We start from the raw sequence: 225,198 nt of genomic DNA, 5'->3' as shown, positions 1-225,198 counted from the left end.
CGTCCACGCTCCTGGGGGCCCCACCGTCCAGTAGCGATCCCGTCACCCCGCACGGTCGACGCCCGTTCCCCTTGCTTAGAACTCCTAACGAAATGGGTCTTGGGGAGCGCTAGGCTCGGTGGCCATGAGTCAGAGCGGTTCGCAAGCAGCGGCATTCTTCCGAGACGTCCGTGAAACAGACTGGTCTGGCTCGGCCGGGATGACGACGGAAGCCCGACTCACCTCTCCGCGGACGGCACGCGAAGTTTTCCCTTCTGGTCGACCTCGCCCCGCGCTCAGAGGGCGGCGAAGATCTGGGGGCGTGGGCTCCGCGTCGATTCCATGCCCTTGGACACCTGGTGCGATCTTGTACTGCCCGATGCCGCCCGGGACGGACTCGTGATCGGCATCAACTGGAGCGGGCCGCGTTTGGTCGGCTGGAGCTTCACCCCCAGGGAAGTCCTTAACCGGCTAGCGGCGGTCAGTGCTCTGACCGCATAGGTTCAGGCGGGCCAGTCGGCAGACAGCGTGTAGCTCCAGCCCGGCCGCCAGGCGGGCGGTGCTTGGAGCAGTTCGTCCAGCGGTGTTCCGGCGAGCAGATGTTCCAGTGCCCATCGGTTGGCCGAGTGGGCGATAACGAGGATTCTGCTGCCGTCCCATCCGGTGGCGATGTCGTGGAGGAAGGCGCGGGTGGCCGTGGCGACCTGGCGGTAGCTCTGGCCTCCGGGAAACGGTTCGTCGATGTGCTGGGCTCGTTGGGCGGCGATGAGGGAGAGCGGGTGTCCGTTGAGATCGCCGTAGTTGCATTCACGCAATCGGATGTCCCGGCGAATCGGGGGCCGGCCGTCGGGAAACGCGATCCGGGCTGTCTGGACGGCTCGGTGCAGGTCGGAGACGAACACTGCTGCGAAGCCGTCGCCGGGTCGGCGCTCCCCCAGTTCCCGGGCCTGGCGGCAGCCCAGGTCCGAGAGTCGGCCCGGGAGCCAGCCGGTGGCGATGCAGGCCTCGTTGTCGGTGGTGGTGGCGTGGGTCTCGTAGACGATCTCTACTGCCATCAGGGCTCCTGAATGTCCTTGACAGGCCAGGCTGCACGGGCGAGTGGGCGGCTCCCCCACCATGCCACCGCCGACCCGGTGAACCTAAGCGGTCAGAGCACTGGTGCCGCATCAGGCAATGTTCGCCCTGTTCTGATGGGTGGGTTGTCGCCTGGTAGCGTCGCTCTCTTCGGCTGGGGCAGCCTGCTGGAGTCTTGATGGGGTGCACGGTGACTTCTCCAGATGGCGATGTCCTTGCCGCTGCGGTGGCGAGGGTCGCGACGACCTTCGGCGGCATGACGGCCCAAGCGGACGAGACCGTGTGCGGCCGGTGCTTCGATGAGGTCGAGGTCGAGCTGCTGCGGACTCCTGACGTCCGTCTCCCGACGGATCTTGTGGGCCGGGTCGCGCAGAAAGATCCTTTCCACTGGGACGACCAGCCCGCGATCATCCGTCGCGTCCTGCCGCAGCTCGTCGTGGTGCTCGCCGAGGGCGCGGTCGAGTCCGCTCTCATGGCTCGTGGACTGGCCGCGGCGGGCTGGTCGCGGTGGCCCCGCGAGCAGGCTGGGGCGGTGGCCGGTTTTCTGGAGGCGTGGTGGACACAGGCCCTGCGGATGGAGTCGCCACCGACCCCGGCGTGCGAGGTCTTCGAGAGCTGTGTGACCGCGAGTTCCTCAGTCGCCCCGTGGCTCGCCCGCTGGGAGGTGGAGAGGGGCACGGTCGCCCGCCACCATCTGACTGAGAGCGTCGGCTGGTGGCGGGAGGAGTTGACGTCCGACGACTCGCCATTCACCTGGTGGTGGGGCACCGCGGCGGAGGAACAGGCCGCCTGGCACGAGGTTAAGACATGGCTGGCCGCTCAGACCCAGGCAACCGTGGTGCCGGACGGACTGTGGCCTGACCGGCAGTAGTGACCGCCGACGAGGTCGGGTTCAGGCGACATTCGCTCCGGCCACGACCATGCGGAGGCGCTGGTCAGCAGCGTGGTTGTTCCGCCAGATGATGTAGCGGCGGATCATGCTGCCCTGCTCTTTGTGATCGGCGTGGTCCGTGCCGTCGAGGGTGAAGTAGCGCAGGGCCGTGAAAACTCTGCGTCATCGATCTCGCGCACGCGTACTCGTTCTGCCACCCCGACAGGGTGACCGTCACACGCCGTGCGGCACAGCACCCGGCCGGCGCGTCACATCACAACAGGGCAAACGTTGCTTGATCCGGCACTAGTTAGCCCACGGCACCGGTTGCCAAAGCGCGCAGTCGCCGCCAGCAGATGAGTGCGCATCCGAGGGTGAGGAAGGCTTCGTGGATGTCGTCGCGGATCTCCCAGCGGACCCGAAGTCGGCGGAACCAGTTCAGGTGGGCGAACGCGCGCTCTACTACCCAGCGTTGCCTCCCCCGCTGGATCCGCACACCCTCGCCGCCATCACCCCGCCCGTCCCCCCAGTGGACACCCCCACCCTGCCCCTGCGCGTACCCGGCGTCGGCGGACGGCCTCCTCTTCCCCGGCGGGCCTCTGGGGCGTGGCCCCGTCCCGCAGCGCCGCCATCCGTGCCACCGCTGAACGGCGACTGGATGGCGCCCCGGGGCGAACCGGCAGCGCCCCACCCGCGCGCGCCTGCCCGGACTCTTACCTTCACCAAACGGCCTCCCCCGATGCCTTCCCTTCCGTCAGAGGTCTGCACGATGGGGGCCGACTGCCCCGTGCACGCCGAAGGCCATCAGCCGGACAGCCAAGCCCCCCGGACGGAAACGACCCTGACCACTCGGATCCGTATCAGCATCCTCGGATCCAGACCCCTCCCCACTGCGGTCGTGCGTGCGCCCATCCAGCCTGCCTCAGGCGGGCTTACTCCCGCCGCACCACCTGAGATCAACCTCAACCCGTCTGACACGATCAGTCCACAGGAAGGCGGATCCTCCCGTCCCGTAGGACAAGGAGGCAGCTGACTCTGCCGTGCCGGATGCCCGCGGCGTCGTCCCCGTGCTCTCGCCTCGGTGTCGGAGGTAGTGCCCACCGCTGCTTGAGATGGCGCCGGTCGACACTTCAGGTCGCCCCTGGGATGCCGGAAGGGTTTGTTCCGTGCCGGCTGCCCAGCCGATGGAGGAGACGTTGCTGTACGCGTCGTACTCGGAGCCGATGTCTTCGATGATCTGATCCCAGATCACGTCGAGCTCGGCCAGGTCCTCCTCGATCCAGGCGTCGACGGCGCGGCCCCAGACGCCGCGGGCGTTGATGCTGCGGCTGGCGACGTCAAGTTGCCCTCCTCGTCGGCCAGGGCGCGCGACCCACGGCGGCTGGTTCACGAACTGCTGCAGATCGGCGCGACTTCACCTGGCAAGATCAGCTTGTGGCTGGACATGCGGTGACCTTGAGCAGAATCCAGCTCGCGGACTGGCGAGCTGTCCACTCTTGGGCTTCCCTCGCTCAGGCCTGCCGTTTCCAGGCTTGGGGGCCGAACACCGAAGAGCAAACGCACGCTTTCGTAGCGGATGCGGTCGAGGCGTGGTCGCACCCATCGCAGCGGCGGTTCTCGTATGCAGCGCGTGTCGAGGGCGACGTGGTCGGCATGGGGGTGCTTCACGTCCGGAGCCGGGGACAACGTCAAGGCGAGATCAGCTATGCCGTGCACCCTCGGGTTTGGGACCAAGGTATCGGCACGGCGATCGGCAACGAACTACTGACGCGAGGGTTCGAGGATCTTGGGCTCCACCGCGTCTATGCCACCTGTGACCCCCGCAACCTCGGGTCGGCACGAGTGCTCGGCAAGCTCGGCATGACACGCGAAGGCCGCCTCCGTCACACCGCGCTGATCCGGGACGGTTGGCGGGATTCCGAGATCTTCAGCGTCCTTGAAGATGAGTGGCGCGAGGGCCGGGACGGACCTGATGTCACGGCTGCGGTCCCGCTCGCTCTGCCGTTCGTCAGCCCAGTGACAGGTCGCCCTGATCGTCCTCGATCTTCACCTTGACCCAGGCAAGGCCGCTGCTGTTGCCGTCGCGGACGCCGTTGACCTTGCACTTAAACTCCCGGCCGGCCTCGACGGGGATGGAAGCGGGGCAGCTGACATCGTCGATGGTCGGGGGCTCGGCGAAGTCGGCGGAGTTGACGTTGTTGAGTACCGCCCGCGCCAGCGCGTCCTGATCCAGAACGCGCTGCGGCTGCACGGCGGGACTCCCGGCCAACAGCATGATGGTGAAAGTGAGCGCACAACAGGCGATCACGGCCAGGGAGAGCGCGATGACGGTACGGGCGAAGCTGCGTTGATCAGTCACGCGGACAGTCCTATCCGGCTGTCCGTGCTCATACAACCCCCTGTGGTGACGTGAAGTCGCCTCTCGCTCCCCGGGGGTGCTCCCCCACCACTGCCTGCGCGGCCGGAGAGGAGCCTGTGCACCCCCTGTACGACGAGGAGTGGGGCGGGCGCCGCTTCTCGTTCGTCATCTTCCGGGCCCACCTGACCCAGCCGCCAGCCGCCAGCCGGTCTTACTGCTGACCTGGCCCGGCCGGTGCAGGGTCAGTGACGGCACCAGCAAGCTTGACCGCTTTCGTGGCGAAGTAGCCGGAGAGCCAGCCGGCGGTGGCCTCCGAGTGGTGCGGTGCCTCGGCGAAGCCGGTGATGACGAAGCCCGCCGCGATCTGCCCGCCCAGCTGATCGGTGAGCGTGTGGCTGTACTCCACCGGCGCGTCGAGGCCCCACAACCTTTGCCGCTCGGCGGGCTCCAGGTGGGTGAGGTCGCTATACGGCAGGCGGTGGCGCACCATCAGCTCGCCGCGCGCCTCCAAGGACTCGGCGTCGAAGAGGTAGACGTCCGGGTTCAGGAAGCCGGACAGCAGCGTCCCGCCGGGGCGCAGCACGCGGTGGCACTCGCGCCAGACCGGCGCCAGCTCCGGGATGAACAGGTTGGAGACCGGGTGGACGACAAGGTCGAACGAGGCGTCCGGGAACGGGCTCAGGTCGCGCGCGTCGCCGAGCACGGTGCGTAGGTCGAGTCCTTCCCGCACCGCGACCATCTCGTCCTGCACCAGCTGACGGGGCGAGTTGTCGAAGACGGTCACCCGCGCGCCCGCCGCGGCCAGCACCGGACCCTGCTGCCCGCCGCCGGAGGCGAGGCAGAGCACGTCGCAATCGGCGATCTCCGGCGGGAACCAGGTCGGGTCGACCGGCTCGTACCCGATCAGGACGATGGACCACTGGCCGGCCCGCGCCTGCGCGATCACCTCGGGGCCGACCGGGCGTGACCACTCGTTGTCCTTCTCCACCTCACGGTCCCAGGCGAGGCGGTTGTGCGCGACGGGGTCGACGGGGCTCTGGCTCATACTCCGCACCCTAAGACCTGTCCCGTAATTGGTCTCTGCCTGGTGCGGACGCGGTCGGTGATCGACCCGACCGGTCGTCTATCCGGCGAGGTTGATGTTGTGCAGGCGGGCGATACCGAGCATGGCGTGGTGGACGCCATCGCCCTTGAGGCGGCAGTCGCGGAGGATCTTCCAGGTCTTCATGCGGGCGAAGACATGCTCGACACGGGCGCGGACCTGTTTGTGGGACGTGTTGTGGGCTTGTTTCCAGTCGGGCAGTTCTTCGCCTTGGCGGCGGCGATGAGGCATGACGAGTCCTGTGCCCGGATAGCCGCCGTCGGCGATCGTCATGGTCTTGCCCACGGCAGCCGTCGCACCTGACTCCTCCCGCGCCTTGCAGTCGTTGCGGTTCCCGGGAAGGGGCCGGCCGATCACCACGACAAGCCGGGTATCGGCGTCGATGAAGACCTGGTGGTTCGTGGAGTACCGGTAGTTCTTGGACTGCTCGGCAACGGTGTGATCGCGAGTGGGCACCAGGGTGCCGTCCACGATGAGCACGGCGTCCTTGCGGAACCGCTTGCGGGGCCTCAGGGCGAGCGCGGGGCCGAGGTGGTCGATGATCCGGTCGGCCGCGGACTTCGATATGCCGAAGAGCGGGGCGAGTTGGCGCATCGTCAAGTTCGTTCGCCAGTAGGCCGCCGCGAGCAGCACCGGTCCTCCAAGTGGAGTGACCAGGGGCGTCCCTTGCGAACCGGGTCTGCGCCTTCACGGCGCAGCGCGGTCACCAGCTTCCCGAAGGACCGCGGGCTCAGCCCGCTGAAGGGGGCTATCCAAGACGGCTCTGACGCCGTGATCACACCAGCCACCGCAAGATCGTTCCATGGCGCCCTGCACAACATCGAGAATGCCTCTATGACTAAAGAGCTGGTGAGGTTCATTGAGGCGCGGCTGGGCGAGGAGGCCGACTTGGCCCGGCGTTGCGACGGTGACGGATGCGGGGAGTGGTCTGCCCACGGAGACACGGTCGATTTCTGTCAGGTGGACGTCCCCGGTTTCCACCCCACGATCGCTCTGCATGTGGCCCTGCACGACCCGGCCCGCGTCCTGCGCGAGATCGAGGCCAAGCGGCGCATCCTGGCCCGCCACGCCCGCGATCCCTGGCCGTGCCACGACTTGCGTGACCTTGCTTTGCCCTACGCCGACCACCCTGACTTCCCCGCCCGGACCTGAAGCAACGCAGCACACGAGCGGAGGCCGACGAGGCCGCGCGCCTGAACCGAGCGTCGCACACGAAAGATCATTTGCGGGACAGCCCTTAGATGGCGGCCGGCTTCGAGGCACTCATGGCTTGCGGGATGCTGGTACAGGTCGAAGCAGTGCGACAGGCCCCCTGCGGGCCCACGACGGTCCGGGTGCGCTCGGAGGTGGGCACCGTCGTGGCGCTCTGGTGCGGCGACCCGACAGAAGTGGGCCGCGAGCACTATGTGGAGTGGACCGTTGATGACGACGTGGCCTGGGATACCAACACGCGACCTTACCTCGACGACCGCTGGAGTGAGGGTTGCACCAACGCCTGAAAGCTATGGGAGGAGGTCGTCCCCCTCGGTTACCAGGGAAGCTACGGACACGTCCGTGCTTACCTGCACCTCAAACGGACATCACCCCGTCCGGTGGCGGCCCGGCCTCGCTCAGTCGCCGGATGGATCCTCCGCCGCCCCGAGACCCTGACCGACCCGGAGCAACTCCAGCTCAAGAACATCTCAGCCAACTGCCCTGAGATCGCCGCCCTCACCCGCCACGTCCGGTCGTTCGCGACCATGCTGTCCGAGCGCCAGGGCGAACAGCTGCCGGACTGGCTCGACGCCGTCCGACAGGACGACCCCCCCAGCCTCCACACCCTCGCCACAGGACTCGAACGAGACCGGGACGCCGTCATCGCCGGCCTGACCCTGCCCTGGAACTCAGGCATCGTTGAAGGACATGTCAACAGGATCAAAATGCTCAAGCGCCAGATGTTCGGTCGCGCGGGCTTCGCCCTCCTGCGGAAACGGGTTCTCATGTCCTGATCGGCGAACACGCAGGAGGAACTCGATGGCAGCACAGTCTGAGAATGTGCGAGTCTCCTTCTCCCGGATGGCCGATCGAGAAGACTGTGATGACCCGCGACGACGCTCTCAAGCAGCTCAACCACATGGCGCGCGAGAGGGCATTCGGTAGGCACGTCGGGTCGGACCGGCTCATCCATGCTGGGCTGGACGCGCTGATCGCCGGGGTCGAGAGTCCCTCCCTCGCGATGCTGGCCGGTCTCCTCCGGAGCGAAGAGCCCGAGGCTCCGGCTCTCTTCGACCAGGTGTTGGAGGAGCTGGGACTGCTCTTCCACCCGCCCGCTGACCCTCGGGCCGCGAAGTGGGCCATGGCCCATTGGGTCGCCGGTCAGATCGCAGACGGATCCCTGGATCCCGCAGTCGGCACCCACCTCATCTGGGCAGACATCGCCTATGACCTCGGCTACCCCGTGGAACTGGAACCCCTCGTCCACTGCGCGCACAACTTGGACGGCTGGGAGGAGAGCTGGGGCGTCTCCGTCGAGGAACTCAACGGGGAAGCAGTTGAGGCAGCGAAGCAGTTCCTTCACAAGGGGTCGGCCGTTGGGGCGGGGGACTGACCAGCGGTTCGTTCTCGCCACCGGGATTGGTCACTCCCGAGCCGATCCGGTCACTCAGCGTGGCTGAACCACAGAAGCTGAGCCAGAACCGAAACCGGTGAACAAAGCCAGGAAGTCAGTAAGACTGCCTGATCCTCCAGGCGTTCCACGACGTTCTACCCGCTGAATATTCAGGCTTCCCTCGTGGAGCCCATCAGCGTCGTCCTCGCCGGCTCAACGCGCCTCTGTTACGGCATGGCGGTCAGACAGCTGCCGGTCGCGACGCAGCTCGTCGAGGCGCAAGAAGTGTCGTTGCCGCGATCCCTGCGGTGAGCAGGAGCAGGGAGGCGGCGGCGGCGATAGGGGAGCTCGGTTCGTGCAGTGGCCAGGTCCAGGGGAAGGGGCGTCCTCCGGGACCGAGGCCGATGAGTGCACAGACAACGGGCACGAGGGCGACGGTCAGCGGACCGTACACGTGGCCGGCGAGGTATTGGACGATGAGCCCGGTGCCCAGGTATCCGAGGAGATTCCGTGCCGCGGCGAGGGACATGGATGAGTCCGCCGCGTAGGCGGCGCCGAGGCCGAGGAGGGTGGCCAGTAGCGCAGCTGCTGTCAGCATGCCGGCCTGGTATCGGGCTACGGGACGGACCGCGGTGGTGTCGTAAAGGCGTGGAACCCGGTTGAGCGCGTAGAGAGTGAAGGCCGCGGGGATAGCGGGGAGTACGAGGGCTACGGGGATTCCTGCACTCATCCCGCCGAGCAGGGAGGGGATCGGCAGGGCGGAGCCGCCCAGGAGCGGTACCAGCAGCATGGTCACGATGAGCACTGCTGTGGTGAGGGGTGTGGCGTGTGCGCGGTGCCACCAGTTCACGATGCGGCTGCCTTGGTGTAGGAGGCGGGGGCAAGGTCGGGCAGTACGGCGCAGTCGTGGACAGAGCGCATGTTGCGTTCGTACCAAGCGTGCTGGGCCTGGGTGGGCAGCGCGCGGATCTGCTCGGCGAGAGTGATGGCTTCGTGGGGCCAGCGCTGGGCAAGGTCGCTCTTGGGGACGCCGCCGGTGAGGGAGAGCCAGGCGTATATGGCGACCATGGCTTCGTCGCCGGGATAGGCGGCGCCTTGGCGCAGGGCGCACGGGGGTGCTTCGTTCGGCAGTGGGCTGGTGGCGATGTTCGAGGCGACGTTGGTCTTGTCGGGCTGGGGGTCTCCGAACTCCACCTGCCGGGCCGGGGTGACGCCGACGGCTGCCAGCTGGGCGGTGGTCGTCTCGGCCCAGTGGCTGATGTCTGCTCGTCGGGCGTTCTGCTCGGGCCACAGGCAGATCTGCGGGTTCTGCCCTGAGCAGGTGCGCAGTGCGGTGTCGCGGGCCTGGGTGCCCTGGAAGTCGAGGGGAACGGCCAGGGTGAGCGCCACGGCGGTGGCCACGGTGAACCCGGTCAGTGACAGCACGGGGCGCCAGAGGCGGTGGCGGAGCGCTGAGCTGAGGACGACAGCCGTCACGATCGCGAGGGAGAAGGTGACGGTAGCTGCCAGGCTGCGGATGGAGGGTTCCTGGTCCAGCCCGCAGCACTCTGTGACGCCTTGTCCGTTGAGGTGGCGCAGCCAGGGCAGACCCCCCAGAGCAGCCGGCCAGAATCCCCAGAGGTATCCGAAGATCAGCATGGTGGCGGCGCCGAGGAGTTTCGGCATGCGGGCGCCGACGAACCAGCCCAGAGCGATGTGTGCCAGGACCACGCTGTAGGAGACGGCGAGGATCGCCGGGTTCGGGAAACCGGGGGTGGAGGCCACCGATGTCACGATGACGGCGAAGGGGGCGATCATCGCGATCAGGCCGAGTACGGCGACGGGGCCGAGATGCAGGACCGCCACGCTGAGCAACCCGCGGGCCGGGGCCAGTACCGTGATCCCGCCCTGTTTGAGCCGGGCTGCTTCCCAGGCCGCTCCCGCCCCGCACGCGGCGCTGATGAAGCCGACGACGATGGTGGTCTGGGAGCTGATGGAAGGCCAGTAGGCGATGGTGGACTCGGTGTTCTGGGCGCTGAACCACACCAGTACGGGAACCAGGACCAGGGCGGCCCACGCTGCGGGGCCCGAGCGCAGAAGTGTCGAGATACGCACGGTTCAGGCCTCCCCTCGGACCAGGCCGCGATACGCGCTCTCCGCACGCCGCTCGTACGGGGTACCGGCGGGGGCGGTGGAGAAGAAGTCACTTACCGGCCCTCGGAACACTGGCCGGCCCCGGTCGAAGACGATGACGGTCTCGTAGATGTCGGCGAGGTCTTCGGTCTGGTGCGTGGAGACGATGAAGTGCACCGAGCTGCTCAGTTCGGCCAGCAGGTCCCGGAAGACACCGCGCTGGACAGGGTCGAGTCCTGCGGTGGGCTCGTCCAAGAGGACGATCTCGGCCTGGTGCACCAGCGTCTGCGCGATACCCAGGCGGCGGAGTTGCCCTCCGGACAGCTCATGGCTCTTGCGCTGGCCCAGTTCCGTAAGGCGGACCCTTTCCAGCGCGGTGGCCGAACGGTCCCATGCTTCCCGCTTGGACAGGCCTTTCAACCAGCCCACGTACGCGGCCTGCTCCCGCACCGTCAGGGCCGGGATGGCCTTCACCTCCTGCGGCAGCCAGCCCACCTTCTGCCGGAAAGCCCGACGGTCCCGCCGCCGGACGCTGTCCAGGCGCCCCAGCGTGACGCGCCCCGACACGGGGGTCAGGGAGGACGCCCCCAGCGAAAGCAGTGTCGACTTCCCCGCCCCGTTCGGACCGAGCAGGACAGTGCACCCTTGCGGGAAGTCCATCGTCAGGCTGTCGAGCACAGGAGTGCCGGCCCGGTAGGCAAAGGAACAGTCCGTGTAGTGCAGTGGCACGCAAAACCCCAGGTGAGTGATGACTACAGGCCCAGACGGCGTTGCGGGGTGTGTGGTTGCAACCACACACCCCGCAAGCGCCAGAAGCGGACGTTCCGATCGGTGAGGTTTCCGGCGTGGTGACGCACGAAGCCAGGGACGGCGTACTGGCGCCGGTGGGGCAGCCGGTCTCTGACTTGGGCGTAGACGTGGATCCACTGGGCGAGGTAAAGGCCGGTGCGGAACTGGGGTGAGCGGAGTTTCTGCCAGGCGCTGTTCCAGTAGATGTTGCCCCATTGCCCGGTCAGGCAACCCGGCGAACCTATGCAGCCACAGCACTAGCTCGCAACGGAGCGGCAGAGAAGTCGGAACGGTTCAATCCCGATCGAGGCGCACTTCGGGCCGCTACGGCAGTTCAACCTGGCCAACTCGAACCACCCCAACCACACCGTTCGGACCCGCGCTCTGCACCTCCTTCTGCCCTGGCGCAATGGCAACGCCCCGCACCCCGACCTCTTGGCCGCCCAACACCGCGAACGAGCCCGCATCCGCAGCGAGAAGGGCCTCCACTGGTGCGGCCGACCGTTGGTCGCGGCCTGAGGCTTCCAGCACCACGGCCTACTCGGCCATCTCCTCAGGAGAAAGACGAGTGATCTTCTTTCCCGCTTCGGTCTCGACCAGGGTCAACGCGCCAATCCAGTTCCCGTCCTCGGGATACTCCCAGCTGGCCGCGTCGTCGAGAATCGCCGGAAGCTGATCACGAGGCACCAGTTCGCCGGGCTGGAAGCCGTTCTCGCCGGCGGGTGAGGTCCACGGCGCGAGTCGGCGGACCTCGATCCACCCACGATCGATGAGGGCGAGCAAGATTCCCGCTAGCTCGTTGCAAGGTCGAGACTGGTCGGCTTCGTCGAGATCGCCCCAGACACCAGGCAGGATGTCGATCTCATAGGAATTGACCATGAAAGCTTCTTCGGACTTGGTCAATTCTTCCCACTCTTGCTTGCTCACTCAGCAATCGTCGCAGAGCCAGTGCACGAAAGTCCTTCTACACGGCTGGCCAGACCAGCCCAACTCGGTGCTCACGCTGACCGCCGGGACCCGGTGAGCCTTCGCGGTCACAGCACTAGCCTCGATCTTTCGTGACGGTCCGTCGGAAGATCCGGCGGACCGTTTCGCTGTCGTGGCTGTTTGCGGGTGCGGTGAGGGCCCGGCTGTCGCGTCGGGTAGGCGCCGGCTTCCACGATTTCCGGCGGGGTGATCAGGCTTGTTCGGGCGGGTGGCGCTGCTGGTCAGCCGGGGTTCTGGAGAGCCGTGAGTCGCTGGACCGCATTGGTGATCACATCGGTCCAGGGCCAGTGACAGCCGAACCGGAGGTGCTGGCGGCGGGCGGTGGTGACAATCTGGGCGGCGGCGGAGAACAGTCGCAGCCGCAAGCGGCGGGGCTCCCAGAGGCGAGGTTTACCGGTCAGGGCGAGCATGGGCAGCCAGGCCAGCAGGTCGAGGGCGAGCTGGACGATCTCCAGCCAGATCTGGTTCTGCGCGGTGTCGTGCAGGGGCAGGTTCCGCAGACCGGTGGCGCGTGCGGCCCGGATGCGGTCCTCGGCCCTCGCGCGCTGACGGTGCCGCAGCTCGAAGTTGATGATCTTCCCGTCTGCCGTGTTGGTGGCGAAGGCGGTGAGCCGCAGCCCGTCTGCGTCGACGAAGCGCAACTGGGCGCCGGGATGTGGTCGTTCCTTGCGGACGATCAGCCGCATCCCCTTCGGCCAGCCCTTGAGGACGTCGCCGTCGAGCTCGGCGGTCCAGGCGCCGTCACGGATCTCGCCGCCCGGTTCGACGGCGGGCGTCCAGGCGGAGGCGGGGACCTTCAGAACAGCCTGGTGAATCTGCTCGGTGGTGGTCATCCCGACCGAGTACGACAACCACCTGCCGCGCTGGGCGAGCCAGGCCACGAACTCGTGGGTTCTGCCTGCGGAGTCGGTGCGGATCAGTGTGGACCGGCCGCGCCGATACCGCTTGGGAAGTTGGGCCAGGGCGAGCCGGGTAGCGGTGATGTGGTTGGCGGCGGTGTTGGAGCCCGCGTTCCCCGGTCGCAGCAGGGCGGCCACCGGCACCCCGGTGCCGCCGCTTCCGTGATCGACGAAGCCCATCAGCGGATGGTGCCCGTAGGTCCTCTTCCAGGTTGCGGCCGCGTCCTGCTTTTCGGAGTGCGCAAGTACCAGCACGCCGTCCAGGTCCACGATCACTTGGCCGTCCTTGTCCGGCGCCTGGTTCCGGGCCAGCTGCCATACATACTCGCGGACATCGGCCCGAGCGGTACGGATCGCGTCCAGGGCCTTCGTCCCGGCAGCGGCGAGGGTGTCGACCAGACGGGAGACGGTCGGGTCGGAGGCCACCGGCCCGAACACGGCAGGCTCAGCCCGCAGCATGCCGACATCGGCCAGACAGTCCCCGCCCAGCGCGACTGCGAGCGCCATATCCAGCAGGATCTTGCACCGCCCGAGGGCGTCGCCAGGGCGCGAGCGCCGCCGATATCGCGGTATCGAGTCCACTCTTGCGGGCGGTCGCGACCAACAGCACCGCACCGGCCTGGGAGACCACCCCGTGACCGCCGCTCTCGATACGGACACGCGGGTACGTCCCGCTACGCTTGCTCACTTGGAGAGCGCCTCTCTTTGGGGTGGGCAGGACCCTAGAAAAGCCCCCATTTTCCCAGTTCAGAGGCGTTCTCCGGAAGTCTGACCAGCGCTGAACATCAGCTCAGACGTGTCACAGGACCCAGGATCCAGGCAGTTCCAGCAAAGTGTCACCCTCGATCAGCCGCGGTCGCCGGGAGTGCCATCGCGCGTCGTCTGCCTGGCCGTTCAGGGGCACGGTAGCCAATTGGAAGCGGGCATCCAGGGCGTCGAGCTTCGCTTGCCGCGCGGCCCGAATCCTGTCGGTGAACACGGGCCATGCCTCCGCGAGCCAGCGACGGCAGCGAAGCCTGTCCGCGTACTCCCAGATGAGTTCGGCGTCGAACCCCTCTTCGGTATCCTCCACCAACGCCTCCCACGCCTCCATCATGGCGTTGAGCGTCACCATCCCGTACCGCGCCGCCAAACCTCGGCTTGCCCGGTGCACCGACTCGTAGTCATCTGCGCTGAGCGCCTCCATATCCATGAACACAGCCTGCCAGCTGTGACACGCCGGATGGATGCGTCACCCAACAGGTGAAAGCACCGTGGCCAAGATGACGACCGGGCCGAGATGCAACAGCCCAGATCACAGGCAGTGGAAGCAACTGGCCAAGAGGCTGATCGAACAACCGTTATGAAAGCCCGAGGCTACCGAGCTCGTGCACGGTTAGCAGTGAGACGTCGAGCTCGGATCGGCGATCATGGCTGCGTGGTGGGGAACGTGACCCCTTCGACGTCCCACCGCTAACCGTGCACGAGCTCGTAAGGGCTGTCCCGCAATGACCTGGAAGCCCGAGTCAGGGATCGAAAAGATGTGATGCCGTGCACGCAGCGTGTGTACGGTGCCTGAGTGATCGACTTTGATGGCGCTTGGTTGGGTGCAGAGGCCGCGCGGCGGTTGGCGGAGGCGGACTGCTGTGAGATAGCTCCAGGGATCACGGAGGAAGAGTTCAGCCGGATCGAGGCGACCTATGAGCTCGAGTTCTCCCCGGAGCATCGTGCTTTTCTAGCGACAGGGCTGCCGGTCGCTTCGCCTCCTGAGGAAGGCGCGACGTGGCAGCAGCCTTGGCCCGACTGGCGTCACGGTGATGAAGACGACCTGCGCCATCGGCTGCAGTGGCCGGTACGAGAAGTGCTGGGCGACGTCGCTCATGGCAGCTGGCATTCGGCCCTGGGAGCGCGTCCCGCCTCCAAGGAAGAGGCTCTGGGGCTGGCCCGAGCGGTACTTGCACGAGCGCCACGACTCGTTCCCGTCTACGCGCACCGCTTCATACCCGCAGGTCGCGACACTCCGGGACATCCGGTCCTGTCGGTGTGGGGAACCGACATCATCTGCTACGGCCACGATCTGGCCGACTACATCGACCGCGAGTTCGGCGAGTTCGACGAGGACGCGCCTTGGAATCCGCAGGCATCCGTCCCGCTCTGGAAGGACTTCCTCGGCTGAGATTGCCCCGGTTGATGCCGATGTAGATGATGACGGCGCCGGCAGGTCACGGATGTATTCGTCGAAGGCGGCACGGGTTTCCAGGAGGGCGACCTGGGCGTCGCGAAGATCCTGCGGATAGTTGAAAGCGGGGGTGGACCGCTCGCCGGTGGTGATGCGGGAGGTGGCGGGCCGCTATGGGACGCCGGTAAGGGTTCCGGAGGCGCGGGCCCTGCAGACGCGGAGCAGCAATGTGCACTGGCTGACTCCACGGGCCTTCCGGTTGTGGCTGGAGGTGGGGCTGCGCAGGCACACCGTGGACGGCGTCCCGGAGCAGGGGTGGACGGGGCGGCTGGAGGCACGCAATACGGCCTTCGCCGAGCTGCTGTTCTCCTCCGGGGTGCGGCTGACGGAGGGAGCCTCGATGCTGACCTTGGAGATGCCACAACCGGCGCTGGGGGCGGGCCGGTTCTGTCCGGGACGGCTGGGGCGGGCGGTGACCAAGTCGAAGCGGGCCCGGACCTTCTATGTCGCGGCCGCGGTGGTCTCCGCAGTCGCGGGCTATGTGGAGTCCTCCCGCGCGGCGGCGGTAGGGCGGGCACAACGGCGGGGGCGCTACGAGGATTTGGTGCAGTGCCGGGTGGTGCGGTCCGTGACCGGGCAGCGGCAGAAGGTGTTGCACTGGCGTGATGCGCAGGGCCATGAGGGTCGGACCCCGCTGACGGACGCGGGGGTGGCTGAGCGGATGAGCTTCTATCGCAAAGGGCCGCAGGGGCTTGAGCCGCTGTGGCTGTGGCTGACCGAGGAAGGGCTGCCGCTGCGACCGGCCTCGTGGGAGAACGTGTTCCGTACCGCTTCGCAGCGGTGCGAGCAGGTGCTCGCGGGGCGGGTGGCAGAGCCGCCGTTCTGTACCCCGCACATGTGCCGGCACTCCTTCGCGCTGCACATGCTGGTGGTGCTGCATCACGTAATGGACCGCCGGATGGGGCTGAGCGTCCAGGAGCGGCGTGACCTCCTCGGCGGCCCGGACGGGGCCATCCGCCCCGAACTCGCCGCTTTCCACGACGCGTTGACGGGTGCCGAGCGCCCCGACGTCGCCATGGCTTGGATCTCCCGCTCGAAAGCCCGTGACCCTCTGGAGCGCATATGCCGCGACGAGAGGCCCGTCACCCACGAGGTCCTCGACGAGCTGCCTGCGGGCAAGGTGCTGGCCCACCTGCGCAGTGTGCTGGTCGCGACCAGCGCCCTGCCGCCGCGCGATGAGCGGCTCATCGCCCTGGAGAAGAAAAGGATCACCGTGACCGTCGAGGCCCGCTTTGACCTCGCCGAGCGCCGGATCCTGCACGGCTACGCGGTCTGGCACCACATGCGCCGGCTCCGACGACGCCTCGGCGATGACCACACCACCCGGCTACAGGACCTGAACGTGCGCTGCCATGTCACCGCGGCGGGCAACTTCCTCGACTGGCTCGGCGGCGAAGGGCTCACCCTGGGGACCTGAACCCAGACGGACCTGGAACGTTGGATGGCAGACTCCACGGTGAGCTACCGCAACGGGACCGGCCACTTCGTCCGCTGGTCGGTACAGCACCGGCATGCCTGTGATCTGACCTACGGCACCGTCCGCTGGACAGGCCCGCTCAGCACCATCGACAGCGAGAAGCGCTGGGCTGACGCCCGGCGCCTCCTTAACGACAGCACACTGCCGACCCCGGACCGCGTCGCGGGATTGCTGCTGATCCTCTATGCGCAGAAGATCGCCACCATCAGTCAACTCACTGTTGACGACATCACCATGGACGGCGCCACTGTCGCGATCACGTTCGGCACCTCGCCGGTCGTTCTCCCAGCACCGCTGGCCAGCCTGGTCCGCGATCTCGTCGCGACCCGCCGCGGCAAGGCCAAGATCGGCATTCCTGAAGACGTCTCCTGGTTGTTTCCGGGTGGCCACCCGGGGCGCCCTCTCACCGACAGCCAGATCGGCAAGCGCCTTCACCGCATCGGAGTCCGGCCCAAACAGGACCGATCCACCGCGCTGTTCGCCCTGTCCACCGAAGTCCCCGCAGCGATCCTTGCCCGCATGCTCGGCGCCCACATCAAAGTCGCCGTCCAGTGGCAGCAAGCGTCAGCCGGGGACTGGGCCACCTACGCCGCCGACGTCAGCCACCGCCGCGACCGGTGACAGCCGGACCGCCTCCTCCCACAAGACCTCCCCTCGATCCCGGGCGAGAGACTGCTTCTCAGGCCAGGTGGGAGGGGGCTCCGGGGGTGAGCCAGTGCAGGCGGTCGGTGAGGTGGGCCTGTTCGAAGGCGGTGACGATGTCCTCGCGGCCTCGGGAGAAGTGTGCCCAGGATGCGTAGTGGACGGGAACGACGGTCTTCGCACGGAGGGAGCGGGTGAGTTCGACGCCTTGGGTGCCGTCGAGGGTGATGGGGAGCTCGCCGATCTCGTCGACCTGTGCGGCGCCGAAGTGCAGGACGGCGGTGCCGATGGTCCAGCGTCGGCCGATCTGGTCGAGTTCGTCGAAGTGGACGGTGTCGCCGGAGATGTAGAGCGCCTCGCTCTCGCCGGGTTGTTCCACGATGAAGCCGATTACGTCTCCGGCGTGCTGGGCGGGGGTGGCGGTGATGCGCAGGGTTCGTCCGTCGCGGGTGATCTCGTGGCTCTGCCAGGGGGCGAGGCCGACGGCTCCGTCGCCGAGTCGGCCGGCGCCGCTGGTGGTGGTGAGGACGGTGTGCCCGGTCAGCAGGGCGCGGCCGCTGTGGTCGAGGTTGTCGGGGTGTTCGTCGTGGCTGAGCAGGACGGCGTCGATGTCGGGCAGTTCGTCGGGGGTCAGGGCGGGGCCCGCGGTGCTGTTCAGGGTGACTGGGCCGAAGTGGTATTGCGCGGGGGCCGGGTCGAAGACCGGGTCGGTCAGGAGGTGCAGGCCGCCGATTTCTAGCAGGACGGTGGCGGTGCCGATGTGGGTGAGGGTGGCTTTCATGGTGTTTTCCTCTGCTGCGGCGGGGCCGCTGTGGGACGGGATGGGTGTGGGTCAGTGCGCGTGCTCGGCCTGGAGCATCCAATGCTGTTTCTCCAGTTCGCCGGTGACGGCGATGAGGAGGTCCTGAGTGACCGGGTCCGTGGCAGCGGTGGTCTCGATGCGCCTGCGCATCCGGTCGATGAGGGTGTTCATCGAGGTGGTCAACAGGTCGAGGACGTCGGTGTCCTTGATCCAGCCGGCGGGCAGGGGCGGCAGGGCGTCGGTGGCGGCGAGGGTGGCTGGGCGGCCGTCGGGCGGGCTTCCGAGGGCGGCGGCGGCCCGTTCGGCCAGGCGATCGGCGAAATCGCGTGTGAGGGTGACCAGTTCGTCCAGATGAAGGTGCAGGGACCGGAAGCGGGGTCCGAAGAGCACCCAGTGCGCTTGTTTGGCGTTGAGGGCCAGCTCAAGGAGGTCGATCAGGGAGGTTTGCAGCGCCTGCGCGGTGACCGTCTGCTCGTGTTCGGAGAGGGGGCCGGTGATGATCGTCATGAGAATGCTCCGGGCGTACGGGTCGGTGGCTGCCCGCCGGGAGCCGGCTGGTGTCCGGCCGGCCCTCGGCGGGCGAAGGGGCGGTCAGTGGGAGGCGTCGATGATGAGGTCGGTGACGGCGCGGGGGTGGCTGAGCATCGCGGCGTGGGAGCTGTTGATCTCGATGGTGGTGGCCTTCGCTCGGGCGGCCATGGCGCGTTCGGCCTGCGGGGGGATGGTGCGGTCGTTGCGGGCGACGAGGTACCAGGAGGGGATCGTCCGCCAGGCCGGGACGGGGGCGGCCTGGGTGAGGGTGGCGAATGCGGCGGGCCGTTGTGCCGCGGCCATCTGGGCGGTCTGGGAGGCGGGCAGGTCCTGGGCGAAGACGTGGCGGAAGGAGGCGGGGTCGAGGTAGGCGTCGGCGTCGCCGGGAGCGGCCCCGGGGAAGGGGCGGGCGATCACGTGCTGGAGGAGTTCGGAGGTGCCGCCGCCCAGTGCGGTGGCCTCGGCGACGCTCTCGCCCTGGTCGGGGGCGTAGGCGGCGATGTAGACGAGGGCCTTGACGTCCGGGGTGTTGGTGGCGGCCCCGGTGATGACGGCTCCGCCGTAGGAGTGGCCCACGAGGACGATGGGGCCGGTGAGGGTGGCGAGGAAGGACTTGAGGTAGGCGGTGTCGTCGGCCAGGCCGCGCAGTGGGTTCGCGGGGGCGAGGACGGTGTAGCCGCGCTTCTGCAGGGACTGGATGACGGGGTTCCATCCGGAGGCGTCGGCGAACGCGCCGTGTTCCAGGACGATCGTCGGCTTCGCCGCGGCGGCGGTGGTGTGGGTGGGGCCGGCGGCCGCCGTGGTGAGCGGCGTGCAGGCCAGTGCGCCGGCCAGGGCGAGCGCGGTGATCGCTCTGCGGCGGCTGGGGAGGCGGGACATGGTGTTCTCCTCTGTGCAGCGGGGTGTCCCGCCGCCGTCCGGCGGCGGGAGGGCGGGGGTGCGGTGGGGGTGTCAGGCGTTGATGAAGGCGAGGAGGTCGGCGTTGAAGGCGTCCTTGAAGTGCCCGACGAGGCCGTGCGGGGCGCCGGGGTAGACGCGCAGGGTGGCGTCCTTGAGGAGTTCGGCGGAGCGCAGGCCGGCGGCGCCGATGGGGACGATCTGGTCGTCGTCGCCGTGGGCGACCAGGACGGGGATGTCGATGCTCTTGAGGTCGTCGGTGAAGTCGGTTTCGGAGAACTGGGCGATGCAGTCGTAGGCGGCCTTGAGGCCGGCCTGCATGCTGAGGCGCCAGAAGTCGTTGCGGACGCCTTCGGAGACGGTGTGGCCCTCGCGGTTGGCGCCGTAGAAGGGGATGGCCAGGTCGGCGTAGAACTGGGCGCGGTCGCCTTCGACGCCCTCGCGGATGCCGTCGAAGGCCGAGCGGGGCAGGCCGCCGGGGTTGGTGTCGGTCTGGAGCATGAGCGGGGGGACGGCGCCGAGGAGGACGGCCTTGGTGACGCGGGCGGTGCCGTGGCGGCCGAGGTAGCGGGTGACCTCACCGCCGCCGGTGGAGTGCCCGACGAGGACGGCGTCGTGGAGGTCGAGGTGTTCGATGAGCTGGGCGAGGTCGTCGGCGTAGGTATCCATGTGGTGGCCGGCCCAGCCGTTGTCGGAGCGGCCGTGGCCGCGCCGGTCGTGAGCGATGGCACGGAAGCCGTGCTCGGCGACCAGCCGCATCTGCTCGGCCCACGCCTCACCGGACAGCGGCCAGCCGTGGCTGAACACCACGGGACGGCCGGTGCCCCAGTCGGTGTAGTGGATGTTCGTGCCGTCCGAGGTGGTGAAGGTGCTCATCGGAGTACTTCCTTCTCTGGATCGTCAGTGGGTTGCCGGTGGGACGGGGCGTGCGGGGAGCGCCTGCCATGCCGGGTGGGTCAGAGGGAGCGGCGGACGAAGGCCAGGGCGGTGTCGGCGACTTCGTGCCAGCCGGCGTCGATGGTGAGGCTGTGGCCGCGGCCGCGGAGGGAGGTGATCTCGGTGGTGCCGCTGTTGCGGGCCTGCTTCTTGTAGCTGGCCTGGGCGATCGCGGGAGGGACCGTGTGGTCGTGGTCGGTGGTGACGACCAGCAGCGGACCGCGCTGCGGGTTCTCCGTGTCGACCTTGGCCTCGGTCCACGGGTTGATGTTCGCGGTGGCCGCCTGGAAGATCGGCTTGCCCGCTCCGGGCACGCAGTAGGCGGTGTACAGCTCGTGCGCCTCGGTCTCGGTGACGGCGTTGGCGAAGGCGTACCGGAACTGTTCGTAGGTCAGCGGGACGGCCCGGTGGAGGTTGGCGGGGTTGCCCAGGACGGGCGCGGAGGAGCGCAGGGCTGCGAACGGCAGCGGCAGGACGCCGCGGAAGGGGGCGGGGCTGATCGCGACGGTGGCCTGGGCCAGGCCGCGGCCGGCGAGGATCTGTACCAGCAGTCCGCCGAAGGAGTGCCCGACAAGGGCCGGGGCGTGTTCGAGGCGGCCGACGAGGTCGGCGAGGTGGTCGGCGATCTGCCCGACGCTCTTCCCGGCGAACACCTCCGGGTGGGCCTGGGCCTCCTCGATGGTGTCGGGGTCGTCGGGCCAGCCGAGAAGGACGGGTGCGTACCCGGCGTCGGAGAACAGGGGCGCCCATCGGTCCCAGCTGCCGGGCAGCAGCCACAGTCCGTGGACGAATACCACCGGCGGACGTCCTGAGGCGTTGGCCCGGGTGATCTGGTCGAGGTCATGGGTGAAGGTCATGCCCCGGACGTTAGGAACGCGATGACTGCGCCCGCATCAGTCAGGTGACTGCGCCGCCCGCCGGAAGTCCTTGGGTAGCACGCCGTAGGTGCGTTGGAAGCGGCGGGTGAAGTAGCTCGGGTCGGTGAAACCCCAGGTGCGGGCGATGGAGGCGATGGTGCGGTGGCGTTTTCCCTCGGCGGCCAGATCCCGGCGGGCGCCCTCCAGACGCTGGGTGATGATCCACTGCTCCAGGCTGATTCCGGCGGCTTGAAGCAGTAGGTAGAGCGAGCGCTCCGACAGGTTGTGGACCGCGGCCAGGCGCGCGGGGGTCAAACGGGGATCGGTCAGGTGCTGGCGGGCGTAGGCCATGATGCGCGTGAGTTGCGTGTCCGCCCGCACCGGGCGGGCCAGCCGGTCGTCCGCCGCGGCCGAGACGATGAGCGCACGCATCAGCTCGACGGTCGCCGCAGCCAGGGCGGGGGCGCCCGGGTCTTCGGACAGCACGGGCGCCTGGCGGATCAGCGAGGCGAGGTGGCGCTGAACGAGCCCGTACAACGGGGACGTGTGCAGCAGCGGTGCCGCCCGGCGGGCCAGGTCGACCGGTACGCCGAGCAGGTCGTAGGTGACGTTGAACGCGCTGGAGCCGCCGCTGGCGGGCCAGTTCACCTCGTACGGCGATGTCAGATCGTTGATCATGAGGTCGCCGGTGCGCACGATCTGCTGGTGGCCGCCCTTGTCGTACTGGGCCGGGCCGTGGGACTGCATCGCCAGCGCGAGCATCTCGGGCTGGTCGTCGCCGCGCAGGTGCTTGGGGGTGCGGGTCTGGCGCAGGCTGGTGGCCTGGGCGGTGACGAGTTTGCACGGTCCGATCGTCCACAAATGCATCGTGGCGTGCACCTCGCCCGCCGGGTCCTGGTGCAGGATCCGGGAAGGGACGCAGCCGGCCGTCAGCGCGGCGGTGACGGCCTCGGCCCGGTCCGACGCGGCGACCTGCGAAGTGTCCACGAGCAGCACGGCCGCAGCCCCCTCCCGATCCGCGCGTCCATTTCCCTGCACGCTGGGTCCATTATCGCCCGCTGCGGTGCGCGATCGTCATCCCCGGCGTCGAACAGGTCGCCATGTGATCGCAGGGGAGGAGCCTGGAGATGGAGGCTTTGCACGGTCGGCGCGCCGAGCAGGCGCGGCTGACGAAGTTCATCGGATCGGTGGGACGGGGCGCGGGAGCACTTTTGATACGGGGCGAAGCGGGCATAGGGAAATCCAAGCTGCTGGAAGCCGCGGTGCGGGAGGCGCGCGAGCAGGGTCTGACCGTCCTGAGCGCCCAGGGCATCCCCGCGGAGACCCGGCTGCCGTTCGGGGCGCTGCACCAGATGCTGTGGCCGCTGCTGCGTGACGAAAGTCTGCCCGCCCGGTCGCGGGAGACCCTCAAGGCCGCACTCGGGCAGTCCACCACCATGGTCCCCGACCTGTACGGCGTCGCGTTCGCCGTCCTGGACCTGCTGGTGGCGGCCTCCGGGCCGAATCCGCTGCTCGTGGTCGCCGAGGACGCGCACTGGTTCGACCGGCCCTCTGCCGAGGTGATCGGCTTCGTCGCCCGCCGGCTCGCTGGCGAACGCATCGCGGTCCTGGCCGCCCTGCGCCCCGGCAACGACGACCCCTTCACCGACACGGGGCTGCCGGAACTGCTACTCGGGCCGCTACCGGCCGAGGCGGCCCGGACGCTTCTGGAACGCCAGGCTCACGATCTGCCTCTGCGGATCCGGACACGGATCCTGGAGACCGCGCGCGGCAACCCGCTCGCCCTCCTGGAACTGCCCTGCGCCGTCCGGCAGTCCGACGAGACCGAAGGCTCCCTGCGCACCCATCTGCCGACGAGCGCACGGCTGGAGCGGGCCTTCGCCGCCCGCCTTCCCGACATCCCCGGCGCGACCCGCGCGCTTCTGCTCGTCCTGGCCGCCGACGGCGGGTGCCGCCCGGCCGAACTCCTCGCCGCGGCTACCCGGGTCACCAGCGCACCGGTCAGCGTCGAGGCGATCGAGCCAGCCGTTGCCGCAGGGCTGGTCACGGCAGACAACGCGACCGTACGTTTCCGCCACCCCCTTGTCGCCTCCGCCGTCTACCAGAACGCCGCCCTGGGTGACCGCATCTCCACCCACGCCGTGCTCGCTGCAGTTCTGGCCGCCGAACCCGACCGGGCCGTCTGGCACCGGGCGGCCGCAGCTATGGGCCCCGACCCGCGGATCACCGCCGACCTGCTCGCCTTCGCCGACCGTGCCGTCGCACGCGGTGCCCTCTCCGTCGCCGTTGACGCCCTGGAACGAGCCGCTGCCCTGGCCGCCACTGACAGCGACCGGGCCGCACCGCTTTTGCATGCCGCCGAACTGGCCTGCAACCTCCCCGACCGCAGGTCCAGGACCGCCGCGCTCCTCGAGAGCACCTGCCTGCTCGACCTCGGCGTCCGCGACCGGGCCCGCCGCGCTCTGCTGGAGGAACTCGCCGGACTACGGCCCGCCGACGACCCTCCCTTCACCCGCACCCTCGTCGACCACGCCCTCGCGGCACACCGCGTCGGCGAGAGCGACCTGGCCCGCAACCTGCTCTGGGCAGCGGCCCTGCGCTGCTGGATGCACGGCAGCACCGCTCAACTGCGGTCCTGGTTCGCCTCCGTCGTCGAGGACCTCGACCCCCGGATGGAGGACAGCCACACCGCCCTGGTCCTGGCCTGCCTCCAGCCGATCGAACGCGGCCGGGCCGTCCTGCGCCGCGCGGTCCGCATCCGCGAGGAAACTCCCTTCGACCCGGCGGAGATGAGCCGCGCCGTCGCCATCGACGGCCTCCTCGGCGAATACCCCGCCGTCGTCGCCGACATGGCCGCCACCGCCTCCCACATCCGCGCCCAGGGCCGCGCCATGATGCTCGCCCGCTTCCTGAGCGTCTGGGCCGGAGCCGACATCTGGGTCGGCCGATGGGACCGCGCCCTCAACAACAGCCACGAGTGCGAACGCCTCGCCACCGCCCTCGACGAACCCGTCTGGCGGCTGATGGCCTTGGGCCACCGCATCGCCATCGCCGCCCACCGCTCCCACACCGACGAAGCGGAAGCCCTCGGCAAGGAGATCCTCACCGACCCCCACCTCACCCCCTACCTGCACGCAGTCACCCACCGCGCCCTCGGCATCAACGCGCTCACCGCCGGACACCCTCACGAAGCCTTCGACCGCCTGGCCCGCCTCTACGACACCGCCGACCCCGTCCACCACTGCTTCATGGAAACCTTCACCATCGCAGAACTCGCCGACGCCGGCCGCGCCGCAGGCCGCATCGAGCAGGCCCGCACCATCCTCGACCGCCTCGAACCCCTCACCGAGCACACCACCTCGAGCGCCTTCCGCATTTCCATGAACCACGCCCGCGTCCAGCTCGCCCCCGACCACGAGGTCGAATCGGCGCTCACCACCGCCCTCGCCGCCCCCGGCCTCACCGACTGGCCCTACCACCGCGCCCGGCTCCACCTCGCCTACGGCCAGTACCTGCGCCGCGTCCGCCGCGTCAGCGACTCCCGCCCCCACCTGGGCCTCGCCCTCGACCTCCTCCAACCCCTCGGCGCCGCCCACTGGGCCGAACAAGCCCGCAACGAACTACGCGCCACCGGTGCCCCCTCCCCCGACACCGCCCCCGGACCCAGCACCCTCACACCCCAAGAACTCCACATCGCCCGCCTCGCCGCCGAAGGACTCACCAACCGCGACATCGGCCAACACCTCAATATGTCCCACCGCACCGTCGGGGCCCACCTCTACAAGATCTTCCCTAAGCTCGGCATCACCTCCAGGAATCAACTCCCCAAGGCTCTCCACGCGTAGAAGCCCGACGGACCAGTGGGCGGCGTACGACTGGCAGGGCGACCGGATCACACTGCGCAGGCTTGCGGCGCAGGGATGACCGTACGGGGCGGCCCGTTTTCCCGGGCCGCCCCGACTCCGGCAGGTCGCCGGACCACCTCGATAGGTCTGCTACTGCACCGTGACGGTGAACGACGAGTTCGTCCAGGCGGTGCCGTTGCGGTCGGCGCTCCACACCGTGATGGTGTTCGCGGCGTTGCCGCAGGTGCCCGTCGGCGTACCGAAGACGATGAGTGTGGCCCAAGCACTGTTGCTCGTGGCCTGGATCGCCGCGTCCTTGAGGTCGTCGATGTCGGGATCGGACACCTTGACGCAGTACTGCCCGGTGGCGGGCTTCGTTACGGAGGCGACGTTCTTGGCCGCCAGGAGCGTGCCGTCGCTCGCCACCTTGGCGGCGGCGCGGGCGTACGGGGCGTACAGGTCGACCGGTGCCGCGGAGGCCGTACCGGTCAGGAGCGGGACCGACACCAGGGCGGCGACGGTCAGGGCGACGGCGCGAGCGCGCCCGGTGATGCTGTGGATCATGGGGTTCGTCCTTCATCTCGGCCGCCTCGGTCCCGTGGTCGGGAGCGGCCAGGTCGAGCCGGCGTGCGGGTGGGCCCGATTCCCGGCTGTTCAGGGAGGGAGGGTCAGGGGACGAGGAGGAAGAAGGGCTCGTTCCGGTAGCTATCGGCGACGGTGCCGGTGATGACGGTCACTGTGTCCGCCGCGTTCCCGCACTCGCCCGACGGGGTGGTGCGCACCATGATCGTTCCCCACGAGGTGCCGCCGTCCGACGCCAGCGTCGCGACCGGGGTGCTACGGCTTACGTCGATTCGGGTGGCGTCGTCGAACGTCACGCAGTACGCCCCCTCCTGGGGGTGGGTGATCGACTTGATGCCCTTGGACTGCACGCGGGTGCCGTCCCTGTTGACCTGGGCGGATGCCTGCGCGTACGGGGCCTTGGCCTTGACGGCCGCATCGTCGGCCAGGGCCGCGCCTCCGGCCGCTCCCGCGGCCAGCAGGCTCAGTGCGGCGGCCGTCCCGACGATTCCCCGACGGGACGTGATGGTCTTCATCATGGGTTTCCTTCCTGGGCAGTGATCGCCAAGCGGCTTGATCACTCACTGCATATAATCCGATACGTAGAGTGATGACCAGGCGGGGAATGGGCGGCTCACTCGAACGCGTCAGAAACGGCCCTTTCCGGGAGGAAGATCGAGAAGGGGTTGCGGAGGCGGCCCGGACGCCCGATCGGTTCCCAGAACCCGTTCTCACACACATAGCGGCGGGCCCCTGTTGCGGGAATCGTTTGTGAGAGCATTCCGGGCGTGATGGACCCTCAGAACACCACCGCGAGCGACGCCGACGACGTCGAGCGCCACCCCTGCCCGCGCTGCGGCGTCCAGCCCGGCTCACCCTGCCGCTCCCGCTCCGGCGCGGTCGCCGGGATCTACCACACCGGCCGGTTCAAGAAGGTGGCCCGGCTCGCCAAGCTGCTCCGGGTACCGGCCCCGGCCGATCGTGGCCCCGGGCAGCCCTGGCGGCCCGGCAACCCACCGTCGGCCGCGCCCGAGAGCGGCGCCCCGGGCGCGGACATCTGCATCGGGTACGCCCGCTGCAGCCACCTCACCCAGGAGCTGCAGGCGCAGCTGGACGCGCTCAGCGCGCACGGCATCGGGCGCGACAAGATCTTCTCCGAAAAGATCAGCACCCGCGTCCGGGTCCGCCCGCAGTTCGAGGCCGCGCTCACCCTCGCCCGCGAGACCAAGGCCCACGCCCCGCACTGCCGGGTGCTGTTCACCGTGTACGAGATGAAGCGGCTCGGCCGCAGCGCGGCCGAGCTCACCGCGCTGGCCGACCACCTGACCGCCCACGGCCTGGTCCTGGAGATGCTGGCCGGCCCGCTGCCCGGCATCTACGACCCCTCCGGCCCCGGCCGGACGCTGTTCGGGTTCTTCGCCGCCATGGCCGAGACCGAGCGCGAGGGCATCCGCGAAGCCACCCTGGAGGGACTCGACGCCGCCGCCCGCAAGGGCAGGCACGGCGGCCGGCCGCCCGTCATCACCGACGACATGCTGCACACCGTGCTGCGGCGCCGAGCAGCGGGCGAGTCCGTCGAGCAGATCCGCCCCGACCTGATCATCGCCACCGGCAAGCGCAAGGGCCACAACCCCGGCCTGGCCAGCATCTACCGGGCCCTCGCCGAGCACGAGAAGCGCCAGGCGTACCCCGAAGCCGTCGCCCAGGCCCACGCCGACTTCACCGCCCTCCGGACCGACTGACGACAAATCAGGGCCAAGGTCCCGGCGCTCGATCAGAACTGCGACGGTGTCGGCGTCGGGTCGCGCGGTGCTGCGCTGCCTGGGGCGGCAGGGCAGCAACCGGCGGGCGCGACTGGACCTCCCGTGGAACTGCTCAGTCGTGCGGTCAGCGAGAGCGATTCCGTGACGTCTAGGGCATCGTGCAGTCCGCCCTGACTGTGCAGCGAAGTGCCCGGTGGTAAAAGATCCGTGCAGCCTCACGTGACGGTGACCCGCAGTACGTACGGCTCCCCCGCGCTGATGGCTTCCGCCTGCTCCCGCAGATCGGCAGCGGTAAAGCCCAACAGCGACTCATCGGCAGCCCTGCGCAGCAGCGACAGGATCTCCGGGACGGGGCGGCCGCGGTGGCTCTCGGCGAGGCGGTTGAATGCGCGCTGGTAGGGCGCTCCGTAAGCGCCGGTGCTGTCGCTGAGCAGCCGGTCCAGGTGCTGTCCCTTCACGCTGATCTCACCCATGGCCCGCTCCTCTGCCGACTGGTCCCGGACTCTCCAGTACCTGCCATCGACGTTACGAGCAGGGTCTGACATCGATACTTGTAGCGGGTTGCGGCGGTCATGGCTCAGGGTCTGGCTGACGTCCTGCTGGGCTGTCCTGCGACTGTGAAGACGTCCTCGCCGAGGCCGCCGCCGAAGCGCGGGCCTTCGGCGCCGGCCCGGCGGCCGCCGCCGACGAGCTGGTGCGCGGCCTGATCGGGCAGTTGGCCGACTGGCAGCAGTCGATCGGCGAGCTGGGCCGCGCGCTCACCACGGCAACTGCAGGCCGACCGCTACCCGGCTGGTCCACCGACGCCGGCCGCACCGAGGACATCGGGCGGCGCCAGGCCCGCACCACGCTGCTCGAGGCCGTCGCACGCCACCTCCACGCTCATCTGCTCGCCGCCATCGTCGAGCTCGGCGGTGAGCTGGAGCTCCCAGCTACCCGTAACGGGCGCTTCAGGGGCGCGGTCATCCCAGAAGGCTGCGCGGTCAGCGCCGGCCGCCGCCGATGCGGCGGTCGTCGGCCAGTGCGGTCAGCGGGCCGAACTCGCAGGCAAGCTCGTTCCACGTCAGAACCTCGCCACAGCGGGCCGGGAACTCCTTCGGATTGAACTCGGGCATGGTCCAGGTGCCAGTACCCCGGTCCCGCAGCCACAGGTCCCCGTCACCGTCGACCACAGTCGGCGGGACCGGTACGGGCTCGGCCTGATCGGTGGGCTCCCAGGTGACCCGGCCCGGGTGGGAAACGCGGCGCAGCTCGGTGGTGGCCAGCCGCGCGGCCAAGTCACGGGTGGACTCTTCGGCGTCCTTGACCGACGCGAGTCGGAATGCGTCGTCAAGTACGGGCAGGGCTGGATTCTTGCTGCGCTTTGAACTCATACGCTGACTACCTCCGGTGAGGGGCGTCACATCCGTTATGGCACCCCGGAAAGGAACACGGTATCCGAGGCGGGAGCCGGGCCGGCTACGACCACTGTGCAGGTGGAGGCGCTGGCACACCGGGCGGTGGGGCCAGGTGGTGAGCTGGTCCTGGACGTGGCGCAACGCGTGGTGGCAGCGCTCAGATATGGCGGTCCGGGTCTGAGAAGGTGAGGCCGCCGGGGGCGAGCAGACGTCGGGCCGGGGCGGGTGCGGGCGGTTCCCCACTCGGCGTGCACGGCCCTGAATGCCACACTGGCCCCCTGCTGGTCGGCGAGGAAGCCGGCGTGGCACGGGGTCGACACTCGATCATCCCGCTGACTTCGGTAGACATGCGGGCATACTGCCCGCACGGCCCATGAGTCGGCACCTGCTTTTCCTCTGACCCGCCTCGCCACCAGTTCCAGCGGCCGCCTCAGGCGCTCGTGCGGTGAGCCCTGATGAGTCGGTGATCCTTCTCGTCGACAATGGCTCTACCGGTAGAGGCCGGTGCTCGTGCTGACTGGCCGTCACTCGGCAGCCGAGTTCTCCTTCCGCCACCTCCACCGCCAGAGCGCGTCGGCCCGGTGGTCGTGCTCGAAGCCGTCGCGGAGAGGCCCCACCCGCTCGACCGCCTCGGCGGCGCGCGGGTCATCACGCAGGGCGAGACCGTAGGCGGCTTCCAGACGCACGAGTTGGCTGTCCTAGTACTCCAGTGTGACTTCGTAGTTCCACGTCATGTCGCACGTGTGGTGGCTATCGGGCGGTGTCCTGTCCGATCGCGCGGAGGACATCGGCGAGCCAGACCAGGTGGTGGCCCACGGCCCGGTTCGGGTCAGCGAGGAGGTCCTCAAGGTGCTGCCATGACTCGGAGAGCTGCCCGATTGTGATCGTTTTCGGTTCGTTGGGGACGTCGTAGAGTTCGTCGCCCGGAACAGACCAGAAGTAATCGTGTTCGAGCGCCACTGCGCTGCCGGCTGACGCCTCGATGTGTTGCAGTGCCAGCTCGAAGGCCGTCCGAAGCTGATCAAGCGGGATCCGCAGAGGTTCGCTGTTCATGTGCTCATTGTGTCGATCAGGGGCAGCCGTCGGATCGCAGCAAGGAGTTCGGCACTGCCCAGGACCCGGCCCGGAGCGAGAGCAGCCACCGCGTGATCATCGGGGGTTGTGTGGACTCCTGAAGATCGTGCGGTGGCCGTGAGCCAGAGCGTAGACCCGATCCGGTGGCGGGCATTGTTCGACCAGGCCATGGCCCGGATCGCGGGCCGGTTCCGACGGGTGGAACCGCGGGCGACCGCCCGCGCGTACATGCTCGGGCTGCTGTCCGGCGTCGAGCGCAAGAACTGCTGGCGGCTGGCCGAACAGGCTGGTCACGCACGTCCCGGACCGATGCAGCGTCTGCTGCGAAGTGCCCGCTGGGACGCTGATTCCGTCCGCGACGAAGAAGGCAGTTCCGTAACTGTCTGACGCGCTCTTGATCACGCCACCTCCCCCTGAGCCCCGCCTGATCTCCGGCGCCAGACAGGATGTGTCCACCATCCACCCGGGGCCCGCGGCTTCCTGCTCGGGCTCGACATGCAGAGGATCCACCTGTGTTTCATCGCCGGACCGTGCCCCTGACGCTGGTGCTCTTGGGGCTGATGCTCTCCGCATGCTCCTCGAGCCAGCCCGCACCACCGAACAACGGCCCGCAGGTCGTCCGCGATCGGCTGGCCGCAGCTGACGATGCCCCGTACTCGGCCGCGCTCAGAGCCATCACGCAGTCGGGGCCCAGACGACTCCAGCTCATGGAGGGGCGGGTCAACCTCAACGCGCCATTCACAGGGCGCACGACAGACACGACCGAGCAGTACACCGAAGACGTCGTGATCACCCGGCAGAAGGTGTACCGGCGCGCCACCGGAACTCACGGGCCGTGGCAGGAGTTCCCTGCGTCGGCGGCAAAGGGGGGTATACCCACGGACCGGCTCCCGGAGTACGTGCGGCTCATGCTCGGTCACAGCGCCTCCGTACACCAGGACAGCGAACCTATGCGCGTATCGGCCCGCCTTACCCCGAAGGACGTCGAATCGGTAGACAGGACCGTCGGGAACAACCTGCGACCCGCCACCACAATCGACGCAGATGCATGGATCGACAACGAGGGCCGAGTCGTGCGCGTACGCCAAAAGATCCACTTCGCCACCGACCCGGACATCGAAGGGACAATCACCTTCACCGACTTCAAGAACGCCATGCCGGTCAACGCACCCGCAGCGTCCTGAGCATCAGCCAGGCAACTGCGCGGCCCGCTGCGCCACGCGCCTTGGCCGGCCATATCTGGGTCGGGCACTTCGACGACAACCCCGGCCGGAATCCGTCGCTGGAACGCCACGGGCCAGCTCGCCTGGACGTCAGACAGTGCCCGCATCCCCGGTGGGGCCGGAGTTCCAGGCGCAACTCGACACCATCAACCATCAGGCGCAGCAACCCTGTCCTGCATAAATAGCTCGTATTCGCAGGTCGGCCCCGGCACCAGGCTCCCCCGGGCCCCAGGGAGGGCGGGAGTCCTTTGCAGGCATGGACGCGACGATCCGGGAGCTGTCGGCGAAGGAGGAGCAGCAACGGCGGCGTGCTGGGAACGTCCCCCTGAGGGCTACGCGCCCTCTCCGAAGGCGGGTACGTCGGGTGCGGTGGCGTCCTGACGCAGAGCTGGTACCGGGTACGTATTCCAAAGCTGCGGTATTCGTGTGCCATCGCGCGGAGCCCCGTGTGACTACAGGGGCGTGGCTATCGCTGTCGGATAACACCGGGGCGGGCCGGAGTCATCCCACGAGGGCCCGGGCGATGATGAAGCCCCGGCTGCTGCGCCAGCGCCATCCGCCTCCGACGCCATCCGCAGTCGTGACAGACACCAGAGCGCCATCCTCGTTCGGCACCCTGACATCGCCGCCCACCGCCATCGAGCTGACCCGCGAGTCGGTCATCTACCTGTCTTCGGCTCCCTGGAACAGCACGGGCTGGGCCCACGGTCACGACCGCCGCCCGCCTGTTGTCTGACGGGCCGGCACTCGCCGGCCCGTCAGCACCTCTTACATACCTTCCTCCAGTTCGGAGAAGTCTCGTTCACTGAGTGAGACGGTAATAACGCGGGTTGGGTTGTCGAGGCACTGCCAGCTCTCCGGGTCCGAAAGAACTGCCGGTACATCATCATCAGGGACCTTCTGCCCACTGACATGCGGCGGCGGCCACTCCAACCCTGCATACAATTGCACGAATTTCAATCGTGCCCACCGCTCGATCAGCTCGGTGAATGCGGGAATCTTTGTCGCCCACACTTCTGGGTCAGAAGACTGCGTGCGATCAGCCAGAAGCGCCCAGAGAGGAGACAGTTCCCGGCAGTTGATCAAGAGGCAGTACTCGTCCTCGGTCCATTTCGACCACTCTTTCACGAGACGCTCCTAATCCAGCGCGGGGTTTTCGGCGAGAGGCATGCCCACTGGCTTACTCCCCTTCAGCTGGAACTTAAGATATGGCCTCTGTGGACTATTTGATCGACTCATTGCCCCCCCCATTACCGTTTTGGTCGCCCCGCAACGGGGCGCCCGGCCTCCGGAGTTGGCATGACTTTCTCCCCCTGTCGATCGCATGGCCTGGGGGGTGGTGTCACCGGCTCCGGAGGCATCGACAGACCGCTGATTAGGGGCATGACCACCGGCCTTTTCGCAGGTCGGGAGGCTCTTCGTAATGTGGGTGTGGCGATCGGTGCCGTGGGACGGCCGGGCGAGGACGAACCGGAGGAAGCGCGTGATCGACATCAGCGGCATCGGCGCCTTCCTCGGCCTGGACGTCGGCAAGGGCGAACACCACGCCACCGCCGTCACGCCGGCCGGGAAGAAAGGCTTCGACAAGCGGCTGCCCAACAGCGAGCCCAAGCTCCGCGAGGTCTTCGGGAAACTGCAGACCAAGCACGGAACCGTGCTGGTGGTCGTGGACCAGCCGGCCTCCATCGGCGCTCTGCCGCTGGCGGTGGCCCGGGACATGGGCTGCCCGGTCGCCTATCTGCCGGGGCTGACGATGCGACGGATCGCCGATCTCTATCCGGGCGAGGCCAAGACCGATGCCCGCGACGCCTTCGTCATCGCGGACGCGGCCCGCGTCATGCCTCACACGCTCCGCTCGGTCGACCTCGAAGACGAGACCATCGCAGAGCTGGAGATGATCGTTGGGTTCGACGACGACCTGGCAGGCGAGGCGACGAGGGTCTCCAACCGGCTTCGCGGCCTGCTGACGCAGATTCACCCACACCTGGAGCGCGTCCTCGGCCCGCGGATCCAGCATCCGGCCGTCCTGATGCTCCTGGAACGGTTCGGGTCCCCGGCCCAGATCCGCAAGGCCGGACGCCGTCGGCTGATCACGCTGATACGGCCGAAGGCGCCGCGGATGGCCGAGCGACTGGTCGAGGACATCTTCACCGCGCTGGACGAACAGACCGTCGTCGTCCCGGGCACCGACGCGGCCGCACTGATCGTCCCCAGCCTGGCCGGGTCGCTGACCGCCGTCCTCGACCAACGCAAACTCCTCGCCACCAGGATCGAGGAACAGCTGGCCAACCACCCTCTTTCCAAGGTCCTGACATCCATGCCGGGCATCGGCGTCAGGACCGGAGCCAGGATCCTCATCGACGTCGGCGACGGCAGTTCGTTTCCGTCCGCCGCCCACCCCGCTGCCTACGCCGGCCTCGCCCCGGCAACCCGAAGTTCGGGCTCCTCGATCCGAGGCGAACAACCATCCCGCCGGGGAAACAAGCAGCTCAAACGGGCCTTCTTCCTCTCCGCATTCGCGGCTCTGGCCGACCCAGCCTCCCGGGCCTACTACGACAAGAAGATCGCTCAGGGCAAGCACCACACCCAGGCCCTGCTCTGCCTCGCCCGACGACGAGCCGACGTCCTCTTCGCGATGCTCCGCGACGGAACCTTCTACGAACCCCAACCCGTTGCAGGCAGGTGAGGAGTTCAAACCGCTCGATCAGCCCTCCGGCCGAAGCCTCTGACGAGCCGCTTCAAGGCGTTCGTCATAGTCGGATGCGAACAGCTCAGGAAGCGTCTTGTCGAGGGTCCCGGCGATCCTATGGATCGGCGCCCAGACCGCCGGATCGTCGACAACCTGGCTGAGGTCCGTCATCTGGAGCTTCTCCAGCCAGTGCGACAGCACCAGTGCCTCGTCACTCGTGAGCTTGATCGTGACCTGGCTATCACTCATGCACACCCCTACGGCTCGGCCCGCCCTCGACCACACGAACCTACTGACCTTCGGCCTTGACCAAACGCATAGGGGCACCCCCCCTTTTGGCGTGTATCTCGGCTGAACCCCTGGCCGGGCTGATCGTCACCACGATGGTGTCACTGAACCGCAGGCGATGAACGCCGGTGCCTCCCATCGGCGACGCGCATGAGATCCCACGACGCGAAGTAGCCCTGGCTTCGCCGTACGGTCGCCCCCTTACCGTCTTCGTCGCTCCGCAACGGGCCTCCGGCCTCAGCGGCTTGCCCGCAAGTCAGCCCGTTGCACCGAGCCGCCGACGACCCGACCGGACCAGCTCGCGCAAGCCGCCTGATCTGCAGGAACAGGAAACGCCCCTTGGAAGTCAGCAGCAGGTGATCGTCGCTTCCGGCTTGTGGCGCAGTGCCGTCCATTGGGACCATCTCCGCATGTTCGAGTTGCTTCCCGGAGTCGGCCTCCGACTCCCTGGCTCTGCCGGCACCCTCCGCTTCGGCATGGACGAGCGCACCGCCCAGTGGGCCGTCGCCACTGTCGCGGACGTTCGCGATGGTTGGGTCTGTGGCGCCCGCTGGGCCTTCAGCGCGCAGTACCGGGGCCTGACGCTCGACACATACGGTGACACCACGGACCGCCGCGGCCGGCACCAGGACGCCCCTGGCCTGGTCGGCATCGGCCTCACCCGCGACCCCTTCACGCTCACTGGGCCGTCTGCCTGCCCAGTTGTCCTCCGCGGCATCAACCTCTTCGGCTACCCGACCGCCGAGGTTTCGGATGCTTTCAGTGACGGCCTACCCCCGACGCTCCGGATCAGCGGCGACGGTCTCTACCTCACCGCCGTGTCACTTCACGCGGAACCCGTACCTGTCGAAAGCTGATCACGACGGCGAACCGGGCAAGTCGAGGTCGCGGCGCATCGCCTCGCGCAGGGCGACCAGGCTGGGCCAGAGGTCGCCGATCCGTTCCCTCAAGGCGTCAACGCTGTCACCTGGATTCCGCGGTCCCATGTCCAAACCCTTGACCAGCCCATGGATCTTGCGCAGCGCCCCATTGACGCGGCCGACCACGCCGAGAACATCGTTGGAGGCAATCATGTGGGTTTCGGCGTGCTGGGCGACGTAGGCGTCCCAGCGTTGCTTCAACTCCTCGCGGTGCGTGTCCTCCAGAGTGCCGGCACGCCGTATGTCGTACATGCAAGCCGCCAGGGCGTCCCGTGCTGTGCGGGCTGCCGCACTGAACCGCACGTATACAGCCTGCCGTTCCTCGAGCAGACGGTTCGCCCGGGCCCGTGCCAGGTCCTCATGCCGGTGGCGCTCGACACGGTCCTGCTCCCGCCGGTGCACCTGCTGCGTAAAGCGCTGCGTCCCCAAAACCGGCACCAGCGACACAGCGCTACCGATCACAGCCGCCGACAACGTCAATACTGCCCTACCCATAGCGCCCACCCCCTCGCCCGCGCCCGACGGCTGGACGCTCGCACGGATGTGCACTGCCCTGATGGCCAGACCGACGCGAAGGGATAGTCGCGCGACAGACTCCCCGTGCCTGCGTGCGGGCCCGGGGGCTCCTGCCTAGTCGGCAACGAGGGTGGCCATGTGGGCGAGCATCCGGTCGGGGTCCGGTTCGTACCCGGTGAACAGCCGGAATGCATGCGCGGCCTGGTGGACGGCCATGCCGCCGCCGTCCAGCGTGCGGCAGCCGAGGGCCCGCGCCTCTCGGAGCAGTTCCGTGTCGAGTGGGCGGTAGACCACATCGGCGATCCAGAGGTCCGGATGCAGCAGTTCCGCGGGGAACGGCAGCCCTGGGTGGTGGGCCATGCCCGTCGGGGTGGCATGAACCAACCCGTCGGCCACCGCGAGAAAGTCGGCGAGTCTCTCCCACTGCGCGGCTGCCGCCCGGTCCGGGCCGAAGCGAGCAGTGAGTTGGGTGGCCAGCGCCGACGCCCGGCCTGGGGCGGTGTCGACCAGAGTGAGCCGGCCCGCCCCGAGCGTGAGCATCGCGTGCGCCACGGCCGCCCCCGCGCCGCCCGCGCCGAGCTGGACAACCTGGCGCGTGGGAGCGTCCCCCAGCCCCTGGGTGAACGACTGGGCGAAGCCGCTCCAGTCCGTGTTGTGGCCCCGGGACCTGCCGTCTGTGTCGAACACCACGGTGTTGACCGCGCCGAGCGCCTTGGCGTCCTCGGAGAGTCCGTCGAGGTGGGGGATGACCGTCTGCTTGCCCGGATACGTGATGTTGAGCCCGTTGTAACCGAGCCGCCCTGCAGTGCGGACGAGCTCCCCTACGTCGTCCGCGCCGAGACTTAGCTGGTCCAGGTCCAGGGGACGGTAGAGAAGCCGCAGGCCGTGGTGGTCGGCCTCCCGCTCGTGAAGCGCATAGCTGAGGGAAGGCCCGATGCCGGATCCGATGAGTCCAAGGAGGTACGAGGAGTGGGGCGAGGTCATGCGGCGCTCTTCTCCAGTAGGTGTTCCAGGCCGTGGCGTGGAGCGATCTCATGGCACAGCGACGGGACAACGTCGAGTACGCGAGGCGGCGGCATGGTCTGTCCCTTACGCGTTGGGCCAGCCGGTGTCCGCGAGCAGTCGTTCGTCGCGGGCGGGTAGGAAGTCGGAGTGTTGAGCGAGCGGGGCCCGAAGCCCCGGAGGGGTCGCCGACAGGCACGGAGTGTTACTTCGGCTGTGGACGTGAGCGGGCGGCGTGGCAGGCGGCCAAGTACCCGAACGTGAGGGCGCTGCCGATCTGGCACCCGGCTCCTGGGTACTCCGATGCCATGGGGGAGTTCGCATCGTTGCCGCAGGCGTACAGGCCTGCGACCGGTGCACCGTCCTCGTCGAGTACCTGCGCCTCGGGACTGGTCCTGAGGCCGAGTGCGGTCGCCAGTGGGGTCGGAACCACGTCGATGGCGTAATAGGGTGCTCGCTCGATCGGTCCGAGGTTCACGTTCGGCGTGTGGGCTGGATCGCCGTACTGATGTCCGTAGGGGTGTCCGCCCTTTGGGTCCAGAACAGCGGCGACAGCCCTCGCCGGTCCGCCTCGGTGAGCGTGTCACCGGTCCTCCCCCGCCGTCGTGACCTCCGCGTCCATCACATCGAGCGGCAGCATGACCGCGCGCACCGGGTGGACGTCACGTCGCCGAGGTGCCCGGCCGCACGACGAGGCCAGAGCACCCACAGGCACGACGCCCGGCGTTCCGCCACCACCAGCGTCCGCGCAGCAGCTTGTCACCCGAGCGGTGGGAGGCCAGGACGTCCGCAATGGCCAACCGGCGGCGACTGTGAAAATCGCTGTCCGATCACCGGAGCACGGTGATAGACATCCGGCGTGGAAAAGAATCTTGAGTTCCCTGACCTGTTGCGACTGATCGAAGAACGGTCGACCGCCTTCCGCGCCGTGGTCGCCGCCGCGCCCGGGCTCGACGCGCAGGTGCCGACCTGCCCCGGGTGGACGCTGTTCGATCTGGTGAAGCACCTGGGTGGGGGAGACCGTTTCTGGGCCGCCATCGTCGGCGCGGGGTCTGCCGACGCTCCCCCGGCCGAGGCCGTCGCCGCGCGCGCCGCGCTGGAAGTGCCGCAGGAGCGTGAGGCCCTGCTGGCCTGGCTGGACGCGTCGACGCAGCTTCTGCTGGGCGCCCTGCGCGAGGCGGGACCGGATAGCGGTTGCTGGACGTGGTGGCCCGCGTCGCAGTCACCGCAGACCGCCGGCGGCACCGCCCGGCACCGGGTCCAGGAGACCGCGGTGCACACCTACGACGCCCAGCTCGCCGGGGGCGTCCCGCAGCCGCTGCCGGTCGAGCTGGCACTCGACGGTGTGGAGGAGTTCCTGTTCACCGTCTGCGGAACGCCGAGTGCCTGGCCGCACAAGCCCACGGCCTTCGACTTCCACGCCGCCGAGGGCCGCTCCTGGCGCCTCACCGTCGACGGCGACGGCGCACGCACCACCCGCATCCCCGCGCCCACCGCCGCGACCGGCGAAGACTCGGACGCAGCCGGTGCCTCCGTCCACGGCACGGCCAGTGAGCTGGTCCTCTACCTGTATGACCGGATCCAGGCCGACTCCTTGCACGTTGACGGAGACGCAGGGCTGCTCGACCTGCTCCGGGCCTGGGAGCCGGAGGAGAAGTAGGACGTAGCGGGGGCTGTTGGCCGCGCCTCGAGCTGGTAAGACAGGACTCTTCGCCAGCTTCGTCAGTCGCGGCACCGGACTCAAACCCGCGAGGCAGCCTCGGGGCTTCACCAAGCCGACCGTCTACCTGGATGGCAGTGCGAATTTGTCCGTCCCAGCGATCACGAGAAGCGACGCGACTGCCGTCGTCCCGATCTCGTCGAGAAGTCAGTCGATCGGGTGACTGCGGCGGCTGCCGTGCATGAGAGCAGGGCCTCTTGGTAGCTCGAAGGATGTCGAATCCAACGTGCGTTCCACGAGGCCCTGTTGTCGCACTTCTACGGCAACGCGGGAGTGGGTTCCACGTCAGCCACTCTCGCGTGTGACTGTCTGGCTCACAGGTTCGGGAACGCCAGAGACCACGGGGCGTGCGAGCGTCGGTATCCCACCGACATGCCGGACGCCGAGTGGGCGGTGGTCCGGCCACTGCTGCCGGTGCCGGGCTGGCTGCGGGGCCGGGGCGGGCACCCGGAGGCTTATTGCCACCGCGCGATGCTGGACGCGATCCGCTACCTGGTCGACAACGGCACGAAGTGGCGGGCCATGCCTGCCGACTTCCCACCGTGGGACCGGGTCTACGCGTTCTTCCGGCGTTGGCGCAACCACGATCTGGTCCGCGAGTTCCACGACCGACTCCGCCGCCTGGTCCGCGAGCGGGCCGGGCGGGACTCGGAGCCGGGCGCGGGCGTGATCGACTCGCAGTCGCTCCAAGCGGACGCGGTCGTCGGCTCTGACAGCCGCGGCTTCGACGGCGGCAAGCTGATCAACGGGCGCAAGCGGCACCTCGTTGTCGACACCCTTGGCCTGCTGCTCGCGGTGATGGTCACCGCAGCGGATGTGGGCGACCGCGCCGCGGCCCAGGTCCTGCTACCCAGGTCACTGCAGCGCACCACCTGCTGGCCCTGGTCTGGGCCGACGGCGGATACACCGGCAGCCTCGTCGAGTACTGTCTCGCGGCCCTCGCCCTGGTCCTCGCCATCGTCAAACGCAGCGACGACATGCGCGGCTTCGTCGTGCTGCCCAAGCGATGGATCGTCTAGCGGTTCTTCGCCCACCTGATGCGAAGTCGCCGTCTCGTGCGCGACTTCGAGCGTTCCATCGCCAGCGCGGAGGCGATGGTCTACTGGTCGATGACGATGCTCATGACCCGCCGCGTTGCCCGGCCACGTTCTTCGCGAGCGTGAATCGGCCAGGTGCCGGCTCGATCAGCCAGCCGCGCGCCGTCAGCCGCTTGGCCTTCGATCGCAGTGCCTCTACCTTTCCCGGTACGGGGTCCAGGCCGAAGCAGGCGGCCATCTCCTTGCACGTCAACGCTCCTTGACCGAGTCGGTTACGGTCGCCGAGTGCCTGCAGGATGCGCTGGTAGTCCACCGACAGCGCCGACCAGGCCAGCCCCGCGCGCCACACCGGCACCACCGTTTTCGGCTTCGCCGCCTCCGCCGGTTCGGGCCGCGCCGGTTGCACACCGGGAGCCGGCAGACCCTCGGAGGCGGCGGGGCCGACGACGGCGTCGTTGCCCGGGGCCAGTACCTCGCCAACGCGTGAGCGGGCGATGACCCACTCGTTCCACTCCCGCTCAGCCAAGGCCGGCTCCGCCTGGAGGCGGTCGGCCTCCTCCCGCAGATCGTCGACACGACGGCGAGCCGTGAGCTCACGCTGTTCCAGCAGTCCAAAGACCGACGGCATCCTCGACCTCCACCAAAGCAACGACACGACACCACTGCCACGAGACCGCCGACCCTAGGCCTGACCAGCGAGAACGCAGTCCTCAAGCCCGGGAGGACGGGGGGCGTCCGTAGGGTGCGTCCATGGCAGACGCGAGTGAGCAGGCAGTTCAGGCGGCTATCGAGGCGGAGCTGCGGCTTCTCGACCCCGCCGTGCGCGCCTCGCCAGCCTTGGTGTTGCAGCTTCTTGACCCCGAGTTCACCGAGATCGGAGCGTCCGGCAGGCGCTGGGACGCAACGTCGATTCTCACCGTTACGAGTTCCGGTTCAGTGGACCCGGAGTCTCCGGTCAAGGTCAGCGAGATGTCCGGGGGCGTACTCGCTCCGGGCCTCGTTCACCTGACGTACTTCGCAGACAACAACGGGCGCCGAGTATGGCGAAGCTCCCTGTGGCGTATGACCGGAACGGGCTGGCGCCTGTACTTCCACCAGGGCACTTTGGTGAGCTGATCGGGCGTGGTCCGCCAACCGTGGCGGGGTCCTCGGCGCATATTCGCGTGGCTTGGGAGCCCCGGACCAAGGCCGGTGCGGCAGTATCCCTTCCGGATGGGTTGCGGCGGGTCAGCGTGCGTTCACCGTCGCTGCGTGAGGCGGTAAGGATCAACGGTGGGTCCAGGATCGTTGAGTGCACCTCTCCCGAGGGGCCTCTTCTTGTTGCTGTGATGCCGAATGAGTTGGATCAGGGCGGCGGGTCAGCGCTTCTGGAGCGGGTGCACGTTGTCCGGGGTGCTTTCGACGGGCGGGCCGGCCGGGACGTGGACGTGGATCTCCGGGCGGATCTCGGGGCCCAGGGCGTGGACGAAGACGCCCGGGCGAAGACTCAGGCCGCGCAGAGCAAAACCGGAGGCGAGGGTTCAGACGAGGACTGCGATGCCGGTGGCGATGGTGTGGCCATCGGCGGGCGCGGCATACTGGTGAAGAGGCGGTGTTCTGACCGTGCGCTATTCGGTCACCCCCCGACCGTGGCTGTACGCAGAAGCCGTTGGGGGACGTCCCCGTCGTCAATTCACCTCTGGCCCGAACCGACGCTTGTACGCCGATGGAGTGATGCCCGTCTCGCGACGCATCAGCGTGCGCAAGTTGGTAGCGGTGCCCAGCCCGCTCCGCCGTGCGACCACCTCAAATCGTGACTCGCCTCGTTCGATCAATCGGCAGGCCAAGGCAAGTCGCTCTCCCGTGAGCCACATCAACGGGGTCGTTCCCAGCTGTGCCCGGAAGCGACGATGCAGCGTCGCAGGGCTGACCGCCGCCTGTGCCGCAAGGTCTGACACCGTGAGCGGTGAGTCGAGCCGTTCCTGCGCCCAGGCCAGGACGGGTGCCAGGGACTCGTCGGGGAAGTCGGGCATGGGACGCTCCACGAACTGCCGCTGCCCGCCGTCCCTGTGCGCCGCGAAGACCAGTCGCCGACTCACGGAGTTGGCAATCTCGGCGCCGTAGTCGCGGCGGACCACATGCAGCCCGAGATCGAGTGCGGCCGCGCTTCCCGCAGCGGTGAGGATGTCACCGTCATCCACGAACAGCACGTCTGTTTCGAGGTGGACAGCAGGGAAACGGGATCGGAAAGAAGCCGCCCACTGCCAGTGGGCGGTGGCCCGCCGCCCGTCGAGCACGCCGGCCTCCGCCAGGGTGAAGGCGCCACTGCAGAGGCCGATCAGGCGTGCGCCACGCGCGTGCGCCCGCCGGATGGCGTCGAGCACAGCGGGTCGGCGGGGCACCTCGACGTCGGGGCGGTTGGGGACGATCAAGGTGTCCGCCGCATCGGCCGCTTCCAAGCCGGCGACTCCCGTGAGCGTGAAGAATCCGTCTCGCATCGGGGTGCGGGGCTCGGGGGAACAGAGCCTGAAGTCGTAGAGAACGCGGCCGATCTCCGGCCTGCGGAGGCCGAAGACCTCGGTTGCACAGCCGAGCTCGAAGGGGTTCGAGTTCTCGTCCACGATCACGACCACCCGGTGTGTGCCCGCCGCGTGAGCTGGATGCGAGGATTCTTTCGCCATGTGCAATTCCTAGCACTCACGCTGCCCCTGCGAAACCGCGGAGGATGAGCCCATGAGTAACCAGCCCATCCCCCTCAGCAAGGCTCTGGCCTCCTTCGATGCGTTGTGGAGCCCCCGCATCGTCACGCGCGTCAACGACTACGACGTCCGGATCGCCAAGGTCGCAGGCGAACACATCTGGCACGCCCACAACGACACCGACGAATTCTTCCTGGTGCTCGACGGGGAGCTGCACATCTCGTTGCGTGAGCCCGAGGGTGAGCGCACGGTCCTGCTTCCGCAGGGAGCGGTCTTCACCGTCCCCGCAGGTACCGAGCACAAGCCGTACGCACCGTCCGGTGCCGCGATCCTCATGTTCGAGCCGACTGGGACACCAACCGTGGGCGACCGCCACGATGAGATCCCCGATCACGTGGACGCAACGACTGGACACGCCCTCAAGGCCTGAGCGGACAGGCTGCATCGGCAGTCGACCACCCCGGATCAGACCTTCCCGATGCGTGATGCGGACTTCCTGCGCTCGGAGGGTGCTGTTCGAGGAACCCGATGCCGCCGAACTCGATGGGCATGAGGTTGGCGGGCCGCCTCCTGGGGGTCAGTTGGCTGGAGTTGGTCGCCGATCGGTGGCTGTCGCTCGTGCCATCGATGCACTTGTGGCTGGCCACGAACTGGTGAAGAGCCGTTGTTCTTGACCTATTCAGTAGCTCTGAGCGCCGCGAGGTAGCCGGCCCACCTGTCCTGGGCCAGGGCTGCCCACTGAGCAGCAGCTGCCCGGGAGCGCACTCACTACGACCGGGCACCGAAGACAGTATCGGTGCGGGCCCGTGGTGAGGTGCTGCTGCCGCTGCCGATGCGCTCGGACTGGGGCCCGGAGACGAAGTGGCCCTCTCCCGGGGCCCCCGCGGCGCTGGTGGCAGAGTTGGCCGGGCACCCGGTCGCCGGGCTGCCGTTCTTCGCCCCGGAGACGTTGGCCAGCGACCACGGTGCCGTCTACAAGAGCCACCACTTCGTCCAGGCGGCAACGACGCTCGGGGTCGATCTGCTGCCGGCCCGGGCGATGCGGCCGCCGGACAAGGCCGCCTGCGAGCGGGCTTTCGCCGGGATCCAGTCGCTGCTGCTGGAGCTCCTCCCGGGCCACCGCGGCATCGACGTTGCTGACCGCGGCGCCGATCCGGAGGGCGACGCGACGTGGACACCGGCGGAGATGGAGTACCTGTTGGCCACGTGGATTGTGTGCGGGTTTACCGACCGCGGGAGTCCATAGATGGCCTTCGACCTGCGGTGATACGTAGCGTACGTGTAATCGACGGGAGATCAAGAGAGGTCGGGAAGTCTGCCTCCCGGGCAGCGGACAGGCCGGAGTGTCGGGGCAGCATTGATCGGAACGGCCTCACTCTGGGAGGATGTCGTCCATGACGAACCAACGAAAGGCCTATGGCGCGTAGACGGCCAGGCCAGGTGCGCGCCAAGTTGTCGCGTAGGCTCCGCCCGGGGCCCGGCAGGAAGATCGTTTCTGGGGTCTCGGCGCGCGCACAGAGCGAGATTGCCGCGTTCGAGGATTCACTTTTGTGGCCAGGAGCCATCGCCGATGCGATGGCTCGGTGGGTCGGCACCGTTCACGGCCCGGCCCGTAGGCTGACGGATCCACCGGTCCGTGGCTGCGGAGTTGAAGCGTGCTGTCCCTCTGACGCTCATCCACGAGAGATACTGGAGCAGGCCCTGTGCGGGCTGCCGACAGGTGCATCGCGGGAGCTCCGGCGGCTGGTGCATCCGCTTGACGAGGTCTACTGTTCCCGCACGATTGTGGACTCCTACGGCGACCCGTCTCAGCCGTGGTGGACGCGGAGATGCTGAACCTCGGACAGGGGGATGCCTCGTAAGCGCCCCTCCGCCGGCCGGCCGAAGTCCGGATCATGCCTGCGGTGCGGCGCCAGGCAGGATTACTGCGAACGGTTCGACGCAGCGCTGTGCGTGGTGTGCGACGAATGGCGTGAAGGCGTCTGCAGTGATCCTGATTGCGCGTATTGCCGACGACGGCCCGAACGGCCGAGCCTTGCCTGGGAACATGCTGGCGCAGAAGCCGTCTTGCGTCGCGCGGCCCGGCTGGCCAACCGTCGCTCGCTCTGGTCCCGGCCGAGAGGCCCGGTCACCTGAAACGTCACCGACGCATCCGGCGGAAAGCCCGTCCCGATCACCCGGACGAAGGCCATGTTCGCAGCCGGATCGCAGAGCTCGGTCGCAGGAATCCCCGCCGGCGACTGGACCGAGCTGTCGGTCACCGGCACCGGCACGCAGAAGATCGCCACCGTGCCGGGGTGCCGGCAAGCAGTGGCTATGTCCATCTGAAGGTGGAGCTCACGACCGCTGACGGCGCCACCGTCACCCAGACGTTGGTCCGCGCCTACGGTCTGGACTGAGCGATACGAGGAGCGGCCCCGGACTCGTATCCCGCGGTGCTCGAGTACACCCGCCACGAGTGGCGGAACTACTGTGCGTGCTCCTTGACCGTCAGCGTTCCGTGACGTCGAACGTGGGCGTCCGGCGGGGCGGAAAAAGAGGGGGCGGCACATCTGCGCCACCCCCGTTTCGCGCATGCCCGCTCCGGGACGATCAGGGGCGATCGCCATGTCGAAGGCATGGACGTTGGCATTCGCGGGCAGGACCACGAACTCCAGTCCTGGACGGGTCCAGCGGGACGAGTTGGCGAAGTCGCTCTACTACACCGTGGCGTTGCCGTAGCCGTCCGGTCGGTTGCGGTCGTCGGTCGACTTGACCAGGGTGGCGCCGTGCGCGGTGACCGGGTCGAACGACCAGTTGGGGAAGCCGAAGGTTCCCGTGGTCGAGGTGCCGTCGGTGTAGTAGACGGTGGTGCTGCCCGTGGCGGCGCTCGTGACGCCCGAGCCGAGGAACACCAGCTTGCTGCCCTTGCCGCTCAGCGTGATGGCCTGTCCGGCGCTGCCGACGTTGTCCTTCGTGCCGGCCGGGACGTCCGGCCAGGTCAGTTCGGCGCCCAGGGCCTCGACGGTCGCCCCGGGTGTCAGGCCGACCGCGGCAAGCTTCTGCGCCGAGAAGCTGTTGCCCTCACCGTCGTAGTTCCCCGCCGTCGTCGCGGACTCGTCGGTGATCGCCACCTTGTTGTAGGCCGCCTGCGGCGATCCGCTGCGCTCCGACCGACGGACACACGGGGCGGCATCGGGCGGACGTTCGCCGCCGCGAGCTCAAGAGGGTGCCGCGCAGCTCCGCGACGCTCGAGGAGTTCAACCGGCACGATTGTCCCGAGGGGCTGGTCACCCGCAGGCAGCTGCGCGAGCGGGGCTTGAGCCCCGGCGGGCACGGCCCGGTCGCGGTCCTACGCTGCAGATACTGCGCGCAAGAAGATCAAGCCGTGCATCCGCTACACCGGAACCGACGACGACGAGCCGACGGAGACGGGCATCGGTCCGGACGGCACGTACTGCCGCTACTCCGCGTCGGACCTCAGTTACGACTAGGGACCCGGCCGTGATCCCCGCGCGGGCCGTCCGGCGCGGGGCACCGGCGATTGCGTCATGGTTTCGCCCGGCCGACACTTGGACGAGAGGATCCTGCTCGGGGAACCTATCGAGGATGTGCGCCACCATGCCCAGCTCCGACAAGGCCGGCCGCGAGGGCCGGGACCCGGACGCCGAGATCGTGGTCCCGGAGGGCGACGGTCCTGATGAGGGGCCGTCAGATGTCTTCCTGGACGTCCCTGCCCTCCATGTGGACAAGCTGGACCTGGAGGTGGACGACCTCGAGGCCCACGTCTCCCTGCAGGCCGAGGTGCTGGACCTCCTCAAACTGAACGTCGGGGCGGACGTGCGGCTCGGGCGGGTCCAGCTGGGCATCGAGGGTGTGGACGTCCAGGCGCAGCTCAAGGTCCGGCTCCACCACATCGCCGCCGTCGTCACCCGGCTGCTGGCCACGGTGGATCGCAACCCCCAGATCCTCGAGCAGCTGACCCGCGGCGTTGGTGCGGCGGTCGAGGACGTCGGGGCCGGAACCGGCCGGGCCGCGGGAGAACTGGGCAAGGGCGCCGGCGCGGCAGTGAGCGAGGTCGGCCGGGGAGCGGGGACCGCGGTCGAGTCCGTGGGCGGGGGTGCGGGCAGGGCGGTGGAAGGCGTCGGCGCCGGAGCGGGCGACGCTGTCGAAGACGTGGGCCGGAGCGCTGCGGACGCTGTGGAGGAGGCCGGCGAGGGCGCCGGTGGCGCGGTCGCCGGGAGCACGCGGGACGAAGGGGAACAGGACGACGCGGGGGAGGAATCCGAGCGCCCGGCCGCCCGCCGTCGGCGCCGAGTTCCGGAGCACGCGTCCACCGAGCCGGACAGGCCCCGTCGCACGGCTCCCGCGAAGAGGGCGAGCCGTGGCAGGAAGGCGGCGACGGAATCCCCGACTCCGGAGAGAAGGACCGGCCCCGCCAAGAAGGCGGCTGCCAAGAAGACCTCTGCGGCGAAGACCCCCGCGAAGAAGGCCTCGGGCCGTCCGCGGCACCGCACGTAGACGGCAGCCCAGGCCCGAGGCTCAAGCACTGGTTGGCGAGGTGAGGCCTCGGAAGGCCCGGCCCGCGCCGAGCTGGACGTCAATCGGAAGCGCGGGGGGGCACCGTGTGGGCTACCACGTTTTCGGACGTCCGGAGCCGGTACCAACCGTGCTCTGCCCAAGCATTCCGTGGCAATGGGGGTAGGCGGTGGTAGCTGACGCGGTGGGTGGGTGCCGCAGGGGTCCGGGTGGCAGGTGGGGCTGACCGCGTGCTCAATCACCGTGGCGCAATGCTGGTCGCTCTGGTCTCGCTGTCGTGGTGCTCGGGGTTCCGCAACTGTTCGCGCGAGCGGCGGTGGGTAGGAGTGGGGGTTGTGAGGACGGCGAGGCAGGCGATGAAGTACGCGGGCAGGTCGGCGGCCAAGGCCTTGGCGTGGCGGGTCAGAGGCCCGGCGCTGCGACGCGCTGAAGCTCAGCTGTTCATGTTCAAGGACGGCCAGCTCGCCATCGAGGACCAGGCCGTAGGGCAGCTGGTCCGCTGTGGCGACGAGATCGGGAAGCGTGCCTGATGCAGCGCCCCGCGCCGCGACTGCGGCAGCGTCGGCTCCCCCGGGTCGGCCGGGGTGAACAGTAGTTGCCCGGAACCCATCAAACTTGGGCTCGACGGCCATGCCGCCCGGTACTGCTCCGGGGTGCGGGATGACCTCCCGGGCTTGGGCGAGCATCGGCTCCACAGGAGGTCGCAGCACCACGCGGGGCTCCTAGCCGGGGCCCGGTCAGGACTGAATCGGGCGTCAGGGTTGCTGCGGGCCATCAGTCAGTGGCGGCGACGTGTGTTGGACTCACCGACAGCCGAGCGCACCCAATCGTGAGCACTGCCGGGGTCGAGGGCGGCGAGAAAGTCTGCGAGCGAGCCGTCCCAGCTGTATCTGGCAGGTTCGGCCGCCGCTGCGGTTACCAGGCTTCGCGTGTCGGTGTCCTTGCAGCGAACCAGCATGATGACGGCGCGGGAGCCGGCTTCCGCGAGGATCCTTTGGGCTTGATGCTCATCGGATCCGACATGTCCTTTGCGCACTCCAGCGGCGTGAACCCCAGTCCTTGCTCCTTTCAGCGCGGAGAGCAGGCCCATGAATCCGACCATCCATGCGAGGGACATGCGGAACACGGTGTTCGAGAAGCCGCTGGCCGTCAGCACACGAGACTGAGTCAGCCGCAGCGAGCCGTCGGCGATTCCTGCGATCAGCACAGCGGTCACACCGCCCTCGCGGGCCTTCCTGCCGGAAGCCTCGCCCGAGCGATACCAGTATGCGTTCGGCGCGACGGTGGCTGTCGAAACTGGCGAGAACTACCGATTGCTGCCCGGATTGTGCGACCCAGGTGGCTTCCGACGACATGAGAGCTTCCTTCGCAGCCGAGTGACCGCCATCGAGAATTCAGGTGCTCGGGTGCGCGTCTGTCTTCAGCGCCCACGTGCCGCCCGGACAGCCCGCCGGCAGCGGCGGGAAACGGTGGCCTTTCACGTCCGTACTCCAGTGATGGCCCGCACCGCAGTCACACTCGCAGATCCCGCTCTCAGGCACGATCTCGCCCGGATGCCACGACGCCTTGTCCTCGCTCATCCTTCCTGTGTACGACGATCCTCAGCCGCGCGCGACCGGGGTCCGCAGTGTTCGAGCGAGTTTCTGACGCCGGCCGCCCTCCGGGCGGGGCCTCACCGTCGGCAGTCCTACCGGAAGCCGGGGTGCTCTAGGAATTGCCGAGCACCGCGCAGCGTGGTGCGCAGGGCCCGCTGGGTAGCCCGGCTGTCGAGGCGTACGTCGAGAGCGCCGGGAAGGGTGCTGTTTGCTCGAAGGGCGGTGGGCAGCCGTGAGGCGTCGAGGCCGTCCCGTTGGGCGATGAGGGTGCCGAGCTCGTGACGGCTGACGGCGTCTCGGCCTGCGAGGTGGTGGAGGCCGGTCGCGTCGGCGGCTCCCAGCTCCAGGAGGGAGGCGGCGAGGTCGGTGACGTGGACGGGGCAGCGTATGTCGTCGGTGAACAGGGCGCCGTCGCGGGCGCCGGCGGCGAGGTCGTGTACGAGCTTTTCGTGGAGTGAACGTCCGTGGCCGATGATCAGCGATGTCCGAGCGACAGCGGCCGTCGGATGCACGGCGAGGACCCCGGTCTCGGCCGCGGCCTTGGCCGCCCCGTATGGGGTGACGGGGTCGGGGAGGCTGGACTCGTCGTAGTGGACGTTCGCGCCGGAGAACACCGCGTCACTGGACACGTGGACCATGCGTGTGCCGTACCTGGCCGCCACCATCGCGAGCCGGATGGGGCCTTCTGCCGTAGTCGCCCAGTCGGCCGCCCCGCTCGATGCGTTGATGACGAGCTGCGGGCGCACCTCGGCCATGACGGTGTCCAGGCTTCCCGCGTCCCGCAGGTCAAGGGGATACCAGGCAGTCGGGGATGCTTCGCCTGGCTTGGTCGCATAGGTCGCGACGGTCGTGTGCCCTGCTGCTCTCGCCTGCTCGACCAGCTCGGTCCCGAGGAAGCCGCTGCCGCCGACGATCAGAACTGTCATCGCGCCACCGTAGACCGGCTCCGTCGGCGAAGGCGGTCACTCCAGAGTTCGGGCAACCGCCTTCGTCGTGAGCATGCGAGATGGGGCTGCCAGACGTAGCGGATGTCCGGCTCGCGCTCATCGTTGCGCGGCGCGTCCGTCCGCTCAACCGCGGTGAAGCCGGGTGTTCGTAGAACCGGTGCGCCGGTTCGTTGACCTGGAACGTCCACAGTGAAAGCCCGTCCGGCTGTTGCTGTTTGGCCAGGGTCATGAACCGGTCGCCGAAGCCCCGCCCGCGCCACGCGGGGTCGAGGGAGAGCTGTTTCAGGTCCCCGCCGTTGAGCACCATGAGCCCCACCACGTTGCTCCCGGTGTCCGCCACCCAGGTTTCGTACTGGGGCACGAGGATGCGTGCGAACCAATCGCGTACGTCGGCTTCGTCGTGGGCGCAGCGCACGGTCGGTAACGCGGCAGCGAAGGAACGCAGCCCCACGTCGGGCGCGGGGCGGGCGTCGGCGTCGCCGGCGCATCGGAGGCGTATGTCGTCACTGGTCCAGTTTCGGCTTGCGGCGTCCGGGCCGACTCTCCAGGTGCGCTCATATGTTCGGGCTCCTGCCGCGCACTCGGCGCCGGTGCGTGCCGTCATCGCCCGCAAGAACGCCCGACCATCCGGGGACCGGCTGCTGGTCGTCCAGCGAAAGCCGAAGTCTCGCCCCGGCGACCCGGAGCTCAGGCTCCTCGAACCGCGGCGAACAACCCTCCAGGAGGAAAACAAGCAGCTCAAGAGAGCTTGCTTTCTCTCCGCGTTCGCCGCCCTGGGCGATCCGGCATCGCGGGCCGACTACGACCAGAAGATCGCCAGGCCCCAGGCGTCGGGCCGACGTCCTGTTCGCGATGCTGCGCAATGGGACCTTCCTTGAACCGCAGCCTGTAGGGGCCGTCGCTTCGCAGACCTAGACCATGGTCAGGAGGTGATCCGTGGGTCCGTAGTCGATCTTCCAGTCGGCATAGACGCCGGAGAATCCGTCCTTGATGCACCGCAGGCCAAGAGTCACCCAGCGGACGGATCCGTCGTCGGCAAGTGAGAACGCGACCGCGGCCTCGAACTCCTCGCTGCCGCACGGGCAGCCGGCCGCACCAGGCTCGTCGTCCTCCCAGGACTCCTCGTTCCAGTACTCCTCGCTGTCCGCAATGAACGCACGGCTGCCGCAGCCAGAACACTCGCGTTCCGCTCCGGACGCGTTGACCAGCGCGAAGAACACGCGGCCGCCGCACCCCTCACAGATGGAAGGAGCGATCTTCACCGGGCGGCCGTCGACAACGCCCCGGAGGAACACCGCAAGCTCTGCAGGGACACCCTCGCCAACCTGATAATCAGCATGCACGGACACATCGTTCCAGACGCCCCGAACTACGACCCGACCACCTTGACCCAAGACATAGGGACACCCCCCGTGCCTGCCGTGATCTGCTGGATCGCTGGGAAAGTCTGGAGAAGGAACTGACGGCCCGCGCCCACCTATGTTCCTCCTGCGGCAAGCAAGGACCCAACAGCAAAGACTGGCGGACAGCCGGCACGAACGGCACGGACATCACGGGGCGCACCCAGTTCATGAGCATGGCCGCACGCTACGCACACGTCACAGGCCCCGGGGTGCGAACACCGGGGCCTGCACATTCCTGACCGGATCAGATTCAGATGAGTGAGGGTAGGCAGAGGCAGCCCCGGCGCATGGGAACGGCCCTGACAGCGCACGCTCCTCGCTACTTTGAGGCGAAAGCCCCGCCTTCGCGGATGTCTGGCCTCACGATGGAGGGGTGACCTTGACGAACATCATGAACAGCAGCGAACGCTCCCCCGCCATCAGCCTGACCAAGGTCGTGGAGCGGGCTCCTGATCTGGTGAGTCTGTACAAGGCTGCGGGGAGCAGTGTCCGCGCGCACGGGCTGGAAGGAGTGCGAGCCGCGGTCTACCTGGTGCTAGACCGCTCCGGATCGATGCGGCCCTACTACCGGGACGGCACCATGCAGCACCTCGCCGAACAGGTTCTGTCCCTGTCCGCGCACCTCGATGACGACGGCATCGTCCCGGTCGTGTTCTTCTCCACCGACATTGACGGATCCACCGACCTGACGCTCGGCCGCCACCGCGGCCGCATCAACAAACTCCACGAGAACCTCGGTCATATGGGCCGCACCAACTACCACTGGGCCATGGACGAGGTGATCGACCATTACACAGCCTCGGGCAGCGATACCCCTGCCCTGGTCGTCTTCCAGACCGACGGCGGCCCCACCAGCAAATTCGCCGCCGAGCGCTACCTCTGCAAAGCAGCCCGCCTCCCACTTTTCTGGCAGTTCATCGGCTTCGGCGACCCCGACGACAACGAATTTGCATTCCTGCGCAAACTCGACACTCTCGCCGTCCCAGCTCACCGCGTCGTCGATAACGCCGGCTTCTTCCACGCCGGCCGCACCCCACGGACTGTCAACGACCACCACCTCTACGACCAGCTCCTACAGGAATTCCCGCAATGGCTGATCGCCGCCCGCAAAGCACACGTCCTGGAGTAGACGTGGGCTAAGGCACCCACCCAACTGATCTGACAGACACGAAGAAGCGCCGGCCCATACGCCCGACGCACATTCAACGTCGCGTCACCCATTTGCGGGCTCCTGCAATCTGACGCCGATTCATATCCGTACCAGGAAGTGACCCGCGTGACGAACGTGCCGTCGGATTTCTACTGTCATCAGGCCCTCAGTGGCAGCATCCCGCTGGAGGTAGCGGCCGAGACAAAGCGGGTGCTGGCCTTTCATCACACCAACCCCTCGCATCCGGTTCACATCGTGGTCATCCCGAAGGAACACGTACCATCGCTGACCGATCTCGCGGACGCCGATGAGGAACTGCTGCTCGAACTGGTCCAGGTCGTCCGTCAGGTCGCCGCCCAGGTCGAGCAGGAGCATGGCTCCTGCTCGGTGGTCACCAATTTGGGCCTGTACCAGGAGAGCAAACACCTGCACTGGCACGTTCTCTACCGGGGCGAGGACGAGGCAGCGATCCTGCAGACATATGGGCACCACGACCGCTGAACTTCTTGGGCTCTGGCACACATTCCGTGAAGCAAGCACGCTGAGTGACGCCTGCCGCACTGAGCAGGTAGTCGTCCCACTCGCGCCAATAGGGGAAGCGCAATCTCAATAGGCCGCTTGTCCGTTGGGAACGGCGTGTCAACCCGGCCTCCGCCGCCCGTGGTGATTGCTTGGACAGAGTGACCGACTGCAGCCGTTTGCTTGTCCTCGTCCTCTCGCTCCTCCTCGGGCTCGTCGGTTCCGGCCCGGCTCATGCGGAGGACAAACTCACCCTCATCGGCCCCGAGAAGACGGCGCAGGTGGAACTCGACAGGGATGATGTCAAAGACCTGATGGTCGGCAAGGTCCGGTTCGTCGTGGCTACCAGCACTAACCTCAAGACGCCACTCGTCGCGCGGGCCGTCCTGGACGCCACGGGTGAGTCAACCGACTCGGTCTGTACGGGTCCGACTGCAGTAGGTGCCGAACTCGTCGAGCGCCCGGCCGCCTTGACCGTCAACGAACCCGCCGCCACGACCGTGCAACTGGCACTGAACCGAAAGTGTGCCAGCCGCCAGGGCACGCTCGTCGTGTCCACCGGTGACACGGACCCCGCGAAGGCCATCTCCCCGGCCACCCTGCGGTTCGCCCTGGTCCGGGACGTGGAGCGGGATCCCGAGTACGAGAACGCGTTGGGTGTGGCCTTCACCCTGGCCCTGATCGCCCTCGTCCTCATGGTCTTGCCTTACGACTTCCTGTACGCGCAGGTCAAGCCAGGATGGCTGACCGCGCGCCTGCCCATCGAGGTCCCCTGGTCCCCCAAGGACAGCTGGGTTACCAACATCACCGCTCTAGGAGCAATCCTGGGCGTTGTGCTGACCGCGACGGGTGTACTGCAGAAATGGCTACCGGGTATCTCGGTCGGTCACTTCCTCACCCTGAACCTGCTGTTCGCCGGCCTGATCCTGTTCGCGCCGGTCGTCTACTCCGCGTCCTGCACCTACGCGCTCCACGAGGGGGCGGACGGTACAAGACTCAAGGCGACCGGTCACGGCTGGGGGGTAGTAGCCTCCGCCTTCATCACCTTGTCCGGAGTCTTCGGCCAGCTCGCCACGATCGCCGCCATGACCGTCGCCGCGCACGTGGGCCTTGCAGCCAAGTGGTTCCTCTGCATCTGCCTGGGAATGGCCGCCCTGGTCGTCGGCCTGTACGCCGTGATGTTCGTCCGCGGCACGCTCGCCGCTGCCCACACGCAGCTGCCTGCGAGCAGCGGTCCGGTCGTCCGAGTCCGTAACACCGCACCGCCCACCTCGGGCGCGCTCTGATCCGACCACAGGAAACAGACCACTCAACGCACTCCGGGCCTCGATGTGTACCTCTTAATCGCTGACGTCGACCGGCAGCACAGCCAGTCGCGATCGACAGCAACCGAGTGATGTCGGCCTTCCATGCGGTGACCACCGGCTCGGCCAGAGACCACTGCTGATCCGATGAGTCGGATGGGTGCGAGTTACGTTCACTCGCCGCAGCGAGGGCCGGTCACCACGATGGGTCCGTTCAAGTCGTAGGGGATGTCCAGGCCTCGCCAAGCGCTGGCGAGTGCCCACGCAGCGGCGTTGAACTGCAGTTCCTGGGCAGATGCGCCTTTCCCGTGGACGTGCAGCACCACCTGCCGGTGATAGACACCAGCGTCCGTAGCACCGCCTACCAGATCTCATAGCGCTGCTCGCTGAGCCGCGTAGGTGTCGGGCAACTGCACTGTCTGGACTGCGCTGTGTTCCTCGAAACGCAACGCCTGCGTGGTCATGCCCGGCCCTCGCTTCATCGGCTCGCGCCTCAACGATCGTCCCAGGCTTCCAACGCTGCGCAAGCGCCGCTGGTTCTGGCCGATCCTGGCGCTACTTCACCCCGATCAGCTGTTTCCGGTCCCGCCTCTGTCGTCTGGCTGATTGCGGTGCAATGCTGATCTATCGGGCCCCGGACGCCCCCGAGACCGGGGCTCCGCGATGGCCCCGCCCTGTCTTGGCCGCAGCAGTGGACGCGCTCAGGAAGGGGGCGCCGCGGGCGATCCTGAAGGTCCCGGCGTGCGGTCGACCAAACGATCTCGAACTCATCGGCCGACAACTGCTGCGGGTCGTGTCCCTCCCACTCGGAGATGGGCGGTTCCGCGGTGAGACCGTAGACGTTCTCGTAATCAGCAGACCAACCGTCTCTCTCGGCTACTTGCCACTCGGCCAGCGAGGCCGCAGTCAGAGCCCTGCTTCCGGGCTCCTGCAACTCGACTTGCCGGACCACAAACCCATCGGCGTCCAGCTCGAAGTAGAACCAGACGGCTTCCTCGTCCCAGAAGCAGCGAACCCAGCGTTTCACGGATTCACCGCGTCGAAGGGCTCGTCGTGCCAGCGCCAGCCAGCGGTGCCGTCGCCGTGGATGTGCAGCATGAACTCGGCGACCAGGCCGCCGTCGGGAAACGTCAGGCTGAGCTCACTGCGTATCTGTGTGTAGCAGGTATCGGCCCGGTCCCAGTTCTCCTCGTCGACAGCCTGCTCTTGCTCACTGAAGAGGGGACGGAACTCTTCAAAACCAGGAAGTACCTCGACTTCGGCGTGCGTCCATGGCATATCGAAGCCGGTCACGGTCAGCCGGGCGATCTCCTGATCGCCGTGGTGGAGCCGCCAGATACTGCCGGTGGTGAGGGGCGAGTTGGTCATGTCTCCCATGATGACGATCGACACTGACAGCCGAAACGTGAGATCACCGCCCCGCAAGTCGGCACACAGATCGATGCGACCTTGCTGTCTTCGAGTGGCCGGCTTCGCAGCCTGCCCACGCTTTCGCCTACGACGCCGACGACAAGAACGTCGCCGATCACGATCTGGGGTGGGCGAGCACCGGAACAGACGACTGCGCCGAAGACCCGCCGTTGTGACACAAGAGACACAGCTCTCTACCCGTTAGTCGTCACTCAACGTATGCGCTGCACGAACAGCGAGCCGGAACCCGAGAACGGACAGCGGATGTTCACGCCCCCGGGAGGCTGCCGCCTGCTGCTCTCTCGACGGTACGGCCGACGGACCGAACGGCTGCGATGATTGGTGATCTCAGCGCGCTTGATCTTGGCTCCGATCGCTTCTCCGATCAGTCGGATGCCTGCATCTCTGCGCGTCCCAGCATGTCGGCGAGGGGAGTGCCCGTTCGTGCTGCTGCGATTCGGCGGGCGCGCAGCTGAGCTCGGGTTCGGGGACGGAACTTGGGTTCCTTGCCGCAGCCGCACGGTTCGCGGCCCTCGTATCGCAGTCCGGTGTTGAGCACCGCGGCCACGACGGTCCATGCCTTGGCGTCTCTGCGCCGAGGTGCCGCGAAATCGTGGCCGGCACAGACCATTGGTTCTGAGCATCGAGGGCATCGGTGCTCGCCGGGCCCGGGATGCTGCTTGAACGCGACCCGGCAGGGCACGCAGGCGTAATGCAGTTTGTAGGGCTTGTCGGCGTAGTAGCACACGAGGTGAACGTACCCGGCAGTGTGGCGGCTGGCGAGATGATTTTCGTGGCCCCGGTTATGGCTGGTCGGAGCCGGGAGATCGAAGCCAGCCCTGTGGCTCGAGGCTGACCCATCTCGACAGCCTCTAACTGATCGTGGCGGCCTCCCTGACCTGACTGCCACCACGCCGGAAGCCCTGTTCGAGACAGTGCAGCAGGGCCTCGACGTAAGGGACACGGCACCGAGAGCGGCACCCCGGCGATCTGGACCTGTAACGGCGCGGCCAACCAGTAGTGGGCCCGGACCCGCTGATCCGCCCGGCGGTACGGTAATCGGGTTCCCCGCGCGGACGTTTCCGCGTGGGGCCCCTCCGGGGACCCGTTCGGCCTCGGGCGGCGACTGGCCGCTACACGGCCGGCAGCCCTGTCCACTTCTGGTTGGGTCCCCCGTTGCAGTCCCAGAGCAGCAGTCCTATGCCGTCGGTGGTGGAGGCCGCGGGGTCGTCGAGGCACCGCCCGGACGGCCGGGCTCCGGTAGCCGCCGACGTAGACCTGCCAGACCTGGTTGGTGCCGCCGTTGCAGTCCCAGAGCCCCACCTGGGTGCCGTTGGCGGTTCCGAAGCCCTTTATACGTCTAGGCACTTGCCCAATGCCCGCAGGTGCCGTCCGACCGTGCGGTCCACCACTGCGCGTCGCTGCTGTTGCAGGACCACAGCTGCACGGCCGTGCCGTTCGCGGAGTTTCCGCCGTCGACGTCCATGCACTTCCCCGCGAGCCCCGACTCACCTGACCGCCGGTGACCACAGGTTCACCGATCCACCCCGCGGAGTCGGCGGCCCGGATGCCGCTGTCGAACGCCGCTGCCATCTTCCGGTACCCGGAGTCATTGGGGTGCAGGCCGTCAGCCAGGTCACCGAGGGACGCCCTGGGTGTTCCAGTCGTCGACGTTGTACATCTGGGTGCGCCAGCCCCGGCCGGTGAACCTACGTATTCGATTACGTAGTTCTACTGGCGCCTCGGGAAGACAGCGTTGGGAGACTCACCCCATGAGCTTCCTGACGGAGCCGTGGTGTCACGCCGGGGAGCTTGCTGCCTCCCTACTGGGCAACCATCGCCAGCTGTCCAACGGGGAGCGAACGCTGTCTGGTCAACAGAGCCCGCCTGAACATTGGAGAGTCCTCCGTTGGTTTCCAAGATTCGTGTCCTTCTGGGCATGCTCGTGCTCTTGGCGCTGGCCCTCGGCGCCATCGCCCTGCTCGCGGCCATAAAAGCCGATGCCACCTGGTTCACGGTCGTTCCTCTCGGCATCCTCGTGATCGGCGCGTCCGTCGTCCAGTCGCTCGGATGGTTCAACAAAAAAGGCAGCTGACTGGCCTGGCGGCTCGCAGGGCACACAGCTTCCACTACGGCGCCCTGCTCGCGGAGCTACGGCAGGCGCGGGGTGTGCCGGGACGACGAACGGGATCAGCAAAGGTCCGGGCCCTGATCGAACAGGCCATCGCCACCCTCACGTCCTGGAGGATCCTCCGCGGGCTCCGCTGCTCGACGACCCGAATCACCAGCCTCATCCAAGCCGTCCTCACCTTCCATCTGGCCAGCTCAAGCTGACGATGGAAAAGGCTCAGGTTCTCCTCTTCACCGGCTACGGGCACTCCGCCGGCCCGAGTCTGGGTAACTCCGATTAGCAGGGGGGCTGCCCAGGAGTCCGCCGGGACGGCGACCTTGTCATCGTCTCCAGCACAAGCCCATCGTCGCGGCCACGGATCGGGCGGGACGAGTTCACCATTCGGTGGGAGCGGCTCACCCGCTGAGAGCGAGCGCGACACACAGCGGTGGAGCTATCGCTTCGTCGGACCGGCCGAGTTGGGGAGTCGGGTGTCACGAACAGGCCGAACGACGTCGACCCGTCACCGACGCCGTTGAACGCCCAGTCCGCTTACAGCTGGGCGCATTTGCTGCCACCGAGTCGATCTTGACGCTAGCCAGCGACCCCGACGCCACATCCCGCCTCGGGTCGTACGCCGATGCTCGGACACGGTGTACCCGTACCGCTGCGGGGTGTGCGAGCAAGACCTGCGTCGAGCAGGGCCGCAAGGAGATCCTGGACGCCCGACGGCCGTAGGCCGAGCACGGACGGCGCCTCGATGAGGCCTGTTCCCGCACGCCCTCCCCCACTCACCTGCCGAGCGACACCTGGCCCGGCACGTCCCGTGCGGCGGTTACCTGGTGCAGCCGCCAGGGGCGCATCGAGCAGAACAGACACTAAGAACGCCCAACGAAATGAGTGTTGGGGGAACGGCAGTCTCGGTGGCCATGAGCCAGAGTGGTTCGCAAGCGGCGTCATTCTTCCGAGACGTCCGCCAAAGCAGAGTGGTCTAGCTTGTCCGGGATGACGGCGGAAGCCCGACTCACCTCTCTGCGGACGGCACGCGAAGTCTTCCCTTCTGGTCGACCTCGCCCCGTGCCCAGAGGGCAGCGAAGATCTGGGGGCGTGGGCTCCGCGCTGATTCCATGTCCTTGGATATCTGGTGTGATCGCGTACGGCCCGATGCCACCTTGGATGGACTCGTGATCGGCATCAGCTGTCGCCGCCAGCAGATGACTGCGCATCCGAGGGTGAGGAAGAGGCGCCTCCCGGGTACTACCAGGCTGGGCCGGCGGCTGCCGGCCCAGCCTGGTGCGAGGTCCCGCGCCGCCGCCTGCGACTCATGGGTGCTTTCCTGGCGGCCATCAGTGTTCGCCAGGTCGGCCTATGGGTGGCGGTGGCGCGGGGATCCGCGGCAGGTTGCTGAGCCGGGTCAGCGGATCTCGGTTACCCGGTGCTCCCGCAGAGCGGCGCAGTTGGAGTTCTCCACCGACACGTACACGTTGTCGATGTTGCCGCCCCAGCTGACGCAGTAGGCCCTGCCGTAGACGTAGGCCGGCCCCGCGTACGACGTGAAGTTCCCGTAGTCGCCGGCCCACTCATCGGTCGCGGGGACGTAGATGTACGTGGACATGTTCTTGACGGAACCGGGGTTGTTCCGGATCGTCACGACACAGTTCTTGCCGTTCGTGGAGTTGTACGTCAGGTACACGGTACCCAGCGACCCGACAGGCACCGAGTTGACGGTCTTGTAGGCGCTGCCGCAGACAGTCCGCGGTGTGACGTTCGGTGCGGCGGAAGCAGTCGTGCCCAGCGCGGTCGTGGCACCCACCGCCAGAGCGGTCAACGCCCCAACAGCCGCAACATTACGCGTGATTCTCATATTTCCCCCTTGTGCCTCGGAGAGCGGTTTGCTCACACCTGATGTGACCCACAACACACACAAAAGGTTGTGCCGCACGCACGGATGCGGTTGCGCCGCGCCCATACCCAAACCGAACCCCGGCCGCGCCGCACACAGGACCACGCAAGGCTCGTGGCCGCACAGGGGCGCCCGGCCGTCGCACACGGGACCACGCAAGAGCGGACCACGCAGGAAGGTGCCCCACCCCGGAACGGAAGCACCACCCAAACAAGCCCAACCAGGCCAGGACCGGGCCGGCCGGGGCCAGGCAGGGCGACACAGAGCCGGGTGCAACAGCACGCAGACCAGGCCGGAGCGAGGAGCCGCAGGGAGACAGGGTGAAGCGGGGATGATCTTGCGTGACCTTTGAACCTGTCGGTGGTTGAGCCGGAGGAACAGGCGGACATATCAGTCAAAGAATGGGCGAGGAAACAGAATGCAGGCACAACAGACACGAACACTGACCCGGTTACTGTTCGGATCCAGTGCCGCCCTCATCGCGGCGGGACTGCCCACGGGAGCGGCGCACGCCGACGAAACCCATACCAACTCACACAACGCACCCCACGTCAGCCTCATCCAGACCGGACAGATCGACGACCCACTCGAAGACGTACTCGAACACACAGCAATCCTCGGCACCACCCACACCCACAACTGAACCCACCCGGCGACCACTGAACCGCCAACACCCCACCGTCCTCCCTGACAACACCACCCACCGATCACGCACCAACCCCCATGACCGGGATATCCGGAGCCGGCCGGTTCCAGGCCGGCCAACCACAGACCAGCCCCGGACGACCAACACTCGAAGCCCCGCCGCCCGAAACCCCTTCACCCCCACAAGTAGCGAAACGCCAGCAACGCGGAAGCGGGCGGACGTCTCTGTGAGACTGCGGCTTCCACACCCCTGCGGTTGGCTCGCTGGTCCTTCGGTTCGGGGCTCATGTGCTTCATGTGCCGCCTTCGCGGATAGTGGCGGGTTCGGGCGGGAAGAGTTCCTGCGCCACCCGCCGCTTGCGGGGCTGCCCGCACGCAGGGGGACAGCGCGGATGCGGTCGACGGCCTCGGCCGCAGGCAGTCGCAGCGCCAGTTCGGCCAAGACCTCGGCGCGCGTGTTCCCTTCAAGACGCTCCGCCACTGACCAGGCACGCCTTGCCTGAGTGAGCGTCAAGTATCTTGCCAGCCAGTAGAGTTCATCGCTGGTTCTGAGGGCGTCCAGCGCGCCCGAGGAGTCCAGCGAGTCCAGCCACACTGGGATCTCCTCGGGCCCGCCCTCTCGGACCAGGCGGGTGAAGAGCTCAGGCATCGTCTCGGCGAAGTAGCCCCGATCGTCCTTCCAGCCAAGGGAGATCAACACCTGCAGCGAGGGCGTCAGCGTCTCCGCGGGCAGAACGGGCGCCAGCCTCTCCAGGGCCGCGGCCATCCATCCGGGGTGTCCAATGGACGCCACCACTGCTTGCGCGGTCCGCGCGAGCGGCGGGGTCAGGGCCGCCACCGCGCGCACTCGCTGGCGTTCATGCCCGATGCCGGAAGCCGCCTCCAGCGCCAGCTGAGCCAGGCAGCTCGCTTCGGACCCTGTGCCCTTGCCGAGCTCGGCGAGCGCGGTGAAGGCCTCGCCCTCCAATGGAAAGGACTAACAGGCTCGCAGCGCTGGAGCAGCCTCCGGTCGCTGAGGCGCGGCGCAAGGATGTCCCAATTATGCGCGCCTGTTGTAGGACACCCTCGGCCGGCGCCCGCTCGCCGCGGTGCATGACAGCAATCTTGTTGGCACCGAGATCGAAGGCGTCGGACGGCTCATGTCTTGGTACGTGTGTAGAGGGCAAGCGCACCGGCAAGCGCGAGCGCGCCCGATCCGACCAGCGCGAGCGTGCTTGGAGTGCTGAACACGCGGTAGGGGCCGATGGCCATTACAGAGCGTCGTGACTGGATGCACAGCGCACTTCCGGTGCTCTGGATGGACCCCAGCGACACCAGGGACATGGCGGAGCCGATCGAGCCGACGGACATCGAAGAGCCGATGGACCCGATGGATAGCGCGCTGCCGACCGAACCGATGGACAGCACGGACCCCACGGAACCGATGGACAGGAATGAGTCCTTCGACCACAAGGAGAGCGAGGAGCTCCTGACTGGGCGGGAGAAAATATGCACCATGGGGTCATTGTGCCGCGAGAGTGGCTGAGGCGGGCGTAGCCGGTGCCAACACCCTCGCCGGTTTCTCGCCGGCGACAAGCAGCGCGCAGATTCCATGGCAATAGGCATGCCTCGCCGAGGCGGAACCGCAAGTCAACGTCGTCGTGCCTCGGCACAGCCGCGAAGCCGCAGTGCGCCTTGCGACGCGTCAAGCCAATCCCTCGCACCCGCAGTCCGAAACCCGAGCGCCCTGCCCTGCTCACCGCTCTGATCACTACTGATGCGCGAGCTATGCACCCGCTGTACTGCGGGTCGGCCGACCACGCCGGCTGCCACCTACCCCAGCAGGCTGACAGGGCTTGGGCCGGCACAGTCAAGATCCTTCACGACTGCTACCTCAATCCATAACCAGACGAACGGCCCTGTGGCTGGCCTTCTCTGCCGGGGCGTGGACCAGCCACAGGCCGAACTCAAGCGGTTGGTCCAGCCGTCGCTGCTCTCTTCGGAGCCGAGGCGGTCGACTGCCTCAAGGGCGGCTAGGGTCCCGATGTCGTCGATGGGGTCCACCCACGCCCCCGCTGGTGCGCCCTTCGGGTTGACACCTCCAAAGACCAAGGACTCGCTATGTGTTCACGATGAGTGACCGGGAACTCCGAGCGGGTTGGCTTGCTGTCGCGTCGGTGGCTGGTCGGCGGTACTTCAGCCAGTGGTGTGGTGGGTCTCCTTCGGCGGGATGCAGGAGAGCGCGAGGGCGGCGGCTGCCAGATAGGCGAACGCGCCGATGGCCATGCTGGTTCGCAGCCCCGCAGTGAAGTCACCGGTCGCGGCGAGCAGTGAGCCGCCCAGCGCGACGCCTGCGGCGCTGCCTACCTGGCGGGTGGTGTTGAACAAGGCGGAGGAGGTGCCGGAGAAGCCCTCGGGTGCGGCTGTCATGACGGTGGTGGTCGAGCCGGTGAGGGCGAAGGAGGTGCCGAATCCGGCTGCCATCATCGGTGCGACGAGCAGCAGGTAGCTCGTGTCCGTCCCAGCGGCGGCCCAGCCGGCCAGGCCCGCAGCTGCCAGCAGCATGCCGGAGACCACCAGCGGGCGGTGTCCGGTGCGTCGTGCGAGGCGGCCGGACAGGATGGAGGCGAACATCGTCATGGCGACTGCGGGGAAGAGGGCGAGCCCGGTGCGCAGGGCGCTCAGGCCCCGGTGTTGCTGGAAGTACAGACTGGCGGTGAAGATCATGCCGTAGAAGGCGAAGTTGAACAGCAGACCGATCACCGCCGCGCCGCTCAGCGCACGTGAGCGCAGCAGCCGCAGCGGCAGTACGGGACTGCGGGCCAGGTGCTCGCGCAGGACGAACAGGGCGGCGGCCAGCACGCACAGGCCGGCCCCGGCGAGGATCAGGGGGTCTGCCCAGCCGCGTCGTCCGGCCTCGTTCAGGACGGCGGTCAGCAGAGCCACCGTGGCGAGGATCGCGCCTTGGGCCGGCCAGTCCAGGGAGCGGCCGGTGTGCCGGGGTGAGGGGGATACGTGGCGCAGGGTCAGCAGCAGGCAGGCGCATCCGATGGGCAGATTGATGAAGAACACCCATCGCCAGCCGACGGTGGTGACGAGGAGTCCGCCGAGGAGGGGTCCGGCGGAGGCGGCGATGCCGGCCATCGAGCCCCAGAGTCCGAAGGCGCGGGAGCGCTCGGCGGGCGCCGGGTAGGCCTGCTGGAGGAGGGCGAGCGAGCCGGGCACGATCAGTGCCGCGCCGGCTCCCTCCAGCAGCCGGGCGGCGACCAGGGTCCCGGTGTGCTGGGCCAGCCCGCAGCCGGCCGAGGCCGCGGTGAACACCACGACCCCGGTACAGAAGATCCGGCGGTTGCCCAGCCGGTCGCCGAGCGCGCCGCCGGTGAGCAGTAGGCCGGCGAAAGCCAGCGTGTAACCGTTGGTGATCCACTGGATTCCGGTGAGCGAGGCCGACAACTCCCGACCCACGACGGGAACGGCGACGTTGATAATGGTCACGTCCAGGATGACCATGAAGTAGCCCGCGCAGACTGCGAGCAGCGGCACCACCGACCGGGGCCCTGCCACCACCATCCCCCTTTCGCAAAGAGAGTCACGACACCCCGTTCCGGGGAGCCCTGGCGCCCGTGGTCCTGGTTGCGGCAGGACGGTCTGCGACGGTGGGACTCGTAGGAAAGGCCTACCAGAGCATCGACGGCAGGCTGCGGAAGTTCATCGAGGGCCGGCCAGTCTTCTTCACCGCCACGGCCCCGCTCGCAGCCGTCGGGTGGGTGAACCTGTCGCCCAAGGGCCGGGCGGGCACCCTGGGGGTACTGGACGAGTCAACCCTGGCCTGTCCGGACTTCGGCGGCAGCCACGCCGAGGCCATCGCCCACCTGCGCGAGAACGGCCGGATCAGGCTGACGTGGTGCGCGTTCTGCGCCCTTCCCACCGTCGTGCGGGTGCACGGGCGTGGGGAGCCGGTGTTCCGCGACGAGCGCTTCGGGCGGATGACAGACTGAACAGATGATCGATGATCTTCCGGCCGGCCTGACGGCTCGCCACCTTGCCAACGAGGACCACCTCCGGGTGCTCGCCGTACTGGACACGTGGTGGGGCGGCCTGAAAGGGAGGGCAGGGTCGACGGAAAGGGCGCTGCTTCTGCCCCGGCTGTACTTCCAGCATTTCACCACCACCAGTTTCCTGGTCGAGCACGACAGTGGGGAGGTAGCCGCCTTCCTGGTCGGCTTCCTGTCGCCGGCACAGCCCGACACCGCCTATGTGCACTTCGTCGGCGTCGACCCGGCGCTGCATGGTCAAGGCATCGGGCGCACTCTCTACCGGGCCTTCTTCGCCCTCGCTCAGTCCCATGGGCGCCGTTACGTGCACTGCATCACAAGCCCGGAGAACGTCGCGTCGCGGGCCTTTCACACTCGGCTCGGTTTCGCGGCCTCAGCCGTGCAGCCGGACTACGACGGCCCTGGACTCGATCGGGTGGCGTTCACCATTGACCTCTCCGCGGATCCGGCGGCCGTCTCCTAGCGGGACGATGCCCCGATTCGGCACCCATGAGTCACAGACCTGGGTGACCCACTGTCACATTCGCGGACAGGCAACTCCCCCTCCAACTGACCGCGAGTGGGAATCCGAGCCAGCGAGAGATCGGAGCCCGGCTGTTCCCGCTGGTCCACGAGCACATCGACTTCCTCGGCTGCTCTCCGATCGTCCGCAGCCACGGTGACGGGGCCCTGCGGGACCCGAACGCCATCGAGAAATAGGACGCAAGCGGCCTTGGTGCCCCGGGGCACCAAGGCCGAATTCGGGAAGCCTAGCCGGTGAACTGCAGGTCAGGTGCGGTGCAGAACGAGCTGGCCGACGCCTCTGCGTTCTCCGGGCGCCGACCGGTTGGTCACGCCGCACGCCGGCCCGCCCGGGGGCCAGGAGGTCGGGCCTTGGGCGGCCGGTCTCATGCCCACGGGTCGGTGAACGACCGTCCGGGCACCGGCTTGGCGATGAGCGCTACGGGGATGAAGAAGTTGACCTGGCCGATCGCGAACATCAGCGTGGCGAGAGCCTTGGCCTCGTAGTGGGCGGCTGCCTGCACGTACAGCTCGTCGGAAACCCTTTCGCCGCCTGCGGACGGCTGAAGCACGGCTTCCACAAGTGCCAGCGCGGAACGCTCGGCACCAGTGAAGTACGGCGAATCCTGCCAGGACGCCACCGACGTGAGCCTCTCCTCCGACTCCCCGGCCTTGCGCAGGAATCCCGTATGCAGAACGGTCAGGTAGGTGCTGCCGACGATCTGACCAGCACGCAGCTGGACCAGGCTGATCGTGGAGCGCGGTACCGAACCGTTGCCGGTGACCCTGAACAGCGCCGCGGACACCTCCGCCAGCTCGGGGACAAGCTCCGCGGGGTCCTCGGGCATCCGCGGAATCATCGGGATCTCCGCCGTGATCGACCGTGTTTCCATCATCGTCTCCTCCTCATCGCGGGCGGCCAGCACGCTTGTTGCACGGGCCGGTTAATGTCCGTCACTGCATTGACGGATCGCAGCGCGAGGAAGTAACAGGTCAGCGTGAAGGGAATTACTGGCTCAGCGCTTCCAGGAGCACCGCTCCCATCCGCGGGCGGTCGCCTATCGGATGCTGGGCTTGCTCAGCGAGTCCGACGATGCCGTACGGGAGGCGTGGCTGAAACTGAGCCGCTCCAATGTCAGTAGCCGGCGTCCAAAGCTTGGGCGGCTGGCTCACCACCGACCATCAGCGCCCACCGAGCACTCTTCCCAGCACAACCGCAGTTGTGCCCGCAGACCCGAAACGGATGCTGCGTCGCAGGACATCACGACCACGAGCCTGCTGAGGTCAATGCCCTCGGGTCGCTTCGTGGAGGACCATCGGCGGCCTGCCCGCAGAAGGGTCTTGAAGAGCAGTTGCCGTCCGGCGACGTCACCCGACAGCGCCTCATCCGCGGCCTCAACGATCAGTACATAGTGTTCCGCGGGCAGCCACTTCAGGTCGCGCAGACAGTCGGAGAGGGCATCCCAGTTCCACCCGAAGTAGTCCGGCAGCTTCAGTCCATCGTAGAACTGCTGGAAGACGGAATCCGTGTCGCGCATCTCCCGGCCGTCGAGCCGCGCTACGTACGTCCTGCCCGTCACGGGAAGCAGCAAATCGACAGGCAGGGCGCCTTGCTCCGAAACGACGTGTACCCAGGGCACGATGTCCAACGCCCACCTTCCTCCAGTGATCCAGAGCGTCCACCGCCATCAGAACGAGCACCAGCAGCGAACTGCAAAGTCTAGATTCAAACGAAACAGCCCAGGTGGCCGGAGATCCGGAGATCGTCCGCACCATGGCGCGCATCCCCCGGTCACGGCGAAGGACGAAAGCACATTCGGAGCAGCCCGGATGGTCTTGGAAAGGAGTCCGCGATCATGTCTCAGCCGACGGCGGTGACGGCCCCAGCCTTCGCCTTGTGAGCACTCTCCTCACGGCCGGACGCGCGCTTACGGCCAGGGCGAGCGGCTGTCCCGCGCGTTGAAGGCGGCTCCGAAAGGGCACCTCATCTCCACGATATTGCCGTGCGGGTGCCGGAGGAACCACGGCGCGGCAGGGCTCGAAGAAACTGCCGTCCAGCTGATGACGGTCCGTCAGCCCAGCGCGCGGTCGAGGTTGAACGCGGCACTGATCAGCGAGAGGTGAGTGAAGGCCTGGGGGAAGTTGCCCAGTTGCTCTCCGGTCGGGCCGATCTCCTCTGCGAACAGACCGAGGTGGTTGGCGTAGGTGAGCATCTTCTCGAAGGCGAGCCGGGCCTCCTCCAGCCGGCCTGCACGGGCCAGCGCCTCCACGTACCAGAAGGAGCAGATCGAGAAGGTGCCCTCGGGGCCTTGCAGACCGTCCGGGCTGGCGGCCGGGTCGTAGCGGTACACCAGCGAGTCGGAGACGAGGTCCGTGGTGAGGGCGTCCAGGGTGGAGAGCCACTTGGGGTCGGTGGGCGAGACGAACTTGGCCATCGGCATCATCAGCAGCGAGGCGTCCAGCACATGGCCGTCCAGATCCTGGACGAACGCCCCTCGCTCGGCCGACCAGCCGCGCCGCATGATTTGCCGGTAGATCGCGTCCCTGGACTCCCGCCAGCGGGGCAGGTCCGCCGGCAGACCGCGGCGGTTCGCCATGCGTATCGCGCGTTCCAGCGCCACCCAGCACATCAGCCGCGAGTACACGAAGTTCCGTCGGCCCGCCCTGGTCTCCCACACCCCCTCGTCGGGCTGGTTCCAGTGCTCGCACAGCCAGTCCACCACAGCACCGACCTCGTCCCAGCGGTCACTGCTGATCGGCTGGCCCCACTTGTCGTAGAGGTAGATCGAGTCGATCAGCGCACCGTAGATGTCCAGTTGGAGCTGGCCGGTCGCGGCGTTGCCCACGCGTACCGGTGCGGAGCCGAGGTAGCCCTCGAGATGCGGAAGCTCGTATTCGGGCAGCTCGGTGCGCCCGTCGATGCCGTACATGATCTGCAACGGACCGCTCTCGCCCCTGCCCCGCAGGATGCCCCGCTCCGAGATGAACCCCATGAACGCCTCGGCCTCCGAGGTGAACCCCAGGCGCAGCATCGCGTAGACGCAGAAGGCGGCGTCGCGGACCCAGACATAGCGGTAGTCCCAGTTGCGCTCGCCACCGATCTGCTCGGGCAGGCTGGTGGTCGGTGCGGCGACGATCGCACCGGTCGGCTCGTAGGTGAGCAGCTTCAGCACCAGCGCGGAGCGGTTCACGGTCTCCCTCCACCGCCCGTGGTAGCGCGAAGCGGACAGCCAGCGGCGCCAGAACCGAACGGTCCCCTCTACCTCCTCCTGCGCCTCGGCGCGCGGGCACGAACGGGCCGGGACGTCATCGCCGATCTGGTCGAGGGCGAACACGTTGGACTCACCCTCAATGAGTTTGAAGTGCGACCACACATCCAGGCCGTCGCTTTCCAGTGGTGCGGTGGCGGTCAGCGCGAGCGTCAGTGACGGGGAGCGGAACACCGCCGTGTGACCTTCGAGGTGCGTGGTGTGCGCTTCGGCGCCGTAGCCGAAACGGGGTGCGATCCGCGCCCGGAACGGGAGGGTTCCGCGGACGCAGATCACCCGTCGGATCAGCCGGTGCCTGGCCGCTTCGCCCGCCTCGTCGACCACGGGCATGAAGTCCTGGATCTCCGCCACCCCGTCCGCGGCGAAGAACCGCGTGATCAGCACGTTCGTGTCGGGGAAGTAGAACTGCCTGGTGCGGGTCGGGACCTCGGCGGCCAACTCGAACGACCCGCCCCGGTCGGCGTCGAGGATGGACCCGAAGACGCTGGGCGAATCGAAGCGCGGGCAGCAGTACCAGTCGATGGTGCCGTTCGTGCCGACCAGGGCGGTCGTACGAAGATCGCCGATCAGGCCGTGCTCGGAGATCGGTAGGTATCCGCAGCCGTCCGGCTGCTCGAAACCAGTCGTGTCGAACGCCATACCGGCCTCCCTGCCGCTGCGGCCCGGGCCTGGAGATAAAACCTCCCTATTCATGCTAGACCGCTAATCGAGGCGGGGTCCGACGGAGCCGTGCGGACAGGACTCGGCGGACGGCTCGAGCGGCCGCGCCTGATCCTTGCGGTCCCAGTCGCCGCACCCGAGCCTCAGCGTCGATTCACCATCGGGCCCGGACTCGAGGTAGGTGATGAACCGTGTTGCCGGAGGGGTCGGCGTCGAGGTTTCGGCTGAGCTGGGGCCCGAAAGCGGGGACCTAGGAAAGCGGCTTCTGACCTGCGACGATGAATGTTTGGAGGGAGTCTGCCGGACCATTCGGAAGGCGCCTTTTGCTCGCACTGCGCTCCCCCGGAACGTCAATCCAGGAATCCAGCCACTCCGGAGTGTCAGCGACAGCCCGTTCCCTCGTCATCGGGCACAGCATCCAGGGCGGCTCCAGGGCGTAGTCGGTGAACAGGCTCTCCAGAAGGTTGTCGCCACGGAGCAAGATCCGTCTGAGGCCGACCGGGCCGGAGGAGCTGTCGAGGTCGCGTAGAAGCTCGCACTGTCAGGGACGATGACCGCGTGCTCCGGCACCGTCGGCTCAGCCTGCGAGATCCTGGCGGCCATGAGGGCGAATGCAGCCGGCAAGGACCGGGGGACGCCCCCGCTCGCGCGGTGGACATGACAGCCGTGGTGAATGAAGCCCGGGTGTCCGTCGCGGGGCGCGCATGAGAGAAGTCCCAGTCGGCCGCCGGCTCACCCGGACTGCGGCGGTCGACCACACCGGCCGGTCACACCCTGGGAATTGCGATCAAGCAGAGGTCGCTCGGCGGGATACGGGTGTTGGCGTGGACGACAACCCAAGGCCGTACGGGTCGGCGCTGATGCGATGGCCTCGTCCACGGTGGCGGGAGATCGGCCATTCGGCTGCGGCTGCCTCGCGCGCGATACGAGGCCGCTGTGTTGTTGACACGGATGCGTACCGAGGGTCGGGTCATCGGTGGTCTCGGGCGCTCACACAAGCAAGAGAGAAGGCCGGAGTATGCCCGTACACCCCCTGCGCGGACTCATAGCTGGTCGGCGACACCACGCCGCGGTCGTCGCCACGGTGATGGCCTGTTCGACGGTCCTGACCGGGCAGGGCCCCGTCACGGCCGACGGTGCGCCCACACCTTCGGTGCCCGCCCCGCGGCTGGACTGGAGACCCTGCATCCAAGGCAGTCCCTTCGACTGCGCGACCGCGAAGGTGCCACTGGACTACAAGAGCCCAGGTGCTCGCACCATCGATCTGGCAGTCGTCAGGCGGAAGGCAACCGCACCCGGCCGGCGCATCGGCACCCTGTTCTTCAACCCCGGCGGCCCCGGCGGTCCCGGGACGGTTCAGATGCCGCAGAACTACGAATTCTTCCCCCGCGAGGTGCGGGAGCGGTTCGACATCGTCAGCTGGGACCCCCGCGGAATCGGCAGCAGCACTGCGGTGAACTGCTTCGCGAGCCCCGAGGAGGCCGCCGACTGGAACGCGAGCAAGGCGGCGGGCTTCCCGGTGGACGAGAAGGAGCGGACGGACTTCATCGCCGCTTACAAGGATCTGGTCCAGCGCTGTCAGCAGAAGGACCCCGAGCTCCTGAGCCATGTGTCGACCGCCGACACCGCTCGCGACCTGGACCAGCTCCGCCGGTCGGTGGGCGAGCCGCAGCTCAACTACTACGGGATCTCCTACGGCACGATCCTGGGCGCCACCTACGCCAACCTCTTCCCCGGCAAGGTCCGGGCCATGACCCTCGACAGCAACATCGGCCCCCGGGCCTGGACGAACGACGCGTCCGACGACGCCCGGCTCACGACGTTCCTGCGCGTCGGCTCGGACCGCAGCGCGGCAGCGACCCTGGACAAGTTCCTGGACCTGTGCGGTTCCGCCACCACCGCCCGCTGCGCCTTCTCCGCCGGTACCCCGAAAGCGACGCGGGACAAGTTCGACCAGCTGACCCAGCGGCTCCGGAAGAAGCCCGTGGACACCTGGACCTATGCCCGCACCGTCGCGGACGTGGTGAACGGCCTCTACATCGTCAGCGGGTGGGCCGACCTGGCAGGCAGGCTGGAGGATCTGTGGCAGGGCCGCGCCCCGGAGCAGGCCGCCTTCCCGCCCGCACCGCCGGTCCCGGATCCGAATCCGTACCTGGGCGAGGAACAGGCCGCCGCGGTGCTCTGCGGCGACAGCCCCAATCCGCGCGACCCCGGTGCCTACCACGCCCTGGAGGAGGCTTCCGCAGCCCGTGCGGGTGACGCCGGACGCTTCTGGACCTGGGCGGCCGCGGGGTGCGCTACCTGGCCGGCCTCCCCCGACCGGTACCTCGGCCCCTGGAACAAGCCGACCGCGAACCCCGTCCTGGTGGTCGGTACCGCCTACGACCCGTCCACCGCCTACCCCAACTCGCAGGCCATGGTCGAAGAACTGGCCGACGCCCGCCTGCTCACCAACGAGGGGTACGGGCACACCGCACTGCTGAACCCCAGCAGCTGCATTCAGGAGCACGAGAGCCGCTACTTCATCGACGGCACACTTCCGCCTGTCGGAACGAAGTGCCGACAGGACACGCCCCCCTTCTCCGCCCCCAAGCCGAGCGGCGGCGTCGCCACCGGCGGCGGCGGAATGGCCCGCATCATCTCCTGAACCCGCCGTCTCCCGGCTCACAGCTTGCAGCTCCCATGATGGGCGAGCGCCACGACGGCCTGGTGCTGCCCCGGCGCGAGGATGCGGGCCGCCGGAGGTGGGGCAGGGCCGGGCGGTTACGCCGCGCCGAAGAACGGGAGCTCTTGGTCCACGGCAGTGGGCGCCCTGGTGTTCGGCGCCCGCTACCGTCAGCCCAATGCAGGCAGGCGGCCTGGCGCTCACGTGTCGTACTGGCCGTCCCAGGGAGCGCCGAACCCGAGGTTGTCGGGGTGGAGCTCGGCCCAGTCGTCTTCCCCGTCGCCTTCTTCGTGACGTTCGGAGATCAAGCCGAAGACAACGCCGTCAACAGTCAGCTGGAAGGGACGGATCGCAATGTCCCCGTACTTGCGCTGAGAGAGACGGTCGAGCAGCTCTGCCAACCGTGCCTCCGCTCGGGCCAGAACGGAATCGTTGCCCTGCGGACGCCGTTGCTGTTCGGCCCAGGTCCCGGCGCACCAGATGTCTGAGCGGAGGTGCCACCCCTCAGAGTTGAACTGGTGCAGCACGACATAGAGGCGCTTTTGATCCTCCCACCCTTCACAGGGGCTGAACCCGTGCGGGAATGCATATGTGATCGATGCCAGGAACTGGCCTCCTGCACACTGCCCGATCGTTTTGGTGCGGTAGTCGGGCTCGTGGGCGATCGAAACGATCTCGGGAACGGCCATGGCGAAACCATAGAGGGAGCCTCTGACAATTCGTCCTGGGCGGGGACTGCCCCCGTCGGACATGGCAATGCTGCGGCCCGAGGCGCAGGTGTTCGGGGGCCGGTAGCCGCCGATCCCACCGCCTCTCAGCTGGTCGAGGCCCTGTCCGGGTGCCGAGACCCTGGCCGGTGCCGGGCCGGCATCCGCTGTATTGCGGACCCCCTTGAGAGGGCAATAGGTGCGCCACGGGCCGTTCTGCGACACCCCGCGAGCACGACGAGCGACGCACCGCGCATCGCTCGCGCTGCATTTTCTCCTGAACATTCAAGGCCTCAGGATCCGCCACTGCTGCCCAACCCGGCGGACAGACGCTGCCCCTGGAAGTGAACGAAGCCAATCGCCCTCTTCGACGTCCAGCTATGTCTGAGCGTTACTCGGCATGGAAGTTGAGCCAGAACCGAATTTCACCTACGAAGCCATGACCGGCTTGCGAGGCGAAGTAGATCCACCACTCAAGGGGGCGACGCGGTACGGCATCCGGTATCCCCTGGCAGACGGATCTCGGCCCTCGGACCACGAGACGGGCAGGCGGTCCGTCCCCGCCGGGTTGCTGCAGGAAGAGGCCGATCACGGGCGGACCCAGCATGAGCGGCCCCACACGACCACATCCATGAAGCCCCCGGGAGTCCCCCGCCGCCACGGGCGTCTCCGCCGGACACCAGTTACCTCGCATCCCACCGAGAAGAGGGTTCGAAAGTTTCGAGACTACGAAAGTTTCGGTGCCTCTAAATCGGCGACATCTCGACCACCCCCTCTCCTCGCCCTATCTACACCCACGTTGACCAGCACGAATGAGATTCATAGTGTCGCCCGAGTTTCGGAAAGGTTACGGAAACCGTTGACAACTCCCTTGCCAGGGCCGACTGTTGTGACGCTCCCCCGGCCGTGCAATGGGATGCGCACGACCGGGCTGTGTCACCTCATCGATGAACGCCGACGTCTGCTCGGCGTGTCTTTTGGTCACAGACCGTGCTATTCGCGAGGAGGAATCAACGCATGAGCGACACCCCGCACAACTCCGAACCACGTCAGGTCAGTCGCAGGAAACTCGTCTTCGGCGGTGCCGGGGCGCTGGTGGCGGCCGGGACAGCAGGGCTGCTGCTGCCCGACACGGCGCGCGCCGCAACCGTCCTCACCAGCAACGCGACCGGTACGCACAACGGCTACTACTACTCCTTCTGGACCGACGCCCCGGGCTCCGTCAGCATGACGCTGTCGGACACGGCCGGCTCGTACAGCAGTCAGTGGAGCAACACCAACAACTGGGTCGGCGGTCTCGGCTGGAGCAACGGCAGCCGCCGGGCCGTCACCTACTCCGGCTCGTTCAACCCGGGCAGCAACGGCTACCTGGCGCTGTACGGGTGGACCGCCAACCCGCTGGTCGAGTACTACATCGTGGAGAACTTCGGCCCGTACAACCCTGGTTCGGCCGGCACGAGGCGCGGCACGGTCACCGACGGCGGCGGAACGTACGACATCTATGAGTCGACCCGGACCAACCAGCCCTCCGTGGAAGGCACCAAGACCTTCCAGCAGTACTGGAGCATCCGGCAGAGCAAGCGCAGCAGCGGCACCATCAACACCGGCGCGCACTTCGACGCCTGGCAGGCGGCCGGGATGCCGATGGGGGCGTTCAACTACTACATGATCATGGCCACGGAGGGCTACCAGAGCACCGGCAGCTCCAGCGTCAGTCTGGGCGGCGGCGGGACCACGCCCACCACTCCGCCTCCGAGCGGGGGTACCACTCCCCCTCCGGGGACAGGTGCCTGCACCGCGACGTACCGCACCACCAGCTCGTGGAACAACGGCTTCAACGGTGAGGTGACCATCAACGCGGGCAGCAGCGGCGTCACCAACTGGAAGGTTCCGGTGACGCTGGCCAGCGGTCAGACGGTCACCTCGCTCTGGAACGGCACCTCGAGCCGGAACGGAAACGTTCTGACCGTGACCCCGGTCAGCCACAACCGCACCCTGAGCGCGGGGCAGTCGACGTCGTTCGGCTTCACCGTCAGCGGACCCAGCAGCCCGTCCCCATCGGTCGGCAGCTGCAGCGTGGGCTGACCCCTGCGTCCCGCGTACCCACACGCCCCGGCGCGGTGCCCCATCGGGCACCGCGCCGTCGCCTGTCCTGGGGCTTGGTGAGCCGCTCGGACACGACGCCGGTCGCGGGCAGCCCTGCCGGCGCGAAATTCCAGCGGGAAGTCAGGGCGGCGGGGGGAGGTGGGGCGGCCGACCGGGGCCGGCTCCGAGGACCGGTCACTTTCGCCAGAACAGGTGGTGCGTCACCCCGCTCGGGCTGGGTACGACGTCCAGGTGGAAGCGGTCGAGCAGCTCGTCTGGGGACTCCCAGAGCCGTAGTCCGGATCCGAGCTTCATCGGCGAGACCGCGACATGCATGGTGTCGACGAGGTCGGCGTCGAGGAACTGCCGGATCGTGGTCACCCCGCCGCCGAGCCGGACATCCTTGCCCTGCGCCGCCTCCCGGGCCTGCTCGAGGACCGTGGCCGGGTCGCCGTCGACGAAGTGGAACGTGGTGTCGGAAAGCGTGAACGAAGGACGCTTGTGGTGGGTCAGGACAAACACCGGGGTGCGGAAAGGCGGCTTGTCACCCCACCAGCCCTGCCACTCATGGTCCTGCCAGGGCCCTCGCTGGGGCCCGAACTTGTTGCGGCCCATGATCTCGGCGCCGATGTTGCGGTCGTAGTCCCGCGTGAGGTAGTCGTCCAGGCCCCGGCTCCCTCCTGGGTCCGTGCGCATGGGCCAGCTTGCCGTGGCGCCCGCCCATGCGAACAGTCTTTCGGGCTCGACGCCATTACCGAATGGTCTTTCGAGTGTCTGGTTCTCTCCGGCCCCGATTCCGTCACTTGAGACGTTGAAGTTCTGGACTCTCAGTAATTGATCCACGCGCTCCTCCTGTGCTGGGCGGGCCGATAGCGAGACTATCCGGGCCGGGAGAATTCATCGCTGCGCGCTGCGTATCTGACGCGCGCGTGGCCGGCAACCGCTGGTCCGCCCCACCGCGCGACCTGTCTCCGCGTCGTCGGGCGTTTCTCCCCGGCGGGTACGTACTGGCGGAGCATGGTGAGGAGGGGGCACCGATGAGTTCCGCGCTGTCCGGATGTCTACCTCTTCGTAAGCCCGAGAAATCACAGCCAGCCCGGGAAAGGGAGCAACATGAAGTACATGATCCAGATGAACGTGCCTGCGGCCCAGTGGGACGCCGTCATGACGTCCTACTCCGAGGCCGATATGAAGGCCATGTTCGCCCACATGAACGCCCTCAACGATGACATCAATTCCGCCGGTGAATGGGTCGACGGTCAGGGCCTCGGCGGCCCCTCACTGGTCAAGACAGTGAGGGCCGGAAGCGATGGACGTCCGCAGGTGACCGATGGACCGGCTCGGGCCGACCAGAACATCCTGGCCGGGTACTGGGTGGTCGACGTCAAGAGCGAGGACCGGGCCCTGGAGATCGCCGCACGGGCATCCGCGTGCCCCGGCGCGGGCGGGAAGCCCAGCAACGACCCGGTCGAAGTGCACCCGATCCCCGAGGGCCCGCCGGAGGGCTGATCCGACCAGGTCGATTCGAATGGAAGGCGGGAGCGGTTCGTGCTGAACGCGGCTGGTCGCGATCCCCTGGATGCAACCGACGAGGGCTCCTCGGCCCCTCCCGTCCGAGTCGGTGCGTCATCGAGGCCGGCCATTCATACTGCGTCCGCCCACGCCAGTGCGCGGGGCTCAGGTCGGAGCTCGACCGGAGCGGCGTACGAATGGCCGGGCTCGTTCCCGTACAGGTGCGCGTACACCTCTAGGGCCAGGGGTGGGATCAGCCCAAAGGCAGCTGATCGCCTTCATGGGAGCGTCCACCTGTGCCGCGCTCACCCTCGGTGGTGGTGGCGCCAGGCTCGCGGTCTGCCGCAGCGGTGCTGAGGCTCGATCCAGATTGTTCGGAGTCGGCGGTCTGGGGATGTCGAGAACGTGCCACCGGCTCCGTCCCAGGGACATCAGCGGCCACCACCGGCCGCACGAGGACGAAGGAGAAGCCAGCATGGCGATTCAGCGGATGGACAACGTCGGCATCGTCGTCGAGGACTTGGATGCCGCCATCGCGTTCTTCGTGGAACTCGGTATGGAGCTGGAGGGCAAGGCGGAGGTCGAGGGCCTCGTCGCCGACCAGTGCACCGGACTCGACGGCGTCCACTGTGACATCGCGATGGTTCGTACCCCGGACGGTCACAGCCGGCTCGAGCTGGCGAAGTACCGCAGCCCCGCGGCGATCAGCAACGAGCCGCGCAACCGGCCGCACAACATCCTGGGTACGCACCGGGTCATGTTCGCCGTCGACGACATCGAGGACACCGTTGCCCGCCTGCGCCCTCACGGTGCCGAACTCCTCGGCGAGATCGCCCGGTTCGAGGACAGCTATCTGCTCTGCTACCTCCGCGGCCCGGAAGGCATCATCGTCGGACTGGCCGAGCAACTGCACTGAGAAGGAGAAACCTTCGATCGTGGACGGTCTGACAGTGTGTCGCCGCTGACCGGCGCGGCCCGGCCCCACTCGTACGAGTGGGCGGGCTCATGCTCCGCAAGGAAGACACCAAACGCCGCCAGGACGCCCAGCGGTCAATTCGGCTATGCGTCTGCGGTGATCGGTGCCCTGGTCTCGGCGACCATGCGAAGCCACGACGGATGAGTGGTGATCGCCCCAATGGGTCGTACGGTGGGTCCCTCCGCCAGCCGAAGCCGCCAACGGGATGCGACAAGGACGGCAATGGAAACTGCCTCGGTTACCGCGAACCTGTCACCCATGCACATCCGCTTGCCGGCACCGAAGGGGATGAACGCGTTTTGCGGTGGTTGAGTTCGTTCCGGCAGCCAACGGTCGGGGTCGAAGCGCTGCGGGTCGGGGTACAGGTCAGGATCGCGATGCATTGTGTAAGGGCTGAATATCAGGTCTGTGCCCGCTGGCAGATCGAACTCGCCCAGCCGCACATCTGAGGTGGTTCGCCGAGTCACGAGCCACGCAGGGGAGTACAGACGCAGGGTCTCCGTAACGAGTCGGCCGGTGAAGGCGAGTTGGGGTATGTGCTCGGCTGTCAGTGGAGCACCATCGAGCACGGAGTCGATCTCGCGGTGCAGTCGTTCCTCGAGGTCGGGGTTGCGGGCCAGTTCGTAGAACAGCCACGCCATGACGACGGCGGTCGTCTCGGATCCCGCAGCCAGCAGTCCGGTGATCTCGGACAGGATGTCGTCGTCCTCCAGGGGCGCTCCGCTCTCGTCCGTGAGGTTCAGGAGCAGTGAGACGACGTCGTCGTATGCGTCAGGTTGGTTCCTGTGTGCCGCGATGATGTCCTCGACCGTCCGACGCAGGATGTCGCTGGCCTTCTTGAGTCGGCGATTACCGGGTGTCGGCAGGCGTTCCAGCACTCGCAGCGGCAGGAGAGCACGCTGAAGAGCTGCCATGAAGACCGTGTCGACGCTTCTCAGGATGGTGCCTGCCTCGTCGCGCGGCGGGTGCGATGAGAACAGCGTCTCCGTGATCACCGACTGAGTGATCAGCTGCATCTCCGTTTTGAGGTCCAGTGTCTCGCCGTCGTGCCAGGGTGCGATGGTCTGCTCGATCGTCTTGCTCATCGCGTCGACGTAGCCGCTGACCTGCTTGTGGTGCAAGGTGGGCTGCACGAGCCGCCGACGCTGCATATGCCTTGCGCCTTCCGCGACGGGCAGGGCGTCCTTGCCGAAGAGTTTCAGCTTCGCGAAGAGAAGGCCCTTGTCGAGACTCTTCGTCAGGCGTCCGGTGAGCAACTCATGTATGAGGTCGGGGTCGTTGACCACCATCAAGGACTTCGGACCCACGGTGATACGCACGATGGGTCCAAGGGGACGCAGCCGTTGCAGGAATTCGAGCCGGGAGCTTCCGCCCGCGAGGGACAGAGCGTGTCCGAGAAGCGGAAGCCCGCCGGGGGCTGCCGGGGGAAGTTGAAGGTGAGTAGTCACGATGCTTGTTCCTTTCCATGCCGTGGTTGGTCTTGTTGCGCATACCGACGAGGTTGCGGGGGGTACGTCACGTTCGGTCGATCTCCACGTCGGTGTGACCGCGCGCAGCATTGGGTTCTGCGACAGCGTCTCGCTGTCGTCCTGCCGATGCGGAGTGACCGGCGACAACGGCCACGAAGCTTTCACAGCCCCTCAGGCAGACAACGGGGTCGTAGCCAGGCGTGCGCGAGCCCGGAGGCCGCCAATTGCGGCGCCATGAATCGTTACCGGTGATTGCCGACGCGCGACGGGGCAGGGGCACCGGATATCAGGAGGGTCTACTTGTAACTGACAGTCAGCGACCGATTGTTCGGAGATTCTCGAGCGGGTGCATCTTCCCTTTGCTCGTGGCATTTCCCATCCGTCTCCTGCACCCGTGATCGTAGGGTGCGGAGCAGAGGGTCCCCGATGGGAGGTCATGTCACTCACCTCCGTCCATGCGCCCGGTTGCAGGCCACCCGAACGCGTATCGGGTGTGTGCCGCCGCTACATATCGCGGGCAATCACCGATGGGAGTGTATCGATCGCTGGGCCTTGCCAACCTTGTTGTCCTGAGCATGAGTTCGGCGCTCCTGCACTCGCGAAGCTCCTGGTAGGTGGGTTCTCGACCAAGATCACCGGCTTCGCGGGCTTGTCTACCCGTCCTCGATCGATCCCACACCCTGCGATACCGGAGCAGGTCGCTCGACATCAGCAGCCGGAGATCCGGACATGCACGGTGAAAGCGGCGACGTCCATCTCTTCGCCGTCCCGACGTGGCTCCGCAGGATGCACCGCAGGTAGGCGTCCTCGCAGGACCCCCTGGCAGATGATCGGCGTTTGATCACGGGCAGGACATGCGGCACCGGGCACGCGGCAGACGCGCCGGCTGTCCCGATTCGAGGAGGCAATGACATGACCAACCTCGCCACACTCCTGGTGCACGCCGCCCAGGAGCCCGGCAGCCGACTGGTTGCATACGGGTCCGTCGCTGGCTGAACGGCCCGCGAACTTGCTGGCCTGAACAACTCGATGACCCAACGCTGATCAGGGAAGCAGGGAACCACCATCACCGGCTCCACGCTGGAGGTCTCCTTCGACGACGGCGCGACGTGAACATCCGACGAACTCGACGGCGTACGCAACAAGTCCGCCGCCTGGGCCGGCTCGGTGCGGGTGCCGAACAACGCGCAGTTCATCTCCGTGCGGGCCTCGGCCACCGACGACAAGGGCGGCTCGGTCAAGCAGGAGATCATCCGCGCGGTCGGCGTGCGGAAGTAGCCGACTGGGTGGGGGCCGCGCAGTCGGCGGCGCGGCCCCCACCCACCGCGTGCGCCGGAACGTTGGGCCAAATATGTGTTGGGCACGCACAGGCGGTGTCTCGAAAGTACGAGCCGCCCGTCAGACGCGGACGAGTGCCTCGTACCGCATCCAGCCCACTCCGTCGGCCGCCGCGTCAGTACTGACCCGCGCGTATGTCACGTTGTACGAGTTGTCGACCCAACTGGCGTATTCGCAGCCAGGGCCGGGTGCACCCACTATGTCACCGGCCTGCTTGGTCTTCACGATCACGCTGTAGGGGTTCGGTTCCTCGTACACGCCGGCCGTCGGCCACAGGACCTTGTAGTCGCAGCTGGACTGCGACGCCGCCACGGCACTCTGCCCAGTCACGAGCACACTGGCTGCCGAAAGGGCGGTGGCAAGAGCCGCAGTGGTGAGAAGTCTTGAACGCATGGGTGCTTGTACTCCCAAGTCGATGGTGAGTCAGGGGCCACAGAATGACAGCCCACGAGCCAATCCTGCTCACCGGGCCCCCTGTTCACCTTGGTGGAGAACGACCACCACCCCGTGGGAGCACCGGCGGCGCCAGATCCCGCCTGCCGGCAGCCTCTGCCCGTTGGGTACTTGCCCAAGGGAACGGCTACTTGAGCGCGATCCGCACCCGTGAGAGCGTCGGTCAGTGTGGCCGCGAATGCCTGGCTACCGCGGTGGTACCGGTCCGACCAGTGTCGGCGGCGAGGCCTGCCGGGTCCTGCCGCTCCCCCCAGGAGGCGGCAGCAGGCTTACGTGGTCGCCTGGCCCGCTCGGCCTGCTTCTGCCCGCAACGTGCGAGCTCGCTCGGCCGGGTCGTAGTTCGGACCGACGCCCTCGATCAGCACCAGGTCGCCCTCCACGTGGTCGGTGCGCAAATTCAGGATGGCCCGGTAGGCGGGAGAGTCGTACCAGGCACGGGCTTCGGCCAGGCTGGGGAACTCGATCAGCACCATGCTGCCGGGCCACGTACCCTCCACGACCTCGACCGGCGGACCGTGGATGACGAAGCGGCCGGCGAAGGGGTCGAGGGTTGCCTGGATGCGCTCCAGGTACTCGATGATGTCGGAGTGATTCCGGCGGCTGCGGAGATGGGCGAAACCGTACGCGGGCACCACGGGATTCCTTTCGTTCAGGCGGTGTGAGTGATGACCAGAACGTAGCTGGGGGTGGTTGGGCAGTGCGATTACCTCGGGGGTAATGGCCGGGCGCGACATCGAGGGCAGGTACCAAGGCCGCCGCCCCCCCCCGCCGCTCTGTCCCTCACGGAATGTGGGCCAGAATCTTGCTGCGGCAGAAGTTGTCGATGAACTTGGGGTTCTGACACAGCTCTTGGGAGCCATCGCTGTGCGTCACCTCGCTGTTCGCTTACGAGGGAGGGTCCGGGCTTCGAGGCTGTGGCAGCCCGGCTCACCCTGGACTGGAGCTCGGGCAGCATCGAGGGCGCCGTGAACCGCATCAATGCCGATGCGTGTTGTTGCCGGCGTGTATGCCTCTGTCCGTGGCTGCGGGTGAAAAGTGCACCGGTGTGGTGTCGCGGAGGGCCGGCAGGTGTTGCCCGGCCCAGGTTCCGGGCGGAGAGGCCGGGTATCAGAAGGCCTCAGACTGCGACGGAGAGCAGGTCTACTACGAAGACGAGTGTCGAGCCCGCAGGGATCAACGGCGACGGAGACTGGTTGCCGTAGCCGAGGCGCGGGGGAACGATGATCTCGCGCCGGCCACCGACCTTCATCCCTCTGACCCCACGGTCCCAGCCCTTGATGACCTTGCCACCGCCCACGGCGAACTTGAACGTCTGGCCCCGGTCCCAGGAAGTGTCGAATTCTCTTCCGGACTCGAAGGTGACCCCGACGTAGTGAACCTGGACAACCCTGCCCGGCTTCGCCTCAAGCCCATCCCCGACGACGAGGTCGCGGATTGTCAGCTCGGTGGGAGCGTCACCCTCCGGAAGGTCGATCCCGGGCTTCGTCAGTTCACTCATTGCAGCCTCATTCGCTCGCCGCCGGAGGCCCTCATACAGCTCTGCCAGGCGCATGGTCACTCTATGCAGTAGATCATCATGAGTGCGTGGCCGCGGCCCACGCCCTGCCGCCCATCTCGTGGTGTAAACGATCAGGGCGCGGGATCACTCGGGCGCGTGGGCCCGGACCGTCGCGCAGAGGGCGCGGACTCACATGTCGTGGCGGAAATGGACGCTCACGGCGTATCCGCATCCTTCTTCATAGGGATCGCCGCTCCAGGTGGCGTAGCGCTGCCGCAAGGTCAGACCGGCCTCGGTACACCAGTGGTCGAACTCTTCAATGGTCACCGGCGGTTCGGCCAGTGGCAGGTGTGCCGCATCCAGTCCCATGCCCGTGACCAGCAGACCGTTGGGGCTCAATGCGGCAGCCAGTTGACGGACGACGGCTGACTCGGTGCCGGGGGCCAGCAGGGGGATGACGTTGCCGGCGGCGAGCGCCAGGTCGAAGCCCGGATCAAGGCCGAGGTCATCCAGACGGGCCAAGTCGCCGAGGAGCCACTCCTGGGTGGGGGCGTCGCGGCGGGCGACGGCGAGCATCGAGGAGTCGACGTCTACACCGGTGCAGTGGTGGCCCAGCTCGGCGAGTCGGATCGCGATCCGCCCGGTGCCGCAGCCGGCATCGAGTACCCGGGCGGCCGGCTTCAACAACGCTGCGCAGAACGCGGCCTCGCCGTGGATGTCGTGGCCCGATTCGACGAGCCGCGCGAAACGTTGAGCGTACTCTTCCCCAGCTTGTCCGCCGGTCAGTTCCGCCCAACGGTCGGGTTGCCCGGTCATGTCCACCGTGTCCTTCCGGTCAGCCTCGCCCAAGAAGGAACACGGACACGCGAGGGTGCTGCATGACTCGTTCGTCGGGCGCATCGTAGTACAGCCGCTCGTGACGGTCGTCGCCTGGCGACCGTGCCGTCGCCGACCGTCTGGGTGGCGTCGGCAGGGGCGGATCGGCTTGGCACAACCTCGTCACGCAGACTCAGGAGCTCCGCCGCCGGTGTCCGGACCGCTGTATGGCATCGCTGCTGAACGTACTTGGAAGGCCTTCTCATGCCCCGCACCACCCCGCCGCGCCCCCTCGACGTAGAAGCGGCATTCCCTGCCTTGGCAGCCCACCGGCGCACAGCAACCCGGCTCCACCCCCGTCACGGTGCTCCCAGGGCACAGGAAAGTTCGGTGGCGGGCCCCCTGCTCTGGCCGGCCGACGAACCGTGGCCGGTGTGCACGGCCGTACATCCGAAGGGCAAGGGTTACCTCCTCTCCGACGTGCGGTTGAGCCGTCGGATCGAGGAGGATGCACGGGGACGGGAGTACACCGAGGACGAGCAACGCCTTCTCCACGGCATGTCGCGGGGTGAACACGCCCCGGGCCTTCACGACGACTGGCCGTTGCCGATGCTGGCCGTCGCGCAGTTGTTCGCAGGAGAGGTCCCGGATCTCGTGGGACCCGAGAGCCACGATCTTCTGCAGGTCTTCTGGTGCCCCTTCGAGGTGCACGGGGCCGACCGCACGATCGACGTCCTGCTGAGGTGGCGGCGCTCGGCCGATGTCGGCGCCGTCCTGTCGCCGCAGCCCGAACCCCCGGTGGCCGGCCGCGCGGAATGCGTACCGACCATGTGCGTAGTGCACCCGGAGCAGGTCGTGGAGCACGAGTACCTCGGGCTGCTGGACGAGCCGCTCCAGGACGAGATCTCCGCATGGGAGGAAGCGCTCCTCGACGACGAGGAGGACGAGGACGGCCTCTCCTCGCCGGCGAGCTACGCGACGTATGAGGAGTACGAGGCGGCGATGACCGCGGCCCTGGCGGGGGAACCGGAAGAGATCGACTACATGAGCGACCTGTCTATCGCCCCCGGTTGGAAGGTCGGAGGCTTCGCCTCCTGGCATCTGACCGATCCTGCTCCGGTCGACTGCCAGGTATGCGGAACAGCGATGCCACCCCTGCTCACCGTGGACAAGTGGGAGTGCGACGGCGCCTCACGCAGCTGGCTGCCGGTCGAGGACCGGGATGCCGAGGAGGACCCGCGCGTACTCGACCCGGTCGGTGTCCACCTCGGTCGCGGCCTGATGCGCGTGCACACCTGCCCGACCGATCCGGCACACCCGCACCGACTGAGCTTCCAGTAGACCGTCCGCGCCGCGAAGCGTGGTCACGTCGTCGATGGGCTGCCGTCGAGGTGGTTGTGGATCCAGGACGTCCCCCCAAGGTTCCGCCTGTCCGGCACGCCCTCCATCCCCGCCGAACCACACCCAGTCCAACACTCCGACGCAGTGCTGTGCCGCACCCACGCCTGCCTGCCTGGGTTCGCTCTGTTTCGAGCCGCATCGAGGGGTAACACGAACACCATGACTGCAGAGAGCGATGAAACCCAGAAGAATGTGAACGGTTCTGCGGCGAAGGCCGGTACGGGTGCCGCCAGTGGACGTCAGATCACTGAGGCGGCCGGGAACCAGGCCAAGTCCGGCTCGGCGGTCGCAGCCTCGAAGGCCAAGTCAGCGGCGCAGGACGCCAAGTCCTCGGTCCATGACGCCGCCGAGTCGGCGGGGACCGGTGTGCGGTCGGCCGGCCTGGCGGCGAAGCGGGCCGCTGTCACCGGGTGGGAAACGGGCCGGCAGACCGTCCTGGACAAGGCGGGCAGGGTGACCTCGACCGCGACCATCGCCCGGACCGTCGGCAAGCACCGCAAGGCCGTGGCCGTGGGCGCTGCCGCAGGCGTCGGTGGACTCCTCGCCGGTGCGTTCACCCTCGGACGCCAGACGGCCAGGAACCATGCCGGGCCGATCACCCGCCTCACCGGCGGCCGGATCTGACCGGACCGCGACGCACATATAGCTCCAGGAGGGCCGGCAGACCACTGCCAGCCCTCCTGGACCGGCGCCCGGTTCTCGAAGGCATCACAGCTGGGGTGGGGCCATCACCGGGTCGCTGCCTCGGGGCAGAGGCTTGGCGCTGCGGCGACGGGCGCCGAGCGGGCTGAGCTCGAAGGCCAGCCGTCCCAAGGCAATGAGGGCGCCCTGCCCGAAGACAAGGATCAGCCACGCTCCGTCGCGCCAGTACCAGCCCTCGGTCCAGGGCCGCGTCATCGCCAGCGTCACGATGAGATGGGATAGGGCGATGATGGTGCCCGGCCGGCGCCGCCGGGGGAAAGCGAGCGGCACCAGCGCCCAGAGCGTGGAGGCAAGTACCAGCCAGGGGGCGGCAAAGGCCAGGCCGAACATGGTGGACCTCGATATCGGTAGAGAGTGCCAGCCAACGTCACACCGGCGGGCCCGAAGTACCAGCCCTGCGAGGTATCGCCAGGATCACGATTGCGGCGTCGGCCACCCATTGGGTCGTCGCCGCGGCCATCCGTCGGCGGAGTCCCAGGTCCTCGGCGCTGTCACTGCCGTCGCGCGGCTGAGCCGCGATCAGGACTGCCGGGGTCGGCGAACTGGCGTCGCTCGTGCCGCAGCATCTCGAGTACCAGCACGGCGAACGTCCTGGAGGCAGCCGCCGCCACGGGGAGCGGATCGCTTCAAACGCGTCCGCAGCAGGTCACCATTCTGTCTCCGGCGCGGCCGCAGTGCCCCGCCTGCCGCACCATGTCCCTACTCGTGTCACGCCAGGGGGGACCATGCGCATAGGCACCACCACGGCGGCCATCGCCGCCGTACTCACCGTCACCGTCGTCGGCTGCAGCAGCGGCAAGGACAGCGACAGCAAGGCCGACGCCACCAAGAGCACCGTCACCGAGGCCCCTGGTGCCGCGGGCGACAGCGGCGCCGCCAAGAACGCCGGCGTGCCCCCCGAGCCCACCGGCGGCGAGCGGGACGCCGTCCTCCAGGCCGTCCAAGACGTCCACAGCAACCTCATCCACGACGAGGACAAGGCCATCGACGCGGCCCGCAACCAGTGCGCGGCCCTCGATGGCGGCGCGACCGATCCGGACCACAGTGCTGCACAGCGGTTCTCCTACGACGGTGTCACGCTCACCGATGACGACGGAAGTCACATCAACATCGGGCTGCGCAGGACGCTCTGTCCCGAAGCCTGATCAGCGACCAGCTCCGGCCCGGCCGCGAAGGTACGTGGCCGGGCCTCACCGTGCCGGTGGTGAGCGTGGCCACCGAGCTCGCAACCGCACGGGCGATCCAGAGGCGGATCGTTCGGCTTGTGGTCACCGGGATCCGGCCCCGCCGTGGCAGCGGTGGATACTGGCCGCCATGGACTTCACCTCAGGCAGAGCTGTCGGCCCACGGCTGGACAACGACGCTCTCGCTCACGGGGACCTCCGTAACAACGTCTGGGGCACACTCCTCACCGCGGCCGGCCCCCGTCAGGCGGCAGAGTTGTTCCGAGCTGCAGGCTGGGCGGTGCGACGGTCGAGCTGGACCGAGTTCGAGGCCGAGCACACCTTCGCCCAGCTCGAGGTGCTGCCGACTGATCCGGTCACCTTCAGCGGCTTCGTCGACCCGGACCGTGTCGGCGTCCTGCTTCAAGCACTCGCGACGATGGGGACGCCCTACAGCATCGAATACGAGGACCCCGAAGGGCGAGAGAACGTCTACCGCTCCGGCTCCGAGTGACAACCAGCTCGACCTGTCACGACGTCATCTTGGGCCCGGCACCCCGCGCAGGCCATGGCCGCAACCCCCTTGGAACAAGCCCACCCGCTTGGTTCAGGTCACCTGCGCTCAGCCCGCATCCGTCAGCCCCTTCAGGAACCTGGCCGCCACCGGCCCCGCGTCGGCGCCGCCCGAACCGCCGTCCTCCAGCATCACGCACCACGCCAGGTCGCTGTCGCCCTGGTAGCCGATCATCCAGGCGTGGGTGCGCGGCGGCTTCTCCTCGCCGAACTCCGCCGTCCCGGTCTTGGCGTGCGGCTGCCCGGGAATTCCCGTCAGTGCGCTGCCCGCTCCGTACGTCACCGTCGCCCGCATCATGTCACGCAGGTCACCGGTCACCGAGGGGTCGAGCCTGGCGGTCGCCTCGTGCTTCTTCTTGACCGCGTCGGGCACCAGCACCGGCTGCTTGAAGGTTCCCTCCTTCACCGTCGCCGCGATCGACGCCATCACCAGTGGCGAGGCCTGCACCCGGGCCTGACCGATGGTGGACGCGGCGAGGTCGTTGTCCGAGGTGCTCACCGGGACCGATCCGTCGTACGTCGAGTCGCCCACGTCCCAGACGCCGCCGATCCCGAAGGCAGCAGCCGCGTCGTGCAGGGCCGAGCCGCCCGCCTTGGCGCGGTTCTCCACGAACATGGTGTTGCAGGACTTCGCGAAGGAGTCCTTGAAGGTCGATCCCGCCGGCAGCGTGAACTGTTTCTGGTTCTCGAACCGCTGCCCGTCGACACGGGCGAACTTGGGGCACTCCATGACGTCGGACGGCTTCACGCCCGCCTTCAGCATCGCTGCCGCGGTCACCACCTTGAACGTCGACCCGGGCGGGTACTGGCCGGCCAGCGCGCGGTTCAGGCCGCCTGCCGGACGGTTGGAGACGGCGAGGATGTTCCCGGTCGAGGGCTCCAGGGCGATCAGCGCGGCGTTCACCTTCAGCCCTTCCATCGCTTTGGCCGCGGCGCCCTGCACCTTGGGGTCGATGGTGGTCTTCACGGGTGTGCCGGGCTTCGCGGAGCTCTTGGTGAGGGAGGTTTCGGCCTGACCGGACTGGCGGTCGGCGATCACCACCTCACTGGTTGCCGCGCCCTCGCCGCCTCGCAACTGCTTGTCGTAGCGCGCTTCCAGGCCGAACGTTCCCTTGCCCTGTTCGTCCACCGAGCCGCGCAGCGAGGCGGCCTGCAGGTCGTCGCCGTTGGCGTCGAGTACGGCGGCGCGCTCGGCCACCGTCTTCAGCGCGAGCGTCTGTCCCGGTTTCAGCCGCGGGTGGATCATCGGGGAGCCGAACTCCACGGTCCACTGCCCGGACTTCTTCACCAGGGTCGCTTCGGAGTCGTAGCGGAAGAGGCCGACGGCGGGGATGGTGAACTTCGCGGTGTACGGGACGGTCACCTCGCCCTTGTCGTTCTTCTCGCCCTCCCCCGCCGACAGCTCCGCCTTCGCGGGTTTCAGGTTCGTCATGACCGAGGTCAGCAGCGACTCGGCGTTCTCCGGCGAGTCCGACAGTGCCGCTGCCTTCGCGGCATCGTCCGCCGCCCACGCGCCGAGGAACGACTGGAGTCTCTCGGTGGCCGCGGTCACCTCGGGGTCCCGCTCCGTCCCGTCCCCGGACCACGCCCGGTACCCCCACCAGCCCGCACCCGCCGCCAGGACGACGGCCACCGCCACACCCAGCACGGGTCCTCTGCGCGATCCGCGGCGCCGTGCGCGGTCATGACGTGCCATCTGCTGCAATGTGGGGTCCGACACTTGGCGCTGTCTCCTCGTCTGCTGCGGATTCCTCTGCGGACGTCTCCCGTGACCGGACCGCCTCCGGTCACCTGTCCGACACGCTAACCGCTGCCCCAGGGGGCCGGGCCACAACGGAGAGCGCCGGGAGAGTGAGCCGAGAGCGGACCGGCGCGGGCAGCACGACGGACGGGCCGTGGGCAGAGGACGGTCAGTCGCGCGGGGTGAAGGCGACCACGTCACCCGCGTGTTCGCCGCCTGCGAGCTGTCCGAGGCGGTCGGTGCGGATGTAGACGCGGTGCAGCCACCGGTCCACCCCGTCCCAGCGGGGTGTGAACGGTGTACGGGCGTGCGTCGTACGGAAGTTGTCGATGATCAGGACGTCGCCGGGGACCAGGTGCACGGCCTCGGTGATCTCGTCCAGCGCCTTGGACAGCGACTCCACGGCCTCGACGTCCCGGGGATCCTCGGGGGCCAGCAGCTCCCGGTCGTAGCCGAGCAGCGGGTCGTCCGGGTCGCCGTAGAGCGGCTTCACCTGGGCGATGGCGCCCGGGTCCTCGACGCCGCCGCGGAAGGCGACGTCGACGCAGCAGGGCACCTTGCGGTCGAAGAGGTGGCTGCGGAAGCCGTCCGGGATCAGCGGCAGCGCCTTGCGGACCGAGCCGACCAGGGTCGCGGCCCTGCGCTCGTGGTCGGCACGGGAACAGGCGAGCATCACGTAGTTGGGCTGGAGCCGGTGGTACGCCATCTCCGTGTGGAACTCCAGCAGGGTCTCGCTGGTCTCCGACGAGAGGTGGTGCGCGCCGGGTGAGGGGTACACGTCGTGGTAGACGGTGCCGCTGCGCAGCTCCTTGTACCCGGTGTGCAGGCCGAGCCGGCGGCCGACGATGCCGAGCATCGCCTCCATGGTGAGCAGCGGGCGCTCCGTCGGCGCGGGGGTGGACTCGGGGGTGCGCGGCAGTTGGTCCTGCGGTTCGACGGGGAGGCCGCGCAGCAGGAGGTAACCGTCCTCGTTGCCGGACACGTTGAAGGCGTCGAGCGCGTCGGCGATCGAGGCAGGGAGGTCGCTGGACGCCTCCTTCGCGGCCGCCAGGAAGGCCGGGAGGTCCGCGCGCGGCACCGAGGGCAGGCGCGAGGCGAGTCCCAGGAGTTCGTCGCGGAGTTCGGAGCAGTCTATGACGGTCACGCGTCGTTCCTTCCTTTGATGTGAGCGCGGGCGTACTGGTAGAGCAGCTCCGCGCCTATCTCGGTCGCCAGGATGGAGGTGATCCCGGCGTGGTCGTAGAGGGGCGAGACCTCCATGACGTCGAAGCCGACCGGCCGCAGCTCGCCCACGCAGCGCAGCAGGGCCAGGACCTCGCGGGAGGACAGTCCGCCGGGCGCGGGGGTTCCGGTGCCGGGGGCGAAGGCCGGGTCTGCGACGTCGACGTCGACCGACACGTAGACCGGGTGGTCGCCGATGAGCTCCTGGACGAGGGCGTGGGTGCCGGCGACACCGGTCTCGACGAACTCGTCGGTGGTGACGACCCGCACCCCTTTGCCGCGGGCGTAGTCCAGCGAGTCGGGCTGGGGGTTGTGGCCCCGGATGCCGATCTGCACGGTGCGCCGGGGGTCGATGAGCCCTTCGTCGATGCCGTGCCGGAACGGGGTGCCGTGGTGGAACTCGCCACCGTAGAAAGCGGGGTTGGTGTCGGAGTGCGCGTCGAGGTGGACCACGGCGACGGGGCCGTGCTGCTCGGCCACGGCGCGCAGGGCGGCCAGGGTGAGCGAGTGGTCGCCGCCGAGCATCAGGAAGGCGGCGTTGTCCTGGAGGAGGCCGCGCAGATGACGGTGGGCCGTCTCCATCGCGATGTGCATGTTGAACGGAGTGAGGTCTATGTCCCCGGCGTCCACGCAGTCGATGAGGTCGAAGGTGCCCGGTCCCCGGTCGATGCCGACCCCGTGGATCAGGCCGGACTCGTTGCGGATGGCACGCGGGCCGAAGCGGGCACCCGGCCGGTAGCTGGTGCCCCCGTCGTAGGGGGCGCCGATGACGACGACGTCGCGGCCGGTGGGCTGCGGGTCGTGCGGCAGGCGCATGAAGGTCGGGATCTGCGCGTAGCGGGGCGAGATCGCGGTGTCGACACGTTCCACGACGTCATGCCTCCTGTCGGGGCCGCTGGCGGCCGGTACGGAGTCTGGGGTGGTTCACTCGGTCTCCTTCAGCCGTGCGGCTGCCTGGTGCACGGCGTCGGCGGTGCTCACCTCGGCGGGTGGCAGGCCCTCGACGACCACCCGGTCGAAGATCTCCCGCACCACCAGCGACTTGGCCCGGTGGATGTCCGCGTCGGGCACGCCGGCGTCCAACAGCAGGAGGCTGAAGGACGAGGTCGTCCCCGAGCCCTCGTGCACACCGAGCTTCGGCCGGGTGACGGTCTCCCGCGGCAGGAGGGCGCTCATCGCCTCCCGCAGGACCCATTTGTCGCGGCCGTGGCGGCGTTTGAGCCCGGCCTCCAGCGACACGAGCAGGTCAAGTACGTCGCGGTCCCAGTACGGATGGGTCGACCAGTGGCCCTGGATACCGGAGAGCACCGGTGACATCTCGTTGAGTCCGTCGAAGGTGGCCATGTCGAACGCGACGGCTGTGTCCAGTTGGGGCAGCCGGTCCTCGCGGTGCATGCCGGCGAGCGGGATGTCGGCTCCGTAGCCGGTGAGGATGCGGCGGGCGGGCCCGTCGAGGGCCCGGTACAGGGCGGTGAGCGGCAGCAGGTACTCGATGATGTCCGCGTCGACGGACTCGGACGCCCAGATCGCGTACGGGAGTTGGCCGAGCAGGTCCGCCGTCGGGACGGTGATCTCCCGGTGGGCGGAGCCCAGGTGGGTGGCGACCACACGTGCCTCGGGGAACTCGTCCGAGGTGTCGGTGCCCATGGACAGCGTGTCCAGGGGACCGTGGGTGTGCGCGGCGGCGAGCGCTGCGACGCCGGAAGAATCGATTCCTCCGGAGAGCACGACCAACGGGGTGCTGCCGCCCGTACGGGCCCGGACGGCCCGCTCCAGCGTCTCGCGTACGACGGCGGTCGCGTCGGCCTCGGGGAGGATCCGCCGGGACACCGGCGGGGTCCAGATCCGGGTGGGCACGGCGGTGCCGGTACGGACGTCGATGTCCAGCACCGTGCCGGCGGGCACCTGGTGGACGCCCGGCACCCGGCGGACCCTGCGCGCCTCGGCGACGGGCCGTCCGGACGGCGGGGCCTTGGCCGTTGCAGGGACGAGGGCCTTGATCTCGGTGGCGGCGAGTACACGGCCGGGGGCCGGCAGCGTGTAGAGGGGCACGGAGCCCGCGTGGTCGGTGGCCAGGAGCACCCGGTCGCCGAGGGCCACGGCCGCCGCGAAACGGCCGTTGAGCAGCCGGAAGGCATGCAGGTCGTAGACGCCCAGCAGGGCCAGCAGCAGTTGCGCGTCCGTGTGGGCGTCGGCTCCGGCCGGGAGGAGGGTGAGCAGGTCCTCCCGGTTGTAGAGCTCGCCGGCCAGGACGAGTGCCGTGTCGCCGGAGCGGGCAACGGCGTTCTCGGCCGAACCCGAGTGGACGAGTACGGCGTTCAGGGTCTGGGTACGGAGGGCTTCGGCCACGGCTTCGTGGGCGCCCCTGGTGGCGAAGACGGGACCGGGGGCCCGGTCCCCGCCCTGCTGGGCGGAGACCAGGAACCCCGTGGCGGCGGGGAATGTATGCGCCATGATCAGATACTCAGGGCACCGAAGCCGCCGGAGGTGAAGTCGTAGTTCACCGGGACCTCGATCAGGAACGGGCGGCCGAGGCCGGCTCCCTTGCGCAGGGCCGCGAGCAGGTCCTCGCGGGAGGTGGCCCTGACGGCCTCGACGCCGTTGGCGCGGGCGAGTTCGGTGAAGTCGACACCGGTGAACTTGACCGCGGGGTCGTGGGAGCGCTGGTGGCCGAGGTTCTGGTAGAGCTCGATCAGCCCGTTGGTGTCGTTGTTGACGACGACGGTCACGATGGGCAGGTTGAGACGTGCGATGGTCTCCAGGTCGGCGCTGTTGGAGTGGAAGCCGCCGTCGCCCGCGATGAGGAAGGTGGGCTGGCCGGGGCGCGCCATCTGTGCGCCGATCGCCGCCGGGATGCCGTAGCCGAAGCTGGAGCAGCCGGCCGAGGTGAGGAAGCCGAAGGGCTGGTCCGCGCGGGCGAAGAGCACCCCGTAGTGCCGGAAGAAGCCGATGTCGGAAACGATCGTGCCCTCCCCCGCGGCGGCGGTCTCCTCCATCACCGTGTTCATGGAGTCCATCACCTGGTGGACCCGCATGCCGTCCTCGTACTCGGTGGGGTCGGCCAGGAACTCGGCGATGCGCTCGCGCAGCGGGGTGATGTCGTGCGGGGTCTTCTTGGTGAGGTCCGCGGTGGCGGCGTCCAGGCGCTCGACGAAGGCCAGCACGTCGGTGACCACGTCGACGTCCGGGCGGTAGACCCTGGGGATCGGGTTGACGGTCGGCGAGACGCGGACCGTCTTCTTCTCGCCGCCGCGGGCCCACATCGAGGGGCGCAGGTCCTCGGCGTAGTCGTAGCCGAGGGTCACGATGACGTCGGCCGGGGCGAAGAGGGTCTCCAGGGCGGGGAAGGACAGGATGCCGTCCATGTACCCGGTGACGGCACCGTAGTTGAGGTGGTGGCCGTGCGGCAGGACGCCCTTGGCGATGTACGTGGTGATGACGGGGACGTCCAGGCGCTCGGCCAGGGCCCGGATCGCGGGGACCGCGCCGGAGCGGATGGCCGCCGCGCCGACGACGAACACCGGGTGCTCCGCACCGGCGACGAGGGCTGCGGCTTCGTCGGCGGTGGCCTCCCAGCCTGCCTGGACGGCACCGACCGGCTTGGCCGGGGTCTGCGCGGCGGGGTGGGTCACCGAGGAGTCGATGTCGGCGCCGAGAAGGTCGACGGGGACGGAGATGAAGCTGGGGCCGACAGGTTCGGTCATCGCGGCGGCGACGGCGGAGTCGACGAGGTCGGTGATCTCGTCGGGGCGCTGGAGCTCGACGGCGTACTTCGTCATGGGGCGCATGACGGCGACGGAGTCCAGACACTGATGGGTGTCGTTGGGGAAGATGTCGTGCGACTCGGACTGGGCGGCCAGAGCGATGACGGGCGAGCGGTCCAGGATCGAGGTCGCCACGCCGGTGGCGAGGTTCGTCATGCCGGGGCCCAGCGTGGCCCAGCAGGCCTGCGGCCGGCCGGTGATGCGGGCCAGGACGTCGGCGGCGACGCCGGCGGTGAACTCGTGCCGGGTGAGAACGAAATCGATCCCCGGTGCCTCGTCGAAGAGAATGGAGGCGGCTTCGCGGCCGACGACACCGAACACCGTCTCCACACCGTGCTCGTGGAGACGCTTGAGCAGGGCGTGTGCGGCCGTCGGGTTGCCACTGGGCTTGGTCGATACACGGGACATGCGGCGTCGTCTCCAGGATGTCGACGGGAAGCGGAATGCCGTCACCGTGCCGGTGTGCTCTCTCCACCGCCTCTCCAGTGCCTATCCGAAGGCGCTGTAGTGCGCTTCCGGGCAGACGGGGGCCGGTTCGGGCCTTGCGCCCGCGCCACCTGTGATAGATGAATAGACATACAGGCAAACGCATAAAGACATGCCAGAGGGAAGAAGGCGATCATGACCGGTACGACCACCCGGGACCCCGCGGGGTTCATGGTGCACACCGCCCCGGTAGGGCTGTCGGACGATGGGCGGGACGACTTCACGGTGCTGGCCTCGACCGTGCCCACGCAGGTCAGCGCGGTGTTCACCAAGTCGCGCTTCGCCGGCCCGAGCGTCGTGCTCAGCCGGGCGGGGGCAGCCGACGGCCAGTCGCGCGGGGTCGTCGTCATCGCCAGGAACGCCAATGTGGCCACGGGCCCGGAGGGCGAGAGCAACGCGCGCGAGATCCGGAACTCGGTGGCCGCCGCCACCGGCCTCGCCGAGGACGATCTGCTGATCGCCTCCACCGGGGTGATCGGACTCCAGTACCCCATGGAGGAGATCCGCGCACACATCAAGACGCTGTCCTGGCCCTTCCCCGAGGGCGGGTTCGAGCGTGCGGCGCAGGCCATCATGACCACCGACACCCGGCCCAAGCTGGTCAGGGTGCGATGCGGTGAGGCGACGCTCGTCGGCATCGCGAAGGGTGTGGGCATGCTGGAGCCCGACATGGCGACCCTGCTGACGTTCTTCGCCACCGACGCCCGGCTGCCCCAGGGCGAGCAGGACCGGATCTTCCGGAGCGTCATGGACCGTACGTTCAACGCGGTGTCCATCGACACCGACACCTCGACGAGCGACACGGCGGTCCTGTTCGCCAACGGCCTGGCCGGCGACGTGGATCCGGTGGAGTTCGAGGAAGCGCTGCACGAGGTGGCGCTCGCCCTGGTGAAGAACATCGCCTCCGACGGCGAGGGTGCGAGCAAGCTCATCGAGGTGCGGGTCACCGGGGCCCGGGACGCGGCCCAGGCCAAGCGCGTCGGCAAGACGGTGGTCAACTCACCGCTGGTCAAGACCGCCGTGCACGGCAGCGACCCCAACTGGGGCCGGGTCACGATGGCGATCGGCAAGTGCACCGACGACACCGACATCCTCCAGGAGAACGTCACCGTCCGCTTCGGCGGGACCCTCGTGTACCCCCAGCGCGCCGACGGCCCCGGGGACGCCGAACTGCGGGCCGAGGTCGCCGAGCACATGCGCGGCGAGGAGGTCCTGATCGGTATCGGACTGGGCATCGGTGACGGGGAGTTCACCGTCTACGGCTGCGACCTGACCGAGGGATACGTCCGGCTGAACTCCGAGTACACCACCTGAGCCACCACGCCCCGGCCCCGCCACTGACTCAAATGTGCAGCCTCCTCGCGTCCGATCCGTAGGGTGACGGGTGATCAGCACAACGTGAACGAGGTGGCACATGAGTCAGTCGCGAAGGTCGGTCCTCCAGGGCGCGCTGGGCGCGGGGGCGGCGGGCCTGCTGGTCGGCGGCGCCGCTCCCCTGCCGACCGCACACGCCCGCCGGGCACCGAAGAGAACCGCGCTCGGCCTGCGCTGGCTGGGCGTGGCCGGCTGGGAGCTGTCCTTCGCGGGCCGCAGCGTGCTCTTCGATCCGTATCTGAGTCGGATGCCGTACGCCGACGGGGACGGCGCCCTCGATCCGGCGCTACCGCTGCGCCTGGACCCGGAGGCCGTGGAGCACGTGGCGGAGGAGGGACTGACCGGGACACCCGAGCTGATCCTGATCAGCCACGGTCACTTCGACCATCTCGCCGACGTGCCGCACCTGCTGTCCCGGCCGGGCTGGGGCGGCCGGCGCATCCGGACGCTCTGCGACACCACGTCGCGTCATCTGCTGGGCGCGATGGGCACCCCCGCACATCGCATGGCGGACGTGGTGGCGGTGAGCGGGGGCGACCACCTCCAGTTCGACGGCTACAGCGTGGAGGTGTTCCGCAGTCTGCACAGCAGGCAGCAGGACTACACGTCCTTCGCCCCCGGGACGCGGGACTCCGTTCCCGCGCGGCCCCGGACCCTGGGCGACCTCGTCGAGGGGCAGACACTGGCCTTCCAGGTGTCCGTCGAGGGGGGACCGTCCGTCCTTCTGACCGGCACCAGCAACGTCGCGGAGCGGGAACTGGCAGGCGCACGGCCCGATGTGGCGGTGATCGGGATGAGCGGACACGCCGCCGTCCATGGCTACCCGGACCGGCTGCTGTCCGCACTGGGGTCGCCGCCCGTGCTCCTGCCCTGCCATCACGACGACATGGTGACCCCACTGGGCGACTCGGGGATCTCCCGCACCGCGTCCCCGGACGCGGCGACTGCACTGATGCAGGCAGCCGAGCGACGGAAGCCGGGCGGCGGCACGCGTGTGCTGACGCCCCGGCACCTGGAGTTGCTCGACGTCACGGAGCTCCCGGAGTCCTGAACCGCCGATCCGCCTGGGCGTCGAGCGGGCCGGATATCCGAACCACGGGCCCGGACGCCTCCCGGCCCCCGAAGGCGTCCGGGGCCGGAAGTCCGGTTGTCCGGCGCCGCTTCTCGGCGCCGGACAACCGGCGCACGGCCTCCTCGGCGTATGATTTCTGCCATTACCGGTCTAGACCAGTCAACCGGCGATTTCGAGTCCGGACAAGTGCGCTGCGTAACCTCAGCAGGCGCACACGACCCTCGCCTCCTTCACAGCGGAAGCACACACTCCGCCTGGGCGCGGCATTCCGGGAGCCGCGACCCCATCACACGGCGAGGGGCATATGCCCCGGCGATTACTCCGCGCAGTTCCCGATCATGCACTCCCGGCCACTCCATCTCCCCTACGTAATCTGCAGTTTCCCCGCGCATGCTATTCGCCGGTTCCGGTACGACCGTTTTCAGCCGCCCCCCGTCCCGGCTTCATTGACGGGGCAAGGTTGGCTGATTACTCTCCCGAATCGAGAGAGCCGAGACCCCGCTACACGCGAAGTGGCCGAAGCCGGAACCACTGTATTTTCATGAACCAGCGCATACAAAAATATTGCGTGCGAAAATCCAGCAGTTCATGGCAGTGGAATTCAGCCATGGACGGGCAGAACGGGAGAACCCCTATGGCCGGCGTACAGATTCGCATATTGGGTCCGATCTCCATGCTTTCCCGGAACATGCCGGTCCCCCTCGCCGGTCAGCGACAGCTCCGGGTTCTCACCGCCCTCGCACTTGTGTCGGGCAGGGCCGTCTGTACGCCCGAACTCATCACCCACCTCTGGGGTGAACGTCCGCCCCGGACCGCCGCCGGCCAGTTACAGACCAGCGTGTGGATGATCCGCCGCTCACTGGCCATGGTCGGCGCGCCGCAGGAAACCGTCCTGTCGACGGCTTCCGGTTACCAACTGGACTCCGCTCACTGCGAGATCGACAGCGACGTCTTCCGGCACAACGTCGCGACGGCGAAGAAACTGGTCCGTGCCGACCTCAAGGAGGAGGCACTGGAACTCCTCAGGGACGCACTCGCCCTCTGGCGGGGCCCTGCTCTGGCCACGATTTCGAGCAGTGCGCTGCAGACCCGCGCGGCCCGGCTGGAAGAGGAACGCGTCGCCGCACTGCAACAGCGCATTTGCCTTGAAATATCTCTGGGGCAATACGAGGAGGCCATTGGTGAACTCACCGACCTCATAGCCCTTCATCCCCTCCGGGAGGAGCCGTACGCGCATTTGATGCAGGCGCTGTATCTCAGTGGCCGGCAGGCCGACGCGCTCGCCGTGTTCCGAAGGGCCCGCAATACCCTGACCGACGAGCTGGGAATCGACCCCGGCCCCAGGCTGACCACGCTGGAGCGGGCGATCCTCCGCCAGGACGCCGACATGCTCTCGGCGGTGCCGGGCATGGCCCGGCACTGACCCGCCCTGACACCGCAGCGCTCCCCGGCCTCATTGCCGGGGAGCGCTGCGGTGTCTCAGGAGCCGAACCCCGTACAGGCGAGGGCCGCGCCTCCCAGCACGACCACCTGCACTGCCGCGGTGACCCATGCGCGCACGGCGGCCGCGATGCCGCCGGAGAGCAGGAGGGCGGCCAGGCAGACCAGCGCGGCCCGGGACGCCTCGCGGCCCGCCGCGACCCGGTCCGGACTGCCCGTCAGGCCCCCGGAGATCAGCACCCCGAAGAGCAGGACCGCCAGCAGGACCGCGTCCGGCAGGAGGAGCAGCAGGGCCGCCGTGATGTCACCGCGGCGGGACACCTTTCTCATCGCTCACCTCCGGTCCAGGGCCCTCCCCTGGTGGGGAGGGCCCGTCGGGTGCCGTGGATCAGAGACCCATGCCCCCCATCGTCCGCTCGAGGGAGTCCGCGTACAGCCGGGCTCCTCCGACCTTCGGATGGAAGGACTGGGCGGAGGCTCCGAGTTGCAGGATCGGCCAGTCGATCTGCGGCTCGTCGCTCTCCACCAGGTCCAGCACGATGCCGTGGACCTGTTCGGGGTCGCCACAGACGGCCTTGCCCGCGAAGTTCTGGGCGGGGTTGGAGTACCAGGCCTTGGCTCCGGCGGTCTTGGCGTCGTCCACGGCGCCCTGCATCTCGGTGGCGAGGGTGCTGGCCATGCTGTTCAGCCAGGGGGCCTCCTCGGTGCCGATGCCGGGGATGCACTGCCCCGCCCCCTCCAGCAGCGGCGGGTACCCCATCAGGACGATCTTGGCGTTGGGTGCCTTCGCCTGGATCTTCTTCAGGGCGTCGGTGATGGCCGGACGCACCCGTTCCTTGGCCAGGCGCTCGGCCGCCACACCGATGTCCAGCCCCTGGTAGGCCGCGTCGTCCACGTGGGAGTCGTCGTCCTCGAACGTCTGGTTCTGGCACAGCGTCGGCCAGCCGATGCCGCCGAAGATGCACTTCTGGATGATGTAGGCGAACCGGGCGTCGTTGCCGCCGACGGAGATCGTCACCAGCGTGGTGTTCTGGTCGAGGTAGCCCTTGGACAGCTGGGGCAGTTCGCCGTTCTCGCCGACGGATGCGATGTTGTACGTGCGGGCGCCGGAGCAGGCGACGAGGTGGTAGTCCATGGCCGCGGAACGGCTGTCGTCCAGGGATCCCACGGATGCCGAACGGCCCGGGATGGTGGCCTGACGGGACCATGCCTTGGTCGAGCGGTGGCAGGCGTCGCGGGTCGAGGGGTTGCTGGGGTCCCGGTAGTTGGTCTCCTTGTAGTAGTCGACGCCGCCCGCGGCCGAGGCGCCCTCGCCCGAGGAGTAGGAGTCGCCCATCGCGACGACCATGTCCTTGGGCTTGGCCGACAGCGGCTGGAAGCCGACGGCGTCCCATGCGACGTCCTCGGACCCGTTGCCGTCGGCCGCGTGCGTGGAGAGGGCGATCTTCGGGGTGCTGGTGAACTGGAACACCCCGAGGGAGACCCACTTGTTCTCCAGGACGCGCTGCGGGTGCACGCGTACCGGGCTGGTGCTGTTGGTCCCGGAGATCGTGTAGGTGGCCTGCCGGGTGTGGGCTCCGTGGTCGGGGAGGTGCACCCAGACCCGGGCCCAGCCGGTCATGCCGTTGGTCAGGGTCCAGGTGCCGGTCGTACGCATCCGGGCGCCGTCACCGGTCGCCTGATTCCTGGTGTGCGAGAACCAGAAGTGGTTGCCGTAGCCGGCCCCGATCTGATGGGTGTCGATCTTGCCCGGGTAGTTGGCGCCGTCGGCCGAGAAGGTGAAGCCGAAGGTGCCGGGTGAGGTCGTCGCCCCGCAACTTCGCGCGGCCGAACCGGCCGGGGTGACGCCCGAGGCCACGTCGTCGATCACATACGTACCGGAGGGGAGCCCGCTGGAGCACCGGGGCGGGTAGGCGTTGCCGTCGGGCTGTTCGGGATAGGTGGCGTCGAAGCGGTGCAGGGCGAATCCGCAGGTGGCCGCGGACTCGCAGTTCTTCCAGGCCGCCTTCTTGTTCCACCAGCAGTGCAGGAAGAACTCGTCCGCCGGGTTGTTGAGCTGGCACGCCCCGTTGGTGTCGGTGTCGCCCTCCTTGATCTTGCTGGGGTCGCAGTTGTTGGAGGAGTCGCAGAACGTCCCGAGCGGCGGCTTGGCCGAGGTGCGGTAGAGCGGGTCCGTCCACCAGGCTGCGCGGTATCCGGGCTGGAAGTCGCCCGGGGCGAACATCGCCGAGATCGGGCGGGCGGCCCAGCCGATGACCTTCTCCTGGTAGGGCCAGTCCTGCGGGTGGGCGGCGTGGGAGTAGTCGTCCCCGCCGCCCGAATTCTCCAGGAACGGGGTGCGGTTGGCCTTCCACAGCGCGTTGGCCGGGTTGTTGGTGTAGCCGACGCCCCAGTGGCCGCCGTGCGACCCGGCGCTGGACTGGGGGTAGAAGCCGGAGTTGTACGCCCAGAGCGCGAAGAACCAGTTCTCGATGTACTCCGGTCCGCCGTCGTTGACGGTCATCCCGGCGCTGTACGTCTGGTTCCACTTGTCCACGAGGATGTTGACGCCCGCGGCGATGTTGGCGGTGTAGTCGAGGGCGACGGCCTCCTGCTTCTGCACGGACAGCGCCGTCTCACCGGGCTTCTCGTGCCCGGCCATGCGCATGCCGTCGGTCACCTGGACGATGCCGTAACCGCAGTCGGAAGCGGCCCAGTTGACGGCCCACGGATCAGGGGTCTCCCCGTCGGCACCGTGGCTGATGCCGTAGTAGTTGCCGATCAGGGTGTTCGCCGTGACACCCGGTACGGCGAACCTGGTGGCCTGCCACATGTTGGATTCCTGAGCGGTCACGCCCAGCATCACCTGCGCGGGAATGTGGTATCCGTCGGCCGCGTCAGGTGTTCCGTTGGGGTCGCCCGCCATGGTCTTGAGGGGGAAGAGGGACTGCGGCTGGTAGGCGGCCGTCATCCCGGTGTTCTTCCAGTTGGCGGCACGGGAGACGTGTGTGTTGAGCTTCCCGACCACGGCCTGGTCCACGGCCCACTCGACCTGCCGCGGGGTGGGCTGGAAGGCCTGCTTGCGGACGTCTCCGCGCGGCACCGAGCAGTAGCGCTCGTCCTCGACGGGATTGGTCGGTGAGGCCGCCGCGAGCTTCGGTGCCGCCGCCGCGGTCCCGCGGGTGAGTGCCGGGGAGGTGACGAGGCCCTCCGCTGTCTTCGCGGTCGAGCCGACCGTCGTGCCGGGCCTGGCGTCCAGGGTGACGCTGCGTCCGGTGTCCAGGAACTTCATCCCGGTCCGTGCGGTCCGCGCCGAGGCGGCTTCCTGCGGCGAGATCCTGGAGTCCTTGCCGTCGGCCCATGCGGTGGTGACGGCGGCGTCGCCCCGGGTGGACAGGACCGCGTCCTTGGCCACACCCGAGGGCATGCGCACGGACGCGGGCAGGGTGCCGGCGGCCTCGGCCTTCCCGGTGACGTAGACCGTGCCGGTGCGGGCGGCGCGGGACAGGTCGAAGTCGGCGAGTGCGCCGGTGGCCAGGCGTCGGGTGGTTCCGGTGGCCTCGGCGGCGGCGCCGAAGAGCGAGGCCGGGGCGCGCCGGACCTCCGCGCGCTCGGTGACGGCCTTGGTCTTCGCGGACCGGTCGGTGCCGGGCCGGTCGATGTAGACGACCGAGCCGTCCGCGGCAGCCGTGAGCTGGAAGGGCACCGCTGCCGTACGGGCGGCGACGCGTACGTCGCCGGAGGTGGTGACGCGGACCAGGCGGGCGCCCTGCGCGGCGGCGTAGCCGTCCGCGAGGGGGACGGCGGAGGTGACCTGGCCGGGCAGCTTCAGCGGCTTCGCCGCCTTGCCGCTCGCGGTGTCCACGCCGACGAGACGGGTCTCGTTGCGTTCCGATTCGTCGTCGGAGAACTGCGAGAAGACGGCCTTCTCCGTGGTGCCGCAGCCGGGTGAGAAGTAGCTCAGGCTGGACTGGACGGGGAGCTTGGTGACCGCGCCGGTCGTCAGGTCGACGATCGCGGTGAAGGCGCCGCGGGTCATCAGCGCGGGCTTGTTGGTGAAGGTGCGGGGCGCGTAGGTGACGGCGGCGCGCTTGCCTGAGGCGGTGAGGCAGGCGTTGCCGATCCAGGTGTCGGTGTCGAAGCCTGGCTCGGACAGCGTCGCCGCGGTCCGCCAGTGGTAGCCGTCCTCGGCGGCGGCGACCATGACGTGGAAGCCGGTGGCGTCACCCGAAGTCGTCCAGGCCAGGTCGTCGGAGGTGCGGTAGCCGGAGCCGAGCAGTTCCGCACGGTCGCCGGCCGGAACGGCCTCGGGGAGCTCGGCGGGACCAGGCTTGGCAGCGTCGGCCTCGTCCTTCTGGGACCACCCCTGGGCGGCTCCGGGGGGTGGGGTGGGGGTCTTGGCCATCGACACCGACGGGTAGCCCGCCAGCAATGCCGCAGCCGCGACGGTGATGACAGGTATATGCCATTTCCTTCTTCGGGACACGTTCTACTCGCCTCTCGTCCGGACGCCCGCGTCGCGCGTGGGGGGAAGCGGGCGTCCGCTTCGCGCGTGGGGGGACGCGAGCCAATCAGCCGGGGCTCTCCACCACCTCTCACCGAACTCTCCCGCTATACCGACCCGCCGTCGGCTATGCGCCCATGCCTCCCCGCCCCTCTCCGGGCAGCCGCGCACCCGCAGACTTGCGCGGAAATCACCGCGAGAAGGGCTGGGACATGGAGACCGAACAGTCGGGCACCACCGGCTTCGACGCCGCCGTCGACGGCGTGGTCGCCCCGACCGACACGCTGGGCGGAACCCTCCGCCTGGTGCGCACCGACGACTTCGACTCGCTCGACCCCGGCAACACGTACTACGCGTACACCTGGAACTTCTTGCGCCTGATCGGCCGGACACTGGTCACCTTCGACACCGCGCCCGGCAAGGCCGGCCAGCGACTGGTCCCCGACCTGGCCGAGTCGCTCGGTGAGGCCTCGGACGGCGGGCGGACCTGGACGTACCGGCTGCGTCCGGGCCTGCGTTACGAGGACGGCACCCCCGTCGTCTCGGCGGACGTCAAGTACGCGATCGCCAGGAGCAACTACGGTACGGACGTGCTGGGCGTCGGCCCCACCTACTTCCGTCACCTGCTGGGCACCGACTACGGCGGCCCCTGGCGCGAGCCCGAGGTGGACGGTCCGCTCACCGTCGAGACCCCCGACGACCGCACCCTGGTGCTGCGGCTGACCGAGCCCTTCGCCGGCATGGACCTCTTGGCCACCATGCCGAGCACCACTCCGGTCCCCAGGGCCCGGGACACCGGTATCGGCTACCGGCTCGGCCCCGTGGCGACCGGACCGTACCGTGTCGAGTCCTACGAGCGCGGCAGGCTCGTCGTCCTGGAGCGCAACCCCCACTGGGACCCGGCGACCGACCCCGTACGGCGGCAGCGGGCCGAGCGCGTCGAGGTGCACCTGGGCAAGGACCCGCACGAGGTGGACCTGATGCTGCTGGCCGGGGAGGCGCACATCGACCTCGCGGGATTCGGGGTGCAGCCCGCTGTCCAGGAACGCATCCTGGCCGACCCCGCGCTGCGGGCCAACGCCGACAACCCGCTGACCGGTTTCACCTGGATCTACTGCCTGTCCAGCCGGATCACCCCGTTCGACAACGTGCACTGCCGGCGCGCGGTGCAGTTCGCCACCGACAAGGCGGCCATGCAAGCGGCGTACGGAGGCCCCGTCGGCGGTGACATCGCCACCACGATCCTTCCGCCGACCATCGACGGCTACCAGCCCTTCGACCGCTACCCCGTCGGCGAGGACGGCACCGGGGACCTGGAGGCGGCCCGCGCCGAACTGGCCCTGGCCGGCCTGCCGGACGGCTTCCGCACGAAGATCGCGGCCCGCAAGGACCGCCTCAAGGAGTACCGGGCGGCCGAGGCGCTCTCGGCCGGGCTGGCCCGCGTCGGCATCGAGGCCGAGGTGCTGGACTTCCCGTCCGGCGACTACTTCGACCGCTACGGCGGCAGCCCCTCGTACCTGCGCGAGCACGGCATCGGAATCATCATGTTCGGGTGGGGGGCCGACTTCCCCGACGGATACGGCTTCTTCCAGCAGATCGTGGATGGGCGCGCGATCAAGGAGCGCGGCAACCAGAACATGGGTGAGCTGGACGACCCGGAGATCAACGCCCTGCTCGACCGGGGTGCCGTCAGCGGCGACCTGGAGGAGCGCGCGGCCATCTGGCACCGCATCGACCGGCTGACCATGGACCATGCCGTGATCGTGCCCTACCTCTATCCGCGCTCGTTGCTCTACCGCCACCCCGACGCGCGCAACGTGTTCGTCACGGGGTCCTTCGGGATGTACGACTACGTCGCGCTGGGCGCCCGCTGACACCCGCCGGGGCGGCCGGCGGACCTTGCCCGCCGGCCCTCCCGCCGCAGTGTCAGTTCCGGCCGGCGACTGCGGACCGCACCGCGGTCCGTTCGGGCGCGGTCCGTCCCGCACGCACCGCGCCGCCCCGGTGCGTGCGGCGCTGCGTGCCGCCGCCCGGCTCCGCATGCGGCAGGGCCTCCCCCGCGCCGCCCGTGAGGCCCACCGCATGGAGTTCGGCCTCGAAGCCGGCCAGCCGTGCCAGGAACTGCCGGGTCGGCGCCGTCAGGTCCGTGCCGCGCGAGCTGCGTAGCAACAGCCCTGCACCCAGACGGAGTTCGAGTCGGTGGATACGACGGGTGAGAGCCGACTGGCTGATGGACAGAACGGTCGCGGCACGGTTGATGCTGCCGTGGGCGGACACCGCGCGCAGCAGATGGAGGTCCTCCACATCGACCTGGATCGACTCGTCGGGCAGCGCCGGCGGGGCCTGGAGGCTGCGTGCGGCTTCGGTGCGCCGCTCCAGCCCCGCTCGCTGCCCGCGTAGCCATTCGGCCCACCACGGATCGCCCAGCATGTCCCCGTGGTGCCGGGTGAACCGGCTCAGGCAGCGGGCGGTGAGCAGCGCGGCCAGCTGCTGGGCGAGGGCGCCGGGGACGACGGTGGGATCGACCAGGAGTCCGGCGGCCCGCCGGGGCCGCTCGACCAGCGAGCGTCGGACCAGCGAGGGGGCGAACACGGCGGGGCAGGCCGGGGAGCCGAGGCCGATGGCGTCTCCGCGCCGCAGCATCCCCCGGGCCACCGACGCCCCGGTGACCTGGATGCGGGCGGGCGGGGTGAGACCCGCCAGTTGGTAGACGCGGCTCACCAGGACCTCGGCCTGGGGCCCGGCCTCGGACACCCAGTTGTCGTCCCGCAGATCGGCGAGGGAGACCGTGTCACGGCCCGCCAGCGGGTGTCCGAGGGGCAGCGTCACCCAGAGCGGGTCGTCCAGGACTTCGTACGTGCGCACGGTGCGGTCGACCGCGTCGGAGAGGGCGTTCAGGCCCCAGGTGTGCGCGGCGTCCACCCGGTACCCGGCGAGCTGGCGGAGCACCTGGTGCGGTGTGTCGTGGCTGACGGAGAGGAGGATGCCCAGCGTGTCGGCCGCGTCCTCGACCAGGTCCTCCATGAGCGGTTCGGCGGTGGCGATGTTCAGGATGCGGGGTGCGTTCAGCGCCTCGCTGCCGCGCCCGTAGATCTCGGTCTGTACGGCCTGGTCGACCTGGCGGAAGAACCGCCGGCCGGCTACGAGCACGCGGGCGCCGTCCGGGCTCAGCCGTGCGGTACGCGCGCCGCGCAGCGTCAGTCCCAGGCCGGTGGCCTGGTCCAGCCGGTCGAGCCGGCGCTGGGCGGCTGCCGCTCTCAGCCCCGCCCTGCGGGCGGCTTCGGGGAGGTCACCGCACTGCCCGATCGCGTCCAGCAGCCGCAGATCCGAACGCGAGAGGGGCAACCGCGTCAACCGGTCGGGAACGGAGGGCACGTGTATCGCAGAAGGCACGGACGGCTTCCTTACGGTTATGGATGACGCCTCTTCTTCACCTGTGACGGCCTGTTGCGGCTCACGTTAGGCAGGCGTTCTCTCCTCTCGCTCCCCTCACCGCAAGCGGCCCCGGACAGCACGGCGGCGGGCACCGCGCAGTGCGGCGCCCGCCGGGAGGAGCGTGGTTCAGGCCTGGTCGGTGGGGCGAATGAAGATCTCGTTGACGGTGGCGTGCGGGGGCGCGGTGACGGCGTACAGGACCGCGTCGGCTATGTCCTCGCTCTGCAACTGTCGTATTTTGGCCACTCGTTCGGCGATCGCCGCCTTGGAGGGGGCGTGCGTGATGTGGTCGCGCAGTTCGGTCTCCACGGTGCCCGGCTCGATGACCACCACGCGTACTCCGCGCTCGGTGACCTCCTGGCGCAGCCCCTCGCTGAAGCCGTTGACGGCGAACTTGCTGGCGTTGTAGACGGCACTGCCGCGTCCGACGACGCGGGCGGCGATGGACGAGATCTGGACGACTGTGCCCTGGTTCCTGATCAGTTCCGGGAGGGCCGCGTGCGTCATGTACATCAGGCCCATGACGTTGGTGTCCATCATCCGGACCCAGTCGGTGGTGTCGGCGTTCTCCACCGGTCCCAGCAGCATCAGCCCGGCGTTGTTCACCAGGATGTCGAGTCGGCCGAGCGTGTCGACGGTGGAGCGTACGGCGGCGGCCACGGCCTGCTCGTCGGTGATGTCCAGGTCGAGCACCTGGACCACGGCGCCTTCCGCCTCCAGTTCGCCGCGCAGCGCTTCGAGGCGGTCGACGCGGCGGGCGGCGAGAGCGACCGAGGCTCCGGCTGCGGCGAGGGCGCGTGCGGTGGCCCGGCCGATTCCCGAGCTGGCACCTGTGACGAGTGCGACTTGTCCCTGTAGCGATGAACTCATGTGGTCCTCGTTCTCGGGGTGGTGGGCCGGACCGGCAATCCGGCCGAAAGGGGCGTCCGACGGTGCGGCGCGCCGACGGTACCAGTGGGCCGACGCCCGGTGAACGGCCTCCGGGGGCCGTTGTTATGTGCGTTCGTGGCTGGCTATGCGGGTCGGTCCGCCCCGTAGGGGAGGTCGCGGGGCGGGCGGTGAGGATGGGGCCGCTACTTCATGTCGGCATGCCCGTGCAGCGATAGGTGGGACCCATGACGCAGGACGCAGCATCCCCGAAGGTGACGGCCGCGCCGTCCTACCCGATGGAGCGCGTCTCCCCGATCGATCCGCCGCCTCCGCTCGCCCTCCTGAGGTCCGGCCCCGCCGCCAGCCGCATCACGATGTGGGACGGCAGCCAGGTGTGGCTGGTGACGGCCCATCCGCACGTCCGCGCGGTTCTCGCGGACCGCAGGTTCACCGCGGTGACCAGCGCCCCCGGCTTCCCGATGATGACCACCACGTCCGTCCTGGTGCGGGACAAGCCGCACACCGCTTCGTTCATCCGCATGGACGACCCCGACCACACGAGGCTGCGGTCCATGCTCACCCGTGACTTCCTGCACGGCAGGGCCGAGGCGATGCGGCCCGTGCTGCGGGAGCACCTGGACGGCATGCTCGGCGAACTGGTCGGGGGCGAGCGCCCGGTGGACCTGGTGCGCGGGCTGACGATCCCCGTCCCCTCCCGTGTGATCGCGCTGCTCTTCGGTGTCTCCGACGAGCAGCGCGAACTGATCGAGAACCGCGCCGGAATTCTCATAGACCGCGGGTACCGGCCGGAGCAGGTCGCCGCCGCCCGCGACGAGCTGGACGGCCTGCTGCGCGACGTGGTCGAGGAGCGCATGCGGATGCCCGAGCCGGGCGAGGACCTGCTGAGCCGGCTCGTCGTCGACCAGGTGCGCAAGGGCAGACTGACCGTCGAGGAGATGGTCCCGATGTGCCGGCTGCTGCTGGTCGCCGGGCACGGTACGACGACCAGCCAGGCGAGTCTCGGCCTGCTGAGCCTGGTCACCGACCAGGGCCTGGCCGAGGCGCTGGCCAAGGACCCCGAGCTGCTGCCGAAGGCGGTCGAGGAACTGCTGCGGTACCACTCCATCGTGCAGAACGGCCTCGCCCGCGCCGCGCTGGAGGACGTGGAACTCGGCGACGTGACGATCCGGGCGGGCGAGGGCGTGGTCGTGTCCCTGTCGGCCGGCAACCGCGACGAGTCGCTCTTCCCCGACCCCGACACCCTGGACCCGCACCGGGACGCCCGCCGCCACCTGGCCTTCGGCCACGGCATCCACCAGTGCCTCGGCCAGTGGCTGGCCAAGGTGGAGCTGGAGGAGATGCTGGCCGCCGTGCTGCGCTGGATGCCCGGCGCCCGGCTCGCCGTCCCGTTCGACGAACTGGACTTCAGGCACGAGGTGTCCAGTTACGGGCTCGGCGCGCTGCCGGTGACCTGGTGAGCGCCGGTCGGCTGACCGTGGCCGTGGACACGGACGCCTGCTGTGCGATGGGCCGCTGCGCGGCGACGGAACCGCAGGTCTTCGACCAGGATCCGGACACCGGCACCGTGGTCCTGCTGGTGGCCGAGCCACAGCCCGAACTGCACGAGACGGTCCGGCTGTGCGCCGAACTCTGCCCCTGCACGGCCATCACAGTCACCGAGGACTGACACCACCGGTCGGCAACGGCCGTCGAGGAGCGATGATGATCGATCTGCCCGGTTCCGACGGCTCCGTACGCCCCCATGCGCAGGCGGCGCTCGACGGGGACGACACCCCGCTCGGACGCCGCAGCCGCTGGGCGGTGGAGCTGCTCACCGCCCCTGGGGCGCCCCGGGACGAGGACCTGTCCGAGAGCTTCGTCCCGGTGTTCCTGGCGCGGCATCCGCAGGGCTTCGCCGCGACGCTCGAACAGTGGCGCGACATGGGCCCGTTCACGGTCGTCGACTATCAGCCCGTGGCCCACAAGTCGTGGGTGACCCTGGAAGGTCCGCCGGGGGTCCGCTCCACTCTGTCGCTGACGCTCGACTCCACGGGGCTGATCCGTGTCCTGCATCTGGGCCCGGAGGTGGTGACACCGCCGGTGTCCGCGTGGGGCGACCTGGCGCGGGCACTGGAGCAACCAGGGGTGACCTGGTCGGCGCTGGTGACCCGGGTGGCCGGCGGGGTGACCGAGACCCTGTACGCCAAGGACGCGGACCGGCCGATGCCCAACGGCTCCTCGTACAAGCTGTATCTGATGCGGGCACTGGCCAAGGCGGTGGCCGCCGGCACCGTGCGGTGGGACGACGAGGTGACGGTCTCCCCCGCCCTGCGCAGCCTGCCCACCGGTGACATGCAGGAGCTGCCGGACGGCTCCCGGGTGTCGGTGCGCGAGACGGCGTACAAGATGATCGCGATGAGCGACAACACCGCCGCCGACCTGATTCAGGACCTGCTGGGCCGGGACGCGGTGGAGCGGGCCGTGCGGGACGCCGCGCACAGCGATCCGTCGTTGCTGCGGCCGTTCCTGACGAGCCATGAGGTCTTCGAGATCGGCTGGGGCACACCGGAGCTGCGGGCCGAGTGGGTCGGCTCCGGCGAGGCGGGCCGCAGGCGACTGCTGGAGCGGATCGCCGGCCCGATGACCGTGCGCGGTTCCGATCTCGGGCCTGCCGTGCACCGGTTGGGGCTGGACTGGCACATGAGCGCCTGGGACGTGGCACGGGTCCTGGACGCACTGGTGGAGGACGGGATACGGGACGCGAGCGGGATCGTCGATGACATCCTGACGGCGTACCCAGGAGTCCCGATCGACTCGGACCGCTGGCCCCGCGCGGTGTTCAAGGGCGGTTCGTGCCCCGGGGTGATGATGTTCTGCTGGCTGCTGGAGGACACCGGCGGCGTCCGGTACACGGTCGTGCTCCAGCAGTGTGCCGACGACCAGAAGCTCATCGGCGACGGGCAGTTCCTGCGGGGCATGGGCGGCCGCGTCATCGAATCCGGCCTGCTCTCCGGTACCTCCCGGTGACCCCCCGGGACCGCTCGCTGGCCGTGCTGGTGGCCGTGCTCTGGGGACTGAACTTCCTTGCGGTACGGGTCGGCCTCGACCACTTCCCGCCGTTCTTCCTGGCAGCGCTGCGCTATCTGGTGCTGGCCGTGCCCGTGGTCCTGTTCGTGCCGCGTCCCGGGGTGCCGCTGCGCTGGCTGCTCGGGTACGGACTGGGCTTCGGCGTCGCCCAGTTCGGGCTGCTGTTCCTCGCCATCGAGCAGGGAATGCCGTCGGGTCTGGCGTCCGTGGTGGTGCAGGCGTCGGCACCGTTCACCGTACTGCTGGGGGCGCTGCTGCTGCGCGAGCGGGTCTCCGGGCGGCAGCTGGCCGGCATCGGTCTCGCGGTGCTGGGGATGGCCGTGATCGCGGTGGACCGGGCGCGGACGGCGCCGCTGCTGCCGCTGGTGCTGACCGTGCTCGCGGCGCTCGGCTGGGCGGTCGGCAATCTGGCGAGCCGCCGGGCGAAGCCCCGGTACCCCTTGCGTTTCGCTTTGTGGATGGCGGTGATCCCGCCGCTGCCGCTGCTGGCGCTGTCGGCCGTGATGGAGGGGCCCGGCACGGGATGGCGGGCCTTGGGGTCGGCGTTCGGCCCCGACGGCTGGCCTGGCCTGGTCGCCCTCGTCTACATCGCGGTGCTGGGCAGCGTCGTGGGATCCGGGATCTGGACGGCGCTGCTCAAGCGCTACCCGGCCGGTGTGGTGGCGCCGTTCTCGATGCTGGTGCCGGTGGTCGGCATGGCGGGTGCCTGGCTTGCGCTGCACGAGCGGCCCACCGGATGGGCGGTGGCCGGCGGAGTGGCCGTGGTCGCCGGGGTGTTGCTCGGAACGGGCTGGCTGCCGCGCTTCCTGCGCGAGCGTACGGGCGCTGCGGCTGCCCCCCGCGTCCCCGAGGGGGGCGGCGGGCAGCCGGCGGACGGTCAGCCGGCCGGGGCGGCCGGCGCCTCCCAGGAGACCCATCGTTCCTGAGGGATGAAACCCATGGCCTCGTTGAGGGCGATCATCGGATGGTTGTCGTCGGCGTTGGCCGTCTCGATCAGCCGTACCCGGGGCTCGTACTCCCGTACATGGGCGAGGTTGGCGAGCTTGAGCAGCAGACCCAGGTGGTGGCCCCGGTGGGCGGAGGCCACCACCGTCATGCCCTGGAGGGCGTGCTCCGGGTTGCCCGTGGTCTTGGAGACGCTGGTGAAGCCGGCCAGTTCGCCTGTCGCCTCGTGGACGGCGCCCACGTGGTAGGCGCGCCGCCCGCGGCCCACCCGCATGCGCTCGAAGCGCCGCACATGACTGGTGCGGATCGCCTCGGGCCCCCGGTCCCAGGTGTCCGGGCCCGCCTCGCCGAGGGACCGGCCGAGTTCGGACACGGCGATCGCGAACGCGTCGGGTGTGACGGTCCCCCACCGCTGGATCCGGTAGCCGGCCGGGACCTCGGGGATGCCGTCGGCCAGCGGGTCGTGCGCGTCCAGGTCGAGCCACTGGTGGACGCCCTCCGGGCCGTCGGACGGGGTGGCGCCCAGCGCCGCCGCGAACACGGCGGGGCCCTCGTCCCGGGGCGGCCCGCCGTGCAGCGCCTGGAGCAGATCGGCGACCAGGAGCGTTCGGCCGTGCTGTTCGGCCAGGGCACGGGCCCGCCGGAACAGGGCGGTCCCGATCCCCTGGCGGCGCTCCTTCGGTGCGGTCAGCAGCTGGTCGACGACGGCGACGGGCGCCCCGTCCGGGAGCACGAGGCGCAGCGCGCCGACGGCCTGGCCGCCGAGGAGGGCGACCTCGCCGGCCAGGGTGGTGTCCGGCGGTGCGAAGCGCACCGACCCGGTCAGGTCCGCCGCGCAGGGCGGTGCGGCGGACAGCGGGACGTCCTCGGCGCTGTCCGTGGTCAGCCGGACCCAGGCGTCGAGCGTGGCCGTGTCACCGGCGTCCAGCGGGACGAAGCGGAGATCCGCTGCTGCGTTGTTCATACGGTGTCGGTCTCCCGGTCGGTGCGGGTATCGGTGACGCCCATGGCCTGGATGTCGTACAGGCCGAAGGCGGGGTGCACATAGACGTTGGTGGCGCGGGGGCCCCGGTAGTGCAGGGTCTTGTCGTGGACCAGCGGGAGGATGACCGCATGGTCCATGACCCGGCGCTCCACCTCGCGCCACAGTTCGGCGCGGGAGGCGGGGTCGGCGGTGTGCAGCCCCGTGTCGATCAGTTCGTTGATCTTCGGGTCGTCGAGTTCGGCGATGTTCCAGTTGCCGCCGCCGGGACGGATCAGCCGGCCGTCCACCAGAGGTGCCAGGAAGCCGTACTCGGTGGGGAAGTCGGCGCCCCAGTCGGTGACGATCAGGCCGAGCCCGTGCTTGCGGATGGTCTCCGGTGAACCCGCGCCCTGGCTGAAGTAGGTGGCGACGTCGAGTTCCTTGACGGTCAGCCGGATGCCGACCCGGGCGACGGACTCCACGACCGCGTCGGCGACCAGCCGGAACTTTCCGCGCTGGGTGCCGATGACCGCGTCGAAACCGTCGGGCAGTCCGGCGGCCCGGAGTTCGGCACGGGCGGCGTCGAGGTCGCCGCGCAGATCCGGGCCGGTCGGGTAACGGTCCAGCGGCTGGTGGGCGGCGAGCCTCGGAGGGAAGAGCGCGGTGGTCAGATCGCCTCCGGTGACCGGCCCGCCGCGTGCTTCCTGGAGCAGGATCTTGTCGGCCGCGTAGTGCACGGCCCGGCGTACGTGCACGTTGTCGAAGGGCGGTATGTGGGGCTGGAGCGAGACGAAGTGCAGGAAGCTCGTTTTCGGGTTGTCGGTGCGTGAGCGCAGCACGGGGTCATCGGCCAGGCGGTGCTGGGCGGCGTGCTGGAGGCCGCGGCCCTCCAGGTTGATGTCGAACTCCCCCGCCGTCAGCCGCTCGTCCATCTCGTCGGGGTCGAGGCCGATGGTCACGTCCACCCGGTCCGGGAGTGCGGGCCGCACCGGGTCGGTGGTCCGGTCCCAGTGGGGGTTGCGTTCCAGCAGGAGTCTGCTGCCCGGCCGGTGACCGGCCACACGGTAGGGACCGGTGCAGCGCGGGTCGTCGCCGTAGAGGGCGCCGGTGTCGGCCTGCCGGGGCACCGGGGAGACGCAGGGCTGGGCCATCAGATGGTCGAAGTCGGAGAACGGGGTGCGCAGCCGGAAGACGATCGTGCGCGGGTCGGGGGTGAGCACGGCGGGCAGGCCGTCCTCGGCGTCGTCGCGGTAGGGCCCGGCGTACGGGCGGTCCGGGTCGTCCAGGAGCGGCACCAGGTAGGTCGGGCCGCCGGGGAGCACGTCCTGGGCGAAGATCCGCTGGACGGCATAGCGTACGTCGGCCGAGGTCACCGGGGTGCCGTCGTCGAAGCGGACGCCTTCGCGGAGCCGGTAGGTCCAGGTCCGGTTGCCGTCGCTCGGTACCCCCGGCGCCTCGGCGAGGTCGGGTACGGGGACGAGGCCTGCCGGCCCCGGGTCGGTGGGGTAGGCCATCAGGGTGCGGTTGAGCAGGCGTTGCAGCAGCCATACCCAGACGTAATAGGTGCGCGCGGGGTCGAGGGAGTCGACGTCGGCGGAGGACACCAGCCGCAGGGTGCCCCCGCGACGGCCGGAGGGGCTGACGCTCGCTCCGACGGCGGCGTTCCAGCCGCCGCCTTCCTGGAGGTCGGTGTCGGCGCTCATCGTGTGGTCGTCTCCCGGTCGTCGGCGGGCGCGCCCGCGGTGCCTTCGGTGCGGGGTATCGGCAGCAGGTAGGAGCGCTGCTCGCTGGCCTGGCAGCCCCGGGCGAGCTTCGCCTTGACGCTGCCGATCCCGGCGTGCAGGACGGTGGCGCCCTCCTTGGCGGCGGCGTCCAGCACCTGGTAGTACAGGACGTCGTAGTAGAGCGGCAGCTTGCCCTGGGCCTCGTAGTCGAACCCGGCGCGGTGTCCGTACCACTGCTCCTCGCCGCGGGCCCGGGACCGCAGCACCATGCCGAAGCCGATGATGCTGCCGCGCTGGCGCGCCACGGACACCAGGACGTCGTCGCCCATGATCTCGGCGATCCGTCCGATCATGCGGGCAGAGCCCTCGTCGCTGGCCGGATTCCCGTACTTGCGCAGGAGGTTGGCGTCGAGCTGTCCGAGGCGGGGGCAGAGCGCCTGGGTCAGCGGCTCGACGTTCACCTCGACGCCTGCCTCGGTGAGCGCCCGGCGTTCCAGGCGCACCCGGCGGCGGCGGTGGGCGCTCATCTCCTCGACGAACTGCTCGAAGCCGCCCGGCGGGATGTCCAGCCAGGCGTAGTGGTCGGAGGGGTGGTTGCTGTAGCCGCGGCGCTCCAGCAGGGCGACCAGAGGCGTGTCGCGTACGTCGACGTGCGGGAAGCAGACGGTGGCCGCGTTCCGGTCCGCCGCCATCGTCTCGGCCTTCTCCAGCAGGGCTGCGAGGTCCTGCTCCGTGGCGTCGGCGGAAGCGAGCGTCCGGGTGCGGCCCAGGTGTCGTCCTCCGCACACCAAAGAGGGCAGCAGGGTGTCCGGGTCACCCGCGGCGACGTCGCGAAGCACGCCGACGGCCTCCGGAACGTCCTGCTCCAGGGCGCGCTTCAGCATGGCGTCCGGCCGGGCGAGGAGCCAGGCGACGGAGGTGTCGGCCCATGCGGTCACCAGCCCGGCGACCGGGATGCCGCCCCGGTCGCGCACGAGGAAGTCCATCGCCGTACCGGAGTTGTGCTCCTGCACGGTGAGCCACCGGGGGGTCTGGAAGAAGTCCTCCGCGCCCAGCAGGGAGTTCCAGCCCGCCGCCTCCAGCCCTGCGGCGTTCGCGACCGCGCGTACGCCGTCCGGGCCCGCCGGTGCGACGGGTTCGGTATACGGGCTCACCGAAGCTCTTCCTCGACGACGAAGTCCAGCAGAGCGGCGGCCTTGTCCGCGAGTTCCTGGGCGGCCACCCGGTCGGGGCCGTTGCAGTAGGTGAAACCGACGCACGAGGAGTTGTCCATGCGCTGGAGCAGGTGGTCGCCCTTCTCGACGTGCAGCAGCACCTGGACGTCCGCCACGGCCGCCGCGGCATCCAGCCCGTCGATGCGTGCGAGGGTCCCGCGCCGGGTGGGGTAGATCATGCGGACCGCGGCACCGCCGCGGTGGACGACAGGCTCGATCGGCGGGGTGACGCCGATGGTGAGCAGCCAGGCGTCCAGGATCGGGCTGCGGCCGGTGACGTCGGTCACCAGCATGGTCATGCAGCTGGACGGGGTGCGCGGGTTGGCCTCGATGATCCGCCAGCCGGACTCGGTGCGCCGGACCTCGGTGTGGCAGGGACCGTGCCGGTAACCGATCATCTCCAGGGTCGTGCGGACCACCCTGTACAGCTCGTCACGCTCGTCGTCGGGGAGCGGTACGGGAAAGGTGTGCCCGCACTCGATGTACGCGGGGTCGCCGAAGAGGTCCTTGGAGGTGACGCCGAAGACGTGGGTGTGCCCGTCCACGGTCATCGTCTCGACGCTGACCTCCTCGCCCTCGACGTACTGCTCCAGCAGGACGTCACCGGAGCGGGGCTGGCCGCGGAGGCTGTGCCGGACGGTGGAGAGCTCCTCCCACGCCTCGATGAGCCCGGCGAGGTCGTCGACCCTGCGCACCCCGTAACTGATCGCTTCGGCCGGGGGCTTGGCGATCATCGGGAAGCCGAGCCGGCGGGCCGCCTCGTCGAGCTGGCCCCGATGGCTGACCAGCACATGGGGGATGTTGAACGGCTGGTCGCCGAGCGCGATCCGCAGGTGGTCCTTGATGTTGGCGGTGCGCACGGCGTCCGGGTCGGGCCCCGGCAGGCCGAGGCGGCGCGCGGCGTGCGCCGCAAGCTCGGTGTGGTAGTCGGAGAACGAGGTGAGGCCGTCCACCAGGGGCGCACCGTCCTCGCCGGTGGTCGCGGCCAGAACGGCGTCGAGGTCGGTGGTGTCGACGTCGATCACCCGGTCCACGATGGACAGCGGGTGGGTGTCCCAGTCGTGTCCATGGGTGTACCAGGACCGGTCACCCGTCAGCAGCCACACTTCGAGGCCGTGTTCCTGAGCCTGCTTCAGACCCAGGACGAAGGGGTGGTTCTGCATGTGCTCGACGATCGCGATCCGCTTTCCGGCGAACTGCGCGTAGTCGGCCAGAGGTGTTGTCATCGGACGCCTCCCGTGTGGGTGATGTGCAATCGACCGGTTCCGGGTTCTCTGGGTTCAGTTGAACCGCCTCCGGCCGGGCGGTGCCATGTCTCGGGCGGCAGGACGCATAGGCGGCGGGCGAGGCGCATAGGAAGGGCCGGGGCGCTCATGACGTGGGGTGCGGCCAGGTGCCGGGGCACGACGCCCTGGCAGCGTCTGCTCCCTGGCAGCCCCGGCGCCGTGGCAGGAAGTGCTCGCCGGCGCGACGAACGACACCCGCTCGTTCAACCCTCGCTGGGCGTGATCCTTGCCCGCAGAATGAGCGGGTGGACGAAACCGTGATGACTGCCGCCGTTCTGTTCCGGCACGGAGGCCCGGAGGCACTCGAGCTCCGGGCTGACTGGCCGCTGCCCGGCGTGGGGCCTGGGCAGGTGCTCGTGCGCGTGGGCGCGGCGGCTGTCAACAACACTGACGTGTGGACCAGGGAGGGTGCCTACGGGCTTCCTGGTCGTCCCGAGGCGAAGGCCGGCTGGCGCGGAACTCTGGACTTCCCCCGCATCCAGGGCGGCGACATCGCGGGCGTCATCAGCGCAACAGCCCAGGACGTGCCCGACGCGTGGGTGGGTCGCCGGGTTCTCGTCGATCCCGCCTTCTACGCCGATGCGCGCGACGACGCCGTGCCTGTCGGACTGCTCGGCAGCGAAGCGGACGGCGGCTTCGCCTCCTACGTCGCGGTCGATGCCGCCCGCGTCCACGACATGAGTGCCTCCCCGCTCTCGGACCAGGAACTCGCCGCCCTTCCGGTGGCCTACGGCACGGCACTGGGCATGCTGGAACGCTCCCACATCAGGAGCGGGGAGACGGTGCTGGTGACCGGTGCTTCGGGTGGCGTCGGACTTGCGCTCGTCCAGCTCGGCGCCGCACGCGGCGCACGGGTGGTGGCGCTCACCAGTGCGTCCAAAGCGGCCGCGCTGCAGGAGGCAGGCGCCGCGGCTGTCCTCTCTCGGGAGGCGGACCCCGTGGAGCTGCAACGCCGGCTGAGGGAGTTGGCGCCCGAGGGACTGGACGCCGTCGCGGACGTGGCCGGCGGGCCGTGGCTCGAGCAGCTCCTGCCCGCGCTGCGCGACGGTGCTCGCTGGGTCATCGCCGGAGCTGTCGCCGGACCCGTCGTCACCTTCGACCTACGCCGCCTGTACCTGCACAACCTCAGCCTCATCGGCTCCTCGATGCATACCCGCGCCCACTTCGCCTCCTTGGCCGACCTGGCTCGGGCCGGCACTGTACGGCCGCGTATCGCAGGGAACTACCGGCTGACCGAACTCCACGCCGCCCAGGAGGAATTTCGGCGCGGCACACACGTAGGGAAGATCACCATCACTCCGTGAGGTTCGACGGCTGCGATCGGCAGAATCATCCCGACGATCTCGCCCTTTGAAGTTTGATATTGCCCCACCACTCGATTCAGTGACATAAAGCCACAGCGTGCACACGTAGAGTTATGGTGATTCTGTCGGTGAGTGCCTGCGCAATCGGTGTCGTGGCGCCGCCGAATGCAATCAGCTCGTCGTCCATCGTTATGGCTCGCCGTAAGGAATGTTCGTGAAGCTCTCCCTGACCAATTCTCCTCGAGTCGCCGTCGCACTGGCGTCAAGCGCGCTCATCGCCACTGCGATGGCGACGTCCGCGGGTCCGACCTTTGCCGAATCCGTCCGTGGTCCGGAAGTGCAACAGGCAGGTGCGAGCTCTGCCCCGCAGTGCGGCTTCTTCCGGTACAGCGTCCGAGAGTCCCAGTTCGCCGCCTACAACCACTGCGGCGAGACCACGGTGTTGGTCCATGTCGATGTCAGAGGGGGCGGCAGCGGGAACGACTACCATCTCTGCGTCAGCCCCGGACCTACGCAACTTCCAGGCGCCGGCCCGAACTACCTCAACGCCTATTACATCGGCGGTGCCGGGTGCCGGAGCGGAGATCGCACCGGACACACACCTCACTGATGCCGATGCGACTGAGCGCTGCGAACGGCTCGGCGGCCGGCTCCCGGGGCTGGACGCAGCCAGGGCTTCCAGGCCGTCGAACCCCGCTATGAAGGGCGAAGAACGGGATCGATCCGTGTCAGGCTCTCGTGCAACCGACGGGCCCCCCGGGCAACACGATCGTCCTCGTCGCCCGCCATCTCCTCGTAGATCCGTAGCGCCTCGTCCAGATCGTCCGAGAAGATGCTGAAGACATCGACGACTGCGGTGTGGATCCAATCGGCGTAGTTGTCGTTGGCGACTGCCAGTGCGGAGGCGACGATCGTCAGTCCGGCCCTGTCCTTTCGCCGAAGCAAACCCTCCGCGGTCCGCCGGGTGACGAAGGTGTCACCAGGGTCGAGCACAAGGCCCAGCAGCGGCTCCACTGCCTCCGCCATCTCGGCGAACCCGGCCAGGCTGTGACCGGCGTCCGCCCTGTCACGCCAGTCATCGCTTCGCCCGAGTTCGGCAAGCGCCTCGACAGCCGCGCGCCGCAGGTCAACGTCCACTCGCTCCGCCGCCCTTCCACGATTCCGGTCAAAATATCATCGCGGCGCCGGGACGGATGATCGCGCGGACGGGTCCTAGTAGAGGGACAGGCCGTACACCGACAGCCACTCCACGACCGGCTGGTAGTAGGTGGCGCCTCCTGCCGCACAGTTTCCTGTGACCGCGACGATGACCCCGAGTGCGGTGCTACCGGCAAACGCGGGGCCACCCACGTCGCCGGGCTCGGAGCAGATGTTGGAGCGGAACAGTCCGCTCACAACGCCCTCGGGGTAGCTGACCGTGACGTTCACGGCCGTGACCGTGCCGCAGCGGTATCCGGTCACCCGGCCGACGTGGCAGACGGACTGACCGACCGTCGGACTTGCGGCGCCCGTGATGTCCTGCACCCGGCCGGCGGTGCCGAGCGAGACCTCGCCGGGGAAGACCACCGACGAACTCGAGTAGCGGACGAGCGCGTAGTCGTCACCGGGGAAGCTCGCGCTCGCGGTGGTGCCGACGAACACGCTCAGGCCCGCGTCCGCGTACCAGTTGGTGGCACCCTGGGCACAGCGCCCCGTCACCAGCCCGTAGAGGGTGCTGCCGCTACGGGCGTTGAAGCCGACGGTGCAGCGCGTTCCGGCGTTGCTGTAGATGACGTCGCCGCCACGTACCTCGAGGGCATTGCCGACCGCCCGCGTGGCCGTGCCGCCCGACTCCTGCGCGTACGCCGCCGGTGCGGTGACGGTGAACCAGCCGAGCAGCAGGGTCATCGCGGCGACCGCCGAGATGGCTGCGCGGAACGCCCCGAGGAATGGTCTGTCGGTCCGGTGCGAATTCATGTTCCCTCCCCGTGGCGCGACAACGTCATGTCATGCACCCGCCATTGTGAGCTTTCGGGGAAGGTTCCGTCAGTCAGAAAGGCGCCATTCGACCTGCCCGGACCGGGACGGAAAGCGGAGGGAAGCGGACAGACCACGGCTTCGGTAGCCCGTCCGGGCTGCCGAAGCGAGGTGTGTCCGAGCGTTCGAGCCGAACGCCGCCGACGGTGCCATGGTGGATCCATGACTGCAGACCTCTCCGCGGCCTCCTCGTTCATGGCCATGCACGCCCGCGTACTCGATCGTCGACGGTTCGAGCTTCTCCTCGGCGAAGCCGACGCCGACTCCGCACTCGCCGCCGTGGACGGCTACCGCAATCCGGACGGCGGATACGGCTGGGGGCTCGAACCGGACCTGCGTGCGCCCGAGAGCCAGCCCGCAGGCGCGCTGCACGCGTTCGAGGTGTTCCGGGACATCGCTCCTGTCACGACACCCCGTGCGGTGCAACTGTGCGACTGGCTCGCGTCGGTCTCCCTGCCCGACGGTGGCCTGCCCTTGGCACTGCCGGTCAAGGACGCACGTGGTTGCGCACCGTTCTGGGCGCAGGCCGACCCGAAGGTCTCCACCCTGCAGAGCACGTCGTTCGCAGTCGGCGCGGCCCTGCGGGTGGCCGCGTTCGACTCCGCCGTCGCCGCCCATCCCTGGCTCGACCGGGCGACGCAGTACTGCCTGACCGCCATCGAAGCGATCGGCGACAGCCCCCACGCGGTCGAGTTGTCGTTCGCGATCCGTTTCCTCGACGCCGCGTCCGAGACCCGCCAGGAGGCGGGAGCCCTGCTCGACGGCCTGCGCCGGTTCATCCCCGCCGGCGGCCTGTTGCCCGTCGCGGGCGGTTCCGTCGACGAGGTGATCCGGCCACTCGACATCGCCCCCACTCCAGGTCGTCCGGCACGCACTCTGTACGACGCGGACGTCCTCGCCACCGAGCTGAGTCGTCTGGCTGCCGAACAGCAGGACGACGGCGGCTGGTTGGTCGATTTCGCAAGCTACTCGCCGGCAGCCGCCCTCGAGTGGCGCGGATACCGGACCGTAGCCGCTGTGTCGGTCCTGAAGCAGAACTCCGCAATCTGACGGGGCCCACCGGGCGGTGCGCAAACGTACGCATCGGCTGACAGCATGGCCCTCATGGCTGCAGAGGATCTCGGGACATTCGCCGTGCGCCGCGCGAGTGAGTGGGATGCGGACGCGCTGCTGCAGACCGACTCGGTGGCAGCGGAGGGCAGCGACGAACGGCACATGAGAATCCGGCGGTGGTGCCGACAGGGCCTTGTCGCCATGGTCGAGGACGCGTCGGGAGCCCTGGGCTACTGCGTGGTGGAGTACACGTTCTTCGAGCAAGGGTTTGTCACAATGCTCATGGTGGCACCCGAGGCCCGTGGCCGGGGCGTGGGTGCCCGCCTGCTGGACCACGCGGCGGCATCACGCACCACCCCGAAGCTGTTCACCTCGACGAACGTGTCCAACCAGCCGATGCAGCGGCTGCTCCAGCGTGCGGGGTGGAGCCCGGTCGGCCTGCTCCACGGCCTGGACGACGGCGACCCCGAACTGTTCTACCTCTGCCCGCGGGAACCGGCCGCTGCTCGCCCCTGACATGAACGTCCGACAGGCTCAACAGACCATCTCACCTCGCGATAAGGGCAGCTGTCCGTCGCGGCGGGGATCGTAGAGCTGCTCGCGACCGCCGGACGAGTCACGAGCCTTGTTCCGGCGGGCGACGCAGGCATCCCCTGACTGCCCAGCGGTCAGAGGCTGGTGAGCAGGTCGTCGAGCGGGGCGGGTACACGGTCGGGCTCAAGGGCCTCGACGAGGACGTGGCCGTAGCGGATCTTGCGCCCCTTCTTCGTGCCGAGGAAGCGCCGGAACTGCTGCTGCGGGGTTCGGCCCTGCTGTGCGGGCTGGTGCCGGAAGGTCTGCAGGGCGCGCAAGTCGCCCTCCGCCTGGACGAGTTCCTCCACTCGTGCCACACCCAGTGCGCGGATGAGTTCGTCCTCCAGATCAGCCGCGCAGACGAAGAATTCCTGCTGGGCCGCCCCGGCCCGCTCCAAGCCGCGCGTGTAGTAGCGGGTCTCCGCCTCGTCGCACAGCCCGGTGAGGCGGAGGCCCAGGCCAGGTGGCCCGAGGATGTGTGCGAAGCGCCCGACGCTCATCGCGCCGCCCATCGACAGTACGCAGACGCCTTCGGCCTCCAGGTCCCGGCCGCGGCTCGCGGCCAGCGCGCTGACCGCTGCGACGTCGCTCGGCCCTTCGAGCAGGACGACTGCCCGGACGGCCAGTCCCGTGGCGAGTTCCCGCGCGGGGTCGCCGGGGCCACCGGCCGCCCACGCGGTGACCGCCTCCCGGAACAATTCCATGTCAGCCATGGGAGGAGTCTCCGTCCTTTCCGGCTGCCACGGTAGGGAATTTCTGTCGGCGCGCCGGTCGGCGGCGGGCATCCGGGCACGGCCGACGGGGGGCAGGGGCGCGGGCCGCCCATGAGGTCCGGTCGGTCCGGACAGTGGTCTCTCCGCGCCTCAGGACTCCGTGGGGGCCACCAGTGGCGAGGACGGCATCAAGTGCGGCCAGGAGGCCGGGCAGCCGCCGGTCCGAGCCGGTGACGGTGCCACGGCAGCAGTCGCAGCTTCGGGCAGGGGCGTGTGCCGGCGGTCACGGCGCTCAGGTCTCGCCACTCCCCCGCTCCCCCGCCCCCGCCCCGCCGGGTCACCCTCACGGCACTCCCCCAGGTCGGCGCTTCCCGAGCGCAGGGGCGGACGGCGATATCCGGTGGCTTTCGCGGCCCTTGCATCGCAGAGTGATCGCATGACGCATCCCGCTCCCGAGTTCCTTCCCGGTCTTGAGCTGTCGCGGATCCTCTACGAGGAGGCGGTGCGGCCGATCCTCGATGAGGCGTATCCGGGGCTTCAGTACGCAGCCGCGAGGGTCGGTGCCGGATCAGAGGTGCTCGGTTTCGACACCGCGCGGTCGGCGGATCACGAGTGGGGCCCGCGCCTGGATCTCTTCCTCGCGCCGAAGGAGGCTGCCGGTCTCGGGGCCGACCTGCACACGCTCCTGGGGGAACGGCTACCGAAGGACGTGCGGGGCTGGCCGACCCACTTCCGTCATGGTGACCCGGCCGACCCGATCGGTCTCATGGAGCGCACGGACGGCCCGGTGAACCACCGTGTCGCGGTGAACGACGTCGACACGTGGCTGACCGGCCGGCTCGGTCCCGGTACGGCGTCCGGCGAACCGACGGTGGGTGACTGGCTGGCGATGCCGCAGCAGAGGCTCGCCGAGGCCACCGGCGGCGCAGTGTTCCACGACGGGCTCGGCACGCTCACAGCAGCTCGGCGGAGGCTGGCCTGGTACCCCGATGAGGTGTGGCGGTACCTGCTGGCCTGCCAGTGGCAGCAGATCTCCCAGGAGGAAGCATTCGTCGGGCGGTGCGCCGAGGTGGGGGACGATCTCGGATCGGCCGTGGTCGCCGGGCGGCTGGTGCGTGACCTGATGCGATTGTGCCTGCTCCTCGGCCGACGGTACGCGCCCTACGGCAAGTGGCTCGGGAGTGCGTTCGCTCGGCTGCCGGTCGCCGAGGACCTGATGCCGTCGCTGCGGGGAGCGGTGACGGCAACGGGTTACCCGGCGCGCGAGCAGCACCTCTGTGACGCCTACGAGATCGTGGCCGCTCTGCAGAACGACACGGGGCTCGCCGAGTACGTGGACCCGACGCGGCGGCGGTACCACAGCCGCCCGTTCCTGGTGCTGCATGCCGAACGTTTCGCGCAGGCTCTGGAACGGACGATCACTGATCAGGCTCTGCGGGGCATGCCGCTGTCCGGGAGCGTGGATCAGTGGGCGGACAACACGGACTTTATCGGACAACAAGGTCCGGTACGTGCGGCGATCAACGCTCTCGGTCGAGGGTGAGCATGTAGGGATCGAGAACCTCCGGGGCCTGACGGACCGCCCCGAGGAGGCTCTCGAGGGCACGGGCCCTCCGACCGCGCACCCCCCTCCCCGCCCACAGGAACCCCAGGACACCGACCCTCAACTTGCCCAATATGTCCGTATATTCAGCATGCGCAACCGGGGGTTGACCATTCCATCAAGCGCCCTTAGGTTTCTCGCAGCCCACTGGTACATCGATTAACCACATGGTTAACGTCCTGGTTGGAGACATCCCGCTGTGCGCTCATCCCTGAGTCGGCGCGGTTTCCTCGCAGCAGGCTCCGGCCTCGCCGCCGCTACCGCAATTCCCGCTCTGTCCGGCTGTTCCACACTCACCTCGGCCGATTCCGACCCCGGCACCCTGCTCGTGCACACCCAGCTCGGCACCACCGCACCGGGCTCCCCCACCTACAAGGCCGTCGTAAAGACCTTCGAGGACGAGAACCCCGGCCTCCGGGTCAAGAACCTCGTCAACGGCGACGATCTTCCCCAGGTGTACGAGACCTCCCGGCTGGCCCGCAAGGAGCCGGACGTGGTCATGGTCAATCTCTACGACAAGACGCTGGCCTGGACCGATGTCGGCGCCACCGTCGACGTGAAGGGGTATCTCGACGACTGGGGGCTGCGGGAGCGCGTCCTGCCCGCCGCCCTGGAGGAGTGGACCGACAGCAAGGGCAGGCTGCGTGCCTTCCCCTACTTCGCCACCAACTGGCCCGTCGCCTACAACACCGCCCTGCTGGACCGGGCCGGCGTCGGCTCCGTCCCCACCACCGGGGACCAGCTGATCGGCGCCGCGCGCAGGCTGCGCGCCAAGGGCATAGCCCCGGTCACCGTCGGCGGCAACGACTGGACCGGTCAGAAGCTGCTGGCCCAGATCATCCAGACCTTCCTCACGCCCGACGAGGCCAGGAAGGTCTACACGACCGGCGACTTCAGCGGCAGCAGGGGTGCCCGCGAGGGCATCGACTACTTCGTCCAGCTGCGCGACGCCGGTGTCTTCGCCGACAAGGCGCAGGGGCTGACCTCCGACACGATGACCACGCAGTACAACACCGAGGCGGCGGCCATCCAGTCCGCGATGTCCTCGGCACTCGCGAAGGTCGCCCCGAAGCCGGCGGGGCACACCGAGGTCGGCGGCTGGCCGCTCGCCCCCGGCGCCTCGCACAGCAAGCCGACGATCCTGCGCTCGTACACCCTCATCGGCTTCTGGATCAGCCCCAACGGCGTCAAGAAGCTGTCCTCGGTCGAGAAGTTCCTGCGCTTCATGTACCGGCCCGAGGTGGTCTCGCGCTTCATCACCGAGAGCGGGCGGGACATGGCTCTGGTGACGGACACGGTCAGCAAGGACTTCCCACTGGTGGCCAAGGCCCAGCAGCTCGGTGACCGGGTCGGCCAGGTCCTCCTGCCCGACCTGTACGTACCTCCGACGGCCACCCAGCCACTGATCACGGCGACCAGCACCGCATTCACCAGGGGGACGAGCGCGGCCGCCGTGCGCTCCGCCCTGGAATCCGCCTACCGCACGGCCTGATCCGCGCGCCCGAGCCCTCTGCGAGTCCCCTCATGACGTTGCTCTCGTCCGCCCCGGGCGGCGCCTCGGTCCGCCGGCCGGATCCGCCGTCGCCGTCCCCCGCCACGACTTCCCGCCGCAAGCAGGGCGGGGTCGTCCTCGCCGTACCGGCGCTGGTCTGGTACCTCGTCTTCATGGTCGGCCCGCTGGTCGCCATCTTCGTCATCGCCGCCCTGCACTGGCCCGGCATGCTCCAGCCGGTCTCCTTCGCCGGTCTCGGCAACGTGCGCGCCGTCCTCGACGACCCGGTCTTCTGGGACGCGGTGGGCAACACCGCCGTCCAGCTCGTCGTCGCACTGCCCGTGATGATCGTGTGCGCGTACATGCTGGGGTACTACGTCGCCCAGAAGCCGCCCGGCCACCGCGTCCTGCGGTACCTGCTCTTCATTCCCGGCCTGATCTCCACCCCGGCCAAGGCCATGGTGTTCTACGCGGTCCTGTCGCCTGACGGCCTGCTCAACGGCGGTCTGGACAAGGTCGGTCTGGGGTCGATGGCCGACGCGTGGCTCGCCTCGCCGTCCACCGCCCTCTACTGCCTGATCGTCCTGGACGTGTGGAGCGGCATCGGTTTCACCGCCGTGCTGTTCGCCGCCCGGCTGGGCAGTGTGCCGGACGAGATCGGTGAGGCCGCCCAGCTCGACGGCGCCGGACACTGGCGTGCCATGTGGCGCATCCACTTCCCCGTCATCCGTGACTTCGTCGGTGTCGTGACGATGCTTCAGTTCCTGTGGACACTCTTCGGCTCCGCGCAGAACGTGCTGCTGCTCACCCAGGGCGGCCCGGGAAGCTCGTCGACAACGTTGTCCTTCCTCGTGTACCAGAAGGCGTTCATCGCGGCCGACCTGGGATACAGCCAGACCGTCGGTGTGGTCCTGTTCCTGGTCGGTCTGGCCGGGCTGCTGACCATCCGTCGCGTCTTCCGCCAGAACTACTGATCGGAGCGGTTCCATGAAGTTCGGAAGGTCCTGGCTGCCGGCCCACGTCCTCGCGTGGCTGTACGCGGCGCTGCTGGTGGTCCCCCTCTACTACCTGCTGGTCTCGGCGTTCAAGACGAACGACCAGATCTTCGGGAGCCCGTTCTCCCTGCCGACCTCGTTCTCCCTGCACAATTTCGGGGAGGCCTTCTCCTCCGCGGACCTGGGACCGGCCGTCGTCAACTCCGTGCTGGTCACGGTGCTGGCGCTGGCTCTCACCCTGGGGCTCGCCATTCCTGCGGCCTTCGCCATCGCCCGTACGGAGGGACGGCTCGGGGCGTTCGTGGAGCGGGTGTTCTCGCTGGGATTCCTCGTTCCGACGTTCGCGGCGCTCTTCCCCACCTTCCTGCTCGCCGCGGCGACCGGGCTGTTCCACACCCGCGCCTTCATGGTGCTGTTCCTGCCTGCCACGGCGATGCCGCTCTCGGTGGTGATCCTGGTGCAGTTCATGCGGACGATCCCGCACGAGATGGAGGAGGCGGCACGCCTGGACGGCGCGTCCACCTTCGCTGTCCTGCGGCACGTGTACACGCCGATGTGCATGCCTGGGATCGCCACCATCCTCCTGCTCAACTTCCTGACCTTCTGGAACGAGTACCTGTACTCGCTCGTCATCATCGGTCCGGACCCCGAGCAGCGCACCGTTCAGGTGGCCCTGCCCACCCTGAAGTCCCTCACCGGCACCGACTACGGCATCCTGACCGCGGGCACGGTACTGACCCTGGTCCCGGTCTGGGTGGTGTACACCCTGCTCCAGAAGCGCATGCAGCAGGCTCTCGTCAGCGGGGCGGTGAAGATGTGAAGGTACGTACCGAGGAGCGTCCCGAGGACGCCGGACAGCCCACGGGCGCGGCACCCGGTTCCCGGCGCGGTGCCGCGGGAACCGAGGGAGCGGCCCGTCCCACGATCAAGGCTGTGGCCGCCGCGGCCGGGGTCTCCACCGCCGCGGTGTCCCAGGCCGTCAACGGCACCGGCCGGATCTCGGAGGCGACCCGCCGCCGGGTTCTGGCCGCGGCCGCCGAACTGGGCTGGTCGCCCAGCGCGTCGGCGTCCGCGCTGCGCCGGGCCCGTACCCGTACGATCGCGCTCGTCGTCCGCCGCCCCACGGACGTGCTCGGCGCCGACCCGCACTTCAGCGAGCTGATCACCGGTCTGGAGGGCGAACTGGCCCCCCGGGGCTACGGTCTGCTGCTCCACCTGGTCGCCGACATGGCCCAGGAGAGCGCGCTGTACGAACGACTGGTCGCGGAAGGCCGGATCGACGGTGCGGTGCTGACCGACGCGCGGGCGGACGACCCGCGCCCCCAACTGCTGCGGGGCCTCGGGCTGCCCGCCGTCCTGCTCGGCACGCCGGATCCCTCGTCGCCGGTGCCCGGCGTCGGCCTCGGGCAGCAGGATGCCGGTGTCCGTGAGGCGGTCGCGCACCTGCTGGAGCTCGGCCACCGGCGTTTCGCGTACGTCGCGGGTCCGGCCGAGCTGGTGCACACCGGGCTGCGCCGGGCCGCGTTCGAGAGCGCCCTCGCCGAAGCGGGGCTGCGGCCCGTCGCCGTACGGCACACCGATTTCACGGAGCGGGCGGCCGTCGCCGTCACCGAGGAACTGCTCGCGCTCCCCGACCGGCCGACCGCGCTGGTGTTCACCAACGACTCCATGGCCGTGTGCGGTATCGGTACGGCCCAGCGCGGCGGGCTCCGGGTGCCCGAAGACGTGTCGGTGGTGGGGTACGACAACCTGCCGCTCGGCCGCTGGCTGCACCCCCGGCTCACGACCGTGGACCAGCAGGTGCAACGGGTCGGTGCGGCCGCCGCCCGCGAGCTGCTCGTCCGGTGCGGCGAGGACGTGCCCCCGCCGGTCCTCGACGGACGCCCGAGCCTGGTCGTACGGGAGTCCACCGGTCCCGCACCGTCCGCGCACTGAACCATGGGCCCGCTGCCCCTTGCCGCACGCGGCCCACCGGGGCTCCCCCGCCTCGTCCCGCGGCCCGCCGGCCCGGCCCGTACGGCCCGACGCCTGCCGCACCCGCCCCACCCCCGTACTTCGAAGAGGTCAGAGACAGACCATGCGACGCCACAGCGCCCAGCTCACCCATGACTCCGCCGTTCTCCCCTGGCTCGGCGCCAACTTCTGGTCCCGCACCGGTGGTCCGCTGATGTGGCGGAACTACGAGCCGAAGACGGTCCGCGAGGAGTTGACCGTCCTGCGGGACCACGGGCTGAACATGACCCGGTCCTTCTTCTACTGGCCCGATTTCCACCCGGAGCCCGGGCGGATCGACGAGGAGCTGTGCGACCGCTTCCGTGACTTCCTGGACGCCCACACCGAGGCGGGGATGGGGACGGTGCCCACCTTCATCGTCGGCCACATGTCGGGCGAGAACTGGGACCCGGCCTGGCGTGGGGACCGCGATCTGTACGAGGACGTGTGGCTGGTCGGGCGGCAGGCGTGGTTCGTCTCCCAGATGACCCGGCGCTTCAAGGACCATCCGGCGGTCACCGGCTGGCTGATCACCAACGAGATGCCGGGCTACGGCCGGATCTACCAGGTCGACCCGCCGTCCAGTGATGTCGTCACCGCCTGGGCGCAGTTCATGTGCGACGCGGTGCGCGCGGCGGGCGGCACCCAGCCCGTTTCGCTCGGGGACGGCGCGTGGGGCATCGAGGTGACGGGCCGCGACAACGGCTTCTCGCTGCGGGACACCGCCGAGTACGTGGACTTCGTGGGGCCGCACGTCTACCGCTCGGACACGGACCGACCGCGCCAGCACTACCGCGCCGCGTTCGAGTGCGAACTCGCCGCCGTGACCGGACAGCCGGTCGTGCTGGAGGAGTTCGGGCTCTCGACCGACACCGTCTCGGCTGCGAACGCGGGCGTGTTCTACCGGCAGACCCTGCACAACTCGCTGCTCGGCGGGGCCACCGGCTGGATCGCCTGGAACAACACGGACTACGACGAGCTGTGGGAGCAGTCGCCGTACGACCACCACCCCTTCGAGATGCACTTCGGGATCACCGACCACACCGGCCGGCCGAAGGAGCCGCTGCGGGAACTGGCCGATTTCGCTGAGGTGTTGAAGCGGATCGACTTCGCCCGCTGCCGTCGGACGGACGCGGACACCGCCCTGGTCGTGCCCGCCTTCCTGGAGCGCGGCTACCCCTACAGCCGCCCCGCCGACCGGCCGCTCATCTTCACTTCGCTGCACCAGGGGTACGTGGCCGCGCGCGGCGCCGACCTGCCCGTGGCGTTCGCCCGGGAGGCGGACGGGCTGCCGGAGGACGCGGCGCTGTATCTGCTTCCGTCGACGCGGCAGCTGACCACTCGAACGAGGCGGGATCTGGAGCGTCGTGCCCGCGAGGGCGCCACGGTCTACCTGTCGTTCTGCTCGGGCGAGCACCCGGCGACACGCGGTCCGTGGTTCCACGACCTGGACGGTCTGTTCGGTGTGGAGCTCCAGCTTTCCTACGGTGTCGCGGAGCCGATCGAGGACGACGTCCTGGAGATGACGTTCGCCGAGGACTTCGGCTCCATCGCGGCGGGCGAGACCCTGACCTTCCCGGTCGCCGGCAACGAGGACAGCCGCGCGTACCTGCCGGTCGTCCCGGCCGGTGCGCGGGTCGTCGCCACCGACGCGCACGGCCGCCCGGCGCTGCTGTGCCACGAGACGGGCGAGGGGCGTACGGTCCTGGCCACCTACCCGCTGGAGCACATGGCCGCTCGCACCGCCCGCGCCAATCCGGAGCAGACGCACCGGCTGTACGCGGCGCTCGCCGAACTCGCGGGCGCGGCAAGGCCGGTGACGGTCGACACGCCGTTCGTCGCCGCCGACACCCTGGTCCGCGAGGACGGTACCCGCTACGTGTGGCTGGTGAGCCAGTCGGCGGAGGAGCTGACCGTGCGCCCGTCCGCGGACGGGGAGCTGCGCGAGCTGACGGGCGGGGAGCCGGTGCGGGACGTGGTGATCGCCCCGTACGGGGTGCGCGTCCTCGAACTGCGCTGACCGGCCTACCCACCCCTCTCCTGCCCTGGCTGTCCCGCCAGTTCCGTGAAAGTGAGCCACCCGATGTCGTCCGAGCCGCTCTTCCGAGACCCCGCGGCACCCGTCGCCGACCGGGTGCGTGACCTGTTGGCCCGGATGACACTCACCGAGAAGGTGGGCCAGGTCAACCAGCGGATGTACGGGTGGGACGCGTACGAGCGTACGTCCTCGGGCCACCGGCTGACCGAGGCGTTCCGCGAGGAGGTGGCCGCGTACGGCGGGATGGGTGCGCTCTACGGGTTGCAGCGGGCCGACCCCTGGTCGGGTGTCACGGCGGCCACGGGCATCGGCGCGTCGGACGGTGCGCGGGTCTCCGACGCCGTGCAGCGGCACGTCGTGGAGAACACCCGGCTGGGTATTCCCGTCCTGCTGGTCGAGGAGATGCCGCACGGCCTGCAGGCGCTGGACGGCACCCTGCTGCCGGTCAACCTCGCGGTCGGTGCGACCTGGAATCCTGAGCTGTACGAGGAGGCCGCCGCCCTTGCCGCCGCGCAGCTCCGGTCGCGCGGCGGGCATGTGGCGCTGGTGTCCGCGCTCGATCTGGTGCGGGATCCGCGCTGGGGTCGCGCCGAGGAGTGCTTCGGCGAGGACCCGTACCTGGCGGCACGGTTCACCGAAGCCCTGGTGCGGGGTGTTCAGGGGCCGCCGGAGGACCGATTCGGGCCGGACCGTGCCGCTGTCGTGCTCAAGCACTTCGCCGGGCAGGGGGCCACGGTCGGCGGGCGCAACAGCGCGGCCACCGAACTGGGCGCCCGCGAGTTGCACGAGATCCATCTGGAGGCCGCTCTGGCGGGGGTCCGCGCCGGGGCGGCGGGCGTCATGGCGGCGTACAACGAGTTCGACGGCATCCCGTGTGCGGCGAACCGGGAGTTGCTGACCGGGATCCTGCGCGAACGGTGGGGGTTCACCGGCCTGGTGATGGCCGACGGGCTCGCGGTCGACCGTCTGGTGCGGCTGGCCGGGGACCCGGTGGCGGCCGGCGCGCTGGCACTGGAGGCAGGTACCGACCTGAGTCTGTGGGACGACTGCTTCCCCCGGCTGGAGCAGGCCGTGCAAGACGGCCTGGTCGACGAAGGCACCCTCGACACCGCCGTCGGGAGGGTCCTCTCACTGAAGTTCCGGCTCGGCCTCTTCGAGCGCCCGTACACCGGGGCGCGCACGCCGGCTCCGGGGCCGGAGCTGCTGAGCGAGCGCATCGCCCGGGAATCCGTCACTCTGCTCGCGCACGACGGCGAGACGCTCCCGCTCACCGGCCACGTCCGGCGGATCGCCGTCATCGGCCCGAACGCCGACTCCGTACCGCAGCAGATCGGCGACTACACCGCGCCGCAGCGGCCGGACACGGGCATCAGCGTCCTCGACGGTCTCAGGGCCGCGGCCCCGGCCGGCACGGACGTCACGTACGGCCGGGGCAGCGATCTCGTCGGCGGTGATCTGTCGGCCGTACCCGAGGCGGTCGCTCTCGCCGCCGGGGCGGATGTGGCGGTGGTGGTGCTCGGCGGTTCGAGCGCGCGGGCGTCGGGGACGCACTTCGACGCCAACGGAGCGGCGGTCGTCACCTCCGGCAACCCCGTGGAGATGACCTGCGGGGAGGGGGTGGACCTGGCCGAACTCGGTCTTCCCACAGGGCAGTCGGCCCTGCTCGACGCGGTCGCTGCGACAGGGACCCCGGTTGTCGTGGTACTGGTCCAGGGCCGTCCCCATGCGCTGCCGGATCTCTCCGACCGGGCCGGGGCGGTGCTGAGCGCCTGGTACCCCGGCCCGTGGGGCGGGCGCGCGGTGGCGGACGTGCTGTTCGGCGCTGCGGAACCCCTGGGCCGGCTGCCCGTCTCGGTGCCCCGGTCGGCGGCGCAGCTGCCCGTGTTCTACAACGGGAAGGACCACGGTTACCGCGGCTATGTCGACCAGCCCGCCCTGGCGCGCCATGCGTTCGGCCACGGCCTGTCCTATACGTCGGTCGAGTACGGCGAACCGCGGCTGTCCCGCACGTCCGCCGCGGTGGCGGAGTTCGCGGGGGACGCACTTCCCGGGACCGCGGAGCCGCTCCTGTGCACGGTCGAGCTCCACAACACGGGCGACCGTTCCACGCGGGAGACGGTGCAGTTGTACGTTCGCCGCGTGGTCGGCGGCACGTCGTGGCCGCGTGCACGGGAGCTGCGCGGCTTCGCCCGGGTCGCGCTGGGGCCCGGGGAGCGGGCGGAGGTCTCCTTCCCGGTGGAGGAGCGGACCCTGGCCTCCGTCACCCGGTCCTGGGAACGTGCTGTGGAGCCGGGAGAGTTCGCGATCGAGACGGGCCCGTCCTCGGACCGGACCCGCGGCGCCCGCCTCCATGTGACGGCGCCGTCGAGCGGCACCCGGCGGTAGCACCGGCCCGGCCACGGAGAGCGCGTACACACAGCGGACAAGAAGTTGTCACACAGGAACCGGAATGCGTGTCCGGCGGCATCGGGTTCGAACTGACATGACTGTAGGAGTAGCACTCCAAGCATCCGGCCCCGACAACCAGATCGATGCCACCGTGCGGCTTGCCGCGGAAGCGGCGGCCGCCGGGCTCCGCTCCGCGTGGTTCGGGCAGACCTTCGGCGCCGATTCGCCGCAGCTCGCGGCGATCGTCGGGCGTGAGGTACCGGACCTCCAGGTGGGCACGTCCGCGATCCCCGTCTTCGGGCGCCATCCGTTGCTCGTCTCCAGCCAGGCCCAGACCGCGCAGGCGGCGACTCACGGCCGCTACCACCTCGGGCTGGCGCTCGGGACCAAGCTTCTGACCGAGGTGGGTTTCGGCATTCCCTACGAACGGCCGATTGCCCGCCTGCGTGAGTTCCTCACCGCTCTGCGGCAGTTGACCGAGACCGGCACTGCCGACTTCCACGGCGAACTGCTCACCGCCACGACGCCGTTCCCGGCACGCGTTCCGGGAGCGGAAGGCGGTGTGCCGATCCTGGTCGCGGCGATGGGGCCTCAGGCGCTGCGCGTCAGTGGCGAGTTGGCGGACGGGATCCTTCCCTACCTCGCCGGGCCTCGTGCCCTGTCCGAGCACATCGTGCCGGCCGTGACCGCGGCGGCGGAGGCCGCGGGCCGCCCCGCGCCCAGAATCGTGGCTCTGGTGTACGGCGTGGTCACCGACGATGCCGACGCCGTACGTGCGAAGGCATCCGAACAGCTCGCGTTCTACGAGCAGTTCCCGTCCTATGCACGGGCCATCGAACTCTCCGGCGGCAAACGGGCCGTCGACGTGGCGGTGATCGGCGACGAGCGCACCGTCGCCGACGAGGTGCGGCGCTACCGGGACGCCGGGGCCACGGAGGTGGTGTTCTCGGGGACGGACATCGCTGGGGACACCGACCGCCGCCGCACCTGGGATCTGCTCGGCGAGCTTGCGGAGTAGATGATTCCTGGGTCCGCTCGACGTGGCTGATCGTCACCGGCCCTTGACTTGGAGTGCTCTCCAGCACCTAGCGTCTCCGTCATGACGACACCTCAGCACAAGATCGGATCGGGCTTCGGCGCCCGGAGCACCGCGGACGACGTACTGAGCGGGATCGACCTGTCAGGCAGTACCGCGATCGTCACCGGTGGCTACTCGGGACTCGGCCTGGAGACGACCCGCGCCCTGGCGGGTGCCGGAGCCCGCGTCATCGTCCCCGCCCGGCGACGGGCGGCCGCACAGGAGGCGGTCAAGGACATCGACGGTGTCGAGACCGACGACCTCGACCTGTCCGACCTCGAAAGCGTCCGCGGTTTCGCCGAGCGGTTCCTGGCCTCCGGTCGCGAGGTCGACATCGTGATCAACAACGCCGGGGTCATGGCCTGCCCCGAGACGCGTGTCGGCCCGGGGTGGGAGGCCCAGTTCGCCACCAACCACCTCGGCCACTTCGCGCTGATCAACCATCTCTGGCCGGCGATCGCCCGCGGTGGCGCGCGTGTCATCGCCGTGTCCTCCGGCGCCCACGGCATCACCGGCGTGCGCTGGGACGACGTGCAGTTCGAGCGCGGCTACGACAGGTGGCAGGCGTACGGGCAGGCGAAGGCGGCGAACGTTCTGTTCGCCGTGCATCTCGATGCGCTCGGCCGCGACTCCGGAGTCAGGGCGTTCGCCCTGCATCCGGGCAGCATCCTCACCCCGCTGCAGCGCCACCTCGCGAAGTCGGAGATGGTCGACGCGGGCTGGATCGACGAGGACGGCAACCTGGCCGATCCCACCTTCAAGACGCCCGAGCAGGGCGCGGCGACGCAGGTGTGGGCGGCGACCTCTCCCCAACTGGCGGGCCTGGGCGGCGTGTACTGCGAGGACTGCGACGTGGCCGAGCCGGCCGCGGACGGGTCGGAGGGCGGCGTGCACGCACACGCGACCGACCCCGAGCAGGCCGCGCGCCTGTGGGCGCTGTCGGCCGACCTCACGGGCGTCGATGCTTTCGCGGCGGCACCGAAGAGCGTGTCCTGACTTTCGGGACAAGGGCCACCTCGGGGGCAGAGGCCACCTTCGGGGGCACAGGCCTTTGCTCCGCCTGAACACACGTGGATATGAGAGTTGACTCTCACATAATGTGAGAGGAGACTCTCACGTTATGGATTCCAGGAACCGGCTGGGCGACATCGAGATCACCGATCCGCAGGCGATGCGGGCGCTGGCGCATCCCGTGAGGCTGGCGATCCTCGACCGCCTCCTACGGCACGGTCCGGCGACAGCTACACAACTCGCACCCGAGGTGGGAGCCACTCCCTCGGTGACCAGTTGGCATCTGCGGCACCTGGCGGGTTTTGGGCTGGTCCGTGACGCCGAGGCCGGGGCGGACCGCCGGCAACGGCGGTGGGAGGCGGCAGCCCGTGGTTTCCGGTTCGAGGCGCCGGAGGACGAGGAGGGCAGGTCGGCCGCGCAGGTCCTGTCCCGGGAGATGTTCGCGCGCTACGGGGATCTGCCGGACAGGTGGCTGACCGAGGTAGAGCCCGGCCTGGAGCCCGCGTGGCAGAGGGCAGGTGGACTGGCCAACACCCGTGTGGTCGTTTCCGCGGAGGAACTCGCGGCGATTCAGGACGGGATCGAGCGGTTGCTCGCGCCTTACGTGACACGCGACCCTGCCGAGCGTCCGGCGGGAAGCCGTGGCGTACGGCTGATGCGCTACGCACTGCCGGAACAGGACGAGGGACAGACGGACGGTCCTCTGTGAGCGCCCCGGCGACGGACGCCCCCATATCCCTGTGGCGTAACCCGCGCTTCCGCCGGTTCTGGGCGGGACAGTCGATATCGGAGTTCGGTGACCGGATCACCGAACTGGCGGTGCCGTTGATCGCTGTGACAGTGCTGAGCGCCTCGGCCAACCAGGTGGCGTGGCTGACCGCGCTCATCTGGACCCCGAACCTTCTCGGGATCTTCCTGGGGGCCTGGGTCGACCGACGCGTCCACAAACGGCGCCTGATGGTTCTCGCCGATCTGGTGCGCGGTGCGGTGCTGCTCAGCCTGCCCGTCGCCTACCTGCTCGATGCGGTGAGCCTTGGTCAGCTGTACGCCGTGGCGTTGCTGACCGGCGCGGCAGCCGTGTTGTTCAGCACCGCGTATCCGCCCTTCTTCGTCCAGCTGGTGCCTCGCTCCTCCTATGTCGAGGCCAACAGCAAACTCAGTACCAGCCGGTCGGTGTCGTACGTGGTCGGGCCTGCGGTCGGCGGCGGTCTCGTGCAGGCGTTGACCGCTCCGGTCGCTGTCGTCCTCGATGCCCTGTCGTATCTGGCGTCCGCGTTCCTGATCGGGCGGATCCCGCTCGGTGAACATCGCGCCGCCACCGAGGAGGACGCGGTTCCTCCCCTGCTCCGGCGTGCCCGGGAGGGGATGGCCTTCGTGGGGCGGCACCCGGTACTGCGTGCTGGGCTCTGCTGCGCGGCGACCGTCAACTTCTTCACCTTTGTTGCGGGCAGTGGGCTGATGGTGCTGTTCGCCAGCCGCGTGCTCGGACTGTCCGCCGGAGTCATCGGCCTGGCGCTAGGCATCGGCTCGACCGGCGCTCTCCTCGGTGCCGTCATCGCCCGGGGGTCTCGCGACGTATCGGTGTGGGCCGCAGCATCGTTGTGGGAGCCGTGCTGTTCCCGGCGCCCATCGCCATCGCAGCGTGCGCGGGAGGCCCGCTCTGGGCGCGTGCCGGAGCGCTGGCCGCGGCGGAGTTCCTCTCCGGAGTCGGCGTCATGCTCTTCGACGTCAATCTCAACTCCCTGCAGACCAGCGTGATCCCCGACGGCATGCGCAGCCGCGTGGCGGGCGCGTACAGCACGCTCAACTACGGCGTACGCCCTGTCGGAGCCCTCGTCGGCGGCCTGCTCGCCACCGCTTTCGGCCTGCGTGCGGCTCTGCTCGTCGGGGCCGTCGGCGGAGCGTTGTCGCTGCTCTGGCTGCTCTCTTCGCCCATACCGCGCATCCACTCCCTGGCTGCCGACGACGTGGCCACGACACGGTGAGTGGTGTTCCCGGCGGTCGAGTTGTCTCAGGACGCCGAGATGACGAGGTGAGTGGCGAGTGCGGTGATCAGGCTGCTGGAGACCAAAGTGGTGATGAGCCGCCCGCGGCTGCCGGTCAGCGTTCGGCCCAGCAGAGCTCCGCCGCCGACCAGCAACAACTGCCAGCTGGTGGAGGCGGCGAACGCGGCAAGGACGAATGCTGCCTGTTCCAGGTGGTGGGCAGCCGCCGCGATATCGCTGCCGAGCACGAGCGCCGCGAAATAGATCACGGTCATGGGGTTCATCATCGTGATCGCCAGCAACGCCGCATACGCCCGCGCAGGAGTGAGAGGCCGCGTATCCGTTCGGGTCACCGTGTGCCGTTTGCGGTACTGGCGGATGCCTGTGGCGCCGCCCCAGAGGGCCAGCACGATGAGGACCGCGGCGGACGCCCATCGCAGGGGGAGCATCACCGGCTCGATGAGGGGAGTGATCGTGGAGCCCCCGACCACAGCGATCAACGCATAGAGGCCGTCAGCGGTCGCGACCCCCAGTGCGGCGAACGCACCGATCTTGGGAGACGTCCGGGCTGTCAGGGCCACCAGGTATGCCGCGACCGCTCCCACCGGCATGGCAATGCCGTAGCCGGCGAGAAGCCCCGCGACCAGAACGGCGCTCACGAGTGCGGGAACGTGGGCCTTCGCAGTCGGCCCGGCTGCTGCTGGACTCGCACCGATCGGACGGCGGAGGTCAGAAGCGTGGCGGCGGTGGTCGTAGTCATGGGCGGATGTTGTCGGCAGCGCGGGCGGTCTTTCAAATCATTTTCCCTTCTTCCCAGCCGGAGCCACGACCGCGGCAAACAGTGACCTCCTACGAGGAGAGGTGCCGTCCACTTGTTACGCCGAAATCCACGAGCCATCCGGTCGAGGTCCAGGCATGATGCCCTCTGTGAACCATGTCCTGTGCGGACTCGCCGCCAATCCGGCTCTGCCGTCCGAACTGGTCGACCGGCTGATCGCGGTCGCGGACGACGGCATCGCCCTGGACCTCGCCGGGCGCGCGGACCTCAGCCGTGCGCAGGCGGTTGCGTTGGCCTCGCGCGTCGAAGAGAGTGCTCTTCAGCTTGCGTACGAGGGCCGGTTGACCGCCGCCGACGTTGATCCCGCGACACAGCCTCGCGCCGCCGTCGCCCTGCTCGAAGAAGGTGCCGGCAACCCGGAGTGGGCTCGCCTCCTTGCGGCCGATCCCGTCGTCGAACACCGGGAGAAGCTGGCCTCCTGCCCCGGCCTCCCGCCCGATGTGGTGGAGATGCTTGCCACGGACTCGGACGTACGCGTGGTCGCGGAGTTCGCCTTGTGGACCACGCGCGATGTGGCCGCCAGGCTTGCGAGGCATCCGCATGCCGAGGTCCGCCGCAGTGTGGCGGCCAACGAGGCGACGCCCCCGACCGTACTGGCGGCGCTCATCAGCGGCGAAGGGCTGCCTCCCGCGCAGCGGTGCCTGGTCTGCGACCGCGAAGATCCGCCGTTCGTGCACGATCCGCACTGCTCACGGCTGGACTGCGATCTACTGCTGGGCGCCTCCTGTGACGGCTCCCACGAATCCACCGTGCACAACGTGCTGCATGCGGCACTGCAGAACCCGGCCACACCGTTGGAAGCCGTCGTCGGCTTCGCCGACCATCCTTCGATTCTGCTGCGCTGGGCGCTCGCGGCCCGTCCCGACCTGCCTCCCGAGGTGTGCGCTCGGATCGCCGTAGATCCCGCTCCCGGTGTCCGCGCCGACCTCGCCGCGAATCCCTCGATCGACGACGCGGTGATCCGTGCACTGGCCGACGACGCTGGCCACGATGTGCGGCGACAGCTCGCGCACAACCCGCACGTGCCGCTCGACGTGCTGACCCGGCTGGCCGGCATGACCAAAGTCGGCTCCACCCTCCTGCCGCGGATCGCGTCCGCCTCCCCCTCCGAGGTCAGGGAGCTGGCTCAGTCACCGAACCCGGCCGCGCGGATGCTCGTGGCCCAACGACGGGATCTGCCGGCCGGGATCCGCGACGCGCTGGCCGCCGACCCCGACGCGAAAGTGGTCAAGTCCGTCGCTCCGCACCCCGGTCTGCCGGAATCGCAGCTGCGCGCCATGGTCGACCGGCACGGAGTCAGGGTCATCGCCAAGGTGGCGGCCAACCCGGACGCGACTCCGGCACTGCTGGAGTACCTGACCCGGCACGAGCCACCGGTACAGAAAGCATTCCGCGTGATCGCCCGGCACCCCAACGCGACGGCCCCGGCGCTGCTCGCCTGCTTGGCGGACCATCAGGCGCGGCCCATAGCCGCCGGTCATCCGGCACTCCCGCCGCTGGTTGTCGCAGAGCTCCTCACCGACCCGAACGGTCAGGTGGCCGAAGCGGCGGCGGCCAACCCGTCGCTGCCGCCTGCTGTGATGGCGGATCTACTGCCCCAGGGCTTCTCGTTCTGATCTTGATCGTGCTGGGATCGAGCGGAGTTGAAGGAGCGCCCAGACCGAGGTCCGCTCGATGACCCATCGGGCGTAGGCAGCGGCGGCACGGCCCCGCATAGGCTGACTGTCCCATCCGACGTACCACGACAAGGAATTCAGCCCATGGGCAGCAGCACCAGGATCCGTCTGATCGAGCCCACGGACGCCACCCCGATCGCTGCGCATCGGGTGCGGGACTTCGAGGCATTCCGGCCGTGGGAACCGGCCCAATCGGCCGACTTCTTCACCCCGGAGGGCCAGGCGGCGCGCATCGACAGCCTGCTGGCCGGATACCGGGCCGGTACGGTCTGGCCGGGTGTGGTGCTCGCCGACGACCAGGTGATCGGGCAGGTCACCGTCGGAGGCATCCTCCCCCAGCCGCACCTGCGCCGCGGCTCCGTCGGATACTGGATCGCCAGCACCGCCCAGAATCAGGGGCACGCCGGGCACGCCGTCGGACTTGCGCTCCGGGTGATGACGGACGAACTCGGGTTGCACCGCGCCGAGGCGTCCACCAACCTGGAGAATCTGCCGTCGCAGCGGGTGCTGCGCCGCAACGGTTTCAGTCCGTACGGCGTCGCGCACTCCTCGATCTTTCTCGATGGGAGCTGGCGGGACGGACTGCTGTGGGAGCGGATCCTCAGCGACTAGGGGGTGGAACTGGTTGGCCCCGTCGATAAACGCCTCGACATCAGTCGTGGTGATCGGGGACGCTTCGCGCGATGACCAGAATCGAAGACACACCGCCTGCCTGGGACGAGCGCACCCAGATCACCACGTTCCTCGACTACACACGTGACACCGCCCGCGCCAAGTGCGAGGGCGTCTCAGCGGAGAACGCCCACAAGGCACTCCTGCCGGGCTCACCGCTGATGACCATGAGCGGAGTGATCAACCATCTCCGCTGGGTCGAGTACTACTGGTTCCAGGTGGTCTTCCTCGGCGAGGAAGACCGGGCCCCCATGACGGATGAGGACCCCGACCGCGAGATGCGTATCGCCGTCGACTTCCCGCTCACGCAGTTGCTCGACGAGTACGCCGAACAGAGCGCCCGCTATCGCGAACTGGTCGCCGGGAACAGCCTGGGGACACAGGCCGAGCGGGCCATCCGCAACGGCCTCCACGTCGACCTGCGCTGGATCCTCCTCCACCTCACCGAGGAGACAGCCCGTCACAACGGCCACCTGGACATCCTGCGCGAGATGCTCGACGGCACGACCGGCGGCTAGGGCGTTTCTTTCGGATCAGTGATGGGAGTGGGGCGTTCGGCGAGCCGATGCCCGGGCGTTCTGGGGTGAGGATGACTGGTGGCCACGCGTGTTCGAGCGAGCTGTACGATGCCTGCCGTGGATACATCACAGGACGACCTGCGCTGCGGGCTCTGCGGGCAGGCTGTGAATCCCCGGCATGAGCAGCACCACGAGGAACCCGTAGTCGGCACGGGCAAGCGTGTGGAATACGTGGTAGTCGAACTGCGCGGCGCCTCGGCCCTGTTTCAAGCTGCCGATGACCCCTCTCGGACCCGCCAGACCGGTGCCGCCGACTTGGCGATACAACTGGGGATCGACCTGCCCGATCTCCTTGGCCGCCATTACACCTGCTGGGAGACGCCTGGGGAGTACGGCGGTGTCTTCCGGAGCGGCTTCCAGCTGGCCTGACATGCAACAGCGCGGGCCGTTTCCAGATGATCCAAAAGAAACGCCCTAGGCCGTGTCTTAGAAGTTGCTGGTGTGCTGGGTGGGCCGTCCCGGAAAGGTGAAGGCTCACGCTGGAGGGTTATCCCCAGCTCCGGTCTTGGGGTGCGCCGGATCGCGCCCTGGTGGGGAACGGCACTAGCGTTCAGTCACGGCTGCGAATCCCGGGCCACACATGACGAAGGGTCCCTCATCGATGCGCATCCTCCTGATCGGGCCGCCCGGGGCCGGCAAGGGCACGCAAGCAGTGCGCCTTGCCGCGCATCTGTCGATCCCGCACATTTCCACCGGTGACCTGTTTCGCGAGCACATCGACCAGGGCACCGAGCTCGGCCGGACCGCCCGCACGCACATACACGCCGGCCTCCTGGTACCGGACGAGGTCACGATCGGGGTGATCAAAGAGCGCCTCACCCGCCCAGACACCGAGCGCGGATTCCTGCTGGACGGCTTCCCTCGCAATCTTGCCCAGGCGCAAGCGCTGGACGGCATCCTGGCCGACTCCGAGTTGAGGCTGGACGCCGTCCTCGACCTGGCGATTGCCGAGGGCCAGGTGGTCAGACGGATCGCTGGACGACGTTTGTGCCGTCAGGACCGTGAACACATCTTTCACGTCGACTACAGCCCTCCTCAAGAGGCAGGAGTCTGCGACGTCTGCGGCGGTGAGCTGTACCAGCGCGAAGACGACCGCGAGGCAACCGTTCGTCAGCGACTGGAGGTCTACCGCACCGAGACGGCGTCGGTCGTCGACCTCTACCAGGCGCAGGGCCTGGTGACCACGATCTCGGCACACGGCCGAGTCCAGGAAGTCCTGCACCGCGCGCTGGACGCAATCGGCCAAGGCCAGGCCGACGCCGCCGATACGTCGATGTGATGCCCCCAGGCCGTTCGCTCGGCCGACGGCGGTTGATCGACGGGGTTCGTTGGCGGGTGCGGACTGGTGCTCGGTGGCGGGATCTGCCACCCGAGTACGTTTCGTGGCAGACGGCCTGTGGGCGCGGACACCTCCTCCATGAAGGGGAAGCCGTTGTCAGCCGCCCGGCCGTGGCGCCCCCCGCGCGCCACGGCCGGGATCGTCCGGCATCAGCCATGCCTCCGCGTCGCGCCGGATCCGCGGCGCGTCGAAGCTGTCGTACTCCCGGATCACCGACCTGATCGTGCCTCGCTCGCGGTACTCGTCCATGATCGCGACATGCTCCGGCAGGCGTACGAACCCCGCCAGGGCTCGCCGTCCGGTCCACACCGAGACGGATCCGCAGCGCCGGGCCAGGGGCGCGCCCCATAGCCACATGCCGACCGCTCCGTCGAGATGCGGCCAGCGGCGCCGCAGCTCGAAGCCGCGACGCGCGATGCCGGGCAAGTCTCGGTATGCGTCGCTGGTGAAGTCGGTGACGCTGACGATCAGCGGGCCGCTCCGGCGACCGTGCATGCAGCTGTCGACGCCGTTCGCCGCGGCGCGGTCGCCGAGGAAGTCCCCGGCCGGGCCCTGGCACCAGCGGCTCCTCAGCATGGCCCCGGCGTCCAGGACGGGTCGCGGCCGAGCAGGGTGAGCAACCGGTCGCCCGGCGAGGCATCGTCGGGAACGGAGATCTGCCGGCGGAACGCGGCACCGGCCCCGCGGCCCTCGTCCGGGACATTGGCTGCGACGCGCAGCGCGGCGGTGGTGAGTTCGGCGGCGGGCTCCCACGGGGCGCCGATCGTCACCGCGACGTCCCAGGCGTGCACCACGTAGTCGAGCAGGTGGAAGCCGATCGCTATCCGTCCGGGGACAGCGAAGCCCTCACCCACCTCCGGCAGCGCGAACCGCCGCTCCAGCACGTCGTCTTCCGCGAACGCCGCGGTGACCTTGCCGACCGATGCCTCATACGCTCCTACCGGGTCGTCGCCGAGGTCGCCGTCGCGCCACACGGCCCACCGCTCACCCGCACCGCGGGCGGAGGCGGCGAACCCCTCGTTCTGGCTGACCAGATGGCGAAGCAGGCCCTGCAGGGTCCAGTCCGCGCACGGCGTCGCCAACGTCAAGTGGTCGGTCTTCACCCGGGAGACCACCTCCCCGGTCAGTAACAGCGCATGGCGGTCCAGTCGTCGTATGTCCATGGCCTGAGAGTAAAGTCGCACAGCGGTTCATCTCCAGAGCCAATAAGCTGCCAAGTGATTGAGCCAATTGCCGGGCTGACAGCCGACAACAGCCGATCCGAGAACGGAAAGCCGGGATGGACGTTCACGTCAGGCTCGACGGGCAGCGCGACCTGTCCGGCCAGATCTACCGCCAGCTGCGCACCGCGATCCACGACGGGCTGCTACGGCCCGGCGATCCGCTGCCCCCGACCCGGGAGTTGGCCCGCCGCCTGGCGGTGGCCCGCAACACCGTCGGCGTCGCCTACGAACGGATCGTCGCCGAGGGCTACGCGGACAGCAGAGTTGGCTCCGGAACCTATGTGCGTACGACGGGCCTGCCCACGCGCGAGGCCGCGACCGCCACCGACACCACCGGCTCGGGACTGCGCCCGCGCGCCCTGTGGGCGGGCTTGTCCCCATGGGCAGCCCCGAAGACCACCGGGCCGACCACGGCGGCCCATGACTTCCGGGTCGGCCTGCCGGACGCCCGGCTCTTCCCGTACGACGCCTGGCGTCCCCTGATCGCCCGGGAACTACGCCCTTCGGCAGCGGGGGCGGTCGGATACGGCGATCCGGCCGGCCACGCCGGACTGCGGGCCGCACTCGCCCGGCACATCGGGCTCTCTCGCGGCGTGCGGGCCGGCCCGGACGATGTGCTGGTGACCACCGGCACGCAGCAGGCCCTGGACCTCATCGGGCGGGTGCTGCTCGAACCGGGCGACCGGGTGGCCGTCGAAGAGCCCGGCTACCCACCGGCCCGGCTGGCGTTCCTGGCGCAGGGCGCCGAGGTCACAGGCGTACCGGTGGACGCCGAGGGCCTGCTGGTGGACGCCATCCCGCCGGGCACCCGCGCCGTGTACGTCACCCCCGCCCACCAGTTCCCGCTCGGCATGCCGATGTCCCTGCGGCGCAGAACGGCGCTGCTGCGATGGGCGCGGCGGCACGGCGCGGCCGTGATCGAGGACGACTACGACAGCGAATTCCGGTTCGGCGGGCGGCCGGTCGAGACGCTGCAGAGTCTGGACCGGGACGGACACGTCATCTACGTGGGGTCGTTCTCGAAGGTGATGCTGCCCTCCCTGCGCGTCGGCTTCCTGGTGGCGCCCGCCCCGCTGCGTACAGCGCTGCGCACCGCCAAGTACACCGCCGACTGGCACACAGCGGTCCCCACGCAGGCAGCGCTCGCCCGCTTCGTCGACGACGGGTTGCTCGCCCGGCACATCCGCCGGATGCAGCACACGTACGCGACCCGACACCAAGCCATCACCCGCGCGCTCACCCGCCACTTCGCGGACCTGGCCGAGCTGGTGCCGTCTGCCGCGGGACTGCACGTGACCACATTCGCCCAAGGCCATCTCGCCGAGCCCGACGCCCTCGCGGACCGGGCTGTCCGGGCCCGGGCATCCGGCGTGGCGGTCCACACCCTGGCGGAGGTCGCCGCGAACCGCTCCGCGCGCCCGGGCCTCGTCTTCGGTTACGGCTCGATCAGCGCCCCGGACATCGAGCCGGGCCTGCACTGCCTACTCGGCCCGGCACCGGTCGAACTAACCTGAGATCGCTCACAGTTCACTGAGACGGGCCGCCTTGTCAGCCACCTCACCCCTGCCGGAGTACAACTTCAGGATGCGCGGCCACGGGCCCATCGAGGATCGGCTGCGGTATGCCCGCAGGTGAAGGTCGAAGAAGGCTGCCGCATAGTCGCGGATTATGTACCAGCCGCGTTCTCCGGAGAGCGGCGCGGTGGGGTCCGACAGACCCAGCTGACCAGTCAGATCCTTGGCCCGGCCGCGCACGACGGCTGCCTTTCCTGGGACGTGCTGACCTGCTCGCAGACCGCACAGGTCAGCATTCGGCCCCCAGGAAAGGCCGTACCAACGGATTCGTACGCGTGGTCCACGGAGGCAACGACATAGCCGCGACTCGCGAGATCGTCGGCGACCGCTGTGAGTGTGGTGCGCGGCATCGAGTATCACCCCGGCGCAGGGCGTACACGTTCCTGAGCATGAGTACGCGCCTCTGCGACCGTTGCGGCCGGCACCACGCCGCCGAGCCCTCTGGCCTCCAGGAGGAGCTGTGCCTCGTCAGCGGTCGTGTATGCCGCTGGGGAACCGCTCGTCCCGCGCGCCGGGTAGGACACCGACGCCATCAGCTTCCGGTTTCCCGCCGTCGGGACCCACGGGTCAGTGCGGTGCCTGTCGACCAAGTGCAGGGCGTGGCGGCCCACCGTGTACGGACCGGTGGGAAGCGGCAGGGCCAACCCGCTCGTGTACGGAACTTGGGAGGGAGTCTGCGCGCTCTGGGCGGACGCGGCGGGTGCGGCGCCCAGGAGCGGGACGGACAGGGCGAGGGTTAGCAGGATGGCTGCAGCGGAGTGCACCAGGACGAGGGCTTCGTGTTCAGAGAGCGATCAGCCCTGCTGGTGTCTCCCGGAAGCCACAGGCATCGACATAGAAGGAACGCAGGTGCTCCTCGAAGTCGACATGAAGCCACTCGCACTTCGCGGCCCGGGCCTCGTTGGCCGCAGCTGCGACAAGCGCGGCGCCAACCCCTCTCGACCGAAGGTGCCGGGCGACCACCGTGTCCAGAATGAAGGCGTGTGCTCCGCCGTCCCAGACAACGTTGACGAATCCGATCAGAGAGCCCTCTTCCCACGCGCAGACCCAGCCGAGGCTGTGGCGCTCAAGTCGTGCTCGCCAGTCGGTCCGAGTGACCGGGGAGCCGAAGCCGTCGGCGTGCAACTCGTCGAGGGATGAGTCATCGAAATCGCCCCGCCACTCATAGGTGATCGCCACGCCCGGATCATAGTGGCCCGAGGCAGGACCGGCCGGGATCGAATACTGCGCCCCGTTTACCGAGAGGTTGGAAGTCGGCACACTGTTCATCGAAGTCTGAGCAGTTGGGAGTTACTGAGTTGCTCACGCTGACGGAGATCGCCGACGACCCGCTGATCCTGACGCACCGGCTGAGATTGAGTGGCGGTTCGGAGGTCGTATTCCGCCCTCTCGTCCACGCCGACGCCGAGCGTCTGGGCAGCTTCGCTTTGGCTGGAGCCAGAACCACACGCGGCTCCGCCTCCAGCAAACACAAACTGCGAGCGTAGGAGATGAACCACGGATCGAGCGACTCCCCGCCCACTGCGGGGAGCCCCCTCGATGTGCCGCTACTCAGTTGGGCGCAGGTTCCTCACCTGTGATGGCCACCCGCCCGACCGGCTGCCTCCGTCACCGCACCGGTCCTCTTTCGAAGGCTCATGACAAGTCATCAGATCGGAAGCGACGTCTCAGGCGCGGCGGACCCGCCAGAGCCATGCTGCCGTGCCGGCCAGCAGAACGACCATCGCCAGGTTGGCCAGGAGGGCTGGACCGTCGCCCGAGGGTCCACCGTTGGACAGGTTCCAGGTGACTATGAGGGCACTCGGCACGACGGCGGCAAGCAATACGCCTGTGGTCTTCTGGACGGCGGTCCAGTGCACCGAGGTACACAGAAGTACCGCGCCAGTGATGCGGAACAGGACGCCGACCACCGGCCCAGGGAGGTCGGGGAAGACCATCATGAAGGGCAGCGAGAGGGTGAGCATCAGGAGCGGGACCAGGGGGTGCACCTTGCCACGCCGGGCAGGCGTACCGACGCCGACCCGGGCCGATTCCCCGGCGGCCCCGTTCCCCGCCTCGGCCAGCGCAGTCGCCGCGATCGTGCGGGGGTCTCCCAGCTCCGCCAGGACCTCGCCGATGGGAGCGTCGGGGCGTTCGGCGCGCGTCACCTCGATGTGCTCGGCAAGGTCGGCGAGGAGTTCCTGGCGACGGTCGGCAGGGAGCGCGGAGGCTTCGCGCTCGACGGCGGAGAGGTAGTCGCGTACGGGGTCGGCAGAGGTCTTCATTCGGGTTCTCCGGTGGAGGGGTGCGGTGTGGTCAGAAAGGCGTCGACGGCGTCGCGGAAGCCGGGCCAGACGCGGGTGAACTCGTCGAGTGCGGCCCGGCCGCTGTCGGTGAGCGCGTAGTAGCGGCGGGGTGGTCCGGATGCGGACTCCTGCCAGGTGGTGGTGACCAGGTCGTCGCGGCGGAGCCGGGAGAGCAGCGGATAGACCGTGCCCTGGCTGGTGGCCAGGGCACCGGAGTCCTGCAGCGCGTGGAGGAGTTCCACGCCGTAGCGGGGGCGGTCCCTCATCAGAGCGAGTACGCAGTACTCCAGGACACCCTTGCGCAGCTGGGCGGCCGCCCGGGCCTGCCTGGCCGAATCACCTGGTTCCATGCGATGCAAGATACCTGGTGGGGCAAGTAATTGGGAAAGTGGGGGCGCAGATCCGTTGGCCCACAGTGTGGAGTTGCGGGTGCCCGCAGCAACCCCTCCCGGGACGTGAGGGGTTGCCGTGCGTACGCGACGGGACTGGCGGCGGATCAGCCGGGCGATGGCGACCGCAGAAAGCCGCACAGCACGTGCACGTTCAGTTGCTCGTGTCGGCGTACAACGGAACGTACCTTTGACACCTACCTGGGCGAGTCCGCCCATGCGCACAGCTCATCGATGAACCGGCTCGGCACAGAGGGCTTGAACTGAGCTTCGCTCCACTGTTGCCACATGCCTCCTGGGGTGAGGAAGCGGGTGGCGTATTCGGTTCCGGCCCGGCTGTCGATGTGGAGGAGCGCGCTGATGGCCCAGTGCTGGTCGTACTGGCAGTCAGGCCGCTGGAGATAGCGTTCCAGGTAGGCGGCCAGGTACAGGGCGTCTTCCTCCGTGCCGAAGCGTGCGAGAGCGAAGCAGTAGCCCTGACCGGAGAAGCACAACTGGCTGGCCAGAAGCATGTCCCCGAGCACATCTCGGAAGTGCTCACGGCGGCTCACGCCGATCAGCCAGGCAGCCGTGAGGCGGGAGCGCCACTCGCTCTCCAAGAGGATCTCGAGTTCCTCGTCGGTGATCGCCCGGGCGGCTGCACGCAGGGACTGCAGGAAGGGTGCGCGTTCGCTCTCGTCGTCGTGCAGGAAGTTGCCGTGGAGCAGACGGAGGTAGCGCCCGGTGCCGTTGATCGTGGGATTGACGTAGCGATTGATGACGTCGAGCAGTTCGGGGTCCGAGGAACGAGGAAAGCGCATGACGGCATCATCCCGTTCGCCTGCCGGTCAGCCGGCCTCGGGCGCCCGCACGCTCCATGTCGAAGCCTCGGCGGGACGCTGTCGATGGTGGCTGGACGCCCAGGAATTGGAGACCTCGGCTCGGCCCGGAGCAGGGTCGCCCACAGCCTCGGCGGGGCCCCTGGTGCACTTCGGAGGCCGCCCGCGACGTCTCCGGTCAACTGCTTGGGGGCGGGCTCTCACACCCCTGCCCCAACCCTCAGTAAACTTGCTCTGACCTGGTGTTTTTCGAAGATTCACGTAGCGTGGAGAGTCCTGCCGGGCACCAGAGGAGGGGGACTCCGTGAGTGAGAATGCCAGCGGATACGACGCCACGAACATCACAGTGCTGGAGGGACGTGAGGCCATTCGGAAGAGGCCGGGGATGTACGTCGGCTCGACCGGCATCCGCGGCCTGCACCAGGTGTTGTTCGAAGTCATCGGGAGGTCGGTGAACGACGTACTGGCCGACGGAGGCGGCTGTGTCGACGTCACCCTCATGCGCGACGGCGGCGTCCGTGTCACCGACGACGGTCCAGGTGTCCCCGTCGAAGCGGCCGGGGACACCAGCAACGCCTGCCTCGAAACCCTCCTGACCCGCACGCAGCCCGGGGCCGGGCCTGGCGACCGCCACAGGGTGAGTTGGAGCGTCTGCGGCATGGGCCCATGTGTCACCAATGCCCTGTCGCGCCGCCTCACGGCCGAGGTGCGGCGCGGGCAGACACTCTGGATCCAGGAGTACTCGCGCGGCGCCGCTGTCGCCCCGCCCGCAGCCACGGGACCGGCGACCGGCAGCGGGACCTCCATCGCCTTCTGGCCCGACGCCGACATCTTCGACACGACCGACTGCTCATTCGGCGTGCTGGCCAAGCGCTTCCGGGAGGTGGCCCTGTTGAACCGGGGCCTGAGCATCTCACTGACCGACGAACGCCCACCGGGCGGAGTCCGGTCGGTGCGCTTTCAGTACCCCGACGGACCAAGGGATTTCGTAGCCTTCCTCGACGCCGAAACCGGAGCGCAGGTTGCCCCGGACATCATCGCCTTCGAGCGGGAGGATGCGCGGATGGCGGGAACCGTGGAGGTGGCCCTGAGCTGGTGCGGTCGGCGTGACGAAGAGGTCCGTTCCTTCGCCAACAGTGTGCCCACCCTTGAGGGCGGCACGCACGCGGACGGTTTCCGCACCGGGGTGACGGCTGCCGTCAACACACACGCGCGTCAGCGAAGGCTGGTGAAGATGTCGGATCCCGACCTCACCACCGACCGAATCAGCAGGGGCCTGACAGCGGTGGTCTCAGTGAAACTGGACAGTCCCGAATACCAGGGCGCCACCCGCGCCAGGCTTGGCGGCGGAGCCACCGTGCACGACTGCGTCGAGCAAGCGGTCCGGGAGCACCTGGGCACATGGCTGGCCCAACACCCGGAACAGGCCGCTGCCATCATCGCCCGCATCGTCCAGGAAACGTCTCGGAACTGACCTGCGGCGGACCGTCTCCACCGGCCACGGGCCCGCGAAGGCGGTCCGCAGGCACTCAGGGAATCAGCTCCCGTTCGCTAAGGTCTGCGACCATGACTGGGATATCAGCCGAAGCATGGCCGGAACCTCCACTTGCCGGAACCGAGGCAGAGGCGATCCTCGGCGCCCTTGAACGCCAGCGGGCAACGCTGGCCTGGAAGTGCTCCGGCCTGGATACTTCAGGCCTTCAAGCCACGGTCGGCGCATCGACCATCACTCTCGGCGGCCTGCTCAAACACCTGGCGCACGTGGAGGACAGCCACTTCGCCCGATTGTGGCTCGCATCCGCCGCCGGTCCTCCCTGGGACACCGTCGACTGGGAAAGTACCCCCGACTGGGACTACCGCTCCGCTGCCGAGGACACTCCCGAGCGGCTGCTCGCTCTCTGGCAGGAATCAGTAGCCCGCTCCCGTGCAATCGTCGACAAGGCACTCGGCGCGGGCGGCCTGGACCAGCTCGGTGCCTACACCACCCGTAGCGGCGAACGCCCCAATCTCCGTCGTATCCTCCTGGACCTCATCGAGGAGTACGCCCGCCACGCGGGTCACGCCGACCTCATCCGCGAATCCGTCGACGGCCTCACGGGCGAAGACCCGCCGAGGTGAACCGCAGGCACCTCGTGCGGAATGTCGGGCCCTCATCATGTTCACTGCCGACCCTGGGGACCGGTCCGCGCCTTCGCAGCGCATGGCGGCCACCAGCCTTCCGAGGCGGCGCGGGCTCAGCCCGGGGTATGGGCCTGTCCAGGCACCTCAGGGCCCTCACCCAAGCTGTGGTCGTTGGGCCGCTGTGTAGCCTGTCGCCCTGTTCGAACGGGATGAGGGTGAGACGTGCAGACCTTGGTGGAGGAGGCCGTCGCGAAGGCGCTTCGTGACGGAGGCAGCGAGGCAATTCGCCTGTACGTCTCCACCTGCGCAGAACGCATGGCGCCACTGTTCGTGGGCCTGCGGGCGGACGCGCCAGGGCGGGAAGCCGACCTGGACTTCTTTGCGGAGTCCGTGCGGGATCTCTGGTGCGCCGACCGGCCGCTCGCCGACGCCGCCGAGCGCGTACGCCTGCTGGAACGGTTCCCGGAGCTTCAGCCGAACGAGGAGGGGATCACTGATGTCGCCGACACCTACGCCTTCTTCGCTGCCCTCTGCCTTCGGTACGCCTTGCCGGCCCACGGGTCGGGAAGCGCTGATGACGCGGTGTCCTGCGGCCATGTGGCGCTCACCGCGATGGGGATGCTGGACCAGAACGTGGCGGGTGCCGGCCATCTCGCGGAGGAGCAACGGCTCCAGTCGTTCTCGCTGAGCGGTGACGCCTCAGGTCTGTGGGACGCGAGCGTCACGGCAGGGCGGGAGAGGTTCCGGTCCGTGCTGGGCCGCCTGCCCGGACAGGCGCCCCCGACGCGTCTAGCATCTCGGTAGCCCCGCCACCCGGGGGTCACTCAATCGCGAGCGGCCCGATGCCCAGATCCTCACGCATGCGATGACGCATCTGAGCCATGGCCGTGCGCCGCTGCGCTATCAGGGGTGCTTCCTCGGCGGATCCGACCGCCATCCCCTGGGCGTAGGCGTCACGTACTGCGCGCCAGCTGTGAAACGCCTCGTTCCCTGCCGCCACGACCTGGGGCGGACCCACGAGCCAGAGGCGCTCACTTGCTGTGTAGATCCCGGTGCCACGGAAGGCTTCCCGCACGGCGGCATCACGCGCCGAGTCGGACATGTGATCACCCAAGGCAACGGCGCGTATCTCTTCACCTGCGGTTTTGAGGGCGGAAACGAACTCGCTGTACACCTCGCGCCGTACATCCAGCGCGTGCCTGGCTTCCTCCCGCCGCCACCGATTACGATCCGCGATCAGAGTGGCCGAGATGCCGATGACGGCGCCGGCCAGTGTGGAGATCAGAGGCATCCAGTTCATGTGCCGCAGCTTGTCCGAACCAGTCCGCCGGCACCAGTGGTTTCGCTGCGTTGCAGGCACCGCCCGGGTGTGGGCGCAACCTGGCGAAGAGGCCGCCTGGACCCCTTCATCGGTGGCCGGCAGCTGTGGGACAGCCCTCAGTGCGGGAAGCGGCGGGGCGGGCGAGTCACTACGGACTCTCGGAACTCAGCAATCCGCGAGTGGACTTGGCGCATCAGGTGCGTGTCCTCGATGCGATCCAGGTAGAGGCAGCGGTCAGCCAGGCCCTGGAGGTCGAAGGCGAAGTACAGGGACATCAGCGGGTTCACGAACAACTCGCTGCCCCGGGTGCGGTCAGTGAACCGGACATCGCCGAACGAGCCCCGCACGGCTGCCGCGATGGAACCGTTCACGATACTGGGATGCTCCGGGGTGTGGTGCTGAGCGTGCGCCACCGCGTCGAGATAGAGGGCGCCCTCACGCGTGGCGCGCGGTATCGAAAACGCGCCGAGGTACGCACCGTCGCGGTCCAAAGCGGCGATGTTCTCCAATACCTGCACGTGATTCACCCCGTGGTAGGCGTCCACACCGAAGCCGACCGACACGACGAGCCTTGTCGGTATCTCGTTCAGGGCGGCCAGCGCCGCCACGCTCGTCAGGTCCTCCTCCGGAGTCCCGAGCCCGGCTTCGTCACCGCGCATCAGAATGTCGGTGCCGCCGTCCACCAACACCACAGCGTCGACACCGTGCAACGCGATCAGCGCCTCGTAGGCGGCACGCAGAGGGCGTACCCCGGTCTGGGGGAAGGCGTACACGGTGGAGGGGTAGCCGTGCTGACGCAGCCACTGGGAGAGGGTCCGTTCCGGGAAATAGCTCTGGTGCAAACCGGAGTCGGGGGTGACAGCGGCCAGATCAGGAACGACCCAGTCTTCGAGCGGGAGACCGGCCAGTGCACTGAATGAAAGGTTCGCAAGATACACCTGCTTGCCTTGATGCAGGAGGGAGAGAGCCAATGGCAGGCCGGAGTAGATGTCGAAACCCCCGCCCGCACCCGCGACAAGGATCCGTTCGGCATCGGCGAGCCGGGTGAAGAGTGGGTTGGAGTGCAGGAGCGTCATGACGATCATTGTCCGGGGCCCCTCCCCCGAGCGCTCTCATTTTCTCACCGCGCTCCTCGAACTCGCCGAAGACTGCCCGGACTCCGTCGTCAAGTTCGAGGAGCGCGCCGCGAACCCCCGCGCATCGGGGTGCGTGCCGGTTACGGGGAGGCCCTGTTACTGCGGTACGGGAGACTCGCCGGAGAAGGCAACGGCAGAAGGCGATCCTGCGTGCTCGTTCGCGAGGGCGCGCGTCCCCTCTCCCCGTTCTCCTACGCGTTCTGAATCGCGTGCACCAGTCCGGCAATCAGGTTCGCCCTCTCCGTCATGGCGTCGATCACCAGGTACTCGTGGTCCGCGTGGGCACCGCCCCCGACTGCACCGAGGCCGTCGAGTGTCGGTACCCCCAGTGCGGCGGTGAAGTTGCCGTCGCTTCCGCCGCCGACCGACTTGCCTTCGATGCCGGGAAGGAGCCGCTGCGCCACGGCGAAGAGCTCGGTCGATGTCGACTCGGGCATCGGGGGTCGGCCGACAGCCCCCTGAACCGAGATCTCCGCCTCGTCGAGATGCGGAGCCAGTGCTGCGAACGCGGATTCGATGCGTTCCTTCTCGTCGGCCGACTCGACCCGTACGTCGACGATGACGGTCGCCTCTGCGGGAACGACGTTGTCGAGGGTCCCTGCGGAGGCGACGGTCGGCGTCACGGTCGTGCCGATTTCGGGTCGGCCGAGCGCCGCGATGTCCAGCACCTGGTGTGCTGCCTCGATCAGGGCGTTGACTCCGGCTGCGGGCTCAAGACCTGCGTGCGACGCCCGGCCCGTGACGGAGACCTGGAACGTTCCGCAGCCCTTGCGGCCGGTCTTCAGGCCTCCCCCGTCGGCGGCGCCTTCGACGACCAGGACAGCGCCGCAAGCCAGGGCTCGTTCCTCGATGAGGGATCGGGAGGAGAGGGAGCCGACCTCTTCGTCGGCGGTCACCAGGATCTCGACGCCTGACCTGTCGTCGAGCGTCGCCACGCCGTGAACGGCCTGCACCAGGCCGCCGAGCATGTCAAAGACCCCGGGCCCGGTCGCATGCCCGTCCTGGACCGCGAACGGGCGGCGCTCAAGGGTGCCGAGCGGGAACACGGTGTCGTGGTGACCGAGGATCAGGACCCTCGGATCGCCGCCGGCCGACCAGTGGACGTGCGGCCCCGCCACGCTCTCGACAAGGACGGCATGGCCACCGAGGCGGCTCTCGAGGACCGCGGCGACAGCTTTGGCCGATGCCCGCAGGGCGTCGACATCGCGCGATGGCGACTCGATCTCGACGAGTGTCCTGAGGTCCTCGATCATCGCGTCGACGCTCGCGCCGACGGTCTTGTGCATGGTCATTTCGCAAGGCTACTGGCGAGACAGCTGCCGACCGGGCCCGGGTGGTGGAAGCAGCCCGCCAGGAGGGCGTGCGTGGGGCGGCGGGGCGGCCTCGGTTCCCGCGAGGTCGGATCAGCGGGGCAGGTACGGCCGGCGGGGGCGACGGTTCAAAGGAAGATACACGCCCCAAGCCGGTGAACCTTTGCGGTCACGGCACCAGCTGCTTGAGGGCCGCGCCTACTTTCGCACGCGGAACCGGAGCATCGTGACGGCTCCCGACTGGGTGTTGCTGAAAGGTTCCAGGTCGATCCTGTCGAGGCTTGGGGGCGAGAAGCGGACACCGTCGCCGAGTAGCACCGGTAGGACATACACCAGGATCTCGTCGACGAGCCCCCGCTGCAGACACTGGGCGGCCACGTCGGCACCGAGGATCTCCAGGTTCTTGCCGCCCGCGGCGCTGCGTGCCGTGGCAACGGCTTCCTCAAGTCCACAGGTGAGGAACGTGACGGTAGGGTCCGGTTCGTCGGGAGGCTCGTGGGTGAGGACGAACTGTGCTCCCCCGTCGTAGGTGGTGTCCTGGTCGGCCATCCGCTTGGCTACCTCGTACGTGCCCCGGCCGACGAGCATGGCGCCCGTGGCCGCCATGACCTCCGGGAACACGTCCGCAGTCAGGTACTCGGCGATCCAGTCCATCGCGTGGCCGGGACCGGCGATGAAGCCGTCCAGCGACATCGCCCTGTTCACGACCACTTTGCCGGTGCCGGTGCTCACATCGCTCATGCGTACTCTCCAAGAATTTTGGAAGCCCGAGGCCGAATCATAGTTCGGCCGCCGGGGAGGGCGAGGGAGGGAGTTGCACGCGTATCTGCGGTGGCGTAACGCGAACAACCGGCACCCGGATGTGCCGGCCGCGCGGACGTCGCGGGTCCACCGGAAGGGAGGCGCTTTCGTCGTGCAGGACACGTACCAGCACCGGGCTGGTTCCTGGGGCAGGTCTGTCCTGCCCCAGGAACCAGCAGCGCCTGCGAGGCTCAGCTCACGCTGGTGATGGCCTTCCAGCCGGTGCCGATCTTGACGCCGGACCCGACGCCGCCGGTGCCGTTGCCGGCGTAGCGGTAGAGGTCGCCGGTCGTGGTGCGGCCGAGGATGTCGTCCTTGCCGTCACCGGTGAGGTCGCCGATGCCGACGAAGTCGGCCATGCCGCCCCAGCCGGAGCCGATCTTGGCGCCGGATCCGATGGTTCCGGTGCCGCTTCCGTAGTAGCGGTAGAGGTCGCCGGTGGTGGTGCGGGCGAGGATGTCGCCGACCTTGTCGCCGTTGAGGTCCCCGGCACCGACGATGGTCAGGGACTTCCAACTGGTGCCGACCCTGCCCACGCGGGTGAGCGTGCCGGTCTTGGTCCCGGTGAACAGGTACAGGTCCCCCGAGGAGATCTGGCGGGCGATCAGGTCGGGAATGCCGTCACGGTTGAAGTCTCCGGAGTAGGCGAAGCCGTCGAAGGCGTTCCAGCCCGAGCCCAGGGACAGGGAAGGGGACTCGGGAGTGACAGGGAAGCCGCACTGGGCGGTGTGGCGGTGCATCTGGCCGCCGCTGTCGCGTACGAGCGTGTCGTTGCAGCCGTCCCCGTTGAGGTCCCCGAACGGGACGAGCGTGGAGGTGGTGGGCCAGGTGCCGCCCTCGATCTTCGCGGAGACGGTCTGGGACGCGTTGCCCTTGTAGATGAGCAGACCGCCGGTGGACGTCCGCGCGTAGAGGTCGGGGAACCCGTCGGCGCCGACGTAGTCACGGCGTGCGGCGGGAGCCGGGGTGGGCGGCGGTGTGGTCGGCAGCCCGGTACCTGCGGTCCACAGTTGGTCGTCCTGGGCCCAGACGGCGGTGGCGTTGCCGTCGGGAGCCACCGAGACGGCGCCGGCCGCGTAGCCGGACGGGGCCTTGCTCAGTTGGGTGGCCGTGGTCCAGACACCGTTGTCACGGGCGGCGGTGAAGAAGACCCGGGAGCCCTCCTCGGCTGTCGCGTCGTCCTGGGCCCAGCCCACCTGGACGGTGCCGTCGGCGCCGATGTTCGCGTCGAACTGCTCGGGCACGTACCCGCTGGACAGCGTCTTGACCGCGGACCAGGTGTCGGTCGCCGCCGAGCGGGTGGCGGTGCGGACGCCGAACGTGTCGCTGTAGTCGATCCAGACGAGGGTGACGTCACCGTTCGGTCCGACCAGCGTGGACCCGAGCTGGGCGGAGGACGCGGACGGGATGGTGTGGAGCGCACCCCACTGGCCGCTGCCGGCGGGCCTGACCGCCGAGACGACGTCGGGTTCGCCGGCGCCTTCCAGGTGCGCCACCCACGCCACGGCAGTGGTCCCGTCAGGCCCCGAGGACAGCACCGGGGCACCGCCTTCGTTGGGTGCGGAGACCGCACTGGGGGCCGCCCAGCCGGTGGCGCCGGCCGCCTTGGTGACGGTGTTCACCGTCGTGCCTTCGGCAACGTTGTGGGCCCAGGCGACGGTGATCGTGCCGTCGGCGGCCACTGCGGCCTGCGGCCAGTACGCGTCCGCGGCCACCAGCACGGCAGGCGCCGACCAGGCGCCGTTCGTGCCCGAGCGCTCGGAGACGTACAGCAGGCTGTTGCGTCCCTCGCTCTTGCGCCACACGGCCACGCTCGTGCCCGAAGGACTGCCGGCGAAGGCCACTTCGCCGATGGCGGCGGCGGTCGCGATGCCCACCGGAGCGGACCAGGACGCCGCACCCTTGGCGAGGGTAGCCGTGCGGAGGGTGGAGCTGCTCTCCGTGGCGTTCACCCATGTGACGGTGGCCGAACCATCGGACGACGGCACCAGTGAGACGCTCTCCCGTCCCTCGGGCAGGGTGTCCAGGACCTGGGCAGGTCCCCACACGGCGCTCCCGGCGGAACGGACCGCGACCCGCAGCTCCAGCTGCCGGGTGGTGGCGATCGTGCGGTACCAGACGGCGACCGTGGTGCCGTCGGTCGTCGTCTGTACGTCGACGACCTCTGCGATGTCCGCCGCGTCGGTGAATGCCGTCGGCACGCTCCACGGCCCGGACTGATCCGCCGCCGCCACGGACGCGGTCGCCAGGACCGTGGTGGCGGTGGTCCCCAGGCCGACAACCCCCAGGGTCAGCGTGGGTACCAGTGCGGCGGTGATGAATCTGCTGCTCTTGCGCAACGTGGGTCCTCCCCCTCGTACATGTGTGCGTGAGATTAGCCGACCCCTGAAGCGCCTCCGCCAGCACCTCCGGCTAATGATGATCTTCGGGACCGAGCGGTGCGGGCAGCTCGAGGGCCGGCCAACCGGCCCCCGTCGTCTGCCCGTTCACTGCACCCCGTGGGGCCGGAATTGGATGCTGATACGCCCACCCGCGGCCCGCGCGGATTTCGGAACGGAGTGCTCCCAGGTCCGCTGGCAGGAACCGCCCATCACGATCAGGTCGCCGTGCCCGAGAGGGCGCCGGACGACATCGCCCCCGCCGCGCGGGCGCAGCAGCAGATCGCGGGGCGCCCCCACGGACAGGATAGCGACCATCGTGTCCTCGCTCGCCCCCCGGCCGATGCGGTCGCCGTGCCAGGCCACACTGTCGCGCCCGTCGCGGTAGTGGCACAGTCCGGCTGTCGTAAAGGGTTCACCGAGCTCAGTGGCGTAGTGCGCGGAAAGCGCCTGGCGCGCTTCGTCGAGGACGGGGTGCGGCAGCGGCTCGCCGGACCGGTAGAAGGCGAGCAGGCGCGGGACGTCGACGAGCCGCTCGTACATCTGCCGCCGCTCGGCCTTCCAGGGAACATCCGTGGCCAGCTGTTCGAACAGGACGTCTGCGCCACTCAGCCAGCCGGGCAGCAGGTCGATCCAGGCGCCGTCGCCGAGTCCGGTCCTGCGCAGCCCGTCCAGCGGACGTAGACGTACGTCTTCACTCTGATCGAACAGGGACCCCTGGACTTGGTGCGATGCCATGCCTCGAGAGTACCTCGTATTCGAACACATGAACCATTACTGTGGGCTCCACCGATCTGCCGCCGACCGACCTACCTGTTCGTGGCCGGGCGATACCGCACGTTCACCGCGCCCGAGCGGTCATCGCCGTTGCAGTTCGAGCCGGACGCGCGGGCCAGGGGCTACACGCTCGATGGCCTGCCGGCGTGTCACCAACTCATGGCGGGGTACTCCGGATCGGGCGGGGCACTCCGGATCCGAGCGCCGGCCGGGACGCATAGGGTGCCTGGATGATCGGGACACCAGAGGCGTTCGCGCGGAGCACCATCGCGCGTGAGGGAGAACCCGGAGCGGCGTGGCTCGCCGTCCTGCCCACCGTCGTCGACGAGTTGCTTGCGCGCTGGGACTGCGTGCAGGACGGCGAGGTGATGCACGGAGGCGTCGGGATCATCGTTCCCGTGCGGCGGCGGGACGGCGGGACCGCCGTGTTGAAGGTGTCCTTCCCTCACCCCGGCAACGTCCACGAGCCGGACGCCTTCGCGGCGTGGGGCGGGCGCGGGGCCGTACTGCTGCACGAACGGCATGACGAGTCCTTCGCCATGCTGCTGGAGAGGGTCCGGGCATCGACCCTCGCAGAGGTCGAGGACGGCGACGAGGTGGTGACCGTCGCCGGAAGGATCAGCCGGCGGCTGGCGATCCCCGCGCCACCCGGCCTGCCCCGGCTGCGTGAGCAGGCCGAATCCTGGGAGGAGGGGCTGCGCAAGGATGCCGAGGAGCTGACGCACACGCTGTCGCCCCACGTGGTGGACGCGGCAGTGGCGACCGTCCGGGAACTGGGCCGGGTCCAGCCCGACACCCTCGTCCACGGCGACCTGCACGGCGGGAACATCCTGCGCGCCGACCGTGAGCCGTGGCTGGCGGTCGATCCCAAGGGGTACGCGGGAGATCCCGCATACGACGGCGGCACGCTGCTCAAGTCGCGCGCACTGACGATGCTCGGAGCGGACGACCTGCGACGGGCCGTCCACCGCGCCCTGGACGTCTTCGCCGAAGCCGCGGAACTCGATCGCGAACGCGTCCGGCGATGGGCTCAATTCCATGCCGTCCAGGCCGCGTTCTGGGGTCGGCGCCACGGATTCCGCAGGGCCCGCAGCGGGCCGCGACTGGACCGGCTCACCGAATTCGCCGACCACCTGGCGAAACTGCTCACGGAGAGCGGACCAGGACCGTCGCCCGGCTGAGGTGGGTGCTGCCGGGGGCAGAACCTTGCGCGGCACGTCGGCGGATCACGTCCCGTGAGAGGTGTGTCCGCAGCCTTGCCCGCCACCGCTCACCGGCCGGCGTGAGCAGAGTGCCCACGCCGGCCGGCCGATGGTCAGGACGCCGGGTCAAGCGGTGGCGCAGGCGGTCCCGCTGAGCTTGAACCCGGTCGCGGCGGTGTTGGTCGTGCCTCGGGCAGCGTTGAAGCCGACCGTGACCGAGCCGCCGGCGGGTATGGCGGACGTGTACGAGGCGGGGACCACACTCACCGAGCCGCCGTTCTGCGTGAAGGACCCGCCCCAGGCGTGGCTCACGGTCTGGCCGTCGGCGAAGGAGAAGGCCAGCGTCCAGCCGTTGATCGCGGTGGTGGCGGTGTTGCGGATGACGATCTCGCCCTGGAAGCCGCCGGGCCAGTCACCGACCACTCGGTAGCCGACGGAGCAGCCGGCCCCGGGTGTGCCGGTGCCCTCGTCGGTGACGAGGGCCACCGTCGCCGAGCGGGCCGAGCGGTTCCCGGCCGCGTCGCGGGCGTAGACGGCAAAGGTGTACGCCGTCTCGGCGGTGAGGCCGCTCACCGTGACGCTGTTGGTCGCGGAGGCGGCGACCGTGGTCTCGGATCCGCCGCTGACGCGGACGACGTCGTAGCCCGCGACGCCGACGTTGTCGGTGGCGGCCGTCCAGCTGAGGGTGGCGGAGGTGGCCGTGACGGCCGAGGCGCTCGGGGTGCCGGGGGCTCCCGGTGCCTGGGTGTCGCCCGGTTCGCCGCCACCGAAGACGGTGGCTTCCCGGGATGTCTGGGCGATGCCGTTCACGCCGTTGAAGATCCGCTCGCCCCAGGAGCTGAGCCGGGTGGGGTCGAAGTCGATCGTCAGGTCGAGGATCGGGTCGGTGTTGCCGCTCCAGGACCAGGCCAGGTAGCCGAGCTTGAGCTGCTGGGCGGTGGCCATCATGGTGTTCTCGTCCGGGTCGCCGTACTGGTCGGCGGGGCCCCCGAACTCACCGATCAGGATCGGCAGGCCGGCGTTCACGAACGCGTTCAGGTAGTCGGTGACCTTGTCCGCGGTGTTGTAGACGCTGTACATGTGGATCGAGAAGATCAGGTTGCCGGTCGGGTCGGCGTCGTAGACGGTCTGGGCGTTGGCACGCATGACGCCCTGCCAGTCCTGGCCCCAGTTCGGCGCGTCCACCATGATCGTGTGCTCGAACCCGGCGCTGCGCAGCTTCTTGACGGCCGAGGTGGTGGGCGCCGTCCAGCCCTCGGGGTTGGTGTTGCCCCAGGGCTCGTTGCCGATGTTGATGATGACGTAGTTCTCTTCACCGGTGAGCACGCTCTTCAGGCCGATCCAGTAATCGGCGGCGTGGTCGAGCGTTCCGGCCGCGGCGTCCTCGCCGTAACCGGTGGTGTCGTGCACCTCCAGCACGCAGATCAGCCGGTTCGCCTTGCACTGGCCGACGATGCTCGCAACGTCCTCCGGGCTGTTCTTGCTCCAGCGGTGTCCGTCGGAGAGGACCACGCGGACCGTGTTGGCACCCGTGGCCTTGATGTCGGCCAGCGACTGCGTCTCGCCGGGGTACCAGGTGTGGGCGTGATTGACGCCGCGCATGACGAAGTCGTTGCCGTTGGCCTCGAGCAGACGGCCGTCGCTGATATGGAGGCCCGTGGCGAGAGCGCCGGCCTCGTTGGCCTGCGCCCGGGCCTGGGCGGCGGCCGGGCCCGGGATCCCGACAACGACAAGCCCGAGTAAGGCAGCCAGAGCGGTCAGCAGGACAGCGACCGGGCTCTTACGTTTCGTACTTCCAGTTGTTCTCACTACGACTCCAGAGGATGAGCGCCAGAAAACATCAGCCAGAAAGGTGGGAGCGCTCCCATAAAGCCATCACGCCAGGGGCACGTCAAGACATCGCGCACGCTCCGGCCCGTGAACAGCCTTCATGCGGGCGTGGATCCGGCGTACGCGAAACGGATGACGAGGACATCACCCGGCAAAACTCGCCGGGCCGGAGGGCGGGCGAAGCGGGCGCGCGGACTTCCCGGCCGCACACCCGCCTCCCGGCACCAACCGGATCGTCAGGCGTTCGGGTCGAACGGGATGCCGGCCGGCTTGGCCTTCTCCAGGTGATTGTTGAAGTTGCCGTCCTTGAGGCCGAAGACGGCGCTTCCGAAGTCGGCCTGGGTCAGCTTGTCCCGCAGACCGGCCGGGTAGCCGTTCCAGCCGACGAGCTTGGGGAACTGCCATCCGTGGTAGTGGTTCTCGGGCGGCTCGTCGTTGGAGTTCGCGGGGCGGAAGCAGTGGGTGCTCACGCCGTCCTTGTGGTACACGATCTTGGGATGCGTTCCGTCCCACCGGATCTGATCGCGGCCGTAGACGTCGAAGTTGCCGTGCGCGGAGGTGGATACGTAGCGGGCCTCGTTGTTCTGCACCCACACCACGACGTGCTCCCAGTCATGCCGGTGCCCGCCGAGCCCGCTGCCGGCCACGGCCTGGTCCTTCTCGAAGTAGAGCCCGTAGATGATCGCGCACCAGCCGTTGTTGCACTTGTAGCGGGCGTACCCGTTGGTGTTGTCCAGGTCCGAGGCGTCACGGCAACTTCCGTTGACGGCCCCGGTGGTGTTGAGGCCGGGGGCTATGGTCCCGTCCGGCCCGATGGCCGGCGTGGGGTAGCAGCCGTCCGTGTCGTAGTCGTAAGCAGGCTGGAACGACTGCTCCATCCCGTCGGCGTTGAGGGGCAAAGCACCGGGCGGGGCGGCGTACGCGCTCCCGGAGGACGCGATGACCATGGCCAGGGCGCTGCCCACTACGAGCGACACCCTGCGGACTCGTGCTCTGCTCTTCACTGCTGCCTCCTGGTCGACGCGTGGCGGGGGTCACGCGGCTACGATTGACATGCCCATCGCAACCATGCTGAATCCCGCGACACACGGACCGAGCGCCACCTGATGTCGAGGTGATGAAGGCTCAGCCAACACGGAGGAGCGAGCCGACCCCGTCGGGCGGCAGTCCGATGCCACCGCACCGGCGCAGCCAGTGGCCGAGATCAGTTGCGACCGGCGTCCCGCGCGGCGCGCTCCAGCCGACCGCGGTAGCTCTCCCACGACACCTGATCACCGGGCGGCATGCTGTCGTTCCCCTTCGCCATGCCGACGGCCCCGTCGATGAGCTCCCTGACGATGTCGGCGTGCCCGGCGTGCCGTTGGGTGTCACCGAGCACGCGCACCAGCACGTGATGCAGCGTCACACCGCTCCGCCCCTCCGGCCACCACGGGACTCGGCCGATCGCGTCGAGACCGAGCGTGGCGATCGTGGTGTCCGCGTGCTCCCAGGCCCGGCGGTACAGCCCCACGACCATGTCGCGGGACTCGTCCGGGGTGGCCCACATGTCCGCCCCCGGTTCGGCGCCCTCGCCGTACCAGGACGGCGGCTCATCGAAGAAGGGGCGCCCGAACGTGTCCCCGAAGTAGCCCAGTTCCACTCCGGTCAGGTGCTTGACCAGGCCCAGCAGATTCGTGCCGGTCGGCGTCAGCGGACGACGGATGTCGTACTCGGCGAGGCCGTCGAGCTTCCACAGCAGGGCATCACGGGCGGCCTGCAAGTAGTGGAGCAGGTCCGCCTTCGACTCTGATTCGATCATGCCGGGGAGTCTCCCACCCTCCTCCGACAATCGCGCCGCCGACGACTGCGGCCGACGGGTGGCGCGCCCGGTCGGCCTGGACGCCCCAACCCCTTGAACTAATATGTAGATCGGTCTAGTTTGGCGCCATGGGACAGAAGGGCACCGAGACACGGGACAGACTGCTGGCTGCGACGCAGGAGCTGATCGAGACCGGGGGCTACTACGGCGCCGGACTCAACCAAGTGATCGCGACCAGTGGCGCGCCCCGCGGTTCGCTCTACTTCCACTTCCCCGGCGGCAAGGACCAGTTGGTCGGCGAGTCCGTCCGGCGAGCCGGACAGTCGATCGGGGTCGCCCTGGGCGACCTGGCCGACCCCGGCCCGTCGGTGACCGACCTCGTCAACGGGGTGCTGCGATACCTGGGTGACCGGCTGGAGGAGTCCGGCTGGCGCAAAGGATGCCCCGTGGCCACCGTCGCGCTGGAAACGGCCGCCGTCAACGATCCTCTGCAGGAGGCATGCTCCGAGGTCTACACCTCCTGGGAGGCCGCCCTGCGCGAACAACTGACGGACCGTCCCGACGCCGACGACCTCGCGGTCACGATCCTGGCCCTGGTGGAGGGGGCGCTTCTGCTGGCCCGGGCGCACCGCAGCAGGGAGCCACTGGAACGCGTCGCCCGCCAGGTCGGCGTCCTGTTGAGCTGATACGGCCCGCGGAATCACGCGGGCCTCTTCAACGGCCAAAAAATATGTAGACCGATCCATTAGGGAGTCTCATGGATGCGATTGTCTTCGGCGCGACCGGCTTCATCGGCCGCTCCCTCGTCGCGGAACTGCTCACCCGGGGTCAGCGGGTGGCCGCGGCCGTCCGTAACGACACTCTGACTCCTTGGCTGGCCACTCAGGGAGTTGACACCGGCGGGCTCGAAATCGTCGCTGCCGATATCACCCGACCGCTGTCCGGACTGCCCGAGGTGAGCGACGTCTACAACGCCGCCGGTCGCTTCGCCTTCGGCCTCGATGCGCCGGAAGCCCGGGCGACCAACGTCACCGGGGCGCTCAACGTCCTCGAATGGGCCGCCGCTCTGCCCCGGTTGCGGAGACTGGTACACATCAGCGGCTACCGGGTGAGCGCCTCCGACGGCCGTCCCGACTACTCCGCGCTGGGAGCGTACGAGGCATCGAAGACCGAGGGTGACATCGCGGTGCGGGCCCGGGCCGATGAGTTGGGGATTCCGCTGACCATCGCCAATCCCGCCACCGTGATCGGGCCCGGTCAGTACATCGGTCTGGCCACGCTCGTCGAGAATCTGTGGAACGGGCGCCTGCCCGCCTCACCCGGCGGGCCCGACACCTTCGTGCCGGTCACCACGGTCGACCACCTCGTACGGTTCCTGGCCGAGATCCCCACCTCGCCCCGGGGTGAGCACTATTGGGTGCTCGACGACTCCACTCCCCTCCTCCCCGAGCTGATCGGAACGATCGCCCGCCACACGGGCGTACGGGCACCTCGCAGGACCGTCCCCGTCGGCCTTCTGCGGCACCTGCCGCGCAAGCTCACCGGTGCCGATCCCGAGACGCTGTCGTTCCTGTCGACCGACCGCTACCCGACGGCTTCCGCCCGGGCCTTCGCCGCGACCGCGGGACTGGAAATGCCCCCGGTCGCCGACGCGTTGCGCGCGTGGTCCGACGAGCTGGTGGCCGCCCGCTTCGGCTCCGCGAGGCCCTGGCACAGCGCGTACGGCTTCGAATCCGTGGCGGGCAGCAGGACCTGGGTGATCGGAGACCGGCACCGCCCCGGCCATGTCCTGCTGCACGGACTGCCGATGAACGCCGACCTCTGGGCGCCGCTCGCCGCCCGTCTCCCGGGGCCGGTCCTGGCGCCCGATCTGCCGGGGCTGGGGCGCTCCGCTGCGACATCGCGGTCGGTGGACACGTGGCTGGCCGACCTTCTGAGCCCGGTACGGACCCGCCCGGTGCTTGTGGCGCACTCAGCTGCCTGCGGCCCCGCGCTTCGCTTCGCCGTCGACCATCCGGACCGGATCAGCAGGCTCGTCCTCGTCTCGCCGTCGTTCCTGCAGGCACCCGCCCCGCGGTTCGTCCGCTCGGGCCCGGCTGTCCGGATGATGCGCCGTATGTCCGCCGCCCGGCTGGCTCGGGCACTCGGCGTGCCCGAGGGGGGTGAGGTGGAGAGCGCCGTAGCTGACCTCCGCCGCCCCGGAGTGGCGCGCAGGGCAGCCGCGGCCCTGCGTACGGACATCACCGAACGCGGGCGGTCGCGGGCGCTGTTGGACCGAGTGACCGTCCCGGTCCAGATCGTGGCGGGCTCGGCCGACCCGCTGGTCGCAGCCGTCGCGTGTCCCGTGGTCGAGATCGACGGGGCAGGTCACTACCCCCAGCTGACCCACCCCTCCCAGGTCGCCCGCTATCTCGGCGCCTCTTCCGCCGTGTCCGGCGGATGACGCCCGTTCCTGATGGCAGCCGCCGAAGGATCAGCCCGTGGCGGTCGGGGCAGCCGAGGCCTGGTTCCGGACCATCTCCAGCAACGTGGTGTGCGTCCGCTGGTCGGCCGCGGCAATCAGTCCTCCCGCGCCGGTGTGCAGTGGTTGGCCGTGGATGCCGGTCACCACGCACCCGGCGGCTTCGCACAGGGCGATCCCGGCGGCGAAATGCACGGAGTCACGCAGGTGGCCGTCAGTGACGTAAGCGGCTCTTCGGCCGGCGGCGACCCAGGCCACGGCCAGGGTCGTGGAGACGACGCGTGGCCGGAAGTGGTCGAGAAACCCTGGGTCGGCGATGAGGTGTGCTGCCCGGAAGTCCGGTGAGTTGGGGAAGGGCGGGTCGAGGTTGACGTCGACCAGTCGGGATGCGGCCGAGGGCGCGAGTTCTTCGTCGACGTCGCCCCTTCGGAGACGGGCGCGCCTGCCGTCGGTCCAGAAGACCTCGCCGCTGAACGGGTCGGCCGCCGCGGCCACGGTGATGTCGGGCCCCACCCGCAGGGCCACGTTCACCGAGGCCAGCATGGTGTGGACGGCGTAGTTCAGCGTCCCGCACAACGGGTCGACCAGCCATCTGCGCTCCGCTCCGTCCGCGCCGCTGTGTCCGCTCTCCTCTCCTGTCACGGCGTCATGGGGGCGGGCGGTTCTCAGCATGCCGAGGATCGCCTTCTCCGCCGCGAGGTCGGCGCCTGTCGCGAAGTCGCCGTCGGACTTCGCGAACCGCTCCAGGGATTCCCCGTACATGTCGCGGACCACGGCCGCTCCTGCCTGTGCCGCCGTCAGAGCCAGTTGCGCATCGTCTTCCGTGTCCATGATCAGCATGTGGCCAGGGTATCCACCGCCCTGCCGGCGCGATCGAGTTCGCCGGGCTCGGCAACGGCACCACCGTGCGAGGGAGTTGCGGAGCCGCTGAGGTCTGTCCGCGCACCGTGGCCGCAGGCCGGCCGACGCGGGAAACCCTCCATCCGGCCCGTTGACATGGGTGAGAACCCGTTGCTTGGCTGAGGACAAGCGCTTTCCGGTCGAACTTTGGAGCGTTCTGGTGGAGTTCTCTCGTCGTTCCGTTCTGTCCATGATCCCGGCGGTGACCCTGCCGGCCGTGGCGCAGACGCTCCAGGCCCGAGCGGCGGTCCGGAGCGGTCCGGGCGTCTCCGGCCGGAAGCTGGCCGATCATGACGCTCTGGTCCGCAACACTGTTGCGATCTTCGCCGGCACCGCCGAGGCCAACGCCCGCCCCGAGGTCGCACCGAAACTCGCTGCCATGGAGGCGACGGCTCGTACGCGGCTCGCCGCGATGGACAGCGCCGGACAGGGCGAGCTCTTCGCCGGCGTCCCGCTCGGGACCAGCGACCCCAACCTGAGCCTGTCCTTCCAGTACCTGTACGAGATCGCCCTCGCCACCGCTCTTCCCGGTACCGGCGCCTCGGAGCTCCGCGACAACAGCGCGGTCCGGCGACGGGTCGTCGACGGCCTGGTCCACCTTCACGACGCGTACTACGGCGATCAGTCGAAGGGCTACTACGGCAACTGGTTCCACTGGGAGATCGGAATCCCCGCCTACGTGAGCAAGACCCTCGTCCTCCTGGGGGACGAGCTCGCGGTGTACCGGCCAGGGCTCGCCGGGGCCTATGTGGCCTCCATGGACGCCTACCTCCGCAACGGCAAGGACGGCGACGTCGATCTGGACTCGCGCTTCCACACGGGCGCCAATCTCGCCGACATCACGACGAACCGGATCCTCCAGGGTGCCGTTCTCGGCGACGAGGTCCGCATCGGGAAGGCCGTCGCCGACCAGCTGACCGTCTTCGCGACGATCGATCCGTACAACCCGCGGCACGGCGTCACCGACGGCTTCTACGCCGACGGTTCCTTCGTCCAGCACGGCTCCGTCGCGTACACGGGCTCGTACGGAAAGGGCCTGCTCACCCGCATCGTCCAGACGATCAAGATCCTCGACGGAACCGGCTATGTGCCCGGCGACAGCCTTGTCGGTGTCGTGCAGGGCTGGGTGGCCGACGCCTTCGCCCCGCTGATCTTCGAAGGCTGGATGATGGAGATCGTGAAGGGCCGCGCGGTCTCGCGGACCGGCACGGGGTACGCCGACGTCGTCGCCGTCGTGGAGGCCGTCGTCGACCTCGCCGCGTACACCACCGGCAGCGACACCGAGGCACTCGAGGGCTACGTCAAGTACGTCGGGCAGACCTCGAAGGCCGGCCTCGACCCGGCCTCCTTCGTCTCCCCCGTCAGCATCGCCCGCTACGCCGACATCCTGAAGTCCTCGTCGCCCGCGAGGGACCTCGGTCCGGCCGCCTCCCACACCGCGTTCAACGCGATGGACAGGACTGTCCACCGGCGGCCCGGCTACGCGTTCTCCCTGACCCGCAGTTCCGCGCGGATCAGCAAATACGAGTACATGAGCGGCGAGAACCTGATGCCGTGGTTCCAGGGCGACGGCGCGCACTACCTCTATCTCTCGGGCCAGGATCAGCGGCAGGCGTTCGGCATCGACTACTTCACGGCCGTCTCCCCGTACCGCCTGGCCGGCGTCACCGCTCCCGTGGAGACGCGCCGCACCGTCCCCGAGCTCTACGGCACGCTCTGGTACGACAACCCCGAGCGCGGCTTCACCGCGTCGTCCGAGTCGCAGAACACCTACGTCTACTTCCCCCGCGGCAGCAACGCCTTCTCCGGCGGCGCCCGTCTCGGCCCCTACGGTGCGGCCGGTCTCGTCCAGTCCGACGACGCGGCGTACACCGCCCAGCAGGCGGGCAAGCTCCCCGACGGCTTCGTCGCCTACCAGGGGGCCCGTGCCACCAAGTCGTGGTTCATGTTCGACGACGAGATAGTCGTCCTGGCCGCGGGAGTGGCCGGACTCGCGGACCGCGCGGTGACCACCACCGTCGACAGCCGTATCGCCGCTCCCTCCGCGCCCGTCACGCTCACCGGGAGCCTCCGGGACGGGTTGCCCTGGCAAGGCACCGGGACCGGCCCACTGGCCTGGCTGCGCTACGCCGATGCCGAACAGGGGACCGCGATCGGGTACGTCTTCCTGTCCGGCCCGCGGCCGGCTGTCGCACTCGACACGGTCACCCGCAGCCGGCGCCTCGTCCGGCTGACCAATCCCGACACGCCGGTCACCAAGCAGGTCTTCACGCTCTCGTACGAGCAGGCTGCCGAGGAGCGGCCGACCTCCCTGGCGCATGTCCTCGTCCCGAACGCCTCGGCCCGCCAGTTGGCCGCCTACGCCCACGGCCCGATCTCCGTACTGGCCAACACCGTCCGCCTGCAGGCCGTCAGGCACACCCGCCTGGGAATGGTCGCCGCCAACACCTTCGCCCCCGGCAGGCACCGTGCCGAGCGCCTCACCATCGACGGACCCGCATCGGTGATGCTTCGCCGGGCTCCCGACGGCACGTGCTCGATCGCGGTGGCCGATCCCACGACGCGGCGGAGCACGGTCTCGGTCACGGTCCATGGACCGGCCTTGCGGGCCCTCTCGGCCGACGACGGCGTCCGCGTCCGCCGCGTCGTCGGTGGCACGCGCCTCGACGTCACGACCCGTCACGCCCACGGCCGCAGCTTCACGGCCACACTGGGCCGGCGCTGAAGGCACCGTCGGGCCCCTTGCCGGCCGGCCCCGTTCGCCCGCGGCGCGACTCCCCCGCTACGACAGTGCGCCGGCGACCACGGATGTCGCCTGCGCGATCAGGCGGTCGTCGTACTCCGCTCCGTCCTCGGTGCGGTTCGACATGACGGCCATGACGATCGGGGCGGAGCCCGGCGGCCACACGACGGCGATGTCGTTGCGGGTGCCGTACGTACTGCCGGCTCCCGACTTGTCGCCGACCTCCCAGCCGTCGGGCACGCCGGCCCTGATGAGCCCGGCTCCGGTGGTGCTGGTGCGCAGCCACTTCGTGAGCTGTGCTCGTTCGTCCCTGCCCAGGACATCGCCCAGGACGAACGCGCGCAGGTCCGCAGCCAGGGCCCGCGGCGTGCTCGTATCCCGCGTGGCGCCGGGGGTCCAGTCGTTCAGCTGCGGCTCGGAACGCTCCATCCGGGTCACGTCGTCGCCGATCTCCTGGAGTACGGTGCCCAGGCCCCGAGGGCCGCCCACCTGGTCGAGCAGCAGATTGGCAGCGGTGTTGTCGCCGAAGCGGACGGCGGCGTCGCACAGGGCGTCCAGGGTCATCCCTTTCCCGGCGTGCTTCGACGTCACGGGAGAGGGCGGAACCAGCTCGTCCGGGGAGTACCTGACTGTCCGTCCCATCCCCTCCAAGGAGTGCTTGCGCAGAACGGCACCGGCGGCCAGCACCTTGAACGTGGAGGCGTAGGCAAACCGCTCTTTGTCGTTGTAGGCCACCTCCCGTCCGGTGCCCGTGTCGACCGCGTAGACCCCCAGCCGCGCATCGAACGTGTTCTCGAGCTCCCTGAACTCACGGGCCGAATCCGCCGCAGCCGGGCCCTGCCCCTCCCCCGTCGCAGCGGACGAGGCCGGGGGTGCGGGCGAGGCCGGGGGAACGTCTTGGCCGCAGGCCGCCGTAGGGACGACCAGAAGCACGGCCAGCACACCGAACACGGCGCGTCGGGTACGGGAGCCCCGCATGGTGGAAACCTCCTGGGCGCCCCTGCCGGGGGCGCGTAGGGGATGGAGCGGCATCGTCCATCCCGGTTCGCAGGTACGGGCATCGTGTCCGCCCTCGCGTACGGACATCCTCACATCCCCGCCCGCACGGGCCGCCGGAGCAGGTAGACGGCCGCGGTGGACACCAGGAGGGCCATGCAGGCGATGAACACCAGCCCCGCACCTTCCAGACCGATGGGACCCGACAGCACTCCCACCCCGATCACCGGCACCGAGATGCCCGCGTACGCCACCACGAACAGGGTCGAGATCACCGCCGCGCGCCGGTCCTCGGGAGACGCCCCGGCAACCGCGGACAGCGCCCCGCGGAACGCCAGCCCCTGCCCGACCCCGCCGACCAGGGCGCTCAGCACCACCAGGGACAACAGGTCCCATCGCAGTGCTCCCGCGAGGAGCGCCAGCCCGGCGAGGAGACCCGCGCAGCCCAGCGGCAGCGATCGCGCCACGCCGACCCTGCCGACTGCCAGCTGCCCGGCGGTCGAGGCGAAGAACGCCAGCGCGACGACCAGTCCGCTCACCGCGTGGTTGCTCACATCGAGGGATTCCGAGAGGAACGCCGGGCTGACCGACGTGAACACGCCGAAGAGCGCGAATCCGACGAACGAGGCGATCGCGGCCGGCCCGAACACCGACCGCACCTGCGGGGGCAGGCCGGGCCGCCTCGGCCGTACGGCGCTCAGCGGCCGTCGCTCCCGTACGGTCTCCCGGAGCCACAGCATGATCGCGGCACAGGCGGCCAGCAGGGTGAGATGCACGGCGAACGGCAGGTACAGGGGCCAGGGGGCGTACTGCGCGAGTACCCCGGCGAGCAACGGGCCGCAACCCAGCCCGCCCATGTTGGCGGCAGTCGCCACGAACGTGGCCCGGGAGGCGCCGCCGTGCGGTGCCAGTTCCATCACGTACGCCGTGGCGGCCCCGGTGAACAGGCCTGCGGACAGGCCGGACAGCAACCGTCCCGCATACAGCCAGCCCAGCCCGGTGGCGCACAGGAAGCTAACGGCGCTCGCCGCTGCGAACCCCAGGCCCGCGAGCAGCACCGGCCGCCTGCCCACGACGTCCGAGACGTTGCCGGCCAGCAGCAGCACACCGATGACCCCGAAGGCGTAGACGGCGTACACGACGGTCACCGTCAGCTCGGAGAACCCGAACTTGTCCTGATAGAGGCCGTAGAGGGGAGTCGGCAGCGTGGTGCCTGCCATGCATACGGCGAACACCGCCCCGCTGAGGAAACACTGGCGCCACCCTCGGCGATCACCGTCCATGCCGCCGACCGTAACCCCACGCGCGGCCCCGGACCGGCCAGGCGTGCCCGGCGTGCCACCACCGGTGTGAGGTGACTGTTCATGCGTCGGGAGGCGCAGGGGTACGGACCGACGCGGGGAGCCGCGGTTCAGAAGAAGCGTTCGGAGGCAGGGTGAGGTATCCCGGAGTCATGGTCTTCCGGCAGTGGGTCCAGTCGCTCCGCAGCGGTAACCGGCGGAGCAGTCCACTCATCGTGGTTCCGTTCGCCCTCATCGCCGTCGTGACCGTGGTCGACATCATCGCTCCGCCGGAAGTCCACCTCGGTCCGTTTCTCGTTGCGGCTCCGGCACTCACCGCATCGTTCGCCGGCCCGCGCATGACGGCATTCGTCGGTGCGGTCGCCGTACTCGCCCAAGCCATGGTGGCGGTGGCACGGACCAGCATCAACGACCTCAACCACACGTACCAGATCATCGCGCTGTTCCTGATCTCGGCGATCGTGACGTTCTTCGCCTATCTGCGAGAGCGTCACGCCACGGAAATGGTGCAGCTTCGTACCGTGGCAGAGGCGGCGCAGCGGGGGGTTCTGCGTCCTCCGCCGGCGCGCAGCGGTCCGCTGCGTCTGGCCGCTGTGTACCTGGCTGCCGAAGCGGGTGCCCAGCTCGGGGGTGACCTCTACGCGACCGCGCGCACGGCCGAGGGGACCCGGGTGATCATCGGCGATGTCCGGGGCAAGGGGCTCGACGCCATCAACACTGCCGCCGGCGTCCTGGGCGCCTTTCGCGCACTGGCCCGCCAGGAGAAGAGCCTGCCCGACCTGGTGAGCCGTCTGGAGACGAGTGTGGCCGCGCACCGGATCGACGCACTGCACGAGGCCGAGGACGAGACCATCGCCGAAGCCTTCGTGACCGCGGTCGTGCTGGACATTCCCGATGGCGCCGAGGTGGTCCGCCTCGTCAGCTGCGGGCATCCGCCGCCGCTGGTCCTGCGTGCGGGGCAGATGCGTCTGCTCGGTACGAAGGACCCGGCTCCGCCGCTCGGGCTCGGGCACCTGCTGACGACCCGGCCGACGGAGGATGTGTTCGCCCTCGACGCCGGGGACACGCTTCTCCTGTACACGGACGGGGTCACCGAAGCCCGTGACCGTTCAGGCGATTTCTATCCCCTGACCGAGCGAATCACCTTGCAGCGCGGGGAGAGCCCGGAGGCATTGCTGAACGATCTGTGCGCGGACCTTCTGCGTCACGCGGGTGGCAGCCTCGGTGATGACGCGGCCCTGATGGCGATCGAACGGCTTCCTGCGGCCGAGTGATCGGATCGAGCGCCCACCGGGACCGATCAACCCGGGGGCGAAGGGCTCACGGAGGGGCCGGATGTGACCTCGACGTCGGACGGGTCGAGGGCCAGGTGCTCGGCGGCGCACTCGACGACCACGCGCACGGGCGCACCGCACGCGCTGTGACGAAGGTCCAGCACCGGCCCTTCGGGGTCCACGGCGTACGTCTCGCCCCACTGCCGCAGGGCCACCAGGACGGGCCACAGTTCCCAGCCCTTCCGGGTCAGGCGGTACTCCTGCCGGGTGCGTCGGCCCGGTTCCCGGTACGGGACCGTACGCATGATCCCGGCCGCGGTCAGTTTGCGCAGCCGGTCCGAGAGGACCGCCTCCGACAACCCCACGTGATGGTGGAAGTCGTCGAAGCGCCGTACGCCGTTGGCCGCGTCACGCAGGATCAGCAGCGTCCATTTCTCGCCGACGATGTCGAGCGTGCGCTGGACCGGGCAGTTCTCCGTACTCGTCTCCAGCCACTCCATCCGGCTATGATAGACCGCTTGACTTCATTATTGACAGTCAGCTGCGACCTGGCTAGCTTCATCTGACGAAGTCAGCGATGGAGGGGCAGCACCGTGGGGCGATCTCGCACGTACGAATGGCAGGATCCGGCCGTCACGGCAGCCGCCGTCGGCCGGGGCACCGGCCTGGAGTTCCTCCGTGACATCGCGGCCGGCCGCCTCCCCGGACCCCCGGTCGGAGCGACCGTGGACTTCACCCTCGACGAGGTCGAACACGGACGCGCCGTGTTCTCACTGCTCCCGGGAGAAGAGCACTACAACCCCATCGGCAGCGTGCACGGCGGCATCTTCGCCACCCTGCTCGACTCCGCGGCCGGCTGCGCCGTCCAGTCCACGCTGCCGCGCGGCACCGGATACACCTCCCTCGACCTGACCGTGAAGTTCCTGCGCCCGGTCACTGTCGAGACCGGCAGGGTCCGGGCTGTGGGCAGAGTCGTCAGCAGCGGCCGCCGCACCGCGCTCGCCGAGGCGCAGCTGTTCGATACCGCGGACCGTCTGCTCGCCCACGCGACCAGCAGTTGTCTGCTGTTCTCCGTCCCTGCCGCCTGAGCGGCGTCCGCGGCGGGGCGCCCGGGGCCGGACGCCGGAACTCAGACCGCAGCCCACGTTCCCCGGGCCGCGATACGGCGCGCCCAGGGCTCCAGGTCCGCCGGGGCGCGGTCCAGTACCTGTTGGACGCCGTCGGCGACGTCCGCCGAGTGCCCGGCACGGTGCAGGGCGAACATGGCGCCGAGCGCGTCCGCGGCCGCCTCCGGCCAGCCTTCGGCGAGGAGTTCGGCACGGTAGGCGGCGGGTGTCAGTTCCACGTACCGGATGGCGTGGCCGGCCGCGCGGGCGATCGTCTCCGTTGCGTCGGCGAAGGTGAGTGCGCGGGGGCCGGACAGTTCGTAGACCCGGCCCGCGTGGCCACCACGGGTGAGAACGGCTGCCGCGACTTCGGCCACGTCGTCGGCGTCGACGAACGGTTCGGGCACGTCGCCGATGGGCACGCCCAGCCGGCCGGCGCGCAGCGGACCCAGCCAGAGGTCCTCGTCGAAGTTCTGGAAGAAGTTGTTCGGCCTGAGGACCGTCCACTCCGCCCCTGACGACCGCACCGCAGCCTCCGCCGTCAGCATGCCCGCGCCGAAGCCGCCACTTGTCTCTTTGTCGATGCCGTGGCCGGACAGGGCCACGAAACGACGTACGCCCGCCGCAGCGGCCTGCGTCACGAACGGCAGCACCGGGCCAGGGTCGTCGGGCGCCACGAGGTAGACGGCCTCTGCCCCCGCCAGTACGGGCTCCCAGGTTTCGGGCAGGGTCCAGTCGAACCTGAACTCGCCGGTACGGGAGGCCGCCCGCACCCGTCCCGTACCGGCCTCGCGCAGACGGGCCGCGACACGGCGGCCGGTCTTGCCGGTGGCCCCGAGTACGAGGACGTCGGTGGGAACGGTGTGCGTGCCGGCTGCGGGCCGCTGCGGTCGATGAGCCTTCTTCGTATGCGTCATGGGCCAAGTCCATCGCGGCCGCGGCGGCCGGAACATAGCCGCCCGTCCGCGGTCCATAGGCGATCGTCCGTGGCGGTGCGGCGGGCTGCATATCGTTGCGCCATGGACGTGTTCGACGAGTTGTTGCGGAGTGTGCGGGGCCGGGGCGCGGTGTTCGGCCGGTCGATGCTGTGGCCGCCGTGGTCGCTGCGGTTCACCGACGGGGCGTATCTGACCTTCTGTGTGCCGATGCGGGGTGCCGGGTGGATCGTGCCGGAGGGCGGTGAGCCGCGGCACGTAGGACTCGGTGAGGCCGCGATCGTCCGGGGCCCGGCGCCCTTCACCTTCACCGACGACATCACCCGGGAACCGGGAGCGGGCGCGCGGGAGGTGCGCTGGAGCGAGGGGACGGGAGGCGGTCAGGACACGGATCACGAACTCAGCGGGCCCACGGTCCTGTTGGCTGCCGCCTACGACGTGCGGGCCCAGGTGCCGCAACGGCTGCTCCGGGTCCTGCCCCCGGCTCTCGTCGTACCGGAGGGCCATGACTGCACGGCGATGCGGGACTACTTGGAGGTGCAGATAGCCGGGGCCCGTCCGGGCCGTCAGATCGTGCTCGACCGGTTGCTGGACTGGCTGCTGGTGTGCACGCTCCGGGACTGGTTCGACAGCCCCGAGGCCGAGCCGCCGGGGTGGTACCAGGCACTCGGGGACGAGGTGGCGGGTCCCGCGCTGCAGGCGATACACGAGGACCCGGCGCACCCCTGGACGACGGCGGGCCTCGCGGCCCGGTCCGGAGTGTCGCGCACGACACTTGCCAAACGGTTCACCGAGCTCGTCGGGGAGGCTCCGGTCGCGTATCTGACGGAGTGGCGGATGACCTTGGCCGCCGATCTGCTGAACCGCCCCGAGCTGACCGTGGCGGCGATCGCGCGCAGGGTCGGGTACGCGGACGCGTTCGGTTTCAGCGCGGCGTTCAAGCGGCTTCGGGGCGAGAGCCCGAGCACGTATCGCCAGGAGGCCGTCTCGCGCACACCGGCCCGGGCAGGCGCCCCGACAGCCTGAACGCGATGGGGGGCGTACGGGCATCGGCCCACCCGTACGCCCCCTCAGCCGCAACGGCTCAGCGCCAGGCCCCTTCGGCTGCCGCGTCCCGGACGAAGTCGGCGAAGTCACGCGGTGCCCGGCCGAGCGCCCGCCGCACCCCGTCGGACACCTGGGCCTCCCTGCCCGTACGGATCGGCAGCAGCGCATCGGCCCAGAGCCCGGCCTCGGCCTCCGGCATTCCTTCGGCCACGAGCCCGGCCCTGAACGCGGCATCGTCCACTTCGACGTACGAGGCACGCCGGCCTGTCGCCCTCGCGATCTCGTCGAGCACTTCGGCGAGGCCGAGCGCCCGGGGCCCCGACAGCTCGTACACCTCGCCGGTGTGACCGTCCGCGGTGAGCGCGGCGACGGCCACTGCCGCGATGTCGTCCGCGTCGACGTACGCGGCGGCTCCGTCCCCGACGGGCAGCGCGAGTTCGCCGCCCTTCACGCCGTCGAGGAAGACCCCTTCGCTGAAGTTCTGGGCGAACCAGCCGGGCCGCAGGATGGTCCAGTCCGCCCCGGAGGCCCGCACGGCCGCCTCGCTCTCCATGTGCGGCCCTTCGCCTTCGTAGGCGTCGCCGAAGTAGCCGGGCACGTCGACGCCCCGGGCGGAGAGCAGCACCAGCCGCTCCACCCCGCTCGCGACTGCCTGCTCGACCAGGGCAGGCGTCGGCGAGGGCGAGGTGTCCAGCGGAACGATGTAGACGGCGGTGGCTCCTTCCAGGGCGGCCTTCCAGGTGTTCGGGTCCGCCCAGTCGAACCGGGTCTCCCCGGACCGCGACGCCGCACGTGTCCGCACGCCCTGTTCGCGGAGGCGGGCCACGACCCTGCGGCCGGTCTTGCCGGTACCACCGGTCACGAGCACTTCGACGGGCGCCTTCTCGTCTTTCTGTGTCATGACGCAAGCGTGTCCCGGTGGGCCCCGAGCTGCCATGGCTGAGCGTCCGGAACGGCTGTCCGTGCGTCCGGACACGGGAACCGGCGCAGCGGTGCGGGGCGTCGCCCCGTCCCGGCACACCACGGACAGCCGTCCGTATGACGGTGACGGCGAACATCAGCGTCATCTGGTTCTGTGAGGGGGAGCCCGCGATCCGCGGAGCTCGGACCGATGAGTTTTCCGGCGGCACGGTGTCTCAGGGGGAGGGACGGCCACATCCGGTGCCCAAGAGAGAGTGGTGCGCGATGAGATTGGTACTGCAGGAGTTCCTGTCGCTGGACGGCGTCTACCAGGGCCCGGGATCGCCGGACGAGGACACCAGTGACGGGTTCACCCGGGGCGGCTGGTTCGTGCCGCACATGGACGAGGAGTTCGAACGGCAGGCCGGCACCTGGCTCGACGCGGCGGACGCGTTCCTGTTCGGCCGCCGCACCTACCTGAACTTCGCCAGGGACTGGCCGCGGATGACCGAGCACCCGTTCGCCGGCATCTTGAACGGCCTGCCGAAGTACGTCGCCTCCCACAGCCTGGTCGAGGCCGAGTGGGACCCGACCACGATCCTGTCCGGCGACATCCCTGCCCAGGTCGCCGAGCTGAAGCAGCAGTCCGGCCGCGAGCTCCAGATCCACGGCAGCGGCCGGCTGGGCCAGTCCCTGGTGGCCGCGGGGCTGGTCGACGAACTGCGTCTCGTGATCGCCCCGGTGGTCGTGGGCACGGGCCGCCGCCTGTTCCCGGACGGCGGCGCCCCGGCCGGCCTACGGCTCCTGAGCAGTCGGACGACACCGGGCGGACTGGCGATCCACACGTACGAATCGACAGGACTGCCGGAGTACGGGACGTACGGGGCCGACGCGTAGGCGTCCCGGGCCGGACACCGGCCCCGACAGCCTGCGGTGACGCCCGGAAACGGCCCGTAGCTCCTCCGGGAATCGGGCCGACGGAAGGCTCAGAGCACGACGCGGAAGTGCGTGGTCAGCCGTGCCTGGTCGTCGAGGACGTGGAAGGCGAGTCCGGGTGGCTGCTCGCGGTCCGCGGGGGCGCTTCCCTCCCATGGCATGCGCAGGGTCCAGGTGACGGCCGGTCCGACGATCAGCGGAAGCCCGGCGAAGGTCGAGGCGGCCGCGGTGTGGGCATGGCCGGTGAGAACCGCGGCGACCCGCGAGTGCCGACCGAGCAAGTCGGCCAGGTCCCCGGGCTGTTCGAGCTTGCCTGAGTCGGGGAGCGGGTGATGGAGGTCGACCGGCGGCTGGTGGAAGGCGATCAGCGCCGGCGTCCCCTGCGGCAGGGCATCGAGTGTGGCGTCGATCCAGGCCAGCGTCCGGGCGTCGAGGCGTCCCTCGTCACGGCCCGGGATGGTGGAGTCGCACATCAGGATCGCGGTGCCGGTGATGTGGTGGACCTCGTTGACGGGGCCGCGCTCGGGCGCCTCGCCCAGCAGGGCCTTGCGGTAGGCGGGGCGCGAATCGTGGTTGCCGGGGCAGGTCAGCACGGGGAAGGAGGCGGCCAGGATGCCTTTCGCCTCCTCGTACTCGGCCTCCTCGCCGTGATCGGCGATGTCCCCGGTGACCAGGACGGCGTCGACCGGATGCGGCAGGGCGCGCAGGTGGTCCATGACGCGAGTGGCACGTCGCGTCGCCCTCTCGGTCCCGTCCAGGTGCAGGTCGCTGATGTGCGCCAGCAGCGTCATCGCTCCTCCTTCTTCTCCGGTGGCGTTCACGAGCCGCCGGCCTGCGCCGGGCGTGGTGACGCCACCTCAACATCTAACGGAAAAACTGGATTTACCGTTAGGTACTCTAGGGGTGCGGCGAGATGCACTCAAGTGGTTGACGACCGGTCACGGAAAGGACAGGGAAGCTCTCATGGAACGCTGGCTTGCGCTGGAACTGGCGAGCACGATTCGCCACGACGGAGACGGCGGCGTCACCGACGACCTCGCCACGGTCCGGGAGACGGCCCTCTGGATCCGCAGTCAGGGCGAACTGCTCGGCGGCCCCGTCCGGCCCGGCGAACTCGTGGTGGACGAGAACCTCAGGCTCGCGGTCATCGAACTGCGGCGGGCGGTCCGGGCCCTGTTCGCCCGCGTGGTCAGTCCCGCTCCCCCCAGCCCCGCGGACGCCCACCGGCTGATGCCTGCCGACCGGGCCATCGCCCATCTCAACACGGTCGCTGCCCGGGAACCGGTCGCTCCGCAGCTCGACTGGCCCCTCGAAGGAGCCCCCACCGCACGGCTGTTGTCGGCGGAGGACGACCCGTCCGTCCGGCTCGTCTCACAACTCGCCCGCGCCGCCATCGACTTCCTGAGCGGCCCCCGGCATGTGGAGCTCCGGGCCTGTACCGCACCCCGTTGCGTGCGCTACTTCGTCAAGAGCCACGGACGGCAGGAATGGTGCAAGCCGTCCTGCGGGAACCGTGCCCGTGCGGCACGCCATTACAGGCGGCAGCGCACCGACGGCGAGGCCGGCCCCGCGCTTCGCTGAGGGCTCCCCCGCCGGCTGCGGCTCATACCTCGGTCGGCACGCAGAGCACCGGTACCGTCGACAGGTGCAGGAGCTTGTGCGGGGTCGAGCCGAGCAGAGCGCCCCGCATGGGGCTCTCGCCCCAGCTGCCGACGACGATGACCCGCGCCCCGTGGCGTGAGGCGGCGTCGATCAGCGCCTGGGCCGGGTTCTTGTCGATGACCTCGACGGCGGCGGGTACGCCGGCCTCGTCGGCGGCCTCGACGGCATGCTCCAGGCCGGTACGCCCCGCCTGGCGGATGGCTTCGTAGTGGGACCTGTACTCCTCGCCGGTCGGGCCGGGAGGCGCCGCTCCGTAGACCAGGACGAGTCGCTCGCCGAACGCCGCGGCCACCTCGATCGCGATGCGCAGAGCGCGCGCGGCACCGGGCGACTCGTCGTACCCGAGAACCACCGACATCAGGTCTCCTTGCCGTGTACGAGGTCCGGGTCGACCACACTCCGCCGCTCGGTCCAGAAGGTGGCCGACCTGAGACGCCACACCACCATGATCACCACACCCAGCAGGCTGATGCCGATGCCGATGACGAGCGGCGGGCCGAGCCCGAACCACGAGGTTCCGGTGTAGGAGTTCTCCGGGTCCGCCATGTCGATCACCGACCGTACGAGCAGCCAGGTCAGCAGCCCTGCGCCGATCAGCGGGCCGAGGCCGATGAGGACGAGGTTGCGGAGGCTCTCCGTCAGGTGGCGGCGGTAGTAGATCACACAGGCCACACCCGTGAGTGCGTAGTAGAAGGCGATCAGCAGGGACAGGGCCGTCAGCGAGTCGAAGAGGGCGTTCTCACTGATCCGGTTGACGATGAGGTACCAGGCGATGGCGATGCCGGCCACCCACCAGGTGCTCACGTCAGGGGTGCGGAACCGGGGGTGGATACGCGCGAACTGTGCCGGCAGCGCGTGGCGGCGGGCCATCGACAGCGCTGTGCGCGATGCGGGGATGATGGTGGTCTGGGTCGAGGCCAGCGCGGACGTGGAGACCGCGAGCAGCACGATCCAGTCCCAGCCGCCCATCACCTCACCGGCGAGGAGGGCGAAGATGAACTCCTCCTCGTCGGCGTTGTCGGCGAGGTATGCCGTTCCGGCGAAGCCCACGACCGCGAAGCCGACGGACAGGTAGGTCACCAGCAGAATGACGGTGGACCAGACGCCGGCCTTGCCGGGAGCGGTGGCGGAGTCCTCGACTTCTTCGGTGAGGTTGACGGCCGACTCCCAGCCCCAGTAGATGAACACACCCAGGAGCAGCCCGCTGGTGAGCGCCGCGCCACCCGCCCCGAAGGGGTTGAGCCAATCGACCGAGGGTTTGACGGAATCGAAATCGGTCGTACCCGCGTAGACGCGGTAGAGCGCCACGATCACGAAGACCAGCAGGAAGGCCACCTGGGCCAGGATGAGAACGTTCTGGACCTTCGCCGAGAGTTCTGTGCCGATGACGCACAGACCCGTCATGACCAGGATCAGGATGACGGTGAGAAGCTGACGCACGAAGTCGTTCTCGACCCAGCTGTCGAGGCCGACGGCCATCAGGGCGAAGCTGACGGCGACGTCCGCCAGCGACCCGACCACCAGAACGCCGGTCATCGCGATGGCCCAGCCGCCGAGCCACCCGGTCCACGGCCCCATCGCGCGTGTCACCCACGAGAACGTGGTGCCGCAGTCCTGGTCCACCTTGTTGAGGTAGTAGAACGCCGAGGCGATCAACAGCATGGGCACGAAGGAGGCAAAGAGCACTCCGGGGGCGTAGATGCCCACGAGTGCCACGATCGGTCCGATGACGGCCGCCACGGAGTAGGCCGGGGAGGTGGCGTTCAATCCGATGACCAGCGCGTCGACGAAGCCGATCGCGTTCGGCTTCAAGGTCGCCTGCGGTGCTGGTGGTCCGGCCAGTTCCTCTGCCATGCTCCCTCGCTCCGTAACGGCCTGAAGAGAAGGGCGAATACGCCCCCTTCATGCTATTTGGGCGCCTTCGGGTGCGCCTCCCAGGCAGGGCAGGACACCGCCGTACGGGGCACGGGCGGGCGTAGCTGTCACTGTTCGCGCATGCGCCACGGTGCGCCGTACTCCGTCAGCAGATCGAGGAACGGCCGGGGAGGCAGTGCCTCCGGGCCGAGCACACCGCCTGCGTGCCAGGTGCCGCGCGCGATGAGTTCGAGAGCGGCGACGGGGTTGATCGCGGTCTGCCAGACCACGGCCTGGGAGCCGTACTCCCGCATGGACCACTGGTTGTCGACCACGTGGTAGAGGTAGACCTCTCTGGGCCGTCCGTCCTTGGTGCCCTTCACCCAGGTGCCCGCGCACGTCTTCCCGTGCATCCGCTCGCCGAGCCCGGCCGGGTCGGGGAGGCAGGCGGCGACGACATCACGGGGCGACACCTGGACCTCGCCCTTGTCGCTGTTCACGCGGACGGGCTCCGTACGGTCGAGGCCCAGTTTGTGCAGCGCGCGCAGCACCCCGATGAACTCGTCGCCCAGGCCGTACTTGAACGTGACCCGCCCGGCCTTCACATGGCGCGGTACGAGAAGCACCTCCTCGTGCTCGACATTGACGCACTCGACCGGCCCGATGCCTTCGGGGAAGTCGAAGAGCTCCGGTTCGCTGAAGGGCGCTGTCGTGAACCAGCCGCGCCCCTCCTCGTACACGACCGGCGGGTTCAGGCACTCCTCGATGGTCGTCCAGATACTGAAGGAGGGGGCGAAGTCGTAGCCCTCCACGACCAGATCGGCTCCGTCGCGGATGCCGATCTCCTCGATCTCGTCGAAGAGCTCGTCGGAGGCGTACCGGGCGAACACATCGGCGAGGCCGGGCTCCACGCCCATGCCCACGAGCGCGAGACGGCCCGCTTCCTCCCACTCCGCAGCCCGTTCGAACTGGGCGTCCCCCAGCTTGACGCCGCACTTCTCGTACGGACGGTCAGGGTGCGGCCGGGAAAGGGACATCGCCATGTCGAGGTAGTTCGCGCCGTGTGCCAGCGCCGCCTCGAACAGGGGCAGCACGAATCGGGGGTCGGTGGCGTTGAGCAGCACATCGCAGCGGTTCTCGCCGAGGGCGGCGCGCACCGCTGCGGGGTCCGAGGCGTCCAGCCGGACAGCGTTGAACCGGTGCCCGGTCTCCCCCAGGGCCGCGACGGCCTTCTCCGCACGCTCAAGGTCGTAGTCGGCGACCGTCATGTGCTCGAAGAAGGGCCGGCGGGCCGCGATCCTGGTGATCGCCGTGCCCACGCCTCCCGCTCCGACCAAGAGGACACGCATGGGTGCACCAACTCCTTCGCCGCGCCGCCGGCAGTGGGGGCGCCCGTGCCGGTCCCGTGGGCGAGGACGCTAACAGCCGTGCGGCCCGGCGGCGGGCACCGTTCGGACGATGTCCCGCGTCCGGCGGTATCCGTGTCGGGCCCCCACGGGGCGGCGCTGCGCTATGCCGGGCGCGCCCCAGTGGTGACCGGCGCCGTGGCGGCCGGGGAGCTCTGGGCTGCCCTGCCCGGGCGCAGGGTCCACGGCACGGGCTCGGTGTTCGTCAGCCATTCGTCGGCGATCAGCCGCCGGACGATGAGGATCCGCAGATCGCGTGGCTGCTTCTTCCAGCCCAGCCCCACACACAGCTGTTTCACGGACGGACCGTGCCCGTGTTCCGCGCGGAAGGCGGCGGCGAACTCTGCGGCGCGGGGACCGCAGTCGGGCTGGGAGTCCTTCCACACGCCGTAGGCCGTGCGCACGCTCTCCGGGATCTGGGCGGGAACGGCCTTGCGCATGAACGCCTCCGCCACCCTCACGGTGGCCATGTGGCAGCGCGGGCAGTGCTCGACGGCCTCGGCGTGCCGACGCAGTGCCACGCTCGCCTGCGCCTTCCACGCGTCCCAGCTCAGGGGTTCCTCAGCGGTCCTGTCGCGCGGGCGCGGCGGGTCGGGCAGCGCATGCATGCCCGAGAGGTGACGTACGGCGTCGGCCAGCAGGTACCGGTTTCCTTCCAGCTCCAGCAGGAAGCCCTTGGCGAGCAGTTCGGGCAGCGCCGCCCGGCACAGTACGGGGAGGTCGGCCGGCAGGGTCCCATGCCGTTCGGCCCGGGCGTGGGCCGCCAGGAACAGTGCGGCGAGGCGCGCAGCGGGCGACGTCTTCCTGGCAGGCTTCGCGGCCAGGGTGCGGGTGGTCCACCCGGACACCCGGGACCTCTTGTCCTTGCCGAAGGCCAGCCGCCGGTCCGAGGTGTCGGCGAGATCGGGCACGGCGATGGCCACGGGTGTGTCCGGACTGCCTCCGATCAGGTCGCCCCGCACCTGCCACCCCAGAGCGGCCACGGCGGTGACAGCGCTCTCCGCGTCGTCCAGGCGCAGCGACTTCAGATCCTGGCCGGTGAGGTTCCCGACTCCGCCCCGGGCGGCGCGGATGGCGACGACCACCGCGAGTAGCTGCGCATCACTGCTGCTCAGCGGCAGCGAACCCACATAGGTCAGGAGGCTGCGGGCGGCCTCTCCCTGCACAGCTGTCAGCAGGAAGGGCTTCGGAGTGCTCGTCACCACCGGCGCTGCCGAGACGTGGGGCGAGCTGGAAGAGGACTTGGGCACGACATGTACAACGCGCGGACAGCACCGAGGTCACCACCTCGTACTGCTGTGCGAGTTCACGGATCGAGGCGGCGGCCGGGCGCCCGACCCGAGAACGATATGAACGCAATGCCGCGACCCCTGGCCCCCTGAACTGGCGCGACTAGCATCGGCCGCCACGCAGCGGTGCGCCGAGCAGCCAGGAGGAAACACGTGGCCACGCTTTTGCCCCTTCGCATGAGGCCGGGTACGCGCAGACACCGAATCGCGGTGGTCGCGGGCGGCCTTGCGGGGATACTCGCGGCAGGCCTCATCGGCCCGCTTCAGCCCTCGGCAGCAGCCGGAACCCCGGGAGAGGTCTCCTGTCCCGCCGGTCTCACGGCCCGGGCGACGTGTTACTCGGGACAGGACTCCAACGGCGCCCACTACGCCGTCGCCGTTCCCCGTGACTGGAACGGGTCGTTGGTCATGCACGCCCACGGCGGACCCGACCTGGGCGAACAGTCGGACCCGCAGCGCAGTCTCGACGACCTCGAACGCTGGTCGGTCATGGTCGAGGAGGGCTACGCCTGGGCGGGATCGTCCTACCGCCGCGGCGGGTACGGAACGAGGATGGCGGCCGCGGACACGGAGAATCTCCGTCGTCTGTTCGTGGCGGAGTTCCGGCGACCGCGGACCACGCTGGTCCACGGCCAGTCCTGGGGCGGGAACGTGGCCGCGAAGGTCGTCGAGATCTACGGGGCGGGCAAGGACTCCCCCTACGACGGCGCCCTCCTCACCAACGGTGTGCTCGGCGGTGGCTCACGGGGCTACGACTACCGGGTGGACCTCCGTGCCGTCTACCAGTACTACTGCCGGAACCACCCGCGCCCGACGGAACCCCAGTACCCCCTCTGGATGGGGCTGCGGGACGGCTCGTCCATGACGTCCTCGGGTCTGCGCGCGCGGCTTCAGGAGTGCACGGGCTACGCCTCGCCGCCGGCGGACCGGACCCCTGTCCAGCAGCGCAATCTGGACGACATCCTGAGCGTCACGAAGATTCCTGAGCGGACTCTCGAGTCCCACCTGGGGTTCGCGACCTTCACCTTCAGGGACATCGTGCAACGCCTCGGCGGACGCAACCCGTTCGGGAACAGGAGCGTGCGCTATCGCGGCTCCCACGACGACAGGGCGCTCAACGCCGGTGTCGAGCGCTTCTCGGCGGACCCGTCGGCCCGGCGCGACCTGTCCTACGACAGCGATGTGACCGGCGCGGTCTCCGTCCCGGTGCTGACCATGCACGCGATCGACGACCCCACCGCCTTCGTCGAGCACGAAGCTGCGTACCGCGCCGCCCTGGAAGGTGCGGGCCGCGACCGCCATCTCGTCCAGACGTTCACTCAGGAGAGCGAGCACAGCGGGCTCAGTACCTCGGAGTACGCCAACGCCGTCTCGGCGCTGTCCCGATGGGTCCGCACGGGTGAGAGGCCCACGCCCGCCTCTGTCGCGGCGTCCTGCCCTTCCTTTGACGCCGTCCACGGGACCGGGTGCTTCCTGCGGCCCGGCTTCGTCCCTGCCGACTACTCGTCACGTGTCCTTCCGCGGCCCGGCGGACAGCACTGGCCTGCGCTGTCCGCCGCACGGGAGAGGGAGTGGAGCCGGGTGGAAGGCATCGGCATCGCGCCCTGAACCGCCCGGGCCGCCTGTCAGCCGGTCCGCGTGGTGAGCGTCCGGTTCAGTGCGGCGAGGCCGTCCGTGTAGATCTCCTGGAACAGGGCGACGGCCTCGTCCTCACCGACGCCGTCCGGGGTGAAGACGCCGGACCATTCCACCCGGGCTGCGTCCCGTCCGGGGACGCCGTGGACCGTGAGGGTCGAGCGGTATCCGGTCACGGGGAAAGGGGCCTGCAGAATGGAGTAGCTGTAGGTGCGGGCCGCGTTGTCGAAGGCTTCGAGGCGCTCGACGATGACGCCGCCGTCCTCGTTCCCGAGCCTCCGCACGCGTCCTCCCTCGCCGAGTTCGCTGGAGGGGATGTAGGGCAGCCAGTCCGGCAGCGAGCCGAAGCCGCCGATGAGCCGCCAGACACGTTCGGGCGACACGGGAATCTCGAGGGATGCGGTGGTGGTGGCCATGGGGAACTCCTGAAGGTCGGGCAGTCGGGTTTCAGACGGTGGGTACGGGCGCGTCCTGCGCTATGAGCCCCTGCTCGCGCAGGTCGGCCCAGAAAGCCGCCGGGATCGTCTCACCGAGAGCGGCGACGTCCTCCGCCGTGCGGCTGGGCTTCGTCGCGCCGGGGATCGCGGCGGCGGTCGCGGGATGCGCGAGGGAGAACTGCAGTGCGGCAGCCTTGATGCCGACGCCGTGCCGTTCGGCGAGCGCCTTGATGCGCCCGACCTTCTCGACGATCTCCGCGGGCGCCTTCTGGTACTCGAAGTGCGCTCCTCCGGCAAGGATTCCCGAGCTGTACGGGCCGCCGACCACGATGTCGACGCTCTGGGCGGCCGCGGCGGGCAGCAGACGCTGCAGAGCACGCTCGTGGTCGAGGAGGGTGTAACGGCCGGCGAGGAGGAAGGCGTCGGGCTTCGGCTCATCCAGGTCGAGGGTGAGTTCCAGGGGCTCGACCCGGTTCACGCCCAGTCCCCAGGCCTTGATGACACCCTCGTCACGCAGCTGCTGCAGGACACGGAAAGCGCCGGTGCGGGCCGTTTCGTAGGCGGCGAGCCACTCGTCCCCGTAGAAGTCCTGGGCCACGTCGTGCACCCACACGATGTCCAGGCGGTCGGTCCCGAGGCGCTTGAGGCTGTCCTCGATGGAGCGCAGGGTGGCGTCGGCGGTGTAGTCGTTGACCATCTTGTTGGGACGGCCGTGCTCGAACAGTCCCCCCTTCTCGCCGAGGTCGCGCGCGGCGGGGTCCTCCGTCTCGTCGAGGATGACGCGGCCGACCTTCGTACTCAGGACGTACTCGTCGCGCGGGTGTCCGGCCAGTACGCCGCCGAGGCGGATCTCGGACAGGCCCGCGCCGTAGAAGGGTGCGGTGTCGAAGTAGCGGATGCCCTGGTTCCAGGCGGCCTCGACGGTGGCTGCCGCCTCTTCCTCGGGGATGGCCCGGAACATGTTGCCGAGCGGCGCGGTACCGAAGCCGAGCACGCCGGGCAGGAGGGTCTTGATCGTCATGGGGGTTCCTTGCGATGCCTAGGGTGATAAATGCCGTTCCGAAAGCGAATGCGTCATGCATCCGTCTTGTGCTCCCGAGGTTAGGATCCAGGCATGAGACTGTCCAAGACTTACCTCGACTCACTTGAGTCCCCTGAGGTCCCACATGCTTGACCTGCGACTTCTTCACTACTTCGTGGCCGTCGCCGAGGAGGAGCACGTCGGTCGCGCCGCCGAGCGGCTGCACATCTCCCAGTCACCGCTCAGCCGCCAGATCGCACAGCTGGAGAAGAATCTGGGCCTCACCCTCTTCGAGCGCAGTCAGCAGCGGATCCGTCTGACCTCCGACGGCCGTGTCTTCCTGACCGAGGCCCGCGCCCTGCTGCGTCATGCGGACCGGCTGGAGAACCTCGGCCGGCGTCTCGGCCGGGGCGAGGAGGGCGGGCTGTGCATCGGGTACGTCGCCGACGCCATGCACACGGGCACCCTGCCCGCCGCTCTTCGGGCCCTGCGCGAGGAACGCCCCGGAATTCACGTCGCCCTGTACGACCAGGAGTCCGCCGAGCAGTTCGAGGGCCTGCGGCAGCGCAGCCTCGACATCGCACTGGTGCGCACTCCCCCGCCGGAGGACGACCCCGACCTGAGCGCCGCCGCACTGCTGCAGGATCCGCTGCTGCTCGCGCTGCCCGCGGATCATCCGCTGGCGGAGAAGGCCGAGTTGACGCCCGAGGACCTGACCGGGCAGCCCTGGATCGCGGTGGGCGACGCCCAGGACGCGACCTGGCGCGACTCGTTCCTCGCCTCGTGCGTCGCCTCCGGTTTCACTCCGGACATCCGCCTCGACGCCGCCGATCCGCTCACCGCACTGGGCCTCGTCGCGTCGAGCCTGGGCCTCGCGCTCGTGCAGAAGAGCATGGTGCGCGGCAGTACCGACGGAGTCGTGGTCCGAGAACTCCTCTGGTACGAACGCTCCGTCGGCCTGTGGGCCGCGTGGCACCGGATCGACCTCCGCCCCGTCGTCGCTTCGTTCCGCGAGACGGTCCTGGCCGGGCAGTACACAGCACAGCGTCGGCAGCCGGGCGGCGCAGGTGACGGCGGTGCGGCCGCGCGATGAGTTCGCGGGCCCCGAACGGTCTACCCCAGTAGCGAACGGATCAGGCGGCCCACCACGAAGGCGACGGAAGGTCGCCACCAGGAGGACAGAACAGTGACCACTCGTTCGGGCAAGGTGACCTGCGACCTCTCGGTCTCCGTCGACGGGTACTCGGCCGGGCTCGACCAGACCGAGCAGCGCCCGTTCGGCGACGACGCAGGCGACGGCTGGGGCGGCAGGCTGCACTCCTGGATGTTCGAAACCCCGGAGCAGCGGCAGGCCGAGCTCGACCGGCTGACGGCGTACGGCGCCTTCATCATGGGGCGCAACATGTTCGGCCCCGTACGCGGCGCGTGGGATCGGCAGTGGAAGGGCTGGTGGGGCGACAATCCGCCGTACCACGCGGCGGTCTTCGTGCTCACCCACCATCCGCGCGACCCGCAGCCGATGGAGGGCGGCACCACGTTCCACTTCGTCACCGACGGCATCGAGTCCGCGCTTCGGCAGGCCCGCGAGGCCGCCGGGAACCGCAACGTGTCGATCCACGGGGGCGCGACCACCATCAACCAGTACCTCGCCGCAGGATTGATCGATGAGCTGCGGCTGCACATCGTGCCGTTCACGCTCGGCGCCGGCACACGGCTGTTCGACGGGGTGCCGTCGCTGAATCTCGAGCAGGTGGAGTCGCGAGCGGCGAACTCGGTCACCCACGTGACCTATCGCGTACTGCCCCGAACCCCAGAACAGTGAGCGGGACGACGCCCCGATAACGTCCTCGCATGACTGTTCTTGAGCGTCTACGTCCCGATCACGCGCCGGCGCTGCTCGCCTTCGAGCTGGAGAACCGCACGTACTTCGCCGCCTCGATCCCGGACCGCGGCGACGCCTACTTCGCCGGGTTCGACACACGTCACCGCGAGCTGCTCGACGAACAGGCCGCGGGGCTGCATCACTTCCACATCATCGCGGACGGCGACGGCTCCGTGCTCGGCCGCGTCAACCTCGTCGATGTCGCGGACGGTTCGGCCGAACTCGGGTACCGGATCGCCGAGCGGGCAGCCGGACGGGGCCTGGCCACCTCGGCCGTCCGGCAGGTGTGCGCGCTGGCACTCGCCGAGTACGGCCTGAGTGTTCTGCGGGCGGAGACGACGCTGGACAACGCCGGTTCGCAGGCCGTGCTGGCCCGCAACGGGTTCGTCCGCGCCCGTGAGATAACCCTGGACGCACGCCCCGGGCTGAGCTTCACCCGGATTCTGACCGACGGCCCTCTCTGAGAACACATCGGTGGCGGACCGCTGTGCGGTCCGCCACCGATGCGGGTTCGGCCGTGTCGTGATCAGTCGTTGTCGACTTCCTCGGCGGTGATCTTTCCGGTCGCGGCGTCCACGTCGAAGGCGGTCCTGTTCCAGTCCTCGGTGACTACGTCGACCTGCCAGACAAGCGTCTGGCTGTCGTTCTCGTCCAGGTTGAGCGAGGTGACCGTGCCCTTCTGCTTGTCCGTGGCAACCTTGGCCGCCTGCTGCCAGGTCTGCTGAGCCTTGCTGACCCAGTCGGCCAGCTCCTGCTTCTCGGCGTCGCTCTGCTCGGCCTCCGTGACGGAGTCGATCACGTCTCCGGACACCGCGTCGATGCTCACCGTGTGTGCGGTTCCGTCCTCCTCCACGACTTCCGCGATCCACTTCGGGCCCGTGGAACTGCCGCTCGGGCTCGGGCTGCCCGTCGCACTGGGGCTCGCGCTGCCGTCGGGGCTGGGGCTGGCGCTTGCGCTCGCACTGGGGCTGGCGCTCTCTTCGTCGTCGTCCAGACCCTCGAGGTCGAGGTCGGTCAGCTTGCCGCCGGAAACCTCACCCACGGCCGTCGTGGCGGCCTTGTCGTAGGTGACCTTGACGGTCGAGAGGAGGTCCTTGCGCTCGGTCTGGTCCTCGGTCAGTTGCGCGGCCGTACCGGAGGGGCTGCCGGAGGGGCTCTTGTACGGGGTGGTCGTCTGCTTAGGAATGACCTTGGCAGCCTCTGAGGTCGCCGCGGCAGTTTCGTCACCGTTGTCCTGGCCGCATCCCGTCACCAGGGTGGCGGATGCAAGGACGGCGCACAGCGCGCCGACGACACGGAGCCGGCGGGTGCGCGTGGAAACGGTCTTGTTACGTCGGGGCTCAAATCTCATACCGCATGACTAGCCGCCCCGACGATCAGTCATGTTGTCCGACAGTCGGCTGTCACCCGATCGCCTGTGCGCCTCCGCCCATTCGCCGTGGTGGTGGCACCCGCCCGTCAGCCGTCGCCGGGCACCGCGCTGCGGGCCGTGCGGAATGCGCCGATGATCCTTCGCAAGCAGAATTCCGCGTATGACCACACCTCGTCCGGGGGACTCGACCGATCCGGCTCCCGCACAACCGGGAAGCGCGCCGCCGAACCAGACGCTGACCCTGACCGCGATGCTCTTCGCCGTCTCGATGACGTTCATCGACCAGACCGTCGTCTCCATCGCCGCCCCCGACATCGTCCGTGAACTCGGGCTGTCGGCATCCGGGATGCAGTGGGTCGTCAACGCGTACCTGCTGTCCCTGGCCGCGTTCTTCGCCCTCGGCGGAAGGCTCGCCGATGTCCTCGGGCACCGCCGGGTCATGCTGGCGGGCACGCTCATCTTCGTCGTCTCCTCCGCACTGTGCGGAGCGGTCCCTTCGGGGGACCTCGCCCAGACATGGCTCATCGTCTTCCGCGCCACACAGGGCTTCGGGGCGGCGCTGATGTTCCCCGCCGCCCTCGCCGTGGTCATCGCGGTGTTCCCGGTGGAACGGCGCGGCCGGGCTCTGGCCCTGTTCTTCGGCCTCTCCGGGGCACTCACGGCCGTCGGCCCGATCCTGGGCGGCTGGCTCACCTCCTGGACCTGGCGTTCGATCTTCTGGATCAACGTTCCGGTCGCTGTGATCGCCATCGTGCTGACGCTCATGGCCCGCATCCCGAACCGGCCGCGTCGCGAACCCGTCGATGTACCGGGGGCCGTCCTGATGGCAGCCGGTATGGGCCTGACGGTGCTCGGCTTCCAGCAGGCGGCCGGCTGGGGCTGGAGCAGTGCCGCCACGTGGGCGTGCATCGTCGGCGGCCTTGTCCTGCTCGCACTGTTCTGCCGGCTGGAACTGCGTACGCAGTATCCGCTCGTCAGGCTCCAGGTCTTCCGGGACCGTGCGTTCGCCGTGGACGCCGCGGTGCTGTTCTTCTCCATGCTGGCTTTCGTCCCGGTGTTCTTCTTCGCCTCCGTCTACGCACAGGTCTCGCTCAGCGCGTCACCCAATCAGGCGGCTCTCTACCTTCTGTATTTCTTCATCGGCTTCGCCATCGCGTCGCAGTGGGGCGGGCGCATCCTCGACCGCCGCGGTGCCCGGCCGGCGCTGAAGCTCGGCACGGCGCTGGGTGCCGTCGGTTTCGCCCTCTGGGCCGGGAAACTGACCACACTGTCGATGCACGACCAGTGGCTGTACGCGGCCATGGCCGGCGCGGGCATCGGCCTGCTGCTGGCGCCCGCCTCGACCGACGCCGTCAACCGGGCGATCGGCGCCTCGTACGGCGAGGTCACCGGGATCACGCAGACGATCCGGAACTTCGCGGCGAGCGTCGGCCTGGCCGTGTTCGGCACCGTCCTCACCCATGTCACCACCAACCGCGTACATACGACGCTGCGCTCCGCGGGACTGTCGGACGCGGCGGCACAGGACGCTGCCCACGGCGTCGCCGAGGCCGTCACGGGCAACGGTGACGCGCGGCAGCCGTCCGGCGAGGGAAGGATCGCCGAGGTGATGCGGGACTCCATGGACGCCATCCGCATGGACTTCGCACAGGCCAATCAGTGGGTGTTCTACTGCATGGCCGGCGCCCTGGCCGTCGCGTTCGTGTGTGCGCTCTGCCACCCGGGTACGCGGGTCGTGTCCGGCTCCGAGAAGCCCGCCGACCGGTCCGTGTGAAGGTCTCCGCACAGCCGGACCCGGCGCGGAACACGGCAGAACGCGACGGATGACGCCGGTTCACGGGAACCGGCGTCATCCGTGCGGACTCTGTGCGGGCGTCAGGCGGTCAGTTGTACCTCGGACGGTCCCGCCGCCGAGAGCACCGATGCCGCGGACGGGACGGCACGCAACTGGGCCTCCGCCGCGGTCAGGGCGTCCGCCACGGTCCGGGTTCCGGTGGTCACGCAGAGGGTGTAGGAGATGTCCTCGAGATGGCGGTTGCTCTCGGAAGTCCCCAGCCGTGCGTGGGCGCGTCGCAGTGTCTCGTAGCGCTTGACGAGATTCCGCAGCGTTGCGGGATTGGCCATCAGCACGGCAGTTCCTCTCCACAGGGCGGCCGGGAGCACATGGCCCCGCGCCGACGAATTCCGATCGCGCCGGCAGTACGCCTGGCGATACGGGCGGCCGTGCGAAGTGTCAGCACGCATCCGATCCCTTGCAGATGATGGTCACCCCGGCTCACCGAATCCGCATCCGGAATAACGGAGGGTCACTCCGCGGCCGGCTCCTGAAGCGCCGGGCGCGCCGGTGGGAAACAATGGAGGTGACAGGTGTCCGGTTTCTGCCGGTGCCCGGTCGGGAGGCCCTCATGGATTACCCGGAGAGTTACGAGCTGATATTCCAGGCGACCGGTGCCACGGACGATGTGGTCGTCGTCCGCCTCACGGCCCGGTCGGGAGCGGGCGGTTACCCGGTCTACGCGGACGAGACGGGAATCGTGCGCGCCGAGATCAGCGAGCGGGGCGAGGTCCGCATGGTGGCAAGCGGCGGACATCAGGTTCTCGGTGTGCCGCTGCTCGCCCGGCCCCTGACCCATGGGGCCCCTCGCACCGACTGAGCGCCCCTGAGTGCCCCTCCTCCCCGCTCCCGTTCGCCTCGAAGTCCGTTCATGCCCACACCTCGCCCGAATGTGTTTACTTTCCCGAGGTGCGACCGTAGTCTGCTGGTAAAACCACAGACTCGGGCATGAAACGGATACGAAACCACATGTACGCACCGGAGCGGCAGCAAGAGATCCTCCGTCTGGCGAGCGAGAGCGGCCGGGTCGATGTGCTGTCCCTCGCCGAGGAGTTCCAGGTCACCGCCGAGACCGTTCGGCGTGACCTCAAGGCTCTGGACAGGGCGGGGCTCCTGCGCAGGGTGCACGGCGGTGCCATTCCTGCCGGGAGGCTCGGTTTCGAGCCCGGCCTCGCGGAGCGCGACACGGTGGCCGCCGACGAGAAGGACCGCATCGCCGCAGCCGCGCTGGGGGAACTCCCCGCCGACGGCAACGTGATCATCGATGCGGGGACGACGACCGTCAGACTGGCCGCCGTGGTCCCGCTCGACTCCACTCTCACCGTGGTCACCCACGCGCTGCCCGTTGCCGCCCGCCTCGCCGACCATCCCGGAATCTCGCTGCACCTGGTCGGCGGCCGGGTGCGCCACCGCACCCGCGCCGCGGTCGACGCCTGGGCGCTGAGCGCGTACAGCGAGATCAACGCCGATGTCGTCTTCCTCGCCACCAACGGCTTCTCCGCCGGGGGCGGCCTGACGACCCCCGACCTCGCCGAGGCGGCGGTGAAGCGCGCGGTGATCGCCGCGGCCCGCCGCGTGGTGCTCCTCGCCGACTCGGGCAAGTTCGGCCAGGAGCATTTCGCGCGCTTCGGCGACCTCTCCCATGTCGACCTGCTCATCACCGACACCGGGCTCAGCCCCGAAGACGCCCGGGACATCGAGAGCCGGGGCACGGAAGTAGTACGCGCATGATCCTGACCGTCACCCCCAATCCGAGCCTGGACCGCACGTACGAGCTGCCCGGACTGAGCCGCGGAGCCGTCCTGCGGGCCACCTCCGACCGTGTCGATCCCGGCGGCAAGGGAGTCAACGTCTCCCGCGCGGTCGCTGCCGCCGGTCACCGCACGGCTGCCGTCGCGCCGTTGGGCGGGCCGGAGGGCGCCCTGCTGGCCCGGCTCCTCGGCGAGCACGGCATCGAGGCCGTCGGCGTCCCGATCGACGGCAGCACCCGTGTCAACATCACGCTCGTCGAGCCCGACGGCACACTCACCAAGGTCAACGCGGCGGGACCCGAGATCACGTCGGCCGAGGCGGAACGTCTGCTCGACACGGTACGGACGCGGTCCGCGGACGCGGACTGGATCGCCTGCTGCGGCAGCCTGCCGCGCGGACTTCCCCCCGAGTGGTACGCCGAACTGGTGGCCCGCAGCCACCGCGCCGGCACCCGGATCGCCCTCGACACCTCCGGCGAGGCGCTGGTCGCCGCACTGCGGGAACGGCCTGATGTGATCAAGCCGAACGCCGAGGAACTCGCGGAGGCTGTCGGCCGTCCGCTGTCGACGGTCGGTGATGCCCTCAAGGCCGCGCAGGAGTTGTGCGAGCTCGGGGCACGTTCCGTCCTGGCCAGTCTGGGTGCGGACGGACAGCTGCTGGTGGAGAGCTCCGGCGCGTACTTCGGCTGCGCCCCGGTGGCTTCCGTCCGCAGCAACGTCGGCGCGGGAGATGCCTCCCTCGCGGGCTTCCTGGCCGCCGACGGAACGGGTCCGTCGGCACTCGCCGCCGCGGTGGCGCACGGTGCCGCGGCCGTGCAACTGCCGGGGAGCGCCATGCCTGCCCCGGCCGATCTCGATCTGTCCGCGGTCGTCACGACCGCGGACATCCCTGTGGATCTCCCTCTGACCGAACCGGCCCCATGACCGGCGCAACCCCGCCCACCCGTTCAACGCCCACCCGTTCAACGCCCAGCCCCACGTCCCCCGAGCCGTCCACAGGGCGGTCCACGAGCAAGGAGCCCCGCGATGAGTGAGCTGATCACCGCGGAACTGGTCGACCTCGATCTGTCCGCCGAGACGAAGAGTGCCGCCGCCCGTTCACTGGCCGAACGGATGGTGGCAGCCGGCCGCGTGAGCGACCTGGACGGCTTTCTTGCCGACGTGGCGGCCCGTGAGGCCCAGATGCCGACCGGTCTGGACGGCGGCATCGGCATTCCGCACTGTCGCAGTGAGCACGTCACCGAGCCTTCGCTGGCCTTCGGCCGCAGTGCGCGGGGCATCGACTTCGGCGCCGCTGACGGTCCTGCGGATCTGGTCTTCCTCATAGCAGCGCCGGCCGGTGCGGACGAGGACCACCTCACCATCCTGTCGGGCCTGGCACGACGGCTGACGGACCCCGATTTCACCGGCGCGCTGCGTGCCGAGCGGGATCCTGGCGCGGCAGCCGCTCTGATCCGCGGCGAACGGCTCCCCGCGGACGCGACAGACGCGGGGCACGCGGGAGACGCGGGGCACGGCGTCCCGGAACCGTCCGGCGCGGGGGCAGCGCCCGGTGACGAGCAGGAGGAGCCGTTCCGGATCGTCGCCGTCACGTCCTGCCCCACCGGTATCGCGCACACGTACATGGCCGCCGAGTCGCTGGAGGCCGCCGCGCTCGCCGACGGTGTCGTCCTCAGTGTCGAGACGCAGGGCTCCGCCGGGTTCGAGCGGCTGGACCCGGCCGTCATCGCCGCGGCGGACGCGGTCATCTGGGCACATGACGTCGAAGTGCGCGAGAAGGCGCGGTTCGGCGGCAAGCCGGTTGTCGACGTCGGGGTGAAGGCCGGGATCAACCGGCCCGCCGAACTCATCGCCGAGGCCCGGCGCAAGGCCGGCCGCGGCGAGGTCAGCGGCACGTCCGACGCGGCCGAGGACGCAGCGGGTACGGACGGCACCGGCGCCTCCCACGGGGCTTCCGCCCACGTCGGTGTCCGGCTGCGGACCTACCTGATGTCCGGGGTCAGTTACATGGTTCCGTTCGTCGCGGCCGGCGGGCTCCTCATCGCCCTGTCGTTCGCGATCGGCGGCTACGAGATCGCGAACGCCGCTTCGGTCGCCGACCACTTCGTCTGGGGCGAGGCCGACAGCTGGGCCGCCCTGCTCAACCAGATCGGCACCGCCGCGTTCGGCTTCCTGGTTCCCGTGCTGGCCGGGTACATCGCGTACGGGATGGCGGACCGGCCTGCGCTCGTCCCCGGTTTCGTCGGCGGCGCCATCGCGCTCACGGTCGACGCGGGCTTCCTGGGCGGTCTGGTCGCCGGGCTCCTCGCCGGTGCCGTCGTGATGGCGATCCAGCGGATGAAGGTCCACCGCACCCTGCGGGGCATCATGCCGGTGCTGGTGATCCCCCTGATCGCATCCGTGGCGGTCGGGTTCCTGATGTTCATCGTGGTCGGGAAGCCGATCGCCTCGCTCCAGCAGGCCCTCACGGACTGGCTGAACGGCCTCTCGGGCTCCAACGCCGTCATCCTGGGCGTCGTCCTCGGCCTGATGATGTGCTTCGACATGGGCGGCCCGCTCAACAAGGTGGCGTACGCCTTCGCGGTCGGCGGCCTGGCCGATCCGACGCCCGGCAGCCTCAAGGTGATGGCCGCGGTGATGGCGGCCGGCATGGTGCCGCCGCTGGCCATGGCACTCGCCACCACCGTACGCCGCAGGCTGTTCACCCGGGCCGAGCAGGAGAACGGCAGGGCCGCATGGGTCCTCGGCGCCTCCTTCATCAGCGAGGGTGCGATCCCGTTCGCCGCGGCCGATCCCTTGCGGGTGATCCCGTCGGTGATGGCCGGCGGGGCCGTCACCGGGGCGCTGTCGATGGCGTTCGGCTGCACGCTCCGCGCCCCGCACGGCGGTGTCTTCGTCGTCCCCCTGATCGGCCAGCCGTTCCTCTACCTGCTGGCGATCGCAGCGGGGACGGCGGTGGCCACCACTCTGGTCGTCACCCTCAAGGGCATGCGGCGCAGCCCGGAGGAGGCCGCGCCGACGGCGGACCGGCCCAAGATCCCCGTGGCTGCCTGACAGCTCACCCGTACCGGAACCTGTAGACCGATTCGTCCCTCAGGAGGGAATCCATGTACCAGCGCACCGTCTCCGTCGGCTCCCGCGGCGGCCTGCACGCCCGTCCGGCCTCGCTGTTCGTCCAGACGGCCACGCGCCAGCCGGTCAGGGTGACCGTCGCACGCGACGGCAGTGATCCGGTCGACGCTCGCAGCATGCTCTCGGTGCTCGCCCTGGCGGCCCGGCACGGCGATACGCTGGTGCTGTCCGCCGCCGGTGCGGGGGCACAGGAGGCAGTCGAGGAACTGGCTGCCCTGCTGGCGCAGGACCTCGACGCGAAGGCGTGATCGTGACGGAGATGTGGGATCCGGAAGGTACGGGCGTGATCGCCCTTCCCTCGGGGCGGCTGGTCCGCGGCCGCGGGCTGCGGCGCCCGCTTCCCGATGGTCCCGAGCCCACCTTCGCGGTCCATCTGCTCGGCAGGCGACCGCCTCCGGAGGCCTGGGAGTCGCGGTGGCTGCGCTGGCCCGACTTCCGGCTTCCCGCGGACCGGGAAGAGGCCCGGAGCGTGCTCGCCGAGGTATGGCAGCGAGCGGCTGCGGACCGGGTGGAAGTCGCCTGCGGAGGTGGCCGGGGACGGACCGGTACCGCCCTTGCCTGTCTGGCGGTCCTCGACGGAGTGCCGGCGGACGAGGCGGTCGCCTTCGTCCGCCGGCACTATCACCCGGGGGCTGTGGAGACTCCCTGGCAGCGCCGGTTCGTACGACGCTTCGGGGAGCGGTGAGCGGCGCGGATCACTCCGCGGCGCCCGAAACCGGAACCGTCGCTCCGTCTCCGGCGCGTACCGCCTCGACGATCTGCTGATGGAAGTATCGGCTGGCTTCTTCGGAGGGGCACGGCACAGGACTGCCAACCAGCGTGAACCAGTCCGAGGCGCCGCTGTACTGCACGGCCACCTCTGCCTGCCCGTCGGACCATGTCGTGTGTACGGTCAGATCACCGCTCACGACGCCTACCTCTTCGGTGCGAACTCCGCCGGATCCCGCGAAGACACCGCAGGTAGTCCACGATGCCCAGTTCATGACGCGTCGCCTTTCGGGACAGTGACAAGCCTGTCTAGCGGACTGATTTCGAGTATGACACCGCAGAGCGCGAGTCGCACAGGTGTGCCAGTGTGTATCCGTTCGGTGACAGTGGGGTGCCTGGCCGCCGGGCCGATCAGGAGTGCATCGAGGCGCCCTTGAGGATCTTGTCCACCGCGTTGCGGGGCCCGTGGACGGCCAGTCCGACAAGGTCCATCGCATCCCGCTTCACGGCCCGGACGGCGGCCCGGTTGGCCTCGTCGTGGCCGGTCGCGAAGAGGTCGGACGTGAACACGGCCGTGGTCACGCCCCGCCCGACCGCCCGGGTGTGCGCCGTCGTCAGCAACTCCTTCGAACCGGCGAACACGAGAACGGGCTGCCGGAACATGGGCAGGTACGGAGTGCCGTCGGCGTCGGCGTACGGTTCGCCGATCACCTCCGGTGCCGCCGTGCCCAAGCCACTGACGAGGAACGCTGTGACGTTGAGGCGCTGCCAGGTCTGCAGGTCGTCACGGAGCAGGACGGCGATCTTGGTGTCGAAACGTACGGGTGCGCTGTCATCGGTCATGCCGAGGAGCCTGCCAAGCCCGGCCGCTGCCGTCTTGTACGAACTTTGCACGGCCGGCGGGCCGGACCGGACTTGTACGCTTTCCCCATGGCTGCCCCTCCGGACATCACCGCATGGCGGCCGCGCGTCGAGGGAATCGACGAGGTCTTCCACGCCCGCTTCGCCGACCACGCCTACCCCATGCACACGCACGACGCGTGGACGCTGCTCATCGTCGACGAAGGCATGGTCCGCTACGACCTGGAGCGCCACGAGCACGGGGCACGCAGCTCGGTGGTGACGCTGCTGCCCCCGCACATCCCGCACAACGGTGGCGCCGCGACCCCCGCGGGATTCCGCAAGCGCGTCCTGTACCTCAACACCGCGCAGATCGAAGCCGGCCTCATCGGCCGGGCCGTCGACCGCCCCGTGCTGCACGATCCGTCCCTGCGGCGCCGCATCCACCAGCTGCACCGGACGCTCGAGCGGCCCGGTGACGAACTGGAGGCCCAGAGCCGTCTCGCGCTCGTCTCCGAACGCCTGGCCCAGCACCTGCGCGGGCAGCTCGGCGCACCCCCGTCACCTCACGACCGCCGGATCGCGCACGAGCTGCGTGATCTGCTCGATGCGCGCTTCGTGGAAGGAGTGACGCTGGCGGAGGCGGCGGAGCTGCTGCACGCCCATCACACCCATCTGGTGAGGGCGTTCAGCAAGGAGTTCGCCATGGCCCCGCACCAGTACCTGACGGGGCGACGCGTGGACCTGGCCCGGCGCCTGCTGCTCGGCGGGATGCGTTCGCCCGACGTGGCCACGTCGGTGGGCTTCTACGACCAGTCCCACTTCTCGCGGCACTTCAAGCGCGTGGTCGGCACGAGCCCGGGACGCTACGCGCGCACCGTGGCCGCAGTTGGCGAAGGCCCCTACCCGCGCTCCAGCGAGCCGCGTACGAACGCCGCCTGACCTGCGTGCTGCAGATCGTCCGCGACGACGCTGACCAGCCGCACGCCGAGGGTCACCGGCGGCGACCAGGACTCGTCCACGACGCGGTCCAGGGCCCCGTCGTCGAGACTGCGGACGAAGGCCAGGGTCCCCTCGTGCACGGCGTCGTAGTAGCCGAGGAGCAGGTCCGCCGACGCCACCTGCACGGAGGCCACCTGCGCGCTGCTGTGGCCGTACCCGGTCGACCCCTTGGCGAAGGGCAGTTCGAAGCGGGAGGCCCAGTCCTCGGAGAACCAGACCTGCTCGGCCCCTGCGGCGTCGGCGACGTGGTCGTCCTGGATGCGCGTGAGGTGCCACACGAGCCAGGCGATCGAGTTCGCGCCCTGATCCAGCCGGGCGTTGAGGTCGTCGGGTGAGAGACCCTCGACCGCGGCGTGCACCGTTTCATGGATGCGCTCGAACGCATCGGCGAGAATGCCTGCACTGTTCATATGACCACCATGGCCGGTGTGTCCGCGGGGCCCGGACTTCGACACGCGGCCGGAGCCCCGTGGGACGACCTGACCGGCGCCGCGGGGTGAGCCGGAACGGAATTAGCATGTCCGTATGGCACAGAGCGACGCGGTGGATGTGGATCAGTACCTGGCCGAGCTCCAGCCGGAGCGCCGGCCGGCCCTGACCCGGCTGCGTGAGCTGTGCAGGGACGAACTCGACGGGTTCACCGAAGTGATGGCGTACGGCATGCCGGGCTACGAGCGGAACGGAACCCTCGAGATCAGCTTCGCGAGCCAGAAGCAGTACATCTCCTTCTACCTGCTGCGCGGCGACGTCCGAGAGGCGTTCGAGGCCCGGCTGGCAGGTCAGGACATGGGCAAGGGGTGCCTTCGCTTCCGCACGCCGGAGCGCATCGACTTCGACCTCGTACGGGATCTGCTCACGGCCACCGCCGCCTCGCCCGGCCCGGTCTGCTGACGCGTCCCACGGCCGGGCGGGCCCGTTCGGCGTCCGTCAGGCGTGGACGGAGTGCAGCCACTGCGTCAGCAGAGCGCTGACCTCGGTGGCGCGTTCCTGCTGGATCCAGTGTCCGCACCCGTCCAGGATGTGCGAGCAGACCAGGCCCGGAAGCGTGGTGGGGTACGCCGCGATGGCCTCGGCCATCCAGGTGGTGGAGGCGTCGAGTGCTCCGCCGATGAAGAGCGAGGGCTGGGTGAGCCGTGCTCCGTCCCAGGCCGCCAGGTCCTCCCAGTCGCGGTAGACGTTCCGGTAGCGGTTGAGTGCCCCGGTCAGGCCGGTCCTCTCGAATTCGCCGCTGTACACGTCGAGGTCGGCCTCCGTGAGCCACGACGGGAGCCGATCGGCCGGGAAGCGGTCGCGCAGTCGTGCGCCCGGGGGCACGAAGAAGACGCTGTCCCTGCTGGGCGGTGGCATGGTGTCCGCGGAGAGTGCGGCGTAGAACCCGGCGAGCCACCCCCGTACGTCGGGCTCGATCTCCGCCTCGGCCCGGCCGGGCTCCTGGAAGTAGCTGACGTAGAACTCGTCGTCCCCGCCGATGCGGGCGAAACCGTCGGTGGGCCGCACTTCGCTCCGTGGGGCGTAGGGGACGCTGAGCAGCCCCGCGGCGGTGAACACGTCGGGGCGCAGCAGCGCGCTGTTCGCGGCGATGGGCGAACCCCAGTCGTGGCCGATGACCGTGGCCGTCTTCTCGCCCAGTGCGTGTACGACTGCGACGTTGTCGGCGACGTGGGCCGTCATCCGGTAGGCGTCCACGGGCGCGGGGGCCGACGAGCGTCCGTAGCCGCGTACGTCGATGGCGACCGCGCGGTAGCCCGCCGCGGCGATGGCCGGCAGCTGGTGGCGCCAGGAGTACGACGTCTCCGGGAAACCGTGGACCAGGAGGACGAGTGGTCCGGCGCCCTGTTCGATCAGATGGATCCGGCCGCCGGGGACGTCCACCAGCCGGTGTGCCGCCCCGGGAACGGAGCTGGAGGGCTCGGGCGAGCGGGCGGGCTGCGGCATGTGTCCTCCTGTGGATCCCGGTGTCGTCCTGCGTCACGATCATTCGGCGCGGACGCACGTCGGGCAAGAGATCTTGCTGTTCCGGCAAACCTGTTCATTCCGTGCGGCCGGGGCCCCGGCACCGGATCCGGTGCCGGGGCCCCGGTCCCTCAGCTGCCGGCCGGATCCGGTACGAGCCCGTCGGCCACGAGTCCAGCGAGAACCGCCGCGCTCAGCGTCTGGACGGCGGACAGCGGACGGACCATCACGGTGAACTCCTTGATCCTGCCCTCCTCGTCGAACTGGAGCAGGTCGATCCCGTGAATCTCCTTGCCGCTCACGGACGCCTTGAAGAGCAGGATCTCCGAGGGGACCTGCACGTCGTCCGCGTTGGTCAGCGCCTCGCCCTCGAACTGTCCGATGTAGCGGAAGTCCTCGAACGTGCGCAGGAGCACGCCGAAGAGACCGAGCACCATCGCCTTGCCCTCGAAGGGGGTGAACTTCACCGGGCTGAAGAAGCGGACGTTCTCGGTGAACAGATCGTCCAGTGCCGCGATATCACTCTTCTCGACGGCGGTTCGGAAGCGCTCCGTGGTTTCGGCAGCAGTCATGGCCATCTCCCCGACTCTCCTTGCTCAACAATGTGACTGGTCACTTTGTTGAGTATGCCGCAGCCGCGGTCACGGCTGCGGGCCGGGGGACGACTCGGGCGGGCGGGTCAGGCGGGCGAGTCGATATAGCGCACGGTGACCGTTTCGAATCCGAGTGAGCCGAGCAGCCCCTGCAGCATGGAGGTGGTGTTCTTCTCCGCCCGCTGGGTGAGCCCGCTCTCCTTGGCCGCTGCGCCGATGTGCTTGGCGGCCAGCTTGTTGACCGCCTGCTCGCTTCCGGGGTTGTCGGAGAAGAAGTCGCCGAGCCGGTCGAGAAGTCCTCGCTGTTTGGACACGGCGTAGGAGCGGTCCGGATCCAGTGCGGGCTTGCCCAGCACCGCGTGCGGCAGCCGGAGTTCTGCCGTGGTGCGGTCCTCGTTCACGACGACCCCGTTCTCCGTGACCTTGCCGAGGTCCACGAAGGCGCCGACGGTGCCCGCGCCCACGTAGAGGGTCCGGGTGCCGCGTACGGCGTCCGGCAGGAACTTGGCGTCCTTCTCCAGGTCGACGACGACCTGGAAGTTGCCGGAGGCAGCCTCGTACGCGCTCATGTCCTGGATCGACTTGAGGACCGCGGGGCCCGACCGGTCCGTGGTCTCCTCGCCGAAGATGTCACCCAGCCCGGGCAGCAGGCTGAGCCTGGTGCCCAGGAGCAGCAGGACGACCGCTGCGGCACACAGGCCGGCTGCTGTCAGGCACCCGCGCCTGCGGGCGGGGCGGCGGGCGCTGTCTGTCCTTACGTCTGTGGACGTCATACCTTCCGTGTGACCCGGTCCGGCGCTTTCAGTCCATCCGGCTCCACGACTACGCCAATTCCTGTACGGGCGGTCGGGTCATGCCGTGATCACGCCTGTCGGGGGACGTCCCGCGCGGTCTGCTGCGGGTGCAGGCCGTAGTCGTTGCTGTCGCCGTCGTCCGGAGTGGTGAACGATGCCGTGATGCCGCCGATGATCCCGAGGACGAGGAAGAGAACCACGAGGGCCTTGCCCGCCCCGCTCATGATCAGCGGTCTGGTGAGCGTGCGCGCGTACCGCTGGCCGACGGAGAGGTCCTCGTCGCCGAAGAGGCCCTTCGGGTAGGCCGGGGTGAGCATCAGGGCGTAGGCACCGAAGCGCATGTGGAAGCGCACGACCGCCGCTGTCGCTTCCATGAGGGGCCGGGGCATCCGGCCCAGGATCAGTGTGATCAGCCACCAGATGAAGGACAGCGCCCACCAGCCGGACATGGCGAGGCTCTGGACGACGGCGGCCGGGATCATCAGGAGCAGCCGGAAGAACACGGCGAGGCGGTTCAGGTCGGTGGGCCGTACCTCGATCTGTACGGGGTAGTCGGTCGGCGGGACAAGGGCGAACGGCGGGTACCGGTCGACCAGCAGCATCTCGGAGGCGGCCACCCGCGTGCGGTAGCCGAGGTATCCCGCGAGAAAGCGGAAGACCGGTTCGGGCAGCCTCCCCAGGACCAGAGCGGCGAACCAGCCGACGATCACGGTGAGCACGGCGGCGATGTGCAGGAAGAACAGCACGATGAAGTGCGGAATCAGCAGGAGCAGTCGCAGCAGAACGGTGAGCCGGCGCTGGCGCGTCGGCTCGGTGATGTCCAGGACGGGCAGGAATTCCTCCGGGTGCCCTGCCGTCCGCCCCGGGCTCCACTGTCCGTCAGCCATGTCGCTTCTCCTCGGCCGGTGATCCGTACGGCGTCGGCACGTACGGCCTCGGTCCCACGCTGGTCGCGTGGCGCCTGCCCGGCAATCGGCCGGGGACCGAACGGGTGCCGCCGGGACCCGCCGCCTCACCGGCCGGCGGTCCGCGCGCCGACCGCCACTCTTGTCGTCCTCCGCCTCAGCGGCCAGTCTTCGTCCGTGAGCGGCACCGAACCCGTTCGTGAAGGGAAGACATCTGTGGACACCGCCTCGCCCCTCCCCCGTCGTACCCGTGTCGGCATAGTGGGGGCGGGCCCGGCGGGCCTGCTCCTGGCCCGGCTGCTGCACGGGCGCGGCATCGACTGCGTCGTCCTGGAAAGCCGTGACCGCTCCTATGCCGAGCAGCGTCAGCGGGCCGGGATCCTGGAACAGAGTGCGGTCGACGCCCTGCGTGCGAGCGGGGCCGGTGCACGTCTGGACCGGGAGGGCATCGCGCACGACGGCATCGAGCTGCGCTTCGACGGACGGTCCCATCGCGTGGACTTCCCCTCGCTGACGGGTGGCAGCCGGGTGTGGGTGTACGCGCAGACGGAGGTCGTCAAGGATCTGATCGCCCTGCAGCTCGCCGAGGGCCCACCGCTGCTGTTCGAGGCGGAGGCGGTCTCGGTGTCGGGTGCGGACACGGACCGGCCGGTGATCGGCTACCGGCACGGGGGCGCCGAGCGGTCGCTGGAGTGCGACTACGTGGTCGGCTGCGACGGATTCCACGGTGTGACCCGTCGGTCGGTCCCCGAAGGCGTCCTGCGGTCGTACTCCCGGACCTATCCCTACTCCTGGCTGGGCATCCTCGCCGATGCGCCCCCGGTGTACGACGAGTTGATCTATGCGCACTCACCGCGTGGCTTCGCGCTGGCGAGCATGCGTTCGCCTTCCGTGAGCCGGCTGTACCTCCAGGTGCCGAACGGGGAGGATCCCGCCGCCTGGTCCGACGACAGGATCTGGGACGAGCTCGACGTCCGGCTGGCGTCGGCCGGCAGCCGGAAGCTGGAGCGGGGGCCCATCACGGCCAAGTCCGTGCTGCCGATGCGCAGTCAGGTCACCGAGCCCATGAGCCACGGCCGGGTGTTCCTCGCCGGGGACGCGGCGCACATCGTGCCGCCCACCGGTGCGAAGGGGCTGAACCTCGCCGCCGCCGATGTCGTGGTCCTCGCCGGCGCGTTCGCCCATCTGGAACGGACCGGCTCCTCCGAGCTGCTCGACGCCTACTCCGAGACGTGCCTGCGACGGGTGTGGCGGGCCGAGCACTTCTCGTACTTCATGACGACGACGCTCCACACCGATCCGGCGCAGAGCGCTTTCGAGACCCGCCTCCAGCTCGCGCAGCTGCACAGAATCGCGGACTCGCCGCATGCGGCGGCGGAGTTCGCCGAGAACTACACGGGGCACTTTCCCGGGTGGGCGTGATCCCGGCCGTCGGCTGGACGGCCGACGGCCGGGACCCTCATGGTGCCGGGTCACTCACTCCAGCAGGTCGGCATACGCCCCCAGAGCCAGTGCGATGTCGGCCTGTGCCCAGAACCGGTGGTAGGTGAAGACCGGCGCTGCTCCGCCGTCCAGATATGCCTGCACCTTGGGCCAGTTCGGGTCGTCCTCGTAGAAGGAACGGATGGAGAGGAAGGTCGAGTCGTTGTCGACGGTGTCGCCGTTGGGCATGGCGCCCGTCCAGCCGCTGGGGACGTACACCGGGTCGTCGAACCGGTTGTAGTCGGCCCGGGTCTCCGGCACCGCCACACCTGCGTCGTCCTGGTAGTGGCCCCACATGCCGTCGAGCAGCGCCTCGGCGGTTGCCTTCGCCTCGGTGTCACCGGACTTGGCGGCGTAGTAGGTCAGGGTCCTGGCGTAGGCACCTGCCACCCCGACGTCGTTGGTGTAGTCGGCGACCGTGACATGAAGACTGTCGTTGGCACCGGGACTCGACGCGTTCCAGGTGTCGGGCGCGCCCGACCACTTGAGGGTGGACGGCATGAGGTAGGTACCGTCCGGGTTGATGGTCGTCTCGGACAGGGCCCAGTCGACCCACTTGTCGAGCACGGCCTTGGCCTGGGCGTCGCCCGACTCGTGGTAGTACTCGGCGACGCGTTCCATCGACCACGCCTGGAAGCCGAACCACTGGTTGGACGGCGGGTCGTGGTAGACGGGCTTCTCGTCGTAGTACATGCCGTAGAAGGTCGGCGTACCGGCCGGCGGCTGGGCGTAGCTGCCCTTCCAGCTGTTGGTCGCGCCGCCCGCGATGGCACCCTCGTCCGACTGGAGCCACTGGTAGAAGTCCAGCTGCCGGTCCAGGCTCTTGGCCCAGTCCTGCTGTCCTGTCGCCGACTTGGGCTTGAGGTCGGCCGACGCACTCAGGGCGTAGGCCGCCATCGGGTTCTGGTATCCGCCGTGGGCGTGGCTGGATCCGATGCGCCAGGACCAGCCCGCCGAGGTGTCGGTGGCACCGCCCCAGGCGTAGTACCAGGACATCAGGTAGTGCGCGCTGTCCTTGCCGCTTCCGGCCGGGCAGGCGGTCGGACCGACGCAGTTGCCGACCTTCTTGAAGTACTTGTCGAACATCGAGTAGCGCAGATAGTCACCCATCTTCGCCGCCTTGCCGACGGTCGCCGCGACCTCGCTCGCCTTGCCCTGCTCCTTGGCCCAGACATCGGCCCAGTAGGCGGCCTGCACGGCACGGGCGTCCGCGTCCGGGGCGTTGGTGAACTTCCACTGCTTGGCGTAGGAGGCGTCTCCGGTGAAGAGGTCCAGATAGCCGTTGTCGCCGCCGTAGTTGAAGTTGTCACAGGTCGGGTGGGTGACGGTCTCCCAGACCGACTCCTGCGGTCCGCGCTGGAAGGTGTTGATGTACGACGGTCCGGTCTCGGTGGGACCGGCCGAGCACTTCCCCCCGGGCGTGTTGCCGTATCCGTAGACGTTGTCGACGTCCTGGATCCAGTGCATGCCGTAGATGTCGTCGGTGCCGTACGCGCTCTTCAGCTCCGCTGCGATCGGGTCCGATCCGGAGGCCGCAGATCCGTCGAGGACCGCCGGGTACTCGTTCGGGGTGTCGTGCTCGGGCGCGTAGGTGGCGGGCTTCGAGGCGTTGTAGAAGGAGTTCGTGGGCTGGTCGGCATGCGTGGGGATCATGTACTTCTCCATGGTCGCCCACGCACCGTTGAACTTCGTCCAGTCCCCGGTGAGCTTCCCGTACATCGCCTGCAGCCAGATCAGATAGCTGTAGGCCTCCGACGTCGTCTCGTGCCCCTGGTCGGGAGCCTCGACGATCAGTGTCTCGACGGAGTGGTAGGGAATGCCTTCCGGCGAGAAGTAGCCGTTCGCCGGGTCGGTGATCTTCCCGTACAGCTCGAGGAAGCGTGCGTCGTACTCCTTCGCCGCGGCCAGCTGGGTGACGGTGACCTCGGCCTTGCTGTGGCCGGGGGCCGTCACGGTGAAGGTCGCGGCTCCCGTACCGGAGGCGTCGGCGGAAACGGTCACCTTCTGGGCCGTGGACCAGTTCGACGGAGTGAAGCTGAGGCTCGCTCCGGCGGTGACGGCGAGACCGGAGTTGCCTGCGGTCCTGGCCACCGTGACGGTGACCGCAGCCGTCGGCGCGGTGGAGAGCGCCACGTTGAACGTCCCCGACTTGCCCTGCTGGACGCCCAGTTGGGCGGGCGTGGCGACAACTGCCGGGCCCGAGACGACGGTGATGCCCGCAGGCGTCGACTCCGCCGAGGCTCCGAGACTGTCGTACGCCCTCGCGAAGACCGAATGGCTCCCGGCGGACAGACCCGCGGCGCTGTAGGTGTACGGCGACGTGGTGTCGGTGCCGAGCAGCGTCGTGTTGTCGTAGAACTCGACCTTGCTGATCCCCGCCCCGTCCGCCGCAGCCGCCGTGGCGGCCAGTGGTACGGAGTCGCCGGCGGTGAAGACGGCGCCCGCCGCCGGAGAGGTGAGAACGGTGATCGGCGCCTGGTGGGCGCCTGCGCAGACCGTGCCGTTGACGGAGAAGGCGGTCGGGGCGGTGTTGGTGCCGCTGTAGCTGAACTGTGCGCCCGTGGTGACCGCGGCCCCGGCGGCGATGCCACCGTTCCAGGCGGCGTTCTTGACCGTGACGGTCTTTCCGGACTGGGACCAGGTGCCGTTCCAGCCGTTGGTGAGCTGCTGGTTGCCCGTGTAGGCGTAACTCAGGGTCCAGCCGTTGATCGCGGCGGAGCCCCGGTTGGTGACGGTGAGTTCGGCGCTGAAGCCGGATCCCCAGTCATTGGCCTTGTAGTCGACACTGCACTCGACGGCCGCGGCCTGGGCCGGGGTGTTGGCAGCGGCGGTCATGCCCAGTGGGAGAGCGAGTGCGACGACGAATGCCGTCCACAACCGTCTTGATCCGACTCCGGTTCTGGCGGATCTTCTTGGTAACCATGCTCTTCGTGCGCTTCCCGATGGCATGCGCGGGTTCCTCCTCGCGGCTCGGCGACATGGGGGGCAAGCGGGGTTGAACACAAGCCTTGAACCAGTGGGAGCGCTCCCAGCATGGAGACGAGGAAAAAGAGAGTCAAGAGACTTGAAGAGTCGAATTATTTCGATAGCAAGAGATGAGAACAGGTGTGTTGACCGACACCACTTGACGCTCTAACGTCAAGCCACACCAGTGGGAGCGGTTCCATCAGTCGACGTGCCGTAGGGGGCACGCCCGATCTGCAAGGAGTCGCTCATGCGACACCCCCCGCACTTATCGCACCTGTTCAGGCTGCTCCTCGGAGCAGTGCTCGCCACGGCCGGCATGGTTGCCGCACCCATGGTGACGGCCTCCGGATCCGCCCCCGCGTACACGGTGGAACACAGCACTGTGAGTCAGTGACACGGCGGCTTCCAGGGTTCCGTCACGCTCACCAACCTGGTTGCAGCAAGTGGTGGTTGGGCGAGCGAGAGCTGGAACGGAACGCTCGCGAACGGCGCGGGCGTCACCGCCGGCCTCCTGGCGACCGGTGCGGGGGCCGGGTCCACGCCCGGTGCGTTCAGGCTCAACGGCACGCTCCGCAATGCGGATCCCGACCTGGATCCGACCGATCCCACCGATCCGGCCGAACCGCCTGCCCCTGCCGGAGAACCGCCCCTGCTGAAGGTCTCCGGCAACCAGCTCGTCGACGAGAACGGCGCGACCCGCCGCATCCTCGGCGTCAACCGCTCCGGCGGCGCATTCATGTGCGTGCAGGGCCGCGGCATCTTCGACGGCCCGGTCGACGACGCTTCCATGCAGGCCATCGCCGGCTGGAACGCCAACACCGTCCAAATCTCATCGAACAAGGAGAGCCGGCTGGGCCTGGACAACAACTCCCGTTACGCCACGGACTTCTGGTCATCGGTCACCTCGGTCCTCAGACCCCGGAACCTGATCCTGGCCGGCGGACCCGCCTACTCCGACGACCCGGGCCAATGGCTCCAGCACCGGCTCCAGGACCCGGCGGGCCATCTCGCCGCGGCCTGACATGTCTACAACTCCAACCTCTGCGCGAACGAGGACTGCTGGAACTCCACGCTCGCACCGGTCGCCTCCGAAGTCCCCCTCGCCGCAAGCGAGATCGGCGAGAACACCTGCTCCCACGGCTTTGCCGACCGGGTCATGCGGTGGTTCGACGACCGCGGACTCTCCTACCTCGGAGGGGCCTGGAACACCTGGGACTGCTCCACGGGCCCCTCCTTGATCAGCGACTACGACGGTACCCCCACCCCGTACGGAATCGGGCTGCGCGACCATCTGCGCGCCCTCGACAGTTGAGGAAACGGAATTCGTATGAGCCGCACGAGCCGCACCACCCTGCGCCGATCACGAACAGCACTGATAGCGGCGGGAGCACTTGTCGCCGCAGCCGCCGGCTCCGCCGCCGCGGCAGCACCCTTCGGGGCCTCGGCCGCCGCGGCGGCGGGATGCACCGTCGACTACAAGATCCAGAACCAGTGGAACGGCGGACTCACGGCCGCCGTGAGCGTGACGAACACGGGTGACGCCATCTCCACCTGGCAGCTCGAATGGTCCTTCGCCGGCGGCGAGAAGGTAAGCCAGGGCTGGAACGCCACCGTGACGCAGAGCGGTGCTGCCGTCACCGCCAAGAACCTCTCCTACAACGGCACACTCGCCTCCGGAGCCTCCGCCTCCTTCGGCTTCAACGCCACGGGCAACGGAAACAGCGCCGTTCCCGCGACCTTCAAGCTGAACGGCGTCGCCTGCAACGGCGCCACGGGCCCGACCGACCCGCCGGACCCGACGGATCCGCCCACCGACCCTCCGGCGGGCAGCCGTGCCAACAACCCGTACGAGGGCGCCAAGGTCTACGTGAACCCGGAGTGGTCGGCCAAGGCCGCCGCGGAGCCGGGTGGCACCCGGGTGTCCAACCAGCCGACGGGTGTCTGGCTCGACCGGATCGCCGCGATCGAGGGCGCCAACGGCGGAATGGGCCTGCGCGACCATCTGGACGCGGCCCTGACGCAGAAGGGCTCCGGCGAACTCGTCGTCCAGCTCGTCATCTACAACCTGCCCGGGCGTGACTGCTCGGCGCTCGCCTCCAACGGTGAGCTCGGCCCCACCGAGATCGACCGGTACAAGACCGAGTACATCGACCCGATCGCGGCGATCCTCGGCGACGCGAAGTACGCGGGTCTGCGGATCGTCACCACCGTCGAGATCGACTCGCTGCCGAACCTCGTCACCAATGCCGGCGGCCGCCCCACCGCGACGCCTGCCTGCGACGTGATGAAGGCCAACGGCAACTACCAGAAGGGCGTCGGCTACGCGCTGAACAAGCTCGGCGACGCGCCCAACGTCTACAACTACATCGACGCGGGGCACCACGGCTGGATCGGCTGGGACGACAACTTCGGCGCGACCGCCGACATCTTCAAGGTGGCGGCGACGACCGAGGGCGCGACCGTCAACGACGTACACGGCTTCATCACCAACACGGCCAACTACGGCGCGACGACGGAGGACCACTTCTCCATCGACGACTCCGTCAACGGCACGTCCGTGCGTCAGTCGAAGTGGGTCGACTGGAACCGCTACACGGACGAGCAGTCCTACGCTCAGGCCTTCCGCCAGAAGCTGGTCTCGGTCGGCTTCAACTCCGACATCGGCATGCTGATCGACACCTCGCGCAACGGCTGGGGCGGCGCGAACCGGCCGACCGGTCCGGGTGCCACGACCAGCGTCGACACCTATGTGGACGGCGGCCGGTACGACCGGCGCATCCACCTGGGCAACTGGTGCAACCAGGCCGGAGCCGGTCTCGGCGAACGGCCGAAGGCCGCCCCCGCGGCCGGGATCGACGCGTACGTCTGGATGAAGCCGCCGGGGGAGTCGGACGGGGCCAGCAAGGAGATCCCGAACGAGGAGGGCAAGGGCTTCGACCGGATGTGCGACCCGACCTACGGGGGTAACGTCCGCAACGGCAACAACCCGTCAGGGGCACTGCCCGACGCGCCACTTTCCGGCAAGTGGTTCTCCGCGCAGTTCCAGGAGCTCATGAAGAACGCCCACCCGGCGCTCTAGGCTCCACGCCGGCCGGCTCCGGACGCTCCCCCGCCCGGGCCCGGCCGACGACTCCACATCCGGCCGATGAGGGCGCGTCCGCGGGCAGTCGACGCGGACGCGCTCCGGCCGGAAGAGGCCTTGGCGGACCCCGCCTTGGCCCCGGACCTGTTCCTGGCACCCTGCTTCACACCGGCACCGGCCTTCGTCCTGGTACCGGCCTTGCTGCCGGCACCGGCCTTGCTCTTGATGTCGGCCTTGCTCCTGATACCGACCTTGCTCTTGACGCTTGTCCTGCTCTTGACGCCGGTCCGGTCGGCGGCCTTCTTCGTGGTCTTCGTCCGCGCCGTGTCCTTTGCGGGCGGCGCGTCGGAAAGGGCGTGGTAGCGGTGGCTGATCCGCCGCCCCACCAGCGCGTAACCGAGCAGAGCGCCGCTCGTGTTGAGGATCACGTCGTCGATGTCGAAGGCGCGCCCGGCGACGAGCGCCCCCTGCGTGAGTTCGACGACCGCCATGACCAGGACGGTCAGCAGGACCATCCGGATCATCCGCAGCCGCCGTGGCACCAGGATCGGCAGCAGAACACCGAAGGGCGCGCCGAGCAGCAGGTTGCCTCCCGCCTGTTTGCAGGCGGCGAGGAAGGTGTAGTCCTGCGCGTACTGCCGAAGCGACCGCCCCGGCTGCAGGTTCGATGTCACGATGCCCTCGGAAGCCGGTGACGGTGTCAGCGTCACCTTCGCCAGGACGACCGAGAACGCCACAAGGCTCAGAAATGCCGCGACGAGCACCAGCACGCGCAGCGCAAGACGGCCCCAGCTTCTATGTTGTGTACTACGATCCGCCTCTACAGTCATGGCGGAACGGATGCCCCCAACCCTGGCAGCCACACCCGGAGTCGGGTGCGACGATGTAGGCATGAGCGCACCGGACAAGAACGAGCTGCTGGCGCAGGCCGTGCGGCTGCGTGAACAGGGCCACCCCGAGCAGGCCAGGGAACGCCTGCTCTCCCTCACCGCCGACTATCCCGATGCCGTGGATGTGGCCTACCACACCGCCTGGGTCCACGATGTGCTCGGCCTGGAGGCCGAGGCCGTTCCGTACTACGAGCGCTGTCTCCAGGGTGACGCCCTGCGCGAGGAGGACCGCCGGGGCGCGCTGCTCGGACTCGGGAGCACCTACCGGGTGCTGGGCAGGTTCGGGCAGGCCGTCGAGACGCTGCGCCGCGGTGTGGCGGAGTTCCCGGACGACGGCGCGCTGCGGACGTTCCTCTCCATGGCGCTGTTCAACACCGGCGAGCACCACGAAGCCATGCGGATTCTGCTGCGCCTCGTCGCGGAGACGAGTGACAGCTCCAGTGTGCAGAGGTACCGGGCCGCCATCGAGCACTACGCGACGGACCTCAACGAGACGATGTGAACCCGTGCCGCGCGCTGACGGCCGACCGCTCGCGGCGCCGGGCGCAAAAAAAGGAGCCCCGGCCGGATCGGGGGAATCCAGCCGGGGCGGCTTGTGTGCGGGGTGCGAAGCTCGGTCGCCGCGTGCGGGCGCGGCCCGCTCGGTCCCACTATATGAACGATAAACCACCGAGGGCCGTTCCCGGGAATCGGCAGCCGCGCATGTGATCCACACCATGCCCACCAGGGACGATGTCAGCCCCTGGCGACTGCGGCCGTGCCGTAGCGGCGTCGGAACTGTTCGATGCGACCGGCCGTGTCCAGCACCTGGCGAGTACCGGTGTAGAAGGGATGGCTGGCCGACGAGGTCTCCACGTCGATGACCGGATACGTGTTGCCGTCCTCCCACTCCACGCGCTGCTCGGCATCCACGGTCGAGCGCGTCAGGAAAGCCGTTCCGGCAGCGATGTCACGGAAGACCACGGGACGGGATACGGGATGGATGCTGGACTTCATGGGCGTTCCTTCCTCACAAGGGGTGACAAGAGTCCTGCCGGGCGGCGGGAGCGGTCAGCGGACCTCACGGAAGAGGACGTGCGCTCCTGCGGCCGGGTCGTATTTGCGCAGCTCGAGCCGGTCGGGGCTGTTGCGGCGGTTCTTGCGCGTCACATAGCTGTGGCCGGTTCCGGCCGTTGACCGGAGGGTGACGACGGGCCTGACCTCACTACGTGCCATGGGCACCTCCAGACGGGACACCGACCCCCTCCCCGTGATGGGAATGGGTATCGTTTTCGTTCTGGTGGGGTAACGCGAGCAGGCCCACCGGCATTCCCGGGGGCCGATCCGGCCTGCGGAACATATGTCCGACACGCGCCCGTCCGTCGCCCCGGCCACCACTGCCGGCACCTCCTCCACCCGGACCCCGGGCAGGATCCCGGACCGGAACGGCATCGCTGATCCACCGGCTCCCGGAGCACACATATGCCCTGATCCCCGCAGTGGCGCGCCGCGCAACAGCCCCGCGCGCGGGCGTACGCACAGCCGCTCACGCCCGACGACTTGCGTCAACACCCGCGTAAAGGCAAGGGTGTTCGGCGAGCCACCACTTCACCCGGCCGACGGCATATGCCGGAAGCAACAACGTATCGAGTGTTGCCAAATCCCTTACGGGCTCCCTCGGCCTGTGCAACAGTCGTGTTCGGTCCACCCCCATGAACCGGCCGTGCCATGCCTGTATCGGAGTACGAGATGCCGTCCCATACGTTCGCGGACCGCCCCGCCCCCCAGCCGCCCGAGCGAGATGCCGTCGAGGCCTTGATCAGCCGGACCCGACGGCTGCGCGGAGACGTGGACGCCGTGCGGCGGGACACCTCGGTCATCGAGGAGGACGACCCCCAGGTGCGCTGGCAGCGCGCGCTCTGCGATCTTGCCGTCCACCAGCTCGACGACCTCGGCGAGCACCTGGGACAGCTCAAGGACGGCATTCCGGAACAGGCGGACGACGAACCCGCCGGGGTGACCACCGGGGACACGACGGACCTACCGCGGACCGGCTCGATCCTCAGCAGGGTGGGCAGCGCCGAATGGGATCTGCTCACCGACGAGGTCAGCTGGTCGGACGAGCTGTACCAGATCTTCGCCAGGTCTCCTGAGTCCGGGCCGCTGTCCCTGGACGAACTGCCTTCGCTGGTCCTCGCCGAGGACCAGCCCCTGCTGATGTCGATGGTCACCGACTGCCTGGTCGACGGCAGGCCGATAGACGGCGAATTCCGGATTCTGCTGCCCGACGGCCGGATGCGCACGGTTCACATGATGGGCGAACCCGTTCTCGACGCCGACGGCTGCACCGCCTCCATGTGGGCGGTCCTCCGCGATGTCAGCAGGCTCCGGCGCAGTCAGCACCTCATGAGCCGGACGCGGGACTCGCTGCGGCGCGGACAGCAGATCGCGCGGACCGAGCACCGGATGGCCGTGGAACTCCAGGAGGCCGTGCTGCCGCCCTGGCGCGGATCGCTCTCCACCCCCGGCCGGGGCCCCGGCGCCCTGGACACCGCCGCCCACTACCTTCCGTCGGAGTCGAGCAACCTGATCGGCGGCGACTGGTACGACGCGCTGCAGCTCCCTGACGGCAGGACGCTGCTCACCGTCGGTGACCTGACGGGCCACGGGATCCCGGCCACCTCGGCCATGGCGATGCTGCTGGGCGCCCTGCGCGGAATGGCGATGGCCGGCATCGAGCCGGGAGCCGTGATGGGCCATCTGAACCAGTTGATCGAATCCTCGGTTCAGCCCGTTCTGGGCAGCGCCGTGTGCTGCCGCTACGACCCGGCGACAGGCACGCTGGCCTGGGCGCAGGCAGGTCACCCCGCGCCGCTGCTCTTCCGCAACGGAGTGGGGCGTCCTCTGCCGACGCCGGACGGCGTGCTGCTCGGCGCGGCATCCGCCGTCTCGTACGAACAGGACCAAGTGACCCTGCTTCCCGGCGATGTGCTGATGCTGCACACCGACGGGCTGACACGGCAGAGGGACCGGAGTGCCGGCCCGGACGCACTGCTGGGCCTGGCCCCTCGGTTCGCACAGGCCCGCACGGCGCAGGACTGCGTAAGGACTGTCGTCGAGGAGTTCGGCGGAACCGAACGGCTCGACGACGCATGTGTGTTGGTGGCCCGCGTCGGGGCGTGAGGAATCGCAGGACGGCGTACCACCTGTGGATGTGCTGATTCGACTGCTCCGGCAGGGGCCGGACGACGGCACGGCGCCGGTCGACGACGCCCCGGATCAGATCTGTGAGCCTCTCGGCCTCTTGGTGAACGTGCTCTGGGGCAGTGCGAGTTCGATCTCCTCGCGAAGGTCCTCGATCTTGGCGTACCCCGCGAACTGACCGGTGAGCCGGTACATCTCGCGCAGGCGGTCCCACGTGCGGTGCGAGGAGGTCTCCCCCATCGACACCAGGGCGAGCCGTGCGTACCGGTCGGCCTGCTCGGGGTCGTCGGCGATGAAGCAGGCCGACGCCAGCGAGATGTAGTCGAAGATCTTCGACCGCTGACGACCGTTGATACGGAGCTCGAGCGCCTGCTTGGCGTGGCGCTGGGCCGTGCCTGCCGCAGCCGGATCGTGCTCCGCGAGCGTACGGAACGCCAGGGCCTGCATGCCGTGCATGTCCGCCTCGTCGAACATCTGCATCCAGCTCGGGGGCGGCACATCACCCTTGTCCGAGACGAAGAGCTCCTCGGCCTCGCCCAGAGTGCGCCGCATGGCCTGCCCGCGCCCCATGGACGCCTGGGCCCAGGCCTCGATGGTGTACAGCATCGCCCGCGTACGGGGCAGGGTCTCCTCCCCCGAACCGGACTTGGCGAGCTTCATCAGGTCCAGGGCATCGTCCGGACGGCCCAGATGAACCATCTGGCGTGCCGCACGGGAGAGCGCCTCGCCGGCCCTCGGCCGGTCACCGCCCTCGCGCGCCGCATGGGCGGCGATGACGAAGTACTTCTGGGCGGTGGGTTCGAGGCCGACGTCGTGGGACATCCAGCCCGCGAGGACCGCGAGGTTGGCGGCGACGCCCCACAGGCGGCGCTGCAGATGGTCGGGGTGGTGGTAGGCGAGCATGCCGCCCACCTCGTTGAGCTGGCCCACGACGGCCTTGCGCTGAAGTCCTCCGCCGCGTGAGGCGTCCCAGGCACGGAACACCTCGACCGAGCGCTCGAGGGCCTCGATCTCCTCGGATCCGATGGGGGCGGCCTCGTACCGGTCGAAGCCGGCCGCGTCGGCGTACATGGGGTCGTTGAGGCCGGATGCCTTGGCCGCCGGGGCGGGGTCGGAATGCAGCCAGTCGTACATGGCGCCGGTGATGGCTGAGCCAGCGGCGAGCGCGGCGCCCGCGCTCACCAAGCCGCGTCGGTTGAGCATGAGGTCCATTCCCGTGAATTCGGTGAGGACCGCTGCCGTCCGTTCGGGCGCCCACGGCAATCCGTCGGGATTCTTCTCCGTCCCGGTGTTTTGCCGTTTCCCCACACGCCCGCGCCGGCCGAACCCGAGGTCCTCGATGGTCACGACACGGCCGAGCCGCTCGGTGAACAGAGCTGCCAGCACTTCAGGCACGGGATCTCGGGGGGACTCCCCCATGTCGATCCAGCGCCTGACCCGCGAGGTATCGGTGGCCAGCTGGAGGTGGCCCATGGCCGCCGCCTGCCGGTTCACCATTCTCGCTAGCTCCCCCTTGGACCATCCGGCCAGGCCGAACAGATCAGAAAGGCGGGTGTTGGGTTCTCCGGTCACGTCAAGCCCCCAGGTTCTCGGCTGACTTGACACTAACCCCCTGTCAGTTGCTGAGTGACTATTCGCCAGGGTTCGCCAGGGTCCGCCAGATGGTCCACTACCCATTACCCAGTGTCAGGTAGGAGTGCGCCACCCCGCCCGGCAGCCCTAGGTACTCCCCAGGGTGCCGAACGGCCGCCGGCCGGGGCGGCGCACGTAACTTGTCGGCGCACGAAGGGATCTGTCTCGCCCATGTACACAGCATCGTCCTCCGTGTCCGCCCCACCCCGCGCCTTCCGCCCCATGGGGGCGGGCGGCGGGCCGTATCTCGACCCCAACGCGGCATCGCCGGCGTCCGGCATGGGTCGGACCCGGCGGGCGGCGGGCACCGGCGCCCAACCGCTCAGCGGGAGACTCGACTTGTCCGGCCCTCAGGGTGCACAGCTGAGGATGGCCATCGCCTCGGTGCACCGCATCTGTCCGGAGTTCAATCCGGTGCAGGTGCTGCGTCGCAGCGGGCGCTCGGTGCTCATCGTCGGCACCACCGGTCGTGCCACCGCGGTGGCCAAGTGTTTACTGGACCACTCCCCCGTGTGGACCGAGCGGTTCCGGCACGAAATAGCTGCATACCGCGCCTTCGTCAGGCACCGCCCACCGGTTCGGGTCCCCCGGCTCATCGCGGCCGACCCCGAGAACTGCACGCTGGTGATCGAGCGGATGCCCGGCCGGGTCGCGGCGCTGACGAGGCACCCCGCGGAGGCACCGCCCCGGGCGGATGTGCGGGCGGCCCTCGGAGCGGTCAGCAGGATCAATGCCTGGCGGCCTCCGGCAGGTCTGTTCGACGCTCCGCTGGACTACGCCTCGCGCATCGCCAGGTATCACGAGTTGGGGCTCTTCACCGATCGTGATCTGGGTGATCTGCAGAAGCTGCTGCACGGTCTGGCCCATGCGAGCGGCCGGGGAGGCATGGGCCAGTTCTGTCACGGTGACGCGCTGCTCTCCAACATCCTGCTGCCGCCCACCGGCCCGGTGCTGGTCGACTGGGAGCACGCGGGCTGGTACCTGCCGGGCTACGACCTGGCGACGCTCTGGACCGTACTCGGTGACGCGCCGGCGGCCCGCCGCCAGATCAGCCAGCTGGCGCAGGCGCCGGGTGCCGCGGCACGCGACGCGTTCCTGGTGAACCTCATGCTCGTACTGACCCGGGAGATCCGGACGTACGAGACGGCTGTCCAGCGCGCCATGCGCGAAGGGGCGCCGTCGGGTGGCGGGCAGGCCCGGCAGGGCGCGCTCTCGTCGGGCGAGGAACAGCGGCTGCTGCTGCGCAGGTTGCACGACGACTGCGCGATGGCGCGGCGCGCCGTGCGGGCCGCGGTGGGGACCCGCTGACCGCGTCGGGGCGAAGAGCCTGACCGACGGGGGACGAGGGCTGCGGGACCGGTGCCGACACGCCGGTCCCGCAGCATCCTGAGCGGGTTGTGCTCAGCGGCTCAGCGCACCCGTTCCACATCCACGTCGGACGCCTTCACGAACGCGATCCGGTGCCCGATCTGCACCGTCAGGTACTTTTGCGCGCCGGGGAAGTAGGTGTGGTCGTACGGCTTCGACGCGTCGATCGTCGGCGCGTAGTAGTAGCCGGTGGGCGCCTCACCTCCGCCCGGGAATGCCTGCCCCGCCTTGATCGTGTACACGAGGGGTGTGCCCACCGTCGGCTTGACGAAGTCCGAGGGGTACTCCCCCTTTTCCGGGTACGCCACCCCGTACACCGGAACCTCGGTCTTGCCTGCCTTCGGCTTGACGACGTGGCCGGACGTGGGAACGGTGACCCGGGTACCGCCCGGGGTGCGGAACCACGCCTTCTGTCCGTACCACCAGATCGCCGTCCAGCCCGGGGCCCGTTCCGCGACGACGGCCTGCTGGGTGGCGCTGATCTTGCTGCCCCAGTCCGCTGCGCAGTTGGTGCCCGCCGAACCGTCCGGGTGCAGACCCGGGTCGGAGAAGAGCGGCGCGTCGTCGGAGGGCGCGGTGTGCAGCGGGACCGCACTGCTCCCTTGGAGCGGCAGGTCGACGCCCTTCTCGCAGTCGCGGAACGCCTGCTCGTTCCTGGCGAAGTCGGGGCTGACCGTGACCAGTTCGCTGTCCTTGGGGGCGCTGGGCACGACAGGTCTGCCGAGCAGCGCCATGAAGCGGTTCCAGTCCCAGTACGGGCCCGGGTCCCAGTGCATGTTCCTCGTACCGGCAGCGCTGGTCGGCGGCACACCGTCGTGGCCGATGATGTGCTGCCGGTCGAGCGGAATGTCGTACTTCGCTGCCAGGTGACGCACGAGCCGGGCCGTCGACCGGTACATCTCCGGGGTGTACCACTTGGCGCCCTCGGCAGCGACTCCCTCCTGCTCGATGCCGATGGAGTGGGTGTTGAGGTACCAGTTGCCCGCCTGCCAGGCGACGTCCTTGTTCTTCACCATCTGGGTGACATGGCCGTCCGCCGAGCGCACCACGTAATGGGCGGAGGTCTGGTTGAGCGGGTTCTGGAAGATCTTCAGGGTGGTGTCGTAGTCGACCTCGGTGTCGTGCAGCACGATGAACTTGACCGCGTTGCTGTGCGGCCGGTCGGAGGTGTCGTAATTGCCGTACGTCTCCTTGTCGGCCGGATCGCCGGTCTGCTGGTAGGCCGCCGGTACCCAGTCGCAGTCGAGGCTGCGCGGGCATTCCGGCCGTACCGCGTCCGCGCCGGCCTGCGTCGCGGGGGCGAGAAGTGCGACGCTCAGCGCTCCTGCGGTGGTCAGTGCGAGTGCGAGCCTGGTCCTCTGTTTGGACGTCATGACAACCCTTCCTGGGCCGGGCTTACCGGAGCCGTTCCTGGGGTGATCTCAGCGTTCCGCCGTCGGCGGACACTCTGTGACGTGAGGTGTTGGTGAGTCAAGAGCACAGTGCGGCACAGGGTCTGAGCTTGTGTGACTAATTCGGGCCGTGCGTGCCCCGGATGGCCGAGGGGTAGTGCTGCCGCCGACAGGACCGGTCCGAACGGACCGGGCGGAATTCTCGAAAGGCCGACGCACACATGGCACAGCCCTTCTCCCTGCCGGACTTCTATGTGCCGTATCCGGCACGTCTCAACCCTCATGTGGAGGCTGCCAGAAGCCATACCCGGGAGTGGGCGCGCGGGATGGGGATGCTCGAGGGGTCCGGTATCTGGGAGGAGAAGGACCTCGAGTCCCATGACTACGCGCTGCTGTGCGCGTACACCCACCCCGACTGCTCGTCCGAGGCCCTGTCCCTGGTCACCGACTGGTATGTGTGGGTCTTCTTCTTCGACGACCACTTCCTGGAACTGTTCAAGCGCACTCCGGACCGTGAGGGCGGGAAGCGGTATCTGGACCGGCTGCCCGCCTTCATGCCGATGGAGCGGGGGGCAGCGACGCCCGAGCCGGCCAACCCGGTCGAGGCGGGTCTCGCCGACCTCTGGGCCAGGACCGTGCCGGCCATGTCCGACGCCTGGCGGGCCAGGTTCGCCGAGGCCACGGAGAATCTGCTCAACGAGTCCTTGTGGGAGCTCGCCAACATCAACGAGGGCCGGATCGCGAACCCCGTCGAGTACATCGAGATGCGGCGCAAGGTGGGCGGCGCCCCCTGGTCGGCGGGGCTGGTGGAGTACGCGGCGAACGCCGAGGTTCCGGCGTCGCTGGCCGATGCGCGAGCACTGCGGGTGCTGCGGGACGCGTTCTCCGACGGAGTCCACCTGCGCAACGACCTGTTCTCGTACCAGCGTGAGGTCGAGGACGAGGGCGAGAACAGCAACGGTGTGCTGGTCCTGGAGAAGTTCCTGGGCTGCTCCACCCAGGAGGCGGCCGAGGCGGTCAACGATCTGCTGACTTCGCGGCTCCAGCAGTTCGAGAACACGGCCCTCACCGAACTCGGGCCGCTCTGTGCGGAGAAGGGGCTCACCCCCGAGGAGACGGTCGCTGTACTCGCGTACGTCAAGGGGCTCCAGGACTGGCAGTCGGGCGGCCACGAGTGGCACATGCGCTCCAGCCGCTACATGAACGACGGCGGCGCGGACGGCGCTGGGCCCGGTTTCGGGATGGCGGCCGCCTCCATCCGCTTCACGCCCCGTTCGGAGTCGGCACGGCTGCGCAGCCACACCCATGTGCCGTACCGGCACGTCGGCCCGTCCCTGCTGCCCGACTTCGACATGCCGTTCACCACGACACTGAGTCCGCACCTGGACGGGGCCCGGGTACGGATCGTGGACTGGTCGCGCCGGATGGGGCTGCTTGAGGCCCAGCCGGGTGTGCCGGGATCGCACATCTGGGACGAGGAACGGCTTGTCGCGACCGATCTGCCGCTCTGCGCCGCGGGCCTGCATCCGGACGCCACGCCGGACGAGCTCGATCTGTCATCGCAATGGCTGACCTGGGGTACGTACGGCGACGACTGGTTCCCCGTGGTGCACGGCCGGACGCGTGACCTTGCCGGGGCCCGGCTGGCCAACGAGCGGCTGTCCCTCTTCATGCCCTTGGACGGCGGGTCGGTGCCGGAGCCGGTCAACGCGCTCGAGCGGGGGCTGGCCGACGTCTGGCGGCGGACCGTGGAGCCGATGGACGCGAGCGGGCGCCGCACGTTCCGTGAGGCGGTCGAGTCGATGACCGCGAGCTGGCTGTGGGAGCTGGCGAACCAGGCGCAGAACCGGATCCCGGACCCGGTGGACTACGTCGAGATGCGCAGGGCGACGTTCGGCTCGGACCTGACGATGAGCCTGTGCCGGCTGGGTCACGGCAGGAAGGTGCCGGACGCGGTCTACCGCAGTGGTCCCCTGCGCTCCCTGGAGAACGCTGCGTCGGACTACGCCTGCCTCGTCAACGACCTGTTCTCGTACCAGAAGGAGATCGAGTACGAGGGCGAGGTGCACAACGGCGTCCTGGTCGTGCAGAACTTCTTCGCGGTGGACTATCCGACGGCGGTGTCGATCGTCGACGACCTGATGAATTCGCGGATGCGCCAGTTCCAGCACATCGCCGAGCGGGAACTCCCGGTGCTGTACGACGACTTCGCACTGGACGCGGAGGCGCGGGAGGTTCTCGCGGGCTATGTCGTGGAGCTGCAGCACTGGATGGCGGGCATCCTGATCTGGCACCGCGGCTGCCGGCGCTACCGGGAGGAGGATCTGCGGCGGGGCACCGGTGCCCCGTGGCATCTCAGTGGTCCCACGGGGTTCGGCACGTCGGCGGCACGGGTGACGCAGCTGCTGACGGCGCAGGGACGTTTCAGCCCTGCTGGAAGAGCTCCGCTGGCAATGGCTTCAGCAGCGCGTACAGATCGTCCGTGATCGGCCGGTCCCAGCTGGCGATGGTGACCAGCACGCCGTCGCTCCGGTCGAACTGAACGCAGGAGATACGGCTCTCCGAGAGCTTGACCCTGCGCACGATCAGGAGGCCGTCCCCCTGCATGACGGGGACGTCCTCGGTGCCGGTCACCTCGACCGGCTCGTCGTTCTCGAGCGCGAGGAGGAGCTGGGCGACCTCGAACGGGACCTGGCCCTCCTCGGTCTCGCGGGCGGGCGAACCCTCCGGCAGATTGCCGATGATCATCGCCGGGCCGCGGCCTCCGAACAGGTCGTAGCGCAGGAAGACGCCCTGACAGCTCCCGTCGGGAGCGGGGAGCAGACCGGCGCCGAGGTTGCCGGGCCAGTCCCCCGGGTCCATGGCGAGGACGTCGAAGTCCGGGCCCGCGGGTGTGGCGGCGCTACGGCGGCGGAGGAAGGACATGCAGCCATGTTACGTGTCCCGGCTCACGTTGCGGAGCCGGGCACTCCCTAGCCCGACTCCGCGGCCAGCGCTTCCAGCAGCTCGACGGCTTCGGTCGCACGCGCGTACGGAACGAACAGGTGGTCGTGGTGGAATCCCGCGACCACATTGCAGCTCACCCCCGCGTCGGTGAGGGCCAGCGAGACCGCGGCGGTCAGGCCGACCGCGTCCAGGGAGGAGTGCACCCGGAGTGTGATCCAGCCCGCGACGAAGTCATGGGCCAGCCCGGACTCAAGCGCCTGCGCCTCGGGAATCACGAGGGTCAGCCCTTCGCGCTCGGTGACGGCGACCACCGGGCTCACGCCGCCGGGCACCTCACCGTCCGGCACCGTCGTGAAGACGTAGCGGCCCGGATTCAGTTCCGGGCGCATACCGTGCAGCAGTTTTCGCAGATCGCGCTCGCCGGTCATGGGAGCAACGTTACGGCTCCCGTGTGCGGTGCCGCTCGTGGTGACGGCACCCGCGCACGCCGGCCGCGGCCCGGCTCACACGAGGTCGAACTCGCCGTCCCGCGCGTTGATCACGAAGGCCCGCCACTCGGCCGGGGTGAAGATCAGCGAGGGGCTGCCGGGTTTGCCGGCGTTGCGCATCGCTATGAATCCCTCCACGAAGGCGATCTGGACATCGCCCGTGCCCTGGCTGCCCGACCGCCAGTCCGCGTTACTGAGGTCGAGCTCCGGCTTGTCCCAGCCGGCGAACTGCTGGCGGCCGGTGGTGCTCTCCGTCACGGCTTCTCCTCCCGCTCGTCGTCCCGGCCAAAGCCTAGCCACCGCCGACGGTCCGGGACAGGGCGCGGGAGTTCCCGGCGTCACCCGCCGGGCCCCGGCGGGCGGCGCAACGAGTAAGCCATTCAGGCACGCCATGTATCCATACGCTCACCTTGCGTGGCAGCGGCGGGTCATCGCCCATAACTTCAGCTCATGAGGAAAAAACACATCAAATGCCTGGTGGGCATCACTCTCACCACGGCTACAGCACTGGGCGCGGCAGTGGTTCCGTCTTCGGCGGCCGCACCGAGAGACCTGGTGGTCCACCCGGGCAACTCGATCCAGAAGGCGGTGAACGCCGCGGCACCCGGCGACACCGTCGTCGTCCTGCCCGGTACCTACCGCGAGAGCGTCCTGATCACGAAGCCGGGCCTGACCCTGCGCGGCACCGGCGGCCGGACGGTCATCATGCCGGCAGCCGCGCCGGCCAAGACGGCCAAGACCACCAAGACGACCAAGGTCGCCAACACGTGCGCGGCGGACGGCAACGGCATCTGCGTCGTGGGCACGAAGACCCGGACCGTCGACGGTGTCCACATCCGGGCCCTGACCCTTTCCGGCTTCAAGAAGAGCGGAATCTGGGCCTCCTGGACCGACGGACTCTCCGTCCGCCGGGTGACCGCCAAGAACAACGGCACCTGGGGCATCGCCCAGGAGCGGTCGACGGGTGCGGACTTCCGGCGCAACACGGCCACCGCCAACGGTGACGCGGGGATCTTCATCGCGAACTCCGTCAGCGAGGAGGGCGGGGCCACCGACACCGGGGGGACGGAGATCCGGGAGAACACCCTCAGCGGCAACCGCATCGGCGTCACCGCCCGGAGGGTCAGGAACCTCCTGATCGACGACAACCACATCAGCGGGAACTGCAGCGGGGTCTTCGTCGTGGGCGACGAGTCCAAGCCCGCGGCCGGCGCGATGACCATCAGCGGCAACCGGATCATCGGCAACAACAAGTTCTGCGCGGCCACCCCCAGGCTGTCCGCCATCCAGGGGTCCGGCATCGTCCTGACCGGCAGCGAGGCCACGGTCGTCCGTTCCAACGTGATCCGGAACAACGTGGGCGCCACCCCGCTCTCCGGCGGGATCCTGCTGTTCAAGAGCTTCGTGGGCGCCCTCAACACGAACAACACGATCACCGAGAACCACGTGCAGGGCAACAAGCCCGCCGACCTGGCCAACAGGGACACCTCGGGCACGGGCAACACCTTCACCAGCAACGAGTGCGCGACGTCCGCACCGGGCGGGATGTGTGCCCGGTGACGGCCGACCGCCGCACCCGGAGAAAGGAGACGGCATGACCACCGTGAGTCCCACCCCCGACACCACCCCTGTGGCCTCCACCATCGCCGCACCCCTCGCCCCCACCGCCGCTCCGGCCCCGCCGCCGGCCATGCGGCTGCGGGAGCTGGCGTTCGGAGCGGCCTGCGCCGCGGCCGTACGGGCGGCGGCCCGGCTGGGCGTTGCCGACGCGCTGGGAGACACGCCCGCCTCGGCCGCGGAGCTCGCCCAGGTCGTCCACACCGAGCCCGTACCGCTGCAGCGGCTGCTGCGCGCGCTGTGCTGCTACGGCATCTTCAGCGAGAACGGGGACGGCACCTTCGTCCACACGGAGATGTCCCGGCTGCTGCGCGAGGACGATCCGAACAGCCTGCGGTACATCTCCCTGTGGTGCACGGAGCCCTGGACGTGGGAGGTCTGGCCGCGGCTCGACGACGCCGTGCGCTCAGGGACGAGTGTCTTCCCCGAGACGTTCGGCAAGGGCTTCTTCGACTACCTCCACCAGGACGCGGGCGAGTCGGCCCATGTGTTCAACCGGGCCATGACCACGTCCAGCATGCAGTCGGCGCGGGATGTCGCCGAGCTCCTCGACCTGACCGGGGTGTCCTCGGTCGTCGACATCGGCGGCGGCCAGGGGCATGTGCTCGCGAGCCTGCTGGAGAAGCACCCCACGGTCCACGGAACGCTCCTGGACCTGCCCGGTGTCGTCGCGAAGGCGGACCCCCGGCTCCGGGACGGCGGCTCACTGGCGTCGCGCGTTTCGATCGTGCCCGGGGACTGCCGTGAGGACATCCCGGTCGAGGCGGATCTCTACATCATCAAGAACATCCTCGAGTGGGACGACGAGAGCACTCGCAGGACCCTGCGCAACGTGGTCGGAACCGCCCGTCCGGGCGCCCGTGTGGTGATCATCGAGAACCTTGTCGACGACACGCCTTCGATGCGGTTCACCACGGCCATGGACCTGCTGCTCCTCCTCAACGTCGGCGGCGCGAAGCACACCAGGGAGAGCCTGCTCGGCCGGATGTCCGAGGCCGGCCTCCGGGTCGGCGAGGTCCGCCCGGTCAACGCGTATCTCCACGCGTTCGAGTGCGTCGTACCGGGCTGACGTCCACGACGGTCCGCGGTACACAGAGACCGCCCCGGGTCCGGCACCTAGGTGCCGGACCCGGGGCGGTCCTCGGTTGCGTCAGGCGCCGTCGCGCTGCCACCGGTAGAACTGCTGGGCCATCGCGTCCTTCGGACCGCGCCAGGTCTGCGGGTCGTAGGGGCTCACGAAGGCGGTGAGCCGGTCGCTGATGGCCTTGAACTCGGGGTGCTGCGTCACCTTGGCGATCTCCGGGCCCGGGGGCCGGTCGGATTCGATCAGGTGCAGGTACACGTCGCCGAACTGGAACAGGGTGCGCCTGTTGACGCCGACGAGGTGGGGGAGCTCGGTGTTGTCGGATTCGGCGAACAGCTCGGCGATGTCCGGGGCGGACTCGGGCGCCATCCGGGCGACGATCAGAGCGTGGTGCATCGGGCTGCCTTTCTGGTACCCGGGACGGCCGGACCCGGTGTCGCGGGCCGGCCGTGGGCGGGCACGGCGTCAGTTGGCCGGGACCGAGGCGGAGCGGCGCTCCCGGTCACGCTGTTCGATCTTGTCGCGGATGAGTTCCAGCTGGACGCGGGAGTTGCGGTTGATGTTGTCCGTCATCCACGCGTCGTCGACCGGTGCGTCCGGACGCATCGCGAAGTCCTGGCGCCAGTGCATCCGCGTGCCGCCGGGGACCTCCGAGTACTCCCACCGGATGTCCATGTGCTGGAACGGGCCGGGCTCGACACGGCGGGCGTTCACGGTGCGCCCCGGCCGGTCGGTGGTGCGCTCCGAGACCCAGCTCCAGACCTTGCCGTTGTCGTCCGGGTGCATGGTGAGCCGGAACTTCGTCGTCTGGCCCTTCCGCTCGATCACCTCGACGGACGCGTACTCGCTGAACAGCTGCGGCCAGTGCTCGAGGTCGTTCGTCATGTCCCAGACGAGGTCGAGGGGGGCAGCGATGGTGATCTCGTTCTCCGTGTGTCCGGACACTTCAGGCTCCTGTCACGAGGGTGTTGTTGACGAGGTCGAGGAACTCGCCGGGGGTCTTGCAGCGGTCGGCGTCGGCCGGCAGCGGGCGGCCGAACCGGTTCTCGAGCACGGCCACGATGCCGAGCAGGCCGAGTGAGTCCAGGCCGTACTCGTCGAAGGCCGAGCCGGGACGGCTCTCCATCGCCAGCGGGTCGACCGTGAGACCTGCGCCGTTCTTCATGAGCGCGGCCAGTTCCTCGTAGGTCAGTTGAGTGGTCATGCGTGGCTCCTTCTCACTGAGGTGTGTCGGTGGGGCGGCGCAGCACGAGCGCCGCGTTCGACCCCATGAGCCCTCGGCTCAGTACCAGCGCCGTCCGCAGTTCCGCGGGGCGCGCGCGGCCGGTGACCACGTCGAGGTCGTGGCACACCTCGAAGACGTTGGGCGTCGGCGGGATCAGACCGTGTTCCATCGCGAGTACCGCGGCGGACGTGTCCAGCACGGGTGCTCCGCAGTAGGCGCGGCCGATCCCGGTCTTGGGCGCCGTCACCGGTACGCGCCGTCCGTGCGGGCCCAGCGCGTCGGCGATGGCCAGCGCCTCGGCGCGGTCGGCCGAGGGCACACCGAGCGCGTCCGCGAAGACGACGTCGATCTCCTCCGGCGCGCAGCCGGCCTCCTCCAGCGCCCCTTCGATGGCGTGCGCGAGTCCCTCGCGGGACTGCTCCCACCGGGAGGCTCCGGTGAAGGTGGCGGCGTGGCCGGCCAGTTCGGCGCGGATCCGGGCCCCGCGGTCGAGGGCCGCCGTCTCCTCCTCGACCACCAGCATCGCGCCACCCTCGGCCGGTACGAATCCGCAGGCGTCCGAGGTGAACGGGCGGTAGGCGCGGGTGGGTTCGTCGCAGGTGC

The 225,198-nt window shown here is 69.1% G+C and carries 215 protein-coding genes and 15 pseudogenes (1 of these 230 cut by a window edge); 106 read left to right on the top strand and 124 right to left on the bottom strand.

Annotated elements, in window-relative coordinates; genetic code table 11:
* Positions 1-180: 180 nt before the first annotated feature.
* A complete protein-coding gene (locus OG257_RS37305; RefSeq protein ID WP_443054598.1) occupies positions 181-480 on the top strand; it encodes a DUF2750 domain-containing protein in 300 nt (99 codons plus the stop codon).
* Between the two features lie 2 nt (positions 481-482).
* Here OG257_RS37305 and OG257_RS36940 read toward each other — a convergent pair whose 3' ends face one another.
* A complete protein-coding gene (locus OG257_RS36940) occupies positions 483-1,034 on the bottom strand; it encodes a histidine phosphatase family protein (protein WP_329214792.1) in 552 nt (183 codons plus the stop codon).
* A 209-nt stretch (positions 1,035-1,243) separates the two neighbouring features.
* Between OG257_RS36940 and OG257_RS36935 the strand changes: the two genes are divergently transcribed.
* The gene (locus OG257_RS36935) at positions 1,244-1,924 is read left to right on the top strand and encodes a hypothetical protein (protein ID WP_329214790.1); all 681 of its coding nucleotides are present in this window, start codon (positions 1,244-1,246) and stop codon (positions 1,922-1,924) included.
* A 21-nt stretch (positions 1,925-1,945) separates the two neighbouring features.
* Here OG257_RS36935 and OG257_RS36930 read toward each other — a convergent pair.
* From OG257_RS36930 to OG257_RS36920, 3 genes and pseudogenes are all read right to left on the bottom strand, one after another.
* A pseudogene (locus tag OG257_RS36930) lies at positions 1,946-2,098 on the bottom strand (IS630 family transposase); the annotation flags it as partial.
* Between the two features lie 136 nt (positions 2,099-2,234).
* A pseudogene (locus OG257_RS36925) lies at positions 2,235-2,405 on the bottom strand (transposase); the annotation flags it as partial.
* Between the two features lie 441 nt (positions 2,406-2,846).
* Positions 2,847-3,314, bottom strand: a complete 468-nt coding sequence (locus OG257_RS36920) for a hypothetical protein (RefSeq protein ID WP_329214787.1) — start codon at positions 3,312-3,314, stop codon at positions 2,847-2,849.
* A 44-nt stretch (positions 3,315-3,358) separates the two neighbouring features.
* On the opposite strand from OG257_RS36920, the gene OG257_RS36915 reads away from it, so the two are divergent.
* A complete protein-coding gene (locus tag OG257_RS36915; RefSeq protein WP_329214785.1) occupies positions 3,359-3,979 on the top strand; it encodes a GNAT family N-acetyltransferase in 621 nt (206 codons plus the stop codon).
* Here the strand turns inward: OG257_RS36915 and OG257_RS36910 are convergent.
* From OG257_RS36910 to OG257_RS36900, 3 genes and pseudogenes are all read right to left on the bottom strand, one after another.
* Positions 3,933-4,283 (bottom strand): DUF4333 domain-containing protein, encoded by a 351-nt coding sequence (locus OG257_RS36910; protein WP_329214783.1) that lies wholly within the window; start codon positions 4,281-4,283, stop codon positions 3,933-3,935. The two genes, OG257_RS36915 and OG257_RS36910, sit on opposite strands and share 47 nt — an antisense overlap.
* A gap of 211 nt (positions 4,284-4,494) precedes the next feature.
* Positions 4,495-5,328, bottom strand: a complete 834-nt coding sequence (locus OG257_RS36905; protein WP_329214781.1) for a class I SAM-dependent methyltransferase — start codon at positions 5,326-5,328, stop codon at positions 4,495-4,497.
* A 78-nt stretch (positions 5,329-5,406) separates the two neighbouring features.
* Positions 5,407-6,173, bottom strand: a pseudogene (locus tag OG257_RS36900) (transposase).
* A 46-nt stretch (positions 6,174-6,219) separates the two neighbouring features.
* Here OG257_RS36900 and OG257_RS36895 point away from each other — a divergent pair.
* The 4 genes from OG257_RS36895 to OG257_RS36880 all read left to right on the top strand — a co-directional run bounded on the left by OG257_RS36895 (position 6,220) and on the right by OG257_RS36880 (position 7,972).
* Positions 6,220-6,537, top strand: a complete 318-nt coding sequence (locus OG257_RS36895) for a DUF6221 family protein (RefSeq protein ID WP_329214779.1) — start codon at positions 6,220-6,222, stop codon at positions 6,535-6,537.
* Positions 6,538-6,626: 89 nt separating this feature from the next.
* Positions 6,627-6,884, top strand: a complete 258-nt coding sequence (locus tag OG257_RS36890) for a hypothetical protein (RefSeq protein WP_329214777.1) — start codon at positions 6,627-6,629, stop codon at positions 6,882-6,884.
* Positions 6,885-6,977: 93 nt separating this feature from the next.
* On the top strand, positions 6,978-7,373 hold the full coding sequence (locus OG257_RS36885; RefSeq protein WP_329214775.1) for a transposase: 396 nt from the start codon (positions 6,978-6,980) through the stop codon (positions 7,371-7,373).
* An 89-nt stretch (positions 7,374-7,462) separates the two neighbouring features.
* A complete protein-coding gene (locus OG257_RS36880; protein ID WP_329214773.1) occupies positions 7,463-7,972 on the top strand; it encodes a hypothetical protein in 510 nt (169 codons plus the stop codon).
* A gap of 241 nt (positions 7,973-8,213) precedes the next feature.
* On the opposite strand, the gene OG257_RS36875 is transcribed toward OG257_RS36880, so the two are convergent.
* From OG257_RS36875 to OG257_RS36865, 3 genes are read right to left on the bottom strand one after another with little or no spacing between them, the layout of a single operon-like run.
* Complete coding sequence (locus OG257_RS36875) at positions 8,214-8,822, bottom strand: hypothetical protein (RefSeq protein WP_329214771.1); 609 nt, start codon at positions 8,820-8,822, stop codon at positions 8,214-8,216.
* Complete coding sequence (locus tag OG257_RS36870) at positions 8,819-10,066, bottom strand: DUF7224 domain-containing protein (protein ID WP_329214769.1); 1,248 nt, start codon at positions 10,064-10,066, stop codon at positions 8,819-8,821. Before OG257_RS36870 ends, OG257_RS36875 begins: the two co-directional genes overlap by 4 nt.
* Before the next feature lie 3 nt (positions 10,067-10,069).
* A complete protein-coding gene (locus OG257_RS36865; RefSeq protein WP_329214767.1) occupies positions 10,070-10,813 on the bottom strand; it encodes an ATP-binding cassette domain-containing protein in 744 nt (247 codons plus the stop codon).
* A 360-nt stretch (positions 10,814-11,173) separates the two neighbouring features.
* Between OG257_RS36865 and OG257_RS36860 the strand changes: the two are divergent.
* A pseudogene (locus OG257_RS36860) lies at positions 11,174-11,392 on the top strand (IS630 family transposase); the annotation flags it as partial.
* A gap of 18 nt (positions 11,393-11,410) precedes the next feature.
* Here the strand turns inward: OG257_RS36860 and OG257_RS36855 are convergent.
* The 3 genes and pseudogenes from OG257_RS36855 to OG257_RS36845 all read right to left on the bottom strand — a co-directional run bounded on the left by OG257_RS36855 (position 11,411) and on the right by OG257_RS36845 (position 13,951).
* Positions 11,411-11,800 carry a hypothetical protein gene (locus tag OG257_RS36855; protein WP_329214765.1) on the bottom strand — a complete coding sequence of 130 codons (390 nt, stop codon included), beginning with the start codon at positions 11,798-11,800 and terminating at the stop codon, positions 11,411-11,413.
* Between the two features lie 281 nt (positions 11,801-12,081).
* Positions 12,082-13,447: pseudogene (locus OG257_RS36850) on the bottom strand (IS1380 family transposase).
* A 111-nt stretch (positions 13,448-13,558) separates the two neighbouring features.
* Positions 13,559-13,951, bottom strand: coding sequence for a hypothetical protein (locus tag OG257_RS36845; RefSeq protein WP_329214763.1), 393 nt, complete (start codon positions 13,949-13,951; stop codon positions 13,559-13,561).
* 366 nt (positions 13,952-14,317) lie between these two features.
* Here OG257_RS36845 and OG257_RS36840 point away from each other — a divergent pair, with 366 nt between their 5' ends.
* The 3 genes from OG257_RS36840 (at position 14,318) to OG257_RS36830 (ending at position 17,075) form a co-directional block, all read left to right on the top strand.
* Entirely contained in the window at positions 14,318-14,914 is a 597-nt protein-coding gene (locus OG257_RS36840; protein ID WP_329214761.1) for a hypothetical protein, read from the top strand.
* A gap of 133 nt (positions 14,915-15,047) precedes the next feature.
* Positions 15,048-16,394, top strand: a complete 1,347-nt coding sequence (locus tag OG257_RS36835) for a hypothetical protein (RefSeq protein ID WP_329214759.1) — start codon at positions 15,048-15,050, stop codon at positions 16,392-16,394.
* 24 nt (positions 16,395-16,418) lie between these two features.
* Positions 16,419-17,075: a hypothetical protein gene (locus OG257_RS36830; protein WP_329214757.1), complete on the top strand. Its 657-nt coding sequence runs from the start codon at positions 16,419-16,421 to the stop codon at positions 17,073-17,075.
* A 58-nt stretch (positions 17,076-17,133) separates the two neighbouring features.
* Here OG257_RS36830 and OG257_RS36825 read toward each other — a convergent pair whose 3' ends face one another.
* The 6 genes from OG257_RS36825 to OG257_RS36800 all read right to left on the bottom strand — a co-directional run bounded on the left by OG257_RS36825 (position 17,134) and on the right by OG257_RS36800 (position 22,115).
* Entirely contained in the window at positions 17,134-17,877 is a 744-nt protein-coding gene (locus OG257_RS36825) for an MBL fold metallo-hydrolase (protein WP_329214755.1), read from the bottom strand.
* Positions 17,878-17,928: 51 nt separating this feature from the next.
* Positions 17,929-18,405 carry a Dps family protein gene (locus OG257_RS36820; RefSeq protein ID WP_329214753.1) on the bottom strand — a complete coding sequence of 159 codons (477 nt, stop codon included), beginning with the start codon at positions 18,403-18,405 and terminating at the stop codon, positions 17,929-17,931.
* 84 nt (positions 18,406-18,489) lie between these two features.
* On the bottom strand, positions 18,490-19,308 hold the full coding sequence (locus OG257_RS36815; RefSeq protein ID WP_329214751.1) for an alpha/beta fold hydrolase: 819 nt from the start codon (positions 19,306-19,308) through the stop codon (positions 18,490-18,492).
* Positions 19,309-19,380: 72 nt separating this feature from the next.
* Positions 19,381-20,202, bottom strand: a complete 822-nt coding sequence (locus tag OG257_RS36810; RefSeq protein ID WP_329214749.1) for an alpha/beta fold hydrolase — start codon at positions 20,200-20,202, stop codon at positions 19,381-19,383.
* A gap of 80 nt (positions 20,203-20,282) precedes the next feature.
* Entirely contained in the window at positions 20,283-21,119 is an 837-nt protein-coding gene (locus OG257_RS36805) for an alpha/beta hydrolase (protein ID WP_329214747.1), read from the bottom strand.
* A gap of 36 nt (positions 21,120-21,155) precedes the next feature.
* Positions 21,156-22,115, bottom strand: coding sequence for a helix-turn-helix domain-containing protein (locus OG257_RS36800; protein WP_329214745.1), 960 nt, complete (start codon positions 22,113-22,115; stop codon positions 21,156-21,158).
* A gap of 131 nt (positions 22,116-22,246) precedes the next feature.
* Here OG257_RS36800 and OG257_RS36795 point away from each other — a divergent pair, with 131 nt between their 5' ends.
* Positions 22,247-24,964, top strand: coding sequence for a helix-turn-helix transcriptional regulator (locus OG257_RS36795; RefSeq protein WP_329214743.1), 2,718 nt, complete (start codon positions 22,247-22,249; stop codon positions 24,962-24,964).
* Between the two features lie 150 nt (positions 24,965-25,114).
* Here OG257_RS36795 and OG257_RS36790 read toward each other — a convergent pair whose 3' ends face one another.
* Both OG257_RS36790 and OG257_RS36785 read right to left on the bottom strand, forming a co-directional pair.
* On the bottom strand, positions 25,115-25,528 hold the full coding sequence (locus OG257_RS36790) for a hypothetical protein (RefSeq protein WP_329214742.1): 414 nt from the start codon (positions 25,526-25,528) through the stop codon (positions 25,115-25,117).
* Between the two features lie 104 nt (positions 25,529-25,632).
* A complete protein-coding gene (locus tag OG257_RS36785) occupies positions 25,633-26,064 on the bottom strand; it encodes a hypothetical protein (RefSeq protein ID WP_329214740.1) in 432 nt (143 codons plus the stop codon).
* A gap of 252 nt (positions 26,065-26,316) precedes the next feature.
* Here OG257_RS36785 and OG257_RS36780 point away from each other — a divergent pair, with 252 nt between their 5' ends.
* Positions 26,317-27,267, top strand: a complete 951-nt coding sequence (locus tag OG257_RS36780) for a recombinase family protein (protein WP_329215551.1) — start codon at positions 26,317-26,319, stop codon at positions 27,265-27,267.
* Between the two features lie 236 nt (positions 27,268-27,503).
* On the opposite strand, the gene OG257_RS36775 is transcribed toward OG257_RS36780, so the two are convergent.
* The 4 genes from OG257_RS36775 to OG257_RS36760 form a co-directional block, all read right to left on the bottom strand.
* The gene (locus OG257_RS36775) at positions 27,504-27,761 is read right to left on the bottom strand and encodes a hypothetical protein (protein WP_329214738.1); all 258 of its coding nucleotides are present in this window, start codon (positions 27,759-27,761) and stop codon (positions 27,504-27,506) included.
* Positions 27,762-28,271: 510 nt separating this feature from the next.
* Complete coding sequence (locus tag OG257_RS36770) at positions 28,272-28,661, bottom strand: hypothetical protein (protein WP_267803625.1); 390 nt, start codon at positions 28,659-28,661, stop codon at positions 28,272-28,274.
* A 548-nt stretch (positions 28,662-29,209) separates the two neighbouring features.
* A complete protein-coding gene (locus OG257_RS36765; RefSeq protein WP_329214736.1) occupies positions 29,210-29,371 on the bottom strand; it encodes a hypothetical protein in 162 nt (53 codons plus the stop codon).
* 64 nt (positions 29,372-29,435) lie between these two features.
* Positions 29,436-29,738: a hypothetical protein gene (locus OG257_RS36760; protein ID WP_329214734.1), complete on the bottom strand. Its 303-nt coding sequence runs from the start codon at positions 29,736-29,738 to the stop codon at positions 29,436-29,438.
* Between the two features lie 189 nt (positions 29,739-29,927).
* Here OG257_RS36760 and OG257_RS36755 point away from each other — a divergent pair.
* A pseudogene (locus OG257_RS36755) lies at positions 29,928-30,122 on the top strand (IS701 family transposase); the annotation flags it as partial.
* Positions 30,123-30,289: 167 nt separating this feature from the next.
* Positions 30,290-30,943: a hypothetical protein gene (locus OG257_RS36750; RefSeq protein WP_329214732.1), complete on the top strand. Its 654-nt coding sequence runs from the start codon at positions 30,290-30,292 to the stop codon at positions 30,941-30,943.
* An 807-nt stretch (positions 30,944-31,750) separates the two neighbouring features.
* On the opposite strand, the gene OG257_RS36745 is transcribed toward OG257_RS36750, so the two are convergent.
* Positions 31,751-32,110, bottom strand: coding sequence for a hypothetical protein (locus OG257_RS36745; RefSeq protein ID WP_329214730.1), 360 nt, complete (start codon positions 32,108-32,110; stop codon positions 31,751-31,753).
* Between the two features lie 355 nt (positions 32,111-32,465).
* Between OG257_RS36745 and OG257_RS36740 the strand changes: the two genes are divergently transcribed.
* Positions 32,466-33,668: an IS110 family transposase gene (locus OG257_RS36740; RefSeq protein WP_329214728.1), complete on the top strand. Its 1,203-nt coding sequence runs from the start codon at positions 32,466-32,468 to the stop codon at positions 33,666-33,668.
* A gap of 18 nt (positions 33,669-33,686) precedes the next feature.
* Here the strand turns inward: OG257_RS36740 and OG257_RS36735 are convergent, their stop codons facing one another.
* Positions 33,687-33,920, bottom strand: coding sequence for a hypothetical protein (locus OG257_RS36735; RefSeq protein WP_329214726.1), 234 nt, complete (start codon positions 33,918-33,920; stop codon positions 33,687-33,689).
* 515 nt (positions 33,921-34,435) lie between these two features.
* On the opposite strand from OG257_RS36735, the gene OG257_RS36730 reads away from it, so the two are divergent.
* Complete coding sequence (locus tag OG257_RS36730) at positions 34,436-34,816, top strand: hypothetical protein (RefSeq protein WP_329214724.1); 381 nt, start codon at positions 34,436-34,438, stop codon at positions 34,814-34,816.
* On the opposite strand, the gene OG257_RS36725 is transcribed toward OG257_RS36730, so the two are convergent.
* From OG257_RS36725 to OG257_RS36710, 4 genes are all read right to left on the bottom strand, one after another.
* Positions 34,817-35,374, bottom strand: a complete 558-nt coding sequence (locus tag OG257_RS36725; RefSeq protein WP_329214722.1) for a hypothetical protein — start codon at positions 35,372-35,374, stop codon at positions 34,817-34,819.
* Between the two features lie 135 nt (positions 35,375-35,509).
* Positions 35,510-36,379, bottom strand: coding sequence for a shikimate dehydrogenase (locus OG257_RS36720; protein WP_329214720.1), 870 nt, complete (start codon positions 36,377-36,379; stop codon positions 35,510-35,512).
* Between the two features lie 223 nt (positions 36,380-36,602).
* Positions 36,603-36,938, bottom strand: a complete 336-nt coding sequence (locus tag OG257_RS36715; protein ID WP_329215549.1) for an FAD-binding protein — start codon at positions 36,936-36,938, stop codon at positions 36,603-36,605.
* Between the two features lie 42 nt (positions 36,939-36,980).
* Entirely contained in the window at positions 36,981-37,112 is a 132-nt protein-coding gene (locus OG257_RS36710; protein WP_329214718.1) for a hypothetical protein, read from the bottom strand.
* A 144-nt stretch (positions 37,113-37,256) separates the two neighbouring features.
* Here OG257_RS36710 and OG257_RS36705 point away from each other — a divergent pair, with 144 nt between their 5' ends.
* Positions 37,257-38,057 carry a maleylpyruvate isomerase family mycothiol-dependent enzyme gene (locus OG257_RS36705; RefSeq protein ID WP_329214716.1) on the top strand — a complete coding sequence of 267 codons (801 nt, stop codon included), beginning with the start codon at positions 37,257-37,259 and terminating at the stop codon, positions 38,055-38,057.
* A gap of 432 nt (positions 38,058-38,489) precedes the next feature.
* Positions 38,490-39,155, top strand: a complete 666-nt coding sequence (locus OG257_RS36700) for an IS5 family transposase (protein ID WP_329214714.1) — start codon at positions 38,490-38,492, stop codon at positions 39,153-39,155.
* Positions 39,156-39,236: 81 nt separating this feature from the next.
* Here OG257_RS36700 and OG257_RS36695 read toward each other — a convergent pair whose 3' ends face one another.
* Positions 39,237-39,782, bottom strand: coding sequence for a hypothetical protein (locus OG257_RS36695; protein WP_329214712.1), 546 nt, complete (start codon positions 39,780-39,782; stop codon positions 39,237-39,239).
* Between the two features lie 122 nt (positions 39,783-39,904).
* On the opposite strand from OG257_RS36695, the gene OG257_RS36690 reads away from it, so the two are divergent.
* Positions 39,905-40,270 (top strand): nuclear transport factor 2 family protein, encoded by a 366-nt coding sequence (locus OG257_RS36690; protein WP_329214710.1) that lies wholly within the window; start codon positions 39,905-39,907, stop codon positions 40,268-40,270.
* A gap of 551 nt (positions 40,271-40,821) precedes the next feature.
* On the opposite strand, the gene OG257_RS36685 is transcribed toward OG257_RS36690, so the two are convergent.
* Entirely contained in the window at positions 40,822-41,814 is a 993-nt protein-coding gene (locus OG257_RS36685) for a GlxA family transcriptional regulator (protein WP_329214708.1), read from the bottom strand.
* Between the two features lie 52 nt (positions 41,815-41,866).
* On the opposite strand from OG257_RS36685, the gene OG257_RS36680 reads away from it, so the two are divergent.
* Both OG257_RS36680 and OG257_RS36675 read left to right on the top strand, forming a co-directional pair.
* On the top strand, positions 41,867-42,262 hold the full coding sequence (locus OG257_RS36680; protein WP_329214706.1) for a cupin domain-containing protein: 396 nt from the start codon (positions 41,867-41,869) through the stop codon (positions 42,260-42,262).
* 366 nt (positions 42,263-42,628) lie between these two features.
* Positions 42,629-43,078 (top strand): hypothetical protein, encoded by a 450-nt coding sequence (locus tag OG257_RS36675; RefSeq protein ID WP_329214704.1) that lies wholly within the window; start codon positions 42,629-42,631, stop codon positions 43,076-43,078.
* 1,348 nt (positions 43,079-44,426) lie between these two features.
* On the opposite strand, the pseudogene OG257_RS36670 reads toward OG257_RS36675, so the two are convergent.
* Positions 44,427-44,987, bottom strand: a pseudogene (locus tag OG257_RS36670) (NEW3 domain-containing protein); the annotation flags it as partial.
* A 445-nt stretch (positions 44,988-45,432) separates the two neighbouring features.
* On the opposite strand from OG257_RS36670, the gene OG257_RS36660 reads away from it, so the two are divergent.
* Together OG257_RS36660 and OG257_RS36655 are read left to right on the top strand one after the other, a co-directional pair.
* Complete coding sequence (locus tag OG257_RS36660; RefSeq protein ID WP_329214702.1) at positions 45,433-46,332, top strand: hypothetical protein; 900 nt, start codon at positions 45,433-45,435, stop codon at positions 46,330-46,332.
* Between the two features lie 353 nt (positions 46,333-46,685).
* A complete protein-coding gene (locus tag OG257_RS36655; protein WP_329214700.1) occupies positions 46,686-46,880 on the top strand; it encodes a hypothetical protein in 195 nt (64 codons plus the stop codon).
* Between the two features lie 248 nt (positions 46,881-47,128).
* Here the strand turns inward: OG257_RS36655 and OG257_RS36650 are convergent, their stop codons facing one another.
* The 4 genes and pseudogenes from OG257_RS36650 to OG257_RS36635 form a co-directional block, all read right to left on the bottom strand.
* A complete protein-coding gene (locus tag OG257_RS36650) occupies positions 47,129-47,566 on the bottom strand; it encodes a hypothetical protein (protein WP_329214698.1) in 438 nt (145 codons plus the stop codon).
* A gap of 178 nt (positions 47,567-47,744) precedes the next feature.
* On the bottom strand, positions 47,745-47,930 hold the full coding sequence (locus tag OG257_RS36645; RefSeq protein ID WP_329214696.1) for a hypothetical protein: 186 nt from the start codon (positions 47,928-47,930) through the stop codon (positions 47,745-47,747).
* 107 nt (positions 47,931-48,037) lie between these two features.
* Entirely contained in the window at positions 48,038-48,871 is an 834-nt protein-coding gene (locus OG257_RS36640; protein ID WP_329214694.1) for an SDR family oxidoreductase, read from the bottom strand.
* Positions 48,868-49,496, bottom strand: a pseudogene (locus tag OG257_RS36635) (GNAT family N-acetyltransferase). Before OG257_RS36635 ends, OG257_RS36640 begins: the two are co-directional and overlap by 4 nt.
* Positions 49,497-49,558: 62 nt before the next feature.
* Between OG257_RS36635 and OG257_RS36630 the strand changes: the two are divergent.
* Positions 49,559-49,807: pseudogene (locus OG257_RS36630) on the top strand (IS110 family transposase); the annotation flags it as partial.
* Here the strand turns inward: OG257_RS36630 and OG257_RS36625 are convergent.
* Positions 49,804-50,154, bottom strand: a complete 351-nt coding sequence (locus OG257_RS36625; protein WP_329214692.1) for a hypothetical protein — start codon at positions 50,152-50,154, stop codon at positions 49,804-49,806. The pseudogene OG257_RS36630 and the gene OG257_RS36625 overlap by 4 nt on opposite strands.
* 532 nt (positions 50,155-50,686) lie before the next feature.
* Between OG257_RS36625 and OG257_RS36620 the strand changes: the two genes are divergently transcribed.
* The 3 genes from OG257_RS36620 to OG257_RS36610 all read left to right on the top strand — a co-directional run bounded on the left by OG257_RS36620 (position 50,687) and on the right by OG257_RS36610 (position 53,250).
* Positions 50,687-51,424 (top strand): vWA domain-containing protein, encoded by a 738-nt coding sequence (locus tag OG257_RS36620; protein WP_329215547.1) that lies wholly within the window; start codon positions 50,687-50,689, stop codon positions 51,422-51,424.
* Between the two features lie 147 nt (positions 51,425-51,571).
* Positions 51,572-51,946, top strand: coding sequence for an HIT domain-containing protein (locus OG257_RS36615; protein WP_329214690.1), 375 nt, complete (start codon positions 51,572-51,574; stop codon positions 51,944-51,946).
* A gap of 170 nt (positions 51,947-52,116) precedes the next feature.
* A complete protein-coding gene (locus OG257_RS36610; protein WP_329214688.1) occupies positions 52,117-53,250 on the top strand; it encodes a hypothetical protein in 1,134 nt (377 codons plus the stop codon).
* A gap of 1,041 nt (positions 53,251-54,291) precedes the next feature.
* Here the strand turns inward: OG257_RS36610 and OG257_RS36605 are convergent.
* Together OG257_RS36605 and OG257_RS36600 are read right to left on the bottom strand one after the other, a co-directional pair.
* Positions 54,292-54,636, bottom strand: a complete 345-nt coding sequence (locus OG257_RS36605) for a hypothetical protein (protein WP_329214686.1) — start codon at positions 54,634-54,636, stop codon at positions 54,292-54,294.
* A gap of 1,175 nt (positions 54,637-55,811) precedes the next feature.
* Positions 55,812-56,316: pseudogene (locus OG257_RS36600) on the bottom strand (ricin-type beta-trefoil lectin domain protein); the annotation flags it as partial.
* Between the two features lie 271 nt (positions 56,317-56,587).
* Here OG257_RS36600 and OG257_RS36595 point away from each other — a divergent pair.
* Both OG257_RS36595 and OG257_RS36590 read left to right on the top strand, forming a co-directional pair.
* Positions 56,588-56,773, top strand: a complete 186-nt coding sequence (locus OG257_RS36595) for a hypothetical protein (RefSeq protein ID WP_329214684.1) — start codon at positions 56,588-56,590, stop codon at positions 56,771-56,773.
* A 98-nt stretch (positions 56,774-56,871) separates the two neighbouring features.
* Positions 56,872-57,012, top strand: a pseudogene (locus OG257_RS36590) (IS5/IS1182 family transposase); the annotation flags it as partial.
* A 1,190-nt stretch (positions 57,013-58,202) separates the two neighbouring features.
* On the opposite strand, the gene OG257_RS36585 reads toward OG257_RS36590, so the two are convergent.
* From OG257_RS36585 to OG257_RS36565, 4 genes are all read right to left on the bottom strand, one after another.
* Positions 58,203-58,652: a spore-associated protein gene (locus OG257_RS36585; RefSeq protein ID WP_329214682.1), complete on the bottom strand. Its 450-nt coding sequence runs from the start codon at positions 58,650-58,652 to the stop codon at positions 58,203-58,205.
* A gap of 571 nt (positions 58,653-59,223) precedes the next feature.
* Entirely contained in the window at positions 59,224-60,102 is an 879-nt protein-coding gene (locus OG257_RS36575; protein WP_329215563.1) for a hypothetical protein, read from the bottom strand.
* Positions 60,103-60,473: 371 nt separating this feature from the next.
* Entirely contained in the window at positions 60,474-60,833 is a 360-nt protein-coding gene (locus tag OG257_RS36570; RefSeq protein ID WP_329214678.1) for a hypothetical protein, read from the bottom strand.
* A 678-nt stretch (positions 60,834-61,511) separates the two neighbouring features.
* Complete coding sequence (locus OG257_RS36565) at positions 61,512-62,885, bottom strand: MFS transporter (protein WP_443054537.1); 1,374 nt, start codon at positions 62,883-62,885, stop codon at positions 61,512-61,514.
* Between the two features lie 86 nt (positions 62,886-62,971).
* Here OG257_RS36565 and OG257_RS36560 point away from each other — a divergent pair.
* Positions 62,972-63,304, top strand: a pseudogene (locus tag OG257_RS36560) (pyridoxamine 5'-phosphate oxidase family protein); the annotation flags it as partial.
* Between the two features lie 13 nt (positions 63,305-63,317).
* A complete protein-coding gene (locus OG257_RS36555; protein WP_329214674.1) occupies positions 63,318-63,833 on the top strand; it encodes a GNAT family N-acetyltransferase in 516 nt (171 codons plus the stop codon).
* Between the two features lie 424 nt (positions 63,834-64,257).
* Here the strand turns inward: OG257_RS36555 and OG257_RS36550 are convergent, their stop codons facing one another.
* On the bottom strand, positions 64,258-64,764 hold the full coding sequence (locus OG257_RS36550) for a carboxymuconolactone decarboxylase family protein (RefSeq protein WP_329215545.1): 507 nt from the start codon (positions 64,762-64,764) through the stop codon (positions 64,258-64,260).
* A gap of 118 nt (positions 64,765-64,882) precedes the next feature.
* Between OG257_RS36550 and OG257_RS36545 the strand changes: the two are divergent.
* A pseudogene (locus OG257_RS36545) lies at positions 64,883-65,048 on the top strand (RNA polymerase subunit sigma-70); the annotation flags it as partial.
* On the opposite strand, the gene OG257_RS36540 reads toward OG257_RS36545, so the two are convergent.
* A complete protein-coding gene (locus OG257_RS36540) occupies positions 65,041-65,451 on the bottom strand; it encodes a barstar family protein (protein WP_443054597.1) in 411 nt (136 codons plus the stop codon). The pseudogene OG257_RS36545 and the gene OG257_RS36540 overlap by 8 nt on opposite strands.
* Positions 65,452-65,943: 492 nt before the next feature.
* Positions 65,944-67,779: a glycoside hydrolase family 15 protein gene (locus OG257_RS36535; RefSeq protein WP_329214672.1), complete on the bottom strand. Its 1,836-nt coding sequence runs from the start codon at positions 67,777-67,779 to the stop codon at positions 65,944-65,946.
* 1,039 nt (positions 67,780-68,818) lie between these two features.
* Between OG257_RS36535 and OG257_RS36530 the strand changes: the two genes are divergently transcribed.
* Positions 68,819-70,447, top strand: coding sequence for an alpha/beta hydrolase (locus OG257_RS36530; protein ID WP_329214670.1), 1,629 nt, complete (start codon positions 68,819-68,821; stop codon positions 70,445-70,447).
* 218 nt (positions 70,448-70,665) lie between these two features.
* Here the strand turns inward: OG257_RS36530 and OG257_RS36525 are convergent, their stop codons facing one another.
* Entirely contained in the window at positions 70,666-71,154 is a 489-nt protein-coding gene (locus OG257_RS36525; protein ID WP_329214668.1) for a hypothetical protein, read from the bottom strand.
* A 1,035-nt stretch (positions 71,155-72,189) separates the two neighbouring features.
* Between OG257_RS36525 and OG257_RS36520 the strand changes: the two genes are divergently transcribed.
* Positions 72,190-73,257: a glycoside hydrolase family 11 protein gene (locus OG257_RS36520; RefSeq protein ID WP_329214666.1), complete on the top strand. Its 1,068-nt coding sequence runs from the start codon at positions 72,190-72,192 to the stop codon at positions 73,255-73,257.
* 195 nt (positions 73,258-73,452) lie between these two features.
* On the opposite strand, the gene OG257_RS36515 is transcribed toward OG257_RS36520, so the two are convergent.
* Positions 73,453-74,100 (bottom strand): dihydrofolate reductase family protein, encoded by a 648-nt coding sequence (locus tag OG257_RS36515; RefSeq protein ID WP_329214664.1) that lies wholly within the window; start codon positions 74,098-74,100, stop codon positions 73,453-73,455.
* Positions 74,101-74,370: 270 nt separating this feature from the next.
* Here OG257_RS36515 and OG257_RS36510 point away from each other — a divergent pair, with 270 nt between their 5' ends.
* On the top strand, positions 74,371-74,766 hold the full coding sequence (locus OG257_RS36510; protein WP_329214662.1) for a YciI family protein: 396 nt from the start codon (positions 74,371-74,373) through the stop codon (positions 74,764-74,766).
* A gap of 478 nt (positions 74,767-75,244) precedes the next feature.
* Positions 75,245-75,685: a VOC family protein gene (locus OG257_RS36505; protein WP_329214660.1), complete on the top strand. Its 441-nt coding sequence runs from the start codon at positions 75,245-75,247 to the stop codon at positions 75,683-75,685.
* Positions 75,686-75,828: 143 nt separating this feature from the next.
* Here OG257_RS36505 and OG257_RS36500 read toward each other — a convergent pair whose 3' ends face one another.
* The 5 genes from OG257_RS36500 to OG257_RS36480 all read right to left on the bottom strand — a co-directional run bounded on the left by OG257_RS36500 (position 75,829) and on the right by OG257_RS36480 (position 81,319).
* Positions 75,829-77,304 carry a cytochrome P450 gene (locus tag OG257_RS36500; RefSeq protein ID WP_329215540.1) on the bottom strand — a complete coding sequence of 492 codons (1,476 nt, stop codon included), beginning with the start codon at positions 77,302-77,304 and terminating at the stop codon, positions 75,829-75,831.
* 1,308 nt (positions 77,305-78,612) lie between these two features.
* Positions 78,613-78,882: a glycosyltransferase gene (locus OG257_RS36495; protein WP_329214659.1), complete on the bottom strand. Its 270-nt coding sequence runs from the start codon at positions 78,880-78,882 to the stop codon at positions 78,613-78,615.
* Between the two features lie 392 nt (positions 78,883-79,274).
* Positions 79,275-79,637, bottom strand: a complete 363-nt coding sequence (locus OG257_RS36490) for a DUF1330 domain-containing protein (protein WP_329214657.1) — start codon at positions 79,635-79,637, stop codon at positions 79,275-79,277.
* A gap of 485 nt (positions 79,638-80,122) precedes the next feature.
* Complete coding sequence (locus OG257_RS36485; RefSeq protein WP_329215538.1) at positions 80,123-80,503, bottom strand: FKBP-type peptidyl-prolyl cis-trans isomerase; 381 nt, start codon at positions 80,501-80,503, stop codon at positions 80,123-80,125.
* Positions 80,504-80,692: 189 nt separating this feature from the next.
* Positions 80,693-81,319: a class I SAM-dependent methyltransferase gene (locus OG257_RS36480; RefSeq protein WP_329214655.1), complete on the bottom strand. Its 627-nt coding sequence runs from the start codon at positions 81,317-81,319 to the stop codon at positions 80,693-80,695.
* A 390-nt stretch (positions 81,320-81,709) separates the two neighbouring features.
* Between OG257_RS36480 and OG257_RS36475 the strand changes: the two genes are divergently transcribed.
* Positions 81,710-82,660, top strand: coding sequence for a hypothetical protein (locus OG257_RS36475; protein ID WP_329214653.1), 951 nt, complete (start codon positions 81,710-81,712; stop codon positions 82,658-82,660).
* Positions 82,661-82,879: 219 nt separating this feature from the next.
* A complete protein-coding gene (locus OG257_RS36470; RefSeq protein ID WP_329214651.1) occupies positions 82,880-83,344 on the top strand; it encodes a hypothetical protein in 465 nt (154 codons plus the stop codon).
* An 84-nt stretch (positions 83,345-83,428) separates the two neighbouring features.
* Here OG257_RS36470 and OG257_RS36465 read toward each other — a convergent pair whose 3' ends face one another.
* Positions 83,429-83,752, bottom strand: coding sequence for a hypothetical protein (locus tag OG257_RS36465; RefSeq protein WP_329214649.1), 324 nt, complete (start codon positions 83,750-83,752; stop codon positions 83,429-83,431).
* A gap of 395 nt (positions 83,753-84,147) precedes the next feature.
* Between OG257_RS36465 and OG257_RS36460 the strand changes: the two genes are divergently transcribed.
* On the top strand, positions 84,148-84,567 hold the full coding sequence (locus tag OG257_RS36460) for a hypothetical protein (RefSeq protein WP_329214647.1): 420 nt from the start codon (positions 84,148-84,150) through the stop codon (positions 84,565-84,567).
* Between the two features lie 169 nt (positions 84,568-84,736).
* The gene (locus OG257_RS36455) at positions 84,737-85,099 is read left to right on the top strand and encodes a hypothetical protein (RefSeq protein WP_329214645.1); all 363 of its coding nucleotides are present in this window, start codon (positions 84,737-84,739) and stop codon (positions 85,097-85,099) included.
* A gap of 108 nt (positions 85,100-85,207) precedes the next feature.
* Here the strand turns inward: OG257_RS36455 and OG257_RS36450 are convergent, their stop codons facing one another.
* From OG257_RS36450 to OG257_RS36430, 5 genes are all read right to left on the bottom strand, one after another.
* Positions 85,208-86,854, bottom strand: a complete 1,647-nt coding sequence (locus tag OG257_RS36450) for a penicillin-binding transpeptidase domain-containing protein (protein WP_329214643.1) — start codon at positions 86,852-86,854, stop codon at positions 85,208-85,210.
* Positions 86,855-87,068: 214 nt separating this feature from the next.
* Complete coding sequence (gene cs1 / locus OG257_RS36445) at positions 87,069-88,043, bottom strand: clavaminate synthase Cs1 (RefSeq protein ID WP_329214641.1); 975 nt, start codon at positions 88,041-88,043, stop codon at positions 87,069-87,071.
* Positions 88,040-88,990, bottom strand: coding sequence for an agmatinase (gene speB, locus OG257_RS36440; protein ID WP_329214639.1), 951 nt, complete (start codon positions 88,988-88,990; stop codon positions 88,040-88,042). The genes cs1 and speB overlap by 4 nt, the downstream gene beginning before the upstream one ends.
* Before the next feature lie 54 nt (positions 88,991-89,044).
* Positions 89,045-90,577, bottom strand: a complete 1,533-nt coding sequence (locus OG257_RS36435; protein ID WP_443054596.1) for an asparagine synthase-related protein — start codon at positions 90,575-90,577, stop codon at positions 89,045-89,047.
* Entirely contained in the window at positions 90,577-92,292 is a 1,716-nt protein-coding gene (locus tag OG257_RS36430) for a thiamine pyrophosphate-binding protein (RefSeq protein ID WP_329214635.1), read from the bottom strand. The genes OG257_RS36435 and OG257_RS36430 overlap by 1 nt, the downstream gene beginning before the upstream one ends.
* A 213-nt stretch (positions 92,293-92,505) precedes the next feature.
* Here OG257_RS36430 and argJ point away from each other — a divergent pair, with 213 nt between their 5' ends.
* From argJ to OG257_RS36415, 3 genes are all read left to right on the top strand, one after another.
* Positions 92,506-93,684 carry a bifunctional glutamate N-acetyltransferase/amino-acid acetyltransferase ArgJ gene (gene argJ, locus OG257_RS36425; protein WP_329214633.1) on the top strand — a complete coding sequence of 393 codons (1,179 nt, stop codon included), beginning with the start codon at positions 92,506-92,508 and terminating at the stop codon, positions 93,682-93,684.
* A 100-nt stretch (positions 93,685-93,784) separates the two neighbouring features.
* On the top strand, positions 93,785-94,795 hold the full coding sequence (locus OG257_RS36420) for an MBL fold metallo-hydrolase (protein ID WP_329214631.1): 1,011 nt from the start codon (positions 93,785-93,787) through the stop codon (positions 94,793-94,795).
* Positions 94,796-95,357: 562 nt separating this feature from the next.
* The gene (locus OG257_RS36415; protein WP_329214629.1) at positions 95,358-96,239 is read left to right on the top strand and encodes an AfsR/SARP family transcriptional regulator; all 882 of its coding nucleotides are present in this window, start codon (positions 95,358-95,360) and stop codon (positions 96,237-96,239) included.
* 56 nt (positions 96,240-96,295) lie between these two features.
* On the opposite strand, the gene OG257_RS36410 is transcribed toward OG257_RS36415, so the two are convergent.
* Both OG257_RS36410 and OG257_RS36405 read right to left on the bottom strand, forming a co-directional pair.
* A complete protein-coding gene (locus tag OG257_RS36410) occupies positions 96,296-96,586 on the bottom strand; it encodes a transporter (protein ID WP_329214627.1) in 291 nt (96 codons plus the stop codon).
* A 58-nt stretch (positions 96,587-96,644) separates the two neighbouring features.
* A complete protein-coding gene (locus OG257_RS36405) occupies positions 96,645-100,640 on the bottom strand; it encodes an SGNH/GDSL hydrolase family protein (protein WP_329214625.1) in 3,996 nt (1,331 codons plus the stop codon).
* Positions 100,641-100,951: 311 nt separating this feature from the next.
* On the opposite strand from OG257_RS36405, the gene OG257_RS36400 reads away from it, so the two are divergent.
* Positions 100,952-102,613, top strand: coding sequence for an ABC transporter substrate-binding protein (locus OG257_RS36400; RefSeq protein ID WP_329214623.1), 1,662 nt, complete (start codon positions 100,952-100,954; stop codon positions 102,611-102,613).
* A gap of 52 nt (positions 102,614-102,665) precedes the next feature.
* On the opposite strand, the gene OG257_RS36395 is transcribed toward OG257_RS36400, so the two are convergent.
* Together OG257_RS36395 and OG257_RS36390 are read right to left on the bottom strand one after the other, a co-directional pair.
* Entirely contained in the window at positions 102,666-104,132 is a 1,467-nt protein-coding gene (locus tag OG257_RS36395) for a LysR family transcriptional regulator (protein ID WP_329214621.1), read from the bottom strand.
* Positions 104,133-104,300: 168 nt separating this feature from the next.
* Complete coding sequence (locus tag OG257_RS36390) at positions 104,301-105,044, bottom strand: SDR family oxidoreductase (protein ID WP_329214619.1); 744 nt, start codon at positions 105,042-105,044, stop codon at positions 104,301-104,303.
* Positions 105,045-105,289: 245 nt separating this feature from the next.
* On the opposite strand from OG257_RS36390, the gene OG257_RS36385 reads away from it, so the two are divergent.
* Genes OG257_RS36385 through OG257_RS36370 form a run of 4 tightly spaced genes read left to right on the top strand, consistent with a single transcriptional unit; the run spans position 105,290 to position 109,057 of the window.
* Positions 105,290-106,522 (top strand): cytochrome P450, encoded by a 1,233-nt coding sequence (locus OG257_RS36385; RefSeq protein ID WP_329214617.1) that lies wholly within the window; start codon positions 105,290-105,292, stop codon positions 106,520-106,522.
* Complete coding sequence (locus OG257_RS36380) at positions 106,519-106,731, top strand: ferredoxin (protein WP_329214616.1); 213 nt, start codon at positions 106,519-106,521, stop codon at positions 106,729-106,731. The genes OG257_RS36385 and OG257_RS36380 overlap by 4 nt, the downstream gene beginning before the upstream one ends.
* Positions 106,732-106,766: 35 nt before the next feature.
* Positions 106,767-108,071 (top strand): Cpe/LpqF family protein, encoded by a 1,305-nt coding sequence (locus OG257_RS36375; protein WP_329214614.1) that lies wholly within the window; start codon positions 106,767-106,769, stop codon positions 108,069-108,071.
* The gene (locus OG257_RS36370; protein ID WP_329214612.1) at positions 108,068-109,057 is read left to right on the top strand and encodes an EamA family transporter; all 990 of its coding nucleotides are present in this window, start codon (positions 108,068-108,070) and stop codon (positions 109,055-109,057) included. Before OG257_RS36375 ends, OG257_RS36370 begins: the two co-directional genes overlap by 4 nt.
* Here OG257_RS36370 and OG257_RS36365 read toward each other — a convergent pair.
* Genes OG257_RS36365 through OG257_RS36350 form a run of 4 tightly spaced genes read right to left on the bottom strand, consistent with a single transcriptional unit; the run spans position 109,009 to position 114,204 of the window.
* A complete protein-coding gene (locus tag OG257_RS36365) occupies positions 109,009-110,040 on the bottom strand; it encodes a GNAT family N-acetyltransferase (RefSeq protein ID WP_329214610.1) in 1,032 nt (343 codons plus the stop codon). The genes OG257_RS36370 and OG257_RS36365 overlap by 49 nt on opposite strands.
* A complete protein-coding gene (locus tag OG257_RS36360; protein WP_329214608.1) occupies positions 110,037-111,743 on the bottom strand; it encodes an ABC transporter substrate-binding protein in 1,707 nt (568 codons plus the stop codon). Before OG257_RS36360 ends, OG257_RS36365 begins: the two co-directional genes overlap by 4 nt.
* Entirely contained in the window at positions 111,740-112,918 is a 1,179-nt protein-coding gene (locus OG257_RS36355; protein WP_329214606.1) for a GNAT family N-acetyltransferase, read from the bottom strand. The genes OG257_RS36360 and OG257_RS36355 overlap by 4 nt, the downstream gene beginning before the upstream one ends.
* Positions 112,915-114,204 (bottom strand): ATP-grasp domain-containing protein, encoded by a 1,290-nt coding sequence (locus OG257_RS36350; RefSeq protein WP_329214604.1) that lies wholly within the window; start codon positions 114,202-114,204, stop codon positions 112,915-112,917. Before OG257_RS36350 ends, OG257_RS36355 begins: the two co-directional genes overlap by 4 nt.
* Before the next feature lie 320 nt (positions 114,205-114,524).
* On the opposite strand from OG257_RS36350, the gene OG257_RS36345 reads away from it, so the two are divergent.
* The gene (locus OG257_RS36345) at positions 114,525-115,568 is read left to right on the top strand and encodes a zinc-binding dehydrogenase (protein WP_329215536.1); all 1,044 of its coding nucleotides are present in this window, start codon (positions 114,525-114,527) and stop codon (positions 115,566-115,568) included.
* Positions 115,569-115,776: 208 nt separating this feature from the next.
* On the top strand, positions 115,777-116,178 hold the full coding sequence (locus OG257_RS37300; protein ID WP_383802924.1) for a DUF6355 family natural product biosynthesis protein: 402 nt from the start codon (positions 115,777-115,779) through the stop codon (positions 116,176-116,178).
* An 86-nt stretch (positions 116,179-116,264) separates the two neighbouring features.
* On the opposite strand, the gene OG257_RS36340 is transcribed toward OG257_RS37300, so the two are convergent.
* Positions 116,265-116,705: a hypothetical protein gene (locus tag OG257_RS36340; RefSeq protein ID WP_329214602.1), complete on the bottom strand. Its 441-nt coding sequence runs from the start codon at positions 116,703-116,705 to the stop codon at positions 116,265-116,267.
* Between the two features lie 75 nt (positions 116,706-116,780).
* The gene (locus OG257_RS36335) at positions 116,781-117,524 is read right to left on the bottom strand and encodes a S1 family peptidase (protein ID WP_329214600.1); all 744 of its coding nucleotides are present in this window, start codon (positions 117,522-117,524) and stop codon (positions 116,781-116,783) included.
* 222 nt (positions 117,525-117,746) lie between these two features.
* Here OG257_RS36335 and OG257_RS36330 point away from each other — a divergent pair, with 222 nt between their 5' ends.
* Together OG257_RS36330 and OG257_RS36325 are read left to right on the top strand one after the other, a co-directional pair.
* Complete coding sequence (locus OG257_RS36330) at positions 117,747-118,634, top strand: hypothetical protein (RefSeq protein ID WP_329214599.1); 888 nt, start codon at positions 117,747-117,749, stop codon at positions 118,632-118,634.
* A gap of 54 nt (positions 118,635-118,688) precedes the next feature.
* Positions 118,689-119,153 (top strand): GNAT family N-acetyltransferase, encoded by a 465-nt coding sequence (locus OG257_RS36325; protein WP_329214598.1) that lies wholly within the window; start codon positions 118,689-118,691, stop codon positions 119,151-119,153.
* A 152-nt stretch (positions 119,154-119,305) separates the two neighbouring features.
* On the opposite strand, the gene OG257_RS36320 is transcribed toward OG257_RS36325, so the two are convergent.
* Entirely contained in the window at positions 119,306-119,923 is a 618-nt protein-coding gene (locus OG257_RS36320; protein WP_329214597.1) for a TOPRIM nucleotidyl transferase/hydrolase domain-containing protein, read from the bottom strand.
* Positions 119,924-120,359: 436 nt separating this feature from the next.
* On the opposite strand from OG257_RS36320, the gene OG257_RS36315 reads away from it, so the two are divergent.
* The 12 genes from OG257_RS36315 to OG257_RS36260 all read left to right on the top strand — a co-directional run bounded on the left by OG257_RS36315 (position 120,360) and on the right by OG257_RS36260 (position 134,505).
* On the top strand, positions 120,360-121,466 hold the full coding sequence (locus tag OG257_RS36315; protein ID WP_329214595.1) for a DUF4037 domain-containing protein: 1,107 nt from the start codon (positions 120,360-120,362) through the stop codon (positions 121,464-121,466).
* Between the two features lie 259 nt (positions 121,467-121,725).
* A complete protein-coding gene (locus OG257_RS36310; protein WP_329214592.1) occupies positions 121,726-123,018 on the top strand; it encodes an ABC transporter substrate-binding protein in 1,293 nt (430 codons plus the stop codon).
* Positions 123,019-123,050: 32 nt separating this feature from the next.
* Positions 123,051-123,992 carry a carbohydrate ABC transporter permease gene (locus tag OG257_RS36305; protein WP_329214590.1) on the top strand — a complete coding sequence of 314 codons (942 nt, stop codon included), beginning with the start codon at positions 123,051-123,053 and terminating at the stop codon, positions 123,990-123,992.
* A gap of 13 nt (positions 123,993-124,005) precedes the next feature.
* Entirely contained in the window at positions 124,006-124,833 is an 828-nt protein-coding gene (locus OG257_RS36300) for a carbohydrate ABC transporter permease (RefSeq protein WP_329214588.1), read from the top strand.
* Positions 124,834-124,946: 113 nt separating this feature from the next.
* Positions 124,947-125,948: a LacI family DNA-binding transcriptional regulator gene (locus OG257_RS36295; protein WP_329215534.1), complete on the top strand. Its 1,002-nt coding sequence runs from the start codon at positions 124,947-124,949 to the stop codon at positions 125,946-125,948.
* A gap of 142 nt (positions 125,949-126,090) precedes the next feature.
* Positions 126,091-128,025: a glycoside hydrolase 5 family protein gene (locus OG257_RS36290; RefSeq protein WP_329214586.1), complete on the top strand. Its 1,935-nt coding sequence runs from the start codon at positions 126,091-126,093 to the stop codon at positions 128,023-128,025.
* 63 nt (positions 128,026-128,088) lie between these two features.
* Complete coding sequence (locus OG257_RS36285; protein ID WP_329214584.1) at positions 128,089-130,428, top strand: glycoside hydrolase family 3 N-terminal domain-containing protein; 2,340 nt, start codon at positions 128,089-128,091, stop codon at positions 130,426-130,428.
* A gap of 97 nt (positions 130,429-130,525) precedes the next feature.
* Positions 130,526-131,449, top strand: a complete 924-nt coding sequence (locus OG257_RS36280; RefSeq protein WP_329214582.1) for an LLM class F420-dependent oxidoreductase — start codon at positions 130,526-130,528, stop codon at positions 131,447-131,449.
* A gap of 81 nt (positions 131,450-131,530) precedes the next feature.
* Positions 131,531-132,505 (top strand): SDR family NAD(P)-dependent oxidoreductase, encoded by a 975-nt coding sequence (locus OG257_RS36275; RefSeq protein ID WP_329214580.1) that lies wholly within the window; start codon positions 131,531-131,533, stop codon positions 132,503-132,505.
* 124 nt (positions 132,506-132,629) lie between these two features.
* Positions 132,630-133,229, top strand: coding sequence for an ArsR/SmtB family transcription factor (locus OG257_RS36270; protein ID WP_329214578.1), 600 nt, complete (start codon positions 132,630-132,632; stop codon positions 133,227-133,229).
* Entirely contained in the window at positions 133,226-134,278 is a 1,053-nt protein-coding gene (locus OG257_RS36265) for an MFS transporter (protein WP_329214576.1), read from the top strand. Before OG257_RS36270 ends, OG257_RS36265 begins: the two co-directional genes overlap by 4 nt.
* On the top strand, positions 134,236-134,505 hold the full coding sequence (locus OG257_RS36260; RefSeq protein WP_329214574.1) for a hypothetical protein: 270 nt from the start codon (positions 134,236-134,238) through the stop codon (positions 134,503-134,505). The genes OG257_RS36265 and OG257_RS36260 overlap by 43 nt, the downstream gene beginning before the upstream one ends.
* A 26-nt stretch (positions 134,506-134,531) precedes the next feature.
* On the opposite strand, the gene OG257_RS36255 is transcribed toward OG257_RS36260, so the two are convergent.
* Positions 134,532-135,164, bottom strand: coding sequence for a LysE family transporter (locus tag OG257_RS36255; protein ID WP_329214572.1), 633 nt, complete (start codon positions 135,162-135,164; stop codon positions 134,532-134,534).
* A gap of 268 nt (positions 135,165-135,432) precedes the next feature.
* Here OG257_RS36255 and OG257_RS36250 point away from each other — a divergent pair, with 268 nt between their 5' ends.
* The 3 genes from OG257_RS36250 to OG257_RS36240 all read left to right on the top strand — a co-directional run bounded on the left by OG257_RS36250 (position 135,433) and on the right by OG257_RS36240 (position 138,209).
* Positions 135,433-136,959: a hypothetical protein gene (locus tag OG257_RS36250; protein ID WP_329214570.1), complete on the top strand. Its 1,527-nt coding sequence runs from the start codon at positions 135,433-135,435 to the stop codon at positions 136,957-136,959.
* Between the two features lie 144 nt (positions 136,960-137,103).
* A complete protein-coding gene (locus OG257_RS36245; protein ID WP_329214568.1) occupies positions 137,104-137,631 on the top strand; it encodes a GNAT family N-acetyltransferase in 528 nt (175 codons plus the stop codon).
* Between the two features lie 71 nt (positions 137,632-137,702).
* Positions 137,703-138,209 carry a DinB family protein gene (locus OG257_RS36240; RefSeq protein WP_329214566.1) on the top strand — a complete coding sequence of 169 codons (507 nt, stop codon included), beginning with the start codon at positions 137,703-137,705 and terminating at the stop codon, positions 138,207-138,209.
* 126 nt (positions 138,210-138,335) lie between these two features.
* Here the strand turns inward: OG257_RS36240 and OG257_RS36235 are convergent, their stop codons facing one another.
* Positions 138,336-138,572, bottom strand: a complete 237-nt coding sequence (locus OG257_RS36235; protein WP_329214564.1) for a hypothetical protein — start codon at positions 138,570-138,572, stop codon at positions 138,336-138,338.
* Positions 138,573-138,870: 298 nt separating this feature from the next.
* Between OG257_RS36235 and OG257_RS36230 the strand changes: the two genes are divergently transcribed.
* Together OG257_RS36230 and OG257_RS36225 are read left to right on the top strand one after the other, a co-directional pair.
* Positions 138,871-139,548, top strand: a complete 678-nt coding sequence (locus tag OG257_RS36230) for an adenylate kinase (RefSeq protein ID WP_329214562.1) — start codon at positions 138,871-138,873, stop codon at positions 139,546-139,548.
* A gap of 23 nt (positions 139,549-139,571) precedes the next feature.
* Positions 139,572-139,673: pseudogene (locus tag OG257_RS36225) on the top strand (transposase); the annotation flags it as partial.
* A gap of 31 nt (positions 139,674-139,704) precedes the next feature.
* On the opposite strand, the gene OG257_RS36220 reads toward OG257_RS36225, so the two are convergent.
* Both OG257_RS36220 and OG257_RS36215 read right to left on the bottom strand, forming a co-directional pair.
* Complete coding sequence (locus OG257_RS36220; protein WP_329215562.1) at positions 139,705-140,184, bottom strand: hypothetical protein; 480 nt, start codon at positions 140,182-140,184, stop codon at positions 139,705-139,707.
* Complete coding sequence (locus OG257_RS36215; RefSeq protein WP_329214560.1) at positions 140,178-140,771, bottom strand: TIGR03086 family metal-binding protein; 594 nt, start codon at positions 140,769-140,771, stop codon at positions 140,178-140,180. The genes OG257_RS36220 and OG257_RS36215 overlap by 7 nt, the downstream gene beginning before the upstream one ends.
* A 116-nt stretch (positions 140,772-140,887) precedes the next feature.
* On the opposite strand from OG257_RS36215, the gene pdxR reads away from it, so the two are divergent.
* Positions 140,888-142,345, top strand: coding sequence for a MocR-like pyridoxine biosynthesis transcription factor PdxR (pdxR, locus tag OG257_RS36210; RefSeq protein ID WP_329214558.1), 1,458 nt, complete (start codon positions 140,888-140,890; stop codon positions 142,343-142,345).
* Between the two features lie 843 nt (positions 142,346-143,188).
* On the opposite strand, the gene OG257_RS36205 is transcribed toward pdxR, so the two are convergent.
* The 4 genes from OG257_RS36205 to OG257_RS36190 all read right to left on the bottom strand — a co-directional run bounded on the left by OG257_RS36205 (position 143,189) and on the right by OG257_RS36190 (position 145,879).
* A complete protein-coding gene (locus OG257_RS36205; RefSeq protein WP_329214556.1) occupies positions 143,189-143,584 on the bottom strand; it encodes a GNAT family N-acetyltransferase in 396 nt (131 codons plus the stop codon).
* Between the two features lie 488 nt (positions 143,585-144,072).
* Positions 144,073-144,669, bottom strand: coding sequence for an HAAS signaling domain-containing protein (locus OG257_RS36200; protein WP_329214554.1), 597 nt, complete (start codon positions 144,667-144,669; stop codon positions 144,073-144,075).
* Positions 144,666-145,040, bottom strand: coding sequence for a PadR family transcriptional regulator (locus tag OG257_RS36195; RefSeq protein WP_329214552.1), 375 nt, complete (start codon positions 145,038-145,040; stop codon positions 144,666-144,668). Before OG257_RS36195 ends, OG257_RS36200 begins: the two co-directional genes overlap by 4 nt.
* Positions 145,041-145,276: 236 nt before the next feature.
* Complete coding sequence (locus tag OG257_RS36190) at positions 145,277-145,879, bottom strand: DUF6000 family protein (RefSeq protein WP_329214550.1); 603 nt, start codon at positions 145,877-145,879, stop codon at positions 145,277-145,279.
* A gap of 322 nt (positions 145,880-146,201) precedes the next feature.
* Between OG257_RS36190 and OG257_RS36185 the strand changes: the two genes are divergently transcribed.
* From OG257_RS36185 to OG257_RS36175, 3 genes are all read left to right on the top strand, one after another.
* Positions 146,202-147,371, top strand: a complete 1,170-nt coding sequence (locus tag OG257_RS36185; RefSeq protein ID WP_329214547.1) for a DNA gyrase subunit B — start codon at positions 146,202-146,204, stop codon at positions 147,369-147,371.
* A 92-nt stretch (positions 147,372-147,463) separates the two neighbouring features.
* A complete protein-coding gene (locus OG257_RS36180; RefSeq protein ID WP_329214545.1) occupies positions 147,464-148,015 on the top strand; it encodes a DinB family protein in 552 nt (183 codons plus the stop codon).
* Between the two features lie 225 nt (positions 148,016-148,240).
* Positions 148,241-148,822, top strand: a complete 582-nt coding sequence (locus OG257_RS36175) for a hypothetical protein (protein WP_329214543.1) — start codon at positions 148,241-148,243, stop codon at positions 148,820-148,822.
* 16 nt (positions 148,823-148,838) lie between these two features.
* Here OG257_RS36175 and OG257_RS36170 read toward each other — a convergent pair whose 3' ends face one another.
* The 6 genes from OG257_RS36170 to OG257_RS36145 form a co-directional block, all read right to left on the bottom strand.
* Positions 148,839-149,318, bottom strand: a complete 480-nt coding sequence (locus OG257_RS36170; RefSeq protein WP_329214541.1) for a hypothetical protein — start codon at positions 149,316-149,318, stop codon at positions 148,839-148,841.
* Between the two features lie 137 nt (positions 149,319-149,455).
* Positions 149,456-150,415: a DUF1152 domain-containing protein gene (locus tag OG257_RS36165; protein ID WP_329214539.1), complete on the bottom strand. Its 960-nt coding sequence runs from the start codon at positions 150,413-150,415 to the stop codon at positions 149,456-149,458.
* Between the two features lie 251 nt (positions 150,416-150,666).
* A complete protein-coding gene (locus OG257_RS36160) occupies positions 150,667-151,767 on the bottom strand; it encodes a M20 family metallopeptidase (protein ID WP_329214537.1) in 1,101 nt (366 codons plus the stop codon).
* A 216-nt stretch (positions 151,768-151,983) separates the two neighbouring features.
* Complete coding sequence (locus tag OG257_RS36155; protein ID WP_329214535.1) at positions 151,984-152,526, bottom strand: dihydrofolate reductase family protein; 543 nt, start codon at positions 152,524-152,526, stop codon at positions 151,984-151,986.
* Positions 152,527-152,777: 251 nt separating this feature from the next.
* Positions 152,778-154,925, bottom strand: a complete 2,148-nt coding sequence (locus OG257_RS36150; protein ID WP_329214533.1) for an FG-GAP repeat domain-containing protein — start codon at positions 154,923-154,925, stop codon at positions 152,778-152,780.
* A gap of 147 nt (positions 154,926-155,072) precedes the next feature.
* On the bottom strand, positions 155,073-155,702 hold the full coding sequence (locus tag OG257_RS36145; RefSeq protein WP_329214531.1) for an alpha-ketoglutarate-dependent dioxygenase AlkB: 630 nt from the start codon (positions 155,700-155,702) through the stop codon (positions 155,073-155,075).
* 269 nt (positions 155,703-155,971) lie between these two features.
* On the opposite strand from OG257_RS36145, the gene OG257_RS36140 reads away from it, so the two are divergent.
* On the top strand, positions 155,972-156,922 hold the full coding sequence (locus OG257_RS36140) for an aminoglycoside phosphotransferase family protein (protein WP_329214530.1): 951 nt from the start codon (positions 155,972-155,974) through the stop codon (positions 156,920-156,922).
* Between the two features lie 147 nt (positions 156,923-157,069).
* Here OG257_RS36140 and OG257_RS36135 read toward each other — a convergent pair whose 3' ends face one another.
* The 3 genes from OG257_RS36135 to OG257_RS36125 all read right to left on the bottom strand — a co-directional run bounded on the left by OG257_RS36135 (position 157,070) and on the right by OG257_RS36125 (position 160,571).
* Positions 157,070-158,752, bottom strand: a complete 1,683-nt coding sequence (locus OG257_RS36135) for a cellulase family glycosylhydrolase (protein ID WP_329214528.1) — start codon at positions 158,750-158,752, stop codon at positions 157,070-157,072.
* 257 nt (positions 158,753-159,009) lie between these two features.
* Positions 159,010-159,720 carry an NPP1 family protein gene (locus tag OG257_RS36130; protein WP_383802959.1) on the bottom strand — a complete coding sequence of 237 codons (711 nt, stop codon included), beginning with the start codon at positions 159,718-159,720 and terminating at the stop codon, positions 159,010-159,012.
* A 257-nt stretch (positions 159,721-159,977) separates the two neighbouring features.
* Positions 159,978-160,571 carry a DinB family protein gene (locus tag OG257_RS36125; RefSeq protein ID WP_329214524.1) on the bottom strand — a complete coding sequence of 198 codons (594 nt, stop codon included), beginning with the start codon at positions 160,569-160,571 and terminating at the stop codon, positions 159,978-159,980.
* A 128-nt stretch (positions 160,572-160,699) separates the two neighbouring features.
* Between OG257_RS36125 and OG257_RS36120 the strand changes: the two genes are divergently transcribed.
* Positions 160,700-161,257 carry a TetR/AcrR family transcriptional regulator gene (locus OG257_RS36120; RefSeq protein WP_329214522.1) on the top strand — a complete coding sequence of 186 codons (558 nt, stop codon included), beginning with the start codon at positions 160,700-160,702 and terminating at the stop codon, positions 161,255-161,257.
* Between the two features lie 71 nt (positions 161,258-161,328).
* Positions 161,329-163,014: an alpha/beta fold hydrolase gene (locus OG257_RS36115; RefSeq protein WP_329214520.1), complete on the top strand. Its 1,686-nt coding sequence runs from the start codon at positions 161,329-161,331 to the stop codon at positions 163,012-163,014.
* A 30-nt stretch (positions 163,015-163,044) separates the two neighbouring features.
* Here OG257_RS36115 and OG257_RS36110 read toward each other — a convergent pair whose 3' ends face one another.
* Positions 163,045-163,872 (bottom strand): inositol monophosphatase family protein, encoded by an 828-nt coding sequence (locus tag OG257_RS36110; RefSeq protein ID WP_329214518.1) that lies wholly within the window; start codon positions 163,870-163,872, stop codon positions 163,045-163,047.
* 220 nt (positions 163,873-164,092) lie between these two features.
* On the opposite strand from OG257_RS36110, the gene OG257_RS36105 reads away from it, so the two are divergent.
* On the top strand, positions 164,093-166,657 hold the full coding sequence (locus tag OG257_RS36105; RefSeq protein WP_329214516.1) for a polysaccharide lyase family 8 super-sandwich domain-containing protein: 2,565 nt from the start codon (positions 164,093-164,095) through the stop codon (positions 166,655-166,657).
* A gap of 57 nt (positions 166,658-166,714) precedes the next feature.
* On the opposite strand, the gene bla is transcribed toward OG257_RS36105, so the two are convergent.
* Both bla and OG257_RS36095 read right to left on the bottom strand, forming a co-directional pair.
* Entirely contained in the window at positions 166,715-167,653 is a 939-nt protein-coding gene (gene bla, locus OG257_RS36100; protein WP_329215532.1) for a class A beta-lactamase, read from the bottom strand.
* 110 nt (positions 167,654-167,763) lie between these two features.
* Positions 167,764-168,954 (bottom strand): MFS transporter, encoded by a 1,191-nt coding sequence (locus OG257_RS36095; RefSeq protein ID WP_329214514.1) that lies wholly within the window; start codon positions 168,952-168,954, stop codon positions 167,764-167,766.
* A gap of 170 nt (positions 168,955-169,124) precedes the next feature.
* Between OG257_RS36095 and OG257_RS36090 the strand changes: the two genes are divergently transcribed.
* Positions 169,125-170,246 carry a PP2C family protein-serine/threonine phosphatase gene (locus tag OG257_RS36090; RefSeq protein ID WP_329215530.1) on the top strand — a complete coding sequence of 374 codons (1,122 nt, stop codon included), beginning with the start codon at positions 169,125-169,127 and terminating at the stop codon, positions 170,244-170,246.
* Positions 170,247-170,272: 26 nt separating this feature from the next.
* Here the strand turns inward: OG257_RS36090 and OG257_RS36085 are convergent, their stop codons facing one another.
* Positions 170,273-170,746, bottom strand: coding sequence for a winged helix-turn-helix transcriptional regulator (locus OG257_RS36085; RefSeq protein WP_329214512.1), 474 nt, complete (start codon positions 170,744-170,746; stop codon positions 170,273-170,275).
* 93 nt (positions 170,747-170,839) lie between these two features.
* Here OG257_RS36085 and OG257_RS36080 point away from each other — a divergent pair, with 93 nt between their 5' ends.
* Positions 170,840-171,334: a PaaI family thioesterase gene (locus OG257_RS36080; protein ID WP_329214510.1), complete on the top strand. Its 495-nt coding sequence runs from the start codon at positions 170,840-170,842 to the stop codon at positions 171,332-171,334.
* A gap of 41 nt (positions 171,335-171,375) precedes the next feature.
* Here the strand turns inward: OG257_RS36080 and OG257_RS36075 are convergent, their stop codons facing one another.
* Positions 171,376-172,269 (bottom strand): NAD(P)H-binding protein, encoded by an 894-nt coding sequence (locus OG257_RS36075; RefSeq protein ID WP_329214508.1) that lies wholly within the window; start codon positions 172,267-172,269, stop codon positions 171,376-171,378.
* Positions 172,270-172,371: 102 nt separating this feature from the next.
* Here OG257_RS36075 and OG257_RS36070 point away from each other — a divergent pair, with 102 nt between their 5' ends.
* The gene (locus OG257_RS36070; protein WP_329214506.1) at positions 172,372-173,313 is read left to right on the top strand and encodes an AraC family transcriptional regulator; all 942 of its coding nucleotides are present in this window, start codon (positions 172,372-172,374) and stop codon (positions 173,311-173,313) included.
* Positions 173,314-173,371: 58 nt separating this feature from the next.
* Here the strand turns inward: OG257_RS36070 and OG257_RS36065 are convergent, their stop codons facing one another.
* Positions 173,372-174,235 carry an NAD(P)H-binding protein gene (locus OG257_RS36065; RefSeq protein ID WP_329214504.1) on the bottom strand — a complete coding sequence of 288 codons (864 nt, stop codon included), beginning with the start codon at positions 174,233-174,235 and terminating at the stop codon, positions 173,372-173,374.
* A gap of 284 nt (positions 174,236-174,519) precedes the next feature.
* Between OG257_RS36065 and OG257_RS36060 the strand changes: the two genes are divergently transcribed.
* The gene (locus OG257_RS36060) at positions 174,520-175,131 is read left to right on the top strand and encodes a dihydrofolate reductase family protein (protein WP_329214502.1); all 612 of its coding nucleotides are present in this window, start codon (positions 174,520-174,522) and stop codon (positions 175,129-175,131) included.
* An 89-nt stretch (positions 175,132-175,220) separates the two neighbouring features.
* Here OG257_RS36060 and OG257_RS36055 read toward each other — a convergent pair whose 3' ends face one another.
* Entirely contained in the window at positions 175,221-175,961 is a 741-nt protein-coding gene (locus tag OG257_RS36055; RefSeq protein WP_329214500.1) for a metallophosphoesterase, read from the bottom strand.
* A 172-nt stretch (positions 175,962-176,133) separates the two neighbouring features.
* Here OG257_RS36055 and OG257_RS36050 point away from each other — a divergent pair, with 172 nt between their 5' ends.
* Entirely contained in the window at positions 176,134-176,751 is a 618-nt protein-coding gene (locus OG257_RS36050) for a CGNR zinc finger domain-containing protein (RefSeq protein ID WP_329214498.1), read from the top strand.
* 22 nt (positions 176,752-176,773) lie between these two features.
* Here OG257_RS36050 and OG257_RS36045 read toward each other — a convergent pair whose 3' ends face one another.
* From OG257_RS36045 to OG257_RS36030, 4 genes are all read right to left on the bottom strand, one after another.
* Positions 176,774-177,190, bottom strand: a complete 417-nt coding sequence (locus OG257_RS36045) for a universal stress protein (protein WP_329214496.1) — start codon at positions 177,188-177,190, stop codon at positions 176,774-176,776.
* Complete coding sequence (locus OG257_RS36040) at positions 177,190-178,686, bottom strand: APC family permease (protein WP_329214494.1); 1,497 nt, start codon at positions 178,684-178,686, stop codon at positions 177,190-177,192. The genes OG257_RS36045 and OG257_RS36040 overlap by 1 nt, the downstream gene beginning before the upstream one ends.
* 128 nt (positions 178,687-178,814) lie before the next feature.
* Positions 178,815-180,035: a saccharopine dehydrogenase family protein gene (locus OG257_RS36035; protein WP_329214492.1), complete on the bottom strand. Its 1,221-nt coding sequence runs from the start codon at positions 180,033-180,035 to the stop codon at positions 178,815-178,817.
* A 161-nt stretch (positions 180,036-180,196) separates the two neighbouring features.
* Entirely contained in the window at positions 180,197-181,294 is a 1,098-nt protein-coding gene (locus OG257_RS36030) for a hypothetical protein (RefSeq protein WP_329214490.1), read from the bottom strand.
* A 264-nt stretch (positions 181,295-181,558) separates the two neighbouring features.
* Here OG257_RS36030 and OG257_RS36025 point away from each other — a divergent pair, with 264 nt between their 5' ends.
* Positions 181,559-182,989 (top strand): hypothetical protein, encoded by a 1,431-nt coding sequence (locus tag OG257_RS36025; RefSeq protein ID WP_329215528.1) that lies wholly within the window; start codon positions 181,559-181,561, stop codon positions 182,987-182,989.
* Positions 182,990-183,006: 17 nt separating this feature from the next.
* Here the strand turns inward: OG257_RS36025 and OG257_RS36020 are convergent, their stop codons facing one another.
* Together OG257_RS36020 and OG257_RS36015 are read right to left on the bottom strand one after the other, a co-directional pair.
* Positions 183,007-183,432: an SRPBCC family protein gene (locus OG257_RS36020; protein WP_329214488.1), complete on the bottom strand. Its 426-nt coding sequence runs from the start codon at positions 183,430-183,432 to the stop codon at positions 183,007-183,009.
* A gap of 31 nt (positions 183,433-183,463) precedes the next feature.
* On the bottom strand, positions 183,464-184,474 hold the full coding sequence (locus tag OG257_RS36015) for an aldo/keto reductase (protein WP_329214486.1): 1,011 nt from the start codon (positions 184,472-184,474) through the stop codon (positions 183,464-183,466).
* Positions 184,475-184,619: 145 nt separating this feature from the next.
* Between OG257_RS36015 and OG257_RS36010 the strand changes: the two genes are divergently transcribed.
* The 3 genes from OG257_RS36010 (at position 184,620) to OG257_RS36000 (ending at position 186,820) form a co-directional block, all read left to right on the top strand.
* On the top strand, positions 184,620-185,567 hold the full coding sequence (locus OG257_RS36010) for a LysR substrate-binding domain-containing protein (RefSeq protein ID WP_329214484.1): 948 nt from the start codon (positions 184,620-184,622) through the stop codon (positions 185,565-185,567).
* Between the two features lie 93 nt (positions 185,568-185,660).
* Complete coding sequence (locus OG257_RS36005; RefSeq protein ID WP_329214482.1) at positions 185,661-186,296, top strand: dihydrofolate reductase family protein; 636 nt, start codon at positions 185,661-185,663, stop codon at positions 186,294-186,296.
* A gap of 29 nt (positions 186,297-186,325) precedes the next feature.
* A complete protein-coding gene (locus OG257_RS36000) occupies positions 186,326-186,820 on the top strand; it encodes a GNAT family N-acetyltransferase (RefSeq protein ID WP_329214480.1) in 495 nt (164 codons plus the stop codon).
* A 62-nt stretch (positions 186,821-186,882) separates the two neighbouring features.
* On the opposite strand, the gene OG257_RS35995 is transcribed toward OG257_RS36000, so the two are convergent.
* Positions 186,883-187,707, bottom strand: coding sequence for a PepSY domain-containing protein (locus tag OG257_RS35995; RefSeq protein ID WP_329214478.1), 825 nt, complete (start codon positions 187,705-187,707; stop codon positions 186,883-186,885).
* 181 nt (positions 187,708-187,888) lie between these two features.
* On the opposite strand from OG257_RS35995, the gene OG257_RS35990 reads away from it, so the two are divergent.
* Positions 187,889-189,502, top strand: coding sequence for an MFS transporter (locus OG257_RS35990; protein WP_329214476.1), 1,614 nt, complete (start codon positions 187,889-187,891; stop codon positions 189,500-189,502).
* Positions 189,503-189,603: 101 nt separating this feature from the next.
* On the opposite strand, the gene OG257_RS35985 is transcribed toward OG257_RS35990, so the two are convergent.
* Positions 189,604-189,858, bottom strand: a complete 255-nt coding sequence (locus tag OG257_RS35985; RefSeq protein WP_329214473.1) for a DUF5133 domain-containing protein — start codon at positions 189,856-189,858, stop codon at positions 189,604-189,606.
* Between the two features lie 275 nt (positions 189,859-190,133).
* Here OG257_RS35985 and OG257_RS35980 point away from each other — a divergent pair, with 275 nt between their 5' ends.
* The 6 genes from OG257_RS35980 to OG257_RS35955 all read left to right on the top strand — a co-directional run bounded on the left by OG257_RS35980 (position 190,134) and on the right by OG257_RS35955 (position 195,130).
* The gene (locus tag OG257_RS35980) at positions 190,134-190,382 is read left to right on the top strand and encodes a DUF6296 family protein (RefSeq protein ID WP_329214471.1); all 249 of its coding nucleotides are present in this window, start codon (positions 190,134-190,136) and stop codon (positions 190,380-190,382) included.
* 149 nt (positions 190,383-190,531) lie between these two features.
* A complete protein-coding gene (locus OG257_RS35975; protein ID WP_329215526.1) occupies positions 190,532-191,293 on the top strand; it encodes a DeoR/GlpR family DNA-binding transcription regulator in 762 nt (253 codons plus the stop codon).
* Positions 191,290-192,237, top strand: coding sequence for a 1-phosphofructokinase (pfkB, locus tag OG257_RS35970; protein WP_329214469.1), 948 nt, complete (start codon positions 191,290-191,292; stop codon positions 192,235-192,237). The genes OG257_RS35975 and pfkB overlap by 4 nt, the downstream gene beginning before the upstream one ends.
* A 102-nt stretch (positions 192,238-192,339) precedes the next feature.
* Positions 192,340-194,367: a PTS fructose transporter subunit IIABC gene (locus OG257_RS35965; protein WP_329214467.1), complete on the top strand. Its 2,028-nt coding sequence runs from the start codon at positions 192,340-192,342 to the stop codon at positions 194,365-194,367.
* 53 nt (positions 194,368-194,420) lie between these two features.
* On the top strand, positions 194,421-194,693 hold the full coding sequence (locus tag OG257_RS35960) for an HPr family phosphocarrier protein (RefSeq protein WP_329214465.1): 273 nt from the start codon (positions 194,421-194,423) through the stop codon (positions 194,691-194,693).
* An 11-nt stretch (positions 194,694-194,704) separates the two neighbouring features.
* Complete coding sequence (locus OG257_RS35955) at positions 194,705-195,130, top strand: protein-tyrosine phosphatase family protein (protein WP_329215524.1); 426 nt, start codon at positions 194,705-194,707, stop codon at positions 195,128-195,130.
* A 10-nt stretch (positions 195,131-195,140) separates the two neighbouring features.
* Here the strand turns inward: OG257_RS35955 and OG257_RS35950 are convergent, their stop codons facing one another.
* Positions 195,141-195,428 carry a hypothetical protein gene (locus OG257_RS35950; RefSeq protein WP_329214463.1) on the bottom strand — a complete coding sequence of 96 codons (288 nt, stop codon included), beginning with the start codon at positions 195,426-195,428 and terminating at the stop codon, positions 195,141-195,143.
* 136 nt (positions 195,429-195,564) lie between these two features.
* Positions 195,565-195,996, bottom strand: coding sequence for a DUF2000 domain-containing protein (locus tag OG257_RS35945; RefSeq protein WP_329214461.1), 432 nt, complete (start codon positions 195,994-195,996; stop codon positions 195,565-195,567).
* A gap of 87 nt (positions 195,997-196,083) precedes the next feature.
* On the opposite strand from OG257_RS35945, the gene OG257_RS35940 reads away from it, so the two are divergent.
* Positions 196,084-196,935 (top strand): helix-turn-helix domain-containing protein, encoded by an 852-nt coding sequence (locus tag OG257_RS35940; RefSeq protein WP_329214459.1) that lies wholly within the window; start codon positions 196,084-196,086, stop codon positions 196,933-196,935.
* Here OG257_RS35940 and OG257_RS35935 read toward each other — a convergent pair.
* A complete protein-coding gene (locus OG257_RS35935; protein ID WP_329214457.1) occupies positions 196,896-197,405 on the bottom strand; it encodes a mycothiol transferase in 510 nt (169 codons plus the stop codon). The genes OG257_RS35940 and OG257_RS35935 overlap by 40 nt on opposite strands.
* 115 nt (positions 197,406-197,520) lie before the next feature.
* On the opposite strand from OG257_RS35935, the gene OG257_RS35930 reads away from it, so the two are divergent.
* Complete coding sequence (locus OG257_RS35930; RefSeq protein ID WP_329214455.1) at positions 197,521-197,886, top strand: iron chaperone; 366 nt, start codon at positions 197,521-197,523, stop codon at positions 197,884-197,886.
* A gap of 36 nt (positions 197,887-197,922) precedes the next feature.
* Here OG257_RS35930 and OG257_RS35925 read toward each other — a convergent pair whose 3' ends face one another.
* From OG257_RS35925 to OG257_RS35910, 4 genes are all read right to left on the bottom strand, one after another.
* Entirely contained in the window at positions 197,923-198,930 is a 1,008-nt protein-coding gene (locus OG257_RS35925; RefSeq protein WP_329214453.1) for an alpha/beta fold hydrolase, read from the bottom strand.
* A gap of 149 nt (positions 198,931-199,079) precedes the next feature.
* Entirely contained in the window at positions 199,080-199,520 is a 441-nt protein-coding gene (locus OG257_RS35920) for a nuclear transport factor 2 family protein (protein WP_329214451.1), read from the bottom strand.
* A 107-nt stretch (positions 199,521-199,627) separates the two neighbouring features.
* Positions 199,628-200,314, bottom strand: coding sequence for a DUF4230 domain-containing protein (locus tag OG257_RS35915; protein WP_329214449.1), 687 nt, complete (start codon positions 200,312-200,314; stop codon positions 199,628-199,630).
* Between the two features lie 89 nt (positions 200,315-200,403).
* On the bottom strand, positions 200,404-201,222 hold the full coding sequence (locus OG257_RS35910) for a DUF4389 domain-containing protein (RefSeq protein ID WP_329214447.1): 819 nt from the start codon (positions 201,220-201,222) through the stop codon (positions 200,404-200,406).
* A 234-nt stretch (positions 201,223-201,456) separates the two neighbouring features.
* Here OG257_RS35910 and OG257_RS35905 point away from each other — a divergent pair, with 234 nt between their 5' ends.
* On the top strand, positions 201,457-202,662 hold the full coding sequence (locus tag OG257_RS35905; protein WP_329214445.1) for a 4-hydroxybenzoate 3-monooxygenase: 1,206 nt from the start codon (positions 201,457-201,459) through the stop codon (positions 202,660-202,662).
* 54 nt (positions 202,663-202,716) lie between these two features.
* Here OG257_RS35905 and OG257_RS35900 read toward each other — a convergent pair whose 3' ends face one another.
* Entirely contained in the window at positions 202,717-205,557 is a 2,841-nt protein-coding gene (locus tag OG257_RS35900) for a glycoside hydrolase family 48 protein (RefSeq protein ID WP_329214443.1), read from the bottom strand.
* Positions 205,558-205,936: 379 nt separating this feature from the next.
* Here OG257_RS35900 and OG257_RS37295 point away from each other — a divergent pair, with 379 nt between their 5' ends.
* The 3 genes and pseudogenes from OG257_RS37295 to OG257_RS35890 all read left to right on the top strand — a co-directional run bounded on the left by OG257_RS37295 (position 205,937) and on the right by OG257_RS35890 (position 208,768).
* Positions 205,937-206,083 (top strand): hypothetical protein, encoded by a 147-nt coding sequence (locus tag OG257_RS37295; RefSeq protein ID WP_443054532.1) that lies wholly within the window; start codon positions 205,937-205,939, stop codon positions 206,081-206,083.
* Between the two features lie 60 nt (positions 206,084-206,143).
* Positions 206,144-207,001: pseudogene (locus OG257_RS35895) on the top strand (hypothetical protein); the annotation flags it as partial.
* A gap of 15 nt (positions 207,002-207,016) precedes the next feature.
* On the top strand, positions 207,017-208,768 hold the full coding sequence (locus OG257_RS35890; protein WP_329214441.1) for a glycoside hydrolase family 6 protein: 1,752 nt from the start codon (positions 207,017-207,019) through the stop codon (positions 208,766-208,768).
* Here OG257_RS35890 and OG257_RS35885 read toward each other — a convergent pair.
* Positions 208,765-209,601, bottom strand: coding sequence for a VanZ family protein (locus tag OG257_RS35885; protein ID WP_329214439.1), 837 nt, complete (start codon positions 209,599-209,601; stop codon positions 208,765-208,767). The genes OG257_RS35890 and OG257_RS35885 overlap by 4 nt on opposite strands.
* 61 nt (positions 209,602-209,662) lie before the next feature.
* Between OG257_RS35885 and OG257_RS35880 the strand changes: the two genes are divergently transcribed.
* Entirely contained in the window at positions 209,663-210,163 is a 501-nt protein-coding gene (locus OG257_RS35880; protein WP_329214436.1) for a tetratricopeptide repeat protein, read from the top strand.
* Between the two features lie 233 nt (positions 210,164-210,396).
* On the opposite strand, the gene OG257_RS35875 is transcribed toward OG257_RS35880, so the two are convergent.
* Positions 210,397-210,657 (bottom strand): type B 50S ribosomal protein L31, encoded by a 261-nt coding sequence (locus OG257_RS35875; RefSeq protein ID WP_329214434.1) that lies wholly within the window; start codon positions 210,655-210,657, stop codon positions 210,397-210,399.
* A gap of 54 nt (positions 210,658-210,711) precedes the next feature.
* Positions 210,712-210,876: a 50S ribosomal protein L33 gene (gene rpmG / locus OG257_RS35870; RefSeq protein WP_329214432.1), complete on the bottom strand. Its 165-nt coding sequence runs from the start codon at positions 210,874-210,876 to the stop codon at positions 210,712-210,714.
* A gap of 513 nt (positions 210,877-211,389) precedes the next feature.
* Between rpmG and OG257_RS35865 the strand changes: the two genes are divergently transcribed.
* Entirely contained in the window at positions 211,390-212,823 is a 1,434-nt protein-coding gene (locus OG257_RS35865) for a PP2C family protein-serine/threonine phosphatase (RefSeq protein WP_329215523.1), read from the top strand.
* A gap of 96 nt (positions 212,824-212,919) precedes the next feature.
* On the opposite strand, the gene OG257_RS35860 is transcribed toward OG257_RS35865, so the two are convergent.
* A complete protein-coding gene (locus tag OG257_RS35860; protein ID WP_329214431.1) occupies positions 212,920-214,416 on the bottom strand; it encodes a DNA-binding protein NsdB in 1,497 nt (498 codons plus the stop codon).
* A gap of 231 nt (positions 214,417-214,647) precedes the next feature.
* On the opposite strand from OG257_RS35860, the gene OG257_RS35855 reads away from it, so the two are divergent.
* Entirely contained in the window at positions 214,648-215,784 is a 1,137-nt protein-coding gene (locus OG257_RS35855; RefSeq protein WP_329214429.1) for an aminoglycoside phosphotransferase family protein, read from the top strand.
* Positions 215,785-215,885: 101 nt separating this feature from the next.
* Here the strand turns inward: OG257_RS35855 and OG257_RS35850 are convergent, their stop codons facing one another.
* Positions 215,886-217,217 carry an N-acetylmuramoyl-L-alanine amidase gene (locus OG257_RS35850; RefSeq protein WP_329214427.1) on the bottom strand — a complete coding sequence of 444 codons (1,332 nt, stop codon included), beginning with the start codon at positions 217,215-217,217 and terminating at the stop codon, positions 215,886-215,888.
* A gap of 239 nt (positions 217,218-217,456) precedes the next feature.
* Between OG257_RS35850 and OG257_RS35845 the strand changes: the two genes are divergently transcribed.
* Positions 217,457-219,721 carry a terpene synthase family protein gene (locus OG257_RS35845; RefSeq protein ID WP_329214425.1) on the top strand — a complete coding sequence of 755 codons (2,265 nt, stop codon included), beginning with the start codon at positions 217,457-217,459 and terminating at the stop codon, positions 219,719-219,721.
* On the opposite strand, the gene OG257_RS35840 is transcribed toward OG257_RS35845, so the two are convergent.
* The 3 genes from OG257_RS35840 to OG257_RS35830 form a co-directional block, all read right to left on the bottom strand.
* Complete coding sequence (locus OG257_RS35840) at positions 219,660-220,160, bottom strand: hypothetical protein (protein WP_329214424.1); 501 nt, start codon at positions 220,158-220,160, stop codon at positions 219,660-219,662. The two genes, OG257_RS35845 and OG257_RS35840, sit on opposite strands and share 62 nt — an antisense overlap.
* Before the next feature lie 47 nt (positions 220,161-220,207).
* A complete protein-coding gene (locus OG257_RS35835; RefSeq protein WP_329214422.1) occupies positions 220,208-220,609 on the bottom strand; it encodes an ACT domain-containing protein in 402 nt (133 codons plus the stop codon).
* A gap of 75 nt (positions 220,610-220,684) precedes the next feature.
* A complete protein-coding gene (locus tag OG257_RS35830; RefSeq protein WP_329214420.1) occupies positions 220,685-220,927 on the bottom strand; it encodes a DUF397 domain-containing protein in 243 nt (80 codons plus the stop codon).
* Positions 220,928-221,119: 192 nt separating this feature from the next.
* On the opposite strand from OG257_RS35830, the gene OG257_RS35825 reads away from it, so the two are divergent.
* Both OG257_RS35825 and OG257_RS35820 read left to right on the top strand, forming a co-directional pair.
* The gene (locus OG257_RS35825) at positions 221,120-222,229 is read left to right on the top strand and encodes a right-handed parallel beta-helix repeat-containing protein (protein ID WP_329214418.1); all 1,110 of its coding nucleotides are present in this window, start codon (positions 221,120-221,122) and stop codon (positions 222,227-222,229) included.
* A 34-nt stretch (positions 222,230-222,263) separates the two neighbouring features.
* Entirely contained in the window at positions 222,264-223,355 is a 1,092-nt protein-coding gene (locus OG257_RS35820) for a methyltransferase (RefSeq protein WP_329214416.1), read from the top strand.
* 81 nt (positions 223,356-223,436) lie between these two features.
* On the opposite strand, the gene OG257_RS35815 is transcribed toward OG257_RS35820, so the two are convergent.
* The 4 genes from OG257_RS35815 to OG257_RS35800 all read right to left on the bottom strand — a co-directional run.
* A complete protein-coding gene (locus OG257_RS35815) occupies positions 223,437-223,766 on the bottom strand; it encodes a TcmI family type II polyketide cyclase (RefSeq protein ID WP_329214414.1) in 330 nt (109 codons plus the stop codon).
* A 69-nt stretch (positions 223,767-223,835) separates the two neighbouring features.
* Positions 223,836-224,315 carry an SRPBCC family protein gene (locus tag OG257_RS35810; RefSeq protein ID WP_329214412.1) on the bottom strand — a complete coding sequence of 160 codons (480 nt, stop codon included), beginning with the start codon at positions 224,313-224,315 and terminating at the stop codon, positions 223,836-223,838.
* Position 224,316: 1 nt separating this feature from the next.
* Positions 224,317-224,574 (bottom strand): acyl carrier protein, encoded by a 258-nt coding sequence (locus tag OG257_RS35805; protein WP_329214410.1) that lies wholly within the window; start codon positions 224,572-224,574, stop codon positions 224,317-224,319.
* Between the two features lie 13 nt (positions 224,575-224,587).
* Positions 224,588-225,198, bottom strand: partial view of a ketosynthase chain-length factor gene (locus tag OG257_RS35800; protein ID WP_329214408.1) — the end only. The gene runs 640 nt beyond the window's last position; only the last 611 of its 1,251 coding nucleotides appear in the window; its start codon lies beyond the right edge, outside the window — the gene reads right to left on this strand; its stop codon occupies positions 224,588-224,590.

The sequence above is a fragment of the Streptomyces sp. NBC_00683 genome, assembly GCF_036226745.1.
Taxonomy (GTDB): Bacteria; Actinomycetota; Actinomycetes; order Streptomycetales; family Streptomycetaceae; genus Streptomyces.
Note: the sequence above shows the minus strand (reverse complement) of the source record. Positions and strands in the feature narration are given on the sequence as shown.

Bases quoted from the DNA above. Each gene is read 5' to 3' on its own strand.
- OG257_RS36940 (WP_329214792.1), bottom strand. From the start codon at position 1,034: ATGGCAGTAGAGATCGTCTACGAGACCCACGCCACCACCACCGACAAC.
- OG257_RS36905 (WP_329214781.1), bottom strand. From the start codon at position 5,328: ATGAGCCAGAGCCCCGTCGACCCCGTCGCGCACAACCGCCTCGCCTGG.
- OG257_RS36895 (WP_329214779.1), top strand. From the start codon at position 6,220: ATGACTAAAGAGCTGGTGAGGTTCATTGAGGCGCGGCTGGGCGAGGAG.
- OG257_RS36890 (WP_329214777.1), top strand. From the start codon at position 6,627: ATGGCGGCCGGCTTCGAGGCACTCATGGCTTGCGGGATGCTGGTACAG.
- OG257_RS36880 (WP_329214773.1), top strand. From the start codon at position 7,463: ATGACCCGCGACGACGCTCTCAAGCAGCTCAACCACATGGCGCGCGAG.
- OG257_RS36845 (WP_329214763.1), bottom strand. From the start codon at position 13,951: ATGGATATGGAGGCGCTCAGCGCAGATGACTACGAGTCGGTGCACCGG.
- OG257_RS36830 (WP_329214757.1), top strand. From the start codon at position 16,419: ATGGCAGACTCCACGGTGAGCTACCGCAACGGGACCGGCCACTTCGTC.
- OG257_RS36825 (WP_329214755.1), bottom strand. From the start codon at position 17,877: ATGAAAGCCACCCTCACCCACATCGGCACCGCCACCGTCCTGCTAGAA.
- OG257_RS36820 (WP_329214753.1), bottom strand. From the start codon at position 18,405: ATGACGATCATCACCGGCCCCCTCTCCGAACACGAGCAGACGGTCACC.
- OG257_RS36815 (WP_329214751.1), bottom strand. From the start codon at position 19,308: ATGTCCCGCCTCCCCAGCCGCCGCAGAGCGATCACCGCGCTCGCCCTG.
- OG257_RS36810 (WP_329214749.1), bottom strand. From the start codon at position 20,202: ATGAGCACCTTCACCACCTCGGACGGCACGAACATCCACTACACCGAC.
- OG257_RS36805 (WP_329214747.1), bottom strand. From the start codon at position 21,119: ATGACCTTCACCCATGACCTCGACCAGATCACCCGGGCCAACGCCTCA.
- OG257_RS36795 (WP_329214743.1), top strand. From the start codon at position 22,247: ATGGAGGCTTTGCACGGTCGGCGCGCCGAGCAGGCGCGGCTGACGAAG.
- OG257_RS36790 (WP_329214742.1), bottom strand. From the start codon at position 25,528: ATGATCCACAGCATCACCGGGCGCGCTCGCGCCGTCGCCCTGACCGTC.
- OG257_RS36785 (WP_329214740.1), bottom strand. From the start codon at position 26,064: ATGATGAAGACCATCACGTCCCGTCGGGGAATCGTCGGGACGGCCGCC.
- OG257_RS36780 (WP_329215551.1), top strand. From the start codon at position 26,317: ATGGACCCTCAGAACACCACCGCGAGCGACGCCGACGACGTCGAGCGC.
- OG257_RS36775 (WP_329214738.1), bottom strand. From the start codon at position 27,761: ATGGGTGAGATCAGCGTGAAGGGACAGCACCTGGACCGGCTGCTCAGC.
- OG257_RS36770 (WP_267803625.1), bottom strand. From the start codon at position 28,661: ATGAGTTCAAAGCGCAGCAAGAATCCAGCCCTGCCCGTACTTGACGAC.
- OG257_RS36760 (WP_329214734.1), bottom strand. From the start codon at position 29,738: ATGAACAGCGAACCTCTGCGGATCCCGCTTGATCAGCTTCGGACGGCC.
- OG257_RS36735 (WP_329214726.1), bottom strand. From the start codon at position 33,920: ATGAGTGATAGCCAGGTCACGATCAAGCTCACGAGTGACGAGGCACTG.
- OG257_RS36730 (WP_329214724.1), top strand. From the start codon at position 34,436: ATGGACGAGCGCACCGCCCAGTGGGCCGTCGCCACTGTCGCGGACGTT.
- OG257_RS36725 (WP_329214722.1), bottom strand. From the start codon at position 35,374: ATGGGTAGGGCAGTATTGACGTTGTCGGCGGCTGTGATCGGTAGCGCT.
- OG257_RS36720 (WP_329214720.1), bottom strand. From the start codon at position 36,379: ATGACCTCGCCCCACTCCTCGTACCTCCTTGGACTCATCGGATCCGGC.
- OG257_RS36700 (WP_329214714.1), top strand. From the start codon at position 38,490: ATGCCGGACGCCGAGTGGGCGGTGGTCCGGCCACTGCTGCCGGTGCCG.
- OG257_RS36695 (WP_329214712.1), bottom strand. From the start codon at position 39,782: ATGCCGTCGGTCTTTGGACTGCTGGAACAGCGTGAGCTCACGGCTCGC.
- OG257_RS36690 (WP_329214710.1), top strand. From the start codon at position 39,905: ATGGCAGACGCGAGTGAGCAGGCAGTTCAGGCGGCTATCGAGGCGGAG.
- OG257_RS36685 (WP_329214708.1), bottom strand. From the start codon at position 41,814: ATGGCGAAAGAATCCTCGCATCCAGCTCACGCGGCGGGCACACACCGG.
- OG257_RS36680 (WP_329214706.1), top strand. From the start codon at position 41,867: ATGAGTAACCAGCCCATCCCCCTCAGCAAGGCTCTGGCCTCCTTCGAT.
- OG257_RS36660 (WP_329214702.1), top strand. From the start codon at position 45,433: ATGCCCAGCTCCGACAAGGCCGGCCGCGAGGGCCGGGACCCGGACGCC.
- OG257_RS36645 (WP_329214696.1), bottom strand. From the start codon at position 47,930: ATGAGCGAGGACAAGGCGTCGTGGCATCCGGGCGAGATCGTGCCTGAG.
- OG257_RS36640 (WP_329214694.1), bottom strand. From the start codon at position 48,871: ATGACAGTTCTGATCGTCGGCGGCAGCGGCTTCCTCGGGACCGAGCTG.
- OG257_RS36620 (WP_329215547.1), top strand. From the start codon at position 50,687: ATGAACAGCAGCGAACGCTCCCCCGCCATCAGCCTGACCAAGGTCGTG.
- OG257_RS36605 (WP_329214686.1), bottom strand. From the start codon at position 54,636: ATGACCAACTCGCCCCTCACCACCGGCAGTATCTGGCGGCTCCACCAC.
- OG257_RS36585 (WP_329214682.1), bottom strand. From the start codon at position 58,652: ATGAGAATCACGCGTAATGTTGCGGCTGTTGGGGCGTTGACCGCTCTG.
- OG257_RS36575 (WP_329215563.1), bottom strand. From the start codon at position 60,102: ATGGCCGCGGCCCTGGAGAGGCTGGCGCCCGTTCTGCCCGCGGAGACG.
- OG257_RS36570 (WP_329214678.1), bottom strand. From the start codon at position 60,833: ATGGTGCATATTTTCTCCCGCCCAGTCAGGAGCTCCTCGCTCTCCTTG.
- OG257_RS36565 (WP_443054537.1), bottom strand. From the start codon at position 62,885: ATGGTGGTGGCAGGGCCCCGGTCGGTGGTGCCGCTGCTCGCAGTCTGC.
- OG257_RS36555 (WP_329214674.1), top strand. From the start codon at position 63,318: ATGATCGATGATCTTCCGGCCGGCCTGACGGCTCGCCACCTTGCCAAC.
- OG257_RS36550 (WP_329215545.1), bottom strand. From the start codon at position 64,764: ATGGAAACACGGTCGATCACGGCGGAGATCCCGATGATTCCGCGGATG.
- OG257_RS36535 (WP_329214672.1), bottom strand. From the start codon at position 67,779: ATGGCGTTCGACACGACTGGTTTCGAGCAGCCGGACGGCTGCGGATAC.
- OG257_RS36530 (WP_329214670.1), top strand. From the start codon at position 68,819: ATGCCCGTACACCCCCTGCGCGGACTCATAGCTGGTCGGCGACACCAC.
- OG257_RS36525 (WP_329214668.1), bottom strand. From the start codon at position 71,154: ATGGCCGTTCCCGAGATCGTTTCGATCGCCCACGAGCCCGACTACCGC.
- OG257_RS36520 (WP_329214666.1), top strand. From the start codon at position 72,190: ATGAGCGACACCCCGCACAACTCCGAACCACGTCAGGTCAGTCGCAGG.
- OG257_RS36510 (WP_329214662.1), top strand. From the start codon at position 74,371: ATGAAGTACATGATCCAGATGAACGTGCCTGCGGCCCAGTGGGACGCC.
- OG257_RS36505 (WP_329214660.1), top strand. From the start codon at position 75,245: ATGGCGATTCAGCGGATGGACAACGTCGGCATCGTCGTCGAGGACTTG.
- OG257_RS36500 (WP_329215540.1), bottom strand. From the start codon at position 77,304: ATGCTGCGCGCGGTCACACCGACGTGGAGATCGACCGAACGTGACGTA.
- OG257_RS36485 (WP_329215538.1), bottom strand. From the start codon at position 80,503: ATGAGTGAACTGACGAAGCCCGGGATCGACCTTCCGGAGGGTGACGCT.
- OG257_RS36480 (WP_329214655.1), bottom strand. From the start codon at position 81,319: ATGACCGGGCAACCCGACCGTTGGGCGGAACTGACCGGCGGACAAGCT.
- OG257_RS36470 (WP_329214651.1), top strand. From the start codon at position 82,880: ATGACTGCAGAGAGCGATGAAACCCAGAAGAATGTGAACGGTTCTGCG.
- OG257_RS36465 (WP_329214649.1), bottom strand. From the start codon at position 83,752: ATGTTCGGCCTGGCCTTTGCCGCCCCCTGGCTGGTACTTGCCTCCACG.
- OG257_RS36460 (WP_329214647.1), top strand. From the start codon at position 84,148: ATGCGCATAGGCACCACCACGGCGGCCATCGCCGCCGTACTCACCGTC.
- OG257_RS36455 (WP_329214645.1), top strand. From the start codon at position 84,737: ATGGACTTCACCTCAGGCAGAGCTGTCGGCCCACGGCTGGACAACGAC.
- OG257_RS36450 (WP_329214643.1), bottom strand. From the start codon at position 86,854: ATGGCACGTCATGACCGCGCACGGCGCCGCGGATCGCGCAGAGGACCC.
- OG257_RS36430 (WP_329214635.1), bottom strand. From the start codon at position 92,292: ATGTCCCGTGTATCGACCAAGCCCAGTGGCAACCCGACGGCCGCACAC.
- argJ (WP_329214633.1), top strand. From the start codon at position 92,506: ATGACCGGTACGACCACCCGGGACCCCGCGGGGTTCATGGTGCACACC.
- OG257_RS36420 (WP_329214631.1), top strand. From the start codon at position 93,785: ATGAGTCAGTCGCGAAGGTCGGTCCTCCAGGGCGCGCTGGGCGCGGGG.
- OG257_RS36415 (WP_329214629.1), top strand. From the start codon at position 95,358: ATGAACCAGCGCATACAAAAATATTGCGTGCGAAAATCCAGCAGTTCA.
- OG257_RS36410 (WP_329214627.1), bottom strand. From the start codon at position 96,586: ATGAGAAAGGTGTCCCGCCGCGGTGACATCACGGCGGCCCTGCTGCTC.
- OG257_RS36405 (WP_329214625.1), bottom strand. From the start codon at position 100,640: ATGGCCAAGACCCCCACCCCACCCCCCGGAGCCGCCCAGGGGTGGTCC.
- OG257_RS36400 (WP_329214623.1), top strand. From the start codon at position 100,952: ATGGAGACCGAACAGTCGGGCACCACCGGCTTCGACGCCGCCGTCGAC.
- OG257_RS36390 (WP_329214619.1), bottom strand. From the start codon at position 105,044: ATGAGTTCATCGCTACAGGGACAAGTCGCACTCGTCACAGGTGCCAGC.
- OG257_RS36385 (WP_329214617.1), top strand. From the start codon at position 105,290: ATGACGCAGGACGCAGCATCCCCGAAGGTGACGGCCGCGCCGTCCTAC.
- OG257_RS36375 (WP_329214614.1), top strand. From the start codon at position 106,767: ATGATCGATCTGCCCGGTTCCGACGGCTCCGTACGCCCCCATGCGCAG.
- OG257_RS36365 (WP_329214610.1), bottom strand. From the start codon at position 110,040: ATGAACAACGCAGCAGCGGATCTCCGCTTCGTCCCGCTGGACGCCGGT.
- OG257_RS36360 (WP_329214608.1), bottom strand. From the start codon at position 111,743: ATGAGCGCCGACACCGACCTCCAGGAAGGCGGCGGCTGGAACGCCGCC.
- OG257_RS36350 (WP_329214604.1), bottom strand. From the start codon at position 114,204: ATGACAACACCTCTGGCCGACTACGCGCAGTTCGCCGGAAAGCGGATC.
- OG257_RS36345 (WP_329215536.1), top strand. From the start codon at position 114,525: ATGACTGCCGCCGTTCTGTTCCGGCACGGAGGCCCGGAGGCACTCGAG.
- OG257_RS37300 (WP_383802924.1), top strand. From the start codon at position 115,777: ATGTTCGTGAAGCTCTCCCTGACCAATTCTCCTCGAGTCGCCGTCGCA.
- OG257_RS36335 (WP_329214600.1), bottom strand. From the start codon at position 117,524: ATGAATTCGCACCGGACCGACAGACCATTCCTCGGGGCGTTCCGCGCA.
- OG257_RS36330 (WP_329214599.1), top strand. From the start codon at position 117,747: ATGACTGCAGACCTCTCCGCGGCCTCCTCGTTCATGGCCATGCACGCC.
- OG257_RS36325 (WP_329214598.1), top strand. From the start codon at position 118,689: ATGGCTGCAGAGGATCTCGGGACATTCGCCGTGCGCCGCGCGAGTGAG.
- OG257_RS36320 (WP_329214597.1), bottom strand. From the start codon at position 119,923: ATGGCTGACATGGAATTGTTCCGGGAGGCGGTCACCGCGTGGGCGGCC.
- OG257_RS36315 (WP_329214595.1), top strand. From the start codon at position 120,360: ATGACGCATCCCGCTCCCGAGTTCCTTCCCGGTCTTGAGCTGTCGCGG.
- OG257_RS36305 (WP_329214590.1), top strand. From the start codon at position 123,051: ATGACGTTGCTCTCGTCCGCCCCGGGCGGCGCCTCGGTCCGCCGGCCG.
- OG257_RS36300 (WP_329214588.1), top strand. From the start codon at position 124,006: ATGAAGTTCGGAAGGTCCTGGCTGCCGGCCCACGTCCTCGCGTGGCTG.
- OG257_RS36290 (WP_329214586.1), top strand. From the start codon at position 126,091: ATGCGACGCCACAGCGCCCAGCTCACCCATGACTCCGCCGTTCTCCCC.
- OG257_RS36285 (WP_329214584.1), top strand. From the start codon at position 128,089: ATGTCGTCCGAGCCGCTCTTCCGAGACCCCGCGGCACCCGTCGCCGAC.
- OG257_RS36280 (WP_329214582.1), top strand. From the start codon at position 130,526: ATGACTGTAGGAGTAGCACTCCAAGCATCCGGCCCCGACAACCAGATC.
- OG257_RS36275 (WP_329214580.1), top strand. From the start codon at position 131,531: ATGACGACACCTCAGCACAAGATCGGATCGGGCTTCGGCGCCCGGAGC.
- OG257_RS36270 (WP_329214578.1), top strand. From the start codon at position 132,630: ATGGATTCCAGGAACCGGCTGGGCGACATCGAGATCACCGATCCGCAG.
- OG257_RS36260 (WP_329214574.1), top strand. From the start codon at position 134,236: ATGCTCTTCGACGTCAATCTCAACTCCCTGCAGACCAGCGTGATCCCC.
- OG257_RS36245 (WP_329214568.1), top strand. From the start codon at position 137,104: ATGGGCAGCAGCACCAGGATCCGTCTGATCGAGCCCACGGACGCCACC.
- OG257_RS36240 (WP_329214566.1), top strand. From the start codon at position 137,703: ATGACCAGAATCGAAGACACACCGCCTGCCTGGGACGAGCGCACCCAG.
- OG257_RS36235 (WP_329214564.1), bottom strand. From the start codon at position 138,572: ATGGCGGCCAAGGAGATCGGGCAGGTCGATCCCCAGTTGTATCGCCAA.
- OG257_RS36230 (WP_329214562.1), top strand. From the start codon at position 138,871: ATGCGCATCCTCCTGATCGGGCCGCCCGGGGCCGGCAAGGGCACGCAA.
- OG257_RS36220 (WP_329215562.1), bottom strand. From the start codon at position 140,184: ATGCTGAGGAGCCGCTGGTGCCAGGGCCCGGCCGGGGACTTCCTCGGC.
- OG257_RS36215 (WP_329214560.1), bottom strand. From the start codon at position 140,771: ATGGACATACGACGACTGGACCGCCATGCGCTGTTACTGACCGGGGAG.
- pdxR (WP_329214558.1), top strand. From the start codon at position 140,888: ATGGACGTTCACGTCAGGCTCGACGGGCAGCGCGACCTGTCCGGCCAG.
- OG257_RS36200 (WP_329214554.1), bottom strand. From the start codon at position 144,669: ATGAAGACCTCTGCCGACCCCGTACGCGACTACCTCTCCGCCGTCGAG.
- OG257_RS36195 (WP_329214552.1), bottom strand. From the start codon at position 145,040: ATGGAACCAGGTGATTCGGCCAGGCAGGCCCGGGCGGCCGCCCAGCTG.
- OG257_RS36190 (WP_329214550.1), bottom strand. From the start codon at position 145,879: ATGCGCTTTCCTCGTTCCTCGGACCCCGAACTGCTCGACGTCATCAAT.
- OG257_RS36180 (WP_329214545.1), top strand. From the start codon at position 147,464: ATGACTGGGATATCAGCCGAAGCATGGCCGGAACCTCCACTTGCCGGA.
- OG257_RS36170 (WP_329214541.1), bottom strand. From the start codon at position 149,318: ATGAACTGGATGCCTCTGATCTCCACACTGGCCGGCGCCGTCATCGGC.
- OG257_RS36165 (WP_329214539.1), bottom strand. From the start codon at position 150,415: ATGACGCTCCTGCACTCCAACCCACTCTTCACCCGGCTCGCCGATGCC.
- OG257_RS36160 (WP_329214537.1), bottom strand. From the start codon at position 151,767: ATGACCATGCACAAGACCGTCGGCGCGAGCGTCGACGCGATGATCGAG.
- OG257_RS36155 (WP_329214535.1), bottom strand. From the start codon at position 152,526: ATGAGCGATGTGAGCACCGGCACCGGCAAAGTGGTCGTGAACAGGGCG.
- OG257_RS36145 (WP_329214531.1), bottom strand. From the start codon at position 155,702: ATGGCATCGCACCAAGTCCAGGGGTCCCTGTTCGATCAGAGTGAAGAC.
- OG257_RS36140 (WP_329214530.1), top strand. From the start codon at position 155,972: ATGATCGGGACACCAGAGGCGTTCGCGCGGAGCACCATCGCGCGTGAG.
- OG257_RS36130 (WP_383802959.1), bottom strand. From the start codon at position 159,720: ATGGTCATCGCGTCCTCCGGGAGCGCGTACGCCGCCCCGCCCGGTGCT.
- OG257_RS36125 (WP_329214524.1), bottom strand. From the start codon at position 160,571: ATGATCGAATCAGAGTCGAAGGCGGACCTGCTCCACTACTTGCAGGCC.
- OG257_RS36120 (WP_329214522.1), top strand. From the start codon at position 160,700: ATGGGACAGAAGGGCACCGAGACACGGGACAGACTGCTGGCTGCGACG.
- OG257_RS36115 (WP_329214520.1), top strand. From the start codon at position 161,329: ATGGATGCGATTGTCTTCGGCGCGACCGGCTTCATCGGCCGCTCCCTC.
- OG257_RS36110 (WP_329214518.1), bottom strand. From the start codon at position 163,872: ATGCTGATCATGGACACGGAAGACGATGCGCAACTGGCTCTGACGGCG.
- bla (WP_329215532.1), bottom strand. From the start codon at position 167,653: ATGCGGGGCTCCCGTACCCGACGCGCCGTGTTCGGTGTGCTGGCCGTG.
- OG257_RS36095 (WP_329214514.1), bottom strand. From the start codon at position 168,954: ATGGACGGTGATCGCCGAGGGTGGCGCCAGTGTTTCCTCAGCGGGGCG.
- OG257_RS36090 (WP_329215530.1), top strand. From the start codon at position 169,125: ATGGTCTTCCGGCAGTGGGTCCAGTCGCTCCGCAGCGGTAACCGGCGG.
- OG257_RS36085 (WP_329214512.1), bottom strand. From the start codon at position 170,746: ATGGAGTGGCTGGAGACGAGTACGGAGAACTGCCCGGTCCAGCGCACG.
- OG257_RS36075 (WP_329214508.1), bottom strand. From the start codon at position 172,269: ATGACGCATACGAAGAAGGCTCATCGACCGCAGCGGCCCGCAGCCGGC.
- OG257_RS36070 (WP_329214506.1), top strand. From the start codon at position 172,372: ATGGACGTGTTCGACGAGTTGTTGCGGAGTGTGCGGGGCCGGGGCGCG.
- OG257_RS36065 (WP_329214504.1), bottom strand. From the start codon at position 174,235: ATGACACAGAAAGACGAGAAGGCGCCCGTCGAAGTGCTCGTGACCGGT.
- OG257_RS36060 (WP_329214502.1), top strand. From the start codon at position 174,520: ATGAGATTGGTACTGCAGGAGTTCCTGTCGCTGGACGGCGTCTACCAG.
- OG257_RS36055 (WP_329214500.1), bottom strand. From the start codon at position 175,961: ATGACGCTGCTGGCGCACATCAGCGACCTGCACCTGGACGGGACCGAG.
- OG257_RS36050 (WP_329214498.1), top strand. From the start codon at position 176,134: ATGGAACGCTGGCTTGCGCTGGAACTGGCGAGCACGATTCGCCACGAC.
- OG257_RS36045 (WP_329214496.1), bottom strand. From the start codon at position 177,190: ATGTCGGTGGTTCTCGGGTACGACGAGTCGCCCGGTGCCGCGCGCGCT.
- OG257_RS36040 (WP_329214494.1), bottom strand. From the start codon at position 178,686: ATGGCAGAGGAACTGGCCGGACCACCAGCACCGCAGGCGACCTTGAAG.
- OG257_RS36035 (WP_329214492.1), bottom strand. From the start codon at position 180,035: ATGCGTGTCCTCTTGGTCGGAGCGGGAGGCGTGGGCACGGCGATCACC.
- OG257_RS36025 (WP_329215528.1), top strand. From the start codon at position 181,559: ATGAGGCCGGGTACGCGCAGACACCGAATCGCGGTGGTCGCGGGCGGC.
- OG257_RS36020 (WP_329214488.1), bottom strand. From the start codon at position 183,432: ATGGCCACCACCACCGCATCCCTCGAGATTCCCGTGTCGCCCGAACGT.
- OG257_RS36015 (WP_329214486.1), bottom strand. From the start codon at position 184,474: ATGACGATCAAGACCCTCCTGCCCGGCGTGCTCGGCTTCGGTACCGCG.
- OG257_RS36010 (WP_329214484.1), top strand. From the start codon at position 184,620: ATGCTTGACCTGCGACTTCTTCACTACTTCGTGGCCGTCGCCGAGGAG.
- OG257_RS36000 (WP_329214480.1), top strand. From the start codon at position 186,326: ATGACTGTTCTTGAGCGTCTACGTCCCGATCACGCGCCGGCGCTGCTC.
- OG257_RS35995 (WP_329214478.1), bottom strand. From the start codon at position 187,707: ATGAGATTTGAGCCCCGACGTAACAAGACCGTTTCCACGCGCACCCGC.
- OG257_RS35990 (WP_329214476.1), top strand. From the start codon at position 187,889: ATGACCACACCTCGTCCGGGGGACTCGACCGATCCGGCTCCCGCACAA.
- OG257_RS35980 (WP_329214471.1), top strand. From the start codon at position 190,134: ATGGATTACCCGGAGAGTTACGAGCTGATATTCCAGGCGACCGGTGCC.
- OG257_RS35975 (WP_329215526.1), top strand. From the start codon at position 190,532: ATGTACGCACCGGAGCGGCAGCAAGAGATCCTCCGTCTGGCGAGCGAG.
- pfkB (WP_329214469.1), top strand. From the start codon at position 191,290: ATGATCCTGACCGTCACCCCCAATCCGAGCCTGGACCGCACGTACGAG.
- OG257_RS35965 (WP_329214467.1), top strand. From the start codon at position 192,340: ATGAGTGAGCTGATCACCGCGGAACTGGTCGACCTCGATCTGTCCGCC.
- OG257_RS35960 (WP_329214465.1), top strand. From the start codon at position 194,421: ATGTACCAGCGCACCGTCTCCGTCGGCTCCCGCGGCGGCCTGCACGCC.
- OG257_RS35955 (WP_329215524.1), top strand. From the start codon at position 194,705: ATGTGGGATCCGGAAGGTACGGGCGTGATCGCCCTTCCCTCGGGGCGG.
- OG257_RS35950 (WP_329214463.1), bottom strand. From the start codon at position 195,428: ATGAACTGGGCATCGTGGACTACCTGCGGTGTCTTCGCGGGATCCGGC.
- OG257_RS35945 (WP_329214461.1), bottom strand. From the start codon at position 195,996: ATGACCGATGACAGCGCACCCGTACGTTTCGACACCAAGATCGCCGTC.
- OG257_RS35940 (WP_329214459.1), top strand. From the start codon at position 196,084: ATGGCTGCCCCTCCGGACATCACCGCATGGCGGCCGCGCGTCGAGGGA.
- OG257_RS35935 (WP_329214457.1), bottom strand. From the start codon at position 197,405: ATGAACAGTGCAGGCATTCTCGCCGATGCGTTCGAGCGCATCCATGAA.
- OG257_RS35930 (WP_329214455.1), top strand. From the start codon at position 197,521: ATGGCACAGAGCGACGCGGTGGATGTGGATCAGTACCTGGCCGAGCTC.
- OG257_RS35925 (WP_329214453.1), bottom strand. From the start codon at position 198,930: ATGCCGCAGCCCGCCCGCTCGCCCGAGCCCTCCAGCTCCGTTCCCGGG.
- OG257_RS35920 (WP_329214451.1), bottom strand. From the start codon at position 199,520: ATGACTGCTGCCGAAACCACGGAGCGCTTCCGAACCGCCGTCGAGAAG.
- OG257_RS35915 (WP_329214449.1), bottom strand. From the start codon at position 200,314: ATGACGTCCACAGACGTAAGGACAGACAGCGCCCGCCGCCCCGCCCGC.
- OG257_RS35910 (WP_329214447.1), bottom strand. From the start codon at position 201,222: ATGGCTGACGGACAGTGGAGCCCGGGGCGGACGGCAGGGCACCCGGAG.
- OG257_RS35900 (WP_329214443.1), bottom strand. From the start codon at position 205,557: ATGACCGCCGCTGCCAACACCCCGGCCCAGGCCGCGGCCGTCGAGTGC.
- OG257_RS37295 (WP_443054532.1), top strand. From the start codon at position 205,937: ATGCGACACCCCCCGCACTTATCGCACCTGTTCAGGCTGCTCCTCGGA.
- OG257_RS35890 (WP_329214441.1), top strand. From the start codon at position 207,017: ATGAGCCGCACGAGCCGCACCACCCTGCGCCGATCACGAACAGCACTG.
- OG257_RS35885 (WP_329214439.1), bottom strand. From the start codon at position 209,601: ATGACTGTAGAGGCGGATCGTAGTACACAACATAGAAGCTGGGGCCGT.
- OG257_RS35880 (WP_329214436.1), top strand. From the start codon at position 209,663: ATGAGCGCACCGGACAAGAACGAGCTGCTGGCGCAGGCCGTGCGGCTG.
- OG257_RS35875 (WP_329214434.1), bottom strand. From the start codon at position 210,657: ATGAAGTCCAGCATCCATCCCGTATCCCGTCCCGTGGTCTTCCGTGAC.
- rpmG (WP_329214432.1), bottom strand. From the start codon at position 210,876: ATGGCACGTAGTGAGGTCAGGCCCGTCGTCACCCTCCGGTCAACGGCC.
- OG257_RS35865 (WP_329215523.1), top strand. From the start codon at position 211,390: ATGCCGTCCCATACGTTCGCGGACCGCCCCGCCCCCCAGCCGCCCGAG.
- OG257_RS35855 (WP_329214429.1), top strand. From the start codon at position 214,648: ATGTACACAGCATCGTCCTCCGTGTCCGCCCCACCCCGCGCCTTCCGC.
- OG257_RS35850 (WP_329214427.1), bottom strand. From the start codon at position 217,217: ATGACGTCCAAACAGAGGACCAGGCTCGCACTCGCACTGACCACCGCA.
- OG257_RS35845 (WP_329214425.1), top strand. From the start codon at position 217,457: ATGGCACAGCCCTTCTCCCTGCCGGACTTCTATGTGCCGTATCCGGCA.
- OG257_RS35840 (WP_329214424.1), bottom strand. From the start codon at position 220,160: ATGTCCTTCCTCCGCCGCCGTAGCGCCGCCACACCCGCGGGCCCGGAC.
- OG257_RS35835 (WP_329214422.1), bottom strand. From the start codon at position 220,609: ATGACCGGCGAGCGCGATCTGCGAAAACTGCTGCACGGTATGCGCCCG.
- OG257_RS35825 (WP_329214418.1), top strand. From the start codon at position 221,120: ATGAGGAAAAAACACATCAAATGCCTGGTGGGCATCACTCTCACCACG.
- OG257_RS35820 (WP_329214416.1), top strand. From the start codon at position 222,264: ATGACCACCGTGAGTCCCACCCCCGACACCACCCCTGTGGCCTCCACC.
- OG257_RS35815 (WP_329214414.1), bottom strand. From the start codon at position 223,766: ATGCACCACGCTCTGATCGTCGCCCGGATGGCGCCCGAGTCCGCCCCG.
- OG257_RS35805 (WP_329214410.1), bottom strand. From the start codon at position 224,574: ATGACCACTCAACTGACCTACGAGGAACTGGCCGCGCTCATGAAGAAC.